230 protein-coding genes, 2 tRNA genes, 5 pseudogenes and 1 riboswitch (2 of these 238 cut by a window edge) are annotated in these 220,900 nt (G+C 70.1%); of the genes and pseudogenes, 114 read left to right on the top strand and 123 right to left on the bottom strand.

Annotated features, from left to right (window positions below; genetic code table 11):
- Nucleotides 1-402, bottom strand: the beginning of a protein-coding gene (locus tag ACOFKX_RS14695; RefSeq protein WP_419827821.1) for a nucleotide sugar dehydrogenase. It extends 927 nt beyond the left edge of the window; only the first 402 of its 1,329 coding nucleotides appear in the window; the start codon lies at nt 400-402; the stop codon falls past the left edge of the window.
- A 171-nt stretch (nt 403-573) separates the two neighbouring features.
- On the opposite strand from ACOFKX_RS14695, the gene ACOFKX_RS14690 reads away from it, so the two are divergent.
- The gene (locus ACOFKX_RS14690; RefSeq protein WP_419827820.1) at nt 574-942 is read left to right on the top strand and encodes a winged helix-turn-helix domain-containing protein; all 369 of its coding nucleotides are present in this window, start codon (nt 574-576) and stop codon (nt 940-942) included.
- Between the two features lie 3 nt (nt 943-945).
- Here ACOFKX_RS14690 and ACOFKX_RS14685 read toward each other — a convergent pair whose 3' ends face one another.
- From ACOFKX_RS14685 to ACOFKX_RS14670, 4 genes are read right to left on the bottom strand one after another with little or no spacing between them, the layout of a single operon-like run.
- A complete protein-coding gene (locus ACOFKX_RS14685) occupies nt 946-1,569 on the bottom strand; it encodes an ATP-binding cassette domain-containing protein (RefSeq protein ID WP_419827819.1) in 624 nt (207 codons plus the stop codon).
- Nucleotides 1,559-2,239: a molybdate ABC transporter permease subunit gene (modB, locus tag ACOFKX_RS14680; protein WP_419827818.1), complete on the bottom strand. Its 681-nt coding sequence runs from the start codon at nt 2,237-2,239 to the stop codon at nt 1,559-1,561. The genes ACOFKX_RS14685 and modB overlap by 11 nt, the downstream gene beginning before the upstream one ends.
- An 11-nt stretch (nt 2,240-2,250) precedes the next feature.
- Complete coding sequence (gene modA, locus ACOFKX_RS14675; RefSeq protein ID WP_419827817.1) at nt 2,251-3,018, bottom strand: molybdate ABC transporter substrate-binding protein; 768 nt, start codon at nt 3,016-3,018, stop codon at nt 2,251-2,253.
- 60 nt (nt 3,019-3,078) lie between these two features.
- Nucleotides 3,079-4,425 carry a lipopolysaccharide biosynthesis protein gene (locus ACOFKX_RS14670; protein ID WP_419827816.1) on the bottom strand — a complete coding sequence of 449 codons (1,347 nt, stop codon included), beginning with the start codon at nt 4,423-4,425 and terminating at the stop codon, nt 3,079-3,081.
- Between the two features lie 93 nt (nt 4,426-4,518).
- Here ACOFKX_RS14670 and ACOFKX_RS14665 point away from each other — a divergent pair, with 93 nt between their 5' ends.
- Nucleotides 4,519-5,706, top strand: coding sequence for a hypothetical protein (locus ACOFKX_RS14665; protein WP_419827815.1), 1,188 nt, complete (start codon nt 4,519-4,521; stop codon nt 5,704-5,706).
- 95 nt (nt 5,707-5,801) lie between these two features.
- On the top strand, nt 5,802-6,593 hold the full coding sequence (locus ACOFKX_RS14660; RefSeq protein ID WP_419827814.1) for a glucosamine inositolphosphorylceramide transferase family protein: 792 nt from the start codon (nt 5,802-5,804) through the stop codon (nt 6,591-6,593).
- Here ACOFKX_RS14660 and ACOFKX_RS14655 read toward each other — a convergent pair.
- Genes ACOFKX_RS14655 through ACOFKX_RS14645 form a run of 3 tightly spaced genes read right to left on the bottom strand, consistent with a single transcriptional unit; the run spans nt 6,565 to nt 8,952 of the window.
- Nucleotides 6,565-7,605: a glycosyltransferase gene (locus ACOFKX_RS14655; protein ID WP_419827813.1), complete on the bottom strand. Its 1,041-nt coding sequence runs from the start codon at nt 7,603-7,605 to the stop codon at nt 6,565-6,567. The genes ACOFKX_RS14660 and ACOFKX_RS14655 overlap by 29 nt on opposite strands.
- A complete protein-coding gene (locus tag ACOFKX_RS14650; protein WP_419827812.1) occupies nt 7,602-8,684 on the bottom strand; it encodes a glycosyltransferase in 1,083 nt (360 codons plus the stop codon). Before ACOFKX_RS14650 ends, ACOFKX_RS14655 begins: the two co-directional genes overlap by 4 nt.
- A gap of 13 nt (nt 8,685-8,697) precedes the next feature.
- The gene (locus tag ACOFKX_RS14645; RefSeq protein WP_419827811.1) at nt 8,698-8,952 is read right to left on the bottom strand and encodes a DUF3297 family protein; all 255 of its coding nucleotides are present in this window, start codon (nt 8,950-8,952) and stop codon (nt 8,698-8,700) included.
- A 121-nt stretch (nt 8,953-9,073) separates the two neighbouring features.
- Here ACOFKX_RS14645 and acnA point away from each other — a divergent pair, with 121 nt between their 5' ends.
- A complete protein-coding gene (gene acnA / locus ACOFKX_RS14640; protein ID WP_419827810.1) occupies nt 9,074-11,752 on the top strand; it encodes an aconitate hydratase AcnA in 2,679 nt (892 codons plus the stop codon).
- A 22-nt stretch (nt 11,753-11,774) separates the two neighbouring features.
- Here the strand turns inward: acnA and ACOFKX_RS14635 are convergent, their stop codons facing one another.
- Both ACOFKX_RS14635 and ACOFKX_RS14630 read right to left on the bottom strand, forming a co-directional pair.
- Complete coding sequence (locus tag ACOFKX_RS14635) at nt 11,775-12,107, bottom strand: polyhydroxyalkanoic acid system family protein (RefSeq protein ID WP_419827809.1); 333 nt, start codon at nt 12,105-12,107, stop codon at nt 11,775-11,777.
- Between the two features lie 9 nt (nt 12,108-12,116).
- Nucleotides 12,117-13,568: a CHAD domain-containing protein gene (locus ACOFKX_RS14630; protein ID WP_419827808.1), complete on the bottom strand. Its 1,452-nt coding sequence runs from the start codon at nt 13,566-13,568 to the stop codon at nt 12,117-12,119.
- A 129-nt stretch (nt 13,569-13,697) separates the two neighbouring features.
- Between ACOFKX_RS14630 and ACOFKX_RS14625 the strand changes: the two genes are divergently transcribed.
- The 3 genes from ACOFKX_RS14625 to tgt all read left to right on the top strand — a co-directional run bounded on the left by ACOFKX_RS14625 (nt 13,698) and on the right by tgt (nt 16,775).
- Entirely contained in the window at nt 13,698-14,198 is a 501-nt protein-coding gene (locus ACOFKX_RS14625; protein WP_419827807.1) for a hypothetical protein, read from the top strand.
- A 145-nt stretch (nt 14,199-14,343) separates the two neighbouring features.
- A complete protein-coding gene (locus tag ACOFKX_RS14620) occupies nt 14,344-15,645 on the top strand; it encodes an MFS transporter (RefSeq protein WP_419827806.1) in 1,302 nt (433 codons plus the stop codon).
- The gene (gene tgt / locus ACOFKX_RS14615; RefSeq protein WP_419827805.1) at nt 15,642-16,775 is read left to right on the top strand and encodes a tRNA guanosine(34) transglycosylase Tgt; all 1,134 of its coding nucleotides are present in this window, start codon (nt 15,642-15,644) and stop codon (nt 16,773-16,775) included. Before ACOFKX_RS14620 ends, tgt begins: the two co-directional genes overlap by 4 nt.
- Nucleotides 16,776-16,829: 54 nt before the next feature.
- On the opposite strand, the gene ACOFKX_RS14610 is transcribed toward tgt, so the two are convergent.
- The 3 genes from ACOFKX_RS14610 to ACOFKX_RS14600 form a co-directional block, all read right to left on the bottom strand.
- Nucleotides 16,830-17,834, bottom strand: coding sequence for a GGDEF domain-containing protein (locus ACOFKX_RS14610; RefSeq protein WP_419827804.1), 1,005 nt, complete (start codon nt 17,832-17,834; stop codon nt 16,830-16,832).
- 107 nt (nt 17,835-17,941) lie between these two features.
- Entirely contained in the window at nt 17,942-19,267 is a 1,326-nt protein-coding gene (locus tag ACOFKX_RS14605) for a DEAD/DEAH box helicase (RefSeq protein WP_419828273.1), read from the bottom strand.
- A 71-nt stretch (nt 19,268-19,338) separates the two neighbouring features.
- Entirely contained in the window at nt 19,339-19,698 is a 360-nt protein-coding gene (locus ACOFKX_RS14600) for a hypothetical protein (protein WP_419827803.1), read from the bottom strand.
- A 131-nt stretch (nt 19,699-19,829) separates the two neighbouring features.
- Here ACOFKX_RS14600 and ACOFKX_RS14595 point away from each other — a divergent pair, with 131 nt between their 5' ends.
- Genes ACOFKX_RS14595 through ACOFKX_RS14585 form a run of 3 tightly spaced genes read left to right on the top strand, consistent with a single transcriptional unit; the run spans nt 19,830 to nt 22,751 of the window.
- Complete coding sequence (locus tag ACOFKX_RS14595; RefSeq protein ID WP_419827802.1) at nt 19,830-21,344, top strand: FAD-binding oxidoreductase; 1,515 nt, start codon at nt 19,830-19,832, stop codon at nt 21,342-21,344.
- Between the two features lie 45 nt (nt 21,345-21,389).
- Nucleotides 21,390-22,184, top strand: coding sequence for a SapC family protein (locus ACOFKX_RS14590; RefSeq protein WP_419827801.1), 795 nt, complete (start codon nt 21,390-21,392; stop codon nt 22,182-22,184).
- A gap of 9 nt (nt 22,185-22,193) precedes the next feature.
- On the top strand, nt 22,194-22,751 hold the full coding sequence (locus ACOFKX_RS14585) for a cytochrome b (RefSeq protein WP_419827800.1): 558 nt from the start codon (nt 22,194-22,196) through the stop codon (nt 22,749-22,751).
- Between the two features lie 193 nt (nt 22,752-22,944).
- Here ACOFKX_RS14585 and ACOFKX_RS14580 read toward each other — a convergent pair whose 3' ends face one another.
- On the bottom strand, nt 22,945-23,799 hold the full coding sequence (locus ACOFKX_RS14580; RefSeq protein ID WP_419827799.1) for an N-formylglutamate amidohydrolase: 855 nt from the start codon (nt 23,797-23,799) through the stop codon (nt 22,945-22,947).
- Nucleotides 23,800-23,979: 180 nt separating this feature from the next.
- On the opposite strand from ACOFKX_RS14580, the gene cpdR reads away from it, so the two are divergent.
- The gene (gene cpdR, locus ACOFKX_RS14575; protein WP_419827798.1) at nt 23,980-24,357 is read left to right on the top strand and encodes a cell cycle two-component system response regulator CpdR; all 378 of its coding nucleotides are present in this window, start codon (nt 23,980-23,982) and stop codon (nt 24,355-24,357) included.
- Nucleotides 24,358-24,415: 58 nt separating this feature from the next.
- A tRNA-Val gene (locus ACOFKX_RS14570) sits at nt 24,416-24,490 on the top strand.
- A gap of 353 nt (nt 24,491-24,843) precedes the next feature.
- On the opposite strand, the gene ACOFKX_RS14565 is transcribed toward ACOFKX_RS14570, so the two are convergent.
- The 6 genes from ACOFKX_RS14565 to ACOFKX_RS14540 form a co-directional block, all read right to left on the bottom strand.
- Nucleotides 24,844-25,479, bottom strand: a complete 636-nt coding sequence (locus ACOFKX_RS14565; RefSeq protein ID WP_419827797.1) for an outer membrane protein — start codon at nt 25,477-25,479, stop codon at nt 24,844-24,846.
- A 71-nt stretch (nt 25,480-25,550) separates the two neighbouring features.
- Nucleotides 25,551-27,983, bottom strand: coding sequence for a VirB4 family type IV secretion/conjugal transfer ATPase (locus ACOFKX_RS14560; RefSeq protein ID WP_419827796.1), 2,433 nt, complete (start codon nt 27,981-27,983; stop codon nt 25,551-25,553).
- The gene (locus ACOFKX_RS14555) at nt 27,980-28,261 is read right to left on the bottom strand and encodes a type IV secretion system protein VirB3 (protein WP_419827795.1); all 282 of its coding nucleotides are present in this window, start codon (nt 28,259-28,261) and stop codon (nt 27,980-27,982) included. The genes ACOFKX_RS14560 and ACOFKX_RS14555 overlap by 4 nt, the downstream gene beginning before the upstream one ends.
- Nucleotides 28,262-28,263: 2 nt before the next feature.
- Nucleotides 28,264-28,569 (bottom strand): TrbC/VirB2 family protein, encoded by a 306-nt coding sequence (locus ACOFKX_RS14550; RefSeq protein WP_419827794.1) that lies wholly within the window; start codon nt 28,567-28,569, stop codon nt 28,264-28,266.
- A gap of 153 nt (nt 28,570-28,722) precedes the next feature.
- The gene (locus ACOFKX_RS14545; RefSeq protein WP_419827793.1) at nt 28,723-29,691 is read right to left on the bottom strand and encodes a ferritin-like domain-containing protein; all 969 of its coding nucleotides are present in this window, start codon (nt 29,689-29,691) and stop codon (nt 28,723-28,725) included.
- Between the two features lie 21 nt (nt 29,692-29,712).
- Nucleotides 29,713-30,666, bottom strand: a complete 954-nt coding sequence (locus ACOFKX_RS14540) for a ferritin-like domain-containing protein (protein ID WP_419827792.1) — start codon at nt 30,664-30,666, stop codon at nt 29,713-29,715.
- 203 nt (nt 30,667-30,869) lie between these two features.
- Here ACOFKX_RS14540 and ACOFKX_RS14535 point away from each other — a divergent pair, with 203 nt between their 5' ends.
- Entirely contained in the window at nt 30,870-31,616 is a 747-nt protein-coding gene (locus ACOFKX_RS14535; RefSeq protein WP_419827791.1) for a Crp/Fnr family transcriptional regulator, read from the top strand.
- A gap of 116 nt (nt 31,617-31,732) precedes the next feature.
- On the opposite strand, the gene ACOFKX_RS14530 is transcribed toward ACOFKX_RS14535, so the two are convergent.
- The gene (locus ACOFKX_RS14530) at nt 31,733-32,686 is read right to left on the bottom strand and encodes a glycosyl transferase family 90 (RefSeq protein ID WP_419827790.1); all 954 of its coding nucleotides are present in this window, start codon (nt 32,684-32,686) and stop codon (nt 31,733-31,735) included.
- A gap of 205 nt (nt 32,687-32,891) precedes the next feature.
- Between ACOFKX_RS14530 and ACOFKX_RS14525 the strand changes: the two genes are divergently transcribed.
- Genes ACOFKX_RS14525 through ACOFKX_RS14510 form a run of 4 tightly spaced genes read left to right on the top strand, consistent with a single transcriptional unit; the run spans nt 32,892 to nt 38,259 of the window.
- The gene (locus ACOFKX_RS14525; RefSeq protein WP_419827789.1) at nt 32,892-33,479 is read left to right on the top strand and encodes an HAD family hydrolase; all 588 of its coding nucleotides are present in this window, start codon (nt 32,892-32,894) and stop codon (nt 33,477-33,479) included.
- The gene (locus ACOFKX_RS14520; protein ID WP_419827788.1) at nt 33,476-34,627 is read left to right on the top strand and encodes an AGE family epimerase/isomerase; all 1,152 of its coding nucleotides are present in this window, start codon (nt 33,476-33,478) and stop codon (nt 34,625-34,627) included. The genes ACOFKX_RS14525 and ACOFKX_RS14520 overlap by 4 nt, the downstream gene beginning before the upstream one ends.
- Before the next feature lie 31 nt (nt 34,628-34,658).
- Nucleotides 34,659-36,185, top strand: coding sequence for a PfkB family carbohydrate kinase (locus tag ACOFKX_RS14515; RefSeq protein ID WP_419827787.1), 1,527 nt, complete (start codon nt 34,659-34,661; stop codon nt 36,183-36,185).
- Nucleotides 36,186-36,204: 19 nt separating this feature from the next.
- Nucleotides 36,205-38,259: a glycosyltransferase family 9 protein gene (locus ACOFKX_RS14510; protein WP_419827786.1), complete on the top strand. Its 2,055-nt coding sequence runs from the start codon at nt 36,205-36,207 to the stop codon at nt 38,257-38,259.
- A 36-nt stretch (nt 38,260-38,295) separates the two neighbouring features.
- Here ACOFKX_RS14510 and ACOFKX_RS14505 read toward each other — a convergent pair whose 3' ends face one another.
- The 6 genes from ACOFKX_RS14505 to ACOFKX_RS14480 all read right to left on the bottom strand — a co-directional run bounded on the left by ACOFKX_RS14505 (nt 38,296) and on the right by ACOFKX_RS14480 (nt 45,254).
- Entirely contained in the window at nt 38,296-39,045 is a 750-nt protein-coding gene (locus tag ACOFKX_RS14505; protein WP_419827785.1) for a hypothetical protein, read from the bottom strand.
- Nucleotides 39,046-39,232: 187 nt separating this feature from the next.
- Nucleotides 39,233-40,489: a hypothetical protein gene (locus ACOFKX_RS14500; protein WP_419827784.1), complete on the bottom strand. Its 1,257-nt coding sequence runs from the start codon at nt 40,487-40,489 to the stop codon at nt 39,233-39,235.
- Nucleotides 40,490-40,502: 13 nt separating this feature from the next.
- Nucleotides 40,503-42,569 (bottom strand): glycosyltransferase family 9 protein, encoded by a 2,067-nt coding sequence (locus ACOFKX_RS14495; RefSeq protein ID WP_419827783.1) that lies wholly within the window; start codon nt 42,567-42,569, stop codon nt 40,503-40,505.
- A gap of 136 nt (nt 42,570-42,705) precedes the next feature.
- Nucleotides 42,706-44,022 carry a glycosyltransferase family 4 protein gene (locus ACOFKX_RS14490; protein WP_419827782.1) on the bottom strand — a complete coding sequence of 439 codons (1,317 nt, stop codon included), beginning with the start codon at nt 44,020-44,022 and terminating at the stop codon, nt 42,706-42,708.
- Nucleotides 44,023-44,146: 124 nt separating this feature from the next.
- On the bottom strand, nt 44,147-44,413 hold the full coding sequence (locus tag ACOFKX_RS14485; protein ID WP_419827781.1) for a hypothetical protein: 267 nt from the start codon (nt 44,411-44,413) through the stop codon (nt 44,147-44,149).
- A gap of 10 nt (nt 44,414-44,423) precedes the next feature.
- On the bottom strand, nt 44,424-45,254 hold the full coding sequence (locus ACOFKX_RS14480) for an ABC transporter substrate-binding protein (protein WP_419827780.1): 831 nt from the start codon (nt 45,252-45,254) through the stop codon (nt 44,424-44,426).
- A 61-nt stretch (nt 45,255-45,315) separates the two neighbouring features.
- Here ACOFKX_RS14480 and ACOFKX_RS14475 point away from each other — a divergent pair, with 61 nt between their 5' ends.
- The 5 genes and pseudogenes from ACOFKX_RS14475 to ACOFKX_RS14455 all read left to right on the top strand — a co-directional run bounded on the left by ACOFKX_RS14475 (nt 45,316) and on the right by ACOFKX_RS14455 (nt 50,153).
- A complete protein-coding gene (locus ACOFKX_RS14475; protein WP_419827779.1) occupies nt 45,316-46,314 on the top strand; it encodes a FecCD family ABC transporter permease in 999 nt (332 codons plus the stop codon).
- Entirely contained in the window at nt 46,308-47,090 is a 783-nt protein-coding gene (locus ACOFKX_RS14470; RefSeq protein WP_419827778.1) for an ABC transporter ATP-binding protein, read from the top strand. Before ACOFKX_RS14475 ends, ACOFKX_RS14470 begins: the two co-directional genes overlap by 7 nt.
- A 61-nt stretch (nt 47,091-47,151) precedes the next feature.
- Nucleotides 47,152-48,769: pseudogene (locus tag ACOFKX_RS14465) on the top strand (NAD(P)/FAD-dependent oxidoreductase).
- 9 nt (nt 48,770-48,778) lie between these two features.
- Nucleotides 48,779-48,958 carry a hypothetical protein gene (locus ACOFKX_RS14460; RefSeq protein ID WP_419827777.1) on the top strand — a complete coding sequence of 60 codons (180 nt, stop codon included), beginning with the start codon at nt 48,779-48,781 and terminating at the stop codon, nt 48,956-48,958.
- 7 nt (nt 48,959-48,965) lie between these two features.
- On the top strand, nt 48,966-50,153 hold the full coding sequence (locus ACOFKX_RS14455) for an NAD(P)/FAD-dependent oxidoreductase (RefSeq protein ID WP_419827776.1): 1,188 nt from the start codon (nt 48,966-48,968) through the stop codon (nt 50,151-50,153).
- Between the two features lie 3 nt (nt 50,154-50,156).
- On the opposite strand, the gene ACOFKX_RS14450 is transcribed toward ACOFKX_RS14455, so the two are convergent.
- Nucleotides 50,157-50,750, bottom strand: a complete 594-nt coding sequence (locus tag ACOFKX_RS14450) for a nitroreductase family protein (RefSeq protein ID WP_419827775.1) — start codon at nt 50,748-50,750, stop codon at nt 50,157-50,159.
- A gap of 199 nt (nt 50,751-50,949) precedes the next feature.
- Between ACOFKX_RS14450 and ACOFKX_RS14445 the strand changes: the two genes are divergently transcribed.
- Nucleotides 50,950-51,798 carry a TorF family putative porin gene (locus ACOFKX_RS14445; RefSeq protein WP_419827774.1) on the top strand — a complete coding sequence of 283 codons (849 nt, stop codon included), beginning with the start codon at nt 50,950-50,952 and terminating at the stop codon, nt 51,796-51,798.
- A 40-nt stretch (nt 51,799-51,838) separates the two neighbouring features.
- Here ACOFKX_RS14445 and ACOFKX_RS14440 read toward each other — a convergent pair whose 3' ends face one another.
- From ACOFKX_RS14440 to ACOFKX_RS14425, 4 genes are all read right to left on the bottom strand, one after another.
- On the bottom strand, nt 51,839-53,353 hold the full coding sequence (locus ACOFKX_RS14440; protein ID WP_419828272.1) for a SulP family inorganic anion transporter: 1,515 nt from the start codon (nt 53,351-53,353) through the stop codon (nt 51,839-51,841).
- Nucleotides 53,354-53,367: 14 nt separating this feature from the next.
- Entirely contained in the window at nt 53,368-54,060 is a 693-nt protein-coding gene (locus tag ACOFKX_RS14435; RefSeq protein WP_419827773.1) for a carbonic anhydrase, read from the bottom strand.
- A gap of 93 nt (nt 54,061-54,153) precedes the next feature.
- Nucleotides 54,154-55,482 (bottom strand): ATP-binding protein, encoded by a 1,329-nt coding sequence (locus tag ACOFKX_RS14430; protein WP_419827772.1) that lies wholly within the window; start codon nt 55,480-55,482, stop codon nt 54,154-54,156.
- A gap of 1 nt (nt 55,483) precedes the next feature.
- Nucleotides 55,484-56,194, bottom strand: a complete 711-nt coding sequence (locus tag ACOFKX_RS14425) for a response regulator transcription factor (RefSeq protein WP_419827771.1) — start codon at nt 56,192-56,194, stop codon at nt 55,484-55,486.
- 122 nt (nt 56,195-56,316) lie between these two features.
- On the opposite strand from ACOFKX_RS14425, the gene ACOFKX_RS14420 reads away from it, so the two are divergent.
- Both ACOFKX_RS14420 and ACOFKX_RS14415 read left to right on the top strand, forming a co-directional pair.
- Nucleotides 56,317-56,604, top strand: coding sequence for a hypothetical protein (locus ACOFKX_RS14420; protein ID WP_419827770.1), 288 nt, complete (start codon nt 56,317-56,319; stop codon nt 56,602-56,604).
- 117 nt (nt 56,605-56,721) lie between these two features.
- Nucleotides 56,722-57,840, top strand: coding sequence for a mechanosensitive ion channel family protein (locus ACOFKX_RS14415; RefSeq protein ID WP_419827769.1), 1,119 nt, complete (start codon nt 56,722-56,724; stop codon nt 57,838-57,840).
- Here ACOFKX_RS14415 and ACOFKX_RS14410 read toward each other — a convergent pair.
- Both ACOFKX_RS14410 and otsB read right to left on the bottom strand, forming a co-directional pair.
- The gene (locus ACOFKX_RS14410; RefSeq protein ID WP_419827768.1) at nt 57,801-59,210 is read right to left on the bottom strand and encodes an alpha,alpha-trehalose-phosphate synthase (UDP-forming); all 1,410 of its coding nucleotides are present in this window, start codon (nt 59,208-59,210) and stop codon (nt 57,801-57,803) included. The two genes, ACOFKX_RS14415 and ACOFKX_RS14410, sit on opposite strands and share 40 nt — an antisense overlap.
- 85 nt (nt 59,211-59,295) lie before the next feature.
- A complete protein-coding gene (gene otsB / locus ACOFKX_RS14405; RefSeq protein ID WP_419827767.1) occupies nt 59,296-60,036 on the bottom strand; it encodes a trehalose-phosphatase in 741 nt (246 codons plus the stop codon).
- Nucleotides 60,037-60,133: 97 nt separating this feature from the next.
- Here otsB and ACOFKX_RS14400 point away from each other — a divergent pair, with 97 nt between their 5' ends.
- Genes ACOFKX_RS14400 through ACOFKX_RS14385 form a run of 4 tightly spaced genes read left to right on the top strand, consistent with a single transcriptional unit; the run spans nt 60,134 to nt 64,358 of the window.
- Nucleotides 60,134-61,726, top strand: a complete 1,593-nt coding sequence (locus ACOFKX_RS14400; RefSeq protein ID WP_419827766.1) for an MFS transporter — start codon at nt 60,134-60,136, stop codon at nt 61,724-61,726.
- Nucleotides 61,727-61,753: 27 nt separating this feature from the next.
- Nucleotides 61,754-62,812 (top strand): alanine racemase, encoded by a 1,059-nt coding sequence (gene alr, locus ACOFKX_RS14395; RefSeq protein WP_419827765.1) that lies wholly within the window; start codon nt 61,754-61,756, stop codon nt 62,810-62,812.
- Complete coding sequence (locus tag ACOFKX_RS14390; RefSeq protein WP_419827764.1) at nt 62,809-63,600, top strand: MlaE family ABC transporter permease; 792 nt, start codon at nt 62,809-62,811, stop codon at nt 63,598-63,600. Before alr ends, ACOFKX_RS14390 begins: the two co-directional genes overlap by 4 nt.
- The gene (locus tag ACOFKX_RS14385; protein WP_419827763.1) at nt 63,600-64,358 is read left to right on the top strand and encodes an ABC transporter ATP-binding protein; all 759 of its coding nucleotides are present in this window, start codon (nt 63,600-63,602) and stop codon (nt 64,356-64,358) included. The genes ACOFKX_RS14390 and ACOFKX_RS14385 overlap by 1 nt, the downstream gene beginning before the upstream one ends.
- On the opposite strand, the gene ACOFKX_RS14380 is transcribed toward ACOFKX_RS14385, so the two are convergent.
- Nucleotides 64,355-65,449 carry an alpha/beta hydrolase gene (locus tag ACOFKX_RS14380; protein WP_419827762.1) on the bottom strand — a complete coding sequence of 365 codons (1,095 nt, stop codon included), beginning with the start codon at nt 65,447-65,449 and terminating at the stop codon, nt 64,355-64,357. The two genes, ACOFKX_RS14385 and ACOFKX_RS14380, sit on opposite strands and share 4 nt — an antisense overlap.
- On the opposite strand from ACOFKX_RS14380, the gene phaR reads away from it, so the two are divergent.
- Nucleotides 65,448-66,002, top strand: a complete 555-nt coding sequence (phaR, locus tag ACOFKX_RS14375) for a polyhydroxyalkanoate synthesis repressor PhaR (protein WP_419827761.1) — start codon at nt 65,448-65,450, stop codon at nt 66,000-66,002. The two genes, ACOFKX_RS14380 and phaR, sit on opposite strands and share 2 nt — an antisense overlap.
- A gap of 8 nt (nt 66,003-66,010) precedes the next feature.
- Here phaR and ACOFKX_RS14370 read toward each other — a convergent pair whose 3' ends face one another.
- From ACOFKX_RS14370 to ACOFKX_RS14315, 12 genes are all read right to left on the bottom strand, one after another.
- Nucleotides 66,011-66,895 (bottom strand): class I SAM-dependent methyltransferase, encoded by an 885-nt coding sequence (locus tag ACOFKX_RS14370; RefSeq protein WP_419827760.1) that lies wholly within the window; start codon nt 66,893-66,895, stop codon nt 66,011-66,013.
- A gap of 59 nt (nt 66,896-66,954) precedes the next feature.
- The gene (locus tag ACOFKX_RS14365; RefSeq protein ID WP_419827759.1) at nt 66,955-68,448 is read right to left on the bottom strand and encodes a hypothetical protein; all 1,494 of its coding nucleotides are present in this window, start codon (nt 68,446-68,448) and stop codon (nt 66,955-66,957) included.
- Nucleotides 68,448-69,950 carry a CpaF family protein gene (locus ACOFKX_RS14360; protein ID WP_419827758.1) on the bottom strand — a complete coding sequence of 501 codons (1,503 nt, stop codon included), beginning with the start codon at nt 69,948-69,950 and terminating at the stop codon, nt 68,448-68,450. Before ACOFKX_RS14360 ends, ACOFKX_RS14365 begins: the two co-directional genes overlap by 1 nt.
- Nucleotides 69,951-70,035: 85 nt before the next feature.
- Nucleotides 70,036-71,586 (bottom strand): hypothetical protein, encoded by a 1,551-nt coding sequence (locus tag ACOFKX_RS14355; protein ID WP_419827757.1) that lies wholly within the window; start codon nt 71,584-71,586, stop codon nt 70,036-70,038.
- A gap of 113 nt (nt 71,587-71,699) precedes the next feature.
- On the bottom strand, nt 71,700-71,966 hold the full coding sequence (locus ACOFKX_RS14350; RefSeq protein WP_419827756.1) for an ATP synthase F1 subunit epsilon: 267 nt from the start codon (nt 71,964-71,966) through the stop codon (nt 71,700-71,702).
- Between the two features lie 49 nt (nt 71,967-72,015).
- A complete protein-coding gene (gene atpD, locus ACOFKX_RS14345; protein WP_419827755.1) occupies nt 72,016-73,473 on the bottom strand; it encodes a F0F1 ATP synthase subunit beta in 1,458 nt (485 codons plus the stop codon).
- A 21-nt stretch (nt 73,474-73,494) separates the two neighbouring features.
- Complete coding sequence (locus tag ACOFKX_RS14340; RefSeq protein ID WP_419827754.1) at nt 73,495-74,391, bottom strand: F0F1 ATP synthase subunit gamma; 897 nt, start codon at nt 74,389-74,391, stop codon at nt 73,495-73,497.
- A 14-nt stretch (nt 74,392-74,405) separates the two neighbouring features.
- Nucleotides 74,406-75,935, bottom strand: coding sequence for a F0F1 ATP synthase subunit alpha (atpA, locus tag ACOFKX_RS14335; protein WP_419827753.1), 1,530 nt, complete (start codon nt 75,933-75,935; stop codon nt 74,406-74,408).
- Nucleotides 75,936-75,991: 56 nt separating this feature from the next.
- Nucleotides 75,992-76,546, bottom strand: coding sequence for a F0F1 ATP synthase subunit delta (locus ACOFKX_RS14330; protein ID WP_419827752.1), 555 nt, complete (start codon nt 76,544-76,546; stop codon nt 75,992-75,994).
- Nucleotides 76,547-76,857: 311 nt separating this feature from the next.
- Nucleotides 76,858-78,453: a cryptochrome/photolyase family protein gene (locus ACOFKX_RS14325; protein ID WP_419827751.1), complete on the bottom strand. Its 1,596-nt coding sequence runs from the start codon at nt 78,451-78,453 to the stop codon at nt 76,858-76,860.
- Entirely contained in the window at nt 78,450-80,036 is a 1,587-nt protein-coding gene (locus tag ACOFKX_RS14320; RefSeq protein WP_419827750.1) for an alpha/beta hydrolase, read from the bottom strand. Before ACOFKX_RS14320 ends, ACOFKX_RS14325 begins: the two co-directional genes overlap by 4 nt.
- Before the next feature lie 57 nt (nt 80,037-80,093).
- Nucleotides 80,094-82,262 (bottom strand): primosomal protein N', encoded by a 2,169-nt coding sequence (locus tag ACOFKX_RS14315; protein ID WP_419827749.1) that lies wholly within the window; start codon nt 82,260-82,262, stop codon nt 80,094-80,096.
- Between the two features lie 27 nt (nt 82,263-82,289).
- Between ACOFKX_RS14315 and ACOFKX_RS14310 the strand changes: the two genes are divergently transcribed.
- Genes ACOFKX_RS14310 through flgM form a run of 5 tightly spaced genes read left to right on the top strand, consistent with a single transcriptional unit; the run spans nt 82,290 to nt 84,981 of the window.
- Nucleotides 82,290-82,787, top strand: coding sequence for a GNAT family N-acetyltransferase (locus ACOFKX_RS14310; protein ID WP_419827748.1), 498 nt, complete (start codon nt 82,290-82,292; stop codon nt 82,785-82,787).
- Nucleotides 82,784-83,110 (top strand): hypothetical protein, encoded by a 327-nt coding sequence (locus tag ACOFKX_RS14305; RefSeq protein WP_419827747.1) that lies wholly within the window; start codon nt 82,784-82,786, stop codon nt 83,108-83,110. The genes ACOFKX_RS14310 and ACOFKX_RS14305 overlap by 4 nt, the downstream gene beginning before the upstream one ends.
- 39 nt (nt 83,111-83,149) lie before the next feature.
- The gene (locus ACOFKX_RS14300; protein WP_419827746.1) at nt 83,150-83,710 is read left to right on the top strand and encodes a DUF484 family protein; all 561 of its coding nucleotides are present in this window, start codon (nt 83,150-83,152) and stop codon (nt 83,708-83,710) included.
- Nucleotides 83,695-84,639: a tyrosine-type recombinase/integrase gene (locus ACOFKX_RS14295; RefSeq protein ID WP_419827745.1), complete on the top strand. Its 945-nt coding sequence runs from the start codon at nt 83,695-83,697 to the stop codon at nt 84,637-84,639. The genes ACOFKX_RS14300 and ACOFKX_RS14295 overlap by 16 nt, the downstream gene beginning before the upstream one ends.
- A 60-nt stretch (nt 84,640-84,699) precedes the next feature.
- Entirely contained in the window at nt 84,700-84,981 is a 282-nt protein-coding gene (flgM, locus tag ACOFKX_RS14290) for a flagellar biosynthesis anti-sigma factor FlgM (protein ID WP_419827744.1), read from the top strand.
- Nucleotides 84,982-84,985: 4 nt separating this feature from the next.
- Here flgM and ACOFKX_RS14285 read toward each other — a convergent pair whose 3' ends face one another.
- Entirely contained in the window at nt 84,986-85,444 is a 459-nt protein-coding gene (locus ACOFKX_RS14285; RefSeq protein ID WP_419827743.1) for a hypothetical protein, read from the bottom strand.
- A 63-nt stretch (nt 85,445-85,507) separates the two neighbouring features.
- The gene (gene acs / locus ACOFKX_RS14280; RefSeq protein ID WP_419827742.1) at nt 85,508-87,439 is read right to left on the bottom strand and encodes an acetate--CoA ligase; all 1,932 of its coding nucleotides are present in this window, start codon (nt 87,437-87,439) and stop codon (nt 85,508-85,510) included.
- Between the two features lie 93 nt (nt 87,440-87,532).
- On the opposite strand from acs, the gene ACOFKX_RS14275 reads away from it, so the two are divergent.
- Together ACOFKX_RS14275 and galE are read left to right on the top strand one after the other, a co-directional pair.
- The gene (locus ACOFKX_RS14275) at nt 87,533-89,449 is read left to right on the top strand and encodes a S9 family peptidase (RefSeq protein WP_419827741.1); all 1,917 of its coding nucleotides are present in this window, start codon (nt 87,533-87,535) and stop codon (nt 89,447-89,449) included.
- Complete coding sequence (gene galE / locus ACOFKX_RS14270; protein ID WP_419827740.1) at nt 89,446-90,453, top strand: UDP-glucose 4-epimerase GalE; 1,008 nt, start codon at nt 89,446-89,448, stop codon at nt 90,451-90,453. The genes ACOFKX_RS14275 and galE overlap by 4 nt, the downstream gene beginning before the upstream one ends.
- 35 nt (nt 90,454-90,488) lie before the next feature.
- Here the strand turns inward: galE and ACOFKX_RS14265 are convergent, their stop codons facing one another.
- Together ACOFKX_RS14265 and ACOFKX_RS14260 are read right to left on the bottom strand one after the other, a co-directional pair.
- Nucleotides 90,489-91,805 (bottom strand): UDP-glucose dehydrogenase family protein, encoded by a 1,317-nt coding sequence (locus ACOFKX_RS14265; RefSeq protein ID WP_419827739.1) that lies wholly within the window; start codon nt 91,803-91,805, stop codon nt 90,489-90,491.
- Nucleotides 91,806-92,119: 314 nt separating this feature from the next.
- Nucleotides 92,120-92,656, bottom strand: coding sequence for an NUDIX hydrolase (locus tag ACOFKX_RS14260; RefSeq protein ID WP_419827738.1), 537 nt, complete (start codon nt 92,654-92,656; stop codon nt 92,120-92,122).
- 185 nt (nt 92,657-92,841) lie between these two features.
- On the opposite strand from ACOFKX_RS14260, the gene ACOFKX_RS14255 reads away from it, so the two are divergent.
- From ACOFKX_RS14255 to ACOFKX_RS14240, 4 genes are read left to right on the top strand one after another with little or no spacing between them, the layout of a single operon-like run.
- Nucleotides 92,842-93,555, top strand: a complete 714-nt coding sequence (locus ACOFKX_RS14255) for a M23 family metallopeptidase (RefSeq protein WP_419827737.1) — start codon at nt 92,842-92,844, stop codon at nt 93,553-93,555.
- 40 nt (nt 93,556-93,595) lie between these two features.
- Nucleotides 93,596-93,922, top strand: a complete 327-nt coding sequence (locus ACOFKX_RS14250; protein WP_419827736.1) for a HesB/IscA family protein — start codon at nt 93,596-93,598, stop codon at nt 93,920-93,922.
- A gap of 39 nt (nt 93,923-93,961) precedes the next feature.
- The gene (gene xth, locus ACOFKX_RS14245) at nt 93,962-94,741 is read left to right on the top strand and encodes an exodeoxyribonuclease III (protein ID WP_419828271.1); all 780 of its coding nucleotides are present in this window, start codon (nt 93,962-93,964) and stop codon (nt 94,739-94,741) included.
- A complete protein-coding gene (locus tag ACOFKX_RS14240) occupies nt 94,738-96,588 on the top strand; it encodes a M20/M25/M40 family metallo-hydrolase (protein WP_419827735.1) in 1,851 nt (616 codons plus the stop codon). The genes xth and ACOFKX_RS14240 overlap by 4 nt, the downstream gene beginning before the upstream one ends.
- On the opposite strand, the gene ACOFKX_RS14235 is transcribed toward ACOFKX_RS14240, so the two are convergent.
- From ACOFKX_RS14235 to lptF, 4 genes are all read right to left on the bottom strand, one after another.
- Nucleotides 96,585-97,754, bottom strand: a complete 1,170-nt coding sequence (locus tag ACOFKX_RS14235) for an N-acetyltransferase (protein ID WP_419827734.1) — start codon at nt 97,752-97,754, stop codon at nt 96,585-96,587. The two genes, ACOFKX_RS14240 and ACOFKX_RS14235, sit on opposite strands and share 4 nt — an antisense overlap.
- 65 nt (nt 97,755-97,819) lie before the next feature.
- Nucleotides 97,820-98,575: a sterol desaturase family protein gene (locus tag ACOFKX_RS14230; RefSeq protein WP_419827733.1), complete on the bottom strand. Its 756-nt coding sequence runs from the start codon at nt 98,573-98,575 to the stop codon at nt 97,820-97,822.
- A gap of 98 nt (nt 98,576-98,673) precedes the next feature.
- On the bottom strand, nt 98,674-99,783 hold the full coding sequence (gene lptG, locus ACOFKX_RS14225; protein ID WP_419828270.1) for an LPS export ABC transporter permease LptG: 1,110 nt from the start codon (nt 99,781-99,783) through the stop codon (nt 98,674-98,676).
- A complete protein-coding gene (lptF, locus tag ACOFKX_RS14220) occupies nt 99,783-100,985 on the bottom strand; it encodes an LPS export ABC transporter permease LptF (RefSeq protein ID WP_419828269.1) in 1,203 nt (400 codons plus the stop codon). The genes lptG and lptF overlap by 1 nt, the downstream gene beginning before the upstream one ends.
- Nucleotides 100,986-100,989: 4 nt before the next feature.
- On the opposite strand from lptF, the pseudogene ACOFKX_RS14215 reads away from it, so the two are divergent.
- From ACOFKX_RS14215 to ACOFKX_RS14205, 3 pseudogenes are all read left to right on the top strand, one after another.
- A pseudogene (locus tag ACOFKX_RS14215) lies at nt 100,990-101,412 on the top strand (DUF2141 domain-containing protein); the annotation flags it as partial.
- A 225-nt stretch (nt 101,413-101,637) separates the two neighbouring features.
- Nucleotides 101,638-102,618: pseudogene (locus ACOFKX_RS14210) on the top strand (diacylglycerol/lipid kinase family protein).
- A pseudogene (locus ACOFKX_RS14205) lies at nt 102,605-103,484 on the top strand (hypothetical protein). Before ACOFKX_RS14210 ends, ACOFKX_RS14205 begins: the two co-directional pseudogenes overlap by 14 nt.
- Here the strand turns inward: ACOFKX_RS14205 and ACOFKX_RS14200 are convergent.
- The 9 genes from ACOFKX_RS14200 to hspQ all read right to left on the bottom strand — a co-directional run bounded on the left by ACOFKX_RS14200 (nt 103,441) and on the right by hspQ (nt 111,509).
- Nucleotides 103,441-105,468, bottom strand: a complete 2,028-nt coding sequence (locus ACOFKX_RS14200; RefSeq protein ID WP_419827732.1) for an ATP-binding protein — start codon at nt 105,466-105,468, stop codon at nt 103,441-103,443. The pseudogene ACOFKX_RS14205 and the gene ACOFKX_RS14200 overlap by 44 nt on opposite strands.
- 69 nt (nt 105,469-105,537) lie before the next feature.
- The gene (gene spt, locus ACOFKX_RS14195) at nt 105,538-106,800 is read right to left on the bottom strand and encodes a serine palmitoyltransferase (RefSeq protein WP_419827731.1); all 1,263 of its coding nucleotides are present in this window, start codon (nt 106,798-106,800) and stop codon (nt 105,538-105,540) included.
- Nucleotides 106,797-107,045: an acyl carrier protein gene (locus tag ACOFKX_RS14190; RefSeq protein WP_419827730.1), complete on the bottom strand. Its 249-nt coding sequence runs from the start codon at nt 107,043-107,045 to the stop codon at nt 106,797-106,799. Before ACOFKX_RS14190 ends, spt begins: the two co-directional genes overlap by 4 nt.
- A gap of 42 nt (nt 107,046-107,087) precedes the next feature.
- Nucleotides 107,088-108,011, bottom strand: a complete 924-nt coding sequence (locus ACOFKX_RS14185) for an SDR family oxidoreductase (RefSeq protein ID WP_419827729.1) — start codon at nt 108,009-108,011, stop codon at nt 107,088-107,090.
- Nucleotides 108,008-109,132, bottom strand: coding sequence for a glutamate 5-kinase (proB, locus tag ACOFKX_RS14180; protein WP_419827728.1), 1,125 nt, complete (start codon nt 109,130-109,132; stop codon nt 108,008-108,010). Before proB ends, ACOFKX_RS14185 begins: the two co-directional genes overlap by 4 nt.
- Nucleotides 109,133-109,264: 132 nt before the next feature.
- The gene (gene obgE / locus ACOFKX_RS14175; protein WP_419827727.1) at nt 109,265-110,311 is read right to left on the bottom strand and encodes a GTPase ObgE; all 1,047 of its coding nucleotides are present in this window, start codon (nt 110,309-110,311) and stop codon (nt 109,265-109,267) included.
- 73 nt (nt 110,312-110,384) lie between these two features.
- Nucleotides 110,385-110,654, bottom strand: coding sequence for a 50S ribosomal protein L27 (gene rpmA, locus ACOFKX_RS14170; protein ID WP_419827726.1), 270 nt, complete (start codon nt 110,652-110,654; stop codon nt 110,385-110,387).
- A 16-nt stretch (nt 110,655-110,670) separates the two neighbouring features.
- Complete coding sequence (gene rplU, locus ACOFKX_RS14165; protein ID WP_419827725.1) at nt 110,671-111,021, bottom strand: 50S ribosomal protein L21; 351 nt, start codon at nt 111,019-111,021, stop codon at nt 110,671-110,673.
- Between the two features lie 113 nt (nt 111,022-111,134).
- Nucleotides 111,135-111,509 (bottom strand): heat shock protein HspQ, encoded by a 375-nt coding sequence (hspQ, locus tag ACOFKX_RS14160; RefSeq protein WP_419827724.1) that lies wholly within the window; start codon nt 111,507-111,509, stop codon nt 111,135-111,137.
- Nucleotides 111,510-111,562: 53 nt separating this feature from the next.
- Between hspQ and ACOFKX_RS14155 the strand changes: the two genes are divergently transcribed.
- Nucleotides 111,563-112,057 carry a DUF3429 domain-containing protein gene (locus ACOFKX_RS14155; RefSeq protein WP_419827723.1) on the top strand — a complete coding sequence of 165 codons (495 nt, stop codon included), beginning with the start codon at nt 111,563-111,565 and terminating at the stop codon, nt 112,055-112,057.
- A gap of 7 nt (nt 112,058-112,064) precedes the next feature.
- Here the strand turns inward: ACOFKX_RS14155 and hemA are convergent, their stop codons facing one another.
- Together hemA and murI are read right to left on the bottom strand one after the other, a co-directional pair.
- Nucleotides 112,065-113,312 carry a 5-aminolevulinate synthase gene (gene hemA / locus ACOFKX_RS14150; protein WP_419827722.1) on the bottom strand — a complete coding sequence of 416 codons (1,248 nt, stop codon included), beginning with the start codon at nt 113,310-113,312 and terminating at the stop codon, nt 112,065-112,067.
- A gap of 71 nt (nt 113,313-113,383) precedes the next feature.
- On the bottom strand, nt 113,384-114,178 hold the full coding sequence (murI, locus tag ACOFKX_RS14145) for a glutamate racemase (RefSeq protein ID WP_419827721.1): 795 nt from the start codon (nt 114,176-114,178) through the stop codon (nt 113,384-113,386).
- Between the two features lie 151 nt (nt 114,179-114,329).
- Here murI and plsY point away from each other — a divergent pair, with 151 nt between their 5' ends.
- The 4 genes from plsY to queG are packed head-to-tail and all read left to right on the top strand — an operon-like array spanning nt 114,330 to nt 117,907.
- Nucleotides 114,330-114,944, top strand: coding sequence for a glycerol-3-phosphate 1-O-acyltransferase PlsY (plsY, locus tag ACOFKX_RS14140; RefSeq protein ID WP_419827720.1), 615 nt, complete (start codon nt 114,330-114,332; stop codon nt 114,942-114,944).
- Complete coding sequence (gene dprA / locus ACOFKX_RS14135) at nt 114,944-116,059, top strand: DNA-processing protein DprA (protein WP_419827719.1); 1,116 nt, start codon at nt 114,944-114,946, stop codon at nt 116,057-116,059. Before plsY ends, dprA begins: the two co-directional genes overlap by 1 nt.
- A gap of 31 nt (nt 116,060-116,090) precedes the next feature.
- Nucleotides 116,091-116,867 (top strand): hypothetical protein, encoded by a 777-nt coding sequence (locus ACOFKX_RS14130; RefSeq protein WP_419827718.1) that lies wholly within the window; start codon nt 116,091-116,093, stop codon nt 116,865-116,867.
- Complete coding sequence (gene queG, locus ACOFKX_RS14125) at nt 116,867-117,907, top strand: tRNA epoxyqueuosine(34) reductase QueG (protein WP_419827717.1); 1,041 nt, start codon at nt 116,867-116,869, stop codon at nt 117,905-117,907. Before ACOFKX_RS14130 ends, queG begins: the two co-directional genes overlap by 1 nt.
- 1 nt (nt 117,908) lies before the next feature.
- Here the strand turns inward: queG and ACOFKX_RS14120 are convergent, their stop codons facing one another.
- Nucleotides 117,909-118,289 (bottom strand): hypothetical protein, encoded by a 381-nt coding sequence (locus ACOFKX_RS14120; protein WP_419827716.1) that lies wholly within the window; start codon nt 118,287-118,289, stop codon nt 117,909-117,911.
- A 132-nt stretch (nt 118,290-118,421) separates the two neighbouring features.
- Here ACOFKX_RS14120 and ACOFKX_RS14115 point away from each other — a divergent pair, with 132 nt between their 5' ends.
- Nucleotides 118,422-119,417, top strand: coding sequence for an adenosine kinase (locus ACOFKX_RS14115; RefSeq protein WP_419827715.1), 996 nt, complete (start codon nt 118,422-118,424; stop codon nt 119,415-119,417).
- Between the two features lie 8 nt (nt 119,418-119,425).
- On the opposite strand, the gene ACOFKX_RS14110 is transcribed toward ACOFKX_RS14115, so the two are convergent.
- From ACOFKX_RS14110 to hisB, 7 genes and pseudogenes are all read right to left on the bottom strand, one after another.
- Complete coding sequence (locus tag ACOFKX_RS14110; RefSeq protein ID WP_419827714.1) at nt 119,426-120,913, bottom strand: amino acid permease; 1,488 nt, start codon at nt 120,911-120,913, stop codon at nt 119,426-119,428.
- Between the two features lie 81 nt (nt 120,914-120,994).
- Nucleotides 120,995-121,372 (bottom strand): histidine triad nucleotide-binding protein, encoded by a 378-nt coding sequence (locus ACOFKX_RS14105; protein WP_419827713.1) that lies wholly within the window; start codon nt 121,370-121,372, stop codon nt 120,995-120,997.
- 156 nt (nt 121,373-121,528) lie between these two features.
- Nucleotides 121,529-121,840 (bottom strand): annotated as a pseudogene (locus ACOFKX_RS14100) (phosphoribosyl-ATP diphosphatase); the annotation flags it as partial.
- Between the two features lie 31 nt (nt 121,841-121,871).
- Nucleotides 121,872-122,630 carry an imidazole glycerol phosphate synthase subunit HisF gene (gene hisF, locus ACOFKX_RS14095; RefSeq protein ID WP_419827712.1) on the bottom strand — a complete coding sequence of 253 codons (759 nt, stop codon included), beginning with the start codon at nt 122,628-122,630 and terminating at the stop codon, nt 121,872-121,874.
- Nucleotides 122,627-123,370, bottom strand: a complete 744-nt coding sequence (gene hisA, locus ACOFKX_RS14090; RefSeq protein WP_419827711.1) for a 1-(5-phosphoribosyl)-5-[(5-phosphoribosylamino)methylideneamino]imidazole-4-carboxamide isomerase — start codon at nt 123,368-123,370, stop codon at nt 122,627-122,629. The genes hisF and hisA overlap by 4 nt, the downstream gene beginning before the upstream one ends.
- 10 nt (nt 123,371-123,380) lie before the next feature.
- Nucleotides 123,381-123,992, bottom strand: coding sequence for an imidazole glycerol phosphate synthase subunit HisH (hisH, locus tag ACOFKX_RS14085; RefSeq protein WP_419827710.1), 612 nt, complete (start codon nt 123,990-123,992; stop codon nt 123,381-123,383).
- Entirely contained in the window at nt 123,989-124,585 is a 597-nt protein-coding gene (gene hisB / locus ACOFKX_RS14080; protein WP_419827709.1) for an imidazoleglycerol-phosphate dehydratase HisB, read from the bottom strand. Before hisB ends, hisH begins: the two co-directional genes overlap by 4 nt.
- Before the next feature lie 98 nt (nt 124,586-124,683).
- Between hisB and ACOFKX_RS14075 the strand changes: the two genes are divergently transcribed.
- Together ACOFKX_RS14075 and topA are read left to right on the top strand one after the other, a co-directional pair.
- A complete protein-coding gene (locus tag ACOFKX_RS14075; protein WP_419827708.1) occupies nt 124,684-125,166 on the top strand; it encodes an SspB family protein in 483 nt (160 codons plus the stop codon).
- A gap of 77 nt (nt 125,167-125,243) precedes the next feature.
- A complete protein-coding gene (gene topA, locus ACOFKX_RS14070; protein WP_419827707.1) occupies nt 125,244-127,784 on the top strand; it encodes a type I DNA topoisomerase in 2,541 nt (846 codons plus the stop codon).
- A gap of 22 nt (nt 127,785-127,806) precedes the next feature.
- Here topA and ACOFKX_RS14065 read toward each other — a convergent pair whose 3' ends face one another.
- From ACOFKX_RS14065 to coaBC, 5 genes are all read right to left on the bottom strand, one after another.
- The gene (locus ACOFKX_RS14065) at nt 127,807-128,805 is read right to left on the bottom strand and encodes a hypothetical protein (protein WP_419827706.1); all 999 of its coding nucleotides are present in this window, start codon (nt 128,803-128,805) and stop codon (nt 127,807-127,809) included.
- 126 nt (nt 128,806-128,931) lie between these two features.
- Nucleotides 128,932-129,312, bottom strand: a complete 381-nt coding sequence (locus ACOFKX_RS14060; protein ID WP_419827705.1) for a peroxiredoxin — start codon at nt 129,310-129,312, stop codon at nt 128,932-128,934.
- Nucleotides 129,291-130,043, bottom strand: a complete 753-nt coding sequence (locus ACOFKX_RS14055) for a HesA/MoeB/ThiF family protein (RefSeq protein WP_419827704.1) — start codon at nt 130,041-130,043, stop codon at nt 129,291-129,293. Before ACOFKX_RS14055 ends, ACOFKX_RS14060 begins: the two co-directional genes overlap by 22 nt.
- Nucleotides 130,040-130,489 carry a dUTP diphosphatase gene (gene dut / locus ACOFKX_RS14050; protein ID WP_419827703.1) on the bottom strand — a complete coding sequence of 150 codons (450 nt, stop codon included), beginning with the start codon at nt 130,487-130,489 and terminating at the stop codon, nt 130,040-130,042. Before dut ends, ACOFKX_RS14055 begins: the two co-directional genes overlap by 4 nt.
- Nucleotides 130,486-131,664 (bottom strand): bifunctional phosphopantothenoylcysteine decarboxylase/phosphopantothenate--cysteine ligase CoaBC, encoded by a 1,179-nt coding sequence (coaBC, locus tag ACOFKX_RS14045; RefSeq protein ID WP_419827702.1) that lies wholly within the window; start codon nt 131,662-131,664, stop codon nt 130,486-130,488. The genes dut and coaBC overlap by 4 nt, the downstream gene beginning before the upstream one ends.
- A gap of 86 nt (nt 131,665-131,750) precedes the next feature.
- Here coaBC and dnaE point away from each other — a divergent pair, with 86 nt between their 5' ends.
- The 3 genes from dnaE to ACOFKX_RS14030 all read left to right on the top strand — a co-directional run bounded on the left by dnaE (nt 131,751) and on the right by ACOFKX_RS14030 (nt 136,542).
- On the top strand, nt 131,751-135,260 hold the full coding sequence (gene dnaE, locus ACOFKX_RS14040) for a DNA polymerase III subunit alpha (RefSeq protein ID WP_419827701.1): 3,510 nt from the start codon (nt 131,751-131,753) through the stop codon (nt 135,258-135,260).
- 21 nt (nt 135,261-135,281) lie between these two features.
- Nucleotides 135,282-135,599, top strand: coding sequence for an Mpo1-like protein (locus ACOFKX_RS14035; protein ID WP_419827700.1), 318 nt, complete (start codon nt 135,282-135,284; stop codon nt 135,597-135,599).
- Between the two features lie 304 nt (nt 135,600-135,903).
- On the top strand, nt 135,904-136,542 hold the full coding sequence (locus ACOFKX_RS14030; protein WP_419827699.1) for a VOC family protein: 639 nt from the start codon (nt 135,904-135,906) through the stop codon (nt 136,540-136,542).
- A gap of 585 nt (nt 136,543-137,127) precedes the next feature.
- Here ACOFKX_RS14030 and ACOFKX_RS14025 read toward each other — a convergent pair.
- Genes ACOFKX_RS14025 through ACOFKX_RS14010 form a run of 4 tightly spaced genes read right to left on the bottom strand, consistent with a single transcriptional unit; the run spans nt 137,128 to nt 139,316 of the window.
- Nucleotides 137,128-138,396 (bottom strand): tyrosine-type recombinase/integrase, encoded by a 1,269-nt coding sequence (locus tag ACOFKX_RS14025; protein WP_419827698.1) that lies wholly within the window; start codon nt 138,394-138,396, stop codon nt 137,128-137,130.
- Nucleotides 138,386-138,631 carry a hypothetical protein gene (locus ACOFKX_RS14020; RefSeq protein WP_419827697.1) on the bottom strand — a complete coding sequence of 82 codons (246 nt, stop codon included), beginning with the start codon at nt 138,629-138,631 and terminating at the stop codon, nt 138,386-138,388. The genes ACOFKX_RS14025 and ACOFKX_RS14020 overlap by 11 nt, the downstream gene beginning before the upstream one ends.
- Nucleotides 138,628-138,882, bottom strand: a complete 255-nt coding sequence (locus tag ACOFKX_RS14015) for a hypothetical protein (RefSeq protein ID WP_419827696.1) — start codon at nt 138,880-138,882, stop codon at nt 138,628-138,630. The genes ACOFKX_RS14020 and ACOFKX_RS14015 overlap by 4 nt, the downstream gene beginning before the upstream one ends.
- The gene (locus ACOFKX_RS14010) at nt 138,879-139,316 is read right to left on the bottom strand and encodes a DUF7694 domain-containing protein (protein WP_419827695.1); all 438 of its coding nucleotides are present in this window, start codon (nt 139,314-139,316) and stop codon (nt 138,879-138,881) included. The genes ACOFKX_RS14015 and ACOFKX_RS14010 overlap by 4 nt, the downstream gene beginning before the upstream one ends.
- Nucleotides 139,317-139,319: 3 nt before the next feature.
- On the opposite strand from ACOFKX_RS14010, the gene ACOFKX_RS14005 reads away from it, so the two are divergent.
- Complete coding sequence (locus tag ACOFKX_RS14005; protein ID WP_419827694.1) at nt 139,320-139,655, top strand: hypothetical protein; 336 nt, start codon at nt 139,320-139,322, stop codon at nt 139,653-139,655.
- Between the two features lie 2 nt (nt 139,656-139,657).
- Here the strand turns inward: ACOFKX_RS14005 and ACOFKX_RS14000 are convergent, their stop codons facing one another.
- The 9 genes from ACOFKX_RS14000 to ACOFKX_RS13960 all read right to left on the bottom strand — a co-directional run bounded on the left by ACOFKX_RS14000 (nt 139,658) and on the right by ACOFKX_RS13960 (nt 144,098).
- Complete coding sequence (locus ACOFKX_RS14000) at nt 139,658-140,308, bottom strand: hypothetical protein (protein WP_419827693.1); 651 nt, start codon at nt 140,306-140,308, stop codon at nt 139,658-139,660.
- Nucleotides 140,305-140,925, bottom strand: coding sequence for an HNH endonuclease (locus ACOFKX_RS13995; protein WP_419827692.1), 621 nt, complete (start codon nt 140,923-140,925; stop codon nt 140,305-140,307). The genes ACOFKX_RS14000 and ACOFKX_RS13995 overlap by 4 nt, the downstream gene beginning before the upstream one ends.
- Nucleotides 140,926-140,957: 32 nt before the next feature.
- Complete coding sequence (locus ACOFKX_RS13990; RefSeq protein ID WP_419827691.1) at nt 140,958-141,194, bottom strand: hypothetical protein; 237 nt, start codon at nt 141,192-141,194, stop codon at nt 140,958-140,960.
- Nucleotides 141,195-141,196: 2 nt separating this feature from the next.
- Nucleotides 141,197-141,571, bottom strand: coding sequence for a hypothetical protein (locus ACOFKX_RS13985; protein WP_419827690.1), 375 nt, complete (start codon nt 141,569-141,571; stop codon nt 141,197-141,199).
- On the bottom strand, nt 141,571-141,975 hold the full coding sequence (locus ACOFKX_RS13980) for a hypothetical protein (protein ID WP_419827689.1): 405 nt from the start codon (nt 141,973-141,975) through the stop codon (nt 141,571-141,573). The genes ACOFKX_RS13985 and ACOFKX_RS13980 overlap by 1 nt, the downstream gene beginning before the upstream one ends.
- On the bottom strand, nt 141,972-142,211 hold the full coding sequence (locus ACOFKX_RS13975; protein ID WP_419827688.1) for a hypothetical protein: 240 nt from the start codon (nt 142,209-142,211) through the stop codon (nt 141,972-141,974). The genes ACOFKX_RS13980 and ACOFKX_RS13975 overlap by 4 nt, the downstream gene beginning before the upstream one ends.
- Nucleotides 142,208-142,657: a hypothetical protein gene (locus ACOFKX_RS13970; RefSeq protein WP_419827687.1), complete on the bottom strand. Its 450-nt coding sequence runs from the start codon at nt 142,655-142,657 to the stop codon at nt 142,208-142,210. Before ACOFKX_RS13970 ends, ACOFKX_RS13975 begins: the two co-directional genes overlap by 4 nt.
- Before the next feature lie 212 nt (nt 142,658-142,869).
- Nucleotides 142,870-143,508, bottom strand: coding sequence for a hypothetical protein (locus ACOFKX_RS13965; protein ID WP_419827686.1), 639 nt, complete (start codon nt 143,506-143,508; stop codon nt 142,870-142,872).
- Nucleotides 143,509-143,636: 128 nt separating this feature from the next.
- Nucleotides 143,637-144,098, bottom strand: coding sequence for a hypothetical protein (locus tag ACOFKX_RS13960; RefSeq protein WP_419827685.1), 462 nt, complete (start codon nt 144,096-144,098; stop codon nt 143,637-143,639).
- Between the two features lie 541 nt (nt 144,099-144,639).
- On the opposite strand from ACOFKX_RS13960, the gene ACOFKX_RS13955 reads away from it, so the two are divergent.
- The gene (locus tag ACOFKX_RS13955; protein WP_419827684.1) at nt 144,640-145,956 is read left to right on the top strand and encodes an ISL3 family transposase; all 1,317 of its coding nucleotides are present in this window, start codon (nt 144,640-144,642) and stop codon (nt 145,954-145,956) included.
- 185 nt (nt 145,957-146,141) lie between these two features.
- Here the strand turns inward: ACOFKX_RS13955 and ACOFKX_RS13950 are convergent, their stop codons facing one another.
- Together ACOFKX_RS13950 and ACOFKX_RS13945 are read right to left on the bottom strand one after the other, a co-directional pair.
- Nucleotides 146,142-146,324, bottom strand: a complete 183-nt coding sequence (locus ACOFKX_RS13950) for a flagellar FlbD family protein (protein ID WP_419827683.1) — start codon at nt 146,322-146,324, stop codon at nt 146,142-146,144.
- Nucleotides 146,325-146,511: 187 nt separating this feature from the next.
- Nucleotides 146,512-146,961, bottom strand: a complete 450-nt coding sequence (locus tag ACOFKX_RS13945) for a helix-turn-helix domain-containing protein (protein WP_419827682.1) — start codon at nt 146,959-146,961, stop codon at nt 146,512-146,514.
- Between the two features lie 490 nt (nt 146,962-147,451).
- On the opposite strand from ACOFKX_RS13945, the gene ACOFKX_RS13940 reads away from it, so the two are divergent.
- The 5 genes from ACOFKX_RS13940 (at nt 147,452) to ACOFKX_RS13920 (ending at nt 150,275) form a co-directional block, all read left to right on the top strand.
- Entirely contained in the window at nt 147,452-147,931 is a 480-nt protein-coding gene (locus ACOFKX_RS13940) for a hypothetical protein (RefSeq protein ID WP_419827681.1), read from the top strand.
- A gap of 268 nt (nt 147,932-148,199) precedes the next feature.
- Complete coding sequence (locus ACOFKX_RS13935; protein WP_419827680.1) at nt 148,200-148,577, top strand: hypothetical protein; 378 nt, start codon at nt 148,200-148,202, stop codon at nt 148,575-148,577.
- 10 nt (nt 148,578-148,587) lie between these two features.
- Nucleotides 148,588-149,085 carry an HNH endonuclease gene (locus tag ACOFKX_RS13930; protein WP_419827679.1) on the top strand — a complete coding sequence of 166 codons (498 nt, stop codon included), beginning with the start codon at nt 148,588-148,590 and terminating at the stop codon, nt 149,083-149,085.
- The gene (locus ACOFKX_RS13925) at nt 149,078-149,320 is read left to right on the top strand and encodes a DUF2312 domain-containing protein (RefSeq protein ID WP_419827678.1); all 243 of its coding nucleotides are present in this window, start codon (nt 149,078-149,080) and stop codon (nt 149,318-149,320) included. Before ACOFKX_RS13930 ends, ACOFKX_RS13925 begins: the two co-directional genes overlap by 8 nt.
- Nucleotides 149,321-149,738: 418 nt before the next feature.
- A complete protein-coding gene (locus ACOFKX_RS13920; protein ID WP_419827677.1) occupies nt 149,739-150,275 on the top strand; it encodes a DUF1643 domain-containing protein in 537 nt (178 codons plus the stop codon).
- Here the strand turns inward: ACOFKX_RS13920 and ACOFKX_RS13915 are convergent.
- Nucleotides 150,218-150,454 carry a hypothetical protein gene (locus ACOFKX_RS13915; protein ID WP_419828305.1) on the bottom strand — a complete coding sequence of 79 codons (237 nt, stop codon included), beginning with the start codon at nt 150,452-150,454 and terminating at the stop codon, nt 150,218-150,220. The two genes, ACOFKX_RS13920 and ACOFKX_RS13915, sit on opposite strands and share 58 nt — an antisense overlap.
- Nucleotides 150,455-150,508: 54 nt before the next feature.
- On the opposite strand from ACOFKX_RS13915, the gene ACOFKX_RS13910 reads away from it, so the two are divergent.
- From ACOFKX_RS13910 to ACOFKX_RS13750, 33 genes are all read left to right on the top strand, one after another.
- Nucleotides 150,509-151,024 (top strand): hypothetical protein, encoded by a 516-nt coding sequence (locus tag ACOFKX_RS13910; RefSeq protein WP_419828304.1) that lies wholly within the window; start codon nt 150,509-150,511, stop codon nt 151,022-151,024.
- Complete coding sequence (locus ACOFKX_RS13905; RefSeq protein WP_419827676.1) at nt 151,014-151,688, top strand: hypothetical protein; 675 nt, start codon at nt 151,014-151,016, stop codon at nt 151,686-151,688. The genes ACOFKX_RS13910 and ACOFKX_RS13905 overlap by 11 nt, the downstream gene beginning before the upstream one ends.
- Before the next feature lie 48 nt (nt 151,689-151,736).
- Nucleotides 151,737-152,393 (top strand): transcription termination/antitermination NusG family protein, encoded by a 657-nt coding sequence (locus ACOFKX_RS13900; protein ID WP_419827675.1) that lies wholly within the window; start codon nt 151,737-151,739, stop codon nt 152,391-152,393.
- Nucleotides 152,394-152,497: 104 nt separating this feature from the next.
- Nucleotides 152,498-152,665, top strand: coding sequence for a hypothetical protein (locus ACOFKX_RS13895; RefSeq protein WP_419827674.1), 168 nt, complete (start codon nt 152,498-152,500; stop codon nt 152,663-152,665).
- Between the two features lie 157 nt (nt 152,666-152,822).
- Nucleotides 152,823-153,020: an HNH endonuclease gene (locus tag ACOFKX_RS13890; protein ID WP_419827673.1), complete on the top strand. Its 198-nt coding sequence runs from the start codon at nt 152,823-152,825 to the stop codon at nt 153,018-153,020.
- A gap of 340 nt (nt 153,021-153,360) precedes the next feature.
- Nucleotides 153,361-153,696 (top strand): hypothetical protein, encoded by a 336-nt coding sequence (locus ACOFKX_RS13885; protein WP_419827672.1) that lies wholly within the window; start codon nt 153,361-153,363, stop codon nt 153,694-153,696.
- Nucleotides 153,697-155,385, top strand: a complete 1,689-nt coding sequence (locus tag ACOFKX_RS13880; RefSeq protein ID WP_419827671.1) for a terminase large subunit — start codon at nt 153,697-153,699, stop codon at nt 155,383-155,385.
- A complete protein-coding gene (locus ACOFKX_RS13875) occupies nt 155,385-156,650 on the top strand; it encodes a phage portal protein (protein WP_419827670.1) in 1,266 nt (421 codons plus the stop codon). The genes ACOFKX_RS13880 and ACOFKX_RS13875 overlap by 1 nt, the downstream gene beginning before the upstream one ends.
- Nucleotides 156,651-156,902: 252 nt before the next feature.
- The gene (locus ACOFKX_RS13870; RefSeq protein WP_419827669.1) at nt 156,903-157,778 is read left to right on the top strand and encodes a S49 family peptidase; all 876 of its coding nucleotides are present in this window, start codon (nt 156,903-156,905) and stop codon (nt 157,776-157,778) included.
- A gap of 86 nt (nt 157,779-157,864) precedes the next feature.
- On the top strand, nt 157,865-159,160 hold the full coding sequence (locus ACOFKX_RS13865) for a phage major capsid protein (RefSeq protein ID WP_419827668.1): 1,296 nt from the start codon (nt 157,865-157,867) through the stop codon (nt 159,158-159,160).
- Nucleotides 159,161-159,184: 24 nt separating this feature from the next.
- The gene (locus ACOFKX_RS13860) at nt 159,185-159,634 is read left to right on the top strand and encodes a hypothetical protein (RefSeq protein WP_419827667.1); all 450 of its coding nucleotides are present in this window, start codon (nt 159,185-159,187) and stop codon (nt 159,632-159,634) included.
- 39 nt (nt 159,635-159,673) lie between these two features.
- On the top strand, nt 159,674-160,300 hold the full coding sequence (locus tag ACOFKX_RS13855; RefSeq protein ID WP_419827666.1) for a hypothetical protein: 627 nt from the start codon (nt 159,674-159,676) through the stop codon (nt 160,298-160,300).
- Nucleotides 160,301-160,321: 21 nt separating this feature from the next.
- The gene (locus ACOFKX_RS13850; protein ID WP_419827665.1) at nt 160,322-162,454 is read left to right on the top strand and encodes a hypothetical protein; all 2,133 of its coding nucleotides are present in this window, start codon (nt 160,322-160,324) and stop codon (nt 162,452-162,454) included.
- Nucleotides 162,455-162,543: 89 nt separating this feature from the next.
- The gene (locus tag ACOFKX_RS13845; protein WP_419827664.1) at nt 162,544-163,092 is read left to right on the top strand and encodes a head-tail connector protein; all 549 of its coding nucleotides are present in this window, start codon (nt 162,544-162,546) and stop codon (nt 163,090-163,092) included.
- Entirely contained in the window at nt 163,089-163,451 is a 363-nt protein-coding gene (locus tag ACOFKX_RS13840) for a head-tail adaptor protein (RefSeq protein ID WP_419827663.1), read from the top strand. Before ACOFKX_RS13845 ends, ACOFKX_RS13840 begins: the two co-directional genes overlap by 4 nt.
- A complete protein-coding gene (locus ACOFKX_RS13835; RefSeq protein ID WP_419827662.1) occupies nt 163,451-163,975 on the top strand; it encodes an HK97 gp10 family phage protein in 525 nt (174 codons plus the stop codon). The genes ACOFKX_RS13840 and ACOFKX_RS13835 overlap by 1 nt, the downstream gene beginning before the upstream one ends.
- Nucleotides 163,972-164,373, top strand: a complete 402-nt coding sequence (gene gp17, locus ACOFKX_RS13830; RefSeq protein WP_419827661.1) for a tail completion protein gp17 — start codon at nt 163,972-163,974, stop codon at nt 164,371-164,373. The genes ACOFKX_RS13835 and gp17 overlap by 4 nt, the downstream gene beginning before the upstream one ends.
- A gap of 17 nt (nt 164,374-164,390) precedes the next feature.
- On the top strand, nt 164,391-164,576 hold the full coding sequence (locus ACOFKX_RS13825) for a hypothetical protein (protein ID WP_419827660.1): 186 nt from the start codon (nt 164,391-164,393) through the stop codon (nt 164,574-164,576).
- Between the two features lie 60 nt (nt 164,577-164,636).
- Entirely contained in the window at nt 164,637-165,086 is a 450-nt protein-coding gene (locus ACOFKX_RS13820) for a hypothetical protein (protein WP_419827659.1), read from the top strand.
- 101 nt (nt 165,087-165,187) lie between these two features.
- A complete protein-coding gene (locus ACOFKX_RS13815; protein ID WP_419827658.1) occupies nt 165,188-165,604 on the top strand; it encodes a hypothetical protein in 417 nt (138 codons plus the stop codon).
- Between the two features lie 35 nt (nt 165,605-165,639).
- Nucleotides 165,640-166,038, top strand: a complete 399-nt coding sequence (locus ACOFKX_RS13810) for a phage tail assembly chaperone (protein WP_419827657.1) — start codon at nt 165,640-165,642, stop codon at nt 166,036-166,038.
- Nucleotides 166,039-166,051: 13 nt separating this feature from the next.
- Nucleotides 166,052-170,674: a hypothetical protein gene (locus ACOFKX_RS13805; RefSeq protein WP_419827656.1), complete on the top strand. Its 4,623-nt coding sequence runs from the start codon at nt 166,052-166,054 to the stop codon at nt 170,672-170,674.
- Complete coding sequence (locus tag ACOFKX_RS13800) at nt 170,671-171,594, top strand: hypothetical protein (RefSeq protein ID WP_419827655.1); 924 nt, start codon at nt 170,671-170,673, stop codon at nt 171,592-171,594. The genes ACOFKX_RS13805 and ACOFKX_RS13800 overlap by 4 nt, the downstream gene beginning before the upstream one ends.
- An 8-nt stretch (nt 171,595-171,602) precedes the next feature.
- Nucleotides 171,603-172,430: a hypothetical protein gene (locus ACOFKX_RS13795; protein WP_419827654.1), complete on the top strand. Its 828-nt coding sequence runs from the start codon at nt 171,603-171,605 to the stop codon at nt 172,428-172,430.
- Nucleotides 172,430-172,849 (top strand): hypothetical protein, encoded by a 420-nt coding sequence (locus ACOFKX_RS13790; RefSeq protein WP_419827653.1) that lies wholly within the window; start codon nt 172,430-172,432, stop codon nt 172,847-172,849. Before ACOFKX_RS13795 ends, ACOFKX_RS13790 begins: the two co-directional genes overlap by 1 nt.
- A 12-nt stretch (nt 172,850-172,861) precedes the next feature.
- A complete protein-coding gene (locus ACOFKX_RS13785; protein ID WP_419827652.1) occupies nt 172,862-173,467 on the top strand; it encodes a DUF4376 domain-containing protein in 606 nt (201 codons plus the stop codon).
- Complete coding sequence (locus ACOFKX_RS13780) at nt 173,464-173,898, top strand: hypothetical protein (RefSeq protein WP_419827651.1); 435 nt, start codon at nt 173,464-173,466, stop codon at nt 173,896-173,898. The genes ACOFKX_RS13785 and ACOFKX_RS13780 overlap by 4 nt, the downstream gene beginning before the upstream one ends.
- Nucleotides 173,885-174,250 (top strand): hypothetical protein, encoded by a 366-nt coding sequence (locus tag ACOFKX_RS13775; protein ID WP_419827650.1) that lies wholly within the window; start codon nt 173,885-173,887, stop codon nt 174,248-174,250. The genes ACOFKX_RS13780 and ACOFKX_RS13775 overlap by 14 nt, the downstream gene beginning before the upstream one ends.
- A complete protein-coding gene (locus ACOFKX_RS13770; protein ID WP_419827649.1) occupies nt 174,247-174,390 on the top strand; it encodes a hypothetical protein in 144 nt (47 codons plus the stop codon). Before ACOFKX_RS13775 ends, ACOFKX_RS13770 begins: the two co-directional genes overlap by 4 nt.
- A 13-nt stretch (nt 174,391-174,403) precedes the next feature.
- The gene (locus ACOFKX_RS13765; RefSeq protein ID WP_419827648.1) at nt 174,404-174,928 is read left to right on the top strand and encodes a glycoside hydrolase family 108 protein; all 525 of its coding nucleotides are present in this window, start codon (nt 174,404-174,406) and stop codon (nt 174,926-174,928) included.
- Between the two features lie 79 nt (nt 174,929-175,007).
- The gene (locus ACOFKX_RS13760; RefSeq protein WP_419827647.1) at nt 175,008-175,301 is read left to right on the top strand and encodes a hypothetical protein; all 294 of its coding nucleotides are present in this window, start codon (nt 175,008-175,010) and stop codon (nt 175,299-175,301) included.
- A complete protein-coding gene (locus tag ACOFKX_RS13755) occupies nt 175,301-175,714 on the top strand; it encodes a hypothetical protein (RefSeq protein WP_419827646.1) in 414 nt (137 codons plus the stop codon). Before ACOFKX_RS13760 ends, ACOFKX_RS13755 begins: the two co-directional genes overlap by 1 nt.
- A complete protein-coding gene (locus ACOFKX_RS13750; RefSeq protein ID WP_419827645.1) occupies nt 175,650-175,817 on the top strand; it encodes a hypothetical protein in 168 nt (55 codons plus the stop codon). The genes ACOFKX_RS13755 and ACOFKX_RS13750 overlap by 65 nt, the downstream gene beginning before the upstream one ends.
- Nucleotides 175,818-175,883: 66 nt before the next feature.
- Here ACOFKX_RS13750 and ACOFKX_RS13745 read toward each other — a convergent pair whose 3' ends face one another.
- The 10 genes from ACOFKX_RS13745 to moaA all read right to left on the bottom strand — a co-directional run bounded on the left by ACOFKX_RS13745 (nt 175,884) and on the right by moaA (nt 181,833).
- Nucleotides 175,884-176,351 carry a hypothetical protein gene (locus ACOFKX_RS13745; RefSeq protein WP_419827644.1) on the bottom strand — a complete coding sequence of 156 codons (468 nt, stop codon included), beginning with the start codon at nt 176,349-176,351 and terminating at the stop codon, nt 175,884-175,886.
- A gap of 731 nt (nt 176,352-177,082) precedes the next feature.
- The gene (locus tag ACOFKX_RS13740) at nt 177,083-177,472 is read right to left on the bottom strand and encodes a hypothetical protein (protein WP_419827643.1); all 390 of its coding nucleotides are present in this window, start codon (nt 177,470-177,472) and stop codon (nt 177,083-177,085) included.
- A gap of 61 nt (nt 177,473-177,533) precedes the next feature.
- The gene (locus ACOFKX_RS13735) at nt 177,534-177,800 is read right to left on the bottom strand and encodes a hypothetical protein (RefSeq protein ID WP_419827642.1); all 267 of its coding nucleotides are present in this window, start codon (nt 177,798-177,800) and stop codon (nt 177,534-177,536) included.
- A gap of 82 nt (nt 177,801-177,882) precedes the next feature.
- On the bottom strand, nt 177,883-178,035 hold the full coding sequence (locus tag ACOFKX_RS13730; RefSeq protein WP_419827641.1) for a hypothetical protein: 153 nt from the start codon (nt 178,033-178,035) through the stop codon (nt 177,883-177,885).
- Nucleotides 178,032-178,535 carry a hypothetical protein gene (locus ACOFKX_RS13725; RefSeq protein WP_419827640.1) on the bottom strand — a complete coding sequence of 168 codons (504 nt, stop codon included), beginning with the start codon at nt 178,533-178,535 and terminating at the stop codon, nt 178,032-178,034. Before ACOFKX_RS13725 ends, ACOFKX_RS13730 begins: the two co-directional genes overlap by 4 nt.
- Nucleotides 178,536-178,593: 58 nt before the next feature.
- Nucleotides 178,594-178,851: a hypothetical protein gene (locus ACOFKX_RS13720; protein WP_419827639.1), complete on the bottom strand. Its 258-nt coding sequence runs from the start codon at nt 178,849-178,851 to the stop codon at nt 178,594-178,596.
- Nucleotides 178,848-179,537, bottom strand: coding sequence for a hypothetical protein (locus ACOFKX_RS13715; RefSeq protein ID WP_419827638.1), 690 nt, complete (start codon nt 179,535-179,537; stop codon nt 178,848-178,850). The genes ACOFKX_RS13720 and ACOFKX_RS13715 overlap by 4 nt, the downstream gene beginning before the upstream one ends.
- 310 nt (nt 179,538-179,847) lie before the next feature.
- Nucleotides 179,848-179,922: transfer RNA gene (locus ACOFKX_RS13710), tRNA-Asn, on the bottom strand.
- 83 nt (nt 179,923-180,005) lie between these two features.
- On the bottom strand, nt 180,006-180,806 hold the full coding sequence (locus tag ACOFKX_RS13705; protein WP_419827637.1) for an NAD kinase: 801 nt from the start codon (nt 180,804-180,806) through the stop codon (nt 180,006-180,008).
- 7 nt (nt 180,807-180,813) lie between these two features.
- On the bottom strand, nt 180,814-181,833 hold the full coding sequence (gene moaA / locus ACOFKX_RS13700) for a GTP 3',8-cyclase MoaA (protein ID WP_419827636.1): 1,020 nt from the start codon (nt 181,831-181,833) through the stop codon (nt 180,814-180,816).
- Nucleotides 181,834-182,080: 247 nt separating this feature from the next.
- On the opposite strand from moaA, the gene ACOFKX_RS13695 reads away from it, so the two are divergent.
- Nucleotides 182,081-184,051, top strand: a complete 1,971-nt coding sequence (locus ACOFKX_RS13695) for a putative bifunctional diguanylate cyclase/phosphodiesterase (protein ID WP_419827635.1) — start codon at nt 182,081-182,083, stop codon at nt 184,049-184,051.
- Between the two features lie 45 nt (nt 184,052-184,096).
- Here ACOFKX_RS13695 and ACOFKX_RS13690 read toward each other — a convergent pair whose 3' ends face one another.
- From ACOFKX_RS13690 to ACOFKX_RS13675, 4 genes are all read right to left on the bottom strand, one after another.
- Nucleotides 184,097-184,477, bottom strand: a complete 381-nt coding sequence (locus ACOFKX_RS13690) for a hypothetical protein (protein ID WP_419827634.1) — start codon at nt 184,475-184,477, stop codon at nt 184,097-184,099.
- A gap of 95 nt (nt 184,478-184,572) precedes the next feature.
- A complete protein-coding gene (locus ACOFKX_RS13685; protein WP_419827633.1) occupies nt 184,573-185,574 on the bottom strand; it encodes an SDR family oxidoreductase in 1,002 nt (333 codons plus the stop codon).
- A 91-nt stretch (nt 185,575-185,665) separates the two neighbouring features.
- On the bottom strand, nt 185,666-189,160 hold the full coding sequence (gene mfd / locus ACOFKX_RS13680) for a transcription-repair coupling factor (RefSeq protein WP_419827632.1): 3,495 nt from the start codon (nt 189,158-189,160) through the stop codon (nt 185,666-185,668).
- Between the two features lie 2 nt (nt 189,161-189,162).
- Nucleotides 189,163-189,429, bottom strand: coding sequence for a succinate dehydrogenase assembly factor 2 (locus tag ACOFKX_RS13675; protein ID WP_419827631.1), 267 nt, complete (start codon nt 189,427-189,429; stop codon nt 189,163-189,165).
- Between the two features lie 68 nt (nt 189,430-189,497).
- On the opposite strand from ACOFKX_RS13675, the gene recG reads away from it, so the two are divergent.
- Entirely contained in the window at nt 189,498-191,558 is a 2,061-nt protein-coding gene (gene recG / locus ACOFKX_RS13670) for an ATP-dependent DNA helicase RecG (protein WP_419827630.1), read from the top strand.
- 251 nt (nt 191,559-191,809) lie between these two features.
- Here recG and ACOFKX_RS13665 read toward each other — a convergent pair whose 3' ends face one another.
- Both ACOFKX_RS13665 and tyrS read right to left on the bottom strand, forming a co-directional pair.
- A complete protein-coding gene (locus ACOFKX_RS13665) occupies nt 191,810-191,974 on the bottom strand; it encodes a hypothetical protein (RefSeq protein ID WP_419827629.1) in 165 nt (54 codons plus the stop codon).
- Between the two features lie 678 nt (nt 191,975-192,652).
- Nucleotides 192,653-193,879 (bottom strand): tyrosine--tRNA ligase, encoded by a 1,227-nt coding sequence (gene tyrS, locus ACOFKX_RS13660; protein ID WP_419827628.1) that lies wholly within the window; start codon nt 193,877-193,879, stop codon nt 192,653-192,655.
- Nucleotides 193,880-193,912: 33 nt separating this feature from the next.
- Here tyrS and ACOFKX_RS13655 point away from each other — a divergent pair, with 33 nt between their 5' ends.
- Nucleotides 193,913-195,022 (top strand): anhydro-N-acetylmuramic acid kinase, encoded by a 1,110-nt coding sequence (locus ACOFKX_RS13655; protein WP_419827627.1) that lies wholly within the window; start codon nt 193,913-193,915, stop codon nt 195,020-195,022.
- A 142-nt stretch (nt 195,023-195,164) separates the two neighbouring features.
- Here the strand turns inward: ACOFKX_RS13655 and ACOFKX_RS13650 are convergent, their stop codons facing one another.
- A complete protein-coding gene (locus tag ACOFKX_RS13650) occupies nt 195,165-195,821 on the bottom strand; it encodes a DUF6975 family protein (RefSeq protein WP_419827626.1) in 657 nt (218 codons plus the stop codon).
- Between the two features lie 115 nt (nt 195,822-195,936).
- Between ACOFKX_RS13650 and ACOFKX_RS13645 the strand changes: the two genes are divergently transcribed.
- Nucleotides 195,937-196,098 carry a hypothetical protein gene (locus ACOFKX_RS13645; protein WP_419827625.1) on the top strand — a complete coding sequence of 54 codons (162 nt, stop codon included), beginning with the start codon at nt 195,937-195,939 and terminating at the stop codon, nt 196,096-196,098.
- A 56-nt stretch (nt 196,099-196,154) separates the two neighbouring features.
- Here ACOFKX_RS13645 and rpoD read toward each other — a convergent pair whose 3' ends face one another.
- Genes rpoD through ACOFKX_RS13630 form a run of 3 tightly spaced genes read right to left on the bottom strand, consistent with a single transcriptional unit; the run spans nt 196,155 to nt 200,551 of the window.
- Nucleotides 196,155-198,200, bottom strand: coding sequence for an RNA polymerase sigma factor RpoD (gene rpoD, locus ACOFKX_RS13640; protein WP_419827624.1), 2,046 nt, complete (start codon nt 198,198-198,200; stop codon nt 196,155-196,157).
- A 30-nt stretch (nt 198,201-198,230) separates the two neighbouring features.
- Nucleotides 198,231-200,093, bottom strand: coding sequence for a DNA primase (gene dnaG / locus ACOFKX_RS13635; RefSeq protein WP_419827623.1), 1,863 nt, complete (start codon nt 200,091-200,093; stop codon nt 198,231-198,233).
- Nucleotides 200,090-200,551, bottom strand: a complete 462-nt coding sequence (locus ACOFKX_RS13630) for a GatB/YqeY domain-containing protein (protein ID WP_419827622.1) — start codon at nt 200,549-200,551, stop codon at nt 200,090-200,092. Before ACOFKX_RS13630 ends, dnaG begins: the two co-directional genes overlap by 4 nt.
- A gap of 112 nt (nt 200,552-200,663) precedes the next feature.
- Between ACOFKX_RS13630 and carA the strand changes: the two genes are divergently transcribed.
- The 5 genes from carA to ACOFKX_RS13605 all read left to right on the top strand — a co-directional run bounded on the left by carA (nt 200,664) and on the right by ACOFKX_RS13605 (nt 206,919).
- Nucleotides 200,664-201,836 carry a glutamine-hydrolyzing carbamoyl-phosphate synthase small subunit gene (gene carA, locus ACOFKX_RS13625; protein WP_419827621.1) on the top strand — a complete coding sequence of 391 codons (1,173 nt, stop codon included), beginning with the start codon at nt 200,664-200,666 and terminating at the stop codon, nt 201,834-201,836.
- Nucleotides 201,833-202,372: a DUF6680 family protein gene (locus tag ACOFKX_RS13620; RefSeq protein ID WP_419827620.1), complete on the top strand. Its 540-nt coding sequence runs from the start codon at nt 201,833-201,835 to the stop codon at nt 202,370-202,372. Before carA ends, ACOFKX_RS13620 begins: the two co-directional genes overlap by 4 nt.
- The gene (carB, locus tag ACOFKX_RS13615) at nt 202,365-205,700 is read left to right on the top strand and encodes a carbamoyl-phosphate synthase large subunit (RefSeq protein ID WP_419827619.1); all 3,336 of its coding nucleotides are present in this window, start codon (nt 202,365-202,367) and stop codon (nt 205,698-205,700) included. Before ACOFKX_RS13620 ends, carB begins: the two co-directional genes overlap by 8 nt.
- Before the next feature lie 80 nt (nt 205,701-205,780).
- Nucleotides 205,781-206,260, top strand: coding sequence for a transcription elongation factor GreA (greA, locus tag ACOFKX_RS13610; RefSeq protein WP_419828268.1), 480 nt, complete (start codon nt 205,781-205,783; stop codon nt 206,258-206,260).
- A gap of 14 nt (nt 206,261-206,274) precedes the next feature.
- Entirely contained in the window at nt 206,275-206,919 is a 645-nt protein-coding gene (locus ACOFKX_RS13605; protein ID WP_419827618.1) for a rhomboid family intramembrane serine protease, read from the top strand.
- Here the strand turns inward: ACOFKX_RS13605 and ACOFKX_RS13600 are convergent.
- From ACOFKX_RS13600 to ACOFKX_RS13575, 6 genes are all read right to left on the bottom strand, one after another.
- Nucleotides 206,904-207,134 carry a DUF4170 domain-containing protein gene (locus tag ACOFKX_RS13600; protein ID WP_419827617.1) on the bottom strand — a complete coding sequence of 77 codons (231 nt, stop codon included), beginning with the start codon at nt 207,132-207,134 and terminating at the stop codon, nt 206,904-206,906. The two genes, ACOFKX_RS13605 and ACOFKX_RS13600, sit on opposite strands and share 16 nt — an antisense overlap.
- Before the next feature lie 6 nt (nt 207,135-207,140).
- Nucleotides 207,141-207,746, bottom strand: coding sequence for an MlaC/ttg2D family ABC transporter substrate-binding protein (locus ACOFKX_RS13595; RefSeq protein WP_419827616.1), 606 nt, complete (start codon nt 207,744-207,746; stop codon nt 207,141-207,143).
- A gap of 79 nt (nt 207,747-207,825) precedes the next feature.
- Complete coding sequence (locus ACOFKX_RS13590; protein WP_419827615.1) at nt 207,826-208,302, bottom strand: hypothetical protein; 477 nt, start codon at nt 208,300-208,302, stop codon at nt 207,826-207,828.
- Between the two features lie 34 nt (nt 208,303-208,336).
- Nucleotides 208,337-208,645, bottom strand: coding sequence for a hypothetical protein (locus ACOFKX_RS13585; RefSeq protein ID WP_419827614.1), 309 nt, complete (start codon nt 208,643-208,645; stop codon nt 208,337-208,339).
- Nucleotides 208,642-208,989, bottom strand: a complete 348-nt coding sequence (locus tag ACOFKX_RS13580; RefSeq protein ID WP_419827613.1) for a phage holin family protein — start codon at nt 208,987-208,989, stop codon at nt 208,642-208,644. The genes ACOFKX_RS13585 and ACOFKX_RS13580 overlap by 4 nt, the downstream gene beginning before the upstream one ends.
- 8 nt (nt 208,990-208,997) lie before the next feature.
- Nucleotides 208,998-209,534 carry a hypothetical protein gene (locus ACOFKX_RS13575; protein WP_419827612.1) on the bottom strand — a complete coding sequence of 179 codons (537 nt, stop codon included), beginning with the start codon at nt 209,532-209,534 and terminating at the stop codon, nt 208,998-209,000.
- A 148-nt stretch (nt 209,535-209,682) separates the two neighbouring features.
- On the opposite strand from ACOFKX_RS13575, the gene eno reads away from it, so the two are divergent.
- The 4 genes from eno (at nt 209,683) to ACOFKX_RS13555 (ending at nt 214,001) form a co-directional block, all read left to right on the top strand.
- Nucleotides 209,683-210,969 (top strand): phosphopyruvate hydratase, encoded by a 1,287-nt coding sequence (gene eno, locus ACOFKX_RS13570; protein WP_419827611.1) that lies wholly within the window; start codon nt 209,683-209,685, stop codon nt 210,967-210,969.
- 41 nt (nt 210,970-211,010) lie between these two features.
- A complete protein-coding gene (locus ACOFKX_RS13565; protein WP_419827610.1) occupies nt 211,011-211,325 on the top strand; it encodes an FtsB family cell division protein in 315 nt (104 codons plus the stop codon).
- Between the two features lie 209 nt (nt 211,326-211,534).
- Complete coding sequence (gene pdhA / locus ACOFKX_RS13560) at nt 211,535-212,584, top strand: pyruvate dehydrogenase (acetyl-transferring) E1 component subunit alpha (protein ID WP_419827609.1); 1,050 nt, start codon at nt 211,535-211,537, stop codon at nt 212,582-212,584.
- Nucleotide 212,585: 1 nt separating this feature from the next.
- The gene (locus tag ACOFKX_RS13555; protein WP_419827608.1) at nt 212,586-214,001 is read left to right on the top strand and encodes a pyruvate dehydrogenase complex E1 component subunit beta; all 1,416 of its coding nucleotides are present in this window, start codon (nt 212,586-212,588) and stop codon (nt 213,999-214,001) included.
- Between the two features lie 10 nt (nt 214,002-214,011).
- Here ACOFKX_RS13555 and rnhA read toward each other — a convergent pair whose 3' ends face one another.
- Together rnhA and thrB are read right to left on the bottom strand one after the other, a co-directional pair.
- Nucleotides 214,012-214,446: a ribonuclease HI gene (gene rnhA / locus ACOFKX_RS13550; protein ID WP_419827607.1), complete on the bottom strand. Its 435-nt coding sequence runs from the start codon at nt 214,444-214,446 to the stop codon at nt 214,012-214,014.
- Complete coding sequence (gene thrB, locus ACOFKX_RS13545) at nt 214,443-215,399, bottom strand: homoserine kinase (RefSeq protein ID WP_419827606.1); 957 nt, start codon at nt 215,397-215,399, stop codon at nt 214,443-214,445. The genes rnhA and thrB overlap by 4 nt, the downstream gene beginning before the upstream one ends.
- Before the next feature lie 91 nt (nt 215,400-215,490).
- Here thrB and ACOFKX_RS13540 point away from each other — a divergent pair, with 91 nt between their 5' ends.
- The 6 genes from ACOFKX_RS13540 to gcvPB all read left to right on the top strand — a co-directional run.
- Nucleotides 215,491-216,141 (top strand): hypothetical protein, encoded by a 651-nt coding sequence (locus ACOFKX_RS13540; RefSeq protein WP_419827605.1) that lies wholly within the window; start codon nt 215,491-215,493, stop codon nt 216,139-216,141.
- Between the two features lie 169 nt (nt 216,142-216,310).
- Nucleotides 216,311-216,431: riboswitch (glycine riboswitch) on the top strand.
- 50 nt (nt 216,432-216,481) lie between these two features.
- A complete protein-coding gene (gcvT, locus tag ACOFKX_RS13535) occupies nt 216,482-217,597 on the top strand; it encodes a glycine cleavage system aminomethyltransferase GcvT (protein ID WP_419827604.1) in 1,116 nt (371 codons plus the stop codon).
- A 1-nt stretch (nt 217,598) separates the two neighbouring features.
- Complete coding sequence (gene gcvH, locus ACOFKX_RS13530; protein ID WP_419827603.1) at nt 217,599-217,973, top strand: glycine cleavage system protein GcvH; 375 nt, start codon at nt 217,599-217,601, stop codon at nt 217,971-217,973.
- Nucleotides 217,970-218,734 (top strand): methyltransferase domain-containing protein, encoded by a 765-nt coding sequence (locus ACOFKX_RS13525; RefSeq protein ID WP_419827602.1) that lies wholly within the window; start codon nt 217,970-217,972, stop codon nt 218,732-218,734. Before gcvH ends, ACOFKX_RS13525 begins: the two co-directional genes overlap by 4 nt.
- Nucleotides 218,734-220,092, top strand: a complete 1,359-nt coding sequence (gene gcvPA, locus ACOFKX_RS13520; RefSeq protein ID WP_419827601.1) for an aminomethyl-transferring glycine dehydrogenase subunit GcvPA — start codon at nt 218,734-218,736, stop codon at nt 220,090-220,092. The genes ACOFKX_RS13525 and gcvPA overlap by 1 nt, the downstream gene beginning before the upstream one ends.
- Nucleotides 220,089-220,900, top strand: partial view of an aminomethyl-transferring glycine dehydrogenase subunit GcvPB gene (gcvPB, locus tag ACOFKX_RS13515; protein WP_419827600.1) — the 5' portion only. Its footprint extends 760 nt past the window's final position; the window shows 812 of its 1,572 coding nt (coding positions 1-812); the start codon lies at nt 220,089-220,091; its stop codon lies off the right edge, out of view. The genes gcvPA and gcvPB overlap by 4 nt, the downstream gene beginning before the upstream one ends.

Raw genomic sequence — 220,900 nt, 5'->3', positions numbered from 1 at the left:
GACGACGATCGCCTCGCGTCCGGCGCGCAGCATCCCACCCACCGTGCGCGACGCGGCGACCACCAGCGACAGGTCGGGGCGGTTGGCCTCGTCCACCGGCGTGGGCACGGTGACGATGTAGATGTCGGCCGGCGGGCATTCGGCGGGATCGGAAGTCAGCCGGATCGAGGAGGCGGCGAGGCGCTCGGCGTCGATCTCGCCGGTGCGGTCGCGCCCGGCGCGAAGCTCGGCGACGCGCGCGGCGCTGATGTCCACGCCCCAGCAATCGAAGCGCCTGGCGAGCGCGACCGCCAGCGGCAGCCCGACATAGCCGAGGCCGACGACGACGATCGTCGCGGCGTCACATCCCGGGGCGGGATCGGGATCGGCTTCGCTCTCCACGCGGTGGCTGAAGGCATCCATAGCAACATCCCTCGGCGGCGACATCGCCCGACCATGGCCGTCCGCACCCTTCGCGCGGACAGGGCGAGCCGTACAGTCCCTCCGCTTACGAAAGGCTAAACCACGGCGGCATGTAGAGAAGCGCCCCGCTCGCGGTGGACGATCCGGGCGGCTGCGTCCAAGGTCCGTGGGGTGAACGACACGCTCCGCATCAAGCTCCAGCTTTTCTGCGCGGACGAGCGCGCGCTGGGGCCGGGGCGAGCCGACGTGCTGGAGGCGATCGAGCGCGTCGGCTCGATCTCGGGCGCGGGCCGCGCGCTCGGCATGAGCTATCGCTACACCTGGCTGCTCGTCGACGGCATGAACCGCTGCTTCGAGGGCCGTGTGGTCGAGACGGCGACGGGCGGCGCGGGGCGGGGCGGGGCGCGGCTCACCGACACGGGGCGCGCGGTGCTCGCTGCCTATCGCGCGCTGGAGGAGGATCTGCGCCGCGCCTCGGAGGGCGAGGCGCTCGCGGCGCTGCGCGCGCTGCTCCGCCCCGAGCCGCTGCCGCGCGGCTGAACCTCACTCGATCGCGACGATCCGCGTCGCCAGCCGCTCCGCCTCGTCGGCATCGTGCGTGACGTAGAGGATGGGCAGCGCGAGCGCGTCGCGGACGCGCTCGATCGCCACCATGACCTCCTCGCGCCGCGCGCGATCGAGCGAGGAGAGCGGCTCGTCCATCAGCAGCGCGCGCGCGCCCGCGAGCAGCGCGCGGCCGATCGCGACGCGCCGCTGCTCGCCGCCCGACAGCGTGCGCGGCCAACGATCGAGCAGGCCGTCGAGGCCGAGCAGCGCGATCGCCTCCTCGGGCGCCAGCCAGCGATCCTCAACGCGCGCGAGCCGATGGCCGTAGAGCAGGTTGGCGCGTACGCGGCGGTGCGGGAACAGCCGGACGTCTTGGAAGACATAGCCCAGGCGGCGGCGTTCGGGGGGCAGATCGATTCGCCTGGCGGCGTCGAACAGCGTCTCGCCGCCGACGCGGACATGGCCGCGCGCTGGCCGCCTCAACCCGGCCACCATGTCGAGCGCGGTCGTCTTGCCCGCGCCCGAGCGGCCGAACAGCACCGTCACCCCCTGCTCGCCCGCGAAGCGTGCGGCGATCGTGCGGCCGCCGAGCGCCACCTCGACGTCTACATCAAAGCCCACCGCGCGTCCCCGCCGTGACGCGGCGCGCCAGCAGCTCCGAGGCGACGAGCGCCGCCAGCGACAGCAGGACCGACACGGCCGCCAGCCGCACCACCGTCCGATCCGCGCCCGGCACCTGCAGCGCGGAATAGATGGCGAGCGGCAGCGTCCGCGTCTCGCCGGGAATGTTGGAGACGAAAGTGATCGTCGCGCCGAACTCGCCGATCGATCGCGCGAAGCCGAGCACCGCGCCCGCCAGCACGCCGGGCAGCGAGAGCGGCAGCGTCACGTCCAGGAACGCGCGTCGGCGCCCGGCGCCCAGCGTGCGCGCGGCGCCTTCGAGCCGGCGATCGACCGCCTCGATCGACAGCCGGATCGCGCGTACCATCAGCGGCAGCGCCATCACCGCCGAGGCGATCGCCGCGCCGGCCCAGCGGAACAGCACCAGCCCGCCCGCGAAGGCCAGCGGCCCGCCGCTGCCGAAGGCGAGCAGCAGCAGCCAACCCGTCACCACCGGCGGCAGCACCAGTGGCAGGTGGATGACGGCATCGAGCACCGTGCGTCCGGGAAATCGCCCGCGCGCCAGCAGGAAGGCAAGCGCGAAGGCGATCGGCAGCGTCGCCGCCACCGCCACCAGCCCGACGCGCAGGGACAGGCGCACGATCTCCCATTCCTCCGCCGAGAGCGTCACCGCCGTCGGCGTCAGCGCGCGGTGAAGCCGTAGCTGCGGAAGATCGCCTTGCCGGGCGCGGAGATGAGGAAGGCGCGGAAGCCGTCCGCGTCGGGGCTGGACGCGGTGGCCAGGGTCGCGATCGGATAGGTGATCGGCGGGTGGCTCTTCTCCGGAAAGGTGCCGACGACCTTGACCGCCTTGGATGCCTTGGCATCGGTGCCGTAGACGATGCCGTAGGGCGTCTGCCCACGCTCCACATAGGCGAGCGCCGCGCGCACGCTCTCGCCGGGCGCGACCTTCGCCTGCACGGCGAGCCATACGCCTAGCGCGGTGAGTGCCGCCTTGCCGTACTTGCCCGCCGGCACCGCGTCGGGATCGGCCATCGCCAGCCGTCCGTCACCGAGCATGGCGGCGAGCGGGAAGCCGGGCCGGATCCTCACGGTGCCGCCGTGCGCGGTGGCGGGCGCCACCAGCACCAGCGTGTTGGCGAGGAAGCTCGTGCGCGTGTCCGGCTTCACCTTGCCGTGCTGCGCCACGTCGTCCATCCACGGCTCGTCGGCGGAGATGAAGAGGTCGGCGGGCGCGCCGGCGTCGATCTGCCGGGCCAGTGCCGACGAGGCCGCGAAGGAGAGCGTCGGCTTCGGGTGCCCCTTGGCCGTCCAGGCATCGGCAGCGGCGGTGAGCGACTCCTGAAGGCTCGCGGCGGCCAGCACCAGCGGCGGCCTCGTTTGCGCCGGCGCCGCTTTCGCGCCCGATATCGCGAAGAATGCCGCCAATCCGCCTAGCCACCATCGCATCGCCGTCTCCACACCTGTCATATTCAGCGATATATGACGGCGGGGGTGGCGCGTCACCGGCTAAATCGCGCGGCGGAACGACAGGATCGTCGCCGTCAGCAGGATAGCGGCCTGCACGAGCGCGTGCCAGCCCGCGCCGTCCAGCCCTTCGGAGAGGATCAGCACGGGCAGCAGCGGGTAGAGCGCGAGGTTGGCGACCAGCGCGATCGCCACCGATCGGCCCGGCCGGCCGAGCGCGGTCAGCCCGGCCGAGAAGGGGGTCGCGACAAGCAGCGCCGCGCGCGCGCCCGCCATCAGCAGGACGAGGCCCGCGCCGCCCGCGAAGCTTCGCCCGCCGACCAGCGGCAGCAGGCGGCCGGCGCCGAGCGCGAACAGGACGAGGATCGGCGCCGCAGCCAAGCCCGCGAACGCCGCCGAACGCATGACGGTGCGAGACAGCGCGCCGTGGTCGCGTCGCGCCGCGAGGTCCGCCAGCACCGAGTAGCTTGCCTGGCTGAGCAGCACGGCGGGCTGCTGGAACAGCGTCGTCGCGCGCTGCGCCAGCGAGAACAGCCCCGCCGACGCCGGGCCGAGCAGCCAGCCGACGGTCAGCGGCGCGAGATTGGGCGCGAGCTCGCGCAGCGTGATGTCGAGATTGGCGGTGATCGCGAAGCGGGCAAGGCCGCCTTCGCGCCGGATCGCGCCGCGCCAAGGTCCGGCCAGCCGCTCGCCCCCGGTCAGCCGCGTCCAGGCCGGCCCCGCCAGCGCCCACATCGCCGCCCCTTCCGCGATCGCCGCCGCCAGCCACACGGCGAGGTAGGCCGCAAGGCCGCCCCCCGCAGCCCAGACCGCAAGCGTGCCGAGGAGCTTCACGGTCGGCGAGACGAGTTGGTGCGCGCCGATCAGATCGAACCGCCGCGCGAGCTGAAGCAAGCCCTGCGGTGTCGCCCTTACCGTGCCCAGCACCGCCAGGCTGTAGGGCAGCGCGGCGCGGACCGCCTCGGGCGTCCAGCCGAGCCATGGACCGACGATCGGCGCCACCACCGCCGCGACCAGCACCGCAATTATGCCGCAGCCGAGCTCCACCACCGTCATCGCGCGCAGGATCGCGGCGAGCCGGCGGGGGTTCTCTGCTTCCAATGCCAGCGCGCCGTAGCGCACGACGCCGTGGAAGCCGGAGAAGGCGATCAGCCCGCCGACCAGGAGCACGTAGCCGTTGACCAGCGTCAGCACGCCATACTCGCGCACGCCCAGAGCGCGCGCGACGACGACGAGATAGACGAGGCTCATGATTCCCGCGCCGGCCTTGCCGCCGACGAGATGGCCAAGGTTGCCGAGCACGCGCGCGAAGCCGCCGGCCGGGGCGGGTAGGACCGTCGCCCGCCGCGTCATGTCGTCCTGTTGGCGGGTGCCGTGCCTCCGGTTCATCGGCGTGAAATTAAGCCCAGTTAAGCGCCGCGATAGGCTGGCGGCGTTCGCGATTCGGTAAGTGAGCGCAGGACGAACGTCCCGGGGGGCGATATGCGAATCGGTTTTCTGTTCAACCACGATCATGTCCACCAGGTCGCCCATTCGCTGCCGATCGCGCACGCGCTGCTCGCGTGCGGGGGAGGTCACGAGATCGTCGCCGCGACCGGTAGCGCCCGGCTCAGCGGCGAAGTGCGCCGGCTGTCCGAGGGAGCAGGCGCGGCACTGCCGATCGTCCAGCTCGATCTCCGGCGCCGCTTCACGCGCGCCTGCGCACGCCGGCTCGAACCCGTGCTGCCGGTCACCAAGCTCGGCATCTATCGCGACAATCTGGATTTCTTCCGGACGCTCGATGCGCTCGTCGTCTCCGAGAAGACCTCGCTGCTGCTACGCACCCGCTACGGGTTGAAGGGGCTAACGCTCATCCACACCCGCCATGGCGCCGGCGATCGCGCGATCGGGTTCGACGCGCGGAGTGCGGGCTTCGACCACGTTCTCGTTTCCGGCCCGAAGATCCGCGACCGACTGGTCCGCGAGAGCGGCGTGCCGGCGGATCGGCTGTCGGTGGTCGGCTACCCGAAGTTCGATCTCCATCCGCCTACGGCGGCGCGGCTGCCGTTCGCGAACCCCGGGCGACCGACCGTGCTCTACAATCCGCACGTCTCGCCGCACCTCTCCTCCTGGTATCGACACGGGCGCGCGGTGCTGGAGCATTTCCTCGCGGACGATCGCTACAACCTGATCTTCGCGCCACACTGCATGCTGTTCCACCGCCGCTTCGTGCTGACCATCGATCGGCTGCGGCTGGAGCGGCCCGGATCGATCGCGCGCCGGATTCTCTCAGCGCCCAACATCCACGTCGATCCGGGCAGCCGGGCGCTCACCGACATGCGCTATACCAACGCCGCGGACATCTACCTCGGCGACGCGTCGAGCCAGGTCTACGAGTATCTCGCGCGCCCGCGCCCGTGCCTGTTCCTGAACAGCCACGGCGCCGAGTGGCGCGGCGATCCGAGCTACGCGCACTGGCGCGCGGGCGAGGTGATCGGCCATCCCTCGCAGCTTGGCCCGGCGCTGGATCGCGCGATTGAACGGCACGGCCGCTATTGCGACGAGCAGCGCGCGCTGTTCCGCGAGAGTATCGCGCTCACCGCCGAGCCTTCGTCGCGGCGCGCCGCGCGCGCGGTGCTGGCGACGCTCGGCGTCGGTCGCGCCGTGCCGCCGCTCGGCCTCGCCGCCTGAAGCTCTCGCGCGACATCTGGCGCCCGGCTCTGGTCGACGCGTCGATCGGAGAGATCCTGCGGGCGGGCACGCTCGAGACGTTCTCGATCCGCCCGTTGCCCAGCGAACCGGCGATGCGCTTCCTCGCCGATCCATTCGGGCTCTGGCGCGGCGGCGTGCTCCACGTCTTCGCCGAGGCCTATGACTATCGCACGCGCCACGGCGTGATCGACCATCTCGCGCTCGCATCGGAGGGCGACGTCGTCGCGCGCGAGACGGTGCTCGCCGAACCATGGCACCTCTCCTACCCGATCCTCGTCGAAGACGAAGGCGAGACCTGGATGCTGCCCGAGGCGTGGCGCAGCGGGGCTGCCTGGCTGTATCGCGCCGCCGACTTCCCGCGCCGCTGGGAACGCGCTTGCCCGATCATGCTCGACGCGGTGCCTGTCGACGCGACACCGTTCAAGTATGAGGGGCGCTGGTGGCTGTTCTACTCGCCGGCACGCCGCGACGCGCTCCACGCAGCGTTCGCCGACCGTATCGTCGGGCCCTGGCGAGCGCACCCGCTCAACCCGCTGCGCGTGGGCGCCGGCGGTTCGCGGCCGGGCGGTACGCCGGCGATCGTGGACGGTCGGCTCGTGTTGCCCGTGCAGGACGGCTCGCGCACCTATGGCGGCGCGGTGCGGCCGCTCGCGATCAACCGGCTCACCCCCGATCGCTTCGAGGCAACGCTGGGCTCGCCGATCGTCGCGCCGGCGGCACTGGCGCCCTACACGGACGGGCTGCATACCTTGGCGGGGGCGGGCGACGTGACGCTGATCGACACCAAGCGCGTCGTGCTGAGCGCGCGGTCGCTCGGCGTGCTGGCCGCGCGATCGCTCAGAGGCCGCGCAGCCGCTCGACAATAGCGCGTCCCGCCGCCTCGAAGCGCGAGGCGGAGTAGCGATCGAGCATGTCCGCGCGGGCGGCGGCGCCGAGCGCCGCAAGCCGCTCGGGGCGCGCCAGCAGCCGGGCGAGCGCGGCGGCCAGCGCGACCGCGTCGCCGGGCGGCACCGTCGCGCCGTGCGCCACGTCGGTGGCGAGGGCACCGACCGCGCTCGCGACCACGGGTAAGCCCGCCTGCATCGCCTCATGCGCGGCGACGCAGAAGCCCTCCGAGCGCGACGGCTGGACGTAGAGGTGCAGGCCGGCGAGGAAGCCCAGCGGATCGGCGGCGTAGCCCGGCAACGCCATGCCACGGCCCTCCAGAGACTCGCGCGCACCGCCTTCGCCAGCGATCGTCACGGCGATCCGCGAATGCCCTGGCGGTAGCAGCGCCAGCGCGTCCGCCAGCACATCGTAGCCCTTGACGCGGTGGAGCCGCCCCAGGCTGCCGACGCGGACCGGCTCGCCCGGCCGCCACGGCATCGCGCGTGGCGCCGCCGGATCGGCGCGAAAGATCGGCCAGCGCATCAGCCGGGCCGGCGGCACGAGCATCCGCCTGGTCGCGTAGTCGGCGACCGCGTCCGAATCGGCGATCCAGAGAGCGGACAAGTGGCGCGTCGCGCGGAGCAGGCGGAGGTTGGCGGGCTTCAACCAGGCGGCATGTTGCCAGCTTACCACCGGCAGCCTCCGCGCGGTGCCGACGATCTGTCCTAGCGCGGTCGCGCGGCTGAGCGACGTCCAGAGATGCGTCGCGCCGATCGCGTGCACCCGGCCGCCGAGCCAGCGCAGCGCCGCGACATGATCGGTCCGGCCGCCGTCGCGCACCTCGACCTTGAAGCCCGCCTCCATGATCGGCGCCAGCGCGCGCCCGTCCCGGCGTTCGAGCGCGAGCACCGTCGGCTCGGCGCCCGCGTCGCGCAGCACGGAGAGGATAGCCGGCACAGGCAGCGCGGCGCCGCCGCCCTCCAGCGAGTTGATGATGTAGGCGATCCTCACGCGCGGGCGTCGGCGAAGAGATCGAGATAGGCGGCGGCGCCGGTGGCCAGCCGGTAGCATCCCGTCGCCGCCGCCAGCATCGCCGGATCCGGCGGGGGGGCAGCCAGCATCGCGGAGATCGCGTCCGCCAGCGCCGGTACGTCGTCCGGCGGCACGACGAGGCCGCGCGCGGGCACGCCGAGCAGGTCGTCGGCCGCCGGTGTCGTCCGCGTCGCGATCACAGGCCGGCCCGCCGCCAACGCCTCGACGATCACCGCGCCATAGCCCTCGTAGCGCGACGGCAGCACGAACAGGCGGCAGCGATCGAGCCACGGCCGGATGTCGTCCGCGAAGCCGGCGAGCGTCACGCGGCCGGCGAGCCCCCGCCGGCCGATCAGCCTCGCGAGCCGAACGCGCTCGGGCCCGTCGCCGACGATCGTCAGCCGCACGTCCGGCAACGCCGCCACCGCGTCGATCAGCAGGTCGAAGCCCTTCTGGCGGATAAGCCGACCGGCAGCGAGGACCAGCGGCGCGGAGGGTGGGGCGCGCGGCGGACCCGCGTCGTCGTCGATGGCGGGAAGCGAGATTACCCGCGCCACGCGGCGTCCCAGGATGCGATCCGTGTCGCACGCCGACATCGCGTCCATCGCCGCCACCGCGTTGACCGCGCGCAACGTCCGCCGCATCCGCCGCTCGAACCACCATTGGCGGAGCCGCCCGCGTCGCGGCATTGCCAGCGGCGAGCTCGCCTGCGCGACGATCACGCTCCGCGGCCGGAGCGCCGCGAGCGCGGGCACCACGTCCCAATGCCAGTTGCCGATCACGAACAGCGCGTCCACGGGCGACGCCGCAAAGTGTCGCGCGGCGGCATCGCCCAGCCGGCGGCGCGATCCCCGGCGGCGCGGCAGCGGCGGATCGGCCGCGACGAGCCGCGCGCCGGCCGGCACCAGCGGGGCCAGCGGTCCCTCGGGCAAGCCGACGAACAAAGTCACCTCGACCCCGAGAGAGATCCAGGCGCGCGACAGACGGAGCGCGATCCGCTCGGTGCCGCCCAGCGGCAGGTCGTGGAGGACGACGCCGATCGAGCGCGGCCATGGCATCGCGCGGGCGGCGTCAGTCCTCCGCCGGCGCGGGACGTTCGAAATAGGGCTCGACGGTGCCGTTGAGCTTGATCGTCATCGGATTGCCCTTGCGATCAAGCGCGCGCCCGGCGGCGACGCGGATCCACCCTTCCGACACGCAATATTCCTCGACATTGGTCTTCTCCGTGCCGTTGAAGCGGATGCCGATGCCGCGCGACAGGATCGCGGGCTGGTGATGCGGGCTGCGCGGGTTGACGGAGAGGCGGTCGGGGGGCGTGTCGGACATGGTGGCGCGCCATAGCGGCACGCGGATCGTTCGCCAATGGACCGACCCTTGGCGATTCTTGTGTGCAGTTGCTAAGGGCTCGGCTCGACTCCGCCCAACGACATTGCAGGAACGCACGCCCATGACCGCGATCGGACAGGATAGCCTCGGCACGCGCGACACGTTGGAGGTCGCGGGCAAGCGCTACGCCTATTACTCGATCGCCAAGGCGCAGGAGACGCTGGGCGACGTTTCGCGGCTGCCGATCTCGATGAAGGTGCTGCTGGAGAACCTGCTGCGCTTCGAGGATGGCGTAACCGTCGCGGTCGCCGATCTCCAGGCGATGGCCGACTGGCTGAAGGAGCGGAAATCCGAACGCGAAATCCAGTATCGCCCGGCGCGCGTGCTGATGCAGGATTTCACGGGAGTACCCTGCGTCGTCGACTTGGCGGCGATGCGCGATGCGATGAACGCGCTCGGCGCGGACGCTACCAAGATCAACCCGCAGGTGCCCGTCCACCTCGTCATCGACCACTCGGTGATGGTCGACGAGTTCGGCACCCCGCAGGCGCTCGCCGACAACATGGCGCTGGAATATGATCGCAACGGCGAACGCTACGAGTTCCTCAAGTGGGGCTCCAAGGCCTTGAATAACTTCAAGGTGGTGCCGCCGGGCACCGGCATCTGCCACCAGGTCAACCTTGAGCATATCGCGCAGGCGGTGTGGACGAGCGCGGACGATGCCGGCGAGACGATCGCCTATCCCGACACCTGCGTCGGCACCGACAGCCACACCACGATGGTGAACGGCCTAGGCGTGCTCGGCTGGGGTGTCGGCGGGATCGAGGCGGAGGCGGCGATGCTCGGCCAGCCCGTCTCCATGCTCATCCCCGAGGTGGTCGGCTTCAAGCTGGAGGGCGCGCTCGCCGAGGGCATCACCGCCACCGATCTCGTGCTCACCGTCACGCAGATGCTGCGCAAGAAGGGCGTCGTCGGACGCTTCGTGGAGTTTTTCGGGCCGGGCCTTGCAGGGCTGTCGCTCGCCGATCGCGCCACCATCGCCAACATGGCGCCCGAATATGGCGCGACCTGCGGCTTCTTCGGCATCGACGACAAGACGCTCGATTATATGCGCCTCACCGGCCGCGAAGAGGACCAGATCGCGCTGACCGAGGCCTACGCCAAGGCGCAGGGGCTGTGGATGGACCCGGCGAACCCCGAGCCGCTGTTCACCGACACGCTGGAGCTCGATCTCAGTGCGGTCGTGCCGTCGCTCGCGGGCCCCAAGCGCCCGCAGGACAAAGTGGTGCTGGAGGAGGTGGACGACGTCTTCAACGCCGACCTCGCCAACGTTTACAAACATGAAAGCGCCCGCCGCGTGCCCGTCGAGGGCGAGGCCCATGACATCGGCGACGGCGACGTCGTGATCGCCGCGATCACGAGCTGCACCAATACCTCCAACCCCTCCGTGCTGGTCGCCGCCGGCCTCGTCGCGCGTAAGGCGCGCGCCAAGGGACTCACCCCCAAGCCGTGGGTGAAGACGTCGCTGGCGCCCGGTTCGCAGGTCGTCACCGATTATCTCGTAAAGTCGGGCCTCCAGGCCGATCTCGACGCGGTGGGTTTCAATCTCGTCGGATACGGCTGCACCACCTGCATCGGCAACTCGGGCCCGTTGGCAGAGCCGATCTCCAAGGCCATCAACGCCAACGATATCGTCGCCGCCAGCGTGCTCTCGGGCAACCGCAACTTCGAAGGCCGCGTCTCGCCCGACGTGCGCGCCAACTTCCTCGCCTCGCCGCCGCTGGTAGTCGCCTACGCGCTTAAGGGTTCGGTCACGACCGACTTCGTCACGACGCCGATCGGCACCGGCTCCGATGGCGCGGACGTATACCTGAAGGACATCTGGCCGTCGAACGACGAGGTCCGTACGCTAATGGACGCCAACGTCGATCGCGCCATGTTCTCAACACGTTACGCATCGGTGTTCGCAGGCGACGACAAGTGGCGGGCGATCGCTGTCGTCGGATCCGACACCTACCAGTGGAACCCGTCCTCCACCTACGTCGCCAACCCACCTTATTTCGAGGGCATGGGCATGGAGCCCAAGGCCGTCACCGACATCGTCGACGCGCGTCCGCTGGCGATCTTCGCGGACTCGATCACCACCGACCACATCTCGCCTGCCGGCTCGATCAAGCAGGACAGCCCCGCCGGCCGTTTCCTGTCCGAGCACCAAGTGTCGAGGGCGGACTTCAATTCGTACGGCTCGCGGCGCGGCAACCACGAGGTGATGATGCGCGGCACCTTCGCCAACATCCGCATCAAGAACGAGATGGTGGCCGGTATCGAGGGCGGCATGACGAAGCACCTGCCCGACGGTGAGGTGCTGGCGATCTACGATGCGGCGATGAAGTACCGCGACGAGGGCACGGCGCTCGTCGTCGTCGCCGGCAAGGAATATGGCACCGGCTCCTCGCGCGACTGGGCGGCCAAGGGCACCACGCTGCTCGGCGTCCGCGCCGTGATCGCGGAGAGCTTCGAGCGGATCCACCGCTCCAACCTCGTCGGCATGGGGGTGCTGCCGCTCCAGTTCGCCGACGGCATCGATCGCACGACGCTGCGCCTCGACGGTAGCGAGACCTTCACGATCACCGACGTCGCCGCCATTCGTCCGCGCCAAGTGGTGCATGTCGAGCTGACGCGAGCAGACGGCACCAAGGAGACGTTCGAGACGCGCTGCCGGATCGACACCGTCAACGAGCTCGACTACTTCCTCAACGGCGGCATCCTGCCCTACGTGCTAAGGAAGCTGGCGGCCTGATCCGGGCGACCGTCGCTCCGGCTCAGCGCCTGGGCGACGGATCCTCGCCCAGCAGCAGCTTCGATCCCTCTCCGCGGATCGCTGTGGCGATCGGGCCGGCCATCATCGCCAGCATGCCGGGCAACACGAGCGTGAGGCGTACGTTGGCATTGGCGACGTCGGCGGTGCCGGTGACGGTCTGCCCAAGCGCCGCCACCTCCAGCGCCATGCGATCCTCGCTCGGCCAGCTTGCCTTCACTGTCGCCGCGCCGCCGGGCACGAAGGAGCCGAGCGCGCCCACGCGCTCCCGCATCCGCCGCTTCGCCTCCTCGGCGCCGAGCGTGTGGGGCAGATCGATGACGAGGGGTTCGGCCATGCAAGCCGCCTAACGCCAGAACCGCCGGGCGTCGACTAGTTCGTCGAAGGCGTCGGCGGCCTTGGCGATCGCCTTGTCGCGATCGGCTAGCGGCGGCGGTGCCAGGCCGTGACGCCTTGCCAGCAGGGGCGCGGTGGCGGCGTCGTTCAGTTCGCCGAGATGCTCCTGCAGCCGCTCCAAAGCCATCAGGAAGCGTTCGTGGCGGCGCTGCCGCTTCGGCGTGTCGGCGACGCTGGCGAAGAATTCGGTGGCGTAACGCAGCTTCTTGGCGACGATGCGAACCCGGTGGCGCGCCTCGTCGTCGATCTTCGCCAGCCTGGCGCCGCGCCGCTTGAGCCGTTTGCGGAACCGATCGAGGATGACGCCCGCCGCCTCGCTGACCGGCGTCGCGCGCGCCTGCGCCGACGCGGGATCAGAGAGCCACGGACCGATCGCCAGCCACTCGGCGAGATCGATCATCAGCTCGCGATGGCGCGCACCCCGCAGCTCGGCGAGGACATGGGCGCGGGCCGACGTCCGCGCCTCGTCGAGCGCGGGCTCGACCTCGTCGAGCCGGCCCGTCAGCACGTCGATGTCGCGCGCTTCGCCGAGCACGACGGCGGAGGCGCGCAGCCCTTCGGCGATTCGCGCCGCCGCCTCGTCGGCCTGGTAGAGTTCCGCGAACAGAGAGAGGGCGGAGCGCAGCCGCCGAAGCCCGACGCGCGCTTGGTGCAGCACGGCCGGCGCATCGTCGCCGGCGAGAAGAGCGGCCTCGTTCAACCGGAATTGTCGAAGGCAGCTCTGGGCAACGAGGCGGAAGGCGCGCGCGGCGTCGGTGCCGGGCGGAAAGGCGATTGGCTCGGCCTTGGCCGGGCGCCCCGGCTTGGCGTCTAGCAGGCGGAAGCCGCGCTCGGCCTTGCTCAGCATGCCGAGCCGCACCGGCGCCGCCTCCGCGATCGTGCGCGCCAGCGAGAAGAGCGCCGCCGGCGTTCCCGCCTTCAGCTCCAGCTCGATCTCGTGGAGCCGCTCCTCGCGCGTGCCCGTGCCGACGACACCGCGATCGATCGCGACTTCGATCGTCGCGCCGGCATGCTCGATGATACGGACCGCGCGCTCGACCTCGGTCGCGAAGGCGGGGGCGAGCCGATCGAGCAGATCGGGCGTGACCAGCGGCGCCATCGGGCCCGCCAGCCGGTCGAGCCTCGGCCGCGCGTCGTCGACCTCGCTCTCCCACTCGGGTCGCACGAACAACCCGGCGGCTGTGCCGGCCGCCTTGATCGTCTGGACGTGGCGATCGCCGTCGCTGCGGACGCGTAGCGTGAACCCAGCGTCGCGCAGCTCGCGCGCGGGCGTGTCATAGTAGGTGGCGACGAGCCGGCGCGCCTCGGCCGGCGCGGCCGTCCAGGCGGGAAGGCTCGCGACGGCTGCGGCGTCGCCCTCGGCGAACTCCAGCTTGAGCTCGACTTCCTGATGCTCGCTCATCGCGACTCCGTCCGGGATTGCCGTCCCGATAGCATCTGTCGATGACGCCGTGGTTGCGCCTGCGCTCGCGGCGGTCGAGATCGTTTCCATGACTCGCACCATCGAACGGGCGCGCCCGGGGTTCCGTGGATGACCGCAGGACGCGCGCTTCGCACGCCCGATAGCCGCTACGTCGTGCGCGGGCGATTGTGGCGTGCGGCGAACCCCTCGCTTGCCGAGCCCGAGCGGCGGCGGCTGGTGGCGGAGCTCGGCGCCGCGCGCCGCGCGGTCGCAGCAGCACGCCGGGCGGGCGAGGACGAGGCCGGGGCGCACGCGCGCGTCGATGCCGCCAAGCGCGGGCTCGGCGAGCGCGGACCGGTACGGTGGAACGACGGCGCGCCCGATCTCAACCGCCACATGGCGCACACGACGAACTATGCCGATTGGCACGCCGAGGCGACCGCACCAAAGTCTGGGCCAAGCGTTACGGCTGGGAAGGAGATTGCCATGCCGCCGCGTGACAAGCCCGAGGAGCCGGGCGCCGACATCCTGCCCGACACGCCCACACCTGCCTCGCCGGGCAAGCCGAGCAAGACCGAGAGTGAGCATATCGAGGAGGAAGGCGAGCCGTTCGGCGACAACTTCGTCTGACGAGCGGTCCGTCTCGCCGGTCGCACACCTGGGTTCTCGCCTCTCCCACACGACACGAGGTTCGTAGCCCGTCGCGATCGGGTGCGAGCGGGTGGCGGGAGGCTGATGCTTCCGAACGCGGCTGCGTCATGCCATGGCGGGCGGCATGGAGAGCCAATCTCACGGCAGGCGTAGCGCGCCGGCCCGCGTGCTGCTCGCGAGCTTCGTCGGCACCGCCGTCGAATTCTACGACTTCTACGTCTACGCCACCGCCGCCAGCCTCGTCTTCGGCGAGCTGTTCTTCCCGCAGGCGTCCAAGCCCGCGCAGCAGCTCGCCGCCTTCGCCACGCTGGCGGTGGCGTTCGTCGCGCGGCCGGTGGGCGCCGTGCTGTTCGGGCATTTCGGCGACCGCGTCGGCCGTAAGTCGACGCTGGTGGCGAGCCTGCTCACCATGGGGCTCTCCACCATGCTGGTCGGGCTGGTGCCCACCTACGCGCAGATCGGCTGGTGGGCGCCGCTGATCCTGTGCGTGCTGCGCTTCGGGCAGGGCTTCGGGCTCGGCGGAGAATGGGGTGGAGCGGCGCTGCTCGCGGTCGAGAACGCGCCGCCGGGCTGGCGCGCGCGCTACGGTTCGGCGCCGCAGATGGGCGCTCCGGCCGGGTTCATCTGCGCGAACGGCTTGTTCCTGCTGCTCGGGCTATGGCTCACGCCCGATCAGTTCCGCGATTGGGGGTGGCGCGTGCCGTTCCTGGGCAGCGCTCTGCTCGTCGCGCTGGGGCTGTGGATCAGGCTTAAGCTCACCGAGACGCCGGAGTTCGCCGCCGCGCTGCGCCACGCGCCGCCGCCGGGCATGCCGCTCGGCGAACTTCTCTCGCGGCATGGTCGCGCGACGGTGGCGGGGACGGCGGGTGCGATCGCCTGCTTCGCGCTCTACTATGTCGCGACCGCCTTCGCGCTCGGCTACGGCACCAAGACGCTCGGCTTCCCGATGACGGCGATGCTCCAGGTACAGCTCGGCGCGATCCTGTTCATGGCGGTCGGCATCTATGCGGCGGCGTGGAGCGCGGATCGACGCTGGGGCGAGCGGGGCGTGCTGGCCGGCGGCTGCGTCGCCGCGATCGTGACGGGGTTCCTGATGGGGCCGATGATGGGCAGCGGATCGCTGGCGCTGATCTTCGCCTACCTGGCGCTGACGTTGCTCGTCATGGGCTTCGTCTACGGTCCGCTCGGCGCATGGCTGTCCGGGCTGTTTCCGGCGCGGGTTCGCTACACTGGCGCCTCGCTCGCCTTCAACGTGGCGGGCGTGCTCGGCGGCGGACTGACGCCGCTCGTCGCGCAGGCGCTGGCTGGCCGCTATGGGCTGGTGGCGGTGGGCCTGTACGGCAGCGCGGCCGCCGCGCTCAGCCTCGTGGCGCTGCTCGTCTCGCGTGGGCGCATGATCCACCCGGCGGCGGTGTTGGAGCCTTGAGCGCGCGCTTCCGCTTCACGATCGCCGCCACCGACGGCGCCGCGCGCACGGGCGGGATCGAGATGCGACGCGGAACGATCGCCACCCCCGCCTTCATGCCGGTGGGGACCGCCGCGACCGTGAAGGCGATGAAGCCCGCCGACGTGCGCGCCACGGGCGCCGACATCATTCTCGGCAACACCTACCACCTGATGCTCCGCCCCGGTGCCGAGCGCGTGGCGCGGCTCGGCGGGCTGCACGCGATGATGGGGTGGGAACGGCCGATCCTGACTGATTCGGGCGGCTATCAAGTGATGTCGCTCTCGGCGCTCACCAAGCAGAGCGAGCAGGGGGTCAGCTTCGCCAGCCACGTCGACGGCAGCCGCCACATGCTCGCTCCCGAGCGCTCCATGGAGATCCAGCGGCTGCTCGGCAGCGACGTCGTCATGGCCTTCGACGAGTGCACGCCCTGGCCCGCGACGCATGAGCAGGCGGAGCGATCGATGGAACGCTCGATGCGCTGGGCGGCGCGTTCGCGGGCGGCGTTCGATGCGGGTGGCGATCATGCGGCGGGCGCGGCGCTGTTCGGCATTCAGCAGGGATCGACCTTCGCGGACCTGCGGCAGCGTTCGGCCGACGCGCTGACGGAGATCGGCTTCGACGGCTACGCGGTCGGCGGCCTGGCGGTGGGCGAAGGACAGGCCGAGATGCTGCGCACGCTCGACTTCGCCGCCGCCATGCTGCCGGCGACGAGCCCGCGCTACCTGATGGGGGTGGGCAAGCCCGACGACATAGTCGCGGCGGTGGAGCGCGGCATTGACATGTTCGATTGCGTGCTGCCGACGCGCAGCGGGCGCAATGGGCAGGCCTTCACCTGGGACGGCCCGCTCAACATCCGCAATGCGCGCTTCGCCGAGGATCGCGAGCCGCTCGATCCCGGTTCGCCGGTGGCGGGCTGGTCCAGGGCCTATCTCCACCACCTCGTTCGTTCGGGCGAGATGCTGGGCGCGATGCTGATGACCGAGCACAACCTCTGGTTCTACCAGGAAGTCATGCGCGGCCTGCGCGAGGCGATCCGCGCGGGCCGACTTTCCGGCTGGGCGGAGGCGTTCCGCGCCCGCTACCGTGTCCGGTTACCGGTTCCCGCGTGACGAACGGAGAAGTCGTCGCCCACTATGCGACGACACAGAATGCGCTCGCCGGGATCAGGCGGCGTTCTTCCAGGTGACGACGCGGTCGCGCCCGTCGGCCTTGGCGTCGTAGAGCGCGCGGTCGGCCTGGTCGACGAGCTGCTGCGCGCCGCCGCTCGGCCCGAGCTGGGCGACGCCGAGCGACAGCGTGATCCGCCCGATATCCTTGGCAGACTGGCGCGTGCGCACCACCCGCGAGGAGATCAGCCGACGGAAGCCGTCGGCATGTTCGGCCGCCTCTTCCGCGCGGTGGTTGGGCATGACGATGACGAACTCCTCGCCGCCCCAGCGTGCGACGAAGCCGCGGCCGTGGAAGGCGCGCTCCAGGCTCTGCGCGACCAGGCGGAGCACCTCGTCGCCGACGCGGTGACCGTAATTGTCGTTGAATTGCTTGAAATGATCGATGTCGACGAAGATCAGGCTGAGCGGCGATCCGTCGCTGCGGGCACGGGCGATCTGCGCGTCGAGATAGTCGCAGCACGCCTTGCGGTTGGACAATCCGGTGAGCGCGTCGCTCCGCGATTCAACGCGCGCGATTTCAAGGTCGGTCTTGAGCGCCTCGATCTCGCGGACGGAGTGGCTCAGATCCTCCTGCAGCTGCTCGGTGTGCGCGATCATCTTGGCGGTCGCTTCGGCGATGTCGGCGAGCATCGCGCGCTGGAGCTCCAGCGTCGAGGCGGTGTCGACGGAGTTGCGCTGCAGCGTGTCGACGTAGCTGCGCGTGCCCTCGTCCGATCGCTCGACGACGTCCGTCATGCGCGAGAGCTGGCGCTCGGTATCCTCGATCAGCCGGCCAACGCCCGAGCTGCCCATGCCGTAGAGGTCACGCCGGATGGCCGAGATCGCGGCAGCGCGCAGCACGCCCTTGGTCTCGCGCACCACGTCCACCGCTTCGACGAGCTGCGGGTCAGCGCCAGTCGCGTAGCGGTAAAGGAATTCATAGTTGGACGGGCTCGGCTCCAGGCCGCCCTCGTTCATCAGCGTCTGGATGCGCGCGATGAGCCCCGTGCCGTCGTCCACCGCTATTCCCGCCTGCAATGTTGCCGTCCGGCCCCCCGGCCATCCGTCATGTGCGTGGCCTAGGTGCGAACGGTAAAGAAACCGCGAAGCCGTCGCGAAAACATGGATTAACCCGTGAAACCCCGGCTCAGGAAGTCGGGGATCGGGCCGTTCCAGACAGGATCGGCGTCCGCGACGGGAGGCTGCGGCACCGGCGCGGCCGAGGCGCCGCGCGCCGGCGGGCGCCGCTCCTCGCGCGCGGCGCCATGGCCGCGCTCGCGGCGCGCCGGCGCTGCCGTCGGGGCGGGGGGGGGCGGGGGTGCGGCCGGCTGCGGCGGAGCTGAGACTCCGATCCGTGCGATCGTCTGCCCGGTCAACTTCTCGATATTGGCGATGTTCTCGGCATCTTCCTCTGTGACGAGGGTAAAGGCCTTGCCGGTGGCGCCGGCGCGGCCGGTGCGGCCGATGCGGTGGACGTAGTCGTCCGGGTGCCAGGGTGCGTCGAAGTTGAAGACGTGGCTGACGCCCTTGATGTCCAGGCCGCGCGCGGCGACGTCGGAGGCGACCAGGATGTTGATGTCGCCCGCCTTGAAGCGATCGAGTTCGGCAATGCGCTGCGATTGTTCCATGTCGCCGTGGATCTCGCCCGATCGAAAACCGTGGCGCTTCAGCGACTGGTTGAGCTCGCGCACCGTCGTCTTGCGATTGGCGAAGATGATCGCGGTACGCACGTCCTCGGCGCCGAGCAACTCGCGCAGTGTGTCGCGCTTGGCCCGTGCTGTCGTCTCGACCAACGCCTGCTCGATCAGCAGGCTGGTGGAGCCGGTACGCTCCACCTCGATCTGCTTGGGATTGGAGAGGAAGCGGTCGGCGAGCTTCTTGATCGGCGCCGGCATGGTGGCGGAGAAGAGCAGCGTCTGCCGCGTCGCGGGCAGCTTGGTGCAGATCTCCTCGATATCGGGGATGAAGCCCATGTCGAGCATTCGGTCGGCCTCGTCGATCACCAGAATCGAGCAGCCCGACAGCAGGATCTTGCCGCGCCCGAACAGGTCCATCAGTCGGCCGGGCGTGGCGATCAGCACGTCGACGCCCTGTTCCAGCGCCTTCACCTGATCACCCATCTGCACGCCGCCGATCAGCAGCGCCATCGAGAGCTTGTGGTACTTGCCGTACTTCTCGAAATTCTCGGCGACCTGCGCGGCGAGCTCGCGCGTCGGCTCCAGGATCAGCGATCGCGGCATCCGCGCGCGGCTGCGGCCGTGGGCGAGGATGTCGATCATCGGCAGCACGAAGCTTGCCGTCTTGCCCGTGCCGGTCTGCGCGATCGCAATCAGGTCGCGGTTCATCAGCACCGGCGTGATCGCCTTCTGCTGGACGGGCGTTGGCGTCGTATAGCCCGCGTCGGTGACGGCGCGGAGCAACTCGTCAGACAGGCCGAGATCGGCGAAGTGCATGGCTGGTCCGGGATCGGCGGCCGGGACGCCCGGGCGCATCGCCGCCGCCCTGTGCAAAGGCGGCTGATTTGTCAAGGTTTCGGAGGCTTGGGCGGCACCAGCCGGCGGAAACGCTCAATCCCGCACTCGCCGCCGGCACGCGTCCGAATGGCATCCCGGCCGGCGCAGATGCGCTCATCGTCGCCAGGGCTCATGTAGAAGCCGCCGTAGAAATCGAGCGCGGTGCACTCGCCGTCGAGCCGCGCGCGCATCCGCTCGCCGCCGCGCAGCACGAAATCGACCGCGTCGGGCGCGGTGACGCCCGCGCCCGCTATCTCCCCCGCGCCGATGCAGTGCGGCCCTTTCCGCTCCTCCATCGGCGGCGGCGGACCCGGCCGCCGCTCGCGTCGAAGCGGCATCCTGATCGTCGTCGAGCGGAACACCGTGGCCATGCTCGTGCGGCTCATCGCAGGTGGCGGTACGGGTGGCCGTGCGGCGCCGGCGAGTATCGCCGCGCACAGTATCGCCGCTCCCCGCACCACGCCCATCACGCGGGGACTGTGGAGCGCGGCTTGAACCTTCTATGAACCGCGCGAAGCCGGTGGGCTTGCCCGTGCTGCCGCGCTACGGAGCGGCGGTGGCCTACCCTGCGCCCTCCGCCGCGCTGCTCGATCGGCTTCGCGATCGCCTCGGCCCACGCGGCTTTACCACCGACGCGGCGGATCTCGCGCCGTGGCTCACCGATTGGCGGCGGCGGCTGACGGGGTCCGCGGCGGCGCTGGTCTCGCCGGCTGACGCGGACGAGGCGGCGTTCGTCGTGCGCGAGGCAGCAGCCGAAGGCGTCGCGGTCGTGCCCCAAGGCGGCAACAGTTCGATGGTCGCGGGCGCGACGCCCGCCGGACTGGGAGGAGATCGCCGCGCGCTGCTCGTCTCGCTGCGGAGGATGGACCGCGTGCGCTCGGTCTCGACGGAGGACGACGCGATGGTCGCCGAGGCGGGGGTCGTCCTCGCCGACCTGCACGCGGCGGCGGAGCGGGCGGGGCGGCGCTTCCCGCTGTCGCTCGCCGCGAAGGGCAACGCCACCATAGGAGGCCTCGTCTCGACCAACGCGGGCGGTACGCAGGTGCTGCGCTTCGGGCCGATGCGATCGCTGGTGCTGGGGCTGGAGGCGGTGCTGCCCGACGGCAGCCGGCTGAACGGGCTCGCGCCGCTGCGCAAGGATAATCGCGGCTACGCGCTCGACCAGCTGCTGATCGGCGGCGAGGGCACGCTCGGCCTCGTGACCGCGGCGACGTTGCGGCTCGTCCCGGCGATCGGCGCGCGCGCGGTGGCTTGGGTGGGGCTTGCGCGCGCGCAAGACGCGCTGGAGCTGTTGCGGATGCTGGAGGCGTCGCTCGGCGACGCGGTGGAGAGTTTCGAGCTGGTGCCTGACGAGGGGCTGGCGCTGGTGCTGCGGCATGTCCCCGATACGCGCACGCCGCTGGGCGGTGCGCATCCGTGGCACGTCCTGATCGAGGCGGTAACTCCGGGCGACGCGCCGATCGGCGAGCGGCTGGGCGAGGCCCTGGTGCTCGCCATTGATCGCGGTCTCGCCGGCGACGCGACCGTCGCCCGCAGCGAGGCCCAAGCCGACGCGCTGTGGAAGCTGCGCGAGAGCCTGTCCGAGGCGGAGGCGAGGGACGGGCTCGCCGCCAAGCACGATGTCGCGGTTCCAGTCTCGCGCATGCCCGCCTTCATGGCCGAGGCCGCCGCCGCCGTGACGCGGCGCTTCCCGGGCGCCCGCCCGATCGCGTTCGGGCACCTCGGCGATGGCAACGTCCACTTCAACGTGCGGGCGCCCGTCGGCGGCGACGATCGCGCCTGGTTCGCCGCCCAGGGCGCCGCCGTCTCCGCTTTCGTCCACCGGTTCGTGACGGATGCCGGCGGAACGCTGTCCGCCGAGCACGGCATCGGCCGGCTGAAGCGCGCGGACTTTATGGACCTCGCCGATCCCGCGCGGCTCGCGGCGATGCGTGCGATCAAGCGCGCCCTCGATCCCAAGGGCATCATGAACCCCGGCGCGCTGCTGCCGCTTGCGAACGGACCGCCCGCACCATAGACGCGAGCGCCTGTCCGGCCATCGGAGCCGTTCCGGGAGAGAGCGATGGCCAGCAACGGCACCCCCAATCAAGGCACCTCCGGCGCGGGCCTGCCGCTGTTCTATACCGACCTCGCGCCGCTCTCCAGCGAGCTGCACGCCGACTGGCGGATGCACGATACCGACCGCCTGCCGGCGCTGCGCACGACGCATGCCGTCCCGCTACTTGCCGAAGAGTTCCTGTCGGCGCAGCGTTTCTATCCGATCGTGTTCTCGACCGGCCCCGACCCCGTCCCGCTGGCGCTCATGGGCCTGTCTGACGGCATCAACGTGGTCGTCGACGCCGACGGCCGCTTCCCGGCCGACTATTATGTCCCCGCCTACGTTCGCCGTTATCCCTTCCTGCTCGCGAAGCTCCGCCAGGACAGCGACGACATGTCGCTTTGCTTCGATCCCGGTTCGGGCTTGTGCGGCCCGTTCGAGGACGGCGAGCCCGTGTTCGACGGCGACCAGCCGAGCGCGCACACTCGCGCCATCCTGGAGTTCTGCGACAAATTCGAGCAGGCGCTTGAGCTGACTGGGGCGTTGGTGCGCGAACTCGGCGAGCTCAAGCTGATCGGCGACGGTGAATTCACTATGCAGCAGGGCGAGGGGCGACAGCCGCACGTTTATCGCGGGTTCCAGATGATCACGGACGAGGCGGTGAAGGGCCTACGCGGCGACGTCGCGCGCAAACTCATCCAGAATGGCGCGCTGCCGCTCGTCTACGCGCATATCTTCTCGCTCCAGCGCATGAGTGATATCTATGCGCGGCAGAGCGCGCTTGGCCTGTTGCCACCCCCTAACGGGCCGGTGGTCTAGGAGGACGCGATGATCGGCGGCCGATCCCATGCCACGGACGGTGGCCGCTACACCGCCACCGCCATCGCCTTCCATTGGGTGATCGCGGCGCTGATCGTCGTCAATCTCGCGATCGGGCTGATCCCGCCGCTCGGCATTCTATTCTTCCTGCACAAGCCGATCGGCATCGTCGTGCTCGTCCTGAGCGCGCTGCGGCTGGTCTGGAGGGCCGGTCACCCGGCGCCGCCGCTGCCTGGAACGGTGGCGCCCTGGAACCGCGCGCTCGCCAGCGTCACGCAGTGGCTACTCTACATGGGCATGATCCTGATGCCGGTGTCGGGCTGGGTCTTCACTTCGGCTTCGCTCAAGCGACGGCCGCTGTCCTTCGGCTTGTTTGACGTGCCGCCGCTGCCCGTGATGCAGAGCGACGCGGTGGGCGCCCCCTGGCATCAAGGGCACGTCGTTGGCGGCTGGATCATGCTCGGCTTGGTCGCGCTGCACGTGGCGGGCGCGCTCAAGCACCATTTCCTCGACCGCGACGCGACGCTCGACAGGATGCTGCCAAGGCGCAGGCCTGTGTCGCTTTAGACCCACGCAAGGGTCATCGTGCCGTTAACGATATTTTTTTATTGGCTGTGCTTGAACGGCCACGAGCGGCTTCTATGTTGGGTGTGCGCGGTCGTGTCCCCCCCTTCGCGATCGCGCGTGACGCGCCTCCGGCGCGTCCCTCCCTGAACCTTGGCCACCCCGCGATCTCGCGGGGTGGCTTTTTCTTTTGGTCCTACTCGGCAGCCTGCGCGAGCGCCCCTGCCTCGGCGACCAGCGCGGCGGCAATCGTCGCCACCAGCGTGCGTGCGCTCGCAAGATCGGCGCCGGGATCGCGGCAGCCGGGATCGAGGTAGAGCGCGCGATCCACCTCGACCTGCAAGGCGTGGCGGTGGCGATGGGGGTCGCCGTGCCGCTCCAAGCTGTGGCCGCCGGCATAGGGCCTGTTGCGCGCGCAAGGCTGCCCGCACATCTTCACGGCGGCGAGCGCGGCGACGGTGAAGCGCAACGCGGCGCTGCGCCCGTGGAGATCGCCCAGCACGATGCGCGCTCCGCCCGGCCCCAGCGACGGCATGGAGTGACAGTCGATCAGCAGCGCGACACCGTGACGCGCCGCCGCCGCATCGAGCGCGTCGGCCACCGCGTCATGGTAGGGCCGGTGGACGAGCGCCAGCCTGCGCGCGATCTCGGCCGCCGCCAGCGGCCGTCGCCATACCGCCCCCCCCGCGGCGATCCGGCTCGGCACCGCGCCCAGCCCGCCCGCCACCTTGTCGCTTGACCGCGTGTCGAGCGCGCCCGCGTCGCGCACGATGGCGGGATCGATCTCGCGCGGATCTCGATTGAGATCGACGTAGGCGCGCGCGACGCGCGCGACGATCGCGACCGCGCCGTCGCGCACCGCGTCGGCGACGAGCAGGTCGGCGAACCGGTCCTCGATCGTCTCCAGCGCCGATCGCGGCAGCCGGGAGGCGGCGAGCAGCTCGTCCGGATAGCAGCGCCCGGCGTGCGGCACCGCGATCACCAGCGGCGTCGGCGCGCCGGCCGGGCCGAGCCGGACGAAAGGCGGGTCTGGCGGGCTCGCGGCGGCCATATCACCGTGCTACGCAACGTGCCGCCGCGCGACAATGGCGAGCGGCCGCGAAGGGTGCCAAATCTTAAGACTGGGACGACGACAGCCCCGGCTGGCCATCCGCTCCGCCGCGTCCCGAAAGGGGAAGAACGGCGGCTCGGCGGGCGAGCCTGACGACGCCGGACGGAGTATGGTGCGCGCATGACCCGAATCCTTCTCGCCGAAGACGACGCTTCGATGCGGACCTATCTCGCCCGCGCGCTGGAGCGGGTGGGCTATGCGGTCGACCCGGTGGCGTCGGGTATCGACGCGTTGCCGCTGCTTGAGCGCGAGAGCTACGACCTGCTGCTGACCGACATCGTCATGCCCGGCATGGACGGCATCGAGCTCGCGCAGCGCGCGGCGTCGCTGGCGCCGGGGATGCGCGTGATGTTCATCACCGGCTTCGCGGCGGTCGCGTTGAAGACGGGCGCCAGCCACCCGCACGCCCGCGTCCTTTCCAAGCCCTTCCACCTGCGCGACCTCGTGCTTGAGGTGGATCGCCTGTTCGGCGTCGACAGCATCGCGCGCGAACCCTGATCGCGTCCGCCGATCCCGCTTGCCATGCCTGACCAGCGGCTTTAAGGCCTGAACCTATGGGCGTGTAGCTCAGTGGTAGAGCACTGTGTTGACATCGCAGGGGTCGCAAGTTCAATCCTTGCCACGCCCACCATGTTGAGCCCCGGAGAACTTTAGGTTTTCCGGGGCCTTCTCTTAGCTGGATCGCCTGAAGTCCGCTGTCGGAACCAGCCAGTTTGCGGCGGGATACTCGCGGTTTCAGTTCGTGCGGGGGACACGCGCCGCGTGTACGCGACCTTGTGACCTGCATCGGCGTTCCGGCGATTGCCACGTCCTCGTGGCTCCAGGCAAACTGCTACGCCTCCGCATCCTTGATGACGCAGGGTGACGAGTCCGAACGTGCACCTCAACGGCATCAGGGTCGCGCGGCCACTCACTCCAATCTAGGCTGCGCCATCCGTCAGGCGGACGGCCCAGCGGCGTTCGTAACACCCGAATAGCCAAGCGCTACTTAAAGCGAACGCCGACGCCGAGCATCGCACGCTGGCGCGCGGTGTGATCCGCGTAGTTGGCGTAGACATACTGGCCGCTGACATACACCGGCACGGGCAGGCTCAGCCCGGTCAGCGAATATTCGACACCGCCGCCGAACTGGTAGCCGTCGGTGCGGCCGTGATTATAGTAGGACGTCTCCGGGCCGACGATCTGGCCATTGACGTAATAGAGGCCGGGAGGCGCATCGAACCGCTTGCGCTGCTCGTTGTTGACGTAGCCGCCCTTGCCGAAGACGAGCAGGTCCGGCGTCACCAGGAAGCCGGCGCGAACCGCGACGCCATATTCCTGGAACGACTTGTGGCAGACGGAGCCGCCATTGATCCCGCCCGTGCAGTTCTCGCTCCACTTGTTGGCGCGCCAGAAGCTTGCCTCGGGCCCGACGACGATGCGATCGGCGAGCACGCCGTCGAAGCCGACGGTGGCGCCGTAGCCGAACTTGTTGTTGTGCGTGCCTTCCGATTGGAAGCGATCCCAGCCGGCATTGCCCTCGACGCGGATGCCGCGGAACTCGGAAGTGATCGACTGCGCGTTTGCGGCATAGGTGGGCAGGGCGGCGGCGATGACGGCGGTGGCAAGAGCGATACGCATCTTCAGGTCCCTTTCGGCGTGATGGCGGGCATATACGGGAAATGAGCGAACGATGGGTGAAAAGGCGGCGTTCATTCTGCGGCCTCGGCGAATGCGTGTTTGTGTATTGGGCGTTCACCGGGCCATGGTTTGCCGGTGAGGGCTGGGTACCAGTCGGCGGGTTGGTCTCCGGTGCGTTGGCGGATGGCGTCGAGGCGGCGGACGGTGGCTTCGCGGCCGGACAGGATGGTGAGGAGTTCGGGCTCGTGGCCGAGGTCGAGCCGGGCGACGACCGAGTGGTTGGCGTGGCGCACGAGGAAGCAGCGCGAGTGGGCGGGGAGCTGGCGGATGAGCTCGAGCTCGTGCTCGGACAGGCCGAAGCCCAGGCAGTAATCCTCCGCGCGCGCCTTGGGATTGGGGGTGAAGATCATCGTCGCGGTCTGCTCGACGAGCGCGGACGCGATGCGGCTGTCGAGCGCGTCGCGCGCCGACTGGGTGGCGAAGCCGACGATCGCGTTGCGCTTGCGGCAGGTCTTCAGCCAGTCGCGGATGCGCGCCGAGAACACCGGGTCGTCGAGCGCCTTCCAGCCCTCGTCGATGAGGATCATCGCAGGGCTGCCGTCCAGCGTCCGGTCGATGCGGTGGAACAGCAGCATCATCGCGGGCGTGCGCAGTACCGGCTGGTCGAGCAGCGCGGTCATGTCGAACCCCGCCATCCGCACGTCGAGGTCGAGCGTGTCGGACGCGTTGTCGAACAGCCAGGCGTGCTCGCCGGCACCCACCCACGGGTCGAGCCTGGAGGCGAGGTCGCCGGGCTCGGGCCGCCTGCGTCCGCCCAACAGCTCGCGGAAGTGGCGCAGCCGGCGGAAGGCGGGCTCGGCGTCGTAGCTGGCGTCGACCGCGGCCGCCACCGCCGCCTGCTCCTCGGGCCCCGCGACCGCGAGCAGCACGCCCAGCCAGTCGCGCAGGAAGGCGCGGTTCTGCGCGTCGTCGGAGAGCGCCAGCGGGTTGAGCCCGGTCGCCTCGCCCGGCACCAGCCGCGCATAGTCGCCGCCGCACGCGCGCACGAACAGCTCGGCGCCGCGATCCTTGTCGAACAGCATGGTGCGGGGGCAGAAGCGCTGCGCCTGGGCGGCGAGGAAGTTCATCACCACCGTCTTGCCCGAGCCCGACGGGCCGATGACGGTGAAGTGGCCGAGATCGCCGCCGCCGTCGCCCGAGTGGAAGTTGAAGAAGTAGGGCGTGGCCGCCGTCGTCTCCAGCACCGTCACCGCCTCGCCCCAGTGATTGCCGGTGGCGTGCCCGAGCGGCAGCCCGTGCAGCGACAGGAAGCCCGCCGCATTGCCGGTCGAGACCAGCGCGCGGCGCACCAGATAGCCCTCGTTGCCCGGGAACTGCCCCCAGAAGCAGGGCTCCAGGTTGACGTCCTCGCGCACCGCCACCGCGCCCACGTCGGACAGGGCCGCGGCCGCCTGCGCGCACGCGCCGTCGAGCCCGGCGAGATCGTCCGCGCGCATCATCAGCGACAGGTGATGGTCGCCGAACCCCGCCTGGCCGAGCCCCAGCGCGTCGCGCGCCGCCATCATCTCGCGCCGCTCCGCCACCGCCTCCTCGTCCGCCGAGCGCACGCGACGGATGGCAAGGTCGATCCGCTCGCGCGCCACCTGCCGGTCGGCGGGCGCGAAGCTCTCGGTCAGGACGAGCTCGTGGGGCAGGCGCAGCAGCTGGTCGACGAGCCCCGCGTGCGTCGCGTCGGGATACTCCTTGATCGACAGCATGCCGGCGAAGTCGCTGCCGCCCGCCCGCCGCGTCTCGATCGTGTCCAGGCCGAAGCTCACCCGCGCATACGGGATGTGGTGGCCAAGATCGGTGTCGTCGCCGGGCGCCAGCACCGGCCGCATCTCGCCATTGTAGATCGCCGACAGGAGCTCCAGCGGCTCCGAGCACAAGCCGCCCGCGCCCTCGTACAGCCCCATCGTGCGCGCCCCGTAGGACCCGAGCGCCGCCACCAGCCCCGCCGCCGCCGCGTCAAGCGCGCGCAGGTCGGCGGCATGATCGCCCTGGCCGCCGGCGCGGCCGAACATCCGGCCGACACGCTCCGCCCAGCCCGCCCGCCCGCGCGCCGGGCGGCGCACGATCGTCACCACCTGCTCGTTGACGAACAGCCGCCGCGAGGCGAGCAGCCGCGCCCAGCGCGCGTCGACATGCGCGGCGAAGCCCTGCGCGAACTCGGCCGGGCGCGACACCGTCACCCGCCGCCTGACGACATGGTGGACGAGCACGAAACGCGCGTCGAGCACCGAGCGCAGCATCGTCTCGCGCACGCTCAAATGATGGTCGAGCGCCGCCGCATCCTCGGTCTCGAACGGCAGCCCCGGCACCTGGATCATCCGCGCGAGCGCGCCGTCGCGCAAGCGCAAGGTGGTCGCATCGAGGTGGCGGGCATAAGGCAGCCGGTCGCCGGCACAGGCCTCGCGGCGGCGCCACGCCGCCGGCCCCACCCACCTGGCGCGCGCCTCGCTCACGGCGCGTAGCTGTTGCAGCCCCACCGCTTCCAGTTACGGACGCGGGGGCAGCGGCTGACCTTCACCAGCCACAGGTCGAACACGCGCGGCTCGCGCAGGCAGGCCAGATAGCCCGCGCCGTGCACCAGCAGCGCCACCGGCAAGGCCCAGAAGCTCCGCGTCACCAGGAACGCCTCGGTCGTCACGCCCACGTTCACGATGAAATAGCTGTACGTCACGCCCGCGAACATCTGCGGCCGCGTCAGCGCGCGGAACACCGGCGTGCGGGCGAGCGCCACCTTCAGTGCGCCACGCCGGCGGTGGACTGGATGCCCGACACGATCGCCGACGCCCCGAACAACACGAAGCAGCCCACGATCACCGTCGCCCCGAACCGCCAGTTCATCCGGCCCGTCAGCATCATGAAACCCACCATCGCCACCGCGATCACCGCCACCGCCGTCGCCACATTGCCCAGCAACGTACCCTGCAACCAACCCAACGCCGCCACAATCGGACCCGAACCCGCCGGATCCACACCCCCCTGCGCAAATACCGCCGTGGGCAGGAAGAGCAGCAAAGCGGCAAAAGCGTAGGCGCGGATCATGCGAGCCTCCACAGCGCGATGCCGTTGCAGGCGGAGGACGATCGCCACGACGCCCAAAGTGGCTGCATGGCCGCCGCGATGTCCGGAATGGTGGGCCCGTTCATCGTCGCCTCCCGTCAGTTCGCCGGGCGCTTACGCGCCCGGCGAACCGCATTAACCGGCGGTGCTCATGTTGATCGTGCCGTTGACGCCGTTGGGGAAGAAGCCGCCCTTCGCGGCCGCGACGTTCGTCAGGTAGACGATATCGAGCACCTGGCCCGTGGTACGGCTGTAGACGATGGAGTCGCTGTCCGTAGGCACGATGTTAGAGGCGCCGCCTGAGCCCTGCACACCCTGATCGTCGTCAGACGAGCCATCCAGGCTGTCCCGCGCGTTCGAGATCGCCTCGGTTGCCTGGATCAGCGCCGGCGCCTGTATCCCCTTGCTGTAGAGAACAGTGCGGACGAGCCCGGCATGATATGCCTCCGCCGCCAGAATTCCGGCTGCCGCCTCCAGGTAGGAACTGCTTGAAATGAGCGGCGACGCGCCCTTGTAGGCGGTGACGCCAACATCCTCGAAGATGAACGCGCCGAGCAGGAAATTCTCGTCGCTGGCATAGGGATCGAAGGATTGCCCTTTAGTAATGAGGCCGGCCGCCACCGCCGCGCTGGAGAAGGCGCCGTTCGGATCGGCGCTAATGTCGAGCGCCGGCTGCGCGACCGCAGCCGAGCCGAGCGCGCTGCGCAAGAAAGCGACATGGGCGCGCTCGTCACCCGCGATCTCGTTTGCGTACTGGCGAACCACCGGATCGGTGAAGACGACGGCGCGGCCGCCCGTCACGCCGCCCTGGGTGCCGGTGCCGCCGAGCAAGCTCTGGTCGAGACCTGCGCCCGTCGTGGCGTGGACGTAGAACTGCGCCTCCAGATATTCGAGATTGAGCGCAAAGTTCAGGATGTCGGCGTCGCCGATCTTGGCGGCGGGCGCAGGCGCCTCGGTCTTGTCGTCGCCGCCGCAACCCGCGAGGAACGACATCGCACCAACGGCGGCGGTGCCGCTGGCAGCGATCTTCAGGAACTTGCGGCGCTCTTCCTTGCGCCGCGCCTGCCGCTCGAGCACTTCGGCGATGAGATGATGTTGGTTCATGGATTCGACCTCTCTTCGCGTCTAGTTGGCGGCACTCATCGTGATGTTGCCGTTGACCCCGTTCGGGAAGAACCCGCCCTTCGCGACGGCGGTGTTGTTCAGGTAGACGATGTTGAGGACCTGCCCCGTCGTGCGGCTGAAGGCGAGCCCGTTGCCGTCGAGCGGTACGATGTTGCTCGCATCGCCGATCGCGCGGATGCCCTGGTCGTCGTCGCTCGGCCCGTCGAGGCTGTCGCGCGCGTTCGAGATGGCCTCGGTCGCGTCCACCAGCGCCGGCGTGTCGATGCCCTTGCGGTACAATGTCGTCCGCACGATGCTGGCGTGGTACGCTTCCACCGCGAGGATCCCGGCGGCGGCCTCGGTATAGGTCTTGTTGGTGATAAGCGGGGCCGCGCCCTTGTAGGCCGTGACGCCGACATCCTCGAAGATGAAGGCGCCGAGCAGGAAATTCTCGTCGCTCGAATAGGGATCGAAGGACTGACCCGGTCCGACCAGCCCGGCGGCGCGCGCCGCGCTGGAGAAGGCGCCGTTCGGATCGGTGCCGACGTCGATGGCCGGTGAGGACACAGCCGACGAGGCGAGCGTACGGCGGAGGAAGGCGACGTGCGCGAGCTCGTCTTGCGCGATCTCGAGGGCGTAGGCTTGGACAACGGGATCGGTGAAGTTAACTTTCCGGCCTCCAGTCACCGCGCCCTGTGCGCCGGTTCCGGTGAGCAGGCTGTTGTCAAGCCCGGTGCCGAAGACAGCGTAATGATAAAACTGCGCCTCAAGATATTCGAGGTTCAGCGCGAAGTTGAGGATGTCGGCGTCGCTGACGCTCGACTGCGCGGCGGCCGGCACAGCCATGCCAAGCGCGACCAGTCCACCGCCCGCGACGGCCGCTGCACCAAACGCACGGAACAGCGCACGACGATTATTGCGCCTTTGCGCGCGCGCTTCCAGTGCATCAAGCACGTCACACTGCTGGTCGGTCATCGAACCTGACTCCCTGATTTCGGTGGCAAAATCGCATTATCTTTAACCATGCACCAGCGCGACTACGTTAGGCGTACGCTCCCGTACGGCCCGCTGGCGACGTCTCGTCATTGCGCGAAAAGTTCCCCTTCCCCAGTGAAATACATCAGCGCATCTCGCTGCCGGAAGCACTATCTTGTCGACACCTGATGGAGAGTGCGACCATGCTGATGCGCACTGGCGAACCGTTCCCCCTGGCGAACAGTCGCAATCGCCTGCTGAGAAGCCTGCGACCCGCGGATCGCGCGATGCTCGCCCCCGACCTCGAGCAGGTGCCTCTGCAACGCGGGTCGCGACTGTTCACGGCGGATGCGCTGGTGGACAGGCTCTACTTTCCCGAGCGGGGGCTGCTCGCGCTGGGGGAGGGGAGAGGCCTGACGGCCCGTGTCGAGATCGCGGTCGTTGGATGCGAGGGGCTGGTGGGGTGGCCGGCGTTGCTGGGATGCGAGCTGTGCGCGCACGATGCCGTCGTCCAGGGCTCGGACGGACGCGCGCTCTCCATTGCGGTTGAACCGCTGCTCGCCGCCTGTCGCGCCAGCCAGACGCTGTGGATGGCGCTCCTCGGCTTCGTGCAAGCAGTCATGAACCAGATGACGCGCACGATCGCGTCCAGCATCGAGAACACGCTCGACCAGCGGATCGCGCGGTGGCTGCTGATCCGCCACGATCGCCTCGACGGCGACCATCTCCTCATCCGGCATGACGAGATCGCGAGCGCTCTCGGCGTGCGTCGCGCGAGCGTGACCGATCGGCTGCACGTGATCGAGGGCGAACGCCTCGTCCGTTGCCGGCGCGGCCGGATCGTGATCCGCGATCGTGCCGCACTCGAGACTTTCGCGGGCGAGGCTTATGGCGCGTGCGAAGCCGAATATCGCGGCCTGCTCCCGACGTCGGACGCCGCGTCGCACTAGGTGTTCGTCGCAGTCGGACGCTTGCAGTGGTGCAGCGTGGTGCGGCTCACGGTTTCGTACCGACGATCTTCGGGCGGACCGATTGTCGCCGAGCCCTCCCGCGTGGGCGGCGCAGTTCAGTGGGCGAAAGCGGCGACGATGCTCGGCACCGCACGGGCGACCTCGAAGTCGCACCGCAGCGCTCGGGCGAAGCGTGCGCCGGCACCGCCGATCCGGCGGGCGAGCGCGGAGTCTTCGAGCAGCTGGAGAACCCGCGCGGAAAGATCGGCCATGTCCGACCGCACAGGCACGTAGTGCTCCCATGGCACCAGCCTGTCATGATACCATTGCCGAAAGCCCAGCTCCGACGTCACCCTCAGTACCGGGCTGCCGCTGTGCAGCTTGCCGAGCAAGCTGGTCCACGGGCCGCTATTGCCGTCGATGTCAATGTGGACGCGGACTTCGTCCAGCCGGACGTTGGGCACGAAATCGCGGAATAAGCCTTCGGCGCGCAGGCGCGGCTCGGCGGAGGCGAAGTTCGCGGTCACCGCCGTCAAGCCGACGTCGGCGACCGGCCCCATCGTTCGCGCGAGACGGCAGAGCCGGACGCGGGGCAGCGCCTCGACCTTGTCGGCAAGCCCGGTGGTGCTGCCCCGCCAGAAGGCGACGGGCCGCCGCTCCCCCCACGGCCGCGACCTCGCCAAGAACGTGCGTGCGAGGTCGGCGTAGCCGTCGGTCATCAGGAACTGATAGTCCGGGATCAGCGTGTAGCCCGGCGCGCGCGTGTCGAAGGCGAGGCCGGGCCGGTGCCCCTCGTCGCCGAGATTGAGCGCGCAGCTTCCCGTCGGCCGCGCCTCGATCACCGCGCCGATCAGCGGCAGCGTCTCGACCCAGCGCGCGAAGATCTCGCGTGGATGTTGCGTCCAGGCCTTTTCGTGGAAGCGGAAGCGGAAGCGGAAGCGGTGCGTGCCGTCGGCGTCGGCCCGCCATACCGGCACGGCTTCGGCGGCGCGCGCGTTGTCGACGACGTCGAGGCGCAGTCGTGCGAGCGGCTCCGGCAGCGCGGCGAGCAGCGCGTTCGCCGCCGCCATGTCGCGCGCGAGGAAGGCGAGGATCAGCGCCTCGCGCTTCGCCGCGTCGATGCGGGGGGGGGGGGGCGGCGGCTCGCGGAGGCGGGTATGGAATCACGGCCAAGTCGTAGCCGGTACGATTGGCTTCGCCTATCGGACGAGCCGCGCGTGCTGGCGCCATTGCCCGCGCTTGCCAGCGGCACCCGTGCTGGCTAGTCGCTTGGCCATGCCCGACCGAGATTTGGAGGCGCCGCCCGCGCTCGCGGCTCGCGGGGGGACGGGAATCGGCCGCCCCGCGCTGTTCCTGGATCGCGACGGCGTTATCAACGTCGATACGGGCTATCCGCACCGTCCCGAGGAACTGGCCTTCACATCCACCGCCATCGACGGCGTCCGTCTCGCCAACGAGGCCGGTTGCCTCGTGATCGTCGCGACCAACCAGTCGGGGGTGAGCCGCGGGCTCTTCGGGCTGGAGGCGGTGGACCGTTTCCATGACGCGATCCGCGCGCGAATGGCTGCCGCCGGCGCCCGCATCGACGCCATCTATTCCTGCCCCTATCATCCCGATGGAACGGTCGCCGCCTTCCGCGCCGACCACGAGGATCGCAAGCCCAGGCCCGGCATGCTGCTGCGCGCGATGCGCGAGTGGCCGATCGATCGGGCACGCAGCCTGATGGTGGGCGACAAGCCGAGCGACCTCGCCGCAGCCGAGGCGGCGGGCGTGGCGGCGATCCTCGTCCCCGCGAATAGCTGCGACCTTGGCGCCGTCGTTGCGACCTGGCTCGGCCGCATCGGCGGGCGCGCCGCGGCATGACGCGTGCGGCGCCTCGCTCCGCCGCGGACCCGGTCACGCGCTTCGTGGACTGGGTGAGGACGGATGCGCTGCCCACCTGGGCGGAACGCGGCTTCGACGCGGCGGCCGGGCGCTTCCACGAGCGGCTCGACGAAGCGGGTCGGCCGCTCGCCGTGCCGCACCGGGCGATGGTGCAGGCGCGCCAGATCTACGTCTACGCGCATGCCGGGATGCTTGGCTGGCACGATCGCGGCGTCGAGCTCGCGTCGCGCGCGATGGCCACGTTGCGCCGCGAGTTCTGCGTCCACGCTGGCGGGTGCGCGAGCGTCCACTTCTCCGTCGACGTTTGGCCGTTCGCGCCTCGATCCACGGTGCGCGATGCCTACACCCACGCCTTCGTGCTGTTTGCCGCCGCCTACCTCCATCGCGCCACCGGCGACGCCGCGCTGCTCGATTTCGCCGACGAGGTGATCGGGTACATCGATGCGGAACTGTTCGATCCGGTGCATGGGGGCCTCTTCAACACGGCGGAGGCGCGGGAGGGCGAGAAGCTTCAGAACCCGCAGATGCACCTGCTCGAAGCCTATCTCGCTCTTGCCGAGGCGGCGCCGGGGCGTGGCTACCTGGAGCGCGCGCATCCGCTGGTCGGCTTGCTCGACGGCAGGATGATGCGCTGGGCAGAGGGCGTGCTGCCCGAGCGTTTCGCCGCGGACTGGAGCCCGCATCCCGACCCGCTCGTCGCGGGCGTGTTCGAGCCCGGTCATCATTTCGAGTGGATCTGGCTTCTCGCCTGGTACGAGCGGCTCTCGGGCGAGGCGCTCGGCCGCTGCCGCGACGCGCTGCTGGCGTCGGCGACGCAGCCCTCCGCCACAAGCGCCGGCCTCATCCGCGATCAGCTCGGCGCCGACGGTCAGGTCTTCCGCGCCGCGCACCGGCTCTGGCCGCACTGCGAGGCGATCAAGGCGGCGACCGCCTGCGACGCGCCGCCTGCGCTCGCCGAGGATGCCGCACGTGGTCTGCTCGACCATTTCCTGGGGCGGCCGTTCGCCGGCGGTTGGACCGACCAGCTCTCGCCCGCGCGCGAGCCCATCGTCGACTACGTGCCGGCGAGCTCGCTCTATCACCTGATGCTCGCCGCCGCCGTCGCGAACGGTGCACGCGCGGCTTGATCGGCCGCGTTTTTCCTTGGAAAAGATGAAGATGGACAGCCTTCAGGTCGATCTCCTCGGAGAGCACACCGTCGCCATCATCGGCGACCTGATGATCGACTGCTATCTGAACGGCGACGTTCGGCGGATCTCGCCCGAGGCGCCGGTTCCGGTGCTGCGCGCCTCCTCGCAGCGCATCGTGCCGGGCGGCGCCGCCAACGTGGTCGCGAACCTCGCCGCGCTGGGTGCGCGCGTTCGCGTCGTGGGCCTCGTCGGCGAGGACGAGATGCGCGGCCCGCTGATCGATGCGATGACCGGCTTCGGCGCGGTGGATTGCGCGGGCGTCGTCGCCAGCGCCTCGCGCCGGACGACGCAGAAGCTGCGTATCGTCTGCGACCAGCAGCAGATCGTCCGCGTCGACCATGAGGACGAGGGGCCGCTCTCGCGGGACGACGAGGAGCGTTGCGTCGCCGCCGCGCTGTCGGCCATCGCGGACGCCGAGGTCGTCGTGGTATCCGATTACGGTAAGGGCGTGTGCTCGGACCGGCTGTTGCGCGCGGTGCTCGACCGCGCCGCCGGACTTGGCAAGCCGGTGCTCGTCGATCCCAAGCGGCGTGATCTCTCCGGCTACCGCGGCGCCACGATCCTCACGCCCAACCGCAAGGAGCTAGCTGACGCGACGGGCCTGCCGTGCGAGACCGATGCCGAGGCGCAGGCGGCGGCGGAGGCGGCGCAGGCGGTGTGCGGCGCCGCGATCCTGCTCACCCGGTCCGAGAAGGGCATGTCCTACTTCCCGGTCAACGAGCCGCCGCTCCACCTCGCCACCGTCGCACAGGAGGTGTTCGACGTGTCGGGCGCGGGCGACACCGTGGTGGCGGTGATCGCGGCGGCGATGGCTGCGAAGCTGCCCGTCTCGGCGGCGATCCGCATGGCCAATCACGGTGCGGGTATCGTCGTCTCCAAGCGCGGCACCGCCACCGTGACGCGCGACGAGCTCGCCGCCTCCCTTGCCGCCGAGACGAGCGTGACGCTCACCGACGAGGGCCGGTTGGTGGACCTGGAGGAGGCGGTGGCGCTGCGCTGGGCGTGGCACCGCGAGAAGCTGACCGTGGGCTTCGCCAACGGCTGCTTCGATCTCCTCCATCCCGGCCACGTCTCGCTGATCCGCCAGGCGGCGGCGGCGTGCGACCGGCTTATCGTCGCGCTCAACAGCGATGCCTCGGTGCGCCGGCTGAAGGGGCCGACGCGGCCTGTACAGGACGAGCGCGCGCGCACCGCCGTGATGGGCGGTTTGCGCGGCGTTTCTGCCGTCATCCTGTTCGACGAGGACACGCCGCTCGATGCCATCCGCGCGCTCCAGCCCGACGTGCTGGTGAAGGGCGAGGATTATACCGAGGACAAGGTCGTCGGCGCGTCGATCGTGAAAGATCGCGGCGGGCAGGTGGTGCTGGCACGACTGTCCGAGGGCCACTCGACCTCGCGGCTCGTCGCGCGCGCGGCTGACGCGCCCGACCCCGTGGCGGCGGAGCGGATGCCTGCGGAGGAGGAGACCTTCTTTCCGCAGGCGTCCTCCTCCTAGCGGCCGCGGCGGCGCTGCGGTGGCGCTGCTGGGCAGGCTGCGCGCGGCGAGGCTCGTATCGCGCGCCGCACGCGCCGCACGCGAACGACGCTGGACTCATGCGGCGGCGCTGTACGAGGCGGCGCTGAGGCTGCGTCCCGACGGGGGACGCACACACGTCCAGGCCGGCCACATGCGCAAGGAGGCGGGGGAGCTGGCGGCGGCGGAGCGGCACTATCAGGCGGCGCTGCGCCTCATGCCCGACGACCCCGACCTCGCGCTCCAGCTCGGCCACTTCCACCGCGTCGCCGGCCGGGTCGCAGAGGCGAAAGGCGCGTATGAGCGAGCGGCGACGTTGCGCCCGGACTGGCGTGATCCCGTCACCGAGCTCGAACGGCTCGCGACCGTCACGCTGCCGCGCGACCAGGCGGGGGAGGGCGCGCTCGCCGACGATGGCCGCCTGCTCGCTCCAGCGCCCGAGCCGCTGTACGAGAGCGCGCGCGACCGGCTGTTGACCGAGTATCTCCCCACTCGTCTCGGCCGCGCCGATCCGCCCCCCGAAGGCGTCTCGATTCGGCGTCTTGGCCATCTCGACCGGACGGCGTGGGGCACCGCGCGCACGCTGCGCGGCATCGAGGCGATCCTGGGCTCGTGCGTCTCACGCGACCCGATCCGCGACGTGCAGATCCTGCTCAACGGCTACGTCGTGCACGAGCAGGCGGTGCGCGCCTACCCGCTGCCCGCCGACGTCGCGTCGGCGCCCCTGCGCAAATACGTGTTCAACGCGTGGATCGATTTCTCCCGCTTCGTGCCGGGCCGTTATCATGTCGAGCTGCGCTTCCGCGCCGGCGAGGACGCGGATCGGTTCGACGAGCGACGTCGCTTCTGCGACTATGTCGTGTTGAAGCCGCCCGCCGCCACGCCCGAGGTGCCGGGCAGCGAGGCGTGGGTGCCGCCTATCGATCCCTGCGATCCGCGTACGCTCGACGCGCAGATCGACGCGCGACCGAGCGTCGTCCGCAGGCCGGCCGAGCGCCTGATCGCGCCGCCGCAGCGGATCCTCGTGCTCCGCACCGACCAGCTCGGCGATCTTGCCATCTCCGTGCCGGCTTTACGCCGCCTGCGCGCGCTCGCGCCCGACGCGTTGCTCGTCGGGCTGTTCACCACCGCGAACGAGGGGCTTGCCCGATCGCTCGGCCTGTTCGACGAGATCCTGATCGCCGACTTCCCCGACGTGCGGGAGGAGCGCCGCCGCGTGATGGCCGCGCCCGAGCAGGAGCGGCTTCGCGAGCGGCTGCACGGTTACGATTTCGACGTCGCGATCGATCTCGCGCCGGCCGACGTCTCGCGCAACCTGATGCTGCTGTCCGGCGCCAAGCTGACGGTCGGCTTCGGGCGCGAGCAGTCGCCCTGGCTCGGCGCGGCGCTGGACTTCGACGTGCGCGACGCGTTGGGCCAGGCCAGCATTCTGCCGTCGGCGGCGAGGACGCTGGCGCTGGTCGAGGCGCTCGGCACGCTGTTCGCCGACGCCGGTCCGGTAGTGCCGGCGGAGGCAGGGAGCGTGGAAAGGCTGGCGCGCTTCGGGCTCGCGCCCGGTGAGCGCTTCGTGCTGCTGCACGACGGCGCGCGCATCGCGTTCAGCCGCTGGCCCTACTATCCCGCGCTCTCTGAGCGGTTGCTCGAGCGGGACCTCAAGGTCGTCCACCTCACCGACGAGGTCGATCAGCGCGCGCGCCTGCCCGCTACGCTGGCCGGCCATCCGCGCTACCTGCTGATCGACGAACGCCTGCCGTTCGAGGATCTGGACGCGCTCGTGGCGCACTGTGCGCTGTTCGTCGGCAACGATTCGGGGCCCAAGCACCTGGCGGCATTGCGCGGCGCGAACGTCGTCAGCGTGCATTGCGCCCGCACCAACTGGGGCGAGTGGGGGCAGGGGGGCTCCGGAGCGATCGTAACGCGACGGGTGCCATGCTCGCCCTGCCACATCTACCACGAGCCGGAAGAGTGCGCGCGCGACTATGTGTGCGTCACCGCGATCAGCGTCGACGAGGTGCTGGCGGCGTCGGCGCCCTATCTGCAAGTCGCCGGCGCCTAGCCGATCAGCCGCTTGTACCCTCGCGGATCGAACGGCTCAGTAGACGAACGGCCCCAAGTGCATCTCGGCAATCCTCGGGTTGCAGGGCATATCGTCGTCGGCCGGGAAAATGCGCGTCGAAGGTATAAATTCGCCCAAATTCTTGCGCGCGAGCGTCAATTCTAGCGACTGGGGAAGAGGGATGCCGCCCACTGCCTCGAATTGAGAGAAGTTGTTGCCGTGCACGTTGACGACGTGGTGCGATGCCGTGAGATTAAGCGCCACCTGCCGGGCGGTATGTGCAAATTGCTGATCCCGCAGAAGTTGAAGATTATGTACTTCCAAGACGATCTGCGAGAATTTAGCCAGGACATTGTTGGGCGTAAAGCATAGCGCCAGCCACTCAGCCCCTTCTATGTCACACTTCAAGATCATATTATCTGCGTCTTGATGCCCATTTTCAACGATCAATGACTCAATCGTGGCCATACCTGGAACTAGATCATTTGAGATACCCAGCTTTTTCCAATGGAAGCGTGGATGCTCGAATGGCAGTTGCTCGATCGTGTGGTCGTACTGGAAAATGTCAATTCCGCGAACGGCGATGTCATAATCCCAGGAGACGTCATCGTTGATGCCGAGGGAATAGGCCGCTTGCACGCCGTCGAAGCGGTCGAGCATTATGTAGCCTCCGTCGAAGTTTCGGCCGAGGCGCACGCGTGGGGTGCCGACAAGTTCGTATGGTCGCAACGGCCGTAGGAACGACTTGGCGAGATGGGTCGCAATCCGCGTTTGATCCTGCTGCATTCTAACCCTCTTGAACGGTGGGCAACGCTTGGAGGAATGTTGGTTTGTCCGCAACGAAGAAGCAAACCTAGGTGAAATGCGGCGGCACCTGGATCGGATCGCCGCATCCGACGGTAGCCTGGGCTGATCGCGTCAGCGTTAAGGAGCAAGCGTAAAAGGTACAACGTTGCTCCGACGCTGATCCTAATCAGACGTCGACCGTGAAAAGCCGCTCGCCCCGGCGCGTCGGGTAGGGCGGTATGATGCTGCGGCGGCGGAGGCGCGCCTCGGTGCGTACGGGTGGCGCGCCATAGCCGCCGAGCACCTCAAGCCCCTCGAAGCGGTGTCGCCGCGCCGCGAGCAATCGGACCGCCGCGTCCTCGTCCTGCGGCGAGCGTCGCAGGCATTCGACGAACGTCATCTCGGCGGCTTCGAAGTCGCCGGCGGTGGCCTCGATCGAGCCAAGGATGACGAGTTCGTGGTGGTCACGCGGCCGAAGCCGGGTGATCGCCGCCTGCGCGCGTGCGGCGAGCCGCCAATCGCCATTGTCGAGCCCGGCGTCACGCACCCGGCGGACGACGTCGAGCTCTACGCCCGCGAAGCGCGACAGCACGCGATCCAGGATCAGGTGCAGCACCGCCGATCGGTTGGCATCGCCGAGGTCGTCGATGACATCGAGGAGCAGCGGCTCCGGGCATTCGCGCGCCAGGAGCGCGATCCACGCCTCGAACGCGTCGTCCTCGCCCGCATCGCCGGCGGCACGCCGCGCGAACTCGAAAATGTCCGTGCCTCGTTGCGCGACCCGCCGGACAGCCGACAGGTAAGGCCCCAGCCCATCCGCATCGAGGCGCGCGACGCGGTGGAGCAGCCGGATCGACCCGAGCGGCGGCGTCGCCAGGTCGCGGACGGCGAGCGCGAAGTCGCCGAGTGCGGTCAGCGCGATCGCGAACGCCAGCTCGTCGAGCGGCGCGTCGCGCAGCATGCGGTAATCCAGGTCGGGCAGCCGCGCGTGCGCCTCGACGAGGCCCGCGAGGGTGGCGGCGGCGCGAGCCGCCTGCGCGTCGTCCGGCGCGGGAGCCGAGAGGAAGGCGCGCAGCCCCGCGCCGGCCGCCGCGAGATCGGCGGGTGGCGAGGGCGGCGGGATCGACGGCCCGATCCCCGCCGCTTCATCCGGCCGCCCCGAGAAGCGACGCGGCGCCGGCGGCGTCGCGCGCGGCGCGAATCCGGCTGCCAAGGTGTCGAGTTCCGCGAAGAGGATGTCGATCGCGCGCCGCGGCGTTGCCACCGGCGTGGCCGGCGCAGGGAGGCCGCGGCTGATCGCCGCCGCGTCGCGAAGCAGGGCGGCGGCGCCCGCCTCGCCCGCCTCGGCGAGGATCACGGCCCAGTCGTCGAGATCGGTCGCGTCGGGCACCGGTCGTGCCGTCGCGAGCGACGCTCGCCACACCATCAGCGTGATCGTCGGCATCATGGCGCCCGGATCAGACGTAGCGCCGGACGGCGTCGTAGACCTCGTCGAGACCGATCGCGGTCACGCACACGAAGTCCGCGCCGCATTCGTCGACGTCATGATAGATGAGGCAGCCCGCGCACGGCACCTTGCGCGTGACGATCACGCCGCCATGCTCCTGGCCCCACTCGCTCCAGTTGATGCGCGCGGAATGGATGCTCACGACGGGCACGCCGCGCAACGAGGCGAGGTGCTTGGGCCCCGAATCATTGCCGACATAGACGTCGCAATAGGAGAGCAGCGCGTCGAACTCGTCGAAGGGCAGGTGGCCCTCGATCACGACGACGCGGTCGGACGCGGCCATCTCCGGCGGTAGCCGGTCGCGGAGACCCGGCGTGTCCGCGAACAGCACGATCTTGAGGTCGGTCTCGCGATGCAGCCGCTCGGCGAGCGGCACGTAGTGCGCCCAGCGGCTGAACACGATCCGCGCACCCATGTGCAGCACGGCGAAGCGATTGCCCGCGCCTATGCCGAACGCCTCGAGCCGCTCGCGTGGCAGATCGTCGCGACGAAGCACGCGGGCGCTGCTCCTCGCCAGCGCCGCAAGACGCTCAATCATCGTGAGGATGCGTGTGGAATGCGAGGCGATCTCGCGGTGGTTCTTGGGATCGTGGTAGGCGTCGTCGACGCTGGCGTTGAGGCGTGGCCAATCGGGATCGTCGAAGCCATAGAGGAAGGGCGCGCCCGACAGCATCAGGAAAGGCCGCGACATGCGGCTGCTCGACAGGTCGATCGCGACGTCGAAGCTGTAGGCGGCGAGCGTCTCGCGTAGTCGCTCCTGCGCCTCCCAGTCCATCGTGCGGCCGCGCAGGGTGATGTCCTCGTCGAAGCGCGAGACAACGAGATCGTCGAAGATGTTCAGCGTGCGCGCGAGATCGGCGTTGGCCGGACTGCATAGGCCGACGATCCTGGCATCGGGGAACAGCTCGCGCAGCCGCTCGAGGCCGGGGATCGAGGCGACGAGGTCGCCGAGCTGATCGGGCCGCATCACCAGGATGTTGCGGATCTCGGGCAGCATGTTCGCGCGCGCCGCCTCGTGGATCACGCTCGGCCGGGCATTGATCTGCTCGGCGATCGGGCGCGGATCGGCGGGATCGAGCGTGACGACGCCATCCGAGCCGGGATGGTCCGCCTCAAGGAGCGGCGGCTCGACCACGAACTCCTCGAAGTGCGAGCGGACCTTGAGCAAGGTGTCGCGGAAGCGGAGCTCCAGCACGTGGCGACCGAGCGCGAATCGAGAGAAATCATACCAGATGTTGAAGACATACTTGTGGATCCGGGTGGGATCGGGCTCGTACTCCAGCTCGTACGGTCCCTTGACGGGGCCGCGATGGATGACGAGGCCGTTCACCAGCGCCGTCACCTCGGTCAGCGGCTCGGTCGAGATGCCGAAGCCCCGGATCGCCTCCACGCCGCGCACGACGCGACGCATGCCCCAGAAGCTGTTCAGGCGAACGCCGAACTGGATGATGTTGAGCGAGGGCACGCTGCGCTTGAGCATATCGCGCGTAGGGCGCGGGAGCTGCTCGGGCGCGAGGCGACCATAGGCGGCGATGAGCCTCGGCTCGGCCGACAGCCGCCGCGGGTCGGACGGAAGCAGCACGTCGGGCACCACCTCGTCCGCCGTCGCCTCCTCGGGCAGCCGCAGCCCGGCGGCGCGGACGCGCGCGAGCTCCTGCCGGGGCGCGTCCCAATCCGGCTTCAGCGCGGCCGCACGCTCATAGGAGCGCACCGCGTCGCGCAACCGGCCGAGCAGCTTGTTGAAGTGGCCGAGCTGGAGCGCCAGGTCGGCGTCGTCCGGCCTGAGCGCGAGCGCGGCGGCGTAGTGCTCGTCCGCAGCCATGTAGTCGCCCGCTTCCTTGAACATGTGGCCGGCCTGCACGTGCACGCCGGCATGATCGGGCTCCAGCAGCAGCGCCTCGCGGTAAAGCGCCGCGGCATCGCGCCAGCGCGCCTCGTCGCGCGCGGCGTCGGCGCGGCGGATGAACAGACGCGCGGTCGGCCGGACGCCGCCGCGGAGGGCGCGCGGTATCTTCACGGGCGGTGCGCGCGCGTGCGCGGCTCCTGAACGTCGAGGTGTCGCATCGGTGCTCCGTTGGCGCGGCGGTGCGTCCCTGTCGGATCGTGCCGCCGTTTGCAATCACGTGCCGCAAGGAACGCGATCCGCACGCCGATCATCGCCGCGTTCGAGCGTTCTCCAGGATCCGCGCGTACATGGAATCGAGGCGGCGGATATAGTTCGCTTCGGAGAAGTGCTCGGATTGCGCCAGCCCGGCTTGGCTCAGCCTCCGCCGCAGCGCCTCGTCGGTATCGAGCGCGACAAGCCCCCGCGCGATCATCGCCACGTCGTAGGGATCGACCACCAACGCGCCGTCGCCGACCACTTCGGGCAGCGAGCCGCCGTGCGACGTGAGCACCGGCGTGGCGAGCTGCATCGCTTCCAGCACCGGCAGCCCGAAGCCTTCGTAGAGCGACGGGAAGACGACCGCGCGCGCGGATCGGATCAGCCGGGTGAGCAGCTCGCGTGGCAGATAGTCCAGCTTGACGACGCGCTGCACGCCGGTGCTGCTGTTGCCGGCGAGCAGGCGCAGCTCGTCCTCGCTCTGCCAACCGCTCGAACCGACGATGACCAGCGGCGTCTCGGTCTGGATCGAGAGGTAGGCCTCGATGAGGCGGCCGACGTTCTTCTTCGGCTCGATCGCGCCGAAGAAGAGGAAGTAGCCCTGCGGCTTCAGCCCGAGAATGCTCTCCACCATGCGGGCGTCCTCCTCCGCCGGCAGCGCGGTGGCGGACGCATCGAGCGTGGAGCATTGGTAGGTGTTCGTCACGCGCGCGGGATCGGCGTCGAGCTGCTCGACGATGTCGCGCCGGCTCGCCTCGGACACGGTGCAGACGTGCGCGGCCTGCTTCACGCACGCGCCGACGATGGCGGCGTAGGATCCCTTCACGTCGAGAGTTGTGTAGGGCAGCTTGAGCGGCACGAGATCGTGCAACGTGTAGACGTTGAGCGCGCCCTCCACCTCCACCGGCACCGGATAGGTCCAGTGCATGATCGGCGGAGGATTCGTCATCCGCACGCGGACGAACCGCTTGTAGAAGGCGAAGTGGCGGAACGCGACTTCGAACAGGCGTGGCGCGCTCGTCAGCCGGTCGAACTCGGGCAGCCTGTCGCGGAAGCCACCCCTCTCGACGCGGCTCGTGAGCGGCACGTCCTCCGCCTGCATGCGAAGGAAGGGGAGGGCGGCCCGCCCCAGCACCCGGCGGCTGCGGCGGGAGGCCTTGCCGCTGCTCGGCGCGCGACGCGACAGGGCATCGAAGAACATGACGTCGCGCAGCGACGCCTCTGCCCCGACATCGAGCCCGAACACGCCCTGCACGGTGTGGCCGCCCCGCTTCAGCGCCCGCGCGAGCGCGAAGCCGTAGGTCGCGACGCCGGTTCCATGCCGCCGCGCGAGGTTGTAGCCGTCGATGCCGATGGCAAGTCTGTCCACGGGCCGCCTGGATTGCCAGAATTCGACGCGGGGATAGTCGCAACCACCGGGGCAGGCAACGACGCAGGTTCGCCGCGACAGCGGCAGCTCGCGACCGGACGGGAGCGGGCGTGCGCCGGCGCCGCTACGCCTCGTCGCGCATCTCGCGATCGGCCGCGTCCATGAAGTCGCGCGCTGCCTCGCGATCGGCCTCGTCCTCGAAGGCGTCGACGATGTCGGGCGCGGCGCCGAGCATGTGGAGCAGGCACCAGTAGGCGAAGCGTCGCCCGCCGTCGCGCTCCAGCCCGAACTGGAGGCGCAGCCGTTCGACGCCGGCGAGCAGCGCGTCGGGCGGCAAGGCCGCGATATCGTCGGTGCCGAAGAAGCGGACGAGGAGCTGATCGAAGTCCATGCCCAACCGCTTACCGCCGCGTGGCGCGCGATGCGAGCTGTCGTGTCAGGCTTTGCGCCGCGAGCACGTAGGCCGGGCCGCCGCAGACCGTCCATGCCTGCGGCAGTCGCAGGCGCGGGATGCCCGCGAGAACCGGATGGTGCAGCATCTCGGTGCCCTGGTCGGCGGTGCGATCGCTCGCGCTCTCGACGATCAGGTAGTCGGGCCGCGCCGCCACGAGCTGTTCGAGGGTAAGCTGCGACAGCGCCGGCCGCCCCAGCCGCGTCGCGAGGTTGACGAGCCCGACACGCCGCATCAGCTCGTCGACCAGCGTTCCCGCCCCTGTCACGTAGCCGCGTCGCTGATAATAGGCGGCGACGCCGTGACGGCGGGGCGGGGGCAGGGCGGCGAGCGCGGCGTTCATGCGCGCGACCAGGGCCTCGCCGCGCGCCGAGTGGCCGACGGCGACGGCGACCGTACGAACCTGCCCGAGAATCGCGGCGTAGCTATCGGCGGGCGGCAGTTCGATCAATTGCGGGTGACGCCCGGAGAGCGCGCCGACGCGGGCGGCGGGTTGTCCGGGCGCGGCAAGGACGAGATCGGGGTCGAGCGCGAGGACCTCCTCCGCGCCGCCGCCGCTCACCGGCATCGCGCGCGCCGCGCCAGCGCCGGCGGAGAGCAGCGGATCGCGCGAGAACCGGGTGAGCGCCGCGACCTGTCCGCGATCGGCGAGCGCCAGTAGATATTGGTCGGCGCACAGGTTGAGCGAGACGACGCGTCGCGGTGGCGCCGGCGCGGCGCCCAGACAGAGCATCGCCAGCGGCAGGAGCCGGCGATATGGAGCGCGCGCGACGCGGGGCATGGCATCGCATGATCGCAAGCGCCGCCCGGCACAAGCGCGCGGGCGGGGAACGAGGAGCGTGGTGACCGACGGACGATCCCGCGCGCTGCTGCTCCTCGGCCTGGCGGCGGTGCTGGTGCCGGCGGCGGCGCTGTCGCTGCTGCTCGGCTCGGCGCCGATCGCGCCGTCGCGGCTGCTCGCCGTGCTTGCCGGCCACGGCGATGCCGTCGCCGCCACGATCCTCGTCGATCTGCGGCTGCCGCGCACGCTGCTCGGCCTTGCCGTGGGCGGCATCCTTGGCCTCTCGGGCGCGGCGTTGCAGGGCTATCTGCGCAACCCACTCGCGGAGGCGGGGGTACTCGGCGTGTCCAACAGCGCGGCGTTGGGGGCGGTGGCGGCGCTCTACTTCGGGCTTGCCGCCGTGCACCCGGCGCTGCTGCCGGCGCTGGCGATCCTTGGCGCGCTCGCGGGGCTCGGCCTGCTCGTGCTGCTCGCCGGCGGCTCCGAGAGCGCGCTGACGCTGATCCTGGCCGGCGTCGGCGTGGCCACGCTCGCCGGAGCCGCGATCAGCCTGGCGCTCAACCTTTCGCCCAACCCGTTCGCGGCCATGGAGATCATGAGCTGGCTGATGGGCAGCCTGGACGATCGCTCCTTCGAGCACGTCCGGATCGCGCTGCCCTGCATCGCCGTGGGCGCCGCGCTGCTGCTCGCGGACGGCCGGGCGCTCGACGCGCTAACGCTCGGCGAGGATGGCGCTCGGGCGCTCGGCGTCGATCTCGCGCGCGTCCGCGGCCGGCTGCTGCTCGGCGTCGCGATCGGCGTCGGCGGCGCGGTGGCAGTGTCGGGCGCGATCAGCTTCGTCGGGCTGATCGTGCCGCACCTGGTGCGCCCGCTCACCGATCGCAGCCCGTCCGCCGTGCTGCTGCCCTCCGCACTCGCCGGCGCGGCGCTGCTGCTCCTCGCCGATGTCGGCGTACGACTCGCGCCGACGTCGGGCGAGCTCAAGCTCAGCGTCGTCACCGCCTTCCTGGGCGTCCCGGTGTTCCTCGTCCACCTGCTGCGGGAACGTAGGCTGTGGTGACGATCCTCCTCGACGGCCTCTCCGTCGCGCTCGGCGGCCGAACGGTGCTGGATGCGATCGACGCCGAGATCACGCCGGGGGCGCTGATCGGCGTGATCGGCCCCAACGGCGCCGGCAAGTCGACGCTCGCGCGCGCGATGCTGGCGCTGGTGCCGGCGCGCGCCGGCCGCGTCGCGATCGACGGCGAGGACGCGGCGTCGCTGTCGCGCGCGTCGCTCGCCCGGTGCGTCGCCTACCTGCCGCAGGGGCAGCTGCTGCATTGGCCGCTCACCGTCGCGCGCTTGGTCGGCCTCGGCCGCCTGCCCCATCTCGGCCCGCTGTCGCGGATCGGCGCGGCCGACGCCGCCGCGATCGAGCGGGCGATGGCGCGAACCGACGTCGCCCACCTGCGCGACCGTCTCGCGACCGAGCTCTCCGGCGGCGAGCGCGCGCGCGCGTTGCTGGCGCGCGCTCTGGCGGTGGAGGCGCCGGCGCTGATCGCCGACGAGCCGCTCGCCTCGCTCGATCCCGGGCACCGGATCGAGGTGATGGAGCTGCTGGCGGCCGAGGCTCGGGGCGGCGCGCTGGTGATCGTCGTCCTCCACGATCTCACAATGGCGGCGCGCTACTGCGATCGGCTGCTGCTGCTCGACGGCGGGCGGCTCGTCGCCGACGGCGCGCCCGCCGACGTGCTCGACGCGGAGCGGCTCGCGAACGTCTACGGCATCCGCGCCGCGATCGACCTCAGCGGGGGGCGCCCTCTCGTCGTGCCGCTGTCGCGCGTCGGCGGCGGCTGACGCGCCCATCCCGGTCGATCCGCGCCTTGGCGTAGCAGTGGCGCCATCCTAGTTGGTGGTCATGCTCCGCCTCTCCGAACTGCGCTTGCCGCTCGGCCACGATCCGGCGGCGATCGTCGACGCCGTCGCCGGGCGGTTGGGGATCGCGCCCGCCGATCTGCTGTCGCACGCGGTCGCCCGCCGCGCGCACGACGCGCGTCGCAGATCGGCGATCCTGACGGTCTACAGCGTCGACGTCGCGCTCCGCGACGAGGAGGCCGTGCTCGCGCGCTTCGCGGGGGATCCGCACGTCCGGCGGACGCCCGATACGCGCTACCGCGTCGTGGCGCGTTCTTCTCTCCTCCACGTCGCGGCCCGTCGTGATCGGTGCGGGCCCATGTGGGCTGTTCGCGGCGCTGATCCTCGCCCAGGCCGGCTTCCGCCCGATCATACTCGATCGCGGCCGGGTGGTGCGCGAGCGGACGCAGGACACTTGGGGGCTGTGGCGGCGCGGCGTGCTCGAACCCGAATCGAACGTTCAGTTCGGCGAGGGCGGGGCGGGCACCTTCTCCGACGGCAAGCTGTGGAGCCAGGTCAAGGATCCGCGCCACCTCGGCCGCAAGGTGCTGGAGGAGTTCGTCGCCGCCGGCGCGCCGCCCGGGATCCTGACCGAGGCGCATCCCCATATCGGCACCTTCCGCCTCGTCTCGATGGTCGAGCGTATGCGCCGCACGATCGAGGATCTGGGTGGCGAGTATCGCTTCGGCACGCGCGTCGACGACATCGAGGTCGAGATGCGGCGCGACGGCACGCGCCGCCTGGCCGGGCTCCGCCTCCACGACGGCACGCGGGTGGAGGCGGGCGCAGTCGTCCTCGCGATCGGCCACAGCGCGCGCGACAGCTTCGCGATGCTCCACGAGGCGGGCGTCCGCATCGAGGCGAAGCCCTTCTCGATCGGCGTCCGCATCGAGCATCCGCAATCGTGGATCGATCGCGCGCGCTTCGGGCCGTGCGCGGGCCACCCCGATCTCGGCGCCGCCGCCTACACGCTGTCGCATCACTGCAGCAACGGACGCACCGTCTACAGCTTCTGCATGTGCCCGGGCGGGCGCGTGGTGGCGGCGACCTCCGAGCCCGGCCGCGTCGTTACCAACGGCATGAGCCACTATTCGCGCGCCGAGTTCAACGCCAATTCGGGGCTCGTCGTCGGGATCGATCCGGCGCGCGACTATCCCGGCCACCCGCTCGCCGGCATCGCCTTGCAGCGCGAGCTGGAGGCGCGCGCGTTCGTGGCGGGCGGCTCGGACTATTCCGCGCCCGGCCAGACGGTGGGCGATCTCCTCGCCGGCCGCGCCTCCACCGCGTTCGGAGAGGTCGTGCCCTCCTACAAGCCGGGCGTCCGGCCGACCGATCTCGCTGACTGCCTGCCGGCCTTCGTCATCGACGCGTTCCGCGAGGCGCTGCCCGTCTTCGGCCGCAAGATCGCGCGCTACGACGATCCCGACGCGGTGCTGACCGGCGTGGAGACGCGCACCTCCTCACCCATCCGCATCCCGCGCGGGCAAGATTATCAGAGCGTCAACACCGCCGGCCTCTACCCGGCGGGCGAGGGCGCCGGGTACGCCGGCGGCATTCTCTCGGCGGCGATCGACGGCATCAAGGTCGCCGAGGCGGTGTCGCTGGCGATGACGGTCGGCTAAGGCGGCGCCATGGCCGACAAGTTCGAGAGACATCGCCAGCCCTGGCGACAGGACGAGATCCAGAAGCTCCACGCGCTGGCGAAGAAGGGCATGGCGCTCCGCGCGATCGCCAAGGCGCTGACGCGGAGCGAGGAGTCGGTGAAGGAGCGCGCCAAGCTCGACGGGCTGTCGATCGCCAAGCTGCACTGACGCTTTCGTGACGAAGGACCGCTACGACGCGATCGTGCTCGGCGCGGGGGCGGCCGGCCTGATGTGCGCCGGCGTCGCGGGCCAGCGCGGGCGCCGCGTGCTCGTCGTCGACCACGCCGATCGGCCGGGCAGGAAGATCCTGATCTCGGGAGGCGGGCGGTGCAACTTCACCAATCTCGGCACGGCGCCCGATCGCTTCCTGTCGGCCAACCCGCATTTCGCGCGATCAGCGCTGGCGCGCTACACGCCCGCCGACTTCCTAGAGCTGGTCGAGCGCCACGATATCGCCTGGCACGAGAAGACGCTGGGCCAGCTCTTCTGCGACGGCTCGGCGCGACAGATCGTCGACATGCTGCTCGCCGAGTGTCCCGATGGCGTGGAGTTGGCGACGGGTCAGGCGATCGGTGAAGTCGATCATGGCGATGGGTTGTTCCGTCTGCGATTGGGCGCGCGCACGGCCACCGCACCCGCGCTGGTGATCGCGACGGGTGGCCCTTCGATCCCGAAGATCGGCGGCAGTGGCCTCGCCTACGATCTCGCGCGCCGCTTCGGCCTCAAGGTGGTGGAGCCGCGCCCCGCGCTGGTGCCGCTGACGCTCACCGGCGACGACCTGCTGTTCCGCGCGCTCGCTGGCGTCTCGGCACCGATCGAGGTGCGCCACGGCGAGGCGTCGTTCCGTGAAGCGGCGCTGTTCACGCATCGCGGCCTCTCGGGGCCGGCGATCCTCCAGATCTCGTCCTACTGGCGGCGTGGCGAGGCGATCGCGGTCGATTTCCTGCCGGATCGCGGCGCCGGCTGGCTCCCGGGCGCGAAGCGCGCGACACCCCGCGCCACCATCGCGCGGCTGCTCGGCGACGCGCTGCCCGATCGGCTCGCCGCCGCGCTGGCCGGGCGGCTGGCGCTCGGCGGCGAACTCGCCAACCTCGCCGACGCGCGGCTCGCGACGGCGGAGCAGGCGCTCGCCGCCTGGCGCTTCGTGCCCAGCGGCACCGAAGGCTTCGCCAAGGCCGAGGTGACGGTGGGCGGCGTCAGCACCGCCGAGCTTTCCTCGCGCAGCATGGAGGCGCGCAAGCTGCCCGGCCTCTACGTCGTCGGCGAGGCGGTGGACGTCACCGGCTGGCTCGGCGGCTACAACTTCCAGTGGGCTTGGGCGAGCGGGTGGGCGGCGGGCGACGATATCCGCCTCTCGCCCTGAACGTCAGAAGGCGAAGGATCCGCCGCCGGCGATCTCGGCGACCGGCCGGCGCTCGCTCGGCATCTCGCGCGCGCGGAGCGCTTCGGGCAGGATCGAGGGATCGGCGACGCGGCCGACCACCACCGCCGCCTCGATGCGAAAGCGGTCCGGCACCGCCAGCTCCGCCCGCGCCCGTGGGGCGTCGAACCCCGCCATGCCGTGTGCCTGGAAGCCAAGCCGCGTCGCCTGGAGGGCGAGCAGCGCCCAGGCCGCGCCCGCGTCGAAGCTATGGCTGGAGGACGGCTTCGGCTCGGCGTCCGGCGAGGGCTGGAGCAGCGTGTCCGAGAGGATGAAGAGCAGGCACGAGCCGCGCTCCGCCCATGCCTGGTTGCCCGGCACCAGCAGGTCGAGGAAGCGTGCCCAGTTCTCGTCGCCGCGCCGCGCGTAGAGGAAGCGCCAAGGCTGCGCGTTATAGGCGGACGGTGCCCAGCGCGCCGCGTCGAACAGCGTGTCGAGATCGGTGTCGCTGATCGCCGAACCGTCCAAGGCGCGCGGCGACCAGCGTTGCAGGAAGAGGGGATCGACGCCGGGCCCGGCGCGGCGGGGAGGGTTGCTCATCGCGCGAAAGTACGGCGGATCGGCCGACGCGCAAGGCGCCCCTGACCGGGACGGCAACACTTCGTCACGATCGGGCAGCCGCCGGGCAACCGCACGGCGTCATACCCTCACCGTCCGAACCGGACGTCGGCCCACCACGAGGCCGCGGCGGTGCGGATGCAGGAGGAACACCGCAACCTTGAACAAGGGTGTTCCTGCAATGAAGATCCGTCATGTCACCGCCGTGGCCGCGCTACTCGCCGCGGCGCCGCTCGCCACCCCCGCGCTCGCGCAGACCGATCCGTCCAAGCCGCTCAACGTCTCGGGCTCGATCGCGCTCGTCACCGACTACCGGTTCCGCGGCGTCTCGCAGTCGGATCGCAATCCGGCGGTGCAGGGCGGCATCACCGCGACGCACGAGAGCGGCTTCTACGGCGGCTTCTGGGCATCGAACCTCGCCGGCTGGGGCACGTTCGGCGGCGCCAACCTGGAGCTCGACCTGATCGGCGGCTATAAGCGCGAGTTCGCCGGCACGACGGTGGACCTGGGCCTTACCTGGTACATGTATCCCGGCGGCGCCGACGAGACCGACTTCGCCGAACCTTACATCAAGCTGTCGCGCACGGTCGGTCCGGCGGGCCTGACGGTGGGCGCCGCCTACGCGCCCAAGCAGCAGGCGCTCGGCCGATATTACTTCTCGGGCGCGTCGGCGCAGACCGGCGTTTATGACGATCCCGGCGACAAGGAGGACAACACCTACCTGTGGGGTGACGCCGCCGTCGCCATTCCCGGCACCAAGGCCACCGCCAAGGGCCATGTCGGCTATAGCTGGGGCAATAACGGCCTCGGCCCCAACGGCACCAGCGTGGCGCCGACGGGCGAGTATCTCGACTGGATGCTGGGCGTCGATTACGCGATCTATGGCCCGGTTACGCTGGGCGTCGCCTACACCGACACCGATATCTCCAAGCGCGAAGCGGCGTACCTCCAGCCCAACTTCTCGGATACGGGCAACGGTAAGACGATCGCGGGTTCGCGCGTGATCTTCTCGGTCTCCGCCGCTTTCTAATCTGGGCGGGCGGGCGCGCCGGCAGGGCGCCCGCACCGGATCAGGCGGCGAGCCGCAGCCGAGTGGCGCCGCCGGTGATCTCGGTCACCGCGCCGACGGCGCGACGGCGGGCGAGCCACTCGCCGAGCATTTCGGCGCTCGAATGATCGATCGCGACGAGGCCGGCGACGTCGAGCCGCGCGGTGCGCCCCGCCGGCACCGCGTCGAGCACGCGGGCGAGGCGAGGCAGCGTCACGAAAGTCGCGGCGCCGTCGAGCGCGATGTCGCTCGCCTCGTCATGGTGGTGCGCCTCCACCCCCAGCCGCAGGCGGCGCGCGTGAGGTACGAGTTCGATCAGCGACAGCCCGAGCCCGACGAGCACGCCGGTCAGCAGATCCTCCGCCACCACCATCACCAGCGTCGCCGCCCAAATGAGGGCGGGCAGCGGCCCGTAACGGCCGAACAGGTGGCGGACATGCGCGACGCCGACCAGCCGCACGCCGGTGACGACCAAGACGCCGCCCAGCGCCGCCATCGGCACCTGGCGCAGCACGAACGGCAGCAGCGCCACGAAGCCGAGGATCCACGCGCCGTGCAGGATCGCCGAACGTCGCGTCGCGGCGCCCGCCTGGACGTTCGCCGAGGAGCGCACGATCACGCCCGTCATCGGCAGCGAACCCGCCAGCCCGCACAGCAGGTTGCCGATCCCCTGCGCGCGCAACTCCTTGTCGAAATCGGAGCCTGGGCCGTCGTGCATCTTGTCGACGGCGGCGGCCGAGAGCAGCGTCTCGGCGGATGCGATGAACGCGATGGCCAGCGCGCTCGCCCAGATGGACGGGCTGGCGAGCAGCGCCACGAAGCCCGCACCCGGCGCGTCGATCGCGGCCAGCAGGCTCTCGGGAACGGCGACGCGCGCGATCCTGACGTCGCCGAAGCCGAGTGTCAGGTTGGCGGCAACGGTTCCCGCGATCACGCCGACGAGCGCGCCGGGCACCAGCCGCAGCCGCGTTGGGCGCCAGCGTTCCCAGCCGAGCATCGCGCCGATCGTGGCAAGGCCCACGAAGAAGGCGCGCTCCGCCTGTCCGAAGGATTGGGCATCGAGGCCGAGCACGCGCGCCGGCATGGCGGCGAGGTTGCCGACCGCGCTTGGTCCGGGCTTGCCGTCGAACAGGACGTGGAACTGGCCGACGACGATGAGCACGCCGATGCCGGCGAGCATCCCGTGCACGACGGCGGGGGAGATCGCGCGGAACCAGCCGCCGAGCCGCGCCGTGCCCGCCAGGAACTGCACCGCCCCCGCGAGCAGCAGGATCGGGCCGAGCGCGGAGAGGCCATGCTCGCGCACGATCTCGAACACGATGACGGCGAGACCCGCCGCCGGCCCGCTGACCTGGAGCGGCGAGCCCGCCAGCAGGCCCACCATCAGCCCGCCGATGATGCCGGTGACGAGGCCCTTCTCGGGCGGCACACCCGAGGCGACGGCGATGCCCATGCACAGCGGCATCGCCACGAGGAAGACGACGATCGACGCGGTGAGATCGGCTGTCGGATTGGGGCCGGCGAAGCGGCGGATGATCCCTACCACCGCGCTCACTCCGCCGCGACGGCGAGGGGCTGCGCGGCGGCGAGGCGTCGCTCCGCCTTCTGCGCGACCGGCAGCGTGCCCTCGCGCAGCGGCACGAACCGCCCGCTCTCGCCGTCGAGGCCGAGCACCTGGCCGGCGTGGATGTCGACGAACCAGCCGTGGAGCGTCAGCGATCCCGTCGCGATCCGCGCCGCGACCGACGGGTGGGTGCGCAGGTGGGCGAGCTGCGCCACGACATTCTCCAGGCTGATCGCGCGGACGCGATCGCCGCCGTCGAGCTCCGGATAGGCCTCCCCGACCACGCGACGCGCGGTGGCGGCGTGGCCGAGCCAGGCGGCGACGCTGGGCAGCGCGTCCAGCCCCGCCGGGTTCGCCACCGCCTTCATCGCGCCGCAGTCGGAATGACCGCACACGATCACGTCGCTGACGCCGAGCACGGCGACGGCATATTCGACGGTGGCCGAGACGCCGCCGTTCACCTCCATGAAGGGCGGCACGATGTTGCCGGCGTTGCGGCAGGTGAACAGCTCGCCGGGTTCCGCCTGCACGACGTGCTCGGGCACGACGCGCGAATCGGAGCAGGAGACGATGAGCGCCTTCGGGCTCTGGCCGTGCTCGGCCAGCCGGGCGTAGAGGTCGCCGCGTTCGGGATAGACGCGAGTCTCGAACTCGATGACGCGGCCGATGATGTCGATCATGGAAGCTCCGTTAGCCGCGGGTGCGGCCTCGGATCACAGCTACCCCTGACGCCTTGCCGCAGTGCGGCGCAGGCGTGAGGAAATGTTGCGCCGCTACGAGCGACGGGGCAGCGCGAGTTCCGCGCGCAGCCCGCCTTCCGTCCGGTTGACGAGCCGGATCGCGCCACCCTCCAGCGTCGCGGCGCGCGCGACGATGGTGAGGCCGAGCCCCAACCCGCGCGTGTTGCGCCCGCGTGCGGGATCGAGCCGCGTGAACGGTCGCAGCGCGTCGTCCAGCCGATCGCGTGGGATGCCGGGGCCGTCGTCGTCGACGCGGATCACGATACGGTCGCCCTCCACCGCGAGCGACACCGCCGCCCTCTCGCCATAGTGAAGCGCGTTCTCGACGAGGTTGGCGACGGCGCGGCGCAGCCCCGTCACGCGCACGCGCACGTCGAGATGGTCGGGGCCGTCGTAGCGCGCGTCGCCGCCGCGATCGGCCGCATCGTCGACGATCGTCTGGACGAGCACGCCCACATCGGCGAGCAGCGGCGTCTCGGGATCGTTCTCGCCGCCGAGGAAGGCGAGCAGCGAGGCGACCATCGCCTCCATCTCCGCGACGTCGCCGCGCATCGCGGCGGCATCCTGCCGCGCCTCCACCGCGTCGATGCGCAGGCCGAGCCGCGCGAGCGGCGTCCGCAGGTCGTGCGCCACGGCGGCGAGCGCCTGCGTGCGATCGGCGATCAGCTCGCGGATGCGCGCCTGCATCGCGTTGAAGCTGCGCACCAGGTGACGCACCTCGGGCGGGCCCGCCTCGGCGAGCGGCACGTCGCGCTCGGCGCCGACCCGCTCCGTGGCGTGCGACAGCGCAGCGATCGGCCTCAGCGCGCGGCGGAACAGGACGGCGCCGAGCAGCAGCACCAGCGCCGCCGGCAGCACCGCGAGCAGGATGCGGTTCGTAATCGACGCCCCGCCCGACGGTGCCGCCGCGCGGAAGCGCAGCCACGTCCCGTCGTCCAGCCGCAGCCCGCCGAGCAGCGCCGGCTCGCGTCCCACGCCGACGAGGCGCAGCGTCAGGTCGCTGCCCGACAGCGACGGCTCCCAATCGATCACGCGGCCGCGCATCGCCGCCATGGCGGGCGTCGTGTCGGCGGGCGGCGCGGCATTGCCCGCCCAACTGATGGCGTAGCGTTGCGTGCTCGTCCGCCGCGCCATCGTGGGCCGTTCGGGAAGGGGCTGACCTTGCACGAGAGCGCGCGCGACGACGAGATGCTCGGCCAGGCGCTGCGCCTCGTCATCGCGCACCAGCGCGCGCGCGGAGCGTTCGTAGAGGAGGGTGCTCGCCGCGAACTCGACCGTGACGGTCAGCAGCAGGATCGCGAGCAGCTGGCCGAGCAGGCCGAGCGAGCGCCGCGCCCGCCTCACCGCCGCGCGGCCGGGCACGTCATCGCCGCGCCACCTCGGTGTTGAGCATGTAGCCGACGCCGCGCACGGTGATGATCGGCGCCTCGCGTCCCGCGCTCGTCAGCTTGCGCCGCACGCGGCTGATGAGGACGTCGACCGAGCGATCCGAGCTGTCGCCCATCCGCGTGCGCGACAGCTCGATCAGCCGCTCGCGCGCGATGACGCGCTGGGGATGGTCGATCAGTGCGGCGAGCAGGTCGAACTCGGCGCCCGTGAGCTCGACGGCGGCGCCCGACGGCGCGGTGAGCTCGCGGCGGGGGAGGGACAGCGTCCAGCCGTCGAACTCGGCGATCCCCTCGCCGCGATCTACGGTGCCGCGCTCCAGCCCGCCGCGCCGCAACACCGCGCGCACCCGCGCGATCAGCTCGCGCGTCGAGAAGGGTTTGGGCAGATAGTCGTCGGCGCCGAGTTCCAGGCCCACGACGCGATCGGTCTCGCTGCCGCGCGCGCTGACGAAGATGATCGGCACCTCGCTCTCGCGGCGAAGCGCGCGCGCGATGTCGAGACCGCTGGTGCCCGGCAGCATGATGTCGAGCAGCACGAGGTCGGCAGGCCCGATCTTCAGCGCCTGCCACATCTCGGGCGCCGACGCGCACGGGCGCACGCTATAGCCGTTCTCCTGGAGCGCGCGCGTCGTGAGCGTGCGGAGCGCGGGATCGTCCTCGACGAGCAGGATCACGGGGGAAGTCATGGCGGAGCACTTCGCGAGGGCGACGGGCAGCGACAAGCGGGCGGACACGAAATCTTACACGCCCGCGACGGGCGCGCAAAACAGGGTTCCCATGTGCGGACTGACAACGGAGATCCATCGCCATGATCCGCATCGCACTCGCCGCCGCCCTGCTCGCGACGCCCGTCGCCCCCAATCTCGCCGCCGCGACGATCGGCGTCACCCATCATGACGGCGGCGGACCCGCATCGGGGCGTAGCCCGCACAAAGCCTACCGTCCCGTGACCCAGACCGGCTCCGCCTGCCGAACCGTCGCGATCCACGTGCCGGCGGGCAAGTTGCCGCATTACGGCTCGCATCAGGTGACGGGTGACTGCGCTGTCGCGACCGGACTTGCCGCGGCCGACACCGGCACCGCCGCGCTGGATTGATCGCCGCATCGGTAGGGGTGGCACTGCGGCCATGCCGGCCGAGTCCGGGCTGATGGTTGGCAACGATCGCTCACGCTGCAGTGCGGAACGGGAGCACGGGCGCCTCGTTCCGGCGCGATGCTGAACCTGAAGTCGCTGACGACGCACTACGGCGCCGACGCCGCCATCTGGATCCGCTACGGCGTTATCGCGGGCGCCGCCGTCCTGGCGGCGCTACTGCTCCACGCCGCGATCGATCTCGTGCTGCGGCGCGGCGCCGCGCGCACGCGGGGCGTGGGCGACGATCTGCTGCTCGCGCGTCTGCGCCGGCCGACGCGCGCGCTGTTTGCTCTGCTGGCGATCGCCGCCATGCAGCCGGCGATGGAGCTGGGGCCGATCGGCCGCGACTGGTGGAGCTTCGGCGCGGGGCTCGTCGTGCCCGCGATGGTCGGCTGGCTGGTGGCGGCGCTGCTCGGTGCGTTCAACGACATCGTCCAGCTCCGCGCCGATATCAGCGTCGCGGACAACTTGCTCGCGCGGCGCCAGCGCACGCGCGCCGGCATCCTCTACCGCATCGCGCTGTTCCTCGTCCTGCTCGTCACCGTCTGCCTGATGCTGATGTCGATCCCGGCAGTGCGCGCGGTGGGGGTGACGCTGGCGGCATCGGCAGGCATCGGCGCACTGGCGGTGGGCGCGGCCGCGCAGCCCGCGCTCAAGAACATCATCGCCGGCATGCAGATGGCGTTCACCGAGCCGATCCGCCTCGACGACGTCGTGATCGTCGAGGGCGAGTGGGGCCGGATCGAGGAGATCCGCCTCACCTACGTCGTCGTCGCCTTGTGGGATCAGCGGCGGCTGGTGGTGCCCGTCTCCAAGTTCCTGGAGGACAGCTTCCAGAACTGGACGCGCAACTCGTCCGATCTGCTCGGCACCGCCTTCCTGCACGTCGATCGCACCGCCGACATCGCGCGGCTGCGCGCGAAGCTGACCGAGATCGTCGCCGCCGACCCGCTGTGGGACGGGCGGACCTGCGGGCTCCAGGTGACGGACGGCACGCCCGGGTGGCTGGAGCTGCGCTGTCTCGTCAGCGCCAGCGACGCCGGTCGCGCGTTCGACCTGCGTTGCAACGTCCGCGAGGCGATGAACGCCTTCGTCGCCGCCGAAATGCCGGAGGCGCTGCCCCGCGCGCGCGGGGAGGTCATGCTGCACGCCGGCGCTCATTCCGCCGCGGCGGCGGGGGCATCCTCCCACGACTGATCGGAACGCGCGAGCGCGTCGGTGAAGCGCTTGCGCCACCAGATCACGTCCTGGCGCTCGACCCCGTCCATCAGTGCCCGCCATCGCGCGACGCGCTCGTCGCGCGGCATCTTGAGCGCGAGCTCGATGGCGTCGGACAGCTCCTCGGCGCTGTGGGGGTTCACGAGAACCGCGTCCGTCATCTGCAAGGCCGCGCCCGCGAAGCGCGACAGGATGAGGACGCCCGGATCCTCGGGGTCCTGTGCCGCGACATATTCCTTGGCGACGAGGTTCATGCCGTCGCGCAACGGCGTCACCAGGCCGATGCGCGCGGCGCGGTAGACGCCGGCGAGCACGGCGCGCGGGAACCCCCGGTTGACGTATCGGATCGGCACCCAGTCGAGATCGGCGTGCGCGCCGTTGATCCGGCCCGATAGGCCGTCCAGCGTGGCGCGGATGCGCTGATAGGTCTCGACGTCGCCGCGCGACGGGGGCGCGATCTGGAGGAGATACACCTCCTTGCGGCTTTCCTCATGCTCTTCCAGGAAGCGTTCGTAGCCGGCGAAGCGCTCCTCCAGGCCCTTCGAGTAATCGAGCCGGTCGACGCCGACGATGAGGTCGCGGCCGTCGGATGAGTCCTTCATGCGCCGGTAGGCGAGCCGCGCCTGCGGGCTGGAGGCGGCGGCGACGAACTCGGCGGTGTCTATCCCGATCGGGCACGATATCGCGCGGACGGTACGGTCGCCCAAGCGGATCGTGCCGTCGTCGAGGAGGTCCGCGCCCATCTCGCCGAGCGCGTAGTCGAGGAAGGCCTCCAGCCACTCGGTCGTGTGGAAGCCGATCACGTCGTAGGCGAACATCGTGCTGACGAGCTCGCGCGCGTGCGGCAGCGAGGCGAGCAGGTGGCGCGGCGGCCAGGGGATGTGAAGGAAGAAGCCGAGCCGGTTGCGCAGCTCTCGCTTGCGCAGCTCTTCGCCGAGCGGGATCAGGTGATAATCCTGCACCCAGACGAGGTCGTCATCCTCGATCAGCGGGCGGACGGTGTCCGCGAAGCGTTCGTTGACGCGCTGATAGCCTTGCGCGAAGTCGCGCTCGAACTCGGCGAGATCGACGCGGAAGTGGAACAGCGGCCACAGCGTGCGGTTGGCATAGCCGTTGTAATATTCCTCGATATCCTGGTCTTCGAGGTCGATCGTCGCGGTGCAGACACCACGCACGTCCTGATAGTCGATCTCGCCGGTGAACCGGTCGGTCGGCTCGCCGGACCAGCCGAACCACAGGCCCTTATGCTCGCGCAGCGCCGCCGCGAACGCGACGGCCAGCCCGCCCTGCGCACCCGCTTCGCCCTTTGGCGCGGACACCCGGTTGGAGATCACGATCAGACGGCTCATCGCGGCATTACGCTCCCCGGCGGGCGGAACCGCCCTGAGCCTCCTTCCAACCGCTCACCCACGCGGTTGGTTGCTGAATGGATGTTCATCCTGTCGCCCGTTCCAGCCAGGCGACGACGGCGCCCACGTCGGGCAGGGCGTAGCGCGCGGCGCTGCCTTCCCGCTCGCCGACCAGTATGCCCGCCCCGCCGGCGGCATCGGCGGCGCGGAAGCCCGCCTCGTCCGTCAGGTCGTCGCCGACGAAGATTGGGCGGTGCCCGCGCATCGGCGCCTCGGCGAGCAGCGCCGCCACGGCGCCGCCCTTGTCGACGCCTGACATCCTAAGCTCCGCCACCATCTTGCCGCGCTGGAGGTGGAGGTCGGTCTCCGCCGCCACGCGCTCCGCCAACGCCTCGCATTCGGCGGCGCGCGCGGGGGCGAGCCGATAGTGGAGCGCGGCCCCGAACGGCTTCTCCTCGACTGCCGCCCCGGGCATCGCGGCCGTGGCGCGGCGGAGCGCCGCCGTCGCCATCATGACGCCGGCCGACGGGGCGGGAGCCTCGCGGCGGCCGTCGGGATGGACGCGCTCCAGCCCGTGGCTGCCCGCGATGGCGATGCCGGGGGCGGCGGGATCGAGCGCCAGGTAGCGGACGATCTCGTGCGCCGCGCGGCCGGAGACGATCGCCAGCCGCCAATCGAGCGCGGCCGCCAGCCGGGGCAGCAAGGCCTTGAGCGAGGCCGGCACGACGATCGCGGCCGGGGTTGCGGCGAGCTCCACCAGCGTGCCGTCGAAATCGAGGAACAGCGCGGCGCCGTCGAGCAGATCGGCGGGGGGCGGGGGCAGCATCGCGCCGGCCTACGGGCGATGCCGGGCGCGTTCAACCGCCACCGCCCTTTCGCGGCGGGGGCCCTCTGCTATGCTCGTTCGAAGGTCAGGGGGCATGATGGCGGACGAAGCGGCACAGGCGGGCGGGACGATCGGCGCGGCGCGCGCGCGGCTGGTGATCGCCGCGTCGTCGCTCGGCACCGTGTTCGAGTGGTACGACTTCTTCATCTACGGCACGCTCGCGCCGATCATCGGCAAGGCCTTCTTCCCGGCGGGTAGCGAGACGGCGCAGTTCCTGCTGGTGCTGGCGACATTCGGCATCGGCTTTGGGATGCGGCCTTTGGGCGCCGCGATCTTCGGCTATCTGGGCGACAGGCTCGGGCGCAAATACACCTTCCTCGTCACGGTCGCCGTGATGGGGCTCTCCACCGCCGCGATCGGCCTGGTGCCCGGCTTCGCCACGATCGGCGAGGCGGCGCCGGTCATCCTCATCCTGCTCCGCATCGCGCAGGGGCTGGCGCTGGGCGGAGAATATGGCGGCGCCACGATCTACGTCGCCGAGCACGCGCCCAAAGCCAAGCGCGGCTTCTACACCAGCTTCATTCAAGCGAGCGTGATCGGGGGCTTCCTGCTCAGCCTCGTCGTCGTACTGGCGACGCAGGCGTTCGTCAGCGCCTCCCAGTGGAACGCATGGGCTTGGCGGCTGCCTTTCCTGTTCTCGCTGCTGCTGCTCGCCGTGTCGCTGTGGATGCGGCTGAAGCTCGCCGAGAGCCCGGTGTTCAAGGCGATGAAGGCGGCCGGCAAGATCGCGCGCAACCCGCTGCGCGAGAGCTTCGCCGATCGCGAGAACGTAAAGCGCATCGTCGTCGCGCTGTTCGGCGTGGCGGCGGGTCTGACGGTGATCTGGTACACGGCGCAGTTCAGCGCGCTCTACTTTCTCCAGAACGCGATGCGGCTGCAGGATACGTGGACGCGCGCGCTGGTCGGCGTCGGGGCGGCGATCTCGCTCGGCTGGTTCATCCTGTTCGGCTCGCTGTCGGACAGGATCGGGCGCAAGCCGTCGATCGTCGTCGGCTACGCGCTGACGCTGGTGCTGCTCTTCCCGCTCTTCCACCTGCTCGCGGCGGGCGCCAACCCGGGCATGAAGGAGGCGGCGCGGCGATCGCCGGTCGTCGTCTCGGGGCCGGACTGCCGCTACAACCCGTTCGCGATGCACGGGCAGGAGACCGCGTGCGCGAAGATCCTCGATCATCTCGCCGGTCGCGGCGTCACCTACACCAAGGCGAAGACGCCGGGCGTCGCGGTGACGGTGGGCGGCCGCGTGGTTATGGATCACAGCAACGCCGGAATCGACGCCGCGCTGGAGAGCGCGGGGTGGACGGTGGACAAGGTTCGGCCCACGCCGGGCGGCGCGGTGCTGATCGTGCTCGCGGTGGCGTTGCTCGGCTTCCTCTCGGGCATGACCTACGGGCCGGTGGCGGCGCTGCTGGCGGAGCTGTTCCCGGCCCGCGTGCGCTACTCCTCGATGTCGATCCCCTATCATATCGGCACCGGCTATTTCGGCGGGTTCCTGCCGTTCATCAGCCAGTATATCGTCGCGCGCACCGGCAACCCGTTCGCCGGCCTGTGGTACACCTTCGCGGTGGTGGCGATGGCGCTGGTCGTGACGATCTTCTGGCTGCCCGAGACGCGCGGCGCCGACCTCGACTAGCCGCGGGGCCGCCGTTACTGCGCCCCGGTGTCCCCGCCCCCCCTGTCCGCGCCTGAAGTTCCTCCCGCGCTACGCCTGACGTGCGACGGCGACGCGCTCGTCGCCAACTGGCGCTGGCTGCGGACACGGGGCGGTGGCGCGGCCTGTGGCGCGGCGGTGAAGGCGGACGGCTACGGCCTCGGCGCGCGCGAGGTGGCCGCCCGCTTGATCCGCGCGGGCTGTCGCGACCTGTTCGTGTCGAGCTGGGGAGAGGCGGCGGCGCTGGGCGACTTGCCCGACGGCGTGGCCCTGTCGGTGCTCCACGGGGTACGCGAGGAGGATGTGGCCTATGCGCTGGCCTCGCCCGCGCGGCCCGTCCTCAACTCGCCCCCGCAGGTGGCACGCTGGAAGGCGGCGGGCGGCGGCGCTTGCGACGCGATGATCGATACCGGCATGAACCGGCTCGGCCTCAGGCCGGAGGAGGCGGGCTGCCTGAAGGGGGTCGCCATCGAAACGCTGATGAGCCACCTCGCCAGCGCCGACGAGGCGGATACCGCTTTCGCAAGCCGCCAGCGAGACGCCTTCGCCGCGGTCGCGGCATGCGTGCCGGCGCGGCGTGCCAGCCTCGCCAACTCGGCCGGCATCTGCCTGGGCGCGGACTATGCCTTCGATCTCACGCGTCCTGGACTGGCGCTGTACGGCGGCGTTCCCCGCGCCGAGGCGGGGGGCGCCATCCAGCCCGTCATGCGGATCGAGGCGCAGGTGCTGCAATGCCGGCGCGTGCCGGCCGGCGAGACGGTCGGCTACGGCGCGACGTGGACGGCGGGAGGCGACGCGCACGTCGCGATCCTCAACATCGGCTACGCCGACGGCTACCTGCGGGGTTTCTCCAATGCGGGCCGCGTGTTCGCGGGCGACCGCGCGCTGCCCGTCGTCGGCCGCGTCTCGATGGACCTGCTCGCGGTCGACGCCACCGGCACCGACGTGACGGAGGGCGACTGGCTGGCCCTCGATCCCGACCTCGGCGCCGCGTCGGCCGCCTCCGGGCTATCGCAATATGAGTTGCTGACCGCGCTCGGCCGCCGCTATCAGCGCCGCTGGACATGAGCCTCCCTGCAACCCTGATCCTCGCCGTGGCTGCGGTCGGTCGCCTGGTGCTCGGCCTGCTCGCTACCGTCGGGCGAGTCACCAGCTTCGCCTTCACCGCGCTCGTCCGCGCGGTGACGCCGCCTTATTATCCCGCGCGCTTCGTGTCGCAGCTCAGGGCGATCGGCTGGGACTCGCTGCCCGTCGTCGGCCTCACCGCGATCTTCACGGGCTCCGCGCTCGCCCAGCAGATCTACACCGGCGGTTCTCGCTTCGACGCGGAATCGACCGTGCCCGCCGTCGTCGTGTTCGGCATCGTGCGCGAGCTCGGCCCCGTGCTCGTCGGGCTGATGGTGGCGGGCCGCGTCGCCTCCGCGATGGCGGCCGAGCTCGGCACCATGCGCGTCACCGAGCAGCTCGACGCGATGACGACGCTGCGCACCGACGCCTATCGCTACCTGATCGCGCCGCGCATCGTCGCCGCCACGATCGCGCTGCCCGCGATGGTGCTCGTCGCCAACGTCATCGGCATCATGGGCGGCTACCTGCTGTCGGTGTGGAAGCTCGGCTTCAACCCCGCGACCTATCTCACGACGACGCGCAAATACCTGTTCGTCGAGGACGTCTGGATGTCGGTGGTGAAGGCCGCCGTGTTCGGCTTCGTGATCGCGCTGATGGGCTGCTATAACGGGTTCCGCACCGCCGGGGGTGCCGCCGGCGTCGGCCGCGCGACCACCGATGCAGTGGTCTCCGCCTTCATGCTGATCCTGTTCTCGGACCTGCTCATCACTATCCTGGCGTTCGGCTGATGCCGGGTGCGCCCAAGATCCGGCTGGCCAACGTCGCCAAGCGGTTCGGTGAGAAGGTCGTGCTCGACGGCGTCAACCTGGCGATCGAGCCCGGCGAGTCTGTGGCGATCATCGGCGGTTCGGGAACGGGCAAGTCGGTGACGCTGAAGTGCATCCTGGGCCTCCTCCAGGCGGACGCAGGATCGATCATGGTCGATGGCGAGGAGGTGGTCGGCGCGGGTGACCGCGACCTCGCCCGCATCCGCGCCAAGTTCGGGATGCTGTTCCAGGGCGGCGCGTTGTTCGATTCGATGCCGGTGTGGCGCAACGTCACCTTCGGCCTCACCAAGGGCCGCAGGCGCGAGGCCGCAAAGATGCGCCGCGTCGCCGAGGAGAATATCGAGCGAGTGGGCCTCGGCCCCGACATCCTGGATCTCCGCCCCAACGAACTCTCGGGCGGCATGCAGAAGCGCGTGGCGCTCGCCCGCGCGATCGCGCCGCGCCCCGACATCATCTTCTTCGACGAACCCACCACCGGGCTCGATCCGATCCGCGCCGACCAGATCAATAATCTGATCTGCTCGCTTACCGGCGATCTCGGCGTGACCGCGCTCACCATCACGCACGACATGGTCTCGGCGCGCACGATCGCAAACCGGGTGGCGATGCTCTACCAGGGCCGCATCGTGTGGCACGGCCCGCGCGACCGGCTCTACGACAGCGGCAATCCCTATGTGGACCAGTTCGTCCAGGGCCGCTCCGAGGGGCCGATCCGCTAGGCCGGATCGCGCAGGAAGGCGGCGAGCGGCTCCCACAGGCTGGTGCGCGCACGACCGCCGACGATCATGCCGACATGGCCGAGCGACAGCTCCAGCGGCCGCCCGATGCCGGCGGCGCTGGCGGCGGGGACGATGCGGTCGGTGGTGGAGCGGATGTCGAGCACCGGGCAGCCGATCACCGCCGGATCGATCGCGCGGCCCGCGACGCGCCATGCTCCGGTGCCGGTGACGTCTCGTCCGAACAGCTCCTCCACGAGCTCGCGCCCGGCGGCGAGCGTCAGCGGCGGGCCGCCGTTCGCCCAGTCCTCCAGCGCGACGAACTGCCGCACCGCCGCCGCGTTCGCCGCCCGCGCACTAAAGCGGACGAACTTGTCGATCGTGCGCGCGGGGTCGAGCCCCCAGAAGCCCGCCTGCAGCACCTCCAGCGGCAGCAGACCGATCGCCTCCGCCGTTGCCCTTGCCGCCTGCCACAACTCGCCGAGGCCGGCGCGCGCCTCGTGGCCAAAGCCCGAGAAGCGCCACGGCGCGGCGATCAGCGCCAGCGCGTGCGGGCGCTCGATCGCGGCGGCGGCGAGCGCCATCGTGCCGCCTAGGCAATAGCCCGCAAGCGCAGCATCGCCGTCGATGCTGCGCAGCATGGGAAGCAGCATCTCCTCGACATGGCCGGCGATCGACAGCTCGCGCTCGTCGGCACCCGGTTCGCCCCAATCGACCAGCAGCGGGCGCACGCCTTGCGTCGCCAGCCAGCGCAGGAACGAGGCCTCGGGCAGCAGGTCGAGCACCTGCGGCCCATTGATGATCGAGGGAACGACGACGATCGGCCGCCCCTCGCCGCCATAGTCGAGCAGTCGCGCGCGGCCCTCGCGCGCCGCCGTGACGGGCGGAACGGGCGGGGCAGGACGCTCGGCCTGCTGATAGGCGCGCAGCCCCGCGAGCGCGGCTTCGGCGCGCGCGCCGTCTCCTTCTGTCTCGCTGCGCAACATCGCCAGGAACAGCGGGAGCGGACGGGGCTTGTGTTGCGGCGCATCATCGTTCGATGATAGGCCGTAGCGAAAGATGGGCGCGTCACCGCGTTCGGGAGGAATGGTCATGGCCAGGTCCGCGTCGACGTCCGATACGGTCATCATCAAGAAATACGCGAACCGGCGCCTCTACAACACCGAGACGTCGAGCTACATCACGCTCGAACATCTCGCCGCGATGACGCGCGACGGGCGCGATTTCAAGGTGCTCGACGCGCGCACCGACGAGGACATCACTCACGCGGTGCTGACGCAGATCATCATGGACGAGGAGACGCGCGGCCAGACGCTGCTGCCCGTCAGCTTCCTGCGCCAGCTGATCGCGCTGTACGGCGACTCGATGCAGTCGATGGTGCCGCAATATCTCGAGGCGTCGATGGAGGCGTTCCGCCGCAATCAGGCGCAGTTCCGCACCGCGATGGAGGGCGCCTTCTCTGGCGGCCCCTTCGCCGAGATCACCAAGCGCAACATGGCGATGTTCGAGGCCGCCGCAGGCGCGTTCAAGCCGGAGACGGCCGGCGACAAATCTGCGGCGCCGCCGGCCGGCGGGGCCGAGGATATCGCCGCGCTCAAGGCGCAGCTCGCCGCGCTGCAGAACAAGATCGACAAGATGGGAAGCTGAGCCGCCGCTCAGCCGCCCGCCTGCGGCTTGACGAAGCGCAGCGTCATGCGGTCGCTCTCGCCGATCGCGGCGTACTTCGCACGATCCTGATCTCCCAGCGCGAAGGTGGGCGGCAGCGTCCACACGCCCTTGGGATGATCGTGGTCGTCCTTGGGATTGGCGTTGACGTCGCTCGCGCCCTCCAGCCGGAAGCCTGCCGCCATCGCCAGCCGGATCACGGTCGATCGCTTGACGTAGCCGTTGGTTTTTTCGAGTGCGGCGTCGCTCGGTTCGGGAAGCCGATGCTCCTCGATGCCGAGCGTGCCGCCCGGCTTCAGCGCGCGGAACCAGTCGGCGAAGGCCTGCGGGGCGTCGCCGTCGCCGGGCTGCCCGGGTTCGCCCAGCAGGTTGTGGATGTTGCGGAAGGTGAGCACCATGTCCGCGGTGCCGGCGGGCACCAGCTCGGTCTGCTGGCCGGGCGTGTAGGTGACGATCGCCGCCTTGCCGTAGCGGGGCTGATCGCCCGCCACGAGCGCGTTGAAGCTCTCGGTCGCCTTGCCCGGCGGAACGGCGGCGACGTAGCGGCCCTCCGCCGCCAGGGTGGGCGCGAGGATGGCGGAGTACCAGCCACCGCCCGGCAGCATCTCCACCACCGTCATGCCGGGTTTGAGCCCGAAGAAGCTCAGCGTCTCGGCCGGATGGCGATACTTGTCGCGCGCGCGGTCGGCGGCGCTGCGGCCGGGATCGGCGACGGCGCGCGCGATCGCGGGATCGACCTTGATGTGGCCCGCGGCGGCGACCGTGGGCGCGGCTTTCTTGGGCGCGACGGCCGGCGCGGGAGCCTTCTTCGGCGCGGCGACCGCCATGGTCGCGACGGCGGCGGCAAGGGGCATGATGGCGACGAGTGCGCGCAAGGCGGGTCTCCCGAGAGGAACGTCCGCGATGCTGCCGGTTCGCACCCGCGCTGGCAAGCCTAGCGATCGAGCCGGATCAGCACCCAATTGATGGCGGAACCCGACGCCGCACGCGCGTCGCAGCCGCCCGACCGCCGGTAAAGGCAGGCTTGGCCTGCGCCGAAACAGGTCGTGCGCCGGTAATCAGAGGGAAGCGCGGAGCCAAGCCGCGCGGGCGCCACGATCAGGTCGAAGCCGGCGCCCGCCCGCGCGATCCAGCTCGCCGGGGGCACGCTGCCGTCGTCGGGAATGTAGAGCGGCACCGGCCGGTGGAGGTAGGTGTAGCCGCCGCTGTCCGTCCAGTCCCGGCCGAGCAGCGCCACGCCGCATCCGGGCGCCTGGCGAAGCGCCGCGAAGGCCTGGAGCGCGGGTGTCACCCGATCCCAGCCTCCAGAGCGCAGCCCGCAGGCCAGCACCGCGCCCGAGCAGGCGAGCCAAGCGGCGACCGCGATCGCGGCCCATCCGCCCATGCCGAAGCGCCGCCGCGCCGCGTCGATCGCGTCGGGCGTGGCGATGCCGGCGAGCAGGACCAGGATCGACGTCGAGAGCAGGACGTAGCGATATTCCTTGTGCGCGATCAGCGTGTGCACCGCCACGTTGGTGATCGCGCAGGCGACGAGCGCGGGGAAGCGCCGCGCCACCAGCCGCGCGAGCGCCCACGCCGGCAGCAGCGTCGCGCCGAAGGCGGCGGCGATCGCCAGCGGATAGAAGCCCGGCCCGTCGACCCACGCGTGCGAGCGCTTGAGACCGATATTCTGGTGGAAGTTCTCGACGATCCAGCCGAACGGCCACTGTCCCATCGCCATGTCGAGCCCGCCCGCGGCGACGAGCACCGCGCCGCCGCCCGCCGCCGCCAGCAGCCAGCGTCGCCGATCGATTCGACACGCGATCGCGACGAGCGCCGCCACCGCCGGCGCATATTGGAACCGCACCACGACGGCGAGCGCGAGCAGCGCGCCTGCGATGGCGATCGTCCGTGATCGTGCGCCCGGCGTCTCGAGCAGCGCCGCGCCGCCAAGCACCAGCGGTACGGCCAGCGCCTCGGTGAGCGCTTGTGTCCCGAACAGCGCGGTTTCCGACCAGATCGCCATCGCGAACGCGCCGTAGAGCCCGTGGCGGGGCGACAGGCGAGCGCCGATCCGGGCCGCCGCGACGATCGAGCCGAGCGAGACCAGCACGACCAGCAGCTTGGGCAGCAGCAGGTAGGCGACGCCATCGGGGCGAAGCCAGCCACCCGCCGCCATCGGCCCCGCGAGCAGCAGCGGCACCAGCCAGCTGCGGATGCCGAACCGATATTCCCACGGCACCACGCCGACGCCGAAGACGAGCCGGTGCGCGGCCTCCAGATACTGGAAGATCTCGTCTGGAAAGTAGGAGCGCGGGGTGGCGAGCAGCGCCAGCCGGAAAGCGAGGCCGAGCGCCACGATCAGCGCGAGCGGGTGCGCGCGGACGAACCGCTGCGGGGCGGCGAAGGGGCGCTCGCGCGGCGGAACGCCGGCGATCGCCGCCTCCATCATAGGCAGGCTTCGAGCAGCGGCTGATCGAACCCGTACTGCCGCGCTTTGTCGAGCGTGTAGGGGCGCAGGCCCGCCGACCTGTACTCGCCGACGATCTTGCCGTCCTGGCCCTCGTCCATATACTCGAACTTGAACAGCTCCTGCGTCACGATCACCGGGCCCTCCATCCCGATCACCTCGGTGACGTTGGTGACGCGGCGCGATCCGTCGCGCAGGCGCTTCACCTGGATGATGAGGTCCACCGAGTCCGCGATCTGGCGGCTGATCGCCTCCTTGGGCACCTTGATGTCGCTCATCATCACCATGTTCTCCATGCGCGCCAGGGCCTCGCGCGGGGAGTTGGAGTGGAGCGTGCACATCGATCCGTCGTGGCCGGTGTTCATGGCGCTGAGCATGTCGAAGCACTCAGCACCTCTGATCTCGCCCAGGATGATGCGATCCGGGCGCATACGCAGCGCGTTCTTGACGAGGTCGCGGATCGAGATTTCTCCCTGGCCCTCCAGGTTGGGCGGGCGTGTCTCCAGCGGCAGCCAGTGCGGCTGCTGGAGGCGGAGCTCGGCCGCGTCCTCGATCGTCAGCACGCGCTCGCCGGGGTCGATCATCTTGGAGAGCGCGTTGAGCATCGTCGTCTTGCCCGAGCCGGTGCCGCCCGAGATGATGATGTTGAAGCGGCTGGCACCCGCGATCTTGAGCGCGGTCGCCATCTGCGGCGACATGCTGCCGAAGCCCGCCATCATGTCGATGGTGATCGGCTTGGCGGAGAATTTGCGGATTGAGATGGCGGTGCCGCGCAGCGACAAGGGCGGCACGATGACGTTGACGCGGCTGCCGTCGGGAAGGCGCGCGTCGGCGAGCGGCGTGGTCTGGTCGACGCGCCGGCCGACCTTGTTGACGATGCGCTGCGCGATCTGAAACAGGTGCTGCTCGTCGCGGAAGCTGATCGGCGCGATCTCCAGCCGGCCCTTCTTTTCCACGAAGGTCTGCTCGGGGCCGTTGACCATGATGTCCGAGATATCGGGATCGGAAAGCAGCTCCTCGAGGGGGCCGTAGCCGAGCAGCTCGTCGACCAGCACCTTCTCCAGCGCGAACTGCTCGCGCCGGTTGAGGTTGATCTTGAGCTCGCGGAGCACCTCGCCGATGATCGGGCGAAATTCCTCGGCGAGTTCGTCCTTGCTGAGCGTCGCGGCCGCTTCTGGATCGACGCGCTCCAGCAGGCGGGGCAGCACCTGCTCCTTGATCTTGTGAACCGACGCATCGAAGCCCTCGACGCGGGAGGAGGCGGCGTCGCCCGATCCGTCCTGCCGGCTGGCGAGACGCGCCATCGCGTCCGATGTCGTCTGCGAGAGCTCGGGTGCAGGTGCCGCCGGCAGCGGAACCGCGTCCACCGGGGGAAATTGGCCGCCGCCCGGCTCCGGAACGTGCATCGGCCGCGCGACGCCGAAGGCGGGTCGCGATCCCGTCGCCCCCGAAGCGCCGCTGCGCCTGCCGAATGCGCTCATCGTCCGTCATGCCCTCTGCGATTATCGATCGGATGATGACCAACAAGGACTAAGGAAGGCCTAACCTCGTCGGTGCCGACACTGGCTATACGACTCGCCGGCAGGTGCCCGCCGGCGGCGCTGGGAACGGCGCGATCCGTTGGTAGACTTCGAAGCTGTGGTAGCGCCCGATCAGGCGATAATGCCGCATGAGCCGCTCGAAGCGAGGGCTGGACCGGAAGAAGCCCTCCATGTCGAACCCGCCGCGGTCGTGCTGGTCAAAGATGATCCGGACTGGCTGCGCGCAACTATAGTCCTGCGCCGTCTCCTCGACGATCCTGCGCCCAAGCCGGACGAGGGCCGGATCCTTCGGGCCCGGCTCGAACAGCCCCCTCAACAGCAGCAAGCCATATTGCCGGCTGGGATAGCGAAACCCGCGGTTCAGCGTCAGCGGCCATGCATACATCGAGTTCTCGCTGACGAAGGCAACGGCGTCCTTCTGCTCCAGCCCGACCAGCATGGGCCGGGTGACAGGTTCGAAGGGATCACGAAGGGGCGTGACGTGTGCCGCGTAGACGAACGGCATCACCAACAGCGTAGGAGCGGCGACCCAGACGCTGGAACGAAGCGTTCGCCAATGCTCGGCTACGAGCAAGGCGATCGCCAACATCAGGCACCCGGTGACCGGCGCCTCGTGATTGTGCCACCCCTTGAACTGGATAAGCCACGCCGCCGCGAAACCTACCGCCATGACCGCGAAGGCCAGCGCACGCGGTGTCCGCAGGAGGAGGTCGGCGCGGACGAGCAGGAGCGCGGCCATGAGCGCCCAGTAGTATTGGGTCATGCGGATCATTTCGCCGAGATGACGCGCTTGCAACGCGCCGTAGCCGAGCCGCAGCATGGGAACGATGTCGCGCAGGTAAGCTGGCGTCAGGATCAGGACGGCGGCGGCGTAGATCGATCCGAAAGCGGTCAGCGCCACTGTCTCGGGACGCAGGGGACGGTAGTCCCGGCGCAAGGACGCGAGAAGCCAAAGCTCGATCAAGGCGGGGGAGATCAGGAAGTAATGTTTGAGCGCGAAGCCGGCGGCTCCGCCGATGCCGATGGCGACGGCGAGCAGCAACGGGATGTCCCGCTGCTCGTGTCGGCAGCCGGCCAGCATCGCGTAGGGCACGGCGCCGATCAGGAGGACGTGTTCGCGCTGGCCCAGATCGAGCAAGGGCATCAGCATGAGCGTCAGGGCGGCGTAGCTCAGCAGCGCCGCGCGGGTGGGCGCGGGCGTGTCGCCCAGCAGTCGGCCCGTGGCGACGACGCTCAACGCGGACGCGATCCCCATCGCTGCGACCATCACCGTGGAAGCACGGGCTCCGGCGAGCCCCGCCATCCAGTCGATTGGGATCGCCATCCAGAACCAGAGCGGCGGGTTGGTCTCGACGATGTCGACGTAGAAGCGCGCCCCGTGGAGGAGCTGACGCCCGATCCAGAGCTGCCAGGCCACGTCGGGACAGGGATCGATGGCCGAGAAGAGCGCCGCGACCAGCAGGGCTGTGAGCGCGCCCGACGCCTCCGGCCAGTGGCGTTTCAGGCGCTCGGGCATCGTCACGAGCAGGCGGGTCGGAGCGGGCAGGTTCCCGCGAGCGATCGAAGCGTCCAACATCAGCGCGGCCCCCGTGGAGAGACCTGCTTAGGCGGCGGTGGTGAAACCGAAGTTAAGGCTATGCGTGAGCGCGGCTGCCGCCGTCCCGCCGTCCCGCCGACGCGCCAAGCCTCTCAGGCTGCGACTTCCACCTTCTCGGCCAGCACCGTCAGGCCCTTGTCCGTCACCTCGGCGAAGCCGCCCTCGACGCGGATCCGCGCCGAGACGCTGTTCTGCGCGGAATAAACGGTCAGTTCGCCGTCGCGCACCGTGGACATCATCGGCGCATGGCCGGCCAGCACGCCGAAGTCGCCCTCGGTGCCGGGCACGACGACCATGAACACCTCCTCGGAGCGGACGCGCCGCTCGGGGGTAACGAGCTCGAAATGGAGGTTGGCCATGTGCTCTCTCTAAGGGCGAGCCGCCCGACGTTGATCGCCGGGGCGGGGGTCAGGCGGCGTCGGCCAGCTTCTTGGCCTTCTCGACCGCCTCGTCGATCGAGCCGACCATGTAGAAGGCCCCCTCCGGCAGGTCGTCATGATCGCCGTTCACCACGGCCTTGAACGATCGGACGGTGTCCTCGATCGACACGAACTTGCCCGAGATGCCGGTGAACACCTCCGCGACGTGGAAGGGCTGCGACAGGAAGCGCTGGATCTTCCGCGCACGGGAGACCGTCCGCTTGTCGTCCTCGGAGAGCTCGTCCATGCCGAGGATGGCGATGATGTCCTGCAGCGACTTATACTTCTGCAGCGTCTCCTGCACCTGCCGCGCGACCTCGTAATGCTCCTGCCCGACGACGGCGGGCGACAGCGCGCGCGACGTCGAATCGAGCGGGTCCACCGCCGGGTAGATGCCGAGTTCGGAGATGGCGCGCGACAGGTTGGTCGTCGCGTCCAGGTGCGCGAACGACGTCGCCGGCGCCGGGTCGGTCAGGTCGTCGGCGGGCACGTAGATCGCCTGCACCGAGGTGATCGAGCCCTTGTTGGTCGACGTGATCCGCTCCTGGAGCGCGCCCATGTCGGTGGAGAGGGTGGGCTGATAGCCCACGGCGCTCGGAATGCGGCCGAGCAGCGCCGACACCTCGGCGCCCGCCTGCGTGAAGCGGAAGATGTTGTCGACGAAGAACAGCACGTCCTGCCCCTCGACGTCGCGGAAATACTCCGCGTTGGCGAGGCCGGAGAGCGCGACGCGCGCGCGCGCGCCCGGCGGCTCGTTCATCTGGCCGAACACCAGCGCCACCTTCGATCCCTCGGGCGTCGGGTTGCCGTCGGCGTCCTTGGCGATGACGCCCGCGTCGAGGAACTCGTGGTAGAGGTCGTTGCCCTCGCGGGTACGCTCGCCCACGCCCGCGAACACCGACGTGCCGCCATGGCCCTTGGCGATGTTGTTGATGAGCTCCTGGATCAGCACGGTCTTGCCGACGCCGGCGCCGCCGAACAGGCCGATCTTGCCACCCTTGGTGTAGGGGGCGAGAAGGTCGATCACCTTGATGCCGGTGACGAGGATCGAGGTCTCGGTCGACTGGTCGACGAAGGGCGGCGCCTCGGCGTGGATCGGCATCGTCGTCTCGGCGTTCACCGGCCCGCGCTCGTCGATCGGCTGGCCGACGACGTTGAGGATGCGGCCGAGCGTCCGGGGGCCGACCGGCACGCGGATCTGCGCGCCGGTGTCGTTGACCTCCTGACCGCGCTTCAGCCCGTCGGTCGAATCCATCGCGATGGTGCGAACCGTGCTCTCACCCAGATGCTGCGCGACCTCGAGGACGAGCGTCTTGCCCTCGTTCTGCGTCTCGAGCGCCGAGAGGATGGCGGGCAGCGGCCCATCGAACGACACGTCGACGACCGCGCCGATCACCTGGCTGATGCGGCCGACGGAATTGGTGGTGAGTGCGGGTGCGGTTGCCATGTATGTCCTGCCTTCTGGAGCTTAGAGCGCTTCGGCGCCGGCGATGATCTCGATCAGCTCGGTGGTGATCGCCGCCTGGCGCGAGCGGTTATACTGGATGGTGAGCTTGCCGATCATCTCGCCGGCGTTGCGCGTGGCGTTATCCATCGCGGTCATGCGGCTGCCCTGCTCGGACGCAGCATTCTCCTGGAACGCACGGTAGAGCTGCACCGCGATGTTGCGCGGCAGGAGCGCGGCGAGGATCTCCTCCTCGTCGGGTTCGAACTCGAAGGCGGCGACCTGCCGATCGCCGTCCTTGGCACCATCGCGCTTCTCCTCCGACGGGATCGCGACGGGGATGAGCTGCACCTCGGTGGGCTCCTGCACCAGCGCCGACTGGAAGCGCGCGTAGAACAGGTGCGCGACGTCGAACTCGCCGGCCTCGAAGCGGTTCACGATGTCGGTGCCGACGTCGAGCGCGTCCTGGAAGCCGACCGTCTTGATCGCCGACTGATCGACCTGATGCACGATCAGTCCGGGGAAGATGCGGGCCAGCGGCGCTCGGCCCTTCTTGCCGACGAGGTAGAACTTCACCTGCTTGCCCGAGCGGATCAGTTCATCGGCGCGCTTGCGCGCGGCGCGCACGATGTTCGAGTTGAACGCGCCCGCGAGGCCGCGCTCGGAAGTGGCGACGACGAGCAGGTGGACGTCGTCCTTGCCGGTGCCCGCGAGCAGCTTCGGGCTCTCCGGACCGACCGTCACGCCGGAGGCGAGCCGCGCCATCACCCGCGTCAGCTCCTCGGCGTAGGGGCGGCCCGCCTCCGCCGCCTCCTGCGCGCGGCGCAGCTTGGCGGCGGCGACCATCTTCATGGCCTTGGTGATCTTCTGCGTCGACTTGACCGAGCCGATGCGTCCCTTGAGGGCCTTAAGACTGGGCATCCTCTACCAGCCGCTTAAGCGAACGTCTTGGCGAAGCCGTCGAGCGCGCCCTTGAGCTTGCCCTTGAGGTCGTCGCCGAGATCGCGGGTGGTGCGGATGCCGTCGAGCACGTCCTTGTGGTTGGTGCGCAGGTCGGCGAGCATCGCCTCCTCGAAGCGGACGACATCCTCCACCGGCACCGCGTCGAGATAGCCGTTGGTGCCCGCGTAGATGGACGCGACCTGCTCCTCCATCGGCATCGGCGAGAATTGCGGCTGCTTGAGCAGCTCGGTCAGCCGCGCGCCGCGGTTGAGCAGCTTCTGCGTCGAGGCGTCGAGGTCCGAGCCGAACTGCGCGAACGCCGCCATCTCGCGATACTGTGCGAGCTCCAGCTTGATCGAGCCCGCGACCTTCTTCATCGCCTTGGTCTGCGCGGACGAGCCCACGCGCGACACCGAGAGCCCGACGTTGATGGCCGGGCGGATGCCCTGGTAGAACAGGTCCGTCTCCAGGAAGATCTGGCCGTCGGTGATCGAGATCACGTTGGTCGGGATGTAGGCGGACACGTCGCCGGCCTGCGTCTCGATGATCGGCAGCGCGGTGAGCGAGCCCGAGCCTTCCGCGTCGTTGAGCTTGGCGGCGCGTTCCAGCAGGCGCGAGTGCAGGTAGAACACGTCGCCCGGATAGGCCTCGCGGCCCGGCGGGCGGCGCAGCAGCAGCGACATCTGGCGATACGCGACGGCCTGCTTCGAGAGGTCGTCGTACACGATCAGGCCGTGCATGCCGTTGTCGCGGAAATACTCACCCATCGCGCAGCCGGTATAGGGCGCCAGGAACTGGAGCGGCGCCGGATCGGACGCGGTGGCGGCGACGACGATGGTATAGTCCATCGCGCCATTCTCTTCGAGCTGGCGGACGATCTGCGCCACCGTCGAGCGCTTCTGCCCGACCGCCACGTAGATGCAGTAGAGCTTGGCCTTTTCATCGCTGCCGGCGTTCACACCGCGCTGGTTGATGAAGGCGTCGATCGCCACCGCCGACTTGCCGGTCTGGCGGTCGCCGATGATGAGCTCGCGCTGGCCGCGGCCGACCGGCACCAGCGCGTCGAGCGCCTTGATGCCCGACTGCATCGGCTCGTGCACCGACTTGCGCGCGATGATGCCGGGCGCCTTGGTCTCGACGCGGCGGCGTTCGGTGAACTCGATCGGACCCTTGCCATCGATCGGGTTGCCGAGGCCGTCGACCACGCGCCCCAGGAGCCCCTTGCCGATCGGCACGTCGACGATCGTCTCGGTGCGCTTAACGGTGTCGCCTTCCTTGATCTCCGAGTCCGAGCCGAAGATCACGACGCCGACATTGTCGGCCTCCAGGTTGAGCGCCATGCCCTGCACGCCGTTGGCGAACTCCACCATCTCGCCCGCCTCGACATTGTCGAGGCCCCAGATACGCGCGATGCCGTCGCCGACGGACAGCACCTGGCCGACTTCCGAGACCTGCGCCTCGGTACCGAAATTGGCGATCTGGTCGCGGATGACCTTGGAGATTTCTGCGGCGCGGATGTCCATGTTCGACCCTTTTTTCGACGGCGCTGCCGTCAAACCCCTAGACGACGGCTAAGCCGTCAACTCCTCATGGCGTGTGCGAGACCGTTGATCTTGGTGCGGATCGAGCCGTCGATCTGCGTGGAGCCCAACCGGACGATCAGCCCGCCGAGGATCGACTGATCGATCTGCGCGTCCACCGTCACCTCGCGCCCGAAGCGCTTGCGCAGCCGATCCTTGAGCGCGCCCATCTGCGCGGCGTCGAGCGGGTGCGCCGACACGACCTCCGCATGCGCCTCGCCGCGATGCTTCGCGGCCAGCGACCGGAAGGCGCGGATGATCTGCGGCAGTTCGCGCAGCCGGCCATTCTCGGCGAGGACGCCCAGAAAACGCGTCGCGATCGGGCCGAGACCCAGCGCCGCCGCGCTCGCCGCAATCGCCTTGCCCGCATCGGCGCGGCCGATCAGCGGGCTCTGCGTCAGCATCCGGAAATCGTCGCTCTCGCGCAGCATCGTCTGCACGGTGTCGAGATCGGCGGCGGCCTGGTCGAGCTGGCGCTCGTCCCGCGCGAGCTCGAACAGCGCGGTCGCGTAGCGCCCGCTGAGGCTCGCCTGGATGCCGCCCGAAATATCCACGCGCGAAGGGTCCCCCGATGTGGCCGCCCGACGGACGACCGCTTGCCGACGCCGCGTGACGGCGATCGCCGGTTCATGACAAGTCTCGGCCGATGCCGATTCGGCCCATGCCGAAAAGGGGGCGCGCAAGGCGTCCCCTGCCGGGCCGCCGGCCGGTTAGCAGCGGCACGATCGCGATGCAAGGCCGACGGCCGCGCGCGACTCATCGCACGGCTCGCGGCACGACGCCGTCGAAGCCGATCGCCGGCGCGATCACTTTCCGCGATCGAGGCGTGCGCGATCATGCCGACGGGCGAGGGTCGCCGTCCGCGTCAATGCTCCGCGCGCGGCGGCTCCGCAGGGCCGCGTGCCCAGCCGGGAGCCGCCGGCTGCAGCGTATCGAGGAAGGCCGCAGCCGAGGCGCGGATCGCGCGCCGGTCCTCTTCCGCCATCCGCTCCCAGTTGCGATAGACCGGACCCATGCGCCGATTGTCGCGGAACCGGCGTTCGTGCTGCGCGAGAAAGTCCCAGTACAAGGCGTTGAACGGGCAGGCATCCTCGCCGACCCGCCGCTTCACGTCGTAGCGGCAGCGCCCGCAATAGTCCGACATGCGGTTGATGTAGGCACCGCCGCCGGCATAGGGCTTGGAGCCGATCCGGCCGCCGTCGGCGAACTGGCTCATCCCCAGCACGTTGGGCATCTCCACCCACTCGTAGGCGTCGGCGTAGACGACGAGGAACCAGTCCGACACCGCGCCCGGATCGACGCCGGCCAGCATCGCGAAATTGCCGAGCACCATCAGCCGCTCGATATGGTGCGCGTAGGCCTCGTCGCGCGTCGAGATCACGGCTTGCGAGAGGCAGCGCATCTCGGTCTCGCCCGTCCAGTAGAATTCGGGCAGCGGGCGCGTCGCGCCGAGCGCGTTGGCGGTGCCGAGCCCCGGCATTTCCAGCCAGTACATGCCCCGGATATATTCGCGCCAGCCGATGACTTGGCGGACGAAGCCCTCGGCCGAGTTGAGCGGCACGAGGCCGCGCTCGTAGGCCGCGACGGCGGCCTCCGCCACCTCCAGCGGCGCGAGCAGCCCGCAGTTGATCGCGGGCGAGAGCACGGCGTGGAAGAGGAAGCGCTCGTCGGTCACCATCGCGTCCTGCCACGTGCCGAAATCCGGCAGCGCGTGGGTCACGAAATGGTCGAGCGCCTGCAGCGCTTCCGCGCGCGTGACGGGGAAGTGGAAGCCGTCGAGATTGCCGAAATGATCGCCGAAGCGCCGCCCGACAAGGTCCAGCACCTCGCGCGTGACCGCGTCCTGCTGGAAGCGCAGCGGGCCGGGATAGGCCATGCCCCGGCGCGGCGGGCGGCGGTTCTCCTTGTCCAGGTTCCAGACGCCGCCGACGGGATCGTCGCCGTCCATCAGCAGCCCGGTCTTCCGCCGCATGTCGCGGTAGAAGAACTCCATCACCGTCTCGCGGCGGCGCTGCGCCCAGGTCTGAAATTCGAGGATGCCGCACACGAAACGATCGTCCGGCAGGATGTCTACGGGAACGCCGGCCGCCTCCCGCCACCGCTCCATCGCCTGAAGCACGCGCCACTCCCCGGGCTCGACGACGCGGATCGCGCGCGCGCCGTGGCGCCTAGAGGAGCGCGCGACCTCGCCCGTGAAGTGGCCGGTGTTGCCGGCGTCCTCGAGCGTGACATAGTCGACCGTCCAGCCCTCGTCGCGCAGCTCGGCGGCGAAGTGGCGCATGGCCGCGAAGATCAGCGCGACCTTCTTCTTGTGATGGCGGACGTAGCGGGTCTCCTCCACCACCTCCATCATCAGCACGACCGCGTCGTCGCGCGCCACGTCGCGGAGCGAGGCAAGCCCATGGCTGAGCTGATCGCCCAGCACCGGGATCAGGACGGGACCGCGCCGATCCCCGCTCACGGGGCGGGCGCCGGCCGAGACCGCACCAGGCGCTTCGAGGCAGGGCGGGCGACCGCGTACATGGCCCAGGCGATGTCCTTGGTGAGCGCCTGGGGATCGCCGCCGCGTTCGTAGAGGTCGCCGTGCGTCTTATCGGGGAGGTAGGTGAAGTCGGCGCGACCACCGACACCGCGGAACGCCGCCTCCAGCCGCCGCGCGGCGCCATCGAGGTAGAAGGTGTCCGCGGTGCCCACCGTCAGGTGGAGCTTGCCGTCGAGATCGTGCCGCAACGCCGGCCACTGCGCCTCGATGCGGTGCGCGACGTCGTAATGGTCGCGCCAGTAGGAAATGACCGTCGGATCGACCGCGCCGGTCACGCGGTCGAACATGTAAGCCGGCGTGCCGTCCTTCGCGCGCGGCGAGAACACCCAGTCGAACGAGCGGATCTGGCCGCCGTCGTGGCCGAGCACCGTCTCCAGCCGAGCGAACTGCTCGAAGCTGGCGACCACGCGGCCGTGATCGCGCACCAGCGGCCAAGGCCTACCCGAGGGATCGCGATAAGCATTGGCGTTCGGGGCGGTGAGGTCGATGCCGGTGAAGTCGCGGAAGTCCGCGGGATCGGGCGCGGTCGGCCAGCTCCCGCCGAACAGCGCGGGGTAGCGCACCATCACCCACAGCGCGAACCAGCCGCCCGAGCTGTGTCCGGTCAGGAAGCGACCCGACGGCCTCGCGTCCATGCGGAACCTCGCCTCCAGCGCCGGGATCGCCTCGGTGGTCAGCGCCTGTCCCCATGGCCCGTTGTTGACGCTGTCCGCGAACTCGGTGGTGCCGGTCGGCTCCGAATGATCGAGGAACACCCAGATCATCGGCGGGATCTCGCGCTTGGCCTCGAGATCGTAGAGGCGCGAGGCGCGCCCGATGTCTCGCGCGTGCGTCGTGCCGAACCCGCCCGCAGTGTAGACGGTGGGGTAGGTGGCGCGGCCGCGCGGATCATAGCCGGGCGGCGTCAGCACCCAGGCGGTCACGGCGTGCGGCGTGCCCCAGAAGCGCGTCAGCGCGACGGACGGCAGCCGCTCCTCGTGGAGGTGCGGCCGCATCGCGGCGGCACGCGCCGCGCCTTCGGGCGTGCTCGCGTGCCAAGGATCGATCGCCTGCACCGCATGGTCGAGCGCGATGGCGGAGGCGGCGCGTTGCGGCCAGCGGATCGTCACCACCCGGGAGACGAGGTCGCCCTCGCCCCGGCCGCCATAATCATAGTCGCCGTTGCGATCGAGCACCGCCTGGACGCGGTAATCGCCCGGCTTCAGGCTGGCAAAGCCGGCGGGAAACGCCGTCTCCTGCGTGTCGATCGTGGCGGAGCGCGCCGCCCCGAAGCTCGCGACGTCGCGCGCGGCGACCGACACCGCATCCTTGCCGCCGAACTCGGCGGTATCGACTGCGTCGGCCTTCGCGTTCTCCGCCGTCGCGGGCTCGGCGAACAGCAGCAGCCGGCCCGACGCATCGCCGTTCCAGCCCGCCGGCAGCGTCACCGCCAGCCGCGTCTCCGGTAGCGAGGCGGCGGCGAGCAGCAGGAGGAGCGGGGTGAGGAAGGCACGATTCGACATCGGAGCGGTCATTGCAAACCGCCTCCGACATTGCCAGCGTTCTTTCTTTGTTCTATATCACAGGAAACTGTACGGATCGACGTCCACCGCCACGCGCACCCCGCGCGGCCACTCGACCTCGCCCAGCCAGCCGCGCATCACCGCCTGCACGTCAAGCGCGCGACGCGCGTGGACGAGCAGGCGCTGGCGGTGCCGGCCGCGCAGCATGGCGAGCGGGGCCGGGGCGGGGCCGAACACCGTCATGCCCTCCACCTGCGGCGCGGCGAGACCGATCGCCTTCGCCGCCGTCGTCGCCTCGGCCTGGTCCTCCGACGAGACGACGATCGCGGCGTAGCGGCCGAAGGGCGGCGCCAGCGCCTCACGCCGACTCTCGGTCTCGGCGTGGTAGAAGTTCTCCGCGTCGCCCGAGACCAGCGCCTGGATGACGGGGGCCATGGGTTCGCGCGTCTGGACGAGCACGCGGCCCGGCTTGCTCCCGCGTCCGGCGCGGCCCGCCACCTGTGCGATCTGCTGGAAGCTGCGCTCCGCGGCGCGCAGGTCGCCGCCTTGCAGGCCGAGATCGGCATCCACCACGCCCACCAGCGTGAGGTTGGGAAAGTGATAGCCCTTGGTGACGAGCTGGGTACCGACCACCACGTCGATCTCGCCCGCCTCCATGCGGCCGACGAACTCGGCCGCCTTGGCGGGCGACCAGATCGTGTCCGACGTGACGATCGCCACGCGGGCGTCGGGCAGCAGCGCCGCCACCTCGTCGGCGATGCGCTCGACTCCCGGCCCGCAGGCGACGAGGGCGTCGGGCTCGTGGCACTCGGGGCACTCGGCGGGCGGCGGCATGACGTGGCCGCAATGATGGCAGGCGAGCCGCGCCGTCAGGCGATGCTCCACCATCCAGGCGGTGCAATTGGGGCAGCGGAAGCGATGGCCGCACGTCCGGCACAGCGTCAGCGGCGCGTAGCCGCGACGATTGAGGAACAGCAGCGCCTGCTCGCCCCGCTCCACCGTCTCGCGCATCGCCGACACGACGGACGGCGCCAGCCATCGTCCGCGAGGCGGAGGATCGCGCGTCAGGTCGACGGTTTCGATCGCGGGCATCGTCGCGCCGCCGTGGCGCTGCTCCAGCTTCAGTTCGCGATACTTGCCGATCTCCACCATCTGCCGCGTCTCGATGGCGGGCGTGGCCGACGCGAGCACGACTGGCACCTCCTCAAACTGGCCGCGCATCACCGCCACGTCGCGGGCGTGGTAGGGGACGCCGTCCTCCTGCTTGAAGCTCGTCTCGTGCGCCTCGTCGACGACGATCAGCCCGAGATGCGCGTAGGGCAGGAACAGCGCCGAGCGCGCGCCGACCACCACCTTGGCCTCGCCGCTGGCGATCGCGCGCCACGCCCGGCGCCGCTGGGTGGAGCGCAGGTCCGAGTGCCAGGCGACGGGCAGGTGGCCGAAGCGCGCCTCGAAGCGCTTGAGGAACGGCTCGGTCAGCGCGATCTCGGGCAGCAGCACCAGCGCCTGCCGACCTTCCCTGAGCGCCGCCGCGATGCCCTCGAAATAGACCTCGGTCTTGCCCGATCCGGTGACGCCGTCGAGCAGCATCGGCGCGAAGCCGCCGTCCCGCACCGCCGCAACGATCGTCCCCGCCGCATCCGCCTGCGATGCGGAGAGCGCGGGTGGCGCGTGATCGGGGTTCGGTGCGGGGAACGGATCGTCGATCGAGACCTCGACCGCCTCGATCGCGCCGGCCTTGACCAGCCCGCGGATCACTCCGTCCGAGACGTCCGCGATCTGGGCGAGCTCGCGCACCAGCCCCTGCCGTTCGCCGATCCTCTCCAGCGCCTGCCCGCGCTGCGCGGTCAGGCGCTCGGGCACATGTCCGGTGGCGCGATACTCGATCGCGGTGCGACCGCCGTCGAGCGCGCTCGCCGAGGCCAGCGCCATCCGCAGCACGGCGGCGGGGGGGCTGAGGTAATAGTCCGCCGTCCACTCGATCAGCCGCCTCAGCGGTGCCGCGACCGGGGGCAGATCGTAGGCGGCGGCGAGGTTGCGCAGCCGGTTGTCGCCGACCTCCGCGTCGGACGGCATCCGCTCCGCCTCCCACACCACGCCGGCGAGTTGGCGCGGCCCAAGCGGGGCGAGCACGATCGAGCCGGGCTCCACCGCCATGCCGTGCGGCACGCGATAGTCGAGCGGCCCCAACGCGGCGTTCAGGAGGAGGACGCGCGCCCGGCTCATCGGCTATGCAAGCGGGAAGGGGGGGGCATGGCGCTGTTCGAGACGGATCGATTGACGGTCAAGCGGATCGGGGAGGAGGACGCCGGCTTCGCGCTGGCGATGCTCAACGATCCGGGCTTCCTCACCAACATAGGCGATCGCGGCGTCCGCACAATCGCCGATGCCCGGCGCTACGTGACGGAGCGCGTTCTCGCCTCCTACGCCGCGCACGGCTATGGCATGTTCCTCGTGTCGCTGCGCGGCGAGGGCGAGCCGATCGGCATGATCGGCCTCGTCCGTCGCGACGGGCTCGACGGGCCGGACCTCGGCTTCTCCTTGCTCGAACGTCACACCCGGCGCGGCTACGGGCTGGAAGCGGCGCGTGCCATGCTCGACGCCACGCGCGCGATCCGGCCGCTGCTGGCGATCGCCAGGCCGGAGAACGCCGCCTCGGCCGCGCTGCTCGCGCGCTTGCGCTTCGTCGAGCGCGGCCGGGTGGCCCTGCCGGGGCAGGACGGCGAGAGCCGGCTGTTCGTGCTGCCGTGATCGCGCTGATGCTCGCCCTGCAGGTACCGACGATCGCCGATGCGGTGCACGCCGCCGCCGATCCCTGCGCCGCGCGCGGCGACGAGATCGTCGTCTGCCGCCGTCGCCAAGCCGGCGATCGCTATCGGCTGCCGCGGATCGATCGCGGCTTCGATCCGGGCGGTCCGGTCGACAGCGTCTCGCGCGAGCGGCACCGGCTGCTCGACGCCGATGGCGCCGCGCCCGATGGCACGCGCGGATCGTGCAGCGCGGTGGGCGCGAGCGGGGCGACCGGGTGCATGATCAAGGGCTGGCGCGAGCGCGACCAGCAGCGCGGCCTCTAGCGTTATTCCCTTTTAACCATGCCGCGCTAAGCTCGCCGCATGGCCCAGGTGATCGACTTCCAGGATCGTGCCGTCGCGACGCTGCGCGCGCGCGTCGCCGAGGTCGAGGAGGCGAACCAGGACCTGATCGCCTTCGCGCGCGGCCACTCGGGCGCGGTCGCCGCGATCCACGCCGCCGTTCTCGCCGCGATCGAGGCGGACGGGCTCGAACATCTCATCCACGTCGTCACCACCGACTGGACGGACATCCTGAACGTCGACGCGGTGGCGCTGGCGCTCCACGTCGGCGACGTCGCGATCCGCGCGGACGGCGACGGCCTTCAGTTCGTCGATCGCCGGGTGATCCAGCGCGTGTCGCGCGGCATCGACGGCGTCGTGCTCCACGGCGTCGAGCGCGGACACCCGCTGTTCGGCCACGCCGCCTCGCTGATCCGCGCGGAGGCGCTGATCCGGCTCGACAACCCGCTGCCGCTGCCGTGCGGGCTGCTCGCGCTCGGCCAGCGCGCGCCTTCGCGGTTCGAGACGCGGCACGGCTCGGAGCTGCTCGGCTTCCTCGGCGCCACGCTGGCCCGCGCGGTGGGGCGATGGCTGCTGCCCTGAAGGCGGCGACGCCGCTCGACGATCACCCCGCCCGCGCGCTCGCGGCGGCGTTCGGCGATCACCTGGCGGTGCGCGAGGTGCGCTCGGTCCACACCGCGCGCGCCTATGTCGCGACCGCGCACCGGCTGATCGGGTTTCTCGGACGGCACCGGGCGCAGGCGATCGACGCGGCGGCGCTGGCGACGGTCGATGCCGGCGAGTTGCGCGCCTACCTCGCGCAGCGTCGGGGAGAGGCGAACCTCGCCAACGCGTCGGCGGCGCGCGAGCTGTCGGCGGTGCGCGCCTTCCTGCACTATGCGGGTGCCGCGCCGCCGCGCCTGCGCGGGCCCCGCGTCAAGCGTGGGGCGCCGCGACCGGTGGCACCGGCGGACGCGATCGCGCTGGCCCATGACGCCGCCGACGCCGCCGCCGAGCCGTGGATCGCGGCGCGCGACCTGGCGGTGCTGCTGCTGCTCTACGGCGCCGGGCTGCGCGTGGGCGAGGCGATGGCGATCCCTGCCGGTCCGCTGGGCGAGACGATCGCCGTCATGGGCAAGGGCGGCAAGGCGCGCGTGGTGCCGCTGCTCCCCGTCGTCCGGGACGCGATCGAGGATTACCGGGCGTCGTGCCCGTGGCCGCTGGTCGCCGGCCGTCCGCTGTTCCGCGGCGCCAAGGGCGGTCCGCTCTCCGCCGACATCGTCCGCAAGGCGGTGCGTGGCGCGCGCGCGCGCCTCGGCCTGCCCGATCGCACGAGCCCACACGCGCTCCGCCACAGCTTCGCGACGCACCTGTTGGCGCGCGGCGCCGATCTCCGCCAGCTCCAGGAGCTGCTCGGCCACGCCAGTCTGTCGTCGACGCAGATCTATACCGGCGTCGACGCCGCGCACCTGCTCGACGTGTACCGGACCGCGCACCCGCGAGCTTCGGGAAAAATCTTTCCGCCGGCCTAAAGGCGCGTCGCGAGATGTCGTTATCCGTTCGGGGAAGTGATCCGACAAAGGCTCGACATCATGGACGGGATCGACACCAAGCTGAGCACGAGCGACCTGGCGCGTCTGCGCCCGGCGTCCGTCGCCGCCAGCCCGGCGGCGCCCGCCACCCCTGCTGCGCCCACCGCGCAGCAGCAGGCGACCGCCAACCTCATCTCGCTGCTCGCCGACGCGGCGCCGCCGATCGACACCAAGAAGGTGGAGGCGATCCGTGCCCTGATCGGGCAGGGAGCCTATCCCATCGACGAGCGGGCGATCGCCGCCAAGATGATCGCGCTCGACGTCGTCGTCGCCAAGGACTGAGCGGCTACTCCGGACCCTGGCAGGCGGCGCGATCGCCCGCCTCGCAGGCATCGGCCCGTGCCCGCCAGCGCGCGATGCGATCGGCGTAGGGGGATCGGGCGCCGGGACGCGGCGCGCGCGTGCCCCGAGCGGGCGGCGGCGGCGCCGCGTCGGACTCCTCGTAGCCGGCGGGCCCGTCATCCCCGGGCCCATACCCATAGCCGTCGCCATATCCCGCATAGCGGCCATCGTCGCGGTAGCCGCCGTTGGTACCCGGTGGCGCGGGCGGCGCCGGCGGCGCGTAGTCCGGCCGCATATCGTCCGATCGCGCCTGCCAGCCGCCCGTATAGCCGCGCTCGTCGTCGGTATAGCTTGGCAGCTGCCGGTCCTGCGGCTGCGGACGGGCGGGATCGTAGTAATATTGCGCGTGCGCCGGTGCCGCGATCGTCGCGGCGAGCAGCGCGGGCGCGAGCAGGCGGATCATCGCATCGTCTCCCATAAGGCCGCGCGGATCTTCCGCCCGCGCGCGTGTCCGCCCGCTGAACGCTCAGGCCACCCGATTGGCGACGAGATCGTCGACCACCGCCGGATCGGCGAGCGTGGAGGTGTCGCCGAGATCGCCCGTATCGCCCGCCGCGATCTTGCGCAGGATGCGTCGCATGATCTTGCCGCTCCGCGTCTTGGGCAGCGCGGGGGCGAACTGGATCGCGTCGGGCGTGGCGATGGCGCCGATCTCCGCGCGCACCCTGTCGCGCAGGCGCCTCAACGTCGCCTCGTCGCCGGCCACCCCGGCGTTCAGCGTCACGAAGGCGTAGATGCCCTGGCCCTTCACCTCGTGCGGCATACCGACCACGGCCGCCTCCGCCACCTGCTCGTCGAGCACGAGCGCCGACTCCACCTCGGCGGTGCCCATGCGATGGCCCGAGACGTTGATGACGTCGTCGGTGCGTCCGGTGATCCACCAATAGCCGTCGGCGTCGCGGCGCGCGCCGTCGCCGGTGTCGTAGTGGCCGGGAAAGGTGCGGAAGTAGGTCTCGAAGAAGCGCCTCTCATCGCCCCACACGCCGCGCATCTGCCCGGGCCAGGATCGCGCGATGACGAGCGCGCCCTCGGCCTCGCCGTGGAGCTCGCTGCCCCGCGCGTCGAGCAGCTTGGGCTCGACGCCGAAGAAGGGCAGCGTCGCGGAGCCCGGCTTGGTCGCGACCGCACCCGGCAGCGGCGTGATCATGTGCCCGCCCGTCTCCGTCTGCCACCAGGTATCGACGATCGGGCAGCGGCCCTCGCCGACCACCTGCGCGTACCAGCGCCACGCCTCCGGGTTGATCGGTTCGCCGACCGTGCCCAGCAGCCGCAGCGACGAGCGGTCGGTCGACTTCACCGCCTCGTCGCCCTCGCGCATCAGCGCGCGGAGAGCGGTGGGCGCGGTGTAGAGCGTCGCGACGCGGTGGCGGTCCACCACCTGCCAGATGCGGCTGGAGGTCGGCCAGTTGGGCACGCCCTCGTACATGAGCGTGGTCGCGCCGTTCGCGAGCGGGCCGTAGACGATGTAGCTGTGCCCCGTCACCCAGCCGACGTCGGCCGAGCACCAGAACACCTCGCCCGGACGATAGTCGAACGTCGTCGCGAACGTCGTCGTCGCCCATAGCAGATATCCCGCCTGCGTGTGCATCACGCCCTTGGGCTTGCCCGTCGATCCGCTGGTGTAGAGGATGAACAGCGGGTCCTCCGCGTCCATCGGCTCGGGATCGCAGGTGGTCGCCGCATCCCCGGCGCACTCGTGGTACCAGTGGTCGCGGCCTTCGCGCATCACCACGTCGCCGCCCGTCGCGCGAACGACGACCACCGCCACCCCGTCGAGCCCCTCCAGCGCCTGATCCACCGTCTTCTTGAGCGCGAAGCGGCGGCCGCCGCGCCGGCCCTCGTCGGCCGTGACGACCAGCGTCGATCCGCAATCCGTAATGCGGCTCCTCAAGGCGTCGGCCGAGAAGCCGCCGAACACCACCGAGTGGATCGCGCCCAGGCGCGCGCAGGCCAGCATCGCGAACGCGGCTTCCGGGATCATCGGCATGTAGAGCGTGACGCGATCGCCCTTGGCGACGCCCAGCGTCCTGAGCACGTTGGCGAAGCGGCAGACCTCGGCGAGCGTCTCGGCGTAGGTGAAGGCGCGCGGGCTCTCGGCGGGATCGTCGGGCTCCCACAGGATCGCGGTCTGCCCGCCTCGCTCGGCGACGTGGCGATCGAGGCAGTTGGCGGCGACGTTGAGCTTGCCGTCCGCGAACCAGCGGACGTGGAAGTCGGCCTCGGCGAACGACCAGTCGCCGGCCCGCGTCGGTGCGTGAACCCAGTCCAGCCGTCGCGCCTCGTCGAGCCAGAAACCGTCCGGATCGGCGAGCGAGCGGGCGTACAGCGCCTCGCGCGCGGCGGCGTCGATGGTGGCGTCGCCCGCGAACCCCGCCGGCACCTCGTAACGATCGCTCATCCTGCCTCTCCGTTGCGCGACGGGTTTGCCGCCGGCCCGGGATCGCTGCAAGCCGTCGATTGCGCGTCCGCCGCGCCATGCTATCCCCGCGTGATGACCGTAGCGACCGTCGCGACCGCCTTGCTCCTCGCCGCGACGCCGCTGGCGGCGCGCCCGCTCCACAGTTTCGAGGCGCTGGCACTGTCGCCCGACGGCATCCGCATCGCGTCCGTCGAGGCGGCGGCCGAGCCCGACAGCGGCGCCGAGCCGCACCCCGCGCTCGTCGTCCGCAACGCCGCCGACGGTGCCGTCGTCGAGCGCATCGATCCCTGCGCCCGGTGCGGCTACGCGGCGCCGGCCTTCGCGAGCGACGGCCGCATCGCCTTCGTCATGCGCGACAAGGCGGCGGGCGTCGCGAAGCTGATGATCTCCGATCACGGCCGGTCACGCGAGCTCGCGAGCGTGACCGGACTGATCGATCGGCCGCGCTGGTCCCCTGACCAGACGACGATCGCCTTCCTGACGACGGTGGGCGCGCGCAAGGAGGCGGGCGCCACCCAGGCCGGCGCGCGGCAGACCGGCGAGATCGGATCGAGCGACGACGAGCAGCGCATCGCCGTCGTGCTCGCCAACGCCGGCAAGCCATACAGGCTGGTGTCGCCGGCGGATCGCTACGTTTACGAATATGGCTGGACGCCCGACGGCCGCGGCTTCGTCGCCACGACCGCGAAGGGCAATGGCGACGCCAACTGGTGGGTGGCGACGCTGGACGCGATCCCGTTGCGCGGCGCCGGTTTCCGCACGATCGCGCGGCCTTCGGTGCAGGCGAACTTTCCGCGCGTCTCCCCCGACGGGCGGACGGTGGCGTTCGTCGGCGGGCTGATGAGCGACTATGGCTCGGTCGGCGGCGACGTGTGGACGGTGCCGTTCGCGGGCGGCGAGCCCGTGGACGCGACGCGCGGTTTCCCAGGCAGCTTCACCTCGCTCGACTGGACGCGCGACGGGCTGCTCGGCACCGCGCTGATCGCCGACCGTGCCGCCGTCGTTCCGATCGATCCGCAGGCCGGCGCGCGCGCGCCGGTGTGGACGGCGCAGGCGACGCCGGCGGCGGGCGATGGCCGCATCGTCTTCGCGAGCGGGCAGATGGCCATGGTCGCGCAGGACTTCGAACATGGTCCCGCGATCTTCGCCGGCCCGATCGGCCGGGCGCGCAAGATCACCGACGCGAACGATCGCTATCCCGCGCTGGTCTCGGCGCGCAGCTTGACGTGGCGCAGCGACGGGCACGACGTGCAGGGCTGGCTGCTGGCGCCGCTCGGCGGCCCGCGCGGCCGGAAGGCGCCGATGGTGACGATCGTCCATGGCGGCCCGGCGGCGGCGAGCGTGCCGGCCTTCCTGTGGCAGGGGACCACGGCGGCGCTGGCGCGCGCGGGCTACTGGCTGTTCCTGCCCAATCCGCGCGGCAGCTACGGGCAGGGCGAGGCGTTCACCCAAGCCAACAAGCGCGATTTCGGCGGCGGCGACCTGCGCGACATCCTCGCCGGCGTCAGCTTCGCCGCGCGCGCCGCGCCGATCGACGAGAACCGGCTCGGGCTGATGGGGGGCAGCTATGGCGGCTTCATGGCGATGTGGGCGAACACGCAGACGACGCGCTTCAAGGCGATCGTCGCGGCCGCGGGAGTATCGGACTGGATCAGCTACTACGGCACCAACGGCATCAACACCTGGATGATGCCCTATTTCGGCCGGTCGCTGTACGACGACACGGCCGCCTACTGGAACATCTCGGCGATCAAGTTCATCCGGCAGGCCAAGACGCCGACCCTCATCACGGTCGGCGAGCGCGACATCGAGGTGCCGCCCACCCAATCGGTCGAATATTGGAACGGGCTCAAGGCGGCGGGCGTGCCGACGACGCTGGTCATCTATCCCGACGAAGGGCATGGCATCCGACAGCCCGATCATGCCGCCGACGTGATGCGGCGCACCGTCGGCTGGTTCGACCGCTATCTGGGAGCGACCACGCGATGACGGACAAGCCCTTCGCGGTGATGGTGACGGGCGGCGCCGGTTATATCGGCAGCCATGCCGTCCTGGCGCTGGCCGATGCGGGCTGGCCGGTGGTGGTGCTCGACAATCTCGTCACCGGCTTCCGCTGGGCGGTCGATCCGCGCGCGACGCTCGTGGAGGGCGATGTCGGCGACGAGGCGCTGGTCGGCCGGGCGATCGGGGAGCATGGCATCGGGGCGATCATGCATTTCGCGGGCTCGGTGGTGGTGCCGGAGTCGGTGAAGAACCCGCTCAAATATTACGGCAACAACACCGCCAACAGCCGCGCGCTGATCGCCGCCGCCGTGGCGGGCGGCGTCCGCCACTTCATCTTCTCGTCCACTGCCGCGACCTACGGCGTGCCCGACGAGAGCCCGGTCACCGAGGCGACGCCGCAGGTGCCGATCAACCCCTACGGCATGTCCAAGCTGATGACCGAGATCATGCTGAAGGACGTCGCCGCCGCCCACCCGCTGAACTATTGCGCGCTCCGCTACTTCAACGTCGCCGGCGCCGATCCGCAGGGTCGATCGGGCCAGTCGACCGCCGGCGCCACCCACCTCATCAAGGTCGCGAACGAGGCGGCGACGGGCAAGCGCGGCCACGTCGCCATCTTCGGCACCGATTACGCGACCCCGGACGGCACCGGCGTGCGCGACTATATCCACGTCACCGATCTCGCCGCCGCGCACCTGCTCGCGCTCGACGCGCTGATCGCCGATCCCGCCGCCAGCCACGTCTATAATTGCGGCTACGGCCGAGGCTTCTCGGTGCTGGAGGTGCTCGATGCGGTCGAGCGCGCGTCGGGCGTGACGATCGAGCGGCGCATGGAGCCGCGCCGCGCGGGCGACCCGGACGCGCTCATCGCCGCCAACGACGCGATCGTGCGGGCGTTCGGCTGGCGCCCGGCGCACGACGATCTCGACACCATCGTCGCTCACGCGCTCGCGTGGGAGCGGCACCTCGGGCGACGCAACGCCGGCTAGGCGCGGGCCGCCGGAGGCAGGCCCGCGCCGATCCGTCAGGCGACCGCCTCGCCCTTGCCGATCGCGATATAGTCGAGCCCCGCGGCCTTGGCGTCGCCGTGGCTGTAGACGTTGCGCAGGTCGACGAGCAGCGGATTGGCCGTCGCCTTGGCGATCCGCCTGAGGTCGAGCGCGCGATACGCGTCCCACTCGGTCACGATCACCACCGCGTCGGCACCCTCGGCCGCGGCATAGGGATCGTCCATATAGTCGACGTTGGTCAGCATCTTGCGCGCCTGCTCGACACCCTCCGGATCGCAGGCCCGGATGCTGGCGCCGCAATCCTGCAGGTGCTGGATGATCGCGATCGACGGCGCGTCGCGCATGTCGTCCGTATTGGGCTTGAAGGTGAGGCCGAGGACGGCGACCGTCTTGCCGCGCGCGTCGCCCATCGCCTTGGCGACCTTGCGCCCCATCGCGCGCTTGCGATGATCGTTCACCTGCACCACCGCCTGGACGATGCGCAGCGGCGTATCGAACTGCTCGGCGGTCTGGAGCAGCGCCAACGTGTCCTTGGGGAAGCACGAGCCGCCATAGCCGGGGCCGGCGTGCAGGAACTTGCGGCCGATGCGGTTGTCGAGCCCGATGCCGCGCGACACCTCCTGCACGTCGGCGCCGGTTGCCTCGCACAGGTCCGCGATCTCGTTGATGAAGGTGATCTTCGTCGCCAGGAAAGCGTTCGCCGCGTACTTGATGAGCTCGGCCGTGCGCCGCCTCGTGAACAGCACGGGCGAGGACTGGTTAAGCGAGAGCGGGCGGTAGATAGCCGCCAGCACCTCGCGGGCATGATCGTCCTCCACGCCGCAGACGACGCGATCTGGGTGCTTGAAATCGCCGATCGCGGCGCCCTCGCGCAGGAACTCGGGATTGGAGGCGACGGTGATCCGGCGATCGGGCGCGGCGTCGCGGACGATGCGCTCCACCTCGTCGCCGGTGCCGACGGGGACGGTCGACTTGGTGACGAGGACGGCATCCTTGTCGAGCTCGCGCGCCACTTCCTCGGCGGCGGCATGGACGTAGCTAAGATCCGCATGGCCGTCGCCGCGCCTGGAGGGCGTGCCGACCGCGATGAACACCGCGTCGGCGCCCTTGACGCCCTCGGCCAGGCTCGAGGTGAAGCTCAGCCGTCCGGCCTTGACGTTGGACGCGACGAGCGCGTCCAGCCCCGGCTCGAAGATCGGCATGACGCCCCGGTGCAGCGCGTCGATCTTGCCCTGGTCCTTGTCCACGCAGACGACCTCGTGCCCGAAGTCGGAGAAGCAGGCGCCCGATACGAGCCCGACATAGCCCGTGCCGATCATCGCAATCCGCATCACTTATTCCCCTCTGGACCAGTCCGGCGCGTCTAGCCGATCGTTGTGCGCTGCAAAAGACCCGCAAGTTATGCGCGATCCCGTGGCGGAACGTGGTTAGCGATACGTAAACGCAGCGGCGATCCGTCAGTGGCCGGCGACGACGGTCGGGTGGCCATGCTCCGGCGTAGCCGGACACCCTGCGCGCGGCACGACGCCCGCAACAGTGCCGCCGCGTGGCTGCAAGTTCATGGCCTTGGCATCCGCGACGGGCGTGCGGCATGCGCCTCGAGTAGTTCGAAGAAGCGGCCTTGCCTCTGCGGCAGGGCGTAAAGTTACTTCGGTGTCGGCACGCGCTTCCTCCCCTTCGCCTTCACAACCGGCACGACGCGCTCCGCGAGGCCCGCGGGCGCCGGGCGGAAGCCTGCGATCAGCGCCGACAAGTCGGGCTCGTCGATCGCTGAGGCTGCCTGCGGCAGGTCGAACCATCGCGTCTCCCGCTCGTCCTGCTCGGGCCACTCGTCCGCCTGGTTCGTGAAGGCGAGCGGGAAAACCGCCACCGACATCGTCTGCGTCGTGCCGTTCTTGCGCCGCTTGGCGTAGCGATATTCGCCGAGCGCGGTGGGGCAGGGGATGCCGGTGACGCCCGCCTCTTCATACGCCTCGTGCGCGGCCGCCTCGTGCCACGCCAGCCCCTTGATGAGGTTGCCCTTGGGCAGCACCCAGCGCCGCGTCTCGCGGGAAGTGATGAGCATCACGCGGGCGGCGCCGTCGGCCTCGATGCGATAGGGAAGGGCGGCGATCTGGCGAATGGCGACGGCGCTCCGGCGGTCGGGGGAGGCGTCCCTGCACCACGAGGCGGAGCGATGCAAGCACCTGCCGCAAACCACCGTTCCAGCATGGTTAATCGGTTCACCGCTCGCGCCGCCCAACTCGACGCGATCGGGTTGCGGCGCCGAAATCCGGCGGTCATGCGAAGGTCGCCGAGAGCGGAGGGGGCCTCAGCAATCGGCAGGCCAGGGAAGGCGACCCGCGTGCGCGGGCCGGTTCCCGATGTATGCGTGGGGTGTGGACCGTGACAATCGCCAAGCCGTTGTTTCTCGTCGCCGCCATCGCTGCCGCCGCCGGCGCGGCCCCTGCCTATGCGGGCGACGTGGCCGCGACGACCGCCGCCTCGATCGGCGCCGTCTCCGCAGGTGCGTTCGGGGGGCGAAGCGATCCCACCTTCCACGCGCTGTTCGAGGGGTGGGGCGGCCGCATGGAGGCGCCGCGCGCCCTCGTCTCGGTGCCGTCGCAAAAGCCGGTGCGCGAGTTTCGCTATACCTCCAGCTTCGGCGTTCGCTCCGATCCGTTCAACGGCTCGGCGCACATGCACGCGGGCATGGACCTGGCGGCGCCGATCGGCACGCCCGTCTACGCCACCGCAGACGGCACCGTCGGGCGCGCGGAGATGACGTCGGGCGGCTATGGCAACCTCGTCCAGCTCGAGCATGGCAAGGGGATCGAGACGCGCTACGGCCACCTGTCGCAGATCCTGGTGCACCAGGGGCAGCGCGTTCGGCGCGGCGACCTGATCGCGCTGATGGGCTCCACCGGTCGCTCGACCGGCAGCCACCTCCACTACGAGGTGCGCATCGACGGGCGCGCGGTGAACCCGATGCCCTTCCTCCAGACGGGCGACTATCTCCAGGCGCTGCAGAACCGCACGCCCTATCCGCAGGCGCAGCAGGTCGCGATGGCGGCGCCTCAGGCGGGGCAGGGCGGCGACTGAGCGGCTTGCCGCCACGGCGGCCACCACCTATCTCCCGGCCATGGCCGATATCGACCTGACCGCCTCCGCCGCCGCGCGCGTGGCCGCGATCGCGGCGCGGCAGGGCAAGCCCGCGATGCTGCGCCTCTCCGTCGATGGCGGCGGGTGCGCAGGCTTCCAGTACAAGTTCGGCTTGGCGGAAGCAGCGGACGCGGAGGACGTCATCGCGGAGCGCGACGGCGTGACGCTGGTCGTCGACAACGTCAGCCTGGATCTCGTGCGCGGCTGCTCGGTCGATTATGTCGAAAGCCTGGGCGGCGCCGCTTTCCGCGTCGAGAATCCCAACGCCGCCTCGGGCTGCGGCTGCGGCACCAGCTTCTCGATCTAGCGCTTGCCGCGCAGTCCCGCGCCGCTACACCCCGCGATCGTGAAGATCGCCACCTTCAACGTCAACGGCATCAACGCGCGGCTGCCCCGCCTGCTCGAATGGCTGGACGAGGCGAAGCCGGACGTCGCCTGCCTTCAGGAGCTGAAGGCCGACGACGACAGGTTCCCGCTCGAGGCGATCAAGGAGGCGGGGTACGGCGTCGTCTGGCACGGGCAGAAAGGCTTCAACGGCGTCGCCGTGCTCGCGCGGGGCCGCGCGCCCGAGGAGCGTCTGCGCGGGCTTCCGGGCGATCCGGACGACACGCACAGCCGCTACATCGAGGCGGAGGTGGACGGACTGATCGTCGCCTCGCTCTACCTGCCCAACGGCAATCCGCAGCCCGGCCCCAAGTTCGACTACAAGCTCGCTTGGATGGAGCGGCTCCACGCGCACGCCGCCGCGCTGCTGGCGTCGGAGCGCGCGGTGGTGCTGGCGGGCGACTGGAACGTGATACCGGGCGACCTCGACACCTTCTCGGTCCGCGCGATGGCGAACGACGCGCTGACGCAGCCCGAGAGCCGCGCCGCCTACCGCCGCATCCTCCACCAGGGCTGGACCGACGCGATCCGCGCCCGCCACCCGGAGCCGGCCCGGCTCTACACCTTCTGGGACTATCAGGCCGGCGCCTGGGCGCGTGACGCGGGCTTCCGCATCGATCACCTGCTCCTCAGCCCCGCCGCCGCCGACCGGCTACGCGACGCGCGCGTCGACCGCGATGTGCGGGGTGCCGAGAAGGCATCGGATCACGTGCCGGTGTGGATCGAGCTCGGCTGGCCGTGATCGAGAGCCGGGGGGAGGCGACCGGACGCCTGCTGCTGTGCCTGCTGGCGGCGATCGTCGCGCTGTGGATCGCGGCGTCGGCCGCGCGCCCGCCGGCGCCGCTCGCGGCCGACGCGCCCGCGAGCGCCTTCTCCGCGGCGCGCGCGATGCTCGACGTGCGTGCGATCGGGATGCGGCCGCATCCTGCCGGCACCACCGCCGACGACGAGGTTGCCGCTGCACTCGCGCGCCGGCTCCAGCAGATCGGCCTGCGCGCCGAGCTGCGCCACTATCTCGCCGACGAGGCGACCGCGGCCAAGCTCCGCGACTGGAGCGGCGGGGCGGTCGTGCCCGTCGAGATCACCGACGTGACCGGCGTGCTGCCGGGCCGCGACCGCGCCAAGCCGCCGCTCATCCTGATGGCGCATCACGACACCGTGTGGGGCTCGCCCGGCGCCGCCGACGACAGCGCGGGGTGCGCCGCGATCCTGGAGATCGTGCGCGCGATCCGGGCGCGGGGCGTGCCGGCGCGCGACGTCGTGGCGCTGTTCACCGACGCGGAGGAGACCGGGCTGCACGGCGCCAAGGCGTTCTGGGCCGCCGAGGGCCTCGCCGCGCGGGCCGGCGCGGTCATCAACCTGGAATCGCGCGGCAGCGGCGGCCGCGCGACGATGTTCGAGACGGGCACCGGCAACGGCGACATGATGCGGCTGTTCGCGCGATCGGTCGAGCGGCCGCTCGCCAACTCGCTGATGTCATTCCTCTACAAGAAGATGCCCAACAACACCGATTTCTCGGTGCCCCGCGATCGCGGGACGGCGGGGCTGAACTTCGCCTATCTCGGCCGCGCGCGCTACTATCACTCGCCGCTCGCCACCGCCGACCGGCTCGATCCCGCGACGGTGCAGGACATGGGCGGACAGGCGCTGGGCATCGCCTCGGCGCTGGCCTTCGCGGACGTGCTGCCGGCGCGCGCGCATGACATCGTCTATTTCGATCTGCCGGGCGGGCGCCTCGTCCACTATCCAGCGGGGCGCGGCTGGCTCGTCCTGCTCGCGGCGGCCGCGCTGCTCGGGGTCGCGTGGCGGAGGACGAGGCCGTCGCTCGCGGCGCTGGCGGGCGGCGTGGGCGGGCTCGCCTGGACGGCGGCGCACGCCGTGCTGCTGCTCACCATCCTCAACCTGATGTCAGGCTCGGGCGGCGATCCGAACTATTATGATCGGCTCGCGGCGCTGCCCAGGCTGGAGTGGCAGGCCGCGCTGGCGCTGGTGGCGACGCTCCTCGCCGGGTTCGCGGCGCGGGGCCTGCGCACCCACTGGCTGGCGGCGCTGCCGGCGGCGGTTCTGACGATCGTGGCGCTGCGGCTCGGTGCGCCCGCGCCGCTCGCTTTGGGGGCGGGGATCGTCGGCATGGGCGCGGCGGCGCTGCTTCCCCGCCGTGCGTCACCCGTCCGCGCCGAGTGGACGGGGATGCTGGCGCTGCTGCTGCTCGTCGCCGCGATCGTGCAGGTCGCGGCGCCGCTCGCGGCGTGGGTGTTCGCGTGGCCGGCGCTCGTCCTGGCGGGCGTCGCGGCGGTCGGCGCTAGGCCGTGGCTGGCGGCGCTGGCGGCCGTGGCGGTGACCGCGCCGCTGCTCGGGCTCGCGCACCTCGTCTTCCTGGGGCTCGGCGCGCCCTATCCGGCGGCGCTGGTGCCGTTCGCGCTGCCGGTATTCGCCGCCTTCTGGCCGATCGCGCGGATCGAGCGCGAGGTGGCGGGGCGCGCTTTGGTGGCGGCGGTGCTCCTGCTCGTCGTCGCCGCCGCCATCGCGCACCGCGTGGCGCGCGATCCGCTGGCGGTGACGGTGCCCGCCTACAGCCTCAGGCGCTAGATCGCCTTGCCGTAGATGCGGTAAATGCGGTTGATCCGGCTATCGATGGTCTCGGCGATCGAGTTCATCCCCTGGTTATCCTCCAGGATCCAGCCGATCTCGCCTCGCGAGGCGTGGAACTTGGCCACCGAATCCCGGCGAATATACTCGATCATCATGAAGGCGAGCTGCGAAGCGAGCCGCGTCGTCTGGAGCTTCTTCTTCACGCCCATCAGCGGCACCCGCATGGTCCGCACCTTGGGGTAGCCCGAGAGCCCGCCGTTCAGCCGCCACAGGAGCTTCACGAAGCCGAACGGGAACAGCTCGCCGTTCAGGTCGCGCTGCATCTCGTTCAGGTCCGGCCACGTCATCATGAAGGCGACGGGTTCGCCATCCACCTCGGCGATGCGGATGAGATCCTCGAAGACGATCGGCTTCAGCTTCTTGCCGACATAGGCGATCTCGCTCTCGGTGATCGGCAGGAAGCCCCAGTTGCCCGACCAGGCATCGTTGAGGATGGAGAGGATCAGCGCCGCCTCCTCGGCGAAGCGCTTCTTGTCGACGCGGCGCACGACGATGCGCGGATTGCGCTCCCCCGATTGCACGATGCGCTGGACGAGCGGCGGGAAGCTCCTCGTGATGTCGAGCTCCCAGGTGCGCAGATCCTTGGCCTTGGCGTAGCCCGCGCGCTCGATCCACGCTTCATACTCGGACCGGTGATGGCCCATCATGACGGTCGCCGGATGATCGTGGCCGTGGATCAGCAGGCCGGGCTCGTCCCAGATCGAGATGGAGATCGGGCCGACCGCGCGCGCCATGCCTTGCCCGCGCAGCCATTCCTCGGCGCGGGCGATCAGCGCCTGGGCGACCGCCTCGTCCTCCGCCTCGAACAGGCCCCAATTGCCGATGTCGCGGCCGCCACCCTGTTCGGCGGGCATGTCGAGCCAGAGATGGTCGATATGCGCGGAGATGCGGCCGACGTCGCGGCCGCCGCGCGTCGCGATGAACAGCACGCCGTGGCCATGCTCGTACCAGGGGTTCTTGCCGGGGGTGAGCAGTTCCAGCGCGTCGGCCTTGAGCGGCGGCACCCAGTGCGGATCGTCGCGGTTGCGCGCGAACTGCACCTCGACGAAGCGTTTGCGCTCCGCCTTGCCGTCGATTTCGACGATCTGAACCGCGTCCGCCATGCCCCGTTCCCCGCCACTCCGACGCCCTTAGGCGAGCGCGGGCAGGCGGTTAAGTGAAAAACAGGCTAGCCGCGTGGGCGCCCGCGCGCGGTGGTGGCGGCGGACAGCTCGCGTACGCGGGGGTGATCGCGCGCCACCTCGTCGGTGTAGCCAAGGTTGAACACGGTCGGGCTCTTCGGCCGCCCCGCCACGCGGGCATAGTAGGTGCCGAGCAGATGATCCCACCAGTAGTTGGTGATGCCGAAATTGCCGGTCTCGTCGTGGAAGTGATGCTCCATGTGGCGCGTCTTGATGTGCGCCAGCCACCTGTTCTTCGGCTTGTAGGAGAGGTGCTGGATGCAGTGGAAGAACTCGTTGACGCAGGTCTGCACCATGCCGGTGGCGAACGCCGCCGCCGCACCGCCCACGCCGCCGATCGCGTAGCCGACCGGGATCGTGGCCACCATAACGGTCGGGATCACGTTCGCGGGCGAACCGAACAGCACCTCCAGGTGATTGGGATCCTGGTGGTGATCATAGTGGATGCGCTTCCATGTCGCGGCGAGGAAGCTCACCTTCCACATCCAGCGCGAGTGCAGCACCCAGCGGTGCAGCCCGTACCATACGACCGGGAACAGCAGCACGGCGGTCGCGATCGCAAGCAGGCTGCGCCCGATCGTCGCGGGAAAGACGAACCAAAGCCCCGCGCCCGCCGCCGCCAGGCCAAGATAGAGGATGATGGCAGGGTACTGGAGATAGGCGACCGCCAGCTCGCGCAGCGTCATGCGATCGAGATGGTGTGACTGGGACCAGAAGCCGGTGCGGGCGGTGGCGCTGTTCACGGGTGCTCGTGTCCTGCAAGGGGCTCTTCGGAGCGTGCCATATGTGACGCGTTCATGACGCCGCAATGGGGCAGCTTTGCGGCGCGGGCGGAACCGGCTCATTCCTCCGTCCGGATCAGCACCGTCTCGCCGATCACCAGAAACAGCAGGAACGGCGCCCAGGCGGCGAGCAGCGGCGCGTAGGCGCCGAGATTGCCCATCGCGACCGCGAAATTGTCCGCCACGAAATAGGCGAAGCCCAGCGCCATGCCGATGACGGCGCGCAGGAACAGCGCGCCCGATCGCGCGAGCCCGAAGGCGGCGACGCCGGCGAGCAGCGGCATCAGGATGGCGGACAGCGGCCCCGACAGCTTGTGCCACCACCCCGTCTCCAGCGGGCCGACGGGGCGGCCGGCGGCGCGCAGCTCGTCGATCTGGCCGCCCAGCACGCCGAGCGAGCGATCGTCCGCCGAGACGTCGGCGAGCGTGAACTGATCGGGGCGCACGCCCGCGCCGAAATCGAAGCGGGCCACCGAGGTGACGCCGCCCGACGCGACGTTGAACATCCGCGCCGCCGGCGCCGTCCAGCCGGCGAAGCGTCCGGCCTCCCAATGCTCCCTCGCCGTCGGCGCGACGACGATCCGCTTCAGCGTGCCGCCGTCGCGATCGTACAACGTCACGCGGCCGAGGCTCACGCGCCCGCGGTCCGTCGTGGCGGTCGCAGCGTGGATGATGTCGTCGCCGTCGCGCACCCAGGCGTCGGTCGATCCGTGCCGCGCGGCCGGCAGCGGGTTGTAGTCGACATCCTGCCAGGCGGTCAGCGTCGCGGTTGCGCGGGTGACGATCCGCTCGTTGAACGCGAAGGAGAGGCCGGCCAGCCCCAGGCTGACCAGCACCAACGGCGCGAGGATCTGGTGCGCGGATATGCCGCCGGCCTTCATCGCGATCACCTCGCTGTTCTGGTTCAGCGTCACGAAGGTGATGAGCGTGCCGAGCAGCACCGAGAAGGGCAGGAAGCGCTGCACGATCTGCGGCAGGCGCAGCGCCACATAGTGCCATAGCGCCGCCTGCCCGTTGCCCGGCGCGGCGAGCACGTCGCCCGACTCGCCGAGCAGGTCTAGCGTCTGGAGGATGACGACGAGGGCCGCGAGCACCGCCAGGCTGCGCCACAGGAACGTCTTGCCGAGGTAGAGCGCGAGCGTCCGCGACGGGAAGAAGCGCAGCTCCATCATGCGGGAAGCGCCCGCGCGCGCCGCGCGAAGCGCCGGCGGATCGCCGCGCCCGCCTTGGCGGCGGCGCGTTCCAGCGCGCCGATCGGCTGGCCGCCGGGCACCACCGCCAGCGTGCGGTACATCCACCAGATCAGCAGCGAGAAGAGCAGGAACGGCGTCCACAACGCCACCGCCGCGTTGACCTTGCCCAGCGCGGCGATGGCGGCGGCATATTGGTTCACCTTGTGGTAGGTGACGATCATCACGATCGACAGGAACACGCCGAGCGCCGAGGACGAGCGCTTGGGCGGCACCGCCAAGGCCACCGCCAGCAGCGGCAGCAGGAACATGATCGCCACCTCCACCATCCGGAAGTGGAACTCGGCGCGGTTGCGCCGCCGCTCCTTCTTGTCGAGGCGCTTGTCGGCGCCCATCCGCACCAGCTCGGGCACGGTCAACTCGTCGCGTTCCGACTTGCCGCGCGTGCGGAAGCTGTCGACCTTGGGCAGCGCGATCGGCAGGTCGTGGCTGACGAAGGAGAGCACGCGCGGCGTGTGGAAGCCGGGCTGGTTCTGCACCAGCGTGCCGTCGTGCAGGCGGAAGATGATCGTGTCGGGATCGTCCGTCGCGTAGAAGGCGCCGCTCGACGCCGTAACCGCCGCCACCTTGCCGTCTTGGCCCTCGGCGTGGACGAAGATGCCGTTGAGCTCGCGCCCGCCGTCGCGGCTGCGCTCGATCCGAACGGTCTCCCTCTTGCCGAGATGGGTGAACTCGCCGACCTTGATCGAGGCGCCGAGCGCACCGGAACGTAGCTCGTAGCGCAATCCCTCATAGGCGTAGTGCGAGTAGGGCTGGACGAAGCCGACGATGGCGAGGTTCACCAGCGCCAGCCCGATCGCGTAGAGATAAGGCACGCGCAGCATCCGCCCGTAGCCGACGCCGAGCGCGCGCAGCACGTCCAGCTCCGACGACAGCGCGAGCCTCCGGAAGGCGAGCAGGATGCCCAGCATCAGGCCGATCGGAATGCCCAGCGACATATATTCCGGAATGGTGTTGGCGAGCATCCGCCACACGACGCCGACGGGGCCGCCCTGCTGCACCACGAAGTCGAACAGCCGCAGCATCTTGTCGAGCAGCAGCAGCATGGCGGAGAGCAGCAGCGTCGCCACCAGCGGGACCGCGATCAGGCGCGCGAGGTAGCGATCGGTGGACGTCAGCAGTCTCATGCTCGCGCCGCCCCATCACCATCTTCTGGCCGCAATCGCGGCCGAATGGGCGAGCTTTCCGACGTGCGGGCCGCCCCTCGATCCCGCCGACGCGTCTATAGCCAGCGGGAGGTGCCGGGTCATGTCGAAACTGCGGTCCTGCTGGTTACTCGGCGTCGCGGCGCTCGCCGCGTCGGGCGGGGCCGCTGCCGCCTCGGCGCCGCGCTGCGCGGGACCGGCGCTGCTCGTCCACGTCACCGGCTTCAAGGCGCCGACCGGCACCGTGCGCGTCCAGCTCTACGGCGGCGATCCGGATCGCTGGTTCGACAAGGGAAGCTATCTCAAGCGGGTCGAGCTGCCCGCGCCGCGGGCCGGCGCGCTCGACGTCTGCGTGGGCGTGCCGACGCCGGGCGAGTATGCCGTGTCGGTGCGCCACGATCTCAACGGCTCGGGCAAGACCGATCGCGCCGACGGCGGCGGCATGTCGGGCAACCCGCATCTGTCGCTGTTCGACCTGATGCTGAAGCGCAAGCCCGATCCCGGGCGGTGGTCGCGTGGCGGCGACGCGTGGCGTCCGCACCGTGCCGATCACGCTCAACTATCTCTCCGGTGCCAGCTTCCGTCCGGTGGGAGGCCGGCCTGTGGCCAGCGGCGGGGTGGCGGGCTGATGGCGCGCGTCGCGCTCCTCTCCAATCCGATGTCGACGGGCAACGCCAAGCTGCTGCCGCGCATCCGCGCCTATTGCGCGGGCAATCCCGACGTCTTCCACTACGAGGTCGAGCATGTCGACCAGATCGGCGACGGCCTGCGCACCATCGCGCGCGTCCGGCCCCGCATTCTCATCGTCAACGGCGGCGACGGCACCGTGCAGGCGACGCTGACCGAGCTGTATCATGGCGGCCATTTCGAGGGCGCGCCGCCGCCCGTCGCGGTGCTGCCCAACGGCAAGACCAACCTGATCGCGCTCGATCTCGGCATGGCGGGCGATCCGCTCGCCGCGCTCGATCGCATCGTCGCCATCGCCAACGAGGATGTGGCGCCGCACACCGTCGTGCGCGAGCTGATCGCGCTGTCCGACGGCGAGGCCAACGTCACGGCCGGTGCTCGGCATGTTCCTCGGCGGCGCGGGGCTCGCCGACTCGATGATCTACTGCCGCAACAAGATCTATCCGCTCGGCCTGCCCAACGGCGTGGCGCACGCGATCACCGCGCTTTCGCGGTGGTGGTGTCGATGCTGTTCGGGATCAGCGCCGCCTTCCTGCCGGAGCGCGGCCGGCCGGTGCGCGTCTCGGTGCTGAGGCAGGGCGTGCTGGTCGGCACCTTCGCGCTGCTGATCGTCACGACGCTGCACAAGCTGGTGCTCGGCTGGCGCGGCGACTCGACCGGGGCGGCGCGCGGCACGCTCAAGCTGCTGATGGTGGAGAGGAACCCGTTCACGCTGGTCGGCGCGACCATCGCCAGCCTGTTCGGGCGGCTCAAGCCCGGATCGATGCGCGGCGTTCACCTGGGCCAGGGCGACGAGATCCGCATCGAGGGCGAGCGATCCAGCGTCTTCCTCGACGGCGAGCTGTTCGTGGCCGCCGAGGGCCGGCCGATCGTGCTGACGCCGACCGCGCCCGTGCCCTTCCTCAGCCTTGCCGCCGCCTGATCTCGCCGCGCTCGTCGCCGACGAGCTGGCGATCCCCGTCGATCCGCGTGTCGCCCGTCTGGCGGCCGCGATCGCGGCACGGCATCGCACGGTGGCGCGGGCCGTGCTGTTCTACGGATCGTGCCTGAGAGAGAGCGCGCTCGACGGGCTGATGCTCGATTTCTACCTGATCGTCTCGGATTATGGCCGCGCCTACCGAACGCGGTGGGAGGCCATCGTCAACCGGCTGCTGCCGCCCAACGTCTATCCCTTCGAGGCGGACGGGCTGGTCGCCAAATATGCGGTGCTGAGCGTCGCCGACTTCCATCGGCTGTGCGGGCCCGAGACCGACAACCCGTCGGTATGGGCGCGCTTCGCGCAACCGTCGCGGCTGGTGTGGGCGGCCGACGAGGCGGCGCGCGCGTCGGCGATCGCCGCGATCGCGCGCGCCGCGCCGACGCTGCTGAGCCGGGTGGACGACCAGGGCGCCGGCCCGGAGCTGGATCGGTGGCGCCGCGCCTTCGCCCTGACCTACGCCGCCGAGCTCCGCGCCGAGCGGAGCGGGCGGGCGGCCTCCGTCGTCGATGCCGATCCGGATCGCTACCGCCGCTTCACCGGGCCCGCGCTCGCGATCGCGCGCGGCTACCCGCCGCGAGGCGGACCCGGAGCGCGGCTGGCGGCGGACGCGGCGGCGCGGCAAGCTGCTCACGCTCGCGCGGCTCGCCAAGGCATCGGCGACCTACGCGGGCGGGCTCGACTATCTCGCGTGGAAGATCAATCGCCACGCGCGCACCGCCATCGCGATCCGGCCGTGGCAGCGGCGCTGGCCGATCCTCGGCGCGCTCAGTCTGCTGCCCCGCCTGCTTGCGCGCGGCGCGGTGCGCTGAGCGGCTCGGCGGCGAAGGCATCGGCGACCGCGCGATCGAGCGCGGCGAAGGTGAAGGGCTTCCTCAGCATCGCCTCGCCCGCGAGCTCGCCCGCATCCTCGCGCGCGTAGCCGGTGACGAACAGCACCGACAGGTCGGGCCGGCGGCGGCGTGCCTCGGCGGCGAGTTCCGGCCCGGTCATCACCGGCATGACGACGTCCGTCACCATCACGCGCACGTCCGCGCGATCGGCGAGCATGGCGAGCGCGTGCGCGGGATCGTCGCACGCGATCGGATCGTAGCCGAGTTCCTCGAGCGCGCCGGCGGTCGCGGCGCGGACGCGCGGATCGTCCTCCACCAGCAGCACCGGCCTCGGCCCCGCCGCGCGCGCCACGGGCAGCCGCACGATGTCGGCGACCGCGCGGGGCGGGGGGGCCGGCGGCGCCGCGGCGATCGCGCGGGGCAGGTAGAGCGAGACGGTGGTGCCCGCGCCCGGCGTGCTGCCGATCGCGACGTCGCCGCCGGATTGGCGCGCGAAGCCGAAGATCTGGCTGAGCCCCAGGCCCGTGCCCTTGCCCACCGGCTTGGTGGTGAAGAACGGTTCGAAGACGCGGCTCAGGATCTCGGGCGCCATGCCGATGCCCGCGTCGGCGACCGCGACGCGGACGTAATCGCCGGCGGGAAGCTCGCCCACCTCGCGCTCGCGCAAACCCACATCCTCGGCGGAGACGACCAGCGTGCCGGCGCCCTCCATCGCGTCGCGGCCGTTCACCGCGAGGTTGAGGATCGCGTTCTCGAACTGGAGCGGATCGACGAACACCGGCCATGTGGCGCCCGTCGTCCGCACCTCGATCCGCACGCGCTCGCCGAGCGTGCGGTCGAGCAGGTCGGACATGCCGGAGATCAGCGCGGCGGGTGCGACGCGTTCGGGCAGCAGCGGCTCGGCGCGCGCGAAGCCGAGCAGGCGGCGGGTGAGGCCGGCGGCGCGATTGGCTCCCTCCATCGCACGATCGAGATGCTCGGCGGCGCTGTCGGGTGCGGTGGCGAGGCGGCGGCGCGCAAGCTCAAGCCCGCCGACCACGACCGCCAGCATGTTGTTGAAGTCGTGCGCGATGCCGCCGGTGAGCTGGCCCAGCGCCTCCATCTTCTGCATCTGGCCGAGCCGTGCCTCGGCGGCGGCGCGCTCCGCCATCTCGGTGTTCAGCCGCTCGTTCATCGCCGTCAGCTCGGCGGTGCGCGCGGCGACCGCCTCGCACAGCCAGGAGGCGCGATCGGCGGCATCGTCGGCCTCGTCCTGCGCGACGCGGTGGTTCCGCGTGGCGACGGAGAACGCCATCGCCAGGCCGCCCGTGGCGACGATCAGCAGGAGGCCGGTGAGCGACAGCAGACCGATCAGGTGCGTCGTGTCGCTGGTCGCGGCGTCGGACTGGTCGGCGCGGTGGCGCAGCACCCCCACCTCGTGCTGGCGGATCGCCTCCAGCACCTGGTCGATCGCGGCGATGCGCGGGCTCCGGCCGGTGGCGTTGAACTGGGAGAGCGCCGTCCAGCCGTCGTGCCGCGCCGCGCTGGACGCCGGTGCGCCAAGCTCGCGGCCGCGCGTCTCGAAGAGCCGGCCGAGCCTGTCCGCCAGCGCGGAGGCGACCGGATCGCGGGCGACGAGCTGCCTGAGGCGTCCGATCTGCGCGCCCGCCATTACCCAGTCGTCATAATAGGTCGCGCCCATCGCGCGATCGCCGCTGATCGCGTAGCGGCCGAGCGCGGCTTCCGCGGACGCGATCGAGGCCGACACCGATCGGGTGGCGAGCACCACCTGATAGCCGTGCCGCTCGCGGTCCACGGCGCGGTCGCGCTCGCCGAGCGAGTGCCCGACGCGCAGCACGAGGAAGGCGATGGCGGCGAGCGCGACTAGCGCCGCGACGACGAGCACGACCGGAACCGGCCTGCCCGCGTCCCCGGCCTGCGGCGGCCCGTCGCCCGTGGCGACGCCGGTTTGCCCGTGACCCATGGTCAGGCCAGTAGGTCGCACTCCATGCTGAAGAAAGCGTTAAGCGCGAAACGCCGCGCCCCGCAGCGATTATGCGATCGTACCCGTCCGACGCCCGGCTTGCGCGAACATGGCGATGATCTCGCCGACCTGCTCGTCGCGATGCTCGGCGCACAGCGAGCAGCGCAGCAGGTAGGTGCCCGCCGGCGTCGCAGGCGGGCGCGCCATGTTGACGTAGAGGCCGAGCTCCAGCAGCGTCTGCCACATCGCCACCGCCGTCTCCTGATCGGGCAGGATCACGGCGATGATCGCCGACTGCGCCTCGGGCGTGCCCAATTTGAAGCCGAGATCGCGCAGGCCTTTGTGGAGGCGGCGGCTGTTGTCCCACAGCTTGCCGCGCTTATTGTGGGCATGGGCGAGCTTGCGGATCGAGGTGGCGGCGGTGGCCACCACCGATGGCGGCAGCGAGGCGGTGAATACATAGGGCCTGCAGACGAGGCGCAGGACCTCGAACTTGGGATGGTTGGAGACGCAGAAGCCGCCCACCGTGCCGACCGACTTGGAGAATGTGCCGACGACGAAATCGACCTCGTTCTCGACGCCCGCCTCCTCGAACACGCCGCGCCCGTTCGCTCCGAAGAAGCCCATGCCGTGCGCCTCGTCGCACAGGATCATGGCGCCGTGATTCTTGGCCACGCGCACCATCTCGGCGAGCGGCGCGATGTCGCCGAACATCGAGTAGACGCCTTCCAGGATGACGAGCTTGCCAGCGTGCGGCGGCAGCCGTCCGAGCCGCTTGTCGAGATCCTCCACCGAATTGTGGCGGAAGCGCACGACCTCGGCGTTGCCCAGCCAGCAGCCGTCGTAGATCGAGGCATGGCTGTCGGCATCCAGGATGATGTAGTCGCCCTTGCCGGCGAGCGTCGAAATCATGCCGAGATTGGCTTGATAGCCCGTCGAGAAGACGATGGCGTGATCCATCGCGTAGAAGTCGCGCAGCGCCGCCTCGACTTCCTTGTGGCCCTGGTAGGTGCCGTTGAGCACGCGGCTGCCGGTGGTGCCCGCGCCATACTCGTCGAGCGCCTTCTTGCCCGCCGCCACCACGTCGGGGTCGAACGTCATACCCATGTAGTTGTAGGTGCCGAGCAGGATCGTCTTGCGGCCCTGGATCATCGCCTCGGTGGGCGACAGCACCTCGTCCATCACGATCGCGAAGGGATCGCGGACGCCCGTTTCCAGCAGCGCCTCGCGCTCCGCGATCAGCGCGTCGAACTTGGCCAGAAGATCGGGCGGGGAGGGGTGGGTCAGCGCGTCGAGCGGGCGATCCTCGGGCAGCGTGCCGGCGTCGGTCATGCCGGCTCGTCGCCCCTGAGCGTGTCCACCGCGTCGACGAGCTGGCCCACCGTCTCGATCTCGGCCTGCATGTTCATCGTGATGATGATGTCGAACTCGTCCTCGACCGCCGCCACGAAATCCATGACGGTGAGGCTGTCCCATTCGAGGTCGGTCGCGAAGCGGGTGTCGTCCGCCAGCGTCGCCTGCTTCTTGTTGAACGGCTCGATCAGCTCGGCGACCCGGGCGAAGGTTTCGTCACGCATGGCCGATCCCCTAGAGGAGGGCGCGCGGGCTTGCAAAGCCGATCAGGCGAGCAGCCCGTCGGCACGGTAACTCTCAGCCGCGACGCTTAGCCCGTCCTGCGTCGTCACCTCCGCCTGCCAGAGGCGAGGGGGCGGGCGGCGGACGGGATCGGACACCCAATCCGGGTGAAGAAAGTAGCGCACGCGATCGCGCGTCAGCTTGGCGTTGCGGCCGCGCCAGGCGGCGTCGAACCAGGCGCCGGCGTGCATCGCCCAGGCCGGCACGGGCTGCGTGCGCGAGCGGCGGCCGACGGCATGGCCGATCGCGGTGGCGAACTCGGCGTGCGTCCAGCCGCCGGCGCGGCCGTCGTCGGGCTCGTAGATCGCGGCCTGGCTGTCGTCGTCGGGCAGCACCGCGAGCAGCAACCGGGCGAGATCCTGCGCCGCGATCACCGACAGGCGGCCGGCGGGCGGCACCGGCACCAGGCCCCGGCGCGCGGCGCGGAACAGCTCCAGTATCTCGGTGTCGCCGGGGCCGAATACGGCGGGCGGGCGCACCATCGTCCAGTCGAGCGCGGAGGCCGCGACGATCGTCTCGGCGCGCGCCTTGGACCAGCCATAGTCCGACAGCTGGGGCTCGCGCGCCGCCAGCGACGAGACGTGGACGAAGCGCCGCAGCCCCGCCGCGCGCGCGGCGTCCACCACCGCCAGCGTGCCGGCCACGTTGCCGGCAGCGAAGCCCGCGCGGTTCGGTGCGTTGACGAGCCCGGCGACGTGGATCACCGCGTCCGCGCCGTCGACCAGCTCGGCGAGCGCGGCGGGCTTCTCCAGCGCGCCATACACCCACGCCACCCCCTCGCGCGGCGGGCGCGGCGCGCGGGTGAGCGCGCGGACGTGGTGGCCCTGGGCGAGCGCCGCGTCGAGCAGGTGGCGGCCCACGAAGCCGGTGCCGCCGGTCACCGCCAGCGTATGATGGCGGTTCTTCAAAGCATCACCATGTGATCGCGGTGAACCAGCGCCGCGCGCGGCGCGTAGCCGAGCAAGTCGGCGAGATCGGTGGAGCGACGACCGGCGATGCGGCGTGCTTCCTCTCCGTCATATTCGGCGAGCCCGCGCGCGACGATGCGACCGTCGGCGCCGACGATGTCGACGACGTCGCCGCGCGCGAACCGGCCCTCCGCCGCGCGCGCGCCGGCGGGCAGCAGGCTGGCGCCGCGGCCGAGCGCATCGGCCGCGCCCTCGTCGATCAGGATGCGGCCGCGCGCGGTCAGCCGGCCGGCGAGCCACGCCTTGCGCGCGCCCCTGCGAGCGGAGGCGGCGAACACGGTGCCGCGCGCCGTGTCGGCGAAGGCGGAGAGGGGGCGATCCCCCGCGCCGCCGACGATCGCGAGGTGGGCGCCGCCCTCGTGCGCGATCCGCGCGGCGGCGAGCTTGGCGGCCATGCCGCCCGATCCCATCCCCGATCGCGAGGCTCCATCGGCCATCGCCAGCGTCGCGGCGTCGAGCGTCGCGTCGGCCACCAGCGTCGCGGAAGGGTCCCGCGCCGGATCGGCGGTGTAGAGCCCGTCGACGTCGGAGAGCAGCACGACGCCCCCCGCGCCCGCCGCCAGCGCCACGCGCGCCGCGAGCCGATCATTGTCGCCGAAGCGGATCTCCTCGGTCGCGACGCTGTCATTCTCGTTGACGACGGGCACGACGCCCAGCGCGAGCAGCCGCGCGAGGGTGGCGGACGCGTTGAGGTAGCGGCGGCGATCCTCCAGATCGTCGAGCGTCAGCAGCATCTGCGCGGCGGTGATGCCCCGTTCGCCGAGCAGCTCCGCCCATGTCTGCGATAACGCGATCTGGCCGGTGGCGGCGGCGGCCTGCGCGTCCTCCAGGCTCGCGCGCCCGCCGCCGGGCAGGCCCAGCCGCCGCGCGCCGAGCGCGATCGCGCCCGAGGAGACGAGGATGATCCGCTGGCCGGCCGCGCGCCGCGCCGCGACGTCGGCGACGATGCCCGCGAGCCAGTCTCGCCGCACGCGTCCGTCGGGCGCGACGAGCAGCGAGGAGCCGATCTTGACGACGAGCACCGGGCAGGATGGTGGCGAGAAGAGGGCGGCGCGGGTCATCGCAACGGCGTCATCTGTCTCGTTCGGGCTGGGCATGGTCGAAGCCCCGTCCCGCCCAAGAGCAGGGCCAGCGCCTCGCGACGAGCTTGGGGGCGGAGGGGAAGCGGCGTCTCTATGCCGATCGCCGGACCGTCACAATGGGGACCAGTCTCCGGCCGTCGCATCTTCGTGGCGGTCCTCCGGGGCGGCCGGCGCGATCGCCTCGGCGAGCCGATCCAGCACCGTCTCCAACCCTTCGCCGCCGGCGCCGGAGAGGGCGATCGGCTCCGCCCCGCTGGCCTTGGCGAGCGCCTTCATCAACCTGGCCCGCGTCTTCGCATCGACGGCGTCGACCTTGTTGAGCGCGAGCACCTGCGGCTTCTCGTCCAGGCCGGCGCCGTAGGCGGAGAGCTCTTCGCTAACGACGTGGTAGGCGCCGACCGGATCGTCGCCCGTGGCGTCGACCAGGTGGAGCAGCACGCGGCAGCGCTCGATATGCCCCAGGAAGCGATCTCCGATGCCCGCGCCCTCCGCCGCGCCCTCGATCAGGCCGGGGATGTCGGCGACGACGAATTCGCGCTCATGGTGGCGCACGACGCCGAGCTGCGGACGCGTGGTGGTGAAGGGGTAGGCGCCGACCTTGGCCCGCGCATTGGTGACGGCGTTGATGAACGTGGACTTGCCCGCGTTGGGCAGCCCCACCAGCCCCGCGTCCGCGAGCAGCTTGAGGCGCAGCCACACCCACATCTCCTCGCCCGGCCAGCCCGGCCCGTGCTGGCGCGGCGCGCGGTTGGTCGACGTCTTGTAGCTGGCGTTGCCGCGCCCGCCGTCGCCGCCGCGCAGGAAGACGCGCTGCTGGCCGGGCACGGTGAAGTCTGCCAGCACGGTGGCGCGCTCCTCGTCGTCGGCGATCACCTGGGTGCCGACGGGAACCCGGACGACGAGATCCTCGCCGCCCGCGCCGGTGCGGTTGGATCCCGAGCCCCCCTTGCCGCGAGGCGCGCGGAAATGCTGGGTGTAGCGAAAGTCGATGAGCGTGTTGAGACCGGCCACCGCCTCGAACAGGATGTCGCCGCCCTTGCCGCCGTCGCCGCCGTCGGGCCCGCCATATTCGATGAACTTCTCGCGCCGGAACGACACCGCGCCGGGGCCGCCGGCGCCCGAGCGGATGAAGATCTTGGCCTGATCGAGGAAATGCATGGGCGGAACCTGAAAACGCGAAAGGGGAGCCGGTCATCCCGGCCCCCCTTCCGAAACAATCGATAGGCCAGCCCTACTCGGCGGCGAGCGCCTGCTCGTCGACCGACACGTACTTGCGGCCGAGCTTGCCGTCGTGAAAGCGGACGCGGCCGTCAGCCAGCGCGTACAGCGTATGATCCTTGCCGATGCCGACGCCGACGCCCGGATAGACGCGGGTGCCGCGCTGGCGGATGATGATGTTGCCGCCGATCACCTGCTCGCCGCCGAACTTCTTGACGCCAAGCCGACGCCCCGCCGAGTCGCGGCCGTTGCGCGAGGAGCCGCCTGCCTTCTTATGTGCCATCTGATGCTACTCCCGCTTACGCTTCGGCGGCGGCGGGTTCGGCCGTGGCCGTCCGCGTCTGCTGATCGGACCCGCCGACCGAGAGGATCTCGAGGATCGTATGCCGCTGGCGGTGGCCGTTGCGGCGGCGATAATTGTGCCGGCGACGCTTCTTGAAGACGATGACCTTCTCGCCCTTCGCCTGCGCGATGATGCGTGCCGAGACGGTAAGGCCCGCCACGTCCTGCGCCTGGCCGTCGCTGCCGGCGAACAGCACGTCGCCCAGCGACACGGTCTCGCCGGCCTCGCCGCCGAGCTTCTCGACGACGATCTTGTCCCCGGCGGCGACGCGATACTGCTTGCCGCCCGTGCGCACGATAGCGAACATGGCTCTCTCTTCGAATATAACGGACGCGCGGAACGGCGGCGAGCCACGGCCCCGCGCGGGAGGCGGTTCGCTAGGGGATCGGCCGCCGCCTGTCAATCAGTGCCCGGCGTCGATCAATGACGGTGCTCGCGCCGCAGGCGGTAGCGGCCGTCGGAGAAACCGTCGAACAGCCCGTCGATCGCCGGATGCTCGATCGGCTCGTCCGAGCGATCCGATTCGAGGTTCTGCTGGCTGACATAGGCGACGTAGCTCGCCTCGGCATTCTCGGCGAGAAGGTGGTAGAAGGGCTGCTCCTTGGACGGCCGGATGCCTTCGGGGATCGCCTGATACCATTCCTCGGTATTGGCGAAGACGGGATCGACGTCGAAGATCACGCCGCGGAAATCGAGCAGGCGGTGGCGCACCACGTCGCCCACCGTGAAGCGGGCGTGGACGATCGGTGGCGCCGCGGGTGCGTCGGCAGGGGCGGCTCGGCCGTTCGGTGTCATATCGTCCATCATTCCAAGGTAGGCGATCGCGCGGGGCTGGCAAGGAGGACGACATGGAGACGGGTGCGGTGGAGGAGGGGGGCGGCCGGTCGGGCCGTCGCGTGCCTCCGGCGGCGGCGGCGCTGGGCGCGGCCGGGCTGCTGCCGCCGCTGCTCGCCATCGCGGCGCGGCTGACCGCGGGCATCACCGGCGACGTCCAGCTCCAGCATTTCGCGATGCTGGTGGGGCTGCAATATGTCGGGCTGATCCTGAGCTTCCTCGGCGGGCTGTGGTGGGGGATCGCGGTGGCGAAGCTGCCGGCGGACCGCGTCTCGCCCTGGCTGGCGCTGGCCGTGCTGCCCAGCCTCGCGGCGCTCGGCGTGCACGTGCTGTCGAACTGGTTTCCGGGGCCCAGCGTCGTGCTGCTCGCGCTCTGCGTGCTGGCGACGCTGCTGGTCGACCGCCGGCTCGCGCGGGAGGGGCTGGCGCCGCGCTGGTGGATGCGGCTGCGCGTGCCGCTGTCCGCCGGTCTCGCGGTGCTGACGCTGGTGCTCGCCGCGCTGCTGTAGCGGCGGCTCAGGCCGCGAGCCTGAGCGCCAGCCTGTCCCAGATCTCGGCCAGCGCGGCGGTGAGGTCGCGCATCATGGCGGCCGTGTGGGCGGGGCCGGGCGTGAAGCGCAGCCGCTCGGTGCCGCGCTGCACCGTGGGGTAGTTGATCGGCTGCACGTAGACGCCATACTCGGCGAGCAGGATGTCGCTGATCCGCTTGGCCTTCACCGGATCGCCGACGAGCAGCGGCACGATGTGCGTGGTCGACGGCATCACCGGCAACCCCGCCTCGGCGAACAGCGTCTTGAGGGTGGCGGCCGCCGCCTGCTGCCCGTCGCGCTCGACGCTCGACGCCTTGAGGTGGCGCACGCTCGCCAGCACGCCCGCCACCAGCACCGGCGACAGCGAGGTGGTGAAGATGAAGCCCGGCGCATAGCTGCGGATCACGTCGATGATCGTGCGGTCGGCGGCGATGTAGCCGCCCATGACGCCGAACGCCTTGCCGAGCGTGCCCTCGACGATCGTCACGCGATCCGCCACGCCGTCACGCTCGGTGATGCCGCCGCCGCGCGGACCGTACATGCCGACAGCGTGGACCTCGTCGCAATAGGTGAGCGCGTTATACCTGTCGGCAAGGTCGCAGATCGCCGCGATCGGCGCGACGTCGCCATCCATCGAGTAGACGCTCTCGAACGCGATCAGCTTGGGCGCGTCCGGGTCCTCGGCGGCGAGCAGCTCCTCCAGGTGGACGAGATCGTTGTGCCGGAACACGCGCTTCTCGCAGCCCGAGTTGCGGATGCCCGCGATCATCGAGGCGTGGTTCAATTCGTCCGAGAAGATCACGCAGCCGGGCAGCACCTTGGCGAGCGTCGCCAGCGTCGCCTCGTTGGAGACGTAGCCCGAGGTGAAGAGCAGCGCGCCCTCCTTGCCGTGGAGGTCGGCGAGTTCGGCTTCCAGATCGACGTGGTAATGCGTGTTGCCGCCGATGTTGCGCGTGCCGCCCGAGCCCGCGCCGACGTCGCGCAGCGCCTCCTCCATCGCCGCGATCACCTTGGGATGCTGCCCCATCGCGAGATAGTCGTTGGAGCACCACACCGTGATCGGCTTCGGCCCGTTATGGCCGGCGAAGCAGCGTGCGTTGGGAAAGGCGCCCTTGTTGCGCAGGATATCGATGAACACGCGGTAGCGGCCCTCGGCGTGGAGCCGGTCGATCGCCTGCGCGAAGACGCGCTGATAGTCCAAGCCCGCTCTCCCGTACCTTTCGGAGGCGTCCATAGCGCGCGCGGCGGGCGCTTTCCAGCATCTCGCCGCGCAACGTCTCGATCAGGACGAGTGAGGCGGCGACGTCACAGCCGCTCGATCCGCGAGAGGCCGCGTGCGGCGAGCGCGGGACGCAGCGCGTCGACGTTGATATCCGAGGTGAACACCGCCGTGCCCTCGCCCGGCTCCGTCGTCCGATCCTCCTGCCCCAACAGCGAGGCGACGCGCCGCGCGATCCCCGCCGCGCCGTCCACGAAGGCGATCGGGCGCGGGCTCGCCGCCGCCAATTGGTCCGCGACGAGCGGGAAGTGCGTGCAGGCGAGCACCACCGTGTCGATCGCGTCGCCGCTCGGCCGGTCGAGCAGCCCGGCGAGGATGGCGCGGTACTCGGCGGGATCGCCCGGATGCCCACGCAGCGCCGCCTCGGCGAGCTCGACCAGCCACGCCGAGCCGTGGCGGACGACGGTGCAGTCCGCCGCGAACTCGGCGGCGAGTCGATCGACATAGGGCTGGCGCACCGTCGCCTCGGTGCCGAGCACCCCGATCGCGCGCGTGCGCGACAGCAGCGCCGCCGGCTTGATCGCCGGCACCGTGCCGACGATCGGCAGGTCGAGCGCCGCGCGCACGGCGGCGAGCGCGATCGTCGACGCGGTGTTGCACGCGATCACCACCAGCCGCGGCCGGTAGCGTTCCGCGAACCGGCCGAGCAGCGCCGGCACGCGGGCCGCGATCTCCGCCTCGCCGCGCGTGCCGTAGGGGAAGCCGCCCGAATCCGCGACGTAGACGATCGGCGCGGCGGGGCGCAGCGCGCGCACCGCATCCAGCACCGACAGGCCGCCGACACCGGAGTCGAAGAACAGGAGGGGGCGCCGGTCGGTCATGACGCGGCGATAGCATGGCGCGAGGTGCCGGCAACGCCTGCCGAAATTAACGCGCGACTTCATCCGATTACGCCGGCCGCGCCGATCCGCTTGTTGCGCGGCCGGCATAATCGACTATCTTCGCGCGGCTGGGAGAGGGGGCTTACCGCGGATGTCGTCGGCCGGATCCATCCTGCTCGCCGCGGCGCTGATCGGCTACGTGCTCGGCTCGATCCCGTTCGGGCTGCTGGTCACGCGGATCGCGGGCGCGCCCGATCCGCGCCACGCGGGTTCGCGCAACATCGGCGCCACCAACGTGCTGCGCACCGGCGGCAAGGCGCTCGCCGCCGCGACGCTGCTGTTTGACGCGCTGAAGGGGGCGGCCGCCGTGCTGCTCGTACAGGCGCTCCACCCCGAACTGCTCGCGCCCTCGCTGCCGGCGATGGTCGCGGGCCTGTTCGCCTTCCTCGGCCACCTCTACCCGGTGTGGCTGCGCTTCCGGGGCGGCAAGGGCGTGGCGACGATGCTCGGCGTGGCGGCGAGCCTCTCCTGGCAGTGCGGGCTCGCCTTCGCGGGCGCGTGGCTGCTCGCCGTGGCGCTCACCCGCCACAGCTCGGTCGGCGGGATGACGGCGGCGGCGGCGACGCCGGTGGCGGCGGCGGTGATCGACGAACCAGGGCTGACGCTGCTGTTCCTGGGCATGATGATCGTCGTGCTGTGGAAGCATCGCGGCAATGTCGAGCGGCTGCTCGACGGCACCGAGCCGCGCGTCGGCGCCGGATCCTGATGCACGCACGGGTGGCGGAGGCGACGGGAGGCGTGCGCGAGGACCGCATCGCCAGGCTGCGGCTGATCCGCACCGCCACGGTCGGCCCCGTCACCTATCGTCAGCTCCTCGCGCGCTTCGGCGACGCGGCCGCCGCGCTCGCCGCCGTGCCCGACCTCGCGCGACGCGGCGGCGGCAAGCCACCCGCCGTGCCGCCGGCCGGCGCGATCGAGCGCGAGGTCGAGGCGGTGGAGGCGGCCGACGCGCGCTACCTGTTCCTGGGCCTGCCCGGCTATCCCGCCGCGCTCGCCGAGATCCAGACCGCGCCGCCCGCGCTGATCGTGCGCGGCGACCGGGCGCTCGTCGATCGGCCGGTGGTGGCGATCGTCGGCGCGCGCAACGCGTCCGCCGCCGCGTGCCGCTTCGCGCGCGGGCTCGGCCACGATCTCGGCGCGCGCGGCGTGACGGTGGCCTCGGGACTGGCGCGCGGCATCGACACGGCGGCGCATATGGGCGCGCTCGACGGCGGCACGGTGGCGGTGATCGCGGGCGGCATCGACATCGTCTACCCGCCCGAGAATGCCGAGCTCCAGGAGCAGGTGGCCCGCCGAGGCCTGCTGGTCGCCGAGCAGCCGCCGGGCACCGAGCCGCGCGCGCGCCACTTTCCCTATCGCAACCGCATCATCGCCGGGCTGGCGCAGGCGGTGGTGGTGGTGGAGGCGGCGCCCAAGTCCGGCTCGCTCATCACCGCGCGCCACGCCGCCGATTATGGCCGCGAGGTGCTGGCGGTGCCGGGCAGCCCGCTCGATCCGCGCGCGCAGGGCTGCAACCAGCTCATCCGCGACGGCGCGACGCTGATCCAGACCGCCGACGACGTGATGGAGGCGGTGCGCCCGATCGATCCGCGCGGCGGCATCGCCGAGCCCGCCGGCGGCTGGAGCGGCCCGCGCGCCGCCGACGCCGACGACCGCGACCGCGCGGTGGTGACGGGGCTGCTCGGCCCGGCGGCGGTGCCGGTCGACGAGATCGTCCGCCAGTCCGGCCGGCCGCCCGCGATCGTGCAGACGGTGCTGCTGGAGCTGGAGCTCGCCGGGCGGCTGGATCGCCACGCCGGCGGGCAGGTGAGCCTCGCCTGAGGCGCAAGGCTCGCGCGCGGCGCGGGCCGCCGTGGCCGTCGTCGCGATCTGCTTCGCGGTCGGCTGCTGCAACCACGTCCGCGACTATCTGGTCGCGGGGCCGCGTCCCTATCGCTGGGCGCCGTGGCCGCTGGAGGCCTTCTGGTCCGCGCTCGCGCCGCTCGACGGGGCGGTGGTGCTGCTGCTGGCGACGGGGCGGCGGCGGGCGGGCCTCGGCCTCGCGCTCGCGGTGATGGTGGCGGACGTCGGCGCGAACGTCACCGCCAGCATTGGCCTGGGCATCGCGCTCGTCGGCGGCGCGCTGCTGGCGCAGACCGGCCTGCTCGGCTTCCTCGCGGGTTCGGTGCCCTTCCTGTGGCGCGAGGCGTGGCCGGGCGACGCGACCGATGTTGGATTGCGGGCACGGCTCCGCCTCCGTCCGGATGAGAGAGACGGCCGGCGCCCTCGCGTGCCGCGTGGCGGCGGAGGGGTGCGGGGTTGGCTCCCCGCTTGTGGGACCTTCGCCCGCCGTGGCGGGCGTCCCGGTTGCGGCGGGCGGACTTCAGACGGGGGTGCTCAGGGCACGGCCCCCATGTGGCCCGCCGGCCTGGTGGAACATGCGATGCGAGGGAAGCCTCCGCTGCCCAGCGCGCCGACCGTCCGGACGGTCGCGGGTGCCGTGGCCCCGGCGCCGTCCCATCCCGTCCGCTCGCGCCCTCCTCGTCAGCAGGGTGAGCGAACGGTGGGGTATGTAACCTATACGGATCGTCCTGTCAAGGGCAGGACAATGGCCGGCGACTTGTGTGTCGGCCGTGCTATGGAGCGGTGATGCCGGACAGCCTCACCCGACGCCTGAAGGCCGAGGCCGCGCGCGCGGGCTTCGTCGCGTGCGGCGTGACCGACAGGCTCGACGAGCCGCTGCCCGGCGAGCGGCTGGTCGAGTGGCTGGCGGACGGCGCGCATGGCACGATGGGGTGGATGGAGGCGCGGAGCCATCACCGCCGCTCGCCCGCCGCGCTGTGGCCCGAGGCGCGCGCCGCGATCATGTTGGGGATGAGCTACGCGCCCGCCGCCGATCCGCTGCGGCTGGCGGGGGAGGGCGGCGTCGCGCGCATCTCCGCCTACGCGCAGGGGCAGGATTACCACGACGTCGTCAAGCGCGCGCTGAAGGCGCTGGGCCGCTGGCTGGGTGCCGAGAGCGGGCTGCCGCTCAAGGTCTTCGTCGATACCGCACCCCTCATGGAGAAGCCGCTCGCCGCCGCCGCGGGCATCGGCTGGCAGGGCAAGCATACCAATCTCGTCAGCCGCGAGCATGGTTCGTGGTTGCTGATTGGCTGCATCCTCACCGCCGCGAAGCTGGAGCCCGACGCGCCGATCGCGGCGAGCTGCGGATCGTGCGACGCCTGCCAGCGGGCGTGCCCGACCGACGCGTTCCCCGCGCCCTACCGGCTCGATGCGCGGCGCTGCGTCTCTTACCTCACGATCGAGCATGACGGGCCGATCCCGGTCGAGTTCCGGCGCGCGATCGGCAACCGCGTCTATGGCTGCGACGATTGCCTGGCGGTGTGCCCGTGGAACAAGTTCGCGGCGTCCGCCCACGCCAACCTCGCCTTCGCACCGCGCGCCGAGCTGGCGGCGCCCGCCATCGCCGACCTGCTGGCGCTCGACGATGCCGCGTTCCGGCAGGTGTTCGCGGGATCGCCGATCAAGCGCATCGGGCGCGACCGGATGGTGCGGAACGCGGCGGTGGCGGCGGGCAACAGCGGGGAGGCGGCGCTGCGCGCGCCGCTCGCGCGGCTGCTCGACGATCCGTCCGAGACGGTGCGCGAGGCCGCCGGCTGGGCGCTGGCGGAGCTGGCGGCCGCCTGAGCTATTTCGCCGCGTCGCGCCGCGCCAGCGCCGCCACGCAGGATGCCCGGTCGATATCGTCGCCGTCGCGGCGTCGCGTGTCGAGATAGGTGACGGTCGGCTCGCTGCCCTTGTCGGGGTAGAGATAGGCGTCGAGCACGCAGGCCGGGCCGACGAACTGGAGCCGGCGCGCCTGGCCCTCGCGCGAATCCAGATCGGCCGGGCCGAACAGCGCCACCAAATCGCGTGCGGTCCTGCCCACCACACGCTCCAGCCCCGCTTCGTGGAGGTCGGCCGGCCGCTCGGTTGCCGGGCCGCCGGGGCGCGGCGCGCCGGCGCAGCCCGCCACGAGGAGCGCGAGGAGGAGCGGCGGGGCGAGCGGCGTGACGAGGCGGCGAATCATGGCGCGCCCGCCTTGCCACGGCCCCAGGCGCGCAGCTAGGCGCGTCCCGCAAACGGGGCCGCGCAGCTAGGCGCGTCCTCCGAACGGGCCGCGCAGCTAGGCGCGTCTCCGTCCCCAGCATGGAGCACGCGCATGGCCGAACCGACGATTGACATCCTCGCCATCGGCAACGCCATCGTCGATGTGATCGCGCCCGCCGCCGACGCCTTCGTGACGGACGAAGGCATGGCCAGGGGCGACATGACGCTGATCGACGCCGCGCGCGCGACCGATCTCTACGCGCGCATGGGGCCGGGGCGCGAGGTGTCGGGCGGATCGGCGGCGAACACGCTGGCGGGGGCCGCCGCGATGGGCGCCGCCTGCGCCTTCGTGGGCCAAGTGGCGGACGACCAGCTCGGCGAAGTCTATGTCCACGATCTGCGCGCGCAGGGCGTCGCGTGCGAGGTGGCGCCGCGCGGGGCCGACGTGCCGACCGGGCGCTGCCTGATCCTCGTCACGCCCGACGGGCAGCGGACGATGAACACCTATCTCGGCGCCGCTCAGTATCTGCCGCGCGAGGCGGTGGACGAGGCGACGGTGGCGTCCGCCCGCGTGCTGCTGCTCGAAGGCTATCTGTGGGATCCGGCCGAACCGCGCGAGGCGATGCGCCGCGCGGTGGGCTTCGCGCGCGCCGCCGGGCGGCAGGTGGCGCTCGGCGTCTCGGCGGTGTTCTGCATCCTCGGCCACAAGGCGGACTTCGACGCGATGATCGACGCGGGCGACATCGACATCCTGTTCGCCAACGAGGAGGAACTCGCCGCGCTGACTGGCGAGGCCGGGTTCGAAGCGGGGATCGCGGCGCTCCGCGCGCGCGTGCCGCTGCTGGTGGTGACGCGCGGCGCCGACGGCGCGGTGGCGCTGCGCGGCGACGAGCGCGCCGAGGTCGCCGCCGAGCCCGTCGCGCGCGTGGTCGACACGACGGGGGCGGGCGACCTGTTCTCGGCGGGCTTCCTGACGGGCCTGGTGCGCGACCGTCCGCTCGGCGAGTGCCTGACGATGGGCGCGGTCGCCGCCGCCGAGATCATCTCGCACTATGGCGCGCGGCCCGAGGCGGACCTGAAGGCGCTCGTCGCCGCGCGGCTGGGCTGATCGCGGTCTTAGTCGGGGACGCCGCGCCCGACATGGCTGCGCGGGCGGCTGTAGGTGAAGTAGATGACGAGGCCCAGCGCACCCCACACCGGCAGCACCAGCATCGCGATCAGGTTGAGCGAGAAGAACAGGTAGGCGCAGCCGGCGATCGCGAGCGGCGCCACCACGTACACCGCCGGCGTGCGGAACGGCCGCCGCCGGCCGGGATCGACGCGCCGCAGCACCAGCACCGAGATCGCCACCATCGCGAAGGCGAACAGCGTGCCCGAGTTCGAGTAGTCGACGAGCTTGCCGACCGGCAGGAAGGCCGACATCAGGATCACCACCACGCCGGTGACGATCGTCATGACGTGCGGCGTGTGGAAGCGCGGGTGCACGGCGGCGAGCCGCTCGGGCAGCAAGCCGTCGCGCGCCATCGCGAAGAACACGCGGATCTGCCCGAACATCATCATCAGCACCACCGACGGCAGCGCCAGGAAGGCGGCGAGCCCGATCAGGTTGCCGATCTTCACCCAGCCGATCGAGCGCAGCACGTGCGCCAGCGCCTCGTGGCTGCACGCCAGCGGCTGCACGCCGCCGATCGCGTTGCAGCGGGCGGCGAGCGCCAGGCTGCCGGGTTCCAGCAGCGTACCGCCGGCGTCGCGAACGGGTTGCGCGAAGCTGGAGTCGTGGGTGGCGCCGATCGCGCCGGCGGCGACCAGCAGGTAGAAGATGGTGCAGAAGATCAGGCTGCCGATCAGGCCGATGGGCACGTTGCGCTGCGGGTCGCGCGTCTCCTCCGCCGCGGTGGAGACGGCATCGAACCCCACATAGGCGAAGAAGATCGACGCCGCAGCGCCCGCCATGCCGGCGACGCCGGTGGGCAGCAGGGGTGTGAAATGCTCCGTGTTCATCGCGGGCACCGAGAGCGCCACGAAGAGCGTGAGCGCCGCCACCTTGATGCACACCAGGACCGCGTTCACCCGCGCGCTCTCGGTGGTGCCGACGACGAGCAGCCACGTGACCAGCGCCGAGATCACGACCGCCGGCAGATTGATGAAGCCGCCCTGGTTGGGGCCGCCCGCGATCGCGTCGGGTATGTGCAGCCCGAGCCCGCGATCGAGCAGGCCGACGAAATAGCCCGACCAGCCCACCGCCACCGCGCTCGCGCCCACCGCATATTCCAGGATCAGCGCCCAGCCGACCATCCAGGCGAGCAGCTCGCCCATCACCGCGTAGGTGTAGGTGTAGGCCGACCCCGCGACCGGCACCATCGAGGCGAGTTCGGAATAGCACAGCGCCGCCACCGCGCAGACGAAGCCCGCGAGCACGAAGGAGAGCAGCATGCCCGGCCCCGCCTTCTGCGCGGCCTCCGACGTCAGCACGAAGATGCCGGTGCCGATGACGGCGCCGATGCCCAGCATGGTGAGCTGGAACGCGCCCAGCGTGCGTTGCAGCCCCTTCTTCTCCGCCGTCGCGAGGATCGCGTCCAGCGGCTTCACCCGATCGAAGATCATCGTCTAGAACCCCCTGCCGCGCGGGGCGGCTTCCTGGCGCCGAGCCTAGCCGGTTGCGACGGGCGCGCAATCCCCGGCCGCTCAGTCGCAGAGCATGCGGCCGAGCCGGCGCCCCGCGAAGATGTGGACGTGGAGATGCGCCACCTCCTGGTGGCTGTCGGTGCCGGTGTTGGCGAGCAGCCGGTAGCCCGGCGCCACCAGCCCCGCCTCGCGCGCCACGATGCCGACGGCGCGGACGAAGCCGGCGATCTCGGCGTCGCTCGCGCGGGCGGAGAAATCGTCCCATGACACGTAGGCGCCCTTCGGGACGACGAGGATGTGGGTGGGCGCCTGGGGATTGATGTCGTGGAAGGCGAGCGCGTGCTCGTCCTCGTACACGCGAGACGCGGGCAGCTCGCCGCGCAGGATCCGCGCGAAGACATTGGTGTCGTCGTAGGATAGCGTCGCGTCGACCGGCATGGGTCAGCCCCTGCGGATGCGCTTGCGGGGAACGGGAGCGCCCCCCATCGCCAGCGCCGGCGCGTTTTCGCCCAGATCGAGGATGTCGGGCTCCGGGCGCGGCTCGGGCGCGGGCTCGGCTTCCGGCGGCGGCGGCGGTGCCGGCGCGGGCTCGACCGGGCGGGCCGCCTTTTCCTCGTGGCCGGACGTGCCCTCGCGCCGATCGAGTTCGGCGAGAACGTCGGCGAGAGCGACGCCGCGCTTCTCCAGCAGCACCAGCAGGTGGAAGAGGAGGTCCGCCGCCTCCGCCGTCAACGCGCGCGGGTCGCTGGCGAGCGCGGCCACCACCGTCTCCACCGCCTCCTCGCCCATCTTGCGCGCGACGTGCGGCAGCCCCTTGGCGAGCAGCGCGGCGACGTAGCTCTCCTTGGGATCGGCGTGGCGACGCTCCGCGACGATGGCGGCGAGGCGGGTCAGCGTGTCGGACATGGACGGCTTGTGCGTGTCCGGCACGAGGTCGTCAACGCCCGCGCACAGGCAGGCCGGCGGCGGCGAGCGCCGCGTGCGCGTCGCCCACGCTATGCTGCCCGAAATGGAAGATCGACGCCGCGAGCACGGCGCTCGCGCCCGCGCGCACGCCGTCGACGAGGTGATCGAGCGAGCCGACGCCGCCGCTGGCGATCACCGGCACGCTCACCGCGTCGGCGATCGCGCGGACGAGCGCGAGGTCGTAGCCGACGCGCGTGCCGTCGCGATTCATCGACGTGACGAGCAGCTCGCCGGCGCCGCGTTCCGCGAGATCGCGGGCGTGGGCGACGGCGTCGATCCCGGTGGCTTTCCGGCCGCCGTGGGTGAAGATCTCCCAGCCGTCGCCCCTGCGCTTCGCGTCGACCGCGCCGACGACGCACTGGGCGCCGAAGCGCTCGGCGATGTCGGAGACGAGCGCCGGCCGCGCCACGGCGGCGGAGTTCACCGCCACCTTGTCCGCGCCCGCGAGCAGCAGCGCGCGCGCATCCTCCGCGGTGCGGACGCCGCCGCCGACGGTCAGCGGCATGAAGCACACCGCCGCCGTCCGCTCGACGACGTCGAGCAGCGTGCCGCGCGCCTCGTGGCTGGCGGTGATGTCGAGGAAGCAGAGCTCGTCGGCCAAGGCGGCATCGTAGACGCGCGCCTGTTCGACGGGATCGCCGGCATCGGCGAGATCGACGAAGTTGACGCCCTTCACCACGCGCCCGCCGGCGACGTCGAGACAGGGGATGACGCGGACGCGGACGGTCACGCCGTCCCTGCCGCCACCCGCAACGCCTCGGCGAGATCGAGCCGGCCGTCGTAGAGCGCGCGGCCGGTGATCACGCCCTCGATGCCGCCGCCCGCCATCGTCGCGCGCGCCGCGACCAGCGCCTCGATGTCGGCGAGGCCGGCGACGCCGCCCGACGCGATCACAGGTATCGCCGTCGCCTCGGCGAGCGCCTGCGTGGCGGCGACGTTGCAGCCCCTGAGCAGCCCGTCGCGTCCCACGTCGGTAAAGAGCAACGCCGCGACGCCAGCGTCCGCGAAACGCTCGGCGAGATCGACGACGCGCACCTCGGACTGGTCCGCCCAGCCGCGCGTCGCGACGAAGCCGGCGCGGGCGTCGACCGCGACCACGATCCGGCCCGGCAGGTCTCCCGCCGCCTGGCGGACCAGCGCGGGATCGTCGAGCGCGGCGGTGCCGACCACGACGCGATCGACGCCGAGCGCCAGCCAGCGGTCGATCGCGGCGCGATCGCGGATGCCGCCACCGAGCTGCACCTTGCCCGCGAAGGCCGCGACGATCGCCTCGACCGCCGCGCCGTTCACCGCCTGGCCCGCGAAGGCGCCATCGAGATCGACGACGTGGAGGTGGGTGGCACCCGCAGCGGCGAACGCGCGGGCCTGTCGCGCGGGATCGTCGCCGTAGACGGTGGCGCGATCCATGTCGCCCTCGGCGAGCCGCACGACCGCGCCGCCCTTCAGGTCGATGGCGGGGAAGACGATCATGCGGCCGGCCTCACGGACGCCAAGCCAGGAAGCGGGAGAGGAAGGCGAGCCCGTAGGCCTGGCTCTTCTCGGGGTGGAACTGGACGCCGACGATGGTGTCGCGGCCGATCGCGGCCGTCACCGGCCCGGCATGATCGGTGGCGGCGAGACGATCCGCCGGATCAGCGGGATCGAAGGCGTAGCTGTGGAGGAAATAGGCCTCGCCCGGCGGCAGCAGCGGGTGCGCGCGATCGGGCTTCACGTCGTTCCAGCCCATGTGGGGGACGCGGGCGTTCGCGCGATCGGGCAGGCGACGGACGGTGCCCGGTATCCAGCCGAGCCCGTCGTGCCGGCCGAGTTCCTCGCCCGTGTCGGCAAGGAGCTGCATTCCCACGCAAATGCCGAGGAAGGGCACCGCGTCGCGCCGCACTCGCGCGTCGAGCGCGTCGATCATGCCGGGGATGGCGGCCAGCGCGTCGCGGCAGGCGCCGAACGCGCCGACGCCGGGCAGCACGATGCGGTCGGCGCCGCGCACGTCGGCAGGATCGGCGGTGACGCGCACGTCATCCGCGCCCGCCGCCGCCAGCGCGTTGGCGACCGAGCGCAGGTTGCCCGCGCCGAAATCGATGAGCGCCAGCGTCATGCGCCGCCGAGCGTGCCCTTGGTGGACGGCACCGCGTCGGCCTTGCGCGGATCGACCTCGATCGCGGCGCGGAGCGCGCGCGCCAGCGCCTTGAACGCGCTCTCGACGATATGGTGGTTGTTGCGGCCGTACAGCGTCTCGACGTGGAGCGTGATGCCGGCGGCCTGCGCGAAGCTCTGGAACCAGTGCTCGAACAGCTCGGTGTCGAAGTCGCCGAGCTTCGGCTGAGTGAACGCAGTGCGCCAGACGAGGTAGGAGCGGCCCGATATGTCGATCGAAACCCGCGTGAGGGTCTCGTCCATCGGCGCGTAGGCGGTGCCGAAGCGCTGGATGCCGCGCCTGTCGCCCAGCGCCTTCGACAGCGCCTCGCCGATCGCCAGCGCCGAGTCCTCGGTGGTGTGGTGATGATCGATGTGGAGATCGCCCTCGGCCGCAGCCTCCAGGTCGATCAGCGAGTGGCGCGAGAGCTGCTCCAGCATGTGGTCGAGGAAGCCGATGCCGGTGGCGATCCGGTAGGTGCCGGTGCCGTCGCAGTCGAGCGTCACCGCGATCCGCGTCTCGGTGGTCTGGCGGGTGACGGTGGCGCGGCGCATCTCGTCGCTCCTGCGGGGTGGGGCGGCGCCCTCATAGCGCGGGCGACCGCCCGCGCAACGGCTTGACCGTCCCGCCCCCCACGTCCATCGAGCGGGGCATGAGCGAAGCGGCCGCGCCCGACAGCCTGATTCCCTACGACGAGATCGTGCAGGAAGCGCTGCGCGCGGTGGTCGGCCGCGTGCTCGGCGAGGTCGAGCGCGGCGGCGGGCTGCCCGGCAACCATCATTTCTACATCACCTTCAAGACCGGCGCGCCCGGCGTCGACATCCCGGACCATCTCGCCAAGCGCTTCCCCGACGAGATGACGATCGTGATCCAGAACCGCTACTGGGACCTGCGCGTGGCGGGCGATCGCTTCGAGGTGGGGCTGTCGTTCAACCAGGTGCCCGCCAAGCTGCACGTGCCGTTCGCGGCGGTGACGGCGTTCGTCGATCCGGCGGTCGACTTCGCGCTCCAGTTCCAGGCGCAGGCCGACGGCATCGAGCCCGCCGACACCGGCGAGCCCGAGAACGACGCGCCGGCGGTGGAGCGCGAGGACGGCTCGAACGTCGTCTCGGTGGATTTCACGCGCAAGAAGTGACGGGCGCCCGTCACGGTTGACGGCGGCGGCTGCCGCTCCCCAACTCGTACGCGTACGTGTGAGAGGCCGCGCCACCCATGAAGCTCGTCGTCGTCGAATCGCCCGCCAAGGCCAAGACCATCGAGAAGTATCTCGGCCCCGGCTACCGGGTGCTCGCCTCCTACGGCCACGTCCGCGACCTGCCGGCGAAGGACGGCTCGGTCGACCCCGACGCCGGCTTCGCGATGGAGTGGGAGAGCTATCCCGACAAGGCGAAGCAGCTCAAGGCGATCGCCGACGAGGCCAAGGGCGCCGACCAGCTCATCCTCGCCACCGACCCCGATCGCGAGGGCGAGGCGATCTCGTGGCACGTGCAGGAGGTGCTCAGGAAGCGCAAGGCGCTGCCCGCCGACACGCGACGCGTCACCTTCAACGCGATCACCAAACCCGCCGTGCTGAAGGCGATGGAAGCGCCGCGCGGGCTCGACGAGGACCTGATCGACGCCTACCGGGCGCGGCGCGCGCTCGACTACCTGGTCGGCTTCACGCTGTCGCCGGTGCTGTGGCGCAAGCTGCCCGGCGCCAAGTCTGCGGGGCGCGTGCAATCGGTGGCGCTGCGGCTGGTGGTGGATCGCGAGCGCGAGATCGAGGTATTCCGCGCGCAGGAATACTGGTCGGTCGCTGCCGACATGGAGCATGACGGCATCGGCTTCGCCGCGCGACTGGTGCGCTGGAAGGGCGATAAGCTCGATCGGCTGTCGATCGGCAACGAGGGCAACGCGCAGGCGGCGAGGGCGGACGTGGAGGCGGCGCGGCTGACGGTCGCGTCGGTAGAGACGCGGCCCGTCGTCCGCAACCCGCAGGCGCCGTTCACCACCTCCACGCTCCAGCAGGAGGCGGCGCGCAAGCTCGGCTTCTCGGCGAGCCACACGATGCGGATCGCGCAGGGGCTCTACGAGGACGGGCTCATCACCTACATGCGCACCGACGGCGTGCAGATGGACGAGAGCGCGATCTCGGCGGCGCGCAAGGCGGTCGCGGAGCGCTACGACGGCGGCTACGTGCCCGATCAGCCGCGTCGCTACACCGCCAAGGCCAAGAACGCGCAGGAGGCGCACGAGGCGATCCGGCCGACCGATTTCGGCCGCCCCAACGCCGCGTCGGGCGATCACGCGCGGCTCTACGAGCTCGTCTACAAGCGCGCGCTCGCCAGCCAGATGGCGTCCGCGCGGCTGGAGCGCACCACCGTCGAACTCACCGACGGCACCGGTCAGCTCGCCGTCCGCGCAACGGGGCAGGTGGTGATCTTTCCCGGCTACCTCGCGCTGTACGAGGAGGGGCGCGACGACGAGGGGGACGAGGACAGCAAGCGCCTGCCCAAGCTCTCCGAAGGCGACGTGCCCGCCGTGAAAGGCGTGCGGGCCGAGCAGCATTTCACCCAGCCGCCGCCGCGTTTTTCCGAGGCGAGCCTCGTCAAGCGGATGGAGGAGCTGGGGATCGGCCGGCCGTCGACCTACGCCTCGATCCTCCAGACGCTCAAGGATCGCGATTACGTCCGGATCGAGAAGAACCGCTTCCACGCCGAGGAGAGCGGGCGGCTGGTGACGGCCTTCCTGGAACGCTTCTTCGAGCGTTACGTCGGCTTCGACTATACCGCCGGGCTGGAGGAGCAGCTCGACGACGTGTCCGGCGGCCGTGCCCAATGGCAGCAGGTGCTCGACGCCTTCTGGCGCGACTTCAAGCCCAAGACCGTCGAGGTGATGGAGCAGAAGCCGTCCGAGGTGACAGCGGCGCTCGACCAGTTCCTCGAGCCCTTCCTGTTCCCCGACAAGGGCGATGGCTCCGATCCCCGGCTCTGCCCGGCGTGCGGGCAGGGGCGGCTGGCGCTGCGCGGCGGCCGGTTCGGCGCGTTCGTCGCCTGCTCCAACTATCCCGAGTGCAAGTTCACGCGCCGCTTCGCGCAAGGCGGCGCCGAGGCCGCCAACGATACCGGGCCCGAGGAGCTAGGCGCGGACCCCGCGACGGGCGAGGCGGTGACGCGCCGCTCGGGCCGGTTCGGAGCCTATGTGCAGCTCGGCGAGGGCAAGGAGGCCAAGCGCGCCTCGATCCCCAAGGACGCGGGCGACCTGGACCTGGATCTGGCGCTCCGCCTGCTCGCGCTGCCGCGCACCGTCGGCACGCACCCGGAAACGGGCAATCCCGTCACCGCCTCGATCGGGCGTTACGGCCCGTACCTGATGCACGACGGCAAATATGCCCGGCTGCAATCCACCGCCGAGGTGTTCGAGACGGGCATGAACGCCGCCGTCGTCAAGCTCGCCGAGGCGGCGGCGGGCGGCGGCAGGCGCGGCGGCGGTGCCGCGCGCGAGCCGCTCGCCGCGCTCGGCGACCATCCCGAGAGCGGCCAGCCCGTGAAGGTGATGGAGGGCCGCTACGGCGCCTACGTCACCGACGGCACGACCAACGCCACGCTGCCCAAGGGCGCCGATCCCAAGGCGCTGACGCTCGACGAAGCGGTAGCCTTGCTCGCCGAGCGCGCCGCCAAGGCCCCCGCCAAGGGCAAGAAGCCGGCGCGCAAGGCCGCCCCGAAGAAAGCGCCGGCGAAGCCCAAGAAGGCGGCGAAGGTGAAGGCCGGGTAGGCGGCGACGCTGGCGCACCCAGCTATTTTGGCGGCATCCAATCACCGCCCTGCGGAAGCGGGAGACGAGGCCAGGCCTGGCTAAGTCCGCGAAGGACTATGAGGCTCACGGCTTCGTAGTGGTCGCTGCACGACGCCGATCCCGAACCGCTGGTCACCGCCTGCCCATGTACCTGCTCGAAAGCGACGTACGTGCCGTCGACGCACATCCGTCTGTAGCCGGGATATCCGGAGGTCTCCCGGTCCAGTGCCGTCGCCATCGCGGCATAGGCCGGTTTGGCGATCGTGAAGTCGATGACCGATAGAACATGGTCTCCTTTGCGGTGCTGGTCCGTGACGATCAGCTGTCCTCGCGCCGTGTCGCCATGCATCGGTAGGTACACCGCGACCGAGTACCATCTCAGTCCCAATGCCGGCATGGCGAAGAAGCGGATGCCGTCGCCGTCCATTGCGGCGAGACTGCGGAGTCGACGCATGTTCAACAAGATCGGGGAGTTCGAGGAACTGGTCTCGTACTTGGCGAGCGGAAACGGAGCCGTTCGTGTGTTCTCCGCATATCGATCGCCGATGCGCTTTTGCTGGAGCCACGCTGAAACCGAGGCGACAGCGACGCCGACGATCTCGAAAGCGACGATGGCCGTCGCGACGTAGCCGACGACATGCAGTCTCGATCGCCGGCTAGATGACGTTGTGCCACATCGGCTCGAATGGCGTTCCGCGGTCCATGCGCTTGCGGCGGTTGAGAAAGGAAGCGTCAGAACCGAGAGGATTAACAGCGCGACCGCCACTATCATCGCGGCGTCGTCCGGCGACGGCCTTTCCGGGTAGAAGACCAGGATGGCGGCGGCCCACCCGATGAGACCGGCTGGCATCAGGAGGCTGCCCAGAAATGGTGCCAGGAACGCAATCCGTCCGTTGCCGATCCGCGTCACCCCTGTTGTGATTGCGGCGGAGAGAGCCATCGTTAAGAGTAGATAGCCGAGGAGAAACGACAGCTCGTGCGGTCCGATCCAGCCCATCATGGCGGCTCCCCTCGTGTGAAGCATCTATAGCCGGTACTCGCATTGCAACCGAGGCGTTCGTTCAGTGACTGTCGCTTTGTAACTGCGCGAGGAGCTTTCACGCCAATCTGGCTGTTGGATCGGCGTTCAGATCACGACGAGGCGATCGTCGCCGAGCGACTGGAGCACGCCCACCGGGCCGCCCGCGCCGACGCGCGGATCGAACGTGGTGGCGTCTATGCCGGTGAGCGCCAATCCGGACTGGCAGGCGATCAGCTCGACGCCGAGGGTCAGTGCCTCCTCCACCAGCTCGGCGAGCATCGGCAGGCCGGCGCGATCGTGCGCTTCGTCCCCCTCGCCCTCGATCGGGGGGCGCAGCATCGCGGCCGCCTCGCCCTGGCAGAAGAGGCGCGCGCGGCCGCCCAGCGCGGCCTGCGCGGCGGCCAGCGTCAGCGCGGCGCGGAGCCGCTCGGAGGAGCGATCGGCGACAATGACGGTCAGGCCCCTCATGCCGTCGCGCATCGGCATCCCGGATCCTTGGCGAGCGCGACGGTGCGGAAGCGGAAGGCGAGCGTATCGGCGATGAGCAGGCGGCCCGCCGGGTCCTCGCCGAACGGCACGACCTGCCGGATCGCCTCGATCGCGGCGAGCGAGCCCATGACGCCGGTCATCGCGCCGAGCACGCCCTGATCGGCGCAGCTCGTCTCGTCGCCGTCCGGATCGCCGCCGACCAGGCAGCGATAGCAGGGCTTATCCGCCTCCCAGCCGCGATACACCGCGAGCTGCCCGTCGAACTGGCCGACCGCCGCCGAAACGAGCGGCACGCGCGCCGCCAGCGCCGCGTCCGCCACCACCAGCCGCGTCTCGAAATTGTCGCAGCCGTCCACCACCACGTCGGCACCGGCGAGCAGCATGGCCGCATTGCCCGCGCCGACTCGCCGGTCGAAGGGTGTCACCGTCACGTGCGGGTTGAGCCGCTGCACGGCGTTCGCCGCCGCCACGACCTTGGCGTGGCCGACGTCGCGCGTCGCGAACAGCGTCTGGCGCTGGAGATTGGAGAGCGCGACGTCGTCGTCGTCCGCGATCGTCAGCCGCCCCACGCCGGCGGCGGCGAGATACTGGATGACCGGCGATCCGATCCCGCCCGCGCCGATCACCAGCACGTGCGCCGCCGCCAGCCGGGCCTGCCCCGCACCGCCGATCTCCTTGAGCACGATGTGGCGCGCGTAGCGATCGAGCTCCTCGTCGCTGAGCCTCACGGCAGCCGATCGCGTCCCGTCGAGCCGAAGCCGCCGCCGCCGCGCACGGTCTCGTCGAGCGCGGTCAGTTCGACGAAGCTGGCACGCGCGACGGCGGCGGGGACGAGCTGGGCGATCCGCTCGCCGCGGCGCACCTCGAACGGCTCCGATCCCAGATTGGCGAGGATCACCTTCACCTCGCCGCGATAGTCGCTGTCGATCGTGCCCGGCGTGTTGAGGCAGGTGACGCCGTGCTTGAGCGCGAGGCCGGAGCGCGGCCGCACCTGGATCTCGTAACCCGGCGGGATCGCCACCGCGAACCCGGTCGCGATCGCGTGACGCCCGCCGGGCGGCAGCGTCACGTCCTCGGCGGCGACGACGTCGAGCCCGGCGGCGCCCGCCGTGGCGTAGGCGGGCGGCGCGAGCCCCTCGCCGTGGGGCAGGCGGAGGAAGCCGATCTCGATCACCGCAGCGCCTCGGCGATCCGCGCCACCAGCCGCTCGGCGACATCGCCCTTGGCGGCGCGCGGCCAATCCTCCACGCCGTCGGCGGTGACGAGGTGGACGGCGTTGTCGGCGCCGCCCATCACGTCGCCCGAGACGTCGTTGGCGACGATCCAGTCGCAGCCCTTGCGCGCGAGCTTGGCCTGGGCATGGACACGCACGTCGTGCGTCTCGGCGGCGAAGCCGACGACGAGGCGCGGGCGGCGCGCGTCGCGCGAGAGGCCGGCGAGGATGTCGGGGTTCTCGACGAGCGACAATGTCGGCGCCGCGCCCTGCTTCTTGATCTTGCGGTCGGCCGGATCGGTGCGCCAGTCCGCCACCGCCGCCACCAGCACGGCGGCGTCGGAGGGCAGCGCCGCCGCCACCGCCGCGGCCATGTCGCGCGCCGTCTCCACGTCGACGCGCGTGACGCCCGCCGGCGTCGGCAGCGCCACCGGCCCCGCCACCAGCGTCACGCGCGCGCCGGCGCGCGCGGCGGCGGCGGCGATCGCGAAGCCCTGCTTCCCCGACGAGCGGTTGGCGATGTAGCGCACGGGATCGATCGGCTCGTGCGTCGGGCCGGCGGTGACGAGGACGTGGCGGCCCGCGAGCGGGCGATCGGGCGAAAGCCGGGCGCGGATCGCGGCGAGGATCGCCTCGGGCTCGGGCAGGCGGCCGGCGCCGTACTCGCCGCATGCCATCGCGCCCTCGTCCGGCTCCAGTACCGTCACGCCGTCGGAGCGCAGCGTCGCCACGTTGCGCCGCGTCGCCGAATGCGTCCACATCCGCACGTTCATCGCCGGCGCCATCAGCACCGGCTTGTCGGTGGCGAGCAGCAGCGTGGTGGCGAGATCGTCGGCGATGCCGGCCGCCGCGCGCGCCACGAGATCGGCCGAGGCCGGGCAGACGACGACGAGGTCCGCCTCGCGGCTGAGGCGGATATGGCCCATCTCGGCCTCGTCCTTGAGATCCCAGAGCGAGGTGTGGACGGGCTGCTCGGACAAAGCGGCGAGAGCCATCGCGGTGACGAAATGCGCGCCGCCGTCGGTCAGCACGCAGCGCACCGCGATGCCTTCGCGCCGGCACAGGCGGATGAGCTCGCACGCCTTGTACGCGGCGATCCCGCCGCCGACGATCAGGAGGATGCGCGGGTTCGCCATCGCCGGCACAGATGGCGGCGCGGGGGACGCTTGTCGAGCGCCGCCTGGCTTCCAAGACTCGGACAGCATCGCCATAGTGCGGAGCGATGACTCCTTTCGTGCCACTGCGCGTGTTCACCGCCTTCACGATGCTGGAAGGCGCGATCGATCCCAAGGCGCTCGCCAAGCATGCCGCCGGGCTCGGCATGCCGGCCGCCGCGATCTGCGACCGGAACGGGCTGTACGCGGCGATGGCGTTCGGCGCGGCGGCGAAGGCGGAGGGCGTGCAGCCGATCGTCGGCACGCTGCTGGGCGTGGCGCGGCCCGGCGACTGCGGCGGTGCGGAGCCGGGCAAATCTCCGACGATCGACTGGCTGCCGCTCTACGCGCAGGACGAGGCGGGGTATCAGGCGCTGTGCGCGCTCGTCAGCCACGCGCATCTCGGCCGGCCGGCGGAGGAGGACGCGCACGTCGCGCTCGACGCGCTGGAGGGCCGGACGGCGGGGCTGATCGCGCTCACCGGCGCCGGCGACGGCGCGCTCGCGCGGCTCTTCGCGAACGGGCAGGTGGAGCATGCCGAACGCTACGCGGAGAGGCTGGCGTCGCTGTTCCCGGGCCGCCTCTATGTCGAGCTCGCGCGGCGCGGCGACGCGATCGAGGAGGCGGCCGAGGCGGCGCTCGTCGAGCATGCCTACGCGGCCGACCTGCCGCTCGTCGCCACCAACCCGGCCTGCTTCGCGGAGCCGCATTTCCATGCCGCGCACGATGCCATGCTGTGCATCGCCGGCTCCGCCTATGTCGAGAGCGAGGAGCGGCGCCGCTCCTGCCCCGAGGACTGGCTCAAGCCCGCCGACGAGATGGCGCGCCTGTTCGCCGACCTGCCCGAGGCGATCGCCAACACCGCCGTCGTTGCCCAGCGCACCGCCTTCGCCGCGCCCAAGCGCAAGCCCATCCTGCCCAGCCTGGCCGGCGACCGCGAGGGCGAGGCGGCGGCGCTGCGGCGCGACGCGCACGCCGGCCTGATCGCGCGGCTGCAACGCTATCCGCGCGACGCCGAAAAGACGATCGAGGAGGCGTTCGCGCCCTATTTCGAGCGGCTGGACTTCGAGACGGACGTCATCGTCCAGATGGGCTTCCCCGGCTATTTCCTGATCGTCGCCGATTTCATCAAGTGGGCGAAGGAGCAGGATATTCCGGTCGGCCCCGGCCGCGGTTCGGGCGCGGGATCGGTGGTCGCCTGGGCGCTCACCATCACCGATCTCGACCCGCTACGGCTCGGCCTGCTGTTCGAGCGTTTCCTCAACCCCGAGCGCGTGTCGATGCCGGACTTCGACATCGATTTCTGCGAGACGCGGCGCGAGGAGGTGATCCGCTACGTCCAGGCCAAGTACGGCCGCGCGCAGGTGGCGCAGATCATCACCTTCGGGCGGCTGAAGGCGCGCGCGGTGCTGAAGGATACCGGCCGCGTGCTCCAGATGAGCTACGGGCAGGTCGATCGGCTGGCCAAGCTGGTGCCCAACCACCCGACCGATCCGTGGACGCTCAAGCGCGCGCTGGACGGCGTGGCGGAGCTCGCGCAGGAGGTGAGGCGCGAGCCGCAGGTGAAGCGGCTGTTCGACCTCGCCATGAAGCTGGAGGGCCTGCCGCGCCACTCGTCCACCCACGCCGCCGGCGTCGTGATCGGCGACCGCGCGCTCGACAAGCTCGTGCCGCTCTACCGCGATCCGCGATCGGACATGCCCGTCACTCAGTTCGACATGAAGCATGTCGAGGATGCGGGGTTGGTGAAGTTCGACTTTCTGGGCCTCAAGACGCTGTCGGTGCTCCATCGCGCGGTGGAGATGCTCCGCGCGAGGGGGATCGAGATCGATCTCGCGGGCCTGCCGTGGGACGACGGGAAGACCTACGCGCTGCTCCAATCGGGCAACACGGTGGGCGTGTTCCAGGTCGAGTCGGAGGGCATGCGCCGCACGCTGTCGGCGGTGAAGCCGACAGTGTTCGAGGACATCATCGCGCTCGGCGCGCTCTACCGGCCAGGGCCGATGGACAACATCCCGCTGTTCGGCCAGCGCAAGAACGGGCAGGCGCCGATCGAGTATCCGCACCCGCTGCTGAAAGGCATTCTCGCCGAGACCTACGGCATCTTCGTCTATCAGGAACAGGTGATGCAGGCGGCGCAGGTGCTCGCCGGCTACACGCTGGGCGGCGCCGACCTGCTCAGGCGCGCGATGGGCAAGAAGATCAAGGCGGAGATGGATGCGCAGCGCGCCACCTTCGTGGAGGGTTGCGCCAGGGCCAACGCCATTCCCGCCGCCCAGGCCAATTCGCTGTTCGACCTCATCGACAAGTTCGCGGGCTACGGCTTCAACAAGAGCCACGCGGCGGCCTACGCGCTGCTCACCTATCAGACGGCGTGGCTGAAGGCGCACCACCCGCACGAGTTCTACGCCGCCTCGATGTGCTTCGACGTCGGGCAGACGGACAAGCTCTGCGTCTTCGCCGACGACATGCGGCGGATGGGCGTCACCTGCCTGCCGCCGTCGATCGCGGAGAGCGCCGCCGACTTCACGGTCGAGGCGCATGGCGGCGGCCTCGCCGTCCGCTACGCGCTCGGCGCGCTGAAGGGCGTGGGCGAGCGCGCGATGGCGGAGCTGGTCGCCGACCGCGCGGCGCGCGGGGCCTTTCGCAGCATCGAGGACTTCGCCGATCGGATCGACGCGCGGACGCTCAACCGCCGCCAGATCGAGAGCCTGGCCGCCGCCGGCGCGTTCGCGCCGCTGGTGCCCGAGCGCGCGCGCGTCCACGCCGCCGCGGAGACGATCCTCGCGCACGCGGCGAGCGCGGAGGCCGCGCGGACGAGCGGGCAGGGCGGCCTGTTCGGGGGCGAAGGAGGAGGCGTCGCGCCGATCCGCCTGGGCGACGCGCACTGGTCGCTCGCCGAGACGATGGCGGCGGAGAAGGAGGCGTTCGGCTTCTACTTCTCCGCGCACCCGACCGATCGCTATCGCCACATCGCGCAGGCGCACGGCGCGCGGACGTGGAGCGAGTGGTGCGCGCAGCCGCTGCCCGCGGCACCGCCGCCCGACGAGCGCGGCCGCCGCGCGCCCGCGCCCACCTGCGCGATGACCGCGCTGGTCGAGGAGGCGCGCTGGCGCACCTCGGCGAAGGGCCGGCGCTACCTGCTCGCCACCTGCTCGGACGCGTCGGGCCAGTATATGGCGAGCTGCTTCGACGACGAGGTGTCCGCCAAGCTGGAGGAGGCGGCGCGCGTCGGCGGCTGCGGCCTGCTGACGGTCGAGCTCGATCGGCGGGGCGAGGACGAGCAGCCGCGCGTGACGGTGCGCGCCATCCGCCCGCTGGAGGGCATGACGATGGCGACCCGGCTGCGGCTCGACGTCGCGTGCGAGGAGGCGTCCGCGGTCCACGCGCTCGCGGCGATGCTCGGGGGATGTCGGGGTGGGCGCGGCGAGCTGCACGTCCATGCCGGATCGGGTGCCGAGGTGCTGGCCGGGCGCGACTTCATGATCGACGCGGAGATCGTCGCGCGGATCGAGCGGCTGCCCGGCATCGCCTCCGCGCGGCTCGCGCCGTTGGTCGCGCTGGCGTTGGTCGGCTGAGGGCGGGGATAGGAGGATCGCGTGAGCGGGGACGAGTTCTGGCTGTTCTACCTGCGCGAGCATGGCCGGCCGGCGACGCGCGCGCTCCACTATGTCGGGACGACGCTGGTGATCGCCTGCCTCGCGGCGGGCTTCGTGACGGGCGGCACCTGGCTGTTCTGGGCGACCCCGGTCGCCGGGTATCTGTTCGCGTGGATCGCGCATCTCGCGATCGAGCGGAACCGCCCGGCGACGTTTCGCCACCCCTTCTTGTCGCTCGTCTCGGATTTCCGGATGTACGGACGCTGGCTTACCGGTCGGCTCAAGCCCGAGCTGCGGCGCGCCGGGGTCCGGAGCTGAGGCGAGCGATATCCGGCTGGTCTGCACCGGCCGTCGCGGCTCAGGAACACTCGTTGGTTCGCCCAGCAGCCTCGCCAACCAATCCCCGCCGCGCCAGCGTCCAGTCGGGAGCGGCGCAGCGGGGCGGTAGGCGTCGCGCAAGGGCTCCCATCCGCGCCACCCGAACTGCACAAGCCGCGCTTCCTACAAGGTTCCCCAGCCCATCAGTTCCAGGAAAGGGCCCTTCCGGACCGAGGCTGACGGCGGGGCCGAGAAGCGGGGAGGGGCGCCGGGAAACGAATTGGCCCACGGCCCAGGCATCACAATGGTAACGGGATCGTTCCGAGGAGGCGCCCGCCACGCCTACCGGCTGGACGCGACGCGGCCGCGATCGACCTCGCCCTCAACATCGCCGTTCGCGCCCGCGCCGGCTCTACCGTGGCGCGGCGATCCAGCGCGCGAGATCGGCGCGGTGGACATGCGAGCGGCTGGCGTCTTCCTCCAGCCTGAAGCCGTAGCCTGTTGCGCGATCCTCGGCTACGGCTTCTCCGCAAGGCGGACGGAGGAAGCGATGCTGAACTACGCGACCGTGGGATCGAACGACCTCGAGAGGGCCAAGGAATTCTATGACGCGCTACTCGCGCCAGTGGGCATGACGAAGATGTTCGATCATCCATCCGGCGGGCGCCTCTATGGCGGGTTTGGCAAGAGTGCGTTCGGTGTGCTTGCCGCCTACGACGGCGGCACCGCGAGCGTCGGCAACGGCGTGACGATCGGCTTTCAGATGGACAGCCCGGAGGCGCTCGCGACCTTTCACGCGCACGCGCTGGAGCTGGGCGCCACCGACGAGGGAGCGCCCGCCAAGCGCGGCGGCGAGGCTTCTCCTCTCTCCTTCGGCTACTTCCGCGACCTCGATGGCAACAAGATCTGCGGCTACCACGTCGCGGGACCGCTTCCGGGCTGATGTGGCGGGAACGGGTGGTGTGCGTGGGGGCGGCCGATATGAGTGTGGTCGCGCTCCCCGCATGACGTTACCCGCCGGACGGGCGCGACCGCGTTCCCGCGCCTCGATCGTGGCGAGCGTGTCGTTCGCTGCCTAAGCGAAGCAGTTCGGATGGTCGCGGCCAAACGCACCCGATCTCCAAACTGGATGGCCAGACGCGAAACCGTCCGGTGACGCCTCGATGCTAAGCGACGCCAGCGTCGGGGATCATCCGGATTCAAGGATTGATCCCGCGGCAGCCCGAAGCGTGTGTCAGCGGCCGCAGCTGACCTCCGCCGGTTGGCGCGTCGAGTCGATCCGTCCCGACGTCCGAGGTCGCGAGCGCCCGGTCCGGCGTTTCGGAGCAAGCCGTGCAGGTCAGGACGCTTGTCGGGATGCCGGCCGGGCGGCCTGCGGACGATGGCGGGAGCCGGCTGGCTCCCCGGGCAGGATTCGAACCTGCGACAACTCGATTAACAGTCGAGAAGAAATATCCACTTTTCAACGGTCCTTCCTACAGGTTCTTGCTTCTGTCCCACACGGGTATCTGCGTTGAAGCGAGAAAAGTCATAAGGCCGGCTCGGCCTCCGCAGCCTCTTCTGCGCCCGCAGTCAGCCGCCCGATATGCTCGCGCCGCGCGGCCGCGATCCGCTTCGCCTTCTCGGTGTTCGCCTTGTTGTAGATCCGCGTGACCTCAAGCGTGCTGTGTCCGCTGATCGCGCGCACGTCGGCCTCGCCGCTGTCTCCGATCTCGGTCAGCCCGCCATGCCGGAAGCTTGTGAAGCGCAGATCCTTCGGTAGGCCGGCGGCATCGCGGATGCGCCGGTGCAGCGTCTTCGCGTAGCCGCTGGTGTAGGGCTGCCCCGTGCGCTCATCGCGGACGATCATCGCCTCCGGATCGTCCGGCCGGTCGGTGCGCGCCATCTCCTCCTCCAGCTCCGGGTAGAGCGCGACGACCTCGCCGCCGATCGTGTCGGTGAGCGGTATCTCGACGGCGTTGCCCGTCTTGGACTGAATCAGCCGCAGCTCGCCGCCGGGGCGGTAGCCACTCCACCGGATGCCGCGCTCGTGGCCGTCGGGATCGACGAAGCCGAAGGCGTCCGTCACGCGCTGACAGCCCTCGAAGCACAGCGCCGCCGCGGTCGCCATGCTCTGCCGGCCCAGCTCGCGCGCCTTCGCCCGGTACGCGTCGTACTCCGCGCGTGTCGCCGCGCGGTTGCCGCGACCGGCGCCCGAACTCGCCTTGATCCCCATGCCCGAGAACGGGTTCGCCTTGACGCCGGTGGCCTTGCCGTAGCGGACGGCCTGGTTCCACACGAGGCGGCAGACCTGCATCATGTAGGCGCCCTGGCGCTCGCCGTGTTTCTCGCGCGCCTTGCGGTAGAGGGTATCCGCTGCGGCAGCGTCGACGGCGGCCGCCTGGCGCAGGCCGAAGGTGCCGGTGCGCATCTCGATCGCGTCGACCGCATCCATCGCGATCCGGTAGCCGGCGCGGCTGGCGTGCCGTAGGCCGGTGAAGCGCTCGTGGCGCCGATACCAGTCGAACAGCCAGCGGATCGTGCCGGTGGTCGGCTTCTCCGGCGAGCCCTCCCGCCACTCGGCGAAGGTGGCGTTGAGGACGTCGGCCTTGGCGATCGCGGCGGACAGCTCGGTGCCGAGCGCGGTGGAGATGACCGGGCATGTGCGGCCATGGCGGACAGCGCGGGCGCGGACTTTCTCATCCTTGGCGTCGGCGAGCCGCGGGTCCGCCCAGGCCGGGCGGATCCAGTAATAGGCCCGCTTGCCGCCGGCGAGGCGCCGCACGTTCACGTAGGACGGGAGGCGCTCAGTCGCCAAAGTCGAGATCCTCGGAGAGATCGCGCGAGAAGAGGTCCGCGACCGCCATGTCGAGTTCGGCACGCTGGACGATCGCGGCGCCGTGTGGACCGCGCGTGCGGAAATGGACGAGCCCAGTCTTCTCCCATGCACGCATCTGCGCTTCGCTGACGCCGGTGTAGGCGAGCGCCATCGGCCGGGCCATTGCGACAGGCCAGAACGGGAGGCGCTCGTCGAGCTTCTCGGCGGCGCTCATGTCGGCACCTCTCCTACACCTACCCACACTGGCGGATGGCCGCCGCTCAGCACGCGCAACTCGATCTTCGCGCCAGCGGCGATCGCGGCGAGCTCGGCCGGCGTCGGCTCCCAGGCCGACACCATCGCCGGCATGTCGCCGTTCATCTCGTCACGGATCGGCAGGCCTTGGCAGGGACCGCTGGTCTCGGGCGTCCACCCCGGCGGGGCACCGAGCACCCGGGTGCAGCCGCTAACGCGCGCGGGGATCATGCGACCACCTTCCGGCTCTGAACGCCGTCCCACATGAACGGCAGGATCGCTGCGTCCGGCAGCACCCACAGGTGTCGCATATTCGCGACGTTCACGACGCGCATGGCGGGCGGGTAGACCTCCACCGCCGCGCAATCCGGGTAGCCGACCTCCGCTTTTAGGCGCTGGAGATCGTCCCACGAAATGTCCTCGCGGAAGCGCCGCCGGCGCTCGTCCCATTCGGTGCGGTTCACCGACAGGCGGAGCACGCCGCCCGGCTCAGCGAACACCTGCACCAAGTGCGTCCGCGAGCGGTACAGGCCGACGCGCGGCGCGCCGCCCTGAAACTCGGCAGGATCGCGCGGCCACTCCGCGCGGGGCACTGGGGTGAGGTGCGCAGGGTAGGACATGTTGAGTCGTCGCATCTCGCGAAGCTGCGCGGCGGCCGGCCTCATGCCGTGCGCTCCCATCGCTTGCGGCCCGCGAGCAGGGCGCGCACCATCGGCCCCGAAAAGATGGTGGGGCGATCAGTCATGGAAGCGAACCCGAGCTGGGATGACGAGGCGGTGCTGTGGATCGATCCTCCGGTCGCGGGCGACATGACCGGTCCGAAGCGATGGCACGAGGGCACGCTCGCGACGGCCGTGCGATGCCTGCTGGTTGAACTGGAGCCCCGCCTGCGTGAGCAGGCCAGCATCCGCTGCGTCACCGCAGATGGCGACATTAAGTCGGAAGAGGCTGAGCGTCTCGCCAGCCTTGAGACCTACCCTTTTCACAAGGGCTTCCGCGCGTAGCATCATGCCGCCCTCTGCCTCGCCATCCACTCGCCGAGGCGCGGCATGGCGACCCCGATCTCGCGCCACGTCGGCTGGCGCCCGAGTTGGCCGCGCAGCCGCGCCGGGATCATGTTGCCGTCCAGCCTCTCCTGCTCGATCGTCCGACGCGCGGCGTCGATCGCCTCGAACATGAACCGAGCGGCGGCGGGCGTCGGCGCCGCGCGATCGTGCGCGCTGATCGGCGCCATCGTGAACTGCACCGGGTAGAGCCGCGCCTGCGGTGCCGGCAGCTCGCGCGTGACGGGAAGCCGCACGGCCTCGGCGCCGACGTGGACGGTCGAGTAGGGGCTCGTCATCCCGTAACGCTTCAGCACCGCCATGTCGGCCGGCGGGAAGCGCTCGTCGATGTTGTCGAGCAGGATCTGCGCGACGTCGCGGCGCGTGGTCTCCGGGCCCGCCGCAGCGAGATCGTCGGCGAGCATCCGGCGCAGCATGGCCGCGAGCGTGTTGTGGTCGACCGTCGGCTTCCACGCCGCACGCGGGTCGGGGACGCCGTTGCGCATCGGCTGTCGCCGCGCGCGGACCGCCTCGAAAGTCGCCTCGGCGACCTCGGTCGGCGTGGTGTACGGCATGGCGTTGCCGGCGGCGTCGAGGACGTGGCGCTTGGTCATGCCGGCACCTGGGCCCGCCGCTTCCGGCCCTCGTGCGCACCATGCTGAAGCTTGGCGATTGCCATGACGGTCGGCTTCAGCTCAGGGTGCGCGGCATCGTAGGCGAGCCGCTTCTTGAAGCGCCCACCGTTCAGCCGCGCCAGCACGCCGCGCGGGATCGCTTCCCAGTTTGCGGGATCGGTGTTTAGCCGGTCGCCGTCGAGGCACTTCAGTGCATGCCCCGCGGGCACCGGCCCGTGTAGCTCCTCCCAGTGTACCAGGTGGACCGCGCGCCACCGCGATTGCAGCGGCAGGCCATCGTTGATCTTCCGCTCCAAATAGCCGTCCTTGCTCATCCGCTCGGTGCCGATCGGCTTGTAGAGCCGCACCGCGACGCCGCGCCGCTCGCCCGCCTTGAAGCGGGTGGCCGCGCTGTTCGGATGGTAGGGCATTGGCTTGCCCTTGTTCGCCGGCTCCTGGCCGGGCGCGAACTGCCCGGTGCGGCCGGTTCGCCAACCCTTGCGCTTGCGCAGGGCATGCAGGTTCGCAGCCGTCACATCGGTGCGGCCGAACGCCTCGCAGAAGGCGAGATGATACTTGCCGATCGGCAGCATGCGGTTGGCTTCGAGCCAAGCCACCTCGTGCGCGCCGTACCTGATCCGATGCCCCTTCACTCGGACTTGCCGATCATGGGCAGCATCGGGATGAAGCGATCGCCGTGATTGGCGAGGATCGTCACCGCCTTAAGCTGGAGGTCGGCGTTCCGAAGCACCTGATCCGATAGCGCGACAATCGCGTCGGCGCGGGTGGACTCCTGCTCGATCTGCTCGGCGGTAAGCCCTTCCTCGGAGAGGCGCTCCAGTTGCGCGAAGAGGTGGTTGTTCAGGTCGGCTAGCTTGTTCTTCATGCTCAGGCTCCGATTTCAGGATGAGCGCGGCACCACGCCGCTCGGCCGGGCCACGCCCGCCAGAACGCCTCCGCCAGCTCCACCGCATTGAGCCGGTAGCGAGCCTCGAACGACCGCCACCCGATCCGGTGCTGCTCCTCATGCGCGCCGTCGCACAGCGGGATAGCGTGCCTGTCGGCAACCTTGGTCCCGACGCCCTTGCCCCCGGCGTGATCGACATGGGCGGCCACGACCTTGCCGCGGCACTCGTGCCCGGGCTGGCGGGCCAGCGTGCACGGCCGCTCGCGCAGCCACTTGAGGAACCCGGGCGCGCTCTTCTCCGCCGGACGGCCGGCGTTGCGGATGCGGGGGCGGGTGTCGATGCGGTGCTGGAGCATCAGAACGGCATCTCGCTGTCGATCTCGCTGTCGTCGTCACCAGGCAGCTTCCTGTCGCGAAAGCTCGACGAGAACTCCGGCTCGTGACCCCCGCCGCCTTCGTCGTTCGGCGCAGGGAGGGCGGGCGCCGGCAGCGTGGCGCGCAGGCTCAGCGGCAGGTCGTAGTCGCTCTTCGCCTGGCGCTTGAACGCGGCCTCTGCCGAGCACGGCGTGAATGCGTAGAGCGACGATCCGCCGACCAAGACGGGCGGAAGCAACTCGTCTTTCCAGATCGGCTCAATCGACAGCATCTTTGTGCCGAAGCGCTCGATCTCGGAGGTGCGGCCGACGAGCGTGCGGTGCCCGAGGCACTCGACGATCGCATATTCACCGGTGGGGCGAGGCAAGGTCGTCTCGTCCGTCACCGGATCAGCCCAGCAAGGTAGGCGAAGTCGGCGGCGAGGATCGCCACCGGGGCCGAGAACAGCGCCGCATTGATGAGCCGATCGCGCCAGCTGATGACGTCCACGAGCGACGGCTTGCAGGTCCGGCAGCGGCAGAGGCGATCGCCGCGGCAGGCGGGCGCGGTGGTCGCGGTGACGAACTGCTCGACGGTGCCGAACTGCTCCGACGCCACGGGCGGGCGGAAGTGCGCGCTCACAGCGAGGCGACCTTCTGCTCCAGGTCCGCAACGCTCTGCCGCAGCGCCGCGAGCCGCTTGGGCCGGGGCACGATCCTGCCCTCCTCGTCGCCGAGCTTCTGGCGCTCCAAGTCGAGATCGGCGGCGATTGCGCGCTTAGACTTCTCCGCCGCCTCATCCGGGGCGGGTGTCACCTTCGGCAGCACGTGCCCTCGGCGCCGCAACTCCGTCCGGCCCAGCTGCTCCAGCTCGTTCGGCGTCATGCCGTCTACGTTGCTGGCGATCCGGTTGAGCTCGGCGAAGAGGCCTCCGATGCGGCTCTTGTGCGCCTGGAGGTTGTCGGCTCGCCTTGGCCACGGCTTCGCGCGCTCGGCGGCGAGCAGGGCGACGATGCGGAGGGACTTCTCGACGGCCGCGACGGTGTCGGGGTCATCGCTGGCGACGTGGGGTCGGGTGATGCGCTCCATGAGCACTGGCTTTGCTCCCAAGCCGCAGGGGTACGGCGCTGGGAAAGTTATAGCGACGGATATATCCGTCAGTCAACAGGCATGACGGAGCTGTCCGTCAGTTTGTTTGGGGGGCGTGAGGTAGCAAAAAGCCCGGCGGGTCAGGCCGGGCTTGCTAGCGGTCGTTCGGGTGGTCCACTCCCTACCGCCAGGCTGACGCGTGGACCTGTCGATTACCGCTTAGGCGTGACCGCTACGGTCTTGCCGATCGCAGAAGGCGCGATCGCGCCGCTCGGCGTCGTTGGTGCCGGTACGGTGATAAGCGCGGCAGGCGCGCCGGCTGCGAACTGCACTGGCACGTCCTCGTCGAGGAACGCATTGACCGGCGCGCCCATCGGGATCGCCGCGCTCGTGCCAGTCATGAAGAAGCCCGCAATCGGCACCAGCGCGACCGCGCCGACGACGCCCGCCGTGCCGGTCTTGCCCTTATCGTTCATGGTGCCGGAGAGGCGGAACTGACGATCACCGACGCGCAGGTAGAGGACGTGTGCCTCAATGTTGCCGGACTTGCCCCACATGCCCTTGTTGCGGACGGACGTGACCTCGCCCATGCCGGGCGTGCCAACCGGAATCACGGTCTGGCCGTTCAGCGTTACGGGCTCGGTGGTTTCAATCCTGAAACGCTGCCCGACGCGGAGCGCCTTGCCCTTGGTCGTCAGCTCCTCGCTCGTCCGCATCGGGATCGCCGTACCGGCGCGCAGAACGCTTGTGTTAGCGGCGGAGCCAAGCACGATCGGCTGCTGCGTCCAGCCGGTCTGCGCAAGCGCGGATACAGCCACTGCGAAGCTCGCCGCGACGGCCAATACTCTCATCATACTAACCCCCTGTAGCCAGCCCTGTCTGGCGGCAGGAGAATGACCGGTTGCGCTTGGGAGTCAACGATAGCGGCAGCGATCAGCCGGCGCCTACGCAGGCGAGTGAGAGGGTGCGCAAGACCGACTCAGCAAGCGGCGGCCAGAACCCTCACGTCGGTCGCAGGCTTGGCTGCGTGATGCAGGTGAACGAGGCGCGCAGCATAAAGCCAGCGCGCCAGATAAGCGGTCACACCAAAGATGGGATTTGCCGCAGCATAAGAAGCCATGACGCTCTCAGCGAGCTGGTGACGGAGTGGATGGCAACTCAGAACCGGACAATCTTCTCGGTATGAGTTTGCAAGGTTTCCCAACGTCCTACGTGGAATAACTAGACCATGTAAGAACGACAATGTCACCGCTGGCGCCATACGCATCGAGTTCAATGAAGCCAGCGTGAACTCCAACATTCCGCGCTCTTGATCAGAGCCGGCCTCGGCGAGAATCGCTTCCACGATCTCCCGAGCGCGACGCCGGTAGCGCGTAGCTGCAACCGCCAGAACGGTCGCGAGGGCAAAATAGGCGCCAGCGAAGGCTACAACGGTCACCATGGCTTCTCGCTCATACAGGTGCAAAACGGCGAAAGTGCGACCGAAGTGCCATCACGGTCGCTCCGTCACGACGATCACGAGATCGCGGATGAAGCTGAGGGCAAGGCTCGTGAGCAGAAAGACGATGAAGTTACCCTTAGTGTAAAGAGGGCTATCCAGCAAACGGGGTTGATGCGGATAGGATCGTCGCATCGTAGGCTACCGCGTTTGGGGTTGGTGGACGGTCCTGCCTAACCGCGATAAAAGGGCGAGCCGGAACGGGGAGGCAACCCCGCCCGGCTCTAACCGCAACCATGGAGCGACCCATGACCGAGGCTGAAAACGACCTACCAGCGCCCCGCCGGGATTTCGAGGGCGAGGCTTTCGTGTCCTCGTTTGCCTTTCACCAAGAGAGCCCAGGGCACACAATCTCCACCGATTACCTTGACGAACACAATCCTTGGCGGCGAGAACCGCCTAGGTTCACCGCAACGGTCGAGTTCACTTGGTGGGGTGAACCACCCGAAGAGATCAAAGCTCTAGCGGAACGCGCGAAACGAACGTGAATTGGCTCCGCCTGCCTCTTTTTGAGGTGGGGCGACCGAAACTGGTCCACGACGACCAGGGCGACCTTGCGGAGGTCCTGGTCCACTGCGCGCCGACTCGCCTCGACATTGACCTGTGTTGCCTTGCCCGCAAGCTGGTGAAGAACGGCACGAAACAGGTGCGCTACCGTGATCGTCGGATCGAGCCCGCGCCGACGTGGCTGGTCGTCAGCCGGCAGCGGTACAAATGCCAGAGCTGCGGCAGCACGCTCTACCAGAAGGTGCCGCACGTTGATGACGATCACTATATCACGGAGCGGCTGAAGAACGATATCGTGCGCTCCGCGATCAAGCGCCCGTTCGAGGATGCCGCAACCTTCCATGCGGTCGAGCCGACGCTGGTCCGGCGCATCTTCTTAACCTACGCGCGCAAGCGCCTTCTCGACTACGAGTTCACCCCGCCGCGCGTGTTCGGTGTGGACGAGAACCGCATCCTCGGCGGTGACCGCTTCGTCTGCGCCGACATCGAGGCGGGCACCATCCTCGACATGCTGCCCCAGCGCGACACGGCGAGTATAGAGCCGCTGTTCCAGCGTCTCGAAGCGTACAACAAGGTCGAAGTGTTCTGCCAGGACATGTGGCGCGGGTACGAGAAGATGGCGAGCCGCTACCTGCCGAAGGCCCTCGTGGTGATCGATAAGTTCCACGTCGTGAGGTACGCGAACGAGGCGATGGACGAGGCCCGCAAGTCGTTGTCAGCTTCGCTGAGCAACGAAGACAGGCGGAAGCTGAGACGCCAGAACCGCATCTTCCTCTCGCGCTGGGACGGCATGTCGGATGAACGCCAAGATAAGATGGCGGCCATCCTCGGCGAGTTCCCGTTCCTCAAAGCGGCGTACACCGCCAAGGAGCAGTTCTTCGACCTGTACGAGCTAGACGATCGAAGGGCAGCGGAGGCGGCATACTTCCGGTGGGTCGAGACGATGCCGCCGAACCTGCGCCGGTTCTTCCGACCGGTCATCACGCTCATGCGCCACTGGGGCAACCCGATCTTCAACTACTACGAGGCCCGCTACACGAACGGGCTGGTCGAGAACCTCAACGGCCGCATCAACGAGATCAACCGGCGCGGGTTCGGATACGACTTCGAGACGCTGCGGGCGAAGGCGCTGCTGCGCTACGGCACGCTCGTGAACCTCGGCGACCTGGTGCACTTCTCGTTCCCGCTGGCGACCAGCGCGGAGGAGATCAGGCGGATGGTCGAGTGTCAGATCGGCGAGGCCGGCGTGAAGGCATCAACCCTGGCGAGGGCTTTGCAGCGTGGCACGTTCTAGCGTCTATCAACCCGAAATGCCGGATAGCCGTAAAGAGCCGTATGAAGGGCGTCGTCACAACCCATAGCGTTTGCAATAGCCTCGATGCCAAGAAGCTCGCTGACATGGGTCAGGCCTCGACGAATCGTCGCGCCGATCGATAAGAGCCCAGTCAGCTTATCCCCCATTGCGACTAGCCAACCGCATCACCCGCTCTTCGCCCAGGCACCGATCCGCCGATGCACCTCGCCGAACTCCTCCTTCACGACGACGACACCGCCAGCGGCCGACACGATCTGCGTGCCGCCCTCCGGCACAGCCTCGATCGCGAACACCAGCATGGGGTTCACCGCGACCCTGCCGCCTCGGTAAGCTGTGAACTCGATCATCTGCCATCCCTTGCGAGCCATCGCCGAGCGGCTGCGCGCCCGATAGGGAAATCCCTAGACATGTTGGATTGCAGAGAACATACGATGAACGTGGCTCGGGCGACTCGCAACACCCCGCTCACGGAGCCGGCGTGCGACCTCGGTTGCACGCCGTGCTTTCGTGAATGCGCTGCCAAGCAGATCACCCTCAGCTGGTGGCTGCGTGAGGAGGAGCGACTTCTTCGCGACCGCCCGCTTGACTTGGTTGCTCAACGCCGTTGGCTGGACGAGATGGAGGAAGCTGCAATAGCCGTGCTACGGATTCGGCGAGAAATCGGGCGCGTTTGTCCGGCGAACCTCGCGGCATATCCGGGAGCGCGCTTCGGAGCGCCTGCTCTAACTCCGCCTCAGTAGGAACATCAGCCCGCCGGGAAAGCTCGATTCCGAAGACCGACAGATCCTCGCCCATCGCTTCCGCGAGCGCCGAGAGTACCCTGATGGTCGGGTTTCTGTTTCGCCCAGCGATGATGTCGCTTACCGTATCGCGGTGCTGGCACGCCGCCTTCGATAAGCCCCGCATGGAGAACGGCCCGTCTTGGCCGGTCCGCTCGCGCAGAACGGCCACGACCGTCGACAGATCGAACCTCGGCAGATCCATGTCGGGCGTATCCCACGCCCCAACCTCAAGCCACAATCTACGGACATATCCGTCACGAACTACTTGACGCGACGGATATGTCCGTCGCATAGCTTCGGCATGGACGACCTTCTCTCTGACATTGAGACGTTCTGCGCTGCTCATCAGATGCGCGAGAGCCGTTTCGGGCGGGACGCCGTCAACGACACGATGTTCGTAGCACAACTTCGCGCAGGGCGAGAAACGCGTCGCAAGACAATCCAACGTGTCCGGACGTTTATGGCGACGTATCGCCCCACGGCCCAGCAGGCGGCCGCATGATCGGCGCCCTCAACCCGCATGTCCTCACCGGCGCCGCCATCACGCTGCCACAGCCCCAGCGCGCCCGCTTCATCGCCGTCTGCCCTGCGGCCGGGTGCAGCCACCTCGCCAACACCGGCCATGCTCGGACGTGCACGCGCACCGACTGTGGCCTGAGCGATCGTTCCCACCATAGCCAGGGTGATGCGCCATGACCGACGGGCACATCCACACCCGCTACCGCACCGTTTCCGCGTCGTTGCTGCTCGACACGCTCGGGAAGAGCCTGACCAGGATTAAGGATGAGGACGGTGCGACCTTCAAAGATCTCGGCGTCGTGCTCGGCAAGAGTGGCGATCGCGCCGAGGCCTACGCCAAGGGCGATGGCGAGATGGGCGCGGTCGCCTTCCTGCGCGCGTGCGAGCGCTGGGACGGCCGCTTCGCCAACGACGCGCTGGCGCTCGTCGGCATGAAGCTGGTGCCGGCGGAGACGTCGGCCGCGACCGATCGCGACGCGCTGCCGGCTATCACCGGCCTGCTGCACCAAGTCGCGCTGGCGCTGTCGGACGACGGGAAGATCGACGACCGCGAGCTGGATGCGATGGGCCCCGCGCTCGATGCCGCCGGCCGCGCGGTCGACATGATGCGTGATCGCAGGCGCCGGCAACAGCTGAAGTTGGTCGGTGGATAGCGCTCGAACAGGGACAGAGCTGGCGGGCTGACGACGCCCGGAGGAGCAAACGATGGATGTAGGGACTGACGCGGAAGCGGGTGCTTCTGCGGCCGATGAAGTGTTGCCAATGCGCCAGCACTGTCGCGCGCCCGGTGCGTGCAAGGCGGCCAAGCCAACAACGCACTGCCGCTCGTGCGCCGGGCATAGCCTGCGCGCGCGACCTGAAATCGAGGCGAAACGTCAAGCGGCGCAGGCCGCCTACTACGCCCGCCCCGATGTAAAGGCGATGCTCGCCGTGCGCATCCAAGCAGCGCAGGCGGCTGCGCTTCGCGATCCTGAGAAGCGGGCGAAGCTCGTCGAGCACGGTCACCGACAGTACCGTGACTATTTGAGCCGCGACGACGTCCGCGCCCGCAACCGAGATCCCGAGATCCGCAAGCGGGCGGGGCAGGCGATCACCCAGACGCGCCTTGCGGACATCCTGCCCGAGCACCGCGCTGAGTATCAGCGGCTCGTCCGGCAGAAGGGCCTGAGCGCCGCCGAGGCGCGCGCGGTCATAGCCGATATGCCTGGCTCCGAGCTGCGCGCCGCGCGGCGAGCCATCGCCGACTTCAACAACCGCCAACACGCCCGCGCCGATCGCGAGCGTGAGCAGCTTTATTAGGGAGATGACCGTGGACACCTATTTCGGTCATCCATGTCTCCCAACTCGCTTCTGGGACCAGGTGTTCGTTTCCCCGAATGGTTGTTGGCTCTGGATTGGCGCCATCGGAACCGGCGGATACGGCAACTGCATGATCGATGGTCGGGTGCAGAACGTGCATCGGATCACCCTTGGCCGCTTCCGTGTCATTGAAGGCGGCAAGGTGGCCGATCATCTCTGTCGCCAGCGCAGTTGTTGCAACCCCGACCACCTTGAGCAGGTCAGCAACCAAGAAAACACCATCCGAGGAGCGTCGGCAGACGCAAATCGCCGCCGTGGTGCGGCTTTGACAAGTTGTCCCCATGGGCACCGGTATTCCGGCGACAACCTCAAGATCGACCGACACGGCAGGCGAAGCTGCCGCACTTGCGCCATCAACGCAGGGCGACGGCGGCGAAGCCGGCAAGCAACGTCGTCGACTCTCACCCCCCAAGCACCCGAACATAACGAGGATGCCGCACATGGCTGAAAGCAACGTCGCCGCCGACCAGCTTCGCCTCTTCATTGAGCGCATAGAGCGTCTCGAAGAAGAGAAGAAGGGGATGCAGGACGACATCAGGGACGTGTTTCTGGAGGCGAAGTCCGGCGGGTACGATCCGACTGCGATGAAGGCGGTGATCCGCCTGCGCCGCATGAACAAGGATGACCGCGACGAGGCCGAGGCTTTGCTTGAGACGTACAAAACCGCGCTGGGAATGGGCTAGTGCCAACCCGGTCCATTCCTAAGCGATACCGCGCTCAACGGTTCGTCGCATTTCAAAATCGGCTAATCGTCGCCGTACCGCGGGCGACGCACCGGCAATCTGGGCTTCGTCACGGAGTCAAGCCGTTAGCCGAGGCTTGTCCACACATTAACACTACTTGCGCACAACTTCCTCGGCGGCCACTGTGCGTTGTGTCGAGCGGGGCACATGCCCGCTTTCAACGCTCGACCAGCAGTCCTTCCAACAAGACTGCTGCAAATTGGACCGGTCGACGCTCCCCGGCTCCACACGAGGCTCCTTCCAAAAGGGCTTCGTCCGCGAACGTCGACCGGCTCCGCTTTGATAGCGCCATAGCGTCATTCACCGCAACGACCATTACGCCGAACCGGAAGCTTTCGCCGACAAGCGGAGCATCCGCGTGAGGCACTTCTCTCGCACAGATCTTTCCGGCATAACTTGCTCCGCGTCGTTCAGCGATTGCGAGGCATACCGCTATCTACTGACTTGGCGCTGGTCGCCATCGCCGCTGCTCGTGGCTTGGATGTTAAATCCTTCCACCGCGACACACGAGCGGCTCGACCCTACCATTTCCGGCTTAGTCTCTCGTGCGCGAGCGTGGGGGCAGGGTGGCGTTCGCGTCATTAACCTCTTCGCCTTTCGAGCCACTCAGCCGGCCGACATGAGGCGGGTAATCGATCCGATAGGGCCGGATAATGATGCAGTGACGCTCGGCGTCTTGACTCGCGCCGCGCGAAACGGCGAGCCGGTGATCTGTGCGTGGGGCAATCATGGGCAGCACCTCGCGCGCGATCGCGCTGCCGTAGCGCTCGCATCGCGTGCCGGCGCCGACCTCCGCGCACTTGCGGTGAACGGCAACGGCAGTCCGAAGCACCCGCTCTACATCCCGCATTGCGTGACGCCACAGCCCTGGATGCCGGAGGCTCGCCTCGCGTGAGCGCGGATCTCGTCGCCCGCCTGATCGAAGCCGGCACGCCGCCCGCGCTCGTCGCCGAGGTGGCGATGGCGCTTGGCCGCGCGGAGCGATTGCTGGAGGCCGAGATGGATCGCGAGATCGTCGTAGAGCGTCGCGCGCAGCATGTCCGCGATCTGGCCGCCGCCCGGCAGCGGAAGCATCGCGACGAAAAGCCGTCACGCGTGTCACGCGTTACGTGCGTGACGGAGCGTGACGTGCGTGACGCCGACCCCTCCCTTGATAAAAGAAATCCCCAGACCCCTAAGAAAATTAATCCCACCCCGCATGAGGGCGGGACGCGCGCGCACGAGGCCGATCCGATTTCGGTTCCGGCTCGTGTCCGCTTCGCCGTGGCGCAGCTGGCGATGGCCGCGCTGCTCGACGGCTTGGGTCGGAAGCGCTGGCGCGACATGCCGCCGCCGGCCGGTGTGTCGTTCGTCCAGTGGGGCGGCTTCCTCGCTCACCGGAAGGCGAAGCGGGAGACGCTGACGCCGCGCGCCTACCAGCTTCTCTGCGGCAAGCTCGCCCGGCTCGCCGACGACGAATGGCCGCCTGGGCGGATCGTCGACACGATCGTGGAACGAGGCTGGATCAGCTTCGAGCAAGCATGGCTGAACCGGATAAGCGAGCAGGAACATGGGCGAACTCGTCAGAATGGAAGACCCTCGCGCGGTGGAGGCTCCGCCGACGACATCTTTGCCGCGCGGCATCGGCTCGGCCTTGACGGCTAGCGAGTACGTGCCGGGCGCCGGGCTGCGCTGGACTGCCGCCGCAGCGCGCACGCTGCTCACCGACCGCGACCGCGAGCGCCTGCCAGCTGCGCTTGCCAGCGCGCAGAGCGGCATGGCCTGCGATCGGCGGTGGCTGGCTAACCGGCTGACGGTGCTGTGGCTCGCCGCTGGCTACCGGAAGGGCGAGGCGCAGGCGACGGCGTGGCTGGGCGAGATGCTGCGCCTGCTGGCGCACGTGCCGACCGACATTCTCGCCGCGGCGATCGATCAGTCGGTGATGCGATCGGAGCGCGGCTTCCTGCCGGCCGCAGGCGAGATCCTGAAGTTGGCCGATCCGGCGCTCCGCCGACGGCAGGAAGCGCTCCGCAAGCTGGAGATGCTGGCCGAAGCGCCGGCCGCGCCCTTGGCGGTTGAGACGCCTGTGGAGGTGTGCACGCCGGAGCAGGCCGCCGCGATCCTGCAGGAGCAGGGACTGCCCGTCACGCCCGCGCCGCGAGCCGAGCCCGCCAGCCGGCCGGAAGCGACGGTCGACGATTACGTCGAACTCGGGCTGACGCGCGAGGAAGCGCAAGCGGCGGTGGACGAGCGGCGGCGCCTGCTGTCGCGCGGGCGCGCCAAGCCGATCGGCAGCACCGATGCCGTCGCATCCGCCCAGGCGGCATAGCGAACACACAGCGAACAAGGTATGCTTAAGACAGTAGCGGGGTGGATCATGGGGAAGGCTGACACGAGGTACGGCGATGCGAGCAAGGGCAGCCCGGATGTGCGCGACGCCCGGCTTGCGGACGTCCGCCGACGTCGGCGCGAGAGAGACGGCGAGGGCTGGTGCATCGTGCGCACGAACAGCCGCCGGACGCTTACGCTGGCTGCATCGCTCAACCGCGCGGGCATCGAAGCCTGGACGCCCGAGCAGACCGTTCGCCACCGACTGCCCCGGCGAAAGGCGTATCGCGAGCAGCAGGCGCCGATCGTGCCTAGCTTCGTCTTCGTCCGCGCGAGCCATCTTCATGACCTGCTCCGCGCGCTCGCGCTTCCGATCAACCCGCATCCGGCGTTCTCGATCTTCCAGCACGCCGGTCGCGCTCCCGTGGTGGCGGACAGGGAGATCGGCCACCTTCAGGCAGCGGAAGACCGCGCGCGTCGCGCCATGCTCAAGACGAAGCGTCACACAGTGCAGGTCGGATCTGAGGTCCACCCGACCGAGGGCGCGTTCGCCGGCCTGCATGGCGTCGTCGATCGCGTGTCTGGCAACGATGCAGAGGTGGTGTTCAACGACACCTTCCGTGTGAAGATCGCCTCTTGGCTGTTGATCGGAGACGATGTAAATGCTGGCGCAGCCCCATCGGGCGCCGCTGCTCTAGCAGCATAGGTGAGCATAGAGCTGGTTGGCCTTGAGCTTTACCGCCCTCACCGACCGGATACCGCGACCAAGCGCGCGGGCCGCTGTGCTACGCTATGCCATAGGTGGGGCCGATGCAGCAGGCGCAGCAGTTCGAACGCCTCGCATCCGACCTGCACGCGCTCGCCTTCGACATCGCCGAGCCTTCGCGCTCCATCCAGCGCAGTGAGCGGTTGATCGCCGAGGGCGAACGGATCGCCCGCGAGGTGCGCGCGGTGGTGCGGGGTAGGGCGACTGGGTAGGCTCCAAGCGCTTCCGCGCCGCCTAGGCTCGCTGCCCTCACGGCTCGGCGCGCTGCCGCTGGACGCCGCTGGACGCAGCAGGGCGCGCGACGAGGCGAACCCGTGGCGCGCTCGCTACAAGACGGCACGGTGGCAGAAGCTGCGCTGGGCCATTCTCGTGCGCGACCTGTTCACCTGCCAGATCTGCGGACTCATCGAGCCTGACACGTCGCAACTCGCCGCCGACCACCGCGAGCCGCATCGAGGCGACGAGGCGCTGTTCTGGGACGAGACGAACCTCCAGTGCCTCTGCAAGCCCTGCCACGATAGCGTGAAGCAGCGCGAGGAGAACGCGGCGCGCCGCCTCGGTCGATGAAGGGGGGGCGGGGTCAAAACCTGCCAGGGCGCCGCCACCTAGACCGCATCCGTTGCCACGCGAAGATTTTTTTCCTGATAGACGATCGGCGGTGCGAACTTTCGCCGCGAAAGGCTCTTCGATGGCGACGCGCAAGACGACTGAGGAGTGGTCGCGGATCGAGCGCGAATACTGTTCAGGCGAGGACTCGGTCCGAGAAATAGCCGACCGATACGAGATCAGCGACACGGCTATTCGGAAGCGGGCGAAAGCCGGGAAGTGGGTTCGCAAGGTTCGCACTCCGAACCGGCGCGAACCTGAGCGCCAGCCGCCTCCGCCTCCGCCGACTAACCCGGACGAGGTGCGCGACGCCGACGCGATCGCCAACGGCGGGCGCGGCCTCGTCGATCGCATGCTCGACGAGCTGGACGTGACTACGAGCCGACGTGGCGAGCTGGAGGACATGATCGTCGCGGCCACGGACGATGACGAGGATGACGCCCGGCGCGACGCGATGATGCGAGCGGTCAGCCTGCCCGGCCGCGCGAACACGCTGAAAACGCTCGCGCTGGCGCTGAAGACGCTGAACGAAGCGGCCGCACCGCAGGGCAAGAAGGCAGCGGAGCAGGCGGAGGCGGACGAGATGGCCGCGCGCTTCCGACCGCTCGGGCCGCCGCGCCTCGGCGTGGTGAAGTAGTTGGCGCCGATCTGGACGACGGCGTGCCCGGACTGGAAGGAGCGCATTCGGGAACGCCGTTCGCTGATCCCCTTTTCGCCGCTGTTCCCCGGCTCGGCCGACGCGAAGATGACGGTATTCACCGCGCTGCGCATCGCCGATATTCCCGGCCGCCCGACGATCGGCGAGGCCTGCGAACCGTGGATCCTCGATTTCGCGGCCGCGCTGTTCGGTGCCTACGACGCCGACACCGGCGACCAGCTCATCAGGAACGCGCTGCTCCTGGTGTCGAAGAAGAACACGAAGTCGACGATCGCGGCCGGGCTGATGCTCACCGAGCTGATCTGCGGCTGGCGGGAGTATGACGAGAACCTGATCCTGGCGCCGACGATCGAAGTCGCCGGCAACAGCTTCAAGGCGGCGGCGGCGATGGTGCGGGTCGATTCCGCCCTGTCCAAGCTCCTCCACGTCCAGGATCACCTGCGGCTCATCACGCACCGAACGACCAAGGCGGTGCTGAAGGTGGTAGCCGCCGATGCGCGGACGGTGGCGGGCAAGAAGGGCAGCCGCGTGCTGGTCGATGAGCTGTGGCTCTTCGGCGAGATGGCGCACGCCGACGCCATGCTGGGCGAGGCGACCGGCGGACAGGTGTCGCGCGCCGAAGGCTACAACGTCTTCCTCACGACGCAGTCGGACAAGCCGCCGGCGGGCGTCTTCAAGGACAAGCTCACCTACGCGCGCGACGTGCGGGACGGCGTCATCGCGGATGCCGAGTTCCTGCCCGTCCTGTACGAATTCCCCGAGGAGATGCTCGCCGCCGGCGAGCACCTCGACCCGGCCAACTTCTACATCACCAACCCGAACCTCGGCGTATCGGTCAGCCAGAAGTGGCTGGAAACCGAGTTCCGCAAGGTCGAGAACGCCGAGGACGGCACCAAGGCCGTCTTCTACGCCAAGCACCTGAACGTTGAGATCGGCATCGGCCTGCGGCACGATGCCTGGGCCGGCGGCCTCTACTGGGAGCAGGCGACCGACAAGGCGCTGACGCTCGACACGCTGATTGACCGCTCCGAGGTGGTTGTGGCCGGGATCGACGGCGGCGGCCTCGACGACTTGCTTGGCCTGGCCCTGCTCGGACGCTGCCGGACGACGAAGCGGTGGCTGGCATGGTGCCATGCCTGGGCGCAGCTGGACGTCTTCGAACGCCGGAAGGACATCGTCAGCCGGCTCGACGACTTCCGTCGCGCCGGGCAGTTGACGAAGTGCGACGATCCGACGGCCGACCTGATCGGCGTGGCGGACCTGCTGGAGCGGGTGAAGGACGCTGGCCTGTTCCCGGAGGAGTTCGCGATCGGGCTCGATCCGGCGGGGATCGCCGCGCTGGTCGACGAGCTGGCGGGGCGCGGCTTCACCGAGAAGCAGATGGTGGCGGTGACGCAGGGCTTCCGCCTGTCCCCGGCGGTTTGGGGCGCGGAACGCAAGCTCAAGGACGGCACGCTCGTCCACGCGGACCAGGCGCTGATGAACTGGTGCGTCGGCAACGCCAAGGCTGAGCAGCGGGGTAACGCCGTGGTCATCACCAAGCAGGTTGCCGGCAAGGCGAAGATCGACCCGCTCGTCGCGCTGTTCAACGCAGTGAAGCTGATGAGCGGCAACCCGGAGGCGTCCGGCGGCAGCGTCTACGACGAACGTCCGATGGTGATCGTCTGATGCCGACGCCCGAAGACTACCGGCGCGAGGCGACCTATCGCTTCTCGTCGGCGCGAGGGATCATGGCGGCCGCGCCGATTACCGGCCGGCCCGCTCCGTCCAATGTGACCGACGGTCGCTTTTTCGGTGATGACACCTGGTCGACGCTGATCGGGTCGCTCCCGACCGAGGCGAACACGCCCGAGACGGCGGCACGCGTGGCGGCGGTGTTCTTCTGCGTGTCGATCATCGCCGAGGCCATCGGCAGCCTCGGGCTGGAGTTCCGCGACGACACGAAGCCGCGCACCGATTTCCCGCTTGCCCAGACCCTGGCCTACGAGCCGAACCACCTCCAGACCGGCGCCGAGTTCTGGGCGGCGATGGCATACGCCGCCGTGCTGCGCGGCGAAGCCTTTGCGGAACCGACGGTGGGTGTCGACGGCATCGAGATCTGGGCGCTCGATCCGACGCGCACGACCTCGCAGTGGGGCGAGCGCAGCCTCGTGGTGGACTATGCGTCCGACCACGGTGCGCGCCGCCTGCTCCCGCAGGAGCTGTTCTGGTTCACCGGCATCGCCGACGGCGGCCTCCGGCCGCTGACGCCGTGGAAGCAGGCGAAGGGATCGATCGACTTCCAGCTCGCGCTCGAGGTCGGCGCGCGCGCCTTCTTCCGCAACGGACGGCGGCTGTCGGGTCTGCTCTCGACCGAACAGAAGCTCTCGCTGGAAGCGATCGAGCGCCTGAAGGTCGGCGTGAAGCGCTGGGAGCATGGCGGAACACCGGTGCTGGAGCAGGGCCTGAAGTACCTGCCCGCCGCAACCAACAACGTCGACGCCCAGACCGCCGAGCTGATCAAGCAGCGCACGCTGGAGATGGCGCGCTACTGGCGCATCCCGCGCTCGATGATCGGCGACGACGGCGGCAACGCAGGCAACAACGAGCAGGACACGCGGAGCTTCGTCAACTGGGCGGTGCGCCCGCTCACCAGGCGCATCGAGCAGGCGATCACGGTGCGGCTGCTGCCGCCCGACCTGCGCGCCGAGCGGGTCCGCGCCAAGTTCAACCTAGACAGCATGCTGCGCGGCGACGCCGCGACGCAGTGGCGGAACGCGGTGCTGGCGCGCACCGCTTCGATCATGAGCGTCGACGAGATCCGCACCGCATGGTTTGGGCTCGCCGCGCTCGGCGAGAGCTGGTCGGACGATCCGCGCACGCCGCTCAACAGCAACCACGCGGGCGATACGATCACGGGCGGAGAGACCGCCCCGCATGACAAGGTGGAGTAGGACAGATGAAGCGCCAACCTAGTCCATTCTCGCTCAAGCTAGCTGCTGATGCGGCTCAAATGAAGCCTAAGCTCAAGCTGTTGTCCCGTGACAGTAGTGCTGGAACCGATGTCGTGCGGGTTGAGTACGCCGATGGCGCGGTGGCAACCCTTATCGTAGTCTCACGCATGCTCACGGTACCGCGCGACAATCCCTTCTGGCGAGTTATGAGGCAAGAAGTGGTTGCGCGCATGCCGTCGATGGCGGCTTAATATGGACCGACTGCTCGCCTCGTCCGCGCTGTTCGCCATGCACCCGGCGTTCCTCGATGCCATGCTGCGCCAAGGCTCGGTCGAGGCCGTGCTGCCGGACACGTTGCGCCAGCTCGCCGCGATGATGAGCGGCGAGCCGTTGACGGCGAAGCAGCCCGATCCGATCCGCGAGGGCTCGACGCTGATCCTGCCGATCACCGGCATGCTCGCGCCGCAGGGGCTGTCGGGCCGGACCTACTACGACGCCATCGCGAACCGCGTGCGCGAGGCCGCGTCCGACACGAAGATCGGCGCCATCGTCATGCCGATCCGCTCGCCCGGCGGTTACGTCTGGGGCTGCACGGAGGCCGGCGATGCCATCTTCGAGGCGCGACAGTCCAAGCCCGTCGTCGCGGTCGCCGATCCGTTCTGCTTCTCCGCCGCCTACTGGCTGGCGTCGCAGGCCAGCGCCTTCTACGCCACCACCAGCGGCGAGGTCGGCTCGGTCGGCGTGCGCTCGGGGCACACCGACTATTCCGGCTTGCAGGACAAGGTCGGGCTGAAGACTTCGCTGATCGCGTCCAGCCCCGACAAGATCGCGGCTCACTCCAACGCGCCGCTCTCCGACGAGGACCGCGCCGAGATCCAGGCCCAGGTCGACGAGTCCAACGAGCGCTTCGTGGAGGCGATCGCGCGCGGTCGCGGCATGAAAGCGGCCGACGTCGCGGCGGTGCACGGGCAGGGCAAGACGTTCACCGCGCCGCGCGCGGCGGCGAACGGCGCCATCGATGGCGTGATGTCGCTCCGCGACGTCGTCGCCAAGGTCAACACGAGCCGCGCCCGGCTGTCGCTGATGCGGCGCCAGGCGGCCGTTCACGAGATGGCGGCCGCCATCTGAAGCTTCCCCGCTGTCGGGGATGACGTCCGGATCGCGGTGATCCGGATGACGCGGGCGCACGCCCACCACCACGAAGGAAAAGCATCATGAACCTTGCGGTTCTGAAGGCGGAGGCGCGTGCGGTTGCCCAGCGGCAGCAGACGCGCCTCCAGGCGGCGATCGACGAGCAGCGCGATCTCACCGCCGAGGAAGAGACGGCGGACGCCGACGACAAGGCCCAGCTGGCACGCCTCACCGCGCAGATACAGCGCGCCGAGCAGGCGATGACGGCCGCCGCCGCAGTCGGCGCCACGCCGGTCGCGACGCCGCCGGCGACCGCGCCGCCCACTATCATCATCCCCGGCGCACGCGCACGCCTCGACGACGGCGGCTTCGGCCATCTCGCCGAGTTCGCGCAGGCGGTGCGCCTCGCCAATCCGGCCGCCGGCGGCAGCTTCCGCATGGACGATCGCCTCGCCGCGCCGGGCAACGTCCACATGGAGCAGGGCGACGCGGCGGGCAGCTACCTCGTGCCGGCGGAGTTCCGCCAGCAGATAGTCAACCTCGTCTTCGACGACGGCAACGATCCGGTCATGGACCTAATCGATCCCGACCCGACTTCGTCCAACCGCGTCGTCGGCCTTGGCGACGAGACGACGCCCTGGGGCAACAGCGGCATCGTCGCGGCTTGGCGTTCGGAGGGCGAGCAGATGCTGCCCAGCCGCATGGCGCTGACGCCCCGCGAGACCAAGCTGAACGAGCTCTACGCCTTCGTGTTGGCGACCGAGGAGCTGCTGGAGGACGCGCCGCGCGTCGGCACGCTGCTGACGAACCACGCCGCCGCTGCGATCCGCTGGAAGGCGGCCGACGCCTTCATGTACGGCGACGGCATCGAGAAGCCGCTCGGCTGGATGCAGTCGCCTGCCATGATCGCGGTCGCGAAGGACGCGAACCAGACGGCGGCGACCGTCACCGCATCGAACCTCGCGCGGATGTTCGCGCGCATGCTGATGCCTACGCAGGCGAGCTGGCTGCTCAACAGCGATGTCCTGCCGACGATCATGGACCTGAAGAACAACGCGGGCCTGCCGCTCTGGTACGGCAACTATCAGGAGGCACCCGGTGGCATGCTTCTGGGCCGCCCGGTCATCTTCAACGAGCACTCGCGGTCGGTCGGCCAGTATGGCGACATCCAGTTCGTCAACCCGAACGGCTACGAGGCCTTCCGCAAGCAGAACGGCGTCAGCTTCGCGGACTCGATCCACCTCTACTTCGACTACAACATCCGCGCCTTCCGCTGGGTGTTCCGCATCGGCGGCCAGCCGGTCCTGTCGAAGCCGGTGACGCCCGCCAACGGCGGCAACACGAAGTCGCACTTCGTCGCGCTCGCCGAGCGCGCCTGACCCCTTGGATCTGGAGAAGCTACCATGCAGGGCAACCTGAACCCTTCGGCGCGCGCGGCGATCGCGGCGTTCCTTCCGCCGCAGCAGGCCGCCGCCGGCACCGTGACCTCCGGGTGGATGGACATGCGGACGTTCTTCGACGCGCACGCGACGCTCAGCGTGGGCGTCTTCGGCGCCGGCGCCACCGTCGACGCGAAGATCGAGCAGGCGACCGACGCCAACGGCACGAACGCCAAGGCCGTCAATGGTCTGGCAATCACGCAGCTCGTCGCTGCCGGCGGCAACAACCGGCAGTCGGTGATCAACGTTCGCCAGGAGGATCTCGACAAGAACGCGGGCTTCAAGTTCGTCCGGCTGTCCGTGACGGTCGGCGTCGCCGCGACCTTCGTGTCGGGCACGCTGATCGGGCTTGATGCCCGCTACGGCGCGGCCGCCGCCAACCAGTCCGCGAGCGTCGCCGAAACCGTCAGCTGATCGGTCGCTTAGCGACCATCCGGAGCCGAGGAGGCCATCATGATCAAGTTCCTTCAGGACTACACCACCACCGCGCTCCCGCCCGAGCATTTCGAGCGCGGGCAGGAAGTCAGCGAGCGCTCGCCGGACAGCGAGATGTATTTCGTGAAGCTCGGCGTCGCGGCGCTCGTCGTCGACGGCAAGCTCGTCGATCAGGACTATAATCCGGTCGTCTTCGAGCCGGTGGCGGTCGTCGTCGGCGCGGTGGCGGATCGGCGCTTCGGCGGCGGGCGTGGCGGCGAGACCCTCGGCCTGACGGCGCCGCAGCGCGCCAGCAACGGCCCTGGTAATGCCGTGATGTTCGCCGCCGCGGCGACGGACGCGGCGCCGAATGGCGTCGAGGTCGAGCAGCTCCGCTCCGATCTCGCAGCGTCCTCCAAGCAGTACGAGGGTCATGTCGAGAACTTGACCGGCATGCAGGCTCAGCTGGATCAGGCGAAGGCCGATGCGGAGGCCGCAGTCACGCGCGCCGACAAGCTGGAGGAGCGCCTCGCCGCTATCGAGGCGCTCGGCCTCGCCGACAAGCTCGCGCCGATTGAGGAGCGCCTCGCCGCTATCGAGGCGGCGCGCGCCCCCAACACGTCCGGTGATGGTCAGGCCGGCCGCACCGTGCGTCGCGGCAGCTGAACTCCAGGACGAGGGCGACACATGCTCAGCACTCCCGCGACCGTTCCGCTTGCCGGCGCCGCCGGCCTGCGCTCGCCCTCGTCCGCGCCGGTCATCGGCACCTCGCAAGGTGCCGGCGTCGCTCAGCTCTATCTCGTCAGCTCGCGCGGACAGGTGCCGCAGACGCGATACGTGTCCGGCACGAACCCCGCCGACGCGACCAATTGCGTCGCCGAGACCCGCAAGTATTTCCCGCCGCTCGCCGCGCCGCAGAAGACGCTGCGCCCGTTCTGGACCGGGTTCTTCTCGGCGCTGTCGAGCGGCGAGAACCCGGGTGTCGAGACGAGCGTCGGCAACGATCGCAAGGTGACGGCACGGCTCAACTTCGGCGGCACGCTTTACCCGGTGACCTTCTCCGCCCAGGCCAGCGGCACTATCCCCGATGGTGCGCCGATCTACATGGCCGATCCGCTACCGGCACCCGCGATCTACGCCAACGGCCAGTGGCCGGCGGGCATGTCGATGTTCATCCAGGACCGCCAGGAGGTCCAGCCGGGACAGTATATCTGCCGCCATGGATCAGGCGCCGGCATCCCCGGCGAACGACAGGTCATCGGCGCCGCTGGCATGGCGTCGCAGCTCGACGTCGCTGGCGCGTGGAGCGGCGGCATCGTCGACCAGGCTTTCTACGGCCCGGCCGGCATCCTCGGCGATCCGGTCGGCCTCCCCGACGTCGTGCTCGCCGTCACGGGCGACAGCATCAACGCGCAGGGGCAGGACACGCGCGCGGCGTGGTTCACCGACGGCTCGCCCGCGAACGGCGGCGGCGGCCCGTTCATGCGCGCCGCGTACAACGTCAACGGTCGGATGATCGCCGTCCTCAACATGGCGGCGCACGGCACGACGGCGGCGCAATTCGCATCCTCCAACGACAAGCGCATGGCGCTGATGAAGGCCTGCGGCGTCTCGCACGTCGCCGACAATGACGGCACCAACGACACGGGCCTGAGCGGCGCGCAGATCTGGGCGCTGAAGCAGACCTACTACCCGAAGATGCGATCCGCCGGCGGGGTGCAGCACATCACCGCGCTGCCGATCGTGGTCCGTACCACGGACCCGTCGGGGAACAATTACTCGGCGCTAGGCGACCAGGTCGTCACCTCGGGCTACGAGGTCGGCGGCACGCGACGCGATCCGCACAACATCCTGCTCCGCGCGGCGATCGGCACCCTCGTCGATGGCGTCTTCGACACGGACAAGATGTTCCGCGACCCGACCCAGCCCGACAAGTGGCGCGTCACCGGCGTCGCCAATGGCTGGGTCGCGGACGGCACGCATCCGTCGGTGTTCGCAGTCGTCGCCCAGGCGGAGGCGTTCAACGGCGTCATGGCCGGATGGAGCCGGACTGGGCAGGCCGCGCCGGTCGTCGCCTATGACGCGACCGCGACCGCGTTCTTCGCGCGCATGGCGACCGCGCCGACTGCCGGGCTCAAGAAGGCGCTGTCCGACCTCTTCGCCAACGCCGCCGCGGCAGGCCTGCCGCTCACGGCGGCCGGACCCTTCGACGGCCTCTACCTGCCGCTTCACAACGAGGCGGACTCGATGCTCAACCTCGTGTCCGCGTCCTACCCACTCACCAAGGCGGGCACGACGACGTTCACGCCGTTCCGGAGCTTCAAGGGCGACGGCTCGACCGGCGTCTACTCGACCGGCTTCAATCCCACGACGGCGGTCTCGCCCAAGTTCGTGCAGGACAGCGCGACGATCGGCGTCGTGTCGCTGACCGACGTTCAGGAGGCTGGCGAGGACTTCGGCAACGTCGCGGCCCGGATCGGCAACCGCAACGCATCGGGGCAGCTGAGCGTGCGGTTGCATTACAGTGCCGGCTATGTCGCGGCGGTGCCGGACGGCTCGGGCATCGTGCAACTCTCGCGTACCGGCTCGGCGGGGTACGACATCTACAAGCGCCGCCCGCTCCTCCTCACTCGCGCCGCCGTCTCAATCGCGCCGAGCAATAACAGTCTCCAGATCTGCTGCCCCGGCGGCGCAACGAGCTTCTCGACGAAGGAGCTTGGTGGCGCGTGGATGGGCCGCGGGCTGACGCAGGCCGAGGCGCCGCTCTGGTATGACCTCGTCGCGACGTTCCAGGCCAAGACGGCGAGGCTCGCGGCGTGATGCGCTGGCCGATCGCCCTCGTCCTCTCGGCATGGTTCCTCGCGGCCGCCGCCTGCGAGATCGACCGCCGCCGGCGGGAGGGCTGAGCGATGCGCGCGCACGTCGTCACGCCACCGGCGCCGTTCATCACCTACGAGCAGGCGGTGCTGCGCCTGCGGCTCGCTGGCGGTGATCGCGAGAAGCTGGACGTCGAGGCGATGATCGCGGCGGCGACGGGAGAGCTGGACGGCCCGCAGGGCTGGCTCGGCCGCGCGCTCGGTCGCCAGACGATCGAGGTGGACTTCGACGGCTTCGACGATTTCGCGCGCGAACTGCCGTGGCCGGACGCCTTCTCGATCGAGGAGGTCTCCTACCTCGGCAGCGCGAGCGCGCGGCAGACGCTGGCGCCGGCGGCCTACGAGCTGCTCGGCAACCGGCTGGTGCCGATCGTCGGCAGCTACTGGCCCTGCGCCTATGGCTGCGGCCGCGATCGGCCCGGCGTGCGCGTCCGCTACGTCACCGGCTATGCGGCGGTGCCCGAGACGATCCGCAGCGCCATCCTCGTCATGGTCGGCTCGGCGTATCGCAACCGCGATCAGCCGGCGGACGCGCTGCCGCAGGTCGAGGCGATGCTCGCGCCGTTCCGGGTGTATCGGTGAGCTTCACCATCGCTGCCGGCGATCTGGATCGGATCGTCACCTTTCAGCGCAAGGCGGTGCCGACCGACGACGCCATGGATGCAGGCGAAGAGATTTGGTCGACGATCGACGGTGGCGAAGATGTCTGGGCACAGGTGCAGGAGATGCTGCCGAGCAGGGGTGAGCGCCTGTCCGATGGTATGGTCCTCGCGGCTCGGCCCGCGCGCGTTCGCATCCGCTACCGCGACGACATCACCCCCGACATGCGCGTGATCTACGGCAGCCGCGTCATGCAGATCATCACGCCGCCGATCGAGCTCGGCCGACGCGAGGGGCTGGAGTTCATGGCGCAGGATTACTCGACCGCAGGCGGTGGCTGATGGCCTACGCCAAAACGGGCAGCGTTCGCCGAATGCTCCAGCAGCTCCCGGCGGCGCTGGAGAAGAACGTCCTGCGCGGCGCGGCGCGCGCGGCGGCCAACGTCGTCGCGGACGAGGCGCGCCAGCGCTGCATTTCCAACGAGGTGCGCGACAGCATCAAGGTCACCGGCTCGTCGAAGGATGGTAACATCATCGCCAAGGTGCAGACGAAGGGGGAGGGCGCCTTCATCGCGCCCTGGCTGGAATACGGCACGCGGCCGCACTTCATCAGCGTCAGCGATGCCAATCGCGGCGGCCGCTCTATCAAGCGGCTCAACAAGGAGGTGCGCGAGGGCTCGCTCGTGATCGGCGGCCAGTTCGTCGGGCCGACCGTTCACCACCCCGGTGCCCGCCCGCACCCGTTCATGCGCCCGGCGCTGGATACGAAGGAGGGCGAAGCGGTCGCGGCAGCGCAGTCCTACATCACGACGCGCTTAGCGAGCGTCGGCCCGTTCGCCGCGGCCGCGCCGGAGCCGGGCGAGTGAACGCGGTCGAGATCGTCACCACGCTGCTGAATGCCGACCCGGCGATCGCCGTGCTGATCGAACCGAGCCGCATCAAAGCCGGGATGCTGCCGCAGGACGCCGCGCTGCCGGCGCTGCTCGCGCGCGAGATCAGCCAGGTCGAACGCTTGAAGCTGGTGCGCGTCGGCAAGGCGCTCGTCACCTCGCGGATCGAGGTGGCGGTGCGGGCGAAGAGCTACCGTGAGCAGAAGGCGGTGCTGGCGCTCGTCATCCATGCCTGCGCGGGCCGCACGGGCGACATCGGCGGCGGCACGTCCGTCGCGATCACGAACGCTGGCGCCGGCCCCGACCTCGTCGATGAGGCCGGCATCTTCCAGCAGGCACAGGACTTCCGCGTCACCCACGAAACTGACGCCTGAAGAGAAGGAGCACCACCATGGCCGATACCCAGAAGACCAGGAAAGCGTTCGTCATTTCCGGCTTCAACGACGCCGGCACCGGGCGCGAGTTCAAGAAGGGCGCCACCGTCGACGTCACCGAGGGCGAGTTCGCCAACTACGCCGCCGCCGGCCTCGTGCGCGAGCCGGGCGCCGACGACAAAGCGGCCGCCAAGGCTGCCTGACGCACCCGCGAAAGCGGGTTCACCGCCGGCTGAGCCGGCTCGCCACCATGGGAGAATATCATGGGTTCCACGACTGCGGCGGGCACGGCGCTCGCTATCTCGGCGGCAGCGCCCGCCACCCAAGACAAGGCCGGCTACGAGACGCTGACCTTCACCGAGATCGGCAATGTCGAGAAGATCGGCACGATCGGCGCAACCACCGCCAAGGTGGAGTTCCAGCCCCTCAAAGGGCCGAAGCAGAAGCTGAAGGGCTCGACCGACTACGGCTCGCTCCAGCCCTCCTTCGCGCACGATCCGACGGATTCCGGGCAGACGCTGCTGCGCACCGCCGGTGAGCCCACCAACCTCGCGCGCTACGCGTTCAAGGTGACGCTGCCGACGGGCGACATCCGCTACTTCCAGGGGCGGGTGTTCGGCTACCCGGAGAACTTCGACGGCGCCGACAGCGTCATCATGGCGAATCCCACGATCGAGATTGACACCGTGATCGTGAAGGTCGCCGCCGCCTGATCCCACCAGTTTCCGGCTTCGGCCGGTCTCCTCGCATCGCCCGTCTCGCTTCTCGCGGGTGTCGGGGCGGGCGGTGCACCATACCCGCGAAGGAACACCTCATGGACATCACGACGCTCGCCGTCCGCGACACCGCAGCCATCCACCTGAAGGATGCCGCCGGCAACTTCCTCTCCGACGACGGCAAGCCCGTCCGCATCATCGTCTACGGTCCGGGCAGCAAGCCCTATGCCGAGCTGGAGGCGCGGCAGTCCGCGCGCGCCATCAAGCGGATGCAGGACAACGACAACAAGGTCTCGCTCGCGCCGCCCGAACAGCGCGCCAAGGAGGACGCCGAGGATCTCGCCTCGATCACCGTGTCGTTCGAGAATCTCACCTATCCGCCCGCAGGCGACGCCACTGGCCGTGCGCTGTTCGAGTCCTTCTACGCCGATCGCTCGCTCGGCTTCATCGCCGCGCAGGTCGGGAAGGCATGCCGCGACTGGGGAAACTTCAGCGGCGCCTCGGCGAACGCCTGAGTCTCTACGTCCGCTATCTGGCGTGGCTTCGCGCCGTGCCGCGACCCGCTGAGGGATCGCGGCGGGCGCGGAGCGACCAGGACGGGCGTAAGAAGCTCAGCCGCCTAGAGGCGCAGTACGGGACGAAGGTGCCGCCGCCGATGCCGCCCAACCCGGCGCCGCATATCGTCGACCGGCTCATGGAGATCGGGCTGCACGAGGCCGCCGGCATGGGCGTCGTGCCGCTCAGCTGGCGCGAGATCACCGCGTGGCAGGAGAACACTGGCGTCCGACTTGAGGCGTGGGAGGCGCGGCTGATCCGCCGCCTGTCGGCCGACTACGTAAACGAGAGCCGGCTCGCGGAGGACGAGAGCCGGCCGTCGCCGTGGCGCGCACCGGTGACGAAGCGCGAGGTGGACACGGAGGAAGCGCGGTTGCGGTCGGTGCTGGGATGAAAGGGAGGCGCACATGGACAAAGACGGCGCCACCTTGGAGGTCGGCTTCGAGATCCAGGTCGGCGACGCGTTCGGCAACCTGCGCTCGCTCGATAACCTAATCGGCACCTCCGCGGCGAACGCCGTGCGTCAGTTCACCCGCATGGAAGCGGCGTCGAAGGGTATGATCGACGTATCGGGCAGCACCGTCGCGCTGAAGACGTTCGGCTCGGCCGCGACGCGCGAACTGGAGACCGCGCGCCAAGCGATCGCGAAGGTTGAGGGTGCCGGTGAGAAGATGGCGACCAGCCTGGAGCGGTCCATCCCCTTCATCGGCAAATCGGCCAGCGAGGCGCGTCAGCTGCGCGCTGAAACGGCGGCGCTGGCGGCGGAAGGGCGGGGGCTGACTGAGCTGGCAGGCCGTATCCGCACGATGTCGGCCGCCTATGCCGAGGCCGAGCGCGCGGCGGACGGCGCCACTCGCGGCACCGGCAGGAACAACTTCGCGCTGAAGCAGACGGCCATCCAGATCCCCGACATCGTGACGGGCCTGCTCACCGGCCAGAAGCCCATGCAGGTGTTCCTTCAGCAGGGGGGGCAGATCGCGCAGATCGCGCAGATGGCTGACGGCGGCATCAAGGGCTACGCGGCGTCAATCGGCACGCTCGCGCTCCGTTTCGCGCCGTTGCTCATTGCCACCGGCACCGCCGTCGCGGCCTTCGAGCTGCTGAAGAACCAGGTCAGCGACGACAAGGCGCTCAAGGCCTACGCTGACAGTCTCGGCCTGACGCACAAGGAGATGAAGAAGCTCGGCGATGTTGGCATCACCACCGGTGATGTCCTAGCCGGGCTTGCCACGACGATCGGCGAGCGGACGGGACTGGACAAGGTCTTCGACGGCTTCGGCGAGAAGGCGCAGTCGGCGGCACACATGGCTTTCACCGTCATGGTGGACGCTGCCGCCGGCTATTATGCGGCTTGGGTCGGTTCCTACAACGGTATCCTCGCGACGTGGCGCCAGTTCCCTGCTGCGCTTGCCGATCTCGTCATCCAGGCCGCGAACGGCGCGTTGAGCGGCATCCAGTGGCTCATCAACAAGACGGTTGACGCAGTGAACTCGGTTGGCGGCAACCTGAGCCACGTCGATCTCGGGCAGCTCAAGAACAACTATGCCGGAGCGGCCAAGACGGCAGCCACCGCCGTGGTGGGCGAGTGGAAGAAGAGCTTTGACCAGGCGAAGGGCGCCATTCAGAGCGTCGTCACCGATGTCGCGGCCAACACGCTCGCGCACGCCGAGGCCAGATACAAGAAGAAGGCCGACGAGATCATCGCCGACCGGACGCCGAAGAAGCCGAAGGTTGACCACCATGCCGAGGAGCTGGCGCGCGAGGCGGCCGCGACCGAGGCGCAGATCAAGAACCTGTACGCGCTCGCCGACGCCTATGGCGTGTCCGGTGCGGCCGCGCTCATCGCTGAGGCGCGGGAGAAGGCGGAGAGTGCGGCGATTAAGGGCCGCGCCGACATTGAGGCCGTTGTCGAGCGGCAGATCCGTCTCGCGATCGCGCAGCGCGTCGCGGACGCCGCGAAGGCCACCGCCGCAATGCGGGATCAGGCGGGTGTTCAAGAGGAGGTCAACGCTCAGGTCGAGGCCGGACTGGTGCCGATGGCGAAAGCAGCGGAACTCGTTCAACAGCGCATCGCCAGTCTGCCGATCTTGGCGGCACTTGTCGCTGCTGGGCAGGTCGGCGACGCGAAAGCGGCGGCTGAGGCACTTGCGCAGCTCAACGCACAACGAGAAGCGCAGGATCGGCTTAATGCCTCCAAGCTGAAGGCCCAGGATCTGGCGCAGGCTGACCAGATCAAGAAGAGCATCGCGCTCACCCAACAGGAGGGCGATGTCGCCGTCGAAGCCGGGCAGAAGCGGCTGGCGTCACTCCGAGGCTTGTCCGGCCAACCGCTTGAGGACGCGCTCGCCGACATCAACACGCAGCAGGAGAAGTCAGTTATTCTGCTGCGCGCCCAGGCTGAGGCCGCCGATGACGTGGCCAAGGGCTACACCAACGCCGCCGCCGCGGCGTTGGTCAAAGGGCAGGCTGACGCGGCTGCGGTGCAACAGCAAGCGGACCAGCGGAAATCCGAAAACGACATCACGCGTCGGAAGCAGCAGTTTCTCGACGTCGCGCAGCAGTTCGTCGACATCGTGGGTGGCGGCTTGGGCAGGGCCGTCAACGCGATACTCCCGCTGCTGGACAAGGCTAAGGCGGCATTCTCCGGCGGCAATGCGCTCGGCGCGATCGGGGCAAGCGCCGGCCTGGGCAGCGCGGCGTCCAGCATCGCGGGCAAGGGCACCGGCAGCCAGATCGGTGGCGCGATCGTCGGCGCCATGGGTGGCGCGCTGGGCAACTTGGTCGGCGGCCCGCTTGGCGGGATGATCGGCTCGGTGGCCGGCGGCATACTCGGCGGGATCGTCGGCGGGCTGTTCAAGCACGTGAAGAAGGCCAGCGCCACGATCGAGGTGATCGCGGGCGACGCGGTCACGTCGAGCATCACGGGGAACAGCTCGAAGCTCAAGACGGTGGCCGGCAGCATGGCGGACAGCCTCATCAGCGGCTTGTCCGGCATCGCGGATCAGCTCGGCGGCGCGCTGAGCGACAGCCTCCACGTGTCGATCGGCCAGCGCAACAAGACCTACCGCGTGGACCTGTCCGGGCAGGGCCGGACCAAGGGCATGCCGTCGTTCAAGACGGAAGACGAGGCTGTCGCCTACGCGGTGCAGAGCGTCATCCAGCAGGGCGCTATCACCGGCCTCAGCGCGGCCGAGCAGACGCTGCTCAAGGGCAAGGGCGATCTCCAGACACAGCTCCAGAAGGTGATGAGCTTCAAGGGTGTCTTCGACGAGCTGAAGCAGAAGACCGATCCCGTGGGCTACGCGATGGACCAGATCGCCACGAAGTTCGCCGGGCTCCAGAAGGTGTTTCAGGAGGCCGGCGCCAGCGCGGACGATTACGCGAAGCTCCAGCAGCTCCGCGGCATCGAAGAGAAGGAGGCGCAAGCCCAGGCTCAGCAGGCGGTTCAGGACGATAGCGAGCGGCTGGGCCTGGAACGGCAGCTGGCCGAGGCGGTGGGCGACACCGCGAAGATGCGCCAGATGGATCTGGACGCCCTTCTGCCGGCGAACCGCGAGCTTCAGCAGCGCATCTGGGCGATCCAGGATGAAGCCGACGCTGCGGCAAAGGCCGCCGCCGCCGCCGATGCCGCCGCCCAGGCCGAGCAGGCGCTCGCCAGCACGCGCGAGAACCTGGAAGGTCAAATCCTCCAGCTGACCGGCGACACCGCCGCGATCCGCGCGCGCGAGCTCGCCGCGCTCGATCCCAGCCTGCGCGCGCTCCAGGAGCGCATCTACGCGCTTCAGGACGAACAGGCCGCTACCCAGGCCGCGACGCAAGCGGCGCAAGCGGCGGCCCAGGCCGCCGCCGCGATCGCGCAGGAGCGTGCCGGGCTGGAGACGACGCTGCTTCAACTTCAGGGCAACACCAACGAGCAGCGCGCGCGCGAGTTGGCTGCGCTCGACCCATCCAATCGCGCCTTGCAGCAGCAGATCTACACGCTTCAGGATCTTCAGGCGGCGACCGAGGCGGCGACGCAGGCCCAAGCGGATGCCGCCCAGAAGGCCGCTGCCTTCGCGCAGGAGCGAGCCGGGCTTGAGGATCAGATCTTCGAGCTGGAGGGCAACACCGCCGAGCAGCGCTACCGCGCGCTCCAGGCGCTCGACCCGAACAACCGCGTGCTCCAGCAGTATATCTGGAACCTCCAGGACGCGAAGACTGCCACCGAGGCGGCGTCGCAGGCGACTGCCGACGCGGCCGCCAAGGAGCAGCAGGTCGCGGAGGAGCGTGCCGGCCTCCAGCAGCAGCTCTGGGAAGCGACGGGAAACACCGCCGCGATCCGGGCCGCCCAGCTCGCCAGCCTCGATCCGTCGAACCGTGCGCTACAGGAGCAGATCTACGCCCTCTCCGATGCAAAGGACGCGGCGGACGCGGCGAAGCAGCTGGCGGATGCCTGGACGTCGATCGGCGACAGCATCATGGACGAGGTGAAGCGTATCCGGGGGCTGACGGACGCTGGCGGCGGCAACACCTTCGCGTCGCTTCAGGGCCAGTTCAACGCCGCGATCACGGCCGCGCGCGCCGGCGATCAGGATGCGGCGAAGGGCCTGCCCGACCTGTCCAAGTCGCTGCTCGACGCGGCGGCGCTGGCGGCGACGAGCAGGCAGGAGCTGGCGCGGGTCGAGGCGCAGACGGCGGCATCGCTGGAAGGCGTCTACGGCATGATCGCGGGCGCGACGACCGCGTCGGCTGCCGCCACCGCCGCGCTCACCGGCAGCGGCTCCAGCAGCTCGTCCACCAGCGACGCGGCGGCGTGGTGGTCGACGTTTGCCGCCGGCTCTGGCGACAGCGCCGCCGACGATCGATCGGAGGCGAAGCTGGAGGCGATCCGCCGCGAGATCGCGCAGCTCCGGGCCGACAACAACGATGGCAACGCGACGATCTCCGGTCGCATCGGCGACGGCAACAAGATCCTCGATCGCGTCACCGATGGTGGCGACGCCATGCAGGTTGCCGCCGACAAGCCGCTGCCGACGAAGGCCGCCGCGTGAAGGTCATCAAGCCGGGCGCGCTGACGACCGCCATGGTCGCCGCGACGAGCGTGCCGGCGGACTCGCAGGCGGCGTGGGCGGTCGGCACCACCTACGCCAAGGGCCAGCAGATCACGCGCTCCGGCACGCACCGCATCTGGGAGAGTGCGGCCGATACCAACAAGGGCAACGATCCGGCGGCGGCCGGGCAGACGGCGTGGATCGACATCGGCCCGACCAACCGCTGGGCGATGTTCGACCAGGCGGTGGGCACGTCGAGCAGCGCCACGGGCACGATCGACGTCACGCTGGCGCCGGGCGCGGTGAGCGCGCTCGCGGTGTCGGACACCAACGCCGAGACCGTGCGGGTGCGGATGACGGTCGGCGGCACCGCGATCTACGATCGGACGCTGACCACCAACGTGTCCGGCGGCGTCATCGCTGATTGGTATGCCTACTTCACCGCACCCATCGGCAAGCTGATGACCGTGCTGTTCCTCGACCTGCCGCTCTACGCGACCGCGCAGGTGGAGGTGACGATCACCGGCCCCGACCCCCAGGCTCCCGTCACCGTCGGCACGCTGCTGGTGGGCACGCTGATCGACCTGGGATCGACCGAGACCGGCCCAACGGTCGGGATGACCGACTACTCGAAGAAGACGACCGACGACTTCGGCGTCACGACCATCGTTCAGCGCGCCTGGGCGAAAAAGGCGCAGCTGAAGGCGCTGGTCGCCACCGACGCCGTGGACGGCATCCAGCGATCGCTCGCCGGCGTCCGCGCGCTCCCGTGCCTGTGGATCGGCGAGGGCGGCTACGACTGCCTCGCGATCTACGGCTTCTTCAACGACTTCTCGATCGAGCTGACCGTGGGGATGGACCCGGACACGCGCTCCGGCGGCATCAGCTACGTCAGCCTGACGATCGAAGGGCTCATCTAGGAGCGACCATGACCCGCATCGCATTGCTCCCTACGCCGCCGTCGCGAGACGATCCGGCGAACTTCGCCGCGCGCGCCGACGCATACCTGCCCGCGATCAACGTCGCCGGGCAGCAGATGAATGCCGTCGCCGACGAGGTGAGTGACAACGCGGACATCGCCGCCGCTTCCGCCGCCACCGCGGTCAACGCGCCCGGCACCGCCGCCACCAGCACGACGTCGCTGACGATCGGCACCGGCGCGCAGGCGCTCGCCATTCAGGCGGGCAAGGCGCTCGTGCCCGGCATGTTCGTGACGGTGGCGCGGACCAGCGACCCCGGCTCCTGGATGGTTGGGCAGGTCGTCGGATATGATGCCGGCGGCGGCGGCCTCCAGCTGACGGTGACGCTGGCGAGCGGCGCGGGCACGTTCACAGACTGGACGGTGTCGCTTGGGCCGCCGGTGTTCTTCCCGGCGGCGACCGCGGCGCAGCTGCTCGCCGGTGCATCCGACCTCGTCGCGCTGACGCCGGCGGCGCTGTTCGCCGCGTCGGCGCCGGTGGCGCTGGCGGACGCCGCGACGGTCACGCCCGACCTCGGCGTCGGCCTCAACTTCAGCCTGACGCTCGGCGGCAACCGCACGCTCGCCACCCCGGCCAACGCCAAACCCGGGCAGTCGGGCGTGATCGTGCTGACGCAGGATGCGACCGGCAACCGCTCGCTCGCCTACGGCAGCGCGTGGAAGTTCGCGGGCGGCGCGCCGGCGCTCACCGCGGCGGCGGGAGCGGTCGACGCGCTCAGCTACTTCGTGGTCACGCCGACGCTGATCCTGTGCACCGTGGCGCGGGCGTTCGCCTGATGCTGCCGTTCGCCGCGCTGCGCGGGCCGGGCCTCGTCGACGCGTCGCCGACGCTCACCGCGTGGCAGCTCGCCACGGACGCGCAGGGCGGCGTCTCGCAGCGCGCCGGGCGCTCCTGGTTCGGCCGCGCCAACGCCACCGGCAACGGCTTCGCCGCGATCTTCCTGCCCTTCACCGCGGTCGCAGGCGGCCGCTACCGTCTGAGCTTCCAGGCCTCGGGTGACCGCATCTCGTGGGGCTACTATCGGGGCACCAGTCTGATCATCAATCCGGCTGGTATGTCATCCCCGACCACGGGCGCGACGCGCGTCCAGTACGACTTCACGACGTCGTTCGCCGGCGCCGCGCGCACCCTGATCCGCTGCGATAGCGCGACCACGCGCCAGGCCGACTTCATCCTGCTTGAGCAGCTCAACTAGCGAGGCACACGCATGCAGTTCGCGCGCAAGGTCGCGGGTTCCTGGGAGGAGCTCGTCGACGGCTTCACCGTGGGCACCGGCGACGACGCCATCCAGTACCCGCCGACGTGGGCGGTCGGCGCGTCCGCCGAGCAGCTCGCGGCCCTCGGCATCGCCGCGATCGTCGACGAGCCCGACGTGGCGCCCTGCCTGCGGCTGCTCGGGAAGACGCTCGTCGACGTCGCCGGCGTGCCGCACCGGCGCTGGGTGACGCCGCCGGCCGCCGACGTGCGAACGGCTCGCCGCGCCGAGGTGGCGGCGCTGCGCTGGGACGAGCAGCAGACGGTGAAGTGGCGCGGGCGCGTCGCGCTCGCCGACGACACCACCATGGGACGGATCGTCGCGGCCGTGATGCAGGCGCAGGTGACGCAGGACACCGCGCTCGTCGTGCACTGGAAGTTCGGCGACAGCGACTTCGCCGACCTGACGTTCGCCGACCTGATCGCCTACGGCACCGCGATCGGCGCTCATCTACAGGGATGCTTCCAGCGCGAGGCCGAGCTCGTCGCGGCGATCGCCGCCGCGCCGGACGCCGCCGCCATCGCGGCGATCGACATCAGCGGCGGGTGGCCGGCATGATCCTCGTCCGCTTCCGCCGAACCTTCCGCGAGCGCGCGCCGGAGTGGGTGCTGGCGTTCATCCTGTGGGGGTGGGGCTTCATCCTCCTGCTTCCAGGCGAGAGCTTCAACCGGCCGTTCTTCCGTCCGCTGCTGGAAGTCGGCAGCGAGATTGCGTGGGGCTCCGCCACCTGTCTGATCGGCACGATCAGGATCGCCGCTCTCTACGTCAACGGATCACGCGAGGAGACGCCTCGCATCCGGCAAGCCGGCAGCTTCTTCGGAATGCTGGTATGGGCGTTCCTGACCTCCGGGGCGATGTCGGTAGAGTGGCACTCGCCGGCCATCTTCACCTACGCCGGGCTGTTCGCCTTGGAGGCGATCATGTTCTCCTATTCTGGCGCCGACGCCGCTCGTGTTGCTTTCAGGGCCACGCAGAATGGCGGCGGTTGATGTAGCCGCGACCATCCAAGCCGCCGGCGCGCTGGGTGGTACTGGTCTCGTTGCCGCATGGCTCGCGTGGAAGGAGTCGCGCAAAGATCGCTCGACCGAGAGTGCGACGGCGGGCGGCGTCGTCGCCGCCAGCGTCATCTCCGACAAGTCGATCGCGAGGCTCACCGAGGTCGTCCAAGCCGCGGCCGAGAGCCACCACGACGACTGCCGCCGCAAGCGCGAGAGCGACGAAGCCGTCATCGATGCGGTGCGCTCGCTGGAGCGCACGATCCGCGACGGGCTACCCCCGGTCGCATCGCTCAACGTCGCCGGGCTGATGGCGCGGCTCGATAAGCTGGAAGGCAAGGGGTGATCGAGCATCCCCGCGCGCGGCTCGCCCGCCTGTTCGGCTTAGCGCTCGCCTACGACCGGCGCGGGATCGAGCGCGTCCAATTCCTCGCGCCCGCGACGCTGCCAGCGATCCCCGGCCCGTGGACGATCTACCGCTTCTGATCTGGAGATCACGATGACCATCGACGAAATCATCGACAGCGTGCTGCGCGCCGAGGGCGGCTACAGCAACGACGCGCGCGACGCGGGCGGCGAGACCAACTTCGGGATCACCACCGCCGTGGCGCGCGCGAACGGCTATGCCGGCGCGGTGAAGGACATGCCGCGCGAGGTGGCGCGAGCGATCTACCGCAGCCGCTACGTCGTCGCTCCCGGCTTCGATAAGGTGCTGGCGCTCTCGCCGGACATCGCGGCCGAGCTTGTCGACACCGGCGTCAACATGGGCCCGGCGATCGCGAGCCGCTTCCTCCAGCGCGCGCTGAACGCGCTCGGCGACGAGCAGCTTCTGGTCGACGGCGTGGTCGGTTCGCGTGCGATCTCGGCGCTGTCCGCCTTCGTCAAGAAGCGAGGCGGAGAGGGTGAGCGTCGGTTGCTGGCGCTGCTCAACGCGGAGCAGGGGATGCGCTACCTCGAACTAACCGAGGCACGCACCGCGAACCGCACTTTCCTCTACGGGTGGCTGGCGAGGATCGCGGCATGATCCGCTCGCTTCTCGTCACCGTCGGCGCCGTGCCGATGCTCCTGATCGCGGCCGTGCTCATCATAGATCGGAGGCTGTCGTGAACGACATCGATCGCCACTGGCGCTACATCATCGCGGTGCTGCTGATCGTAGGCTACATCGGCCTCGCCGGCATCTCGTTCTTCCATCAAGTGCCACCGAACAACACGCGCTTCGTGGACGGCTTCTTCACCGGCCTCGGCCCGATCGTGGGCGCGGCCGTGGCGGCCGTGCTGAACGTCGGCAAGGGATCAAGCCCGCAGCAGGACGCGAACCTCGCGACCGCGCTCGACAAGCTGCCTCCGGCGACGACCGGCACGGGACCGGCGACGCCGATCGAGGGCTCCGCCTGATGCCCGCCTGGCTCACCTGGTCGCTGATCCGCCGCGCCGGCCCATGGCTGCTCATCGCCGCGCTGGCAGGTGGGCTCGCGCTGTGGACCCACGGTATGCAGCGGACCATCGCCGCGCAGGCCACGACGATCGCCGGCGTCCGTGCCGACCTCGCCGCCGAGCAAGCCGCACGCCGCCGCGACATCGCCGGCCTTACCACGCTCGCGCAGGGCTTGGCGGCCGCAGCCGTCGAGACGAAGCGCGACGCCACCATCCTCTCGGAGACAATCGACCATGCGAACCCTGCACCCGCTTCTCCTGGGCTCGCTGCTCTCATGCGCGGCCTGCGCGAGGCCGACACCGCAGCCGGTGTCCAGCGCGCCACCGCCGGAGCTGGTGGCGCCGCTCCCGCCCGCGTTGCAGGTGCCCGCTGAGGCGACGGACGCGGCGATCGGGCAGTATATCGTCGATCTACGCGACGTGCTGCGGGTGACGGCAGCGCGCTTCGAGGCGCTGCGGGCCTGGGTGGTTCGCTAGAGCAGATCAAGGGCCACCATGCTGGCACAGCCAATCCGCGACGCCGCGACTCCCCCGTGAGGTCACCTACCTCCCCTGGTTCACCGCCGGCGTGGCGGCCATCTCCCCATCCCGCCTGTCGAGAGGCGCAGCGTCCGGGGATGCCGGTGGCGTGGCGGCGAGGGCGGCTTTTCGGATTGCTGCGGCGGCATCTATCAGGACAACGCGCATTGAGTTGGTGTGCGATAACGGGCCACCGGCAGGCGCCGGTATCTGCCGATCCACGATGCGAGCAGCTTCTTCCAACGCCGCCCCCCGAAGACGCACCACCTCGCTCGCAGGCTGCTCATCCGCTGCTGCTCGGGCGTCGGTGGGTTGTGCCGGGGTGAGGGCGACAAGCTTTGCAGACAACGCGATAGCTTCATCCTGCCAATCTTCAAGGCAGACATTTGGGCGACCGCGTGTCCACTCCATTCTGGCAAGACGGTCAATGAAGTCAGAAGCTTGCGCAACCGCCTCCCGATCCACGCTCCCCGCGCCGGGTTCGCTGCTCATCGCCCATATCCCCCGTGAAGCATTTCCATAAACGTGATGAATAAGATAGCTGTCGCAGCCGCCCAGACTCCCACTGCTATTGGAGAGCCATTCTCAAACGTCTGCTTTCCGAGACACCGGCCGATCATCCCCGCGCACACGAACATACCCAAGAAAATCGCCATCATGACTTCAAACATCGCGATCTCCCTTGGTGAGGGCGAGGACAGCATCGGCCTGCCATTCCGACAGCTCTCGGCCGTCTCGATAGCCAACTAGGGCGCCGGGCAGCTATCGCCTTCGCAATCGCCTCCCGACCCACCCCCGCATCCCGCGCCTCGTCCGTCGTTGAGGATGGCGGGGTGGGTAGTGGCATCCAGTGGGTAGGGATAAGCGGGCCAATCGCGCTTTGATGAGGATAACGATCAGTCGTCCACCTTTCCCATGGCGCGTACCATTGCGCCACTTCAACGCACGAAAACGGTTCCCGTAGCCATAGTTGTACCCGAGTCCCATCCCTCGGCGCGCTCTCGATCGACCGCCACCCCGCCCCACAGTCGGAGGACGTGCGCTCGCCCTGTTCGGAACGGATCAGGGCCTCGAAGCGGGCGAAGGCGGCATCAGCCTCGGCCAACTCTCGATAGGCGGAAGCTGTAAGTGGGACATCGCCTGATAGGGTGTTCGCGACTTGCAGTCCGCGCTTGATCGCGGTCAAGTCGGCCAACACCTCAACGGCAGGCGAGGGGGGTGCGTCAGGCATCGGGTGATCCTTTCGGGAGTAGATTGCGGATGGCGCGCGCGAACGCCAAGCCGGTCAGGTTGCCGTGCTTGCGAGGATCAAGGAACGACAGGTCTCGCTCGTTCGACCAAGTCTCTTGACCGCTCTCAACGATCTCCGCGCACGCCTCGATGAAGATGACGGCAGCAGCACGCGCCGCTCGCCGATCCACGTCGCTCAAACGCGCAACCGGGTTCGTGCCCGGCAAGGCTCGCGCATCGCGGATCGCCTTTGCTGCCCGCTTCACCAGCGCTTCACTATCGGGCATTGTCGGCGCGATCGACGTATTCGCGAGTAGGGCGATAAGGAAAAGCAATGTCTCGGCAGCTGTCGCGGTTGGTGAAACACGCACCATCGGGATCACGAAAGACAATCGCCTCGATGTCGTACGCCGTGCCATCGGCGCGCTTGAACACGTGCGAGCATCACTTATTCTGCGCGACCATGTCCTCGTCGTAGTCGAGCGCGGTCCACTCATCATCGTCGCCGGTAAGCGGCGATATGGGCTCGAACCGCAGCACCTTCTCTAGGATGCCAACAGCATATGAGGCGCTAAACCCGCTATGCCCCTCATCGCTGAATGCTTCAACCATGCGCAAGATGTGCGCATCCATCATGTCCTGCATCTCGTCCAGTTCGCCACTCCGAAGACGGCGCAATTCCTCTTTCGCAAACGCGACCATGTTGCTCATTGTCTTATCTCCATGTTGAAAAGGGCCACCAGCACTTCATCGGGCGGCGTCATTGGGATTGCTCGGCGAGGAGGTGGGCGTGTCACGAGAACGCCGCCCATGCTAGGAAACCGATGACGATCCAAATGATGACGAAGGTCTTCCAACCGCCCTCATCGGCATCCCATCCGCGCTTGATACGGGCCATTCTCCTCTCCACCTCCTCATCGAACGGGGTGGCGTCGTGGGGCTTCATGCCACGATCCTTTCGGGCTTGGCGGTGCGCGCGAGCGACGCGTCACGGGCGGCAATCATCTCGTCCGCCGCGCGAAACACATCGCTCGGGTTGCGGAGCTTGCGCGTCGGGGCTGGGCCGTTCTCGTCCCAATCGCAGAAGTGAAAGCGCACGAACTGATCGAGCGCGCCCCACGCGCTCTCCTCGCTCCATTCCGGCTCGTAGTAGCCTTCCATAGAGCCGATCATCGCCGTGCCCGGCCACGGGTGGTAAGGCTGGTGCAGCTTGATGTACGGGAACCGCGTGCCTGCTCGGCAGCGCGGACGCAGCACGATCTCTCCGTCACCATGAAGGCGCTCGTCGTGAACGCTGGAGCACCGCTCCCAATGCTTCCGCGCGTGGATGATGAGACCGTGATAGTTGTCGCCGGCCTCGGACAGGAATTGCTCGCGGTGGTCGCCTAGCAGCGGCAGCAGCGGGGCGGCACGCTTCGAGAGCTTCTTGAGGATGCGAAGGTTCATCCGACCACCTCATCGGACAAGCTAGAGGACGGGGTGGCGTCGTGGGGTGGACGCGCGGTCATGCGGCGGCTTCCGCGCACAGGCGGCGAACTTCAGTGGCCTCCGCGTTGTCGCCATAGTCGCAGTCGCCGCAGCGCGTGCAGACGTTCACCGGAACCGAACATCCGCAGTTGTCGCCGAGATCGCAGCAAGCGTTGCAGCCGCCGTAAGACTGCATGTCGCACCCGACCTCGGCGCACGTTGATGCCGCGACGCGCCGCCGCAACTGGTCCGCGCGGGCTTCAGCGGCGGCCAGTTCCTCGACAAGCCCACTCACGACGCCACCCGATCGCGCACGGCATCCTGGGTAGCCACCTGATCGATGTTTGCCCGCTCGACGCGGAAGGTGAGCGCGACGACGTGGGGGTTGTCCTGCCAGCGCTGCTCATTCTCGGTGTGCAGGCTGTTCCAGAGCAGCGCGTAAGCAGCGACCGGGTCGGGCGCGCTTTGCCCGTCACTGCCGCTCCACCAACCACCAGGCGCGTAATTCAACCCTTCGGCGATCGCGTCGCGGACGCTGATCTCTTGAAGCGGTTCGACGCGCACCTCCTCCACGATCAGCGTCAGGCGCGAGGCCCAGCGAGGCATGTGGATGGAGGGGATGCCGATGCTGCGGCGCTCGCCGTCGTTGTAGGATCGATCGATCAGGCGGAAGTAGGCCGCGAGGGAAGCATCAGGGATGTCACCGGTGCAGGGACCGGTCTGCCGTCGACGGTCATCCACGAACGTGATCTCGCAGTCGTCACCTTCCGCCCAGAACCGCACGCTCTCCCGCACGTAGAGCCGATCGCCTTGCTCATATCGCACCGGCACCTTCCCGGGTCCGCTCGGCGAGTTGAAGAACCAGCTGTCGCGCTCATCGCTCGCGTAATGGATGCCGGTGTAGCGGGCGCCGGCGGGAAGCCTCTTGCTGACGATCCTCCGCGTCTGCGTCTTGCGGCCGGCGAGCAGGGCGCGCACCATCGAACCCGAAAAGATGATGGGGCGATCAGTCATGACGCACCTCCGCCGGCAGCGTCTCGGGCAGGGGTGCGCCGATCACGGGGGCGAGGGTACGAGCCTGGAACAGGGCCTTGGCGCGGGCGAGAGCGGTGGAACGGGCGCGTCGAGTGCTTTTCGCCGCCGCCACTCGACGCGCAGCGACTCGCGATGGCGCTACTCCGCGCCTCCACGGCGCCGAGAACAGGCCGTGAAAGTCAGAACGCTGGTCATAACGCCAGTCAGAACGAGGCTTGCGCCCTCGCCTGAGATTGGCGGTTTTCCGGCATTTAACTGGCTCCCCGGGCAGGATTCGAACCTGCGACAACTCGATTAACAGTCGAGGGCTCTACCGCTGAGCTACCGAGGAATGGCCGGGCGCGGATATGCCCGAGCGGAGGATGGCCGTCAACGGGACGTGAGGGAGCAGCGAACCCTCCGTGCGGGCGCCACTTAGACCGCGAATTGCTCCATCGTGATGCGATCGTCGAGCGCGTGCTCGGGATCGAACAGCAAGGTGAGCGCGGTCGAGCGATCGAGCACGATCTCGACCGTCGACACATCGCGTATCTCGCGCTGGTCGGCCACCGCGGAGACGGGGCGCTTGACCGGATCGAGCACCCTCAGCCCGATGCGGCTGCTCTCGGGCAGGATGGCGCCGCGCCAGCGGCGGGGACGAAAGGCGCTGATCGGGGTCAGCGCGATCAGCCCCGAGCCCAGCGGCAGGATCGGCCCCTGCGCCGAGAAATTATAGGCGGTCGATCCCGCCGCCGTCGCCGCCAGCACGCCGTCGCAGACGAGCTCGGGCAGCACCACGCGGCCGTCGACCGACACCTCGATCCACGCCGTCTGCCGCGTCTCGCGCAGCAGCGACACCTCGTTGATCGCGGGGCTGTCGAAACGCTCGCCGTCCACCGTCTCGGCCGACATGCGCAGCGGCGCGACGGTGAAGGCGCGGGCGCGGGCGAGGCGATGGTCGAGCGCGTCGAGCTTCCACTCGTTCATCAGGAAGCCGACGGTGCCGAGATTCATCCCGAAGACCGGCCGGATCGCGTGGCGATCGAGCATGGCGTGCAGCGTCTGGAGCATGAAGCCGTCGCCACCCAGCGCGACGATCAGCTCCGCCTCCTGGAGCCCGACGAACTCGTAGCGGCGGCACAGCTCGGCGGCGGCGGCCTGCGCCTGGGGCGTGGGCGAGGCGGCGAGCGCGAGGCGGCTCGCGTCGCGGCGTCGATCGCGGCTGTCGCCCCCCATCGGCATCCTAGCCGCCGGTCGCGCTCATGTGGCGGGCGACGGCGGGCGCGGCGTCGCGCTCCTCGATCCTAAAGCCGTGCGCGCGCGGCTTCAGCGCCAGCGCCTCGTCGATCGCGGCGTCGAGCGCGTCGCGCCCGCCCTCGCGCCACGCGGCGCGCAGGTCGACGCGGTCGTCGTGGCCGAGGCACATGTAGAGCCGGCCGGACGCGGTGAGTCGCACGCGGTTGCAGCCGTCGCAGAAATTCTCGGTCAGCGGCGTGATGAACCCGACCCGCGTCGCAGTGCCCGGCACGCGCAGGTAGCGTGCCGGCCCGCCGGTGCGGTGCGCGTCGGCGACGAGGCCGAACCGCTCGATCAGGTCGCGCCGCACGCCGTCGAGCGGCAGGTAGCGATCGGTGCGATCCTCGTCGACGACGCCGAGCGGCATCGTCTCGATGAACGTCAGGTCATGCCCTTCCGCGACGCACCAGCGCAGCATGGCGCCGACCTCGTCCTCGTTAACGCCTTTCAGCGCGACCATGTTTATCTTGACGGCCATGCCCACCGCCCGCGCGGCTGCGATGCCGGCGAGCACTTGGCCGAGGTCGCCGGTGCGCGTTATCGCGCGGAAACGCTCCGGATCGAGGCTGTCGAGGCTGACGTTGATCCGGCGCACCCCGGCCGCCGCCAGCGCGGGCGCGTGCTCGGCGAGGCGGGTGGCGTTGGTGGTGAGCGTCAGCTCGTCGAGCGCGCCGGTGGCGAGATGCCGGCCGATCCGCGCCGCCAGCTCGCCGATGCCGCGTCGGACGAGCGGCTCGCCGCCGGTCAGCCTGATGCGTCGCACGCCGCGCGCCACGAAGGCGTCGGCGATCGCCGCCATCTCCTCCAGCGTCAGCACCGCTGAGCGCGGCAGGAAGGTCATCGCCTCGCCCATGCAGTAGCGGCAGCGCAGATCGCAGCGGTCGGTGACGGACAGACGCAGGTAGCTGATGCGCCGACCGAACCCGTCGATCAGCGCCGCGGGCGGCGAAGGAGCGATCGTCGCCATCGCTTGCGTAGCTAGGACGCCGGCGCGGCCCCGGCAAGGTGCGCCTCGCGACGCTTTAAGGCCGGCGTGGGACAGATCGGCGCGGCGAAGCGGATTGGCGGCGGCGGCAGGGTTGCCTAGACGGAGGACCGGCGCCGTGATCGCGCGGTCGCCGGCCTGAGGAGAGCCTGTCATCGTCCAGATCGCGCGAACCGGCGCAGCTCCGCTCTTCCTGCTGTCCTTCCGGCAGCGCGACGAGCTTGCGCGCATGGTCGAGCGGATCGGCTGGAACCCGATCGCCGCGCGGCGCGCCGATGCCGCCGGCCGCCGCTTCCTCGCGTCCGGCGCGTCGGTGGTGCTGGTCGACGCGCGCGAGCGGACGGCGGATGCTCTCGCAGTGGTGCGCGACATCGCCGACACGGTGCAGGCCAACGGCGCCGCCATCCTGATCCTGTTCGCCCGCCGCGACATGGCGCAGATCGCCGCCGCCTACGAGGCCGGTGCCACGCACTACGTCATCGGGCCCCTCGTCGAGGCGGAACTCGCGCAGGCGCTGCGCTTCGCCGCGCGCCACGCCGAGCGTATCGCCGGCGGCCATCGCGGCGCCGACGGGCGCGACCGGATCGCCGCCGCCGACGCCTTGAGCTGGCGGTGGCGCCCGGGCCTGCCCCGCGCGGTAACGCTGAGCCCCGCGCTCGCGGCCCTCGCCGGGTTCGGCGCGGAGGAGGGCGAGCGCACCGTCACGCGCGGCGCCGCCGGGCGGCTGCTCGGGCGGGCGGGGCTCCGCGCGGCGCTGTCCGCCGTCGCGCGCCTGCGTGCCGGCGACACGATCGCGCCGTTCGCGCACGACAGGCCGGGCGGTGCCCGCCTTGCCCATCATGTCGCGCAGGACGCCGACGGCGAGGTGACCGGTCAGGTCGAGTCGCTCGACACGTCGCGCGGCGATCGCACCGTGCCGCGCGACGCTCTCACCGGCCTCGAAGACGGGCACGGGGCCCGGCGCTGGATCGAGGCGCGGCTCACCGGCGGGGCGGCGGCGGGGACAGGGGTGCCCGTCCTCCTCGTTCTGGGCCTGAGCCGCTTCGACATGGTCAACGCCGCCTTCGGGCGCGGCGTGGGCGATGCCATCATCCGCGCCGTCGGGCGACGCATCGAGCGGGTGGCGGCACTCGGCACCGGGCGGCGTCGGCTGGTCGCGCGGCTCGCCGGCGCCGAGTTCGCGATCGGCCTGCCGCCGCCCGCCACGATCGAGCAGGCGGAGGCGCTTGCCGCCGAGCTGGTCGCCGCGATCGGGCGGCCGTTCGTCGCCGGCGATCATGTCGTGACGCTCACCGCCCGCGCCGGCATCGCCGCCGCGCGGCCCGAGGACGCCGCCGCCGCCGACCTGCTGCGCAAGGCCAGCCTCGCGCTCGCCGACGCGCGCGAGGGCGACGCCGCCCGCGTGCGCGTGTTCGAGGCGGGCGAGGAGACGCGCCGTGCCGACGACCGCCGGCTGGAGCTGGATCTCCGCCTCGCGCTCGACGAGGAGCAGATCGAGATCGTCTGGCAGCCGCAGGTCTCGATCGCCACGGGTCGTATCACGGGCGTCGAGGCGCTGGCGCGCTGGCGCCACCCGACGCTGGGCGAACTCGGCGCCGACGCGCTGTTCGCGGCGGCCGAGCGCTCCGACTATCTCGCCGAACTCTCCACCCACGTGCAGGAGCGCGCGGTCGCCGTCGCGGCGCGCTGGGAGGGCGCGCTGGGCGCGCTGCGCGTCTCGATCAACGTCACCGCCGCCGACATCGGCGACACGGGCTTCGCCGCGGCGATGCTGGCGCGCATCGACGGCGCGGGGCTGGCGCGCGACCGCGTGACGGTGGAGGTGACGGAGACGGGCCTCATCGCCGATCTCGGTGCCGCCGCCGGCCTGCTCGCCTCGCTGCGCGCGGCGGGGCTCAGGGTGGCGATCGACGATTTCGGCACCGGCTATTCCAGCCTCGCTTACCTGAAGGCGCTGCCGCTCGACACCATCAAGATCGACCGGCGGCTGGCGCAGGACATCGCCGGATCGGCGCGCGACCGCATCGTGGTGCGATCCGTCATCGACATGGCGAGGTCGCTCGGGCTCGCGGTGGTGGCGGAGGGGGTGGAGACCGAGGAGCAGCTCGCTTTGCTGGCGCGCGAGGGCTGCCAATATTATCAGGGCTTTCTGTGCTCGGTGCCCGTGGACGAGGCGGGGCTGCGCAGGCTGGTGCGCTGATCGCGGCGGAGCGGGGTCGCCGCCGGGCGACGACCCCGCGCGACGTCACGCTTTCTTGCGGCCGCGCTTCGGGTTCGCGGCGGCCTCGGCGTCCTCCTCCTCGTCGGGCGACTCCTCGCCCGCCTCGGCGAGCGCCTCGCCCAGCGCCTTCAGCTTGTCCTGCGCCTTGTCGGACTTGTCAGCGATCTTGGTGGTCGCCTCGCCCAGCCGGTGGAGCAGCGCGTGGACGCGATCGCTGTCGGGCTCCGGCTTCTCGAGCTGCTTGCGGAGCGAGGCGAGATCGCGAAGGATGCCCTTCGCGCCCGCCACGTCGACGTCGGCGAGCGCCGCCTCCCAGTCCTCGATCATGTCCGCGCCCTTGCCGGGCTTGGTCTCGTCGAGACCGCGATTGATCGCGTTCATCGTTCCAGCGAACTTCAGGGCCATGGTTCGATCCTCCTCCAGTATCGGCACGGCTGAACGAAGACTTTCGCCGACATATCCGGCGTTCGGACGACGATTTCGTGCTCAGGAAACATAGATCACGGCCAGCCGACGCCGCCCGTCTCGCCGTAAATCTGCCCGGTGGTGTAGCTCGAACGCGCGTCCGCCAGCTCGACGTAGACGGAGGCGAGCTCGGCCGGCTGGCCGGGGCGCTTCATCGGCGTGTCGGCGCCGAATTGCGGCAGGCGCTCGGGCAACTGCCCGCCGCCGACCTGGAGCGGCGTCCAGAACGGGCCGGGCGCCACGCCGTTCACGCGGATGCCCTTGTCGATCATCTGCTTGGCCAAGCCGCGCACGAAGATCATGATCGCGCCCTTGGTGCAGGCATAGTCGAGGATCTCGGGCACCGGCTGCTGCGCGTTGATCGAGGTGGTGCAGATGATCGCGGCGCCCGCCGGCAGATGCGGGATCGCGGCCTTGGCGATCCAGAACATCGCGTAGATGTTGGTCTTCATCGTCTGTTCGAGCTGCTCGGTGGTGATCTCCATGATCGACTTCACCGAGTGCTGGTAGGCCGCGTTCGACACGAGGATGTCGAGCCCGCCGAGCTGGCGCGCCGCGCTCTCCACCATCTGGCCGCAGAACGCCTCGTCGCGGATGTCGCCGGGCAGCAGCACCGCCTTGCGCCCGGCCTGCCGGATCAGCTTGGCGACGTCCTGCGCGTCGGGCTCCTCGTGCGGGTGATAGTTGATCGCGACGTCCGCGCCCTCGCGCGCGTAGGCGATGACGGCGGCGCGGCCGATGCCGCTGTCGCCGCCGGTGACGAGCGCCTTGCGCCCCTTGAGCCGGCCCGAGCCCCTGTAGCTCTTCTCGCCGCAATCGGGCACCGGGATCATCTTGGATTGCAGCGCCGGCCAGGGCTGCTGCTGCTGCTGGAAGGGCGGCTTGACGTAGCGGTCCTGCGGGTTGCCGAGCTGGGCCGTTTCCCCCGCGTCCATCGGCACCGCGCCGATCGCGGGGCCGGCGACGGCGGACGCGAGGCCGGCGGCGGCGAGGCCCCGGAACATGTCGCGGCGGGTGGTGTCGATATCGTCGGCCATGGGACGCTCCTCGTTCGCTGCTTGCCCGAACGGCGAGGAGCCCAAGTGGTTCAACGCCAAGTGCTTCGTGGCGATCACGGGGCTACGTGCGTCAGGCCGCCGCCTTGGCGAGCCCCTTGGCGAGCTGCCCCGCGCCGTGCAGCCGCTTGGCCGGGTCCGACCAGTCGCGCTGGATCACCAGCTTCTCGTCGGGGCGCAGCTTGGCGGTGCCCTTGAGCCGCTCGACGTAGGAGAACAGCCCGCGCACGTTGGGGAAGCCGCCCTCGGCAAAGGTGACGAGCGCGCCCTTCTGTCCGACGTCCAGCTTGGCGATCCGCGCCGCGCGGCAATCGAGCTTGATCGCGATGACGTCGATCAGGTTCTTCGTCTCCGGCGGCAGCTTGCCGAAGCGGTCGATCAGCTCGGCGGCGAAGGCGTCGATGCCCTGGCGGTCCTCGATGCCGGTGATGCGGCGGTAGAGGCCCATGCGCAGATCGAGATCGGGCACGTAGGTCTCGGGGATCAGCACCGGCACGTCGACGGTGATCTGCGGCGAGAAATCCGATTTCGCCTCGGGCACGTCGACGCCGCCCGCCTTGGCGATCGCGATCGCGTCCTCCAGCATCGACTGGTAGAGTTCGAAGCCGACTTCCTTGATGTGGCCGGACTGCTCGTCGCCCACCAGGTTGCCCGCGCCGCGGATATCGAGATCGTGGCTGGCGAGCTGGAAGCCCGCGCCCAGCGTGTCGAGATCGCCGAGCACGCGCAGGCGCTTGTCCGCGCCTTCGGTCATCAGCCGGCCGGCCGCCGTCGTCAGGTAGGCGTAGGCGCGCGTCTTGGACCGGCCGACGCGGCCGCGAAGCTGGTAGAGCTGCGCCAGGCCGAAGTGATCGGCGCGGTGGACGATTATCGTGTTGGCGGACGGGATATCGAGCCCGCTCTCCACGATCGTGGTGGACAGCAGCACGTCGTACTTGCGATCGTAGAAGGCGGAGATCTTCTCCTCCACCTCGCCCGCGCCCATCTGGCCGTGGGCGGTGACGAAGCTCACCTCGGGCACCTCGTCGCGCAGGAACTTCTCGACGTCGGGCAGGTCCGCGACGCGGGGCGCCACGAAATAGCTCTGGCCGCCACGATAATGCTCGCGCAGCAGCGCCTCGCGCAGCACAACGGGATCCCACGGCATCACGTAGGTGCGCACCGCCAGTCGATCGACCGGCGGCGTCTGGATCACCGACAGCTCGCGCAGGCCCGACATCGCCATCTGCAGCGTGCGCGGGATCGGCGTGGCGGTTAGCGTGAGGACGTGGACATCGGCCTTGAGCGCCTTCAGCCGCTCCTTGTGGACGACGCCGAAGCGCTGCTCCTCGTCGACGATGACGAGGCCCAGCCGCTTGAACTCGGTATTCTTGGCGAAAACGGCGTGAGTGCCGATCACGACGTCGAGCTTGCCGTCCGCCAGCCCGTCCCGCGTCGCCTTGGCCTCGGCGGCGCCGACGAGGCGCGAGAGGCGGCCGACCTCCAGCGGGAAGCCGCGAAAACGCTCGGCGAACTGGTTGTAGTGCTGGCGCGCCAGCAGCGTGGTGGGGCACACCACCGCCACCTGCATGCCGGACATGGCGGCGACGAAGGCGGCGCGCATCGCTACCTCGGTCTTGCCGAAGCCGACGTCGCCCACCACCAGCCGGTCCATCGGCTTGCCGGCGGACAAATCCTCCAGCGTCTCGCCGATCGCGCGATCCTGGTCGTCCGTCTCCTCATAGGGGAAGCGATCGACGAACTCGGCGTAGCCGGCACCTTCCTCCGCCACCTCGGCGTGGCGCAGCGCGCGCGCGGCCGCCGTCTTCATCAGCTCGCCCGCGATCTCGCGGATGCGCTCCTTCATGCGCGCCTTGCGCTGCTGCCAGGCGACGCCGCCCAGCCGATCGAGGCCGACATTGTCGGCGTCCGCGCCGTAGCGCGACAGCACGTCGATATTCTCCACGGGCACGTAGAGCTTGTCGCCGCCGCCATATTCGATCGCGACGCAATCGTGCGGCGCCTTGGCAACGGGCACGGAGGTGAGGCCGAGATAGCGGCCGATGCCATGCTCGGCATGGACCACGAGATCGCCGACGCCGAGCGTCGCGAGCTCGGCCAGGAAGGCGTCGGCGGATCTCTTGCGCTTGGCGCGGCGGACGAGGCGATCGCCGAGCAGATCCTGCTCGGTGAGCACCACCACGTCGGGCGCGGTGAAGCCATGATCGAGCGGCAGGACGGCGAGCGCGATGCGGCCGTTGGGCTTGGGCGTGGCGGTGCCCAGCGCCTCCTGCCAGCTCTCGACGGGGGCGAGCGCGGTGAGCCCATGCTCGTCGAGCAGGCCGGACAATCGCTCGCGCGAGCCAATCGTGTAGCTCGCCAACACGACGCGGCGGCCCTCGCGCTGCATCTTGCGGACGTGGACGGCGACCGCTTCGTAGATGTTTTCTTGTGCCGTGCGCTCCGGCGTGAAGTCGCGGGGGCTCGCGACGTCGAAATCGAGCACGGTCGCGCTCTCGGGCTCGCGGTGGCCGGTGGCGAGGTGCATCGGCCTGTCGGCGATCAGCGCCTCCCACTCGGCCTGTCGCAAGTAGAGCGTGTCGGCGGGCAGCGGGCGGTAGCTGCCGGGATCGGCGGACTGCGCGCGGGTACGGTTGGCGTGATAGTCGGCGATCGCCTCGAAGCGGCCCTCGGCGGCGCCCGCCGTGCCGGCGTCGCGCACGATCACGTCGTCGTCGCCGAGGTGATCGAAGAGCGTGGCGAGCCGTTCCTCGAACAGCGGCAGCCAATGCTCCATGCCGGCCAGCCGCCGGCCGTCGGAGACCGCCTGATAGATGGGATCGCCCGTCGCCGTCGCGCCGAAGCGCTCGCGATAGCCCGAGCGGAAGCGCTTCACCGAGGCCTCGTCGAGCAGCGCTTCGGAGGCGGGCAGCAGCGTGAAGCCCTCGATGCGATCCACGGTGCGCTGGTCGGCGGGATCGAAGCGGCGCACGCTCTCCACCTCGTCGCCGAAGAAATCGAGCCGTAGCGCCATCTCCTCGCCCGAGGGCCAGAGATCGACCAGGCCGCCGCGCACGGCATATTCGCCGGGATCGGCCACCGTGTCGGTGCGGACATAACCGTTTGCTTGGAGCAGCCGCGACAAGGCGTCGCGATCGATGCGCTCGCCGGGCGCCAGTTTGGCGACGAGCTGGCGGATGCGGAACGGGGTGAGCGTGCGCTGGGTGGCGGCGTTGACGGTCGTGACGAGGAGCTGCGGCGCGCCCGCCTTGCCCTGCAGCGCGTGCAGCGTCGCCAGCCGCTCCGCAGAGAGCCTGAGCGAGGGCGAGGCGCGATCGAAGGGCAGGCAATCCCAAGCCGGGTAGGACAGCACCGACAGTTCGGGCGCGAAATAGCCGACCACGTCCGCCACGGCGCGCATCTGCTGCTCGTCCGACGCGACCAGCACCGCCCGCCGCCCCGCGCCGCACGCGCGCGCCACGTCGGCGAGCAGCGAGGCGAGGAACCCCGCCGGCACCGACGACAGGGTGAGGGGCGCCCGCGCCTTGAGGATGCGCGCGAGCTCGCCCGTCTCGGCCGCCGCCGCCATGCTCAACGCGGCACCGCGATATAGTCGAGCCGGCGCATCGCGTGCATCATCGCGCCCTCGTAGCGCGCCGGCGCCTGCTGCGTGCCGATCGCCCAGGCCATGACGTCGACATCGTCCTCCTCCAGTATCGCGGCGAACCACGCGACGGCGGCGTCGTCCCAGTCCGCATGATGCCTGTCGAAGAAGCCGCCGATCAGCAGGTCCGCCTCTTTGGTGCCGCGATGCCAGGCGCGGAAGCGAAGGCGCTTGATATGATGCTCGCGATCCATGCCTTGCCCCACGCGGAAAAGGCCGCGCGTGCACGGGCACGCGGCGGCTGTTAGGGCGCCAGATAGGCATGAGACCCGAACTCCTCAATCCGCTGTTCGCCGAGGTGGAGGCGCTGAAGGGAGTGGGCGCGGCCCTCCTGAAGCCGCTCCACAAGCTCGGCATCCGGCGCGTCGTTGATCTGCTGTTCCACCTGCCGGTTACGCTGGTCGAGCGCCGGCGCGTCGATCGGCTGGCGCTGTCGGACGCCGGGCGCGGCATCATCGCGACGCTGACGCCGGTGGAATATCGCGGCTCGTCGTCCCCACGCGGGCCGTTCCGTGTGCTGGCGCGCAACGAGGGCGGCGACGTGGTGGCGCTCACCTTCTTCGGCGGCGGCGGGGGCTATGCGCGCAAGCAGTTGCCGCTCGGCGAGCCGCGCATCGTGGCGGGGCGGCTCGATCTCTACGGAGATCAGTTCCAGATCGTCCACCCGGACCAGATCGTGGCGCCCGACGACGCGGGCGAGATCGTCGAGCGCGAGCCCGTCTATCCGCTCACCGCCGGGCTCACCTCGCGGCGGCTGGCGGCGCTGGTGGCGCAGGCGATGGAGCGCGTGCCAGACCTGCCCGAGTGGATCGAGCCCTCGCTGCTCGGCGCGCGCGGCTGGCCGCCCTTCGCGGAGGCGCTACGCCGGGCACACGCCGATCCCGGCGACGAGGCCGCGCGCGAGCGTCTGGCCTACGACGAGGTCTCGGCGGACCAGCTCGCGCTCATGCTGGTGCGCGGCGCGACGCGGCGGCGGAAGGGCCGCGCGCTGATCGGCGACGGGCGGCTGCGCCTCGCGCTCGACCTGCCGTACAGCCCCACCGGCGCGCAGGCGCAGGCGATCGCGGAACTGGAGGGCGACATGGCGCAAGGGACGCCGATGCTCCGCCTGCTCCAGGGCGATGTCGGCGCGGGCAAGACGCTGGTGGCGACGATGGCGCTGCTGGTCGCGGCGGAGGCCGGGGCGCAGGGCGCGCTGCTGGCGCCTACCGAGATCCTGGCGCGCCAGCATCACGCCACCTTGTCGCGGCAGCTCGGGGCGCTCGGCCTGACGGTGGCGATTCTCACCGGGCGCGAGAAGGGACGCGCGCGCGAGTCGACGCTGATGGGGCTGGCGGACGGCTCGATCGACATCCTGATCGGCACCCACGCCATCTTTCAACAGCACGTTGCCTATCGCGATCTCGGCCTCGTAGTGGTGGACGAGCAGCACCGCTTCGGCGTCGCGCAGCGCATGATGCTGGCCGCCAAGGCCGAGCGCCCGCCGCACCTGCTGGTGATGACCGCGACGCCGATCCCGCGCACGCTCACCCTCGCCAACTATGGCGAGATGGACGTCAGCCGGCTGGACGAGATGCCGCCCGGCCGTCAGCCGATCGAGACGCGCGTGGTGTCGCTGGAACGCATCGACGAGGTGACGGGCGCGGTCGGCCGCCATGCCGAGGCCGGCGGGCAGGCCTATTGGGTGTGCCCGCTCGTCGAGGAGACCGACAATGACGATGCGGCGGCGGAGGCGCGCGCGGCGGCGCTGACGGCGGCGTTGGGAACACGCGTCGGCCTCGTCCACGGCCGCATGAAGGGGCCGGACAAGGACGCGGTGATGGCCGCGTTCTCGCGCGGCGATCTCGCCGTGCTCGTCGCCACCACGGTGATCGAGGTCGGCGTGGACGTGCCCAATGCCACGCTGATCGTGATCGAGGGCGCGGAGCGCTTCGGCCTCGCCCAACTCCACCAGCTGCGCGGCCGGGTCGGGCGGGGCGGGGGCAAGTCCACCTGCCTGCTGCTGCGCGGCAACGCGCTCTCGGAAACGGCGCGATCGCGCCTAGCGCTGATGCGCGAGACCACCGACGGCTTCCGCATCGCCGAGGAGGATCTGAAGCTGCGCGGCGGCGGCGAGCTGCTCGGCACCCGTCAATCGGGCGAGGCCGGCGCCCGCCTCGCCGACGCCACGCGCACCGCCGCCCTCATCGACACCGCCCACGCCGACGCCCGCCTCCTCACCGATCGCGACGGCGGCCTGGAAGGGGCGAGGGGACGGGCGGCGCGGCTGCTCCTCTACCTGTTCGAGCGCGACGCGGCGGTGGCGTTGCTGCGGGCGGGGTGACGGCGGCTTTCGCCTCGACCTGGTCGTTCAAGGTGAGCCATCCAAGCTACCGAAAACGGCCCTTCGTTCAGCGCGATCTTCCCGCTTCTTCATCTCCCAATGGCAATTTCGAGAAAGAGCAATCGGGAACAGGTTTCGGGAAAGCGGGTCGCGCGGACAGCGGCCGGCCCGATTGGCGGGGCTCCTTCCCCGATCCACGTTCGTTCGCGGGAAAGCTGAAAAGGCCTACCGCTCTGGCGACATCGAAGGTCTCATTCCTTCAGCTCTTCCAGGATGAGCCGCCATGTTTCGTCGGCACGTCCCTCGAACATGCGTCGGGCGAGGTCGTGCGCACGTTCGCCAAAGTGCTCGCGGAGCGCAATTGCCATCAGGCGTACAGCTTCCGCACGGGGATCGGTATCGTCGATGAGTGCCATGCCGAATGCATGGAATTGGTCGCTCGAGCAACATAGTTTCAGAGGCTGGTTACCTCGCGCGGGTGACCCAGGCTGGTACGCCTATACAAAGTGGGGCTGAGCAGACAGTCGAGTGACTGTTTCCGTCAATCGCCGCCGTCAAGCCTGGATCATAAGATCGACGATCTATGGGATGATCGTAGCTATCGTCGTGGTGTGGGCGCTTGCCATCATCTGGTTCGTAGGGACGGGTTCGCACTACCATACTGCGTGATGGCAGCTATCGCCCTTGTGCCTCTTAACGCGGACCGACGCGAAACCACCGCTTTTAATAATGAGCATCCATCAGGTGCGCACCACCGACTTGACAAACGTACCATATAGGACAGCAGTGAACTCGCTCTCAAGCCGTGGACGCACGATGGCGGGCCGGGAGCGGTTCGGGCGGCGACGTTCGGGCCGGCGGCCGGCGCGAAGTCATCCGGTTCTCAAGCCGAAGCTTCGCCGGTCAAAAGCCGCCCCGGCTAACTGAGCCGTCCCGGCCACCACCGGGAGACGGCACCGCCGGGGGGCATCAAAGCCCGGACGCGATCGTGAGACATCGCGAGACTGTTCAAGTCGTCCGGCAACCGGGTGCGCGTGGCAGGACGCGCCGGCCGTATTCTCCCTCGATCCGCGAGAGCGGAGGCACGCCTGCGCCTACCGCATCAGCAGGCCGTGGCGCTTCTTGCCGAGGCTGATCTTCATCGGCGCCTTCTCCAGCACGATCTCGTAGGCCGGATCGGCGATCGCGACGTCGTTGAGGCGCACCGCGCCCTCCGCGATCTTACGCCGCGCCTCGCCGTTCGATGCCGCGAAGCCCAGCATGGTCAGCGCCGACACCAGCCCGATGCGACCCTCCTCCAGCCGCAACGTCGGCAGGTCGCCGCCCGCGGCACCTTCCTCGAAGGTGCGCCGCGCGGTCTCGCCCGCGTCGCGCGCCGCATCTTCGCCGTGCGCCATTGCGGTCGCGGCGTCGGCGAGCGCCTTCTTGGCGGCGTTGATCCCGGCGCCCTCCAGCGCCTCCAGCCGTGCGACCTCGTCGAGCGGCAGGTCCGTGAAGAGGCGAAGAAAGCGGCCGACATCGGCGTCCTGCGTATTCCGCCAGAACTGCCAGTAATCATAGGGACTCAGCATGTCAGCGTTGAGCCACACCGCGCCCTTGGCGGTCTTGCCCATCTTGCCGCCGTCCGCCGTGGTGATCAGCGGCGTGGTGAGCCCGTAAACCTGCGTGCCGTCCACGCGCCGGGCAAGCTCGATGCCGTTGACGATATTGCCCCACTGGTCCGATCCGCCCATCTGCAGGCGGCACGCGGCGCGGCGCGAAAGCTCCAGGAAATCATAGCCCTGGAGGATCATGTAGTTGAATTCCAGGAACGACAGCGACTGCTCGCGATCCAGCCTGAGCTTTACCGAATCGAAGCTCAGCATCCGGTTGACCGAGAAGTGCCGCCCGATGTCGCGCAGGAAGGGAATGTAGGCGAGGCCGTCCAGCCACTCGGCATTGTCGACCATGACCGCGTCCGATGGGCCATCCCCGAAGATCAGGAACCGCTCGAAGACACGGCGTATCGAGGCGATGTTGGCGGCGATCGTCGCGTCGGTCATCAGGCTGCGCGCCTCGTCCTTGAACGAGGGATCGCCGATCTTGCCGGTGCCGCCGCCCATCACCACGATCGGCCTGTGCCCCGCCTGCTGGAGCCGGCGCAGCATCATAATCTGGACGAGGCTGCCGACGTGGAGCGATGGCGCGGTGGGATCGAAGCCGATATAGCCCGGCACGACCTCGCGGGCGGCGAGCGCGTCGAGCGCCTCGGCGTCCGTCACTTGGTGGATGTAGCCGCGCTCGGCGAGCGTGCGGAGGAGGTCTGACCGGTAGCTCGTCATGGCGGGCGGGGCGGTAGCACAAGGATCGACGCGATGGGTAGCGAGGCGATGCTGGCGGTGGGCCTTATGTCCGGCACGTCGCTCGACGGCGTCGACGCCGCGCTGATCGAGACCGACGGGGAAGGACATGTCCGCCCGATCGCGTTCCGCTCCGAGCCCTACTCGCACGACGCGCGCCGCCAGCTTCGCGAGGCGACCGCGCTGGCGCTCGCCTACGATCGGCCGCGGCCGAGCCCCGAGATCGTCGCGGCGGCCGAGCTGGTGACGCGGCGCCACCTGCTCGTCGTGCGCCAGCTGCTGCGCGACGCCGGCGTCGTGGCGAACCAGGTGGCCGTGGTCGGCTTCCACGGGCAGACGGTGGCGCACCGGCCGGATCGCGGCTGGACGTGGCAGATCGGCGACGGCGCGGCGATGGCCGACGCGCTCGGCATCGCGGTGATCGACGACTTCCGCTCGGCAGACGTCGCGGCGGGCGGGCAGGGCGCGCCGCTGCTTCCCGTCTACCACCGCGCGGTGGCCGCTGGGGAGGGGCTGCCGGTGGCGATCCTCAACCTGGGCGGCGTCGCCAATATCAGCTATCTCGACGAAGGCGCGCTGGTGGCGTTCGATACCGGCCCGGCCAACGCGCTGGTCGACGACTGGATGATGGCCGAGCGTGGATCGCCCCGCGACGAGGACGGCGCGCTCGCCGCCACCGGCGCCGTCCACCGCAGCGTGCTCGACGCGCTGCTCGACAACCCCTGGTTCGACCTGCCGCCGCCCAAGTCGCTCGACCGCGCGGACTTCACCGCCCAGCCCGCGCGCGGCCTGTCGGCGGCCGACGGGGCGGCGACGCTCACCGCCTTCACCGCCGCCACCGTGGCGCTGGCGCTCGATCACCTGCCCGCCCGCCCGCGCCGCCTGCTGGTGGCGGGCGGCGGGCGGCACAACGCGACGATGATGGCGATGATCGCGGATGCCTGCGCGCTTCCCGTCGAACCCGTCGAGCGGCTCGGCGCCGATGGCGACGCGGTGGAGGCGCAGGGCTTCGCCTATATGGCGGTGCGCACGCTACGCGGCCTGCCGATCAGCTTTCCCGGCACCACCGGCGTGCCCGTGCCGACGATCGGCGGCTGCATCCATCGCCCCGGAAAGCCGACATGATCCGGTCCGGCCGTCGCGCGCGGCGACGCTCGCCGCATCCCACCACGTCTGCCCGCCCGACGCCTGATCGACGAGGGAGCGAGGTGATCGCCGCCGCCATTCCTGCAACCGCAAGCGGCGGCGCTGGCCGAGCGGTGGCGGCTCAGGCCGTTCGCGCGGCCTCGCGCGTCTCGAGCAGGTCCCACAAGCCGCGATGCTGGACGAGGAGCTGGCGCGCGCCGAAGGCGAGCGCGCGATCGTTGCCGAGCGCCGCGACGACCGAGGCCGACGCCGTCTCGCCGTCGCGCGCCGGCGGCAGGTCGCAGGGCGGCGACTGCACGCCCGCGCGTCGCGCGGCGCGGTCGAGCATCGCGCGCACCGTCGCCCACTCGGCGACGAGCGCGAAGGCGGCGCCGAGCGCGGTGCCGCGCCGATCCGATTGCGAGAGAACGGCGAGCGCGTGCGTCTGGCTGCCCACCGCCGCCTCGCTCTGCGCCTGCCCGGGCGTGCTCGGCATCGCGCCGACCGACACGGTTAGCCGCGTCAGGAAGGCGCGCTCGGCCGCGAAGCCCGCGGTGACGCGATAGATCCAGTCACGCGCGTCGGTGTGAAAGACGCGGTCGGCGGCGTGGTCGATCACGCCGGGGAAGCGGCCGTGGAGCAGGCACAGGAAGTGCACCGCGTCGGCCAGCATCGCGTTCGACGACTCCGCGCCGCCGAGCCGCGCGAGATAGGGGTGCCGGCCGCTGCCCTCCTCACCGACGAGCGCGGCGATGACGCCTTCGCGCGGGGAGCCGACCCCGTCCGCCTTGCTCGCCATGTCGGAAACTCCCTATACGCCCCTGTCGCGCGCCTATGCGCGTTCGCGGGTAAAGGGGGAGTTTACGGGCCGCCGGACCCGCCGCCGCGTTGCCCGAGCTGAGGGAGACGGGAACATGAATTTCGGCATGGGTTCGGGAGTCGGCTGGCTCGGCACGATCGCGATCATCTGCGCGCTGGGCGCGCTCGGCATCTTCCTCGCCTTCTTCTTCGCGGCCGCGAAGGGCGCGCACGACGACGTGGTGGAGGAGGATCGCGACCACGCCCGCGACGACTAGCCTGCTGCCGGAGGGGGTCGCCCGGTAGCCCAGCCGACCGGACGCCCCGGCACCCGCTACTGGTCGAGGAAGCTCCGCATCTTGCGGCTGCGCGAAGGGTGCTTGAGCTTGCGGAGCGCCTTGGCCTCGATCTGGCGGATGCGCTCGCGCGTCACCGAGAATTGCTGGCCGACTTCCTCCAGCGTGTGATCGGTGTTCATGCCGATGCCGAAACGCATCCTGAGCACGCGCTCCTCGCGCGGCGTCAGGCTGGCGAGCACCCGCGTGACGGTCTCCTTCAGGTTCTGCTGGATCGCGGCGTCGACCGGGATGACGGCGTTCTTGTCCTCGATGAAGTCGCCGAGATGGCTGTCCTCCTCGTCGCCGATCGGCGTCTCCAGGCTGATCGGCTCCTTGGCGATCTTCATCACCTTGCGGACCTTTTCCAGCGGCATCGACAGCCGCTCGGCAAGCTCCTCGGGTGTCGGCTCGCGGCCGGTCTCGTGGAGGAACTGACGCGAGGTGCGGACCAGCTTGTTGATCGTCTCGATCATGTGGACGGGGATGCGAATCGTGCGCGCCTGGTCGGCGATCGAGCGCGTGATCGCTTGGCGGATCCACCACGTCGCATAAGTCGAGAACTTGTAGCCGCGGCGATACTCGAACTTGTCCACCGCCTTCATCAGGCCGATATTGCCTTCCTGAATGAGGTCCAGGAACTGAAGTCCGCGATTCGTGTACTTCTTCGCGATCGAAATCACGAGGCGTAGGTTCGCCTCGACCATCTCCTTCTTGGCGATTCGCGCCTCTCGCTCGCCCTTCTGGACCATGTTCACGATGCGCCGGAACTCGGGCAGCGACATGCCCGTCGCCTGCACGATCTCGGCGATCTCGGCGCGGATGCGCTCCACCGCGTCGGCCTCCGCCGCCGCGAACGCCGCGAACTTCTTATCGAGCCCGCGCACCGTATCGAGCCAGCCCTCGGCGAGCTCGCTGCCGATATAGCTGTCGAGGAACGCCTTCCTCGGCACCTTGTGGCGCTCGGCCAGGCGCAGCATCTGGCCACCGAGCGCCGTCAAGCGGCGGTTATAGGCGTAGAGCTGGTCGACCAGAAACTCGATCTTGGCGCCGTGGAACTGGACGCTCTCCACCTCGGCGGTCAGCTCCTCGCGCAGGCGGTTATAGTCCGCTTCCTCGCGCGCGCCGAAGCCGCCGAGGTTGAGCGCGTCGACCCGGCGCTGCTGGATGCGGCCGAACTGGCCGTACAGCTCGGTGATCCGCGCGAACCGCTCCAGCGCCATCGGCTTGAGCTGCTCCTCCATTTGCGCGAGGCTGAGCGTGTTGTCCTCCTCGTCCTCCTCGACGGGGCGCGGCGCGCGGCGCTCGGTCAGCGCCTCCTCGTCCTCGTCGGGCGCGGCGGGCGCCTCTTCCGGCTCCTCCTCGGCGCGGAACGACGGGCCGGCGGTCTTCTCGCTGATCTCGCCGTCGCCCTCGGCCTCCTCGTCGGAGAGCGCCTCGGGGGCGGGATCCTTGTTGAGCATCGCGTCGAGATCGAGAATCTCGCGGAGCTGGATCTGGCCCTCGTTCAGCGCATTGGACCAGCCGATGATAGCGGTGAAGGTGATCGGGCTCTCGCACAGACCCATGATCATCGTGTCGCGGCCCGCCTCGATGCGCTTGGCGATCGCGATCTCGCCCTCGCGGGAGAGCAGCTCCACCGCGCCCATCTCGCGCAGGTACATGCGCACCGGATCGTCGGTGCGGTCGACCGTCTCCTTCTTGGGAGCGACCTGGAAGACCTCCTGCTCGCCGGCGTCCGGCTGCGCGTCCTCGGCGGCGTCGTCGTCGTCCGCGGGCTTGTCGTCCTCGCCGGCGTCCTCGTTCTCGACGATGTTGACGCCCATCTCGTTGATCGCGGACATCACGTCCTCGATCTGGTCGGTGGACATCTCGCCGACGACGGCGTTCAGCTCGTCCACCGTCAGGTAGCCGCGCTTCTTGGCGCGCGCGACCAGCTTCTTGAGACTGGCGTCGTTAAGATCGATCAGCGGCGCGTCGCCGTCGCCGCCTTCGCCGTTACCACCGGCCGCCGTCGCCACTTCCGCCGTGTTGGTCTTCGCCATTCAACCGCTACCCTGCTCGACGGGCGGCGCTCAGATCGCGTCGTCCGTAATCTGCATCAACTCCGAGAGGCGCCGATCCGTTTCGCGCCGCTCGTCGATCAGATGCCTCTGATCGTCCCAGGCGGCGACGTCGGCCTCGTCGTTGAACCGCGACGGGATCGCGGCCAACGCCTCGTCCACCTCCGCCCGCCTGACCAGCAGCCCGATCACGTCCCCCAGATCGCGGCGCGCGCGATCGGGCTCGGCATCGCCGCGCTGGAACGAAAAGGCAAGCTGGTTGGCGCCTGCCCGATCCGCCGACAGGCCTTCCGCGCCGGCGCTACGCAATATGGGCGCGAGCGTATCGGCTTCAAGCGCCACGCCGCGCCACGCCGCCTCGACCAGCGCGGCGCGCACCGCGTCCAGCGCGGCATCGTCGAACGACAGGCGTTCCAGCTCGTCGGCATGGGCGGCGATGCCGTCGGGGAAACGAACGAGCCCCATCAGGATCGCACGCGCATAGGGGTGGAGCGATCCGCGACGCAGCACCTCGCGGGTGGCGGCGAGCACGGGCGGCGTCGGCGGCGTCCAGCCGCCGCGCCGATCAGGGCGCGAGCTGCGTTGCGGACGGGGCACGAACTCGCGGCGCGGCGGCGCGAACAGCGCGTCGGCGCGGGCCCGGAACTCGGCGCGATACTGGTGCGACACCTCGCGATCGCCGATCGCGGCGGCGTGCTCGGCGAGCCGCGCCTTCAGCCCGGCGCGCGCCTCGGGCGTGTCGAGCGGCCCCGCCTCGAGTTCGTGGCTCCACAGCCGCTCGACGAGCGGCGTCGCGGCGGCGAGCACCGCGTCCATCGCGGCGCGGCCGCCGGCGCGCACGAGATCGTCCGGATCCTGGCCGGGTGGCAGCGTCGCGAAGCCGAGCGTGCGGCCCGGCGCCAGGAACGGCAGCGCCCGGAGCGCCGCCCGCGCCGCCGCCTTCTGCCCGGCCGCATCGCCGTCGAAGCACAGGACAGGCGCGGCATCGATCCGCCACAGCCGTTCGAGCTGGTCTTCCGTGAGCGCGGTGCCGAGCGGCGCCACCGCCTCGTCGATGCCGGCGCCGGCGAGCGCGATCACGTCCATGTAACCTTCGACCACGATCACGCGCCCGGCCTTGCGCGCGGCGGGCGCTGCGCGATCGAGGTTGAACAGCGTGCGGCCCTTGTCGAACAGCGACGTCTCGGGCGAGTTCAGATATTTGGGCTCGCCATCGCCCAGAATGCGCCCGCCGAACGCGATCACGCGCGCGCGGGCATCGCGGATCGGGATGATCAGCCTACCCCGGAAGCGATCATACGGATCGCGTCCATTCTCCTCGGGCCGGATCAGCAGGCCGCACTCGACGAGCCGGTCGTCGCCCACATCGCCCAGCGCCGAACGAAGCGCAGTGCGGCTGTCGGGCGCGAGGCCCAGCCCAAAGGCGCGCGCGAGCGCCGGCTTCACGCCGCGCCGCTCCAGGTACGCGCGCGCCGCGGAGCCTTCCGGCCCGCGCAGCCGCTCCTCGAACCAGCCGGCCGCGCGCGCCATCACCTCGTGGAGCGTGGCGGCCTGTTCCGCCCGCTCGCGCGAGCGGGGATCGGGCGCGGGCACCTCCAGGCCGGCGGCGTCGGCCAGCTCCTTCACCGCGTCCATGAAGGGCAGACCCTGCTGGTCGGTCATCCAGCGGATCGCGTCGCCGTGCGCGCCGCAGCCGAAGCAGTGGTAGAAACCCTTGTCGTCGTTGATCGTGAAGCTCGGCGTCTTCTCGTTGTGGAAGGGGCAGCACGCCTTCCACTCGCGCCCGGCACGCTGGATCTTGGTCGTCCGCCCGATCAGCGTCGAGAGCTGCGTCCTCGCGCGAAGCTCGTCGAGCCAGGCGGGCGAGAGCGTCATGCGCCGCCCGTCAGCCTCGCCTTCACGAGGCCTGACGCCTTGCCCATGTCGAGCGCGGTGCCGTGGCGCGCCTTCAGCTCGGCGATGACGCGGCCCATGTCCTTGGGGCCGGCGGCGCCGAGCTCGACGGCGATGGCGTCGATCGCCGCGCGCGTCTCGGCCTCGTCCAGGCGGCGGGGCAGGAACTCCTCGACGATGGCGAGCTCGGCCGCTTCCGCGTCGGCGCGATCCTCCGCGCCGCCTTTGCGGAACATCTCGATCGACTCGCGGCGCTGCTTGGCCATGCGGTTGAGCACCTCGACCACCAGCGCGTCGTCGTCGGCGGGCGCCTGGCCGGTGCGCGCCTCGATATCGCGGTTCTTCACCGCCGCCATGATGAGGCGGATCGCCTGCGTGCGTGGCTGGTCGCGCGCCTTCATCGCGGCGGTCTGCGCGGCCTTGAGTTCGTCCCGGATCATGGCCGTGTCATAGCGGGCGCGGGGCGGCTTGAGTAGAGTTGACCGGGCCCGCCCCCGGGTTTACCCGCCGGCCCTTAGCGACATCGCCGAAAACCAAGGAGTGCCCGCCCGCATGGCCGACGCCTCGTCTCTACGCGTGCCTGAAGGAGCCACCGGCGTGCTGGTGCTGGCGAGCGGCGAGGCGATTTTCGGGCGCGGCTTCGGCGCGGAGGGCGCGGCTGTCGGCGAGGTCTGCTTCAACACCGCGATGACGGGCTATCAGGAGGTGATGACCGATCCCTCCTACGCGGGGCAGATCGTCACCTTCACCTTCCCGCACATCGGCAATGTCGGCGCCAACCCCGAGGACGTGGAGGCGCAGAACCCCTTCGCGCTCGGCTGCGTGGTGCGCGAGGACGTGACCGCGCCGTCCAACTTCCGCTCCGCCGGCCGCTTCGACGAGTGGCTGCGCGGGCATGGCCGCATCGGACTCGCGGGCGTCGACACGCGCGCGCTCACCCGCGCGATCCGCATCGGCGGCGCGCCCAACGCGGTGATCGCGCACTCGTCCGCCGGCCGCTTCGACATGCCCGCGCTCGTCGAACAGGCTCGGGCGTGGCCGGGGCTGGAAGGCATGGATCTCGCGAAGGACGTCTCCACGCTCCAGACCTACGCCTGGGAGGACGGGCTGTGGACGCTGGGTGAGGGCTATCGCACCCACTCGGCCAACCCGGACGGCCCCCGCGTGGTCGCGATCGACTACGGCCTCAAGCGCAACATCCTGCGCAACCTCGTGGCCGCCGGCGCGCGCGTGACGGTGGTGCCCGCCACCGCCAGCTTCGAGGACGTGATGCGTCACGAGCCCGACGGCGTGTTCCTCTCCAACGGCCCCGGCGACCCGGCCGCGACGGGCCTGTATGCGGTGCCGGTGATCCGCCAGTTGCTGGAGGTGTCAAAGCCGATCTTCGGCATTTGCCTCGGCCACCAGCTCCTCGGGCTGGCGGTGGGCGGGCGCACGTCCAAGATGCACCAGGGCCATCGCGGCGCCAACCACCCCGTCCGCCGCACCGAGGACGGCCGCGTCGAGATCACCTCGATGAACCACGGCTTCGCGGTCGAGACCGACAGCCTGCCCGCCAACGTCGAGCCCACCCATTTCTCGCTGTTCGACGGCTCGCTCGCCGGCCTCCGCCTCAAGGACAAGCCCGCCTTCTCCGTCCAGTACCACCCCGAAGCGAGCCCCGGTCCGCAGGACAGCCACTATCTGTTCGAGCAGTTTGTGGGCGGGCTTCGGAGCGCGGCGTGACCACCGCCGAGATCACTAATATCGCGGCGGTCTTGGTCAGCCCTGTAGTCGCTGTTCTCATAACGCTGTGGCTCGACGGGCGCCGTAAGGACCGAGAGCAGAAGATAACCGTCTTACGCCTGCTCCTCGCTACCCGCCGGTTTCCAGGCGATCCAAATTACCAGACGGCCGTAAATCTAATTCCTGTTGAGTTCGGCCGGTCTAAGTCTGTGATGAGCGCTTACAAGGACTTCATTAAGTCCGTCGCTCCAGGATCTGCCACTGACTCGTCGGTAACAATGACTCGTTTAATTTACGAAGTTGCAAAGCGTTCCGGCTTTGCAATTCGGGAAACTGATATCCAGACTGACGCCTACGCCTCACAGGGTTGGGTTGATCGCGACAACCTTTATCTGGACTCACTGAAGGCACAACGCGATATCAATACTACTCTCTTGCTCCAAGCGCGCTTGATGACGGGCGCGCCACTGCTTCCACAGGAACGCGAGTTCCTTGGTTTGCCTCCTAGCGGACACACAGAAATCCCAAATGCCTAAGCGCACCGACATCTCCTCCATTCTCGTCATCGGCGCGGGGCCGATCGTCATCGGGCAGGCGTGCGAGTTCGACTATTCGGGCACGCAGGCGATCAAGGCCTTGAAGGAGGAGGGTTATCGCATCGTCCTGGTCAACTCGAACCCGGCGACGATCATGACCGATCCCGAGTTCGCCGACGCGACCTATGTGGAGCCGATCACCCCCGCGATCGTCGCCAAGATCATCGAGAAGGAGCGGCCCGACGCCGTGCTCCCCACGATGGGCGGGCAGACCGCGCTCAACACCGCGCTCGCGCTGTTCCACGACGGCACGCTCGCCAAGTTCGGCTGCAAGATGATCGGCGCCGACGCGAACGCGATCGAGATGGCGGAGGACCGCCAGAAGTTCCGGGACGCGATGGACCGCATCGGCCTCGCCTCCGCGCGCTCGGCGGTGGCGCACAGCGTGGACGAGGCGCTCGCCGCGCTGGAGCATACCGGGCTGCCGTCGATCATCCGCCCGTCCTTCACGCTGGGCGGCACCGGCGGCGGCATCGCCTACAACCGCGCCGAGTTCGTCGAGGTCGTCACCAAGGGGCTGGACGCCAGCCCCACCACCGAGGTGCTGATCGAGGAGTCGCTGCTCGGCTGGAAGGAATATGAGATGGAGGTGGTCCGCGACCGCGCGGACAACTGCATCATCGTCTGCTCGATTGAGAACATCGATCCGATGGGCGTGCACACCGGCGACTCGATCACGGTCGCGCCCGCGCTGACGCTGACCGACAAGGAATATCAGGTCATGCGCAACGCCAGCATTGCGGTGCTGCGCGAGATCGGCGTGGAGACGGGCGGCTCCAACGTCCAGTTCGCGGTCAATCCGAAGGACGGCCGCCTGATCGTCATCGAGATGAATCCGCGCGTCTCGCGCTCGTCGGCGCTGGCGTCCAAGGCCACCGGCTTCCCGATCGCCAAGGTCGCCGCCAAGCTGGCGGTTGGCTATACGCTCGACGAGATCGACAACGACATCACGGGCGTAACCCCGGCCGCCTTCGAGCCCACTATCGACTACGTCGTCACCAAGATCCCGCGCTTCGCCTTCGAGAAGTTCGCCGGCTCCGATCCCGTGCTCACCACCGCGATGAAGAGCGTCGGCGAAGTCATGGCGATCGGCCGCAATTTCGCCGAATCACTCCAGAAGGCGTTGCGGGGTCTGGAGACCGGGCTCGCCGGGCTCGATCCGGTGCAGGCGCTGGTCGGCCGCCCGCGCGCGGAGATCGAGGCGGCGCTGGGCCGCGCCACGCCCGATCGGCTGCTCGCCGCCGCTCAGGCGTTGCGCGAGGGCTTCACCGTCGACGAGGTCTGCGCGATCGCCAAGTATGATCCCTGGTTCGTCGAGCGGCTGCGCGAGATCGTGTTCGCGGAAGCGCAGGTGCTGGCGAACGGTCTGCCGCGCGACGCGGCGGGGATGCGCCGGCTGAAGGCGATGGGCTTCTCCGATCGCCGCCTCGCCTGGCTTGCACTGGACAGCGCGCATATGCCCGCCGGCACCGCCCGCGCCCACGCGCGCGGTTCGGGCCTGATCCACGACACGCTGCGCGCGATGACCGGCGGCGTGACCGAGGAGGAGGTGCGCGCGCTTCGCCACAAGCTCGGTGTGCGGCCCGTCTACAAGCGCATCGACACCTGCGCCGCCGAGTTCGAGGCCAGGACGCCGTATATGTATTCCACCTACGAGGCGCCGGCCTTCGGCGAGCCCGAGAACGAGGCGCAGCCCTCCGACGCTCGCAAGATCGTCATCCTCGGCGGCGGGCCGAACCGCATCGGGCAGGGCATCGAGTTCGACTATTGCTGCTGCCACGCCTGCTTCGCGCTGGCCGACGCAGGGTTCGAGACGATCATGGTCAACTGCAACCCCGAGACCGTCTCGACCGACTACGACACTTCCGACCGCCTCTATTTCGAGCCGCTCACCGTCGAGGACGTGCTGGAGCTGCTCCACGTCGAGCAGTCCAACGGCACGCTTGTCGGCGTGATCGTCCAGTTCGGCGGGCAGACCCCGCTCAAGCTCGCCGCCGAGCTGGAGCGCGCCGGCATCCCGATCCTCGGCACCAGCCCCGACGCGATCGACCTCGCCGAGGATCGCGAACGCTTCGCCGCGCTGGTCGAGCGGCTCGGCCTCAAGCAGCCCGCCAACGGCATCGCGCGCTCGCGCGACGAGGCGATCGCCGTGGCCGAGCGGATCGGCTACCCGGTGCTGATCCGCCCCTCCTACGTGCTCGGCGGCCGCGCGATGGAGATCGTCGACGGGCCCGACCAGCTCGACCACTATTTCCAGACCGCCGTGCAGGTGTCCGGCGACTCGCCGGTGCTGATCGATCGCTACCTGCGCGACGCGATCGAGGTGGACGTCGATGCGCTGTGCGACGGCGAGGACGTGCGCGTCGCGGGCGTCATGCAGCATATCGAGGAGGCGGGCGTCCATTCCGGCGACAGCGCCTGCACGCTTCCGCCCTACAGCCTCTCGACGGCCATAATCGCCGAGATCGAGGCGCAGGCCGACGCGCTCGCCCGCGCGCTTTCCGTGCGCGGGCTGATGAACATCCAGTTCGCGGTTAAGGAGGGCGAGGTCTACCTCATCGAGGTCAACCCCCGCGCCAGCCGCACCGTGCCGTTCGTCGCCAAGGCGACCGGCGTCGCCGTCGCCAAGATCGCGGCGCGCGTGATGGCGGGCGAGAAGCTGCGCGACCTGCCGGCAGTGGGGGCGGTGCCCCCCTACATCGCCATCAAGGAGGCGGTCTTCCCCTGGGCGCGCTTCACCGGCGTCGATCCCGTGCTCAGCCCTGAGATGAAGAGCACCGGCGAAGTCATGGGGATCGACGACGATTTCGCGATGGCGTTCATCAAGTCGCAGCTCGGCGGCGGCGTCGTGCTACCGGAGGGCGGCACTGTGTTCGTCTCGGTCAAGCCGTCCGACAAGGCGCACGTCCTGCCCGGCGTCCGCGCGCTCGCCGAACTCGGCTTCGCGATCGTCGCCACCGCCGGCACCGCCGACTTCCTGAGCGGCGAGGGCATCGCCGTCGAGCGCGTCAACAAGGTGGCGCAGGGCCGCCCGCACATCGTCGATCGCATCAAGGACGGCGCGATCGACCTCATCTTCAACACGACCGAGGGCTGGCAGTCGCTGAAGGACAGTCGCGAGATCCGCGTCTCGGCGGTCGCCAAGCGCGTGCCCTACTACACCACCGCGGCGGCGAGCGTGGCGGCGGCGCACGCGATCGCGGCCGCGCGCCTGCGGCCGCTTGAAGTCCGGCCGCTGCAAACCTACTATTCCGCGCTTACGCGCTGATATCCCCACGATCGAAGATGACGGGGCGGCTCCGGGGCGCGGAGCCGGGCGCGGGATTTGTGACGAAAGGCGGACGGGACATGGCGACGATCGAGAAGATGCCGATGCTGGCGGAGGGCCACAAGCTGATCTCCGACGAGCTGCATCGGCTCAAGACGATCGAGCGTCCCGAGATCATCGACTCCATCGAGGAGGCGCGCGCCCACGGCGACCTTTCCGAGAATGCCGAATATCACGCCGCCAAGGAGCGCCAGGGCCAGGTCGAGGCGACGATCGCCGACCTGGAGGATCGCATGAGCCGCGCGATGGTGATCGATCCCACTACGCTCAGCGGCGACAAGGTGGTGTTCGGCGCGACCGTGCGCCTGCTCGACGAGGACGAGAAGCCCGTCACCTACCAAATCGTCGGCCAGATGGAGGCCGACGCCAAGCAGGGCCGCATCTCGTACAACTCGCCGCTTGGCCGCGCGCTGATCGGGCGCAAGGTGGGTGACGATGTCGAGGTGACGGTGCCTTCGGGCGATCGCTACTACGCGGTGGAGAAGATCGAGTTCATCTGAGCGGGCGCGGCGTCGTGCGCCTGCCGCCCGCCCGCGCGACCGTCGCGCTCGTCGCCGTCACGTCGCTTGCCTGGGCGGTCGCGGCGAGTGCGGGGCTCTCCGCGCAGGTGGCGACACTGGCGGGCTTCGTGCCCGCCCGCATCGCGGACGGCCTGCCCGTGCCCGGCGCGGTTCCCGCCGTGCTGACGCCGCTCGGCGCGACGTTGGTTCATGCCGGGCTTCTCCACCTCGCGTTCAACATGCTGATCCTGGGCTTCTGCGGCCGCTTCGTCGAGGCCTCGATCGGGCCCGCGCTACTCGTGCTGCTCTACGTTGCCGGCGCCTACGCGGCGGCCGGCGCACAGTTCGCGATCGATCCGCATTCCGTGGTGCCGATGATCGGGGCGAGCGGCGCGGCGTCCGCGATCATCGGAGCGTACGCGCTGCTCTACGGCCGCAGGCGGACCGCGGGCTGGGGGCCCTTCTCCGGCCTCGTCGTCCACGTCGCCTGGCTGGGGGCGGCCTGGGTGGCGCTGCAGGGGCTGATCGCGTTAGCCGGCGGCGGCATGCCGGGCGTGCCCGCCGGAGGATCGATCGCCGTCGCGGCGCACATCGGCGGTTTTCTCGCGGGCGTGGCGCTCGCCCGCCCGCTGCTGCTGTTCCGCTACCGCGGCGCCTGAAGATGCGGGTCCGGCTCCAGTAGCCGGTGCAGGTGGACGACGACGTATTTCATCTCGGCATCGTCCACCGTGCGCTGCGCGGCGCCGCGCCAAGCTGCCTCGGCGCTTTCCAGGTCCGGGAAGATGCCGACGATATCGATCGCGTCGAGATCGTCGAACTCGAGCCCGCGCGGGTCCGTGACGCGGCCGCCGAAGACGAGGTGCAGCTTGCTCACCGCGCGTCAGCCTGCCCGAGACCGCATGAAGGCGACGAGCTTGTCGAAGCCGTTCTTCTGGATGTAGCTGTCGAAGTCCGCCGTCTGGGTCAGCACCAGGTTGACGCCCGCCACCGTCAGGTTGGTGATCTTGGGCCCTCCGCCGATCGTCTCGACCGTCCAGATCGCGGTTACGGGATTGCCGCCGGGCCGCGTCACCTGGCTGACGACGGCGGCGCCGTTGCCGCGCGGCACCGATCGCGTCACCGCCACCTTAGCATCGGCATAGTCGTAGAGCCGGTCGGCGTAGGTGTTGATGAGGAAGCCGGGCAGCGCCGCCTGATAGGCCTGGTACTGGGCCGGGCTGATCTTCGCGCGCCAGCTTCGGATCAGCCGATCGCCAATCGCATCGACCGCGAAATATTGGCCGAGCAATTGGCGGAACTGGCCACGCGCCGACGCCTTGCTACCGGTACGCAGCACGCGAAAGGCCTCGCCCGACAGCGAAGTGACGAAGCGCCCCGGGTCGCTGGTGTCGACCGTAGCGGCCGCGGCCGGCGCGATGATGGCGGGTGCCGCCACCGCCGAGAGGCCGATCGCGAGCGCTGCGAGGAAGGTCCGCGACTTCGTCATTCGAACATACTCCGACTGCCAGCTGTCTGGCCTCACCGCGCTATGGCCAGGCCGACCTGAACCGGCCCTTGCCCGCGTCTCAATCGCGCGTTTCGGTCACCTTCTGCTTCGCCGCGTCGGCGGCGGCATTGCCCGCCGAGAAGGCGGCGCCGAGCGCGGCGTCGAGCATGCCGCGCACCGCATCGCGCGCGCCGTTGCGCGAGAGGCCGGCTTCGTCGAGCTTGTCGCGGCCAACCTCCCGCGCGGCATCGGCCGCCTCATGTGCCGCGTCGATCAGCCGCGCGCCGAGCGCACCGAGCACCGCGCCCTCTCGCTCGGTGCGGGGCAGGAGCGCGCCGACCAGCACGCCGACCGCCATGCCGCCGGCGAGCGCGAGCAGCGGACTGCCCCCGGCGCCGCCGGAGAGGCTCTCGCGCGCATCGCCGGCGAGATTGCGGGCGCGGTCGGCGGCCGTGGCGGCGATGTCGCCGATCTGGTGCTTGGCGTCGTCGATGCCGTCACGCAGCGGGCGCTTGCCCTCGGCCGAGCCGCTGTTGCCGTTGTTGCTCGCGCTCATCATCCTGATCCTTCCTGAAGGCGGGTATCGTCCCTCAACGGTGCCGGGCTCCGGCGGTTTCCTTACGCCCGAACAGTCTTCGTCTCAGCCGCCGCAGAGGGCGGCGAAGCAGGAACAGGGCGACCACCGTCGCGCCGGCGGCAACGATCTCCGGCCGGCGGCGCGCCGCCTCGTTCGCGTTCTCGGCGAGGCCCCGCGCGGTATGGCGAACGCCTTCGCGGGCCTCCTCGACCAGCGTCGCGGGGTCGAGGCGGGCGCGAAGCTCGTGCGTCGTCGCGATCAGCCGTTCGCGCGCGGCCTTGGCCTCTATCGCGGCGGTCTCGAGCTCGACCGTGTCGCTCATCCCGCCTTCTCCGCCACTGCATCGGGCTTGGTCGAGATCTGTCGAACGCCAAGCCAGGCGAACAGACCGGCCACGACGGCCAGTACCAGGAAGACGACCAATCCAGCGAAGCCCGGACCGATCAGCGTCGCCAACGCCATCACGCACCCGACGACGAGCCCGATCAGGGCGAGCAGGAGGAGGATCGCCGCAACGACGAGCAGGATCGCACCAGACTTGACCGCCGCGAACTTCGCGAGGGCCTTGGCCTTGGCGAGCCTGATCTCCGCCCGCGCGGAAGTCTTCGCGTCCTCGGCGAGCTGCGCGACGAGCGCCGGCAGCGCGATCCGCGCGTCGTCCGCCACGACCGTCCTCAACGCGTCGGCGATTTGGCGCGTTGGGCGGACCCCTTGCCCGTCGTCGGCGGCGTCACGTCCATATGCGCGGTGCCAGCCTTGACGACGCGCGCAGTCAGGAAGCCGCTCGCCGCCGCCGCCGCCATCGCGATCCGGGGAGAGCGGCGCACGAACTCGCGCGCATTGTCGAGCAGCTCCTCGATGTCCTTCTCGCGCAAACCGTCGGCGGCGTCGTTCACGAACGCCGAAGCGCGACGGGCATAATCGCCATAATGCGCACCCAACCGGTCGTCGATCTGGGCGGCATTGTCGTCGATCAGCCTTGCCACGCTGCCGAGCGCAGCGGACGCTTTCTCCTTGCCCTGCTCGGCATAATCGCGAGCGTGATCGACGGCCTGCGCGCTCCACTCGCTTGCCTTGGCCTGTGCCTTCCCCTTGAGGTCGGCCGCGTCGTTGTCGCTGGCCGCGCCGGAAGAAGCGCCGCCGCCCGACGGGTTCGTCGACGCGGCGCCGGGAACAATGTGGTCGGTGCCTTCGGGGAGCGTCTCGGCCATGATCGCCTCGCCTGCTGAGAGGAGCCATCGGATGCGGTGGGCGCACCCGTTACGTTTCCGGGACAACCAGCAGCGCGAATGCCGGTTCCCCGCGATTGCGTGGCCACCGGGCCGCCGCTAACCAGCGCCAGCCGCCAAGGGAGCCGACATGACCGCGATCCTCGACATCCACGCCCGCCAGATCCTCGACAGCCGGGGCAATCCCACGGTGGAGGTGGACGTGACGCTGGAGGATGGCAGCTTCGGCCGCGCCGCCGTGCCGTCGGGCGCGTCGACGGGCGCGCACGAGGCGGTGGAGCGGCGCGACGGCGACAAGGACGCCTATCTCGGCAAGGGCGTGCTGAAGGCGGTCAAGGCCGTCAACGGCAAGATCGCCAAGGCGCTCGCCGACTATGAGGCCGAGGACCAGGCGCAGATCGACGCCGCGATGATCGAGCTGGACGGATCGGCCAACAAGTCCGACCTCGGCGCCAACGCGATCCTCGGCGTCAGCCTCGCGGTCGCCAAGGCGGCGGCGGAGAGCCGGGGACTGCCGCTCTATCGCTACGTCGGCGGCGTCCAGGCGCACGTCCTGCCGGTGCCGATGATGAACATCATCAACGGCGGCGAACATGCCGACAACCCGATCGACTTCCAGGAGTTCATGATCGTGCCCTTCGGCGCGGACACCTGCGCTGAGGCGATCCGCTGGGGCGCGGAGATCTTCCATACGCTCAAGAAGGGCCTCGCCGACGCGGGGCTCTCCACCTCGGTGGGCGACGAGGGCGGTTTCGCGCCCAACATCGGCTCGACGACGCAGGCGCTCGACTTCATCCTGAAGTCCGTCGAGAAGGCGGGCTACAAGCCGGGCGATGAGGTGGCGATCGCGCTCGACTGCGCCGCCACCGAGTTCTTCAAGGGCGGTCAGTACGTGATGGCGGGTGAGGATCGCACGCTGACATCGCCCGAGATGGTCGCCTACCTTGCCGATCTCGCCGGCCGCTATCCGATCTGGTCGATCGAGGACGGCATGGCCGAGGACGATTGGGACGGCTGGAAGATCCTGACCGACCGGCTGGGCGGCAAGGTCCAGCTCGTCGGCGACGACCTGTTCGTCACCAATCCCAAGCGGCTGGCGGACGGCATCAAGCGGGGCGTCGCCAACTCGCTGCTCGTCAAGGTCAACCAGATCGGCACGCTGACGGAGACGTTGGAGGCGGTGTCGATGGCGCAGAGCGCGCGCTACACCGCCGTCATGTCGCACCGTTCGGGCGAGACCGAGGACGCGACGATCGCCGATCTCGCGGTCGCCACCAACTGCGGCCAGATCAAGACGGGCAGCCTCGCCCGCTCCGATCGGCTCGCCAAGTACAACCAGCTCATCCGCATCGAGGAGGAGCTGGGCTCGGCCGCGCGCTACGCCGGCCGTGCCGCGTTCGCGACGACCGGACGCTGAGAGGCGTTGAACCGCCGTCCCGGATCGGGAATAAGGACGGGATGGCGGGGAAGGGACGATCAGCGGCGGGCACGATCCGGGCGGCGGCGATGCCGGCGCTGGGCGTGCTCGTGATCGGCAACTTCGCGGGCTACGCGATCGCCGGGCCTAACGGGCTGCTCGCGCTCGGCGACTATCGCCACCAGATCGTGGCCAAGCGCGCCGAACTCGCCAAGGTGGAGGCCGCGCGCGTCAAGCTCGCGCACAAGGTCGCGTTGCTCGACTCCCGCCACGTCGATCCGGACATGGCGGATGAGCTGGTACGCCGCGACATGGGTTTGACGCGTCCCGACGAGGTGATCCTGCCGACGCCCTGAGGCGCGCGCCACGAGGTTCGTCGGCTCGCTTCTTTCCTCGCCATGGCGGGCTCGACCGGCATCCTACCGGCAAAGAGCCGTGACGTTGCGTTATGACCTTGCGCGGAACCAGTCTGCGATGGCGGTGTGAGGTCATTTCTCGCGCGTTGCCGAGTCCGTAGCCGCAGGCCTATACCGCCGCCCACCACCGGAATCGAAAGCCCGCAGCCTTGGCCCGATCGACCAGCAAAGCCGCCGCCCCGGCAGGCGCCGCCCCGAACCGGGAGCGTCCCGCCGAGCCGCAGCGCTACGCCGCCTCGAAGGAGGAGCTGCTCGACTGGTATCGCCAGATGGTGCTCATCCGCCGCTTCGAGGAGCGCGCCGGCCAGCTCTACGGGCTCGGGCTGATCGGCGGCTTCTGCCACCTCTATATCGGGCAGGAGGCGGTGGCCGTCGGCCTCCAGTCGGCGCTCGATCCGGATCGCGACAGCGTCATCACCGGCTATCGCGACCATGGCCATATGCTCGCTTACGGGCTCGACCCCAAGATCATCATGGCCGAGCTCACTGGCCGCGCTGCCGGCATATCTAAAGGCAAGGGCGGCTCGATGCACATGTTCTCGACCGAGAAGCGCTTCTACGGCGGGCACGGCATAGTCGGCGCGCAGGTGCCGCTCGGCGCGGGCCTCGCCTTCGCGCACAAGTACCGCGGCGACGGCGGCGTGTGCCTCGCCTATTTCGGCGATGGCGCCGCCAATCAGGGTCAGGTCTACGAGACGCTCAACATGGCGGAGCTGTGGAAGCTGCCGATCATCTTCGTGATCGAGAATAACGGCTACGCCATGGGCACCGCCGTCAACCGCGCCAGTTCCGAGGATCAGCTCTACAGGCGCGGCGAGAGCTTCCGCGTGCCGGGCCTGCAGGTGGACGGGATGGACGTGCTGGCGGTGCGCGGCGCGGCGCAGGCGGCGCTCGATTGGGTGCGCGGCGGCAAGGGGCCGATCCTGATGGAGCTCAAGACCTATCGCTATCGCGGCCACTCGATGTCCGATCCCGCCAAGTACCGCACGCGCGACGAGGTGCAGGCGATGAAGGACAAGTCCGACGCGATCGATCTCATCAAGCGCGAGCTCGACGCGCTGGGCGTCGGCGAAGCGGAACTGAAGGCGATCGACAAGGACATTCGCCGCGTGGTCTCCGAGGCCGCCGACTTCGCCGAGCAGTCGCCCGAGCCCGATCCTTCGGAACTCGGCACCGACGTGCTGGTGGATGTCTACTGACATGTCGATCGAGCTGAAGATGCCCGCCCTGTCGCCCACGATGGAGCAGGGGACGCTGGCCAAGTGGCTGGTGAAGGAGGGCGACAGCGTGTCGTCCGGCGATATCCTCGCCGAGATCGAGACCGACAAGGCCACCATGGAGTTCGAGGCGGTCGACGAGGGGACGATCGAGAAGATCGTCGTCGCCGAGGGGACGGAAGGCGTTGCCGTGGGCGCGGTGATCGCGCTGCTCGCCGCCGATGGCGAAGATGGCGTGCGTTCGGGCGACGCCGCCGACGCGCAACCCGTCGAGGCGCCCACCGATCAGGGCGAGCCGCCGATCGCGGAGAGCGCCACCCCGCACAAGATGGAGACGGGCGCGCGCGATCTCGTCCGAGCGGCCGAGGCCGGCGAGGGCGAGGACGCCGCCGATCCCGAATTGCCCGCGGGCACCGAGACCCGGTCCGTCACCGTGCGCGAGGCGCTGCGCGACGCGATGGCCGAGGAGATGCGCGCCGACAGCCGCGTGTTCGTGATGGGCGAGGAGGTCGCGCAGTATCAGGGCGCCTACAAGGTCACCCAGGGCCTGCTCGACGAGTTCGGCGCCGACCGCGTGATCGACACGCCGATCACGGAATATGGTTTCGCCGGCATCGGCACCGGCGCGGCGATGGGCGGGCTGAAGCCGATCGTCGAGTTCATGACCTTCAACTTCGCGATGCAGGCGATCGACCACATCGTCAACTCGGCCGCCAAGACCAACTATATGTCCGGCGGGCAGATGCGCTGCCCGATCGTGTTCCGCGGGCCGAACGGGGCGGCGGCGCGAGTCGGCGCGCAGCACAGCCAGAACTACGCGCCGTGGTACGCCAGCGTGCCGGGCCTGATCGTGATCGCGCCGTATACGGCGGCCGACGCCAAGGGGCTGCTGCGCGCCGCGATCCGCAGCGACGATCCCGTCGTCTTCCTGGAGAACGAGCTGCTCTACGGCCAGTCGTTCGAGGTGCCACGCGTCGACGAGTGGGTACTGCCGATCGGCAAGGCGCGGGTCGCGCGCGAGGGCAGGGACGTCACCATCGTCAGCTACTCGATCGGTGTCGGCGTGTCGCTCGATGCCGCGCGGCGGCTCGCGGAGGACGGCATCGAGGCGGAGGTGATCGACCTGCGCACTTTGCGCCCGCTCGATCGAGCCACGGTGCTGAGGTCGCTCGCCAAGACCAACCGCATGATCGTGGTGGAGGAGGGCTGGCCGACCTGCTCGATCGCCTCCGAGATCGTCGCGCTGGCGATGGAGGAGGGCTTCGACGATCTCGACGCGCCGGTGCTGCGCGTCACCAACGTCGACGTGCCGATGCCCTATGCCGCCAACCTGGAGAAGCTGGCGCTGGTGAAGGTGGACGACGTGGTCGAGGCGGCGCGAAAGGTCTGCTACCGCTGATCCGCCGGCCCTAGCGCCGGAACTTCATCGCCTCGGCGCAGGCGAGCTGGTCCACCCGCTCGTTCTCGGCGTGACCGGCATGGCCCTTCACCCACTTCCACGCGATCTGGTGGGGGGCGGCTGCGGCGAGCAGCGCCTGCCAGAGGTCGGCGTTCTTGACGGGCTTCTTGTCGGCCGTGCGCCAGCCGTTGCGCTGCCAACCGTGGATCCACTTGGTGAGCCCGTCCATGACGTAGCGGCTGTCGGTGGTGAGCGTGACGACGTTGGGACGCTTCAGCGCCTCCAGCGCGCGGATCGCGGCGAGAAGCTCCATGCGGTTGTTGGTGGTCTGCGCCTCGCCCCCGGACAGCTCCTTCACCGTCTCGCCCGAGCGCAGCAGCGCCGCCCAGCCGCCGGGGCCGGGATTGCCCTTGCAGGCGCCGTCGGTGAAGATCTCGACGCTCACGCGAACATCGCCGCGCCGCTCGCCGCATAGGCGTCGAGCCGCCGCAGGAAGGCGAGCGGATCCTTACGCGTGACGAGCGCGCCGGCGGGCGTGTTGAGCCAGTCCCACGCGCGCGTCAGCGTGAAGCGCAGCGCGGCGCCGCGCGCCAGCACCGGCAGGGCGGCGCGCTCCTCCTCCGAGAGCGGGAAGGCGGCCGCGTAGCCGGAGACGAGCGCACGGCCGACCACTTTGTCGTACGAGCGCCCGTCCGCCGAGAAGGCCCAGGCGGAATGAGTGACGGCGAGATCGTAGGCGCGGATGTCGGTGCAGGCGAAGTAGAAGTCGATCATTCCCGTCACTGCATCGCCGAGCATGAGCACGTTGTCTGGAAAGAGATCGGCGTGAATGACGGAACGCGGCAGGTCTCGCGGCCAGGCCTCGGACAGGGCGCGCAGCTCTCCCGCGACGCGCGCCGCCAGTCCGGGGGCGATGGCGTCGACCGCATCGCCGCAGCGCGTCGCGAGCTCGTGCCAGCCGTCCGGTCCCAGGGCATTGGGCCGCGCGCCCGCGAAGTCGCCGAGCGCGGCGTGCATCCGCCCGAGCGCCTCGCCGGTGGCGCGGGCCTGCGCGGGTGTCGGTTGCGAGAGCGAGACGCCGGGCAGGAACTCGATCAGGCATGCCGGCCGCTCCTGGACCGTCCGCACCTGCGCGCCGCTGCGATCGCTCAGCGCGCGGGGCACGGGCAAGCCCCTGTCGGCGAGATGATCGAGCAGCGACAGGAAGAAGGGCAGGTCGGCGGCGTCCACCCGCTTCTCGTAGAGCGTCAGGACGAAGCGGCCGCGCTCGGCGTCGATCAGGTAGTTGGAGTTCTCCACCCCCTCGGCGATGCCCTTGACCGATCGCAGCGGTCCCAAATCAAAGTCATCGAGCAGGCGGCCGATCTCCTCGGCGGAAACATGCGTGTAGACGGCCATGGTGGGGGGCGGCTCTAAGCGATCGCTTGCCGGGCGGGAAGCCGGTTCCTATGGTCCGCGACACCGACCGTCTTGCTGGATGCCTCGACCGATGCGCTTGCCCGCAGCCCTGTTCCTCGTCCTGCCCCTCGCGCTCGCGGCCTGTGCCAAGGACGCGGAGATCACCGCGATCGGCGGCTCGGTCGGCAAGGAGATCAACCGGACCGGCTGTCCGGCGCTGGCGGTGCCCGCCGACACCGGCGACGTCACCCTGTTCGATCCGCCGGCCAGCCGCGACGCGCGCGCGATCGACGTGGTGGCGACGCTGACCGATCTCACCGGCGCGTGCGACACCACGCAGGCGGCGAACCTCGCCACCACCGCCAGCTTCCGCGTCGACGCGCGCCGGTCGAGCGCGGCGGGGCCGCGCGACGTGGTGCTGCCCTATTACGCCGTCGTGATGCGCGGTGGCGATCAGGTCGTCTCGAAGTCGGTGAGCCAAGTGCTCGTCCACTTCGACGCCGGCAAGCTCATCGCGTCGACGAACGGCCAGGCGAGCGCTTCCATCGATCGTGCGCAGGCGATGTTGCCGCAGGCGATCCGCGACAGGATCGGCAAGAAGCGCAAGGCCGAGGATGCCGACGCCTCGCTCGATCCGATGAACGATCCGCAAGTCCGTGCCGCGCTCGCCAAGGCAAGCTTCGAGCTGCTGGTCGGCTTCCAGCTCACCGACGCGCAGCTCGCCTACAACGCGACGCGCTGAGCGGTTGACTTCGGACGCAGGCTCCGCCACTCGAAGGACGCTTCCGGCGGGCGACCGACGGGTGCACGCGCGGGAGAGCGCGGCGGAGGTCCTCCGGCAACGGGGGACAGGCCGTCGCCGCCGAAGGAGCAACCGCCCCGGAATCTCTCAGGCCACCGGACCGCGCGGGCACAGGCACTCTGGAAAGCGGGCGACGGCCAAGCCGGCGCCCCACCGAAGGGGTAACTCCGTCATGCCCGATCGTGGGCGAGCGGAGGAAAGCTCTCAGGTTCCGTGACAGAGGGGGCGAGGCGACGGACCGGCGACGGTTCGCGGCCTCGATCCTCTGGCGGAGATTGCCGTGAGCGTGGTCGACGAAGTTCCTGATACCGAGGCACCCGCGCTGCTGCCGCTCGACGCGTGGCACGAGGATCGCGGCGCCCGCATGGTCGCCTTCGCGGGCTATCGCATGCCGATCCAGTTCGACGGCATCATCGCCGAGCATAACTGGACGCGCGATCATGCCGGGCTGTTCGACGTCAGCCACATGGGCCAGCTGCTCTTCACCGGCGACGGTGCCGACGCCGCGCTGGAGGCGCTGCTGCCCGCCGACCTGAAGGGCTTGGGCGAGGGGCGGATGCGCTACTCGCTGCTGCTCTCGGAGGAAGGCGGTATCCTCGACGACCTGATGGTCACGCGCCGCTCGGACGGTCTCTACATGGTCGTCAACGGCGCGACCAAGTGGGACGATATCGCCTATCTGCGCGAGCATCTGCCCGACGAGGTGACGCTCAACCACCTGGACGATCAGGCGCTGCTGGCGTTGCAGGGGCCGCAAGCGGCCGACGCGCTGGCGCGTCTGGCGCCGGGGGTCACCGCGCTGTCGTTCATGACGGCCGGCGCCTTCCTGATCGAGGACGTCGAGTGCTGGGTCAGCCGTTCGGGCTACACCGGCGAGGACGGGTTCGAGATCTCGGTGCCCGCCGATCAGGTGGTGCGGGTCGCCGACGCGCTGCTGCGCGAGGAGGAGGTGCGGCCGATCGGGCTCGGCGCGCGCGACTCGCTGAGGCTGGAGGCGGGGCTGCCGCTCTACGGCCACGATCTCTCGCCCGAGATCACGCCCGTCGGCGCGGACCTGGGCTTCGCCTTGTCCAAGCGGCGGCGCGAGGAGGGCGGCTTCATGGGGCACGCGCGGATCATGGCCGAGCGTGAGAACGGTCCGGCGATGAAGCGCGTCGCGCTCGAAGTCGAGGGTCGCCAGCCGGTGCGCGAGGGCGCGGCCGTGATCGGTGGCGGCACCGTTACGTCCGGCGGTTTCTCGCCGACGCTCGGCCGACCGATCGCGATGGCCTACGTGCCGCTCGCCTCGGCCGCGCCCGGCAGCACCGTCGAGATCGAGAACCGCGGCAAGCGCGTCGCCGCCACCGTCGCAACCACGCCGTTCGTCCCACACCGCTACCACCGCAAGGGAGCCTGAGATGGCCGACCTCTACTTCACCAAGGACCATGAGTGGATCCGCGTCGAAGGCGCCACCGCCACCGTCGGCATCACGGACTATGCGCAGGCGCAGCTCGGCGACATCGTCTTTGCGGAGGTGCCGCCCGCCGGCACCTCCCTCGAGAAGGGCAAGGAGGCGGCGGTCGTCGAGTCGGTCAAGGCCGCCTCCGATGTCTATGCTCCCGTCTCCGGCGAGGTGACGGAGGCCAATGCCGCGCTGGATAGCGAGCCCGCGCTCGTCAACACCGCGCCTGAGGGCGACGGCTGGTTCTTCCGGTTGACGCTCTCCGAACGATCCGAACTCGACGGGCTGATGGACGAGTCCGCGTACAAGGACTTCGTGGCGGGGCTGTGATCACCAACCCCGCCTCGCGCTGGGACGCGGCGGACTATGCCGCCAACGCAGCCTTCGTGCCGGCGCTCGGCGCGCCCGTCGTCGAGTTGCTCGATCCGCGTCGCGGCGAGCGCATCCTCGATATCGGCTGCGGCGACGGCGTGCTCACCGAGCGGCTGGTCGCCGCCGGCGCAGAGGTGGTGGGCATCGACGCCTCGCCCGAGATGATCGCGGCGGCGCGCGCGAAGGGTCTCGACGCCCGCGTCGCCGATGCGCAGGCGCTCGGCTTCAATGGAGCGTTCGACGCCGCCTTCTCCAACGCCGCGCTGCACTGGATGCTCGACTGCCATGCCGTCGCGGCGGGCGTGTTCCGCACGCTTCGGCCCGGCGGGCGGTTCGTCGGCGAGATGGGCGGCGAGGGCAATGTCGCGACGATCTGGGCCGCCGTCCGCGCCGAGCTGGCGCGGCGCGGCCACGCCGCTCGCGCGCAGGACACGCATTGGTATCCGTCGGTCGAGGCGTTCGTGACGGTCTACACCGCCGCCGGCTTCGTCGATGTCGAGGCGCGGCTGATCCCGCGTCCGACGACGCTCCCCGCCGGGGTCGCCGGTTGGGTCCGCACCTTTCGCCACGGGCTGATGGACGCCGACGGCATTCCCGCCGACGAGCAGGCGGAGATCGCCGACGCCGTCGAGCGTGCCTGCGAGCCAGTCCTGCTCCGGCCCGACGGCACCTGGATCGCCGACTATGTGCGGCTGCGCTTCTCCATGAGGAAATCCTGATGCGTTACCTGCCCCTCCAGCAGGCCGATCGCGAGGCGATGCTCGCGACCGTCGGCGCCGCCTCGATCGACGAGCTGTTCGTCGACGTTCCGCAGGCGGCGCGGCTCGCAGGCCCGATCGAGGGCCTGCCGATGCACGCGCCCGAGCAGGTGGTGGAGCGGCAGCTCTCGCGACTGGCCCGGCAGAACATGGCGGCGGGGGACGGCCCCTTCTTCCTCGGCTGCGGCGCCTACCGGCACCACGTGCCGGCGTCGGTCGACCACATCATCCAGCGCGGCGAGTTCCTGACGAGCTACACGCCGTACCAGCCCGAGATCGCGCAAGGGACGCTGCAGGCGCTGTTCGAGTTCCAGACGCAGGTCGCGCGGCTCTACGGCTGCGAGGTCGCCAACGCGTCGATGTACGACGGCTCGACCGCCTGCTGGGAAGCGATCGTCATGGCGCGGCGGATCACGCGGCGCGGCAAGGCGATCCTTTCGGCCGGGCTGCACCCGCATTATGTCGGGGTCGCGCGGACGATGGCGCGCTTTACCGGCGACGCGCTCGACACGGCCGACCCGACGCTGGCGCCTGAAACCGACGCCGCGCGGCTGCTCGACGCGATCGACGACGAGACGAGCTGCGTCGTTGTGCAGTATCCCGACATACTGGGGCGCATCGCCGATCTGTCCGAGTTGAAGGAGGCCTGCCGCGCGAAGAAGGCGCTGCTGATCGCGGTCGTCACCGAACCGGTGGCGCTGGGGGCGATCCGCTCGCCCGGCGAGATGGGTGCCGATATCGTGGTAGGCGAGGGCCAGTCGATCGGCGTGGGCCTGAACTTCGGCGGGCCGTATGTCGGCCTATTCGCCTGCGCCGAGCAGCATGTCCGCCAGATGCCGGGCCGCCTCGCCGGCGAGACCGTGGACGCGGACGGCCGGCGTGGGTTCGTCCTCACGCTATCGACGCGCGAACAGCATATCCGGCGCGAGAAGGCGACATCCAACATCTGCACCAACTCGGGCCTTTGCGCGCTCGCCTTCTCCGCGCACATGACCCTGCTCGGCGAGCGGGGCTTGCGCGATCTCGCGAGTCTCAATCACGCGCTGGCGGTGGAGGCGGCGGAGCGGCTCGGCCGGGTGCCGGGCGTCGAGCTCGTCAACGACGGCTTCTTCAACGAGTTCACGCTGCGGCTCCCCAAGGAGGCGCGGCCTGTGGTCCGCCACATGGCGGAGCGCGGCATACTCGGCGGCGTGTCGCTAGGCAGGCTCTACCCGCACGCGAGCGAGCTGGCGAACGGTCTCGTCGTCGCGGTTACCGAAACGACCGGCGAGGGCGACGTCGACGCTTTGGCGAACGCGCTCGAGGAGGCGCTGGCATGAGCATCAACGCATCCGGCTGGCGGCCGGCGATGAACGCAGGCGGGGAGACGGCGAACCCCACCTTCACGGGCAACCGCGCGCTGATGCTCGAAGAGCCGCTGCTGTTCGAGGCGGGCGCGACGGATCGCACCGGCGTCGACCTGCCCCAGCCACCGAAGGTCGCGAGCCGGCTCGGCGGCCTGGAACGCTTGGCGCCGATTGGGCTCCCCGGCCTCACCGAACCCGAGGCGGTGCGCCACTATACCCGCCTGTCGCGCCAGAACTACGCGATCGACCTCGGGCTGTTCCCGCTCGGATCGTGCACGATGAAGCACAACCCCCGCCTCAACGAGAAGATGGCGCGGCTGCCCGGCTTCGCCGACCTCCATCCGCTGACCCCCGCGGACGGCACACAGGGCGCGCTGGCGCTGATCCACCTGGTCGCCGAGTGGCTGAAGCGGCTCACTGCCATGCCCGGCATCGCGATGAGCCCCAAGGCCGGCGCCCATGGCGAGCTGTGCGGCCTTCTCGCGATCCGCGCCGCGCACGAGGCTAGGGGCGACGCCCGCGCGGTGGTGCTGGTGCCCGAGAGCGCGCACGGCACCAACCCGGCCACCGCCGCCTTCGCCGGCTATAGGGTGAAGGGCATCCCCGCCACCGGCGACGGGCGTGTCGATCTCGCCGCGCTCGAGGCCGCGCTCGACGAGACCGTGGCGGGGGTGATGATCACCAATCCCAATACGTGCGGACTGTTCGAGCGCGACATGATCGCCATAGCCGACGCCGTCCACGCGGTCGGCGCCTATCTCTATTGCGACGGCGCGAACTT

Origin of the sequence: Sphingomonas sp., assembly GCF_965200105.1 — a bacterium.
In the GTDB taxonomy this organism is placed as follows: domain Bacteria; phylum Pseudomonadota; class Alphaproteobacteria; order Sphingomonadales; family Sphingomonadaceae; genus Solisphingomonas.
This window is presented reverse-complemented; position numbering and strand designations above follow the sequence as displayed.

Excerpts from the sequence above, each read along its gene's own strand:
- ACOFKX_RS13590 (WP_419827615.1), bottom strand. The coding sequence starts at position 208,302 with ATGAGCGCGAGCAACAACGGCAACAGCGGCTCGGCCGAGGGCAAGCGC.
- ACOFKX_RS13945 (WP_419827682.1), bottom strand. The coding sequence starts at position 146,961 with ATGGATCTGCCGAGGTTCGATCTGTCGACGGTCGTGGCCGTTCTGCGC.
- modA (WP_419827817.1), bottom strand. The coding sequence starts at position 3,018 with ATGCGATGGTGGCTAGGCGGATTGGCGGCATTCTTCGCGATATCGGGC.
- ACOFKX_RS14030 (WP_419827699.1), top strand. The coding sequence starts at position 135,904 with ATGGTAACGGGATCGTTCCGAGGAGGCGCCCGCCACGCCTACCGGCTG.
- ACOFKX_RS14320 (WP_419827750.1), bottom strand. The coding sequence starts at position 80,036 with ATGTCGAATCGTGCCTTCCTCACCCCGCTCCTCCTGCTGCTCGCCGCC.
- dnaG (WP_419827623.1), bottom strand. The coding sequence starts at position 200,093 with ATGACGCTCTCGCCCGCCTGGCTCGACGAGCTTCGCGCGAGGACGCAG.
- rpmA (WP_419827726.1), bottom strand. The coding sequence starts at position 110,654 with ATGGCACATAAGAAGGCAGGCGGCTCCTCGCGCAACGGCCGCGACTCG.
- ACOFKX_RS14275 (WP_419827741.1), top strand. The coding sequence starts at position 87,533 with ATGACCGTAGCGACCGTCGCGACCGCCTTGCTCCTCGCCGCGACGCCG.
- ACOFKX_RS14650 (WP_419827812.1), bottom strand. The coding sequence starts at position 8,684 with ATGCCATGGCCGCGCTCGATCGGCGTCGTCCTCCACGACCTGCCGCTG.
- ACOFKX_RS13990 (WP_419827691.1), bottom strand. The coding sequence starts at position 141,194 with ATGAAGAACAAGCTAGCCGACCTGAACAACCACCTCTTCGCGCAACTG.
- ACOFKX_RS14315 (WP_419827749.1), bottom strand. The coding sequence starts at position 82,262 with ATGAGCCGGGCGCGCGTCCTCCTCCTGAACGCCGCGTTGGGGCCGCTC.
- ACOFKX_RS14505 (WP_419827785.1), bottom strand. The coding sequence starts at position 39,045 with ATGCAGCAGGATCAAACGCGGATTGCGACCCATCTCGCCAAGTCGTTC.
- ACOFKX_RS14115 (WP_419827715.1), top strand. The coding sequence starts at position 118,422 with ATGGCCGAACCGACGATTGACATCCTCGCCATCGGCAACGCCATCGTC.
- ACOFKX_RS13705 (WP_419827637.1), bottom strand. The coding sequence starts at position 180,806 with ATGGGGGGCGACAGCCGCGATCGACGCCGCGACGCGAGCCGCCTCGCG.
- rplU (WP_419827725.1), bottom strand. The coding sequence starts at position 111,021 with ATGTTCGCTATCGTGCGCACGGGCGGCAAGCAGTATCGCGTCGCCGCC.
- ACOFKX_RS13865 (WP_419827668.1), top strand. The coding sequence starts at position 157,865 with ATGAACCTTGCGGTTCTGAAGGCGGAGGCGCGTGCGGTTGCCCAGCGG.
- ACOFKX_RS13790 (WP_419827653.1), top strand. The coding sequence starts at position 172,430 with ATGCTGCCGTTCGCCGCGCTGCGCGGGCCGGGCCTCGTCGACGCGTCG.
- ACOFKX_RS13900 (WP_419827675.1), top strand. The coding sequence starts at position 151,737 with ATGGGGAAGGCTGACACGAGGTACGGCGATGCGAGCAAGGGCAGCCCG.
- ACOFKX_RS14110 (WP_419827714.1), bottom strand. The coding sequence starts at position 120,913 with ATGATCTTCGATCGGGTGAAGCCGCTGGACGCGATCCTCGCGACGGCG.
- moaA (WP_419827636.1), bottom strand. The coding sequence starts at position 181,833 with ATGGCGACGATCGCTCCTTCGCCGCCCGCGGCGCTGATCGACGGGTTC.
- ACOFKX_RS14515 (WP_419827787.1), top strand. The coding sequence starts at position 34,659 with ATGGACAGCCTTCAGGTCGATCTCCTCGGAGAGCACACCGTCGCCATC.
- ACOFKX_RS14670 (WP_419827816.1), bottom strand. The coding sequence starts at position 4,425 with ATGAACCGGAGGCACGGCACCCGCCAACAGGACGACATGACGCGGCGG.
- acnA (WP_419827810.1), top strand. The coding sequence starts at position 9,074 with ATGACCGCGATCGGACAGGATAGCCTCGGCACGCGCGACACGTTGGAG.
- ACOFKX_RS13775 (WP_419827650.1), top strand. The coding sequence starts at position 173,885 with ATGGCGGCGGTTGATGTAGCCGCGACCATCCAAGCCGCCGGCGCGCTG.
- ACOFKX_RS13870 (WP_419827669.1), top strand. The coding sequence starts at position 156,903 with ATGGACCGACTGCTCGCCTCGTCCGCGCTGTTCGCCATGCACCCGGCG.
- ACOFKX_RS13845 (WP_419827664.1), top strand. The coding sequence starts at position 162,544 with ATGCGCGCGCACGTCGTCACGCCACCGGCGCCGTTCATCACCTACGAG.
- ACOFKX_RS13755 (WP_419827646.1), top strand. The coding sequence starts at position 175,301 with ATGCCCGCCTGGCTCACCTGGTCGCTGATCCGCCGCGCCGGCCCATGG.
- ACOFKX_RS13850 (WP_419827665.1), top strand. The coding sequence starts at position 160,322 with ATGCTCAGCACTCCCGCGACCGTTCCGCTTGCCGGCGCCGCCGGCCTG.
- ACOFKX_RS13815 (WP_419827658.1), top strand. The coding sequence starts at position 165,188 with ATGGACATCACGACGCTCGCCGTCCGCGACACCGCAGCCATCCACCTG.
- ACOFKX_RS14480 (WP_419827780.1), bottom strand. The coding sequence starts at position 45,254 with ATGCCCCGCGTCGCGCGCGCTCCATATCGCCGGCTCCTGCCGCTGGCG.
- ACOFKX_RS13965 (WP_419827686.1), bottom strand. The coding sequence starts at position 143,508 with ATGAGAGTATTGGCCGTCGCGGCGAGCTTCGCAGTGGCTGTATCCGCG.
- ACOFKX_RS14235 (WP_419827734.1), bottom strand. The coding sequence starts at position 97,754 with ATGGCGGACGCGGTTCAGATCGTCGAAATCGACGGCAAGGCGGAGCGC.
- ACOFKX_RS14415 (WP_419827769.1), top strand. The coding sequence starts at position 56,722 with ATGCTGAACCTGAAGTCGCTGACGACGCACTACGGCGCCGACGCCGCC.
- ACOFKX_RS14530 (WP_419827790.1), bottom strand. The coding sequence starts at position 32,686 with ATGGCGGCGGCGAACGCGCTGCTCGCCGCGCTGCCGGAGCCGCTCGCA.
- ACOFKX_RS14620 (WP_419827806.1), top strand. The coding sequence starts at position 14,344 with ATGGAGAGCCAATCTCACGGCAGGCGTAGCGCGCCGGCCCGCGTGCTG.
- ACOFKX_RS13690 (WP_419827634.1), bottom strand. The coding sequence starts at position 184,477 with ATGGCCCTGAAGTTCGCTGGAACGATGAACGCGATCAATCGCGGTCTC.
- ACOFKX_RS13825 (WP_419827660.1), top strand. The coding sequence starts at position 164,391 with ATGGCCGATACCCAGAAGACCAGGAAAGCGTTCGTCATTTCCGGCTTC.
- ACOFKX_RS14015 (WP_419827696.1), bottom strand. The coding sequence starts at position 138,882 with ATGATCCCCGCGCGCGTTAGCGGCTGCACCCGGGTGCTCGGTGCCCCG.
- eno (WP_419827611.1), top strand. The coding sequence starts at position 209,683 with ATGACCGCGATCCTCGACATCCACGCCCGCCAGATCCTCGACAGCCGG.
- ACOFKX_RS14585 (WP_419827800.1), top strand. The coding sequence starts at position 22,194 with ATGATCGGCGGCCGATCCCATGCCACGGACGGTGGCCGCTACACCGCC.
- ACOFKX_RS13895 (WP_419827674.1), top strand. The coding sequence starts at position 152,498 with ATGCAGCAGGCGCAGCAGTTCGAACGCCTCGCATCCGACCTGCACGCG.
- ACOFKX_RS13875 (WP_419827670.1), top strand. The coding sequence starts at position 155,385 with ATGCCGACGCCCGAAGACTACCGGCGCGAGGCGACCTATCGCTTCTCG.
- ACOFKX_RS13915 (WP_419828305.1), bottom strand. The coding sequence starts at position 150,454 with ATGCTTCCGCTGCCGGGCGGCGGCCAGATCGCGGACATGCTGCGCGCG.
- ACOFKX_RS14200 (WP_419827732.1), bottom strand. The coding sequence starts at position 105,468 with ATGGGTCACGGGCAAACCGGCGTCGCCACGGGCGACGGGCCGCCGCAG.
- ACOFKX_RS14350 (WP_419827756.1), bottom strand. The coding sequence starts at position 71,966 with ATGGCCAACCTCCATTTCGAGCTCGTTACCCCCGAGCGGCGCGTCCGC.
- galE (WP_419827740.1), top strand. The coding sequence starts at position 89,446 with ATGACGGACAAGCCCTTCGCGGTGATGGTGACGGGCGGCGCCGGTTAT.
- ACOFKX_RS14425 (WP_419827771.1), bottom strand. The coding sequence starts at position 56,194 with ATGACTTCCCCCGTGATCCTGCTCGTCGAGGACGATCCCGCGCTCCGC.
- ACOFKX_RS14365 (WP_419827759.1), bottom strand. The coding sequence starts at position 68,448 with ATGGAGGCGGCGATCGCCGGCGTTCCGCCGCGCGAGCGCCCCTTCGCC.
- ACOFKX_RS14535 (WP_419827791.1), top strand. The coding sequence starts at position 30,870 with ATGCTGATGCGCACTGGCGAACCGTTCCCCCTGGCGAACAGTCGCAAT.
- acs (WP_419827742.1), bottom strand. The coding sequence starts at position 87,439 with ATGAGCGATCGTTACGAGGTGCCGGCGGGGTTCGCGGGCGACGCCACC.
- ACOFKX_RS14635 (WP_419827809.1), bottom strand. The coding sequence starts at position 12,107 with ATGGCCGAACCCCTCGTCATCGATCTGCCCCACACGCTCGGCGCCGAG.
- ACOFKX_RS14450 (WP_419827775.1), bottom strand. The coding sequence starts at position 50,750 with ATGAGCAACCCTCCCCGCCGCGCCGGGCCCGGCGTCGATCCCCTCTTC.
- ACOFKX_RS13585 (WP_419827614.1), bottom strand. The coding sequence starts at position 208,645 with ATGAGCGACACGGTCGAGCTCGAGACCGCCGCGATAGAGGCCAAGGCC.
- gcvH (WP_419827603.1), top strand. The coding sequence starts at position 217,599 with ATGGCCGACCTCTACTTCACCAAGGACCATGAGTGGATCCGCGTCGAA.
- ACOFKX_RS14380 (WP_419827762.1), bottom strand. The coding sequence starts at position 65,449 with ATGACCATTCCTCCCGAACGCGGTGACGCGCCCATCTTTCGCTACGGC.
- plsY (WP_419827720.1), top strand. The coding sequence starts at position 114,330 with ATGTCGTCGGCCGGATCCATCCTGCTCGCCGCGGCGCTGATCGGCTAC.
- ACOFKX_RS13735 (WP_419827642.1), bottom strand. The coding sequence starts at position 177,800 with ATGAGCAACATGGTCGCGTTTGCGAAAGAGGAATTGCGCCGTCTTCGG.
- ACOFKX_RS13715 (WP_419827638.1), bottom strand. The coding sequence starts at position 179,537 with ATGGTGCGCGCCCTGCTCGCCGGCCGCAAGACGCAGACGCGGAGGATC.
- carB (WP_419827619.1), top strand. The coding sequence starts at position 202,365 with ATGCCTAAGCGCACCGACATCTCCTCCATTCTCGTCATCGGCGCGGGG.
- ACOFKX_RS14565 (WP_419827797.1), bottom strand. The coding sequence starts at position 25,479 with ATGCGTATCGCTCTTGCCACCGCCGTCATCGCCGCCGCCCTGCCCACC.
- ACOFKX_RS13950 (WP_419827683.1), bottom strand. The coding sequence starts at position 146,324 with ATGATCGAGTTCACAGCTTACCGAGGCGGCAGGGTCGCGGTGAACCCC.
- ACOFKX_RS13785 (WP_419827652.1), top strand. The coding sequence starts at position 172,862 with ATGCAGTTCGCGCGCAAGGTCGCGGGTTCCTGGGAGGAGCTCGTCGAC.
- ACOFKX_RS14265 (WP_419827739.1), bottom strand. The coding sequence starts at position 91,805 with ATGCGGATTGCGATGATCGGCACGGGCTATGTCGGGCTCGTATCGGGC.
- ACOFKX_RS13745 (WP_419827644.1), bottom strand. The coding sequence starts at position 176,351 with ATGAGCAGCGAACCCGGCGCGGGGAGCGTGGATCGGGAGGCGGTTGCG.
- ACOFKX_RS13985 (WP_419827690.1), bottom strand. The coding sequence starts at position 141,571 with ATGCTCCAGCACCGCATCGACACCCGCCCCCGCATCCGCAACGCCGGC.
- ACOFKX_RS13730 (WP_419827641.1), bottom strand. The coding sequence starts at position 178,035 with ATGAAGCCCCACGACGCCACCCCGTTCGATGAGGAGGTGGAGAGGAGA.
- ACOFKX_RS14010 (WP_419827695.1), bottom strand. The coding sequence starts at position 139,316 with ATGAGGCCGGCCGCCGCGCAGCTTCGCGAGATGCGACGACTCAACATG.
- ACOFKX_RS14520 (WP_419827788.1), top strand. The coding sequence starts at position 33,476 with ATGACGCGTGCGGCGCCTCGCTCCGCCGCGGACCCGGTCACGCGCTTC.
- flgM (WP_419827744.1), top strand. The coding sequence starts at position 84,700 with ATGGACGGGATCGACACCAAGCTGAGCACGAGCGACCTGGCGCGTCTG.
- ACOFKX_RS13675 (WP_419827631.1), bottom strand. The coding sequence starts at position 189,429 with ATGGATCGCGAGCATCATATCAAGCGCCTTCGCTTCCGCGCCTGGCAT.
- hspQ (WP_419827724.1), bottom strand. The coding sequence starts at position 111,509 with ATGACACCGAACGGCCGAGCCGCCCCTGCCGACGCACCCGCGGCGCCA.
- ACOFKX_RS13630 (WP_419827622.1), bottom strand. The coding sequence starts at position 200,551 with ATGATCCGGGACGAACTCAAGGCCGCGCAGACCGCCGCGATGAAGGCG.
- ACOFKX_RS14360 (WP_419827758.1), bottom strand. The coding sequence starts at position 69,950 with ATGAGCGCATTCGGCAGGCGCAGCGGCGCTTCGGGGGCGACGGGATCG.
- ACOFKX_RS13925 (WP_419827678.1), top strand. The coding sequence starts at position 149,078 with ATGGCTGAAAGCAACGTCGCCGCCGACCAGCTTCGCCTCTTCATTGAG.
- mfd (WP_419827632.1), bottom strand. The coding sequence starts at position 189,160 with ATGGCGGCGGCGGCCGAGACGGGCGAGCTCGCGCGCATCCTCAAGGCG.
- ACOFKX_RS14625 (WP_419827807.1), top strand. The coding sequence starts at position 13,698 with ATGACCGCAGGACGCGCGCTTCGCACGCCCGATAGCCGCTACGTCGTG.
- ACOFKX_RS13970 (WP_419827687.1), bottom strand. The coding sequence starts at position 142,657 with ATGGAGCGCATCACCCGACCCCACGTCGCCAGCGATGACCCCGACACC.
- dprA (WP_419827719.1), top strand. The coding sequence starts at position 114,944 with ATGCACGCACGGGTGGCGGAGGCGACGGGAGGCGTGCGCGAGGACCGC.
- rpoD (WP_419827624.1), bottom strand. The coding sequence starts at position 198,200 with ATGGCGAAGACCAACACGGCGGAAGTGGCGACGGCGGCCGGTGGTAAC.
- carA (WP_419827621.1), top strand. The coding sequence starts at position 200,664 with ATGGCCGACGCCTCGTCTCTACGCGTGCCTGAAGGAGCCACCGGCGTG.
- ACOFKX_RS14255 (WP_419827737.1), top strand. The coding sequence starts at position 92,842 with ATGCGTGGGGTGTGGACCGTGACAATCGCCAAGCCGTTGTTTCTCGTC.
- ACOFKX_RS14605 (WP_419828273.1), bottom strand. The coding sequence starts at position 19,267 with ATGCACTTCGCCGATCTCGGCCTGTCTGACGAGTTGCTCCGCGCCGTC.
- ACOFKX_RS14485 (WP_419827781.1), bottom strand. The coding sequence starts at position 44,413 with ATGGACTTCGATCAGCTCCTCGTCCGCTTCTTCGGCACCGACGATATC.
- ACOFKX_RS14190 (WP_419827730.1), bottom strand. The coding sequence starts at position 107,045 with ATGCGTGACGAAACCTTCGCCCGGGTCGCCGAGCTGATCGAGCCGTTC.
- ACOFKX_RS14060 (WP_419827705.1), bottom strand. The coding sequence starts at position 129,312 with ATGCCGATGCGCGACGGCATGAGGGGCCTGACCGTCATTGTCGCCGAT.
- ACOFKX_RS13960 (WP_419827685.1), bottom strand. The coding sequence starts at position 144,098 with ATGGTGACCGTTGTAGCCTTCGCTGGCGCCTATTTTGCCCTCGCGACC.
- ACOFKX_RS14540 (WP_419827792.1), bottom strand. The coding sequence starts at position 30,666 with ATGACCGACCAGCAGTGTGACGTGCTTGATGCACTGGAAGCGCGCGCG.
- queG (WP_419827717.1), top strand. The coding sequence starts at position 116,867 with ATGCCGGACAGCCTCACCCGACGCCTGAAGGCCGAGGCCGCGCGCGCG.
- ACOFKX_RS13555 (WP_419827608.1), top strand. The coding sequence starts at position 212,586 with ATGTCGATCGAGCTGAAGATGCCCGCCCTGTCGCCCACGATGGAGCAG.
- ACOFKX_RS14410 (WP_419827768.1), bottom strand. The coding sequence starts at position 59,210 with ATGAGCCGTCTGATCGTGATCTCCAACCGGGTGTCCGCGCCAAAGGGC.
- ACOFKX_RS14155 (WP_419827723.1), top strand. The coding sequence starts at position 111,563 with ATGGAGACGGGTGCGGTGGAGGAGGGGGGCGGCCGGTCGGGCCGTCGC.
- lptG (WP_419828270.1), bottom strand. The coding sequence starts at position 99,783 with ATGGAGCTGCGCTTCTTCCCGTCGCGGACGCTCGCGCTCTACCTCGGC.
- ACOFKX_RS13695 (WP_419827635.1), top strand. The coding sequence starts at position 182,081 with ATGGTCGAGCGGATCGGCTGGAACCCGATCGCCGCGCGGCGCGCCGAT.
- ACOFKX_RS14020 (WP_419827697.1), bottom strand. The coding sequence starts at position 138,631 with ATGAGCGCCGCCGAGAAGCTCGACGAGCGCCTCCCGTTCTGGCCTGTC.
- ACOFKX_RS14580 (WP_419827799.1), bottom strand. The coding sequence starts at position 23,799 with ATGGCCGCCGCGAGCCCGCCAGACCCGCCTTTCGTCCGGCTCGGCCCG.
- ACOFKX_RS14435 (WP_419827773.1), bottom strand. The coding sequence starts at position 54,060 with ATGATCGACATCATCGGCCGCGTCATCGAGTTCGAGACTCGCGTCTAT.
- murI (WP_419827721.1), bottom strand. The coding sequence starts at position 114,178 with ATGACCGACCGGCGCCCCCTCCTGTTCTTCGACTCCGGTGTCGGCGGC.
- gcvPA (WP_419827601.1), top strand. The coding sequence starts at position 218,734 with ATGCGTTACCTGCCCCTCCAGCAGGCCGATCGCGAGGCGATGCTCGCG.
- ACOFKX_RS14600 (WP_419827803.1), bottom strand. The coding sequence starts at position 19,698 with ATGGCCACGGTGTTCCGCTCGACGACGATCAGGATGCCGCTTCGACGC.
- hisB (WP_419827709.1), bottom strand. The coding sequence starts at position 124,585 with ATGCGCCGCGCCACCGTCACCCGCCAGACCACCGAGACGCGGATCGCG.
- hemA (WP_419827722.1), bottom strand. The coding sequence starts at position 113,312 with ATGGACGCCTCCGAAAGGTACGGGAGAGCGGGCTTGGACTATCAGCGC.
- ACOFKX_RS14120 (WP_419827716.1), bottom strand. The coding sequence starts at position 118,289 with ATGATTCGCCGCCTCGTCACGCCGCTCGCCCCGCCGCTCCTCCTCGCG.
- ACOFKX_RS13650 (WP_419827626.1), bottom strand. The coding sequence starts at position 195,821 with ATGGCGAGCAAGGCGGACGGGGTCGGCTCCCCGCGCGAAGGCGTCATC.
- ACOFKX_RS13820 (WP_419827659.1), top strand. The coding sequence starts at position 164,637 with ATGGGTTCCACGACTGCGGCGGGCACGGCGCTCGCTATCTCGGCGGCA.
- ACOFKX_RS13805 (WP_419827656.1), top strand. The coding sequence starts at position 166,052 with ATGGACAAAGACGGCGCCACCTTGGAGGTCGGCTTCGAGATCCAGGTC.
- ACOFKX_RS13685 (WP_419827633.1), bottom strand. The coding sequence starts at position 185,574 with ATGGCCGACGATATCGACACCACCCGCCGCGACATGTTCCGGGGCCTC.
- coaBC (WP_419827702.1), bottom strand. The coding sequence starts at position 131,664 with ATGGCGAACCCGCGCATCCTCCTGATCGTCGGCGGCGGGATCGCCGCG.
- ACOFKX_RS14250 (WP_419827736.1), top strand. The coding sequence starts at position 93,596 with ATGGCCGATATCGACCTGACCGCCTCCGCCGCCGCGCGCGTGGCCGCG.
- hisA (WP_419827711.1), bottom strand. The coding sequence starts at position 123,370 with ATGATCGTCTTCCCCGCCATCGACCTGAAGGGCGGCGCGGTCGTGCGG.
- phaR (WP_419827761.1), top strand. The coding sequence starts at position 65,448 with ATGGCCAGGTCCGCGTCGACGTCCGATACGGTCATCATCAAGAAATAC.
- recG (WP_419827630.1), top strand. The coding sequence starts at position 189,498 with ATGAGACCCGAACTCCTCAATCCGCTGTTCGCCGAGGTGGAGGCGCTG.
- topA (WP_419827707.1), top strand. The coding sequence starts at position 125,244 with ATGAAGCTCGTCGTCGTCGAATCGCCCGCCAAGGCCAAGACCATCGAG.
- ACOFKX_RS14105 (WP_419827713.1), bottom strand. The coding sequence starts at position 121,372 with ATGCCGGTCGACGCGACGCTATCCTACGACGACACCAATGTCTTCGCG.
- ACOFKX_RS14630 (WP_419827808.1), bottom strand. The coding sequence starts at position 13,568 with ATGAGCGAGCATCAGGAAGTCGAGCTCAAGCTGGAGTTCGCCGAGGGC.
- ACOFKX_RS14400 (WP_419827766.1), top strand. The coding sequence starts at position 60,134 with ATGGCGGACGAAGCGGCACAGGCGGGCGGGACGATCGGCGCGGCGCGC.
- atpA (WP_419827753.1), bottom strand. The coding sequence starts at position 75,935 with ATGGACATCCGCGCCGCAGAAATCTCCAAGGTCATCCGCGACCAGATC.
- ACOFKX_RS13540 (WP_419827605.1), top strand. The coding sequence starts at position 215,491 with ATGCGCTTGCCCGCAGCCCTGTTCCTCGTCCTGCCCCTCGCGCTCGCG.
- ACOFKX_RS14665 (WP_419827815.1), top strand. The coding sequence starts at position 4,519 with ATGCGAATCGGTTTTCTGTTCAACCACGATCATGTCCACCAGGTCGCC.
- ACOFKX_RS13765 (WP_419827648.1), top strand. The coding sequence starts at position 174,404 with ATGACCATCGACGAAATCATCGACAGCGTGCTGCGCGCCGAGGGCGGC.
- ACOFKX_RS13855 (WP_419827666.1), top strand. The coding sequence starts at position 159,674 with ATGATCAAGTTCCTTCAGGACTACACCACCACCGCGCTCCCGCCCGAG.
- atpD (WP_419827755.1), bottom strand. The coding sequence starts at position 73,473 with ATGGCAACCGCACCCGCACTCACCACCAATTCCGTCGGCCGCATCAGC.
- ACOFKX_RS14285 (WP_419827743.1), bottom strand. The coding sequence starts at position 85,444 with ATGATCCGCCTGCTCGCGCCCGCGCTGCTCGCCGCGACGATCGCGGCA.
- dnaE (WP_419827701.1), top strand. The coding sequence starts at position 131,751 with ATGACTCCTTTCGTGCCACTGCGCGTGTTCACCGCCTTCACGATGCTG.
- ACOFKX_RS14340 (WP_419827754.1), bottom strand. The coding sequence starts at position 74,391 with ATGCCCAGTCTTAAGGCCCTCAAGGGACGCATCGGCTCGGTCAAGTCG.
- ACOFKX_RS13780 (WP_419827651.1), top strand. The coding sequence starts at position 173,464 with ATGATCCTCGTCCGCTTCCGCCGAACCTTCCGCGAGCGCGCGCCGGAG.
- ACOFKX_RS14295 (WP_419827745.1), top strand. The coding sequence starts at position 83,695 with ATGGCTGCTGCCCTGAAGGCGGCGACGCCGCTCGACGATCACCCCGCC.
- ACOFKX_RS14460 (WP_419827777.1), top strand. The coding sequence starts at position 48,779 with ATGGCCGACAAGTTCGAGAGACATCGCCAGCCCTGGCGACAGGACGAG.
- ACOFKX_RS13795 (WP_419827654.1), top strand. The coding sequence starts at position 171,603 with ATGACCCGCATCGCATTGCTCCCTACGCCGCCGTCGCGAGACGATCCG.
- ACOFKX_RS14500 (WP_419827784.1), bottom strand. The coding sequence starts at position 40,489 with ATGCCGACGATCACGCTGATGGTGTGGCGAGCGTCGCTCGCGACGGCA.
- proB (WP_419827728.1), bottom strand. The coding sequence starts at position 109,132 with ATGACCCGCGCCGCCCTCTTCTCGCCACCATCCTGCCCGGTGCTCGTC.
- cpdR (WP_419827798.1), top strand. The coding sequence starts at position 23,980 with ATGACCCGAATCCTTCTCGCCGAAGACGACGCTTCGATGCGGACCTAT.
- hisH (WP_419827710.1), bottom strand. The coding sequence starts at position 123,992 with ATGACGCTGGCGCTCATCGATTTCGGCGCGGGCAACCTGCGCTCGGTC.
- spt (WP_419827731.1), bottom strand. The coding sequence starts at position 106,800 with ATGACCGACGCCGGCACGCTGCCCGAGGATCGCCCGCTCGACGCGCTG.
- ACOFKX_RS14445 (WP_419827774.1), top strand. The coding sequence starts at position 50,950 with ATGAAGATCCGTCATGTCACCGCCGTGGCCGCGCTACTCGCCGCGGCG.
- ACOFKX_RS13595 (WP_419827616.1), bottom strand. The coding sequence starts at position 207,746 with ATGACGAAGTCGCGGACCTTCCTCGCAGCGCTCGCGATCGGCCTCTCG.
- ACOFKX_RS14420 (WP_419827770.1), top strand. The coding sequence starts at position 56,317 with ATGATCCGCATCGCACTCGCCGCCGCCCTGCTCGCGACGCCCGTCGCC.
- ACOFKX_RS13835 (WP_419827662.1), top strand. The coding sequence starts at position 163,451 with ATGGCCTACGCCAAAACGGGCAGCGTTCGCCGAATGCTCCAGCAGCTC.
- greA (WP_419828268.1), top strand. The coding sequence starts at position 205,781 with ATGGCGACGATCGAGAAGATGCCGATGCTGGCGGAGGGCCACAAGCTG.
- ACOFKX_RS14545 (WP_419827793.1), bottom strand. The coding sequence starts at position 29,691 with ATGAACCAACATCATCTCATCGCCGAAGTGCTCGAGCGGCAGGCGCGG.
- thrB (WP_419827606.1), bottom strand. The coding sequence starts at position 215,399 with ATGGCCGTCTACACGCATGTTTCCGCCGAGGAGATCGGCCGCCTGCTC.
- ACOFKX_RS14000 (WP_419827693.1), bottom strand. The coding sequence starts at position 140,308 with ATGACCAAGCGCCACGTCCTCGACGCCGCCGGCAACGCCATGCCGTAC.
- ACOFKX_RS13935 (WP_419827680.1), top strand. The coding sequence starts at position 148,200 with ATGCTCGCCGTGCGCATCCAAGCAGCGCAGGCGGCTGCGCTTCGCGAT.
- ACOFKX_RS13860 (WP_419827667.1), top strand. The coding sequence starts at position 159,185 with ATGCAGGGCAACCTGAACCCTTCGGCGCGCGCGGCGATCGCGGCGTTC.
- ACOFKX_RS14300 (WP_419827746.1), top strand. The coding sequence starts at position 83,150 with ATGGCCCAGGTGATCGACTTCCAGGATCGTGCCGTCGCGACGCTGCGC.
- otsB (WP_419827767.1), bottom strand. The coding sequence starts at position 60,036 with ATGCTGCCCCCGCCCCCCGCCGATCTGCTCGACGGCGCCGCGCTGTTC.
- ACOFKX_RS14390 (WP_419827764.1), top strand. The coding sequence starts at position 62,809 with ATGAGCCTCCCTGCAACCCTGATCCTCGCCGTGGCTGCGGTCGGTCGC.
- ACOFKX_RS13655 (WP_419827627.1), top strand. The coding sequence starts at position 193,913 with ATGGGTAGCGAGGCGATGCTGGCGGTGGGCCTTATGTCCGGCACGTCG.
- ACOFKX_RS13725 (WP_419827640.1), bottom strand. The coding sequence starts at position 178,535 with ATGAACCTTCGCATCCTCAAGAAGCTCTCGAAGCGTGCCGCCCCGCTG.
- ACOFKX_RS13665 (WP_419827629.1), bottom strand. The coding sequence starts at position 191,974 with ATGGCACTCATCGACGATACCGATCCCCGTGCGGAAGCTGTACGCCTG.
- ACOFKX_RS14075 (WP_419827708.1), top strand. The coding sequence starts at position 124,684 with ATGAGCGAAGCGGCCGCGCCCGACAGCCTGATTCCCTACGACGAGATC.
- ACOFKX_RS13940 (WP_419827681.1), top strand. The coding sequence starts at position 147,452 with ATGACCGACGGGCACATCCACACCCGCTACCGCACCGTTTCCGCGTCG.
- ACOFKX_RS14355 (WP_419827757.1), bottom strand. The coding sequence starts at position 71,586 with ATGTTGGACGCTTCGATCGCTCGCGGGAACCTGCCCGCTCCGACCCGC.
- ACOFKX_RS14590 (WP_419827801.1), top strand. The coding sequence starts at position 21,390 with ATGGCCAGCAACGGCACCCCCAATCAAGGCACCTCCGGCGCGGGCCTG.
- ACOFKX_RS14595 (WP_419827802.1), top strand. The coding sequence starts at position 19,830 with ATGAACCGCGCGAAGCCGGTGGGCTTGCCCGTGCTGCCGCGCTACGGA.
- ACOFKX_RS14065 (WP_419827706.1), bottom strand. The coding sequence starts at position 128,805 with ATGATGGGCTGGATCGGACCGCACGAGCTGTCGTTTCTCCTCGGCTAT.
- ACOFKX_RS14525 (WP_419827789.1), top strand. The coding sequence starts at position 32,892 with ATGCCCGACCGAGATTTGGAGGCGCCGCCCGCGCTCGCGGCTCGCGGG.
- ACOFKX_RS13565 (WP_419827610.1), top strand. The coding sequence starts at position 211,011 with ATGGCGGGGAAGGGACGATCAGCGGCGGGCACGATCCGGGCGGCGGCG.
- ACOFKX_RS14645 (WP_419827811.1), bottom strand. The coding sequence starts at position 8,952 with ATGTCCGACACGCCCCCCGACCGCCTCTCCGTCAACCCGCGCAGCCCG.
- ACOFKX_RS13645 (WP_419827625.1), top strand. The coding sequence starts at position 195,937 with ATGAATTTCGGCATGGGTTCGGGAGTCGGCTGGCTCGGCACGATCGCG.
- ACOFKX_RS14550 (WP_419827794.1), bottom strand. The coding sequence starts at position 28,569 with ATGATCCGCGCCTACGCTTTTGCCGCTTTGCTGCTCTTCCTGCCCACG.
- ACOFKX_RS14385 (WP_419827763.1), top strand. The coding sequence starts at position 63,600 with ATGCCGGGTGCGCCCAAGATCCGGCTGGCCAACGTCGCCAAGCGGTTC.
- ACOFKX_RS13575 (WP_419827612.1), bottom strand. The coding sequence starts at position 209,534 with ATGGCCGAGACGCTCCCCGAAGGCACCGACCACATTGTTCCCGGCGCC.
- ACOFKX_RS14310 (WP_419827748.1), top strand. The coding sequence starts at position 82,290 with ATGGCGCTGTTCGAGACGGATCGATTGACGGTCAAGCGGATCGGGGAG.
- obgE (WP_419827727.1), bottom strand. The coding sequence starts at position 110,311 with ATGCATTTCCTCGATCAGGCCAAGATCTTCATCCGCTCGGGCGCCGGC.
- tyrS (WP_419827628.1), bottom strand. The coding sequence starts at position 193,879 with ATGACGAGCTACCGGTCAGACCTCCTCCGCACGCTCGCCGAGCGCGGC.